General features: G+C 70.4%; 182 protein-coding genes, 1 tRNA gene, 8 pseudogenes and 2 riboswitches (2 of these 193 cut by a window edge). Of the genes and pseudogenes, 93 read left to right on the top strand and 98 right to left on the bottom strand.

Annotated elements, in window-relative coordinates:
• The 8 genes from GHR20_RS03965 to GHR20_RS03930 all read left to right on the top strand — a co-directional run.
• A protein-coding gene (locus GHR20_RS03965) for a crosslink repair DNA glycosylase YcaQ family protein (protein WP_243878286.1) crosses the window boundary here: on the top strand, window positions 1-544 show its 3' portion. 47 nt of this gene lie to the left of the window's left edge; 544 of the gene's 591 nt are visible here — the last part of the coding sequence; the start codon falls outside the window, past its left edge; it ends in the stop codon at window positions 542-544.
• A gap of 488 nt (window positions 545-1,032) precedes the next feature.
• Window positions 1,033-2,169 carry a site-specific integrase gene (locus GHR20_RS03960; protein WP_243877922.1) on the top strand — a complete coding sequence of 379 codons (1,137 nt, stop codon included), beginning with the start codon at window positions 1,033-1,035 and terminating at the stop codon, window positions 2,167-2,169.
• Window positions 2,170-3,006: 837 nt separating this feature from the next.
• Window positions 3,007-3,219 carry a hypothetical protein gene (locus GHR20_RS03955; protein ID WP_153812240.1) on the top strand — a complete coding sequence of 71 codons (213 nt, stop codon included), beginning with the start codon at window positions 3,007-3,009 and terminating at the stop codon, window positions 3,217-3,219.
• The gene (locus GHR20_RS03950) at window positions 3,219-3,893 is read left to right on the top strand and encodes a restriction endonuclease (RefSeq protein WP_153812239.1); all 675 of its coding nucleotides are present in this window, start codon (window positions 3,219-3,221) and stop codon (window positions 3,891-3,893) included. Before GHR20_RS03955 ends, GHR20_RS03950 begins: the two co-directional genes overlap by 1 nt.
• Window positions 3,894-3,936: 43 nt before the next feature.
• Complete coding sequence (locus GHR20_RS03945; protein ID WP_153812238.1) at window positions 3,937-4,650, top strand: restriction endonuclease; 714 nt, start codon at window positions 3,937-3,939, stop codon at window positions 4,648-4,650.
• Window positions 4,651-4,984: 334 nt separating this feature from the next.
• The gene (locus GHR20_RS03940) at window positions 4,985-6,802 is read left to right on the top strand and encodes an ATP-binding protein (protein WP_194858800.1); all 1,818 of its coding nucleotides are present in this window, start codon (window positions 4,985-4,987) and stop codon (window positions 6,800-6,802) included.
• A 61-nt stretch (window positions 6,803-6,863) separates the two neighbouring features.
• Complete coding sequence (locus tag GHR20_RS03935; protein ID WP_153812236.1) at window positions 6,864-9,923, top strand: DUF3883 domain-containing protein; 3,060 nt, start codon at window positions 6,864-6,866, stop codon at window positions 9,921-9,923.
• A 334-nt stretch (window positions 9,924-10,257) separates the two neighbouring features.
• Complete coding sequence (locus GHR20_RS03930) at window positions 10,258-10,605, top strand: hypothetical protein (protein WP_153812235.1); 348 nt, start codon at window positions 10,258-10,260, stop codon at window positions 10,603-10,605.
• 157 nt (window positions 10,606-10,762) lie between these two features.
• Here the strand turns inward: GHR20_RS03930 and GHR20_RS03925 are convergent, their stop codons facing one another.
• Window positions 10,763-13,951 carry a hypothetical protein gene (locus tag GHR20_RS03925; protein ID WP_153812234.1) on the bottom strand — a complete coding sequence of 1,063 codons (3,189 nt, stop codon included), beginning with the start codon at window positions 13,949-13,951 and terminating at the stop codon, window positions 10,763-10,765.
• A 583-nt stretch (window positions 13,952-14,534) separates the two neighbouring features.
• Between GHR20_RS03925 and GHR20_RS03920 the strand changes: the two genes are divergently transcribed.
• Complete coding sequence (locus tag GHR20_RS03920) at window positions 14,535-16,538, top strand: N-6 DNA methylase (protein WP_153812233.1); 2,004 nt, start codon at window positions 14,535-14,537, stop codon at window positions 16,536-16,538.
• A gap of 47 nt (window positions 16,539-16,585) precedes the next feature.
• On the opposite strand, the gene GHR20_RS03915 is transcribed toward GHR20_RS03920, so the two are convergent.
• A complete protein-coding gene (locus GHR20_RS03915; protein WP_194858799.1) occupies window positions 16,586-18,055 on the bottom strand; it encodes a serine/threonine-protein kinase in 1,470 nt (489 codons plus the stop codon).
• 205 nt (window positions 18,056-18,260) lie between these two features.
• On the opposite strand from GHR20_RS03915, the gene GHR20_RS03910 reads away from it, so the two are divergent.
• The 11 genes and pseudogenes from GHR20_RS03910 to GHR20_RS03865 all read left to right on the top strand — a co-directional run bounded on the left by GHR20_RS03910 (window position 18,261) and on the right by GHR20_RS03865 (window position 36,769).
• The gene (locus GHR20_RS03910) at window positions 18,261-19,943 is read left to right on the top strand and encodes a PD-(D/E)XK nuclease family protein (protein ID WP_194858798.1); all 1,683 of its coding nucleotides are present in this window, start codon (window positions 18,261-18,263) and stop codon (window positions 19,941-19,943) included.
• A gap of 23 nt (window positions 19,944-19,966) precedes the next feature.
• Window positions 19,967-21,199 (top strand): hypothetical protein, encoded by a 1,233-nt coding sequence (locus tag GHR20_RS03905; RefSeq protein ID WP_153812230.1) that lies wholly within the window; start codon window positions 19,967-19,969, stop codon window positions 21,197-21,199.
• Window positions 21,192-21,695: pseudogene (locus GHR20_RS37285) on the top strand (hypothetical protein); the annotation flags it as partial. The gene GHR20_RS03905 and the pseudogene GHR20_RS37285, both read left to right, overlap by 8 nt.
• Window positions 21,696-21,826: 131 nt before the next feature.
• On the top strand, window positions 21,827-24,889 hold the full coding sequence (locus GHR20_RS03900) for a hypothetical protein (RefSeq protein WP_243877921.1): 3,063 nt from the start codon (window positions 21,827-21,829) through the stop codon (window positions 24,887-24,889).
• A gap of 31 nt (window positions 24,890-24,920) precedes the next feature.
• Window positions 24,921-28,004 (top strand): DUF3962 domain-containing protein, encoded by a 3,084-nt coding sequence (locus tag GHR20_RS03895; protein WP_153812229.1) that lies wholly within the window; start codon window positions 24,921-24,923, stop codon window positions 28,002-28,004.
• A gap of 228 nt (window positions 28,005-28,232) precedes the next feature.
• Complete coding sequence (locus GHR20_RS03890) at window positions 28,233-29,081, top strand: hypothetical protein (RefSeq protein WP_243877920.1); 849 nt, start codon at window positions 28,233-28,235, stop codon at window positions 29,079-29,081.
• The gene (locus tag GHR20_RS03885; RefSeq protein WP_153812227.1) at window positions 29,066-32,575 is read left to right on the top strand and encodes a DEAD/DEAH box helicase; all 3,510 of its coding nucleotides are present in this window, start codon (window positions 29,066-29,068) and stop codon (window positions 32,573-32,575) included. The genes GHR20_RS03890 and GHR20_RS03885 overlap by 16 nt, the downstream gene beginning before the upstream one ends.
• 295 nt (window positions 32,576-32,870) lie before the next feature.
• Window positions 32,871-33,728, top strand: a complete 858-nt coding sequence (locus tag GHR20_RS03880; RefSeq protein ID WP_153812226.1) for a hypothetical protein — start codon at window positions 32,871-32,873, stop codon at window positions 33,726-33,728.
• Window positions 33,729-34,302: 574 nt separating this feature from the next.
• Window positions 34,303-34,868, top strand: a pseudogene (locus GHR20_RS03875) (IS5 family transposase); the annotation flags it as partial.
• Window positions 34,869-34,911: 43 nt separating this feature from the next.
• A complete protein-coding gene (locus tag GHR20_RS03870; RefSeq protein ID WP_194858797.1) occupies window positions 34,912-35,862 on the top strand; it encodes a transposase family protein in 951 nt (316 codons plus the stop codon).
• Window positions 35,863-35,960: 98 nt separating this feature from the next.
• Window positions 35,961-36,769, top strand: a protein-coding gene (locus GHR20_RS03865; protein ID WP_208446836.1) for an IS5 family transposase whose coding sequence is annotated in 2 segments (ribosomal slippage) — window positions 35,961-36,308 and window positions 36,311-36,769 — 807 coding nt in all. Because the reading frame shifts where the segments join, the coding sequence is not laid out codon by codon here.
• 126 nt (window positions 36,770-36,895) lie between these two features.
• Here GHR20_RS03865 and GHR20_RS03860 read toward each other — a convergent pair.
• From GHR20_RS03860 to GHR20_RS03850, 4 genes are all read right to left on the bottom strand, one after another.
• Window positions 36,896-37,429 carry a hypothetical protein gene (locus tag GHR20_RS03860; protein ID WP_243877919.1) on the bottom strand — a complete coding sequence of 178 codons (534 nt, stop codon included), beginning with the start codon at window positions 37,427-37,429 and terminating at the stop codon, window positions 36,896-36,898.
• 63 nt (window positions 37,430-37,492) lie between these two features.
• Entirely contained in the window at window positions 37,493-37,858 is a 366-nt protein-coding gene (locus GHR20_RS37280; RefSeq protein ID WP_243877918.1) for a hypothetical protein, read from the bottom strand.
• The gene (locus GHR20_RS03855; protein WP_243877917.1) at window positions 37,804-38,766 is read right to left on the bottom strand and encodes an IS701 family transposase; all 963 of its coding nucleotides are present in this window, start codon (window positions 38,764-38,766) and stop codon (window positions 37,804-37,806) included. The genes GHR20_RS37280 and GHR20_RS03855 overlap by 55 nt, the downstream gene beginning before the upstream one ends.
• Window positions 38,767-38,911: 145 nt before the next feature.
• Entirely contained in the window at window positions 38,912-41,074 is a 2,163-nt protein-coding gene (locus tag GHR20_RS03850) for a HEAT repeat domain-containing protein (RefSeq protein ID WP_153812223.1), read from the bottom strand.
• A gap of 688 nt (window positions 41,075-41,762) precedes the next feature.
• Here GHR20_RS03850 and GHR20_RS03845 point away from each other — a divergent pair.
• Window positions 41,763-42,574 (top strand): IS5 family transposase gene (locus tag GHR20_RS03845; protein WP_153812222.1). Its coding sequence is split into 2 segments (ribosomal slippage): window positions 41,763-42,105 and window positions 42,105-42,574, totalling 813 coding nucleotides; the frame shifts between segments, so codons are not numbered across the junction.
• Window positions 42,575-42,651: 77 nt separating this feature from the next.
• Here GHR20_RS03845 and GHR20_RS03840 read toward each other — a convergent pair.
• From GHR20_RS03840 to galE, 3 genes are all read right to left on the bottom strand, one after another.
• Complete coding sequence (locus tag GHR20_RS03840; RefSeq protein WP_153812221.1) at window positions 42,652-43,377, bottom strand: hypothetical protein; 726 nt, start codon at window positions 43,375-43,377, stop codon at window positions 42,652-42,654.
• A gap of 116 nt (window positions 43,378-43,493) precedes the next feature.
• Window positions 43,494-44,296 (bottom strand): IS5 family transposase gene (locus GHR20_RS03835; RefSeq protein ID WP_194858796.1). Its coding sequence is split into 2 segments (ribosomal slippage): window positions 43,494-43,957 and window positions 43,957-44,296, totalling 804 coding nucleotides; the frame shifts between segments, so codons are not numbered across the junction.
• 193 nt (window positions 44,297-44,489) lie between these two features.
• Window positions 44,490-45,494 carry a UDP-glucose 4-epimerase GalE gene (gene galE / locus GHR20_RS03830; RefSeq protein WP_153812219.1) on the bottom strand — a complete coding sequence of 335 codons (1,005 nt, stop codon included), beginning with the start codon at window positions 45,492-45,494 and terminating at the stop codon, window positions 44,490-44,492.
• A 741-nt stretch (window positions 45,495-46,235) separates the two neighbouring features.
• Here galE and GHR20_RS03825 point away from each other — a divergent pair.
• From GHR20_RS03825 to GHR20_RS03765, 13 genes are all read left to right on the top strand, one after another.
• Window positions 46,236-47,348: an aminotransferase class I/II-fold pyridoxal phosphate-dependent enzyme gene (locus tag GHR20_RS03825; RefSeq protein ID WP_243878285.1), complete on the top strand. Its 1,113-nt coding sequence runs from the start codon at window positions 46,236-46,238 to the stop codon at window positions 47,346-47,348.
• On the top strand, window positions 47,345-48,196 hold the full coding sequence (locus GHR20_RS03820; RefSeq protein ID WP_343335988.1) for an NAD-binding protein: 852 nt from the start codon (window positions 47,345-47,347) through the stop codon (window positions 48,194-48,196). The genes GHR20_RS03825 and GHR20_RS03820 overlap by 4 nt, the downstream gene beginning before the upstream one ends.
• Window positions 48,193-49,005, top strand: a complete 813-nt coding sequence (locus GHR20_RS03815; protein WP_153812216.1) for a hypothetical protein — start codon at window positions 48,193-48,195, stop codon at window positions 49,003-49,005. Before GHR20_RS03820 ends, GHR20_RS03815 begins: the two co-directional genes overlap by 4 nt.
• A 13-nt stretch (window positions 49,006-49,018) precedes the next feature.
• Window positions 49,019-49,696, top strand: coding sequence for a hypothetical protein (locus tag GHR20_RS03810; RefSeq protein WP_153812215.1), 678 nt, complete (start codon window positions 49,019-49,021; stop codon window positions 49,694-49,696).
• Window positions 49,696-50,361: a hypothetical protein gene (locus tag GHR20_RS03805; protein ID WP_194858794.1), complete on the top strand. Its 666-nt coding sequence runs from the start codon at window positions 49,696-49,698 to the stop codon at window positions 50,359-50,361. Before GHR20_RS03810 ends, GHR20_RS03805 begins: the two co-directional genes overlap by 1 nt.
• Window positions 50,351-51,595, top strand: coding sequence for an MFS transporter (locus GHR20_RS03800; RefSeq protein WP_153812214.1), 1,245 nt, complete (start codon window positions 50,351-50,353; stop codon window positions 51,593-51,595). Before GHR20_RS03805 ends, GHR20_RS03800 begins: the two co-directional genes overlap by 11 nt.
• Before the next feature lie 22 nt (window positions 51,596-51,617).
• The gene (locus GHR20_RS03795; RefSeq protein WP_153812213.1) at window positions 51,618-53,348 is read left to right on the top strand and encodes a condensation domain-containing protein; all 1,731 of its coding nucleotides are present in this window, start codon (window positions 51,618-51,620) and stop codon (window positions 53,346-53,348) included.
• A 366-nt stretch (window positions 53,349-53,714) separates the two neighbouring features.
• Complete coding sequence (locus GHR20_RS03790; protein WP_153812212.1) at window positions 53,715-57,152, top strand: non-ribosomal peptide synthetase; 3,438 nt, start codon at window positions 53,715-53,717, stop codon at window positions 57,150-57,152.
• Window positions 57,149-60,148, top strand: a complete 3,000-nt coding sequence (locus GHR20_RS03785) for a type I polyketide synthase (RefSeq protein WP_153812211.1) — start codon at window positions 57,149-57,151, stop codon at window positions 60,146-60,148. The genes GHR20_RS03790 and GHR20_RS03785 overlap by 4 nt, the downstream gene beginning before the upstream one ends.
• Window positions 60,145-62,556 carry an amino acid adenylation domain-containing protein gene (locus GHR20_RS03780; protein ID WP_153812210.1) on the top strand — a complete coding sequence of 804 codons (2,412 nt, stop codon included), beginning with the start codon at window positions 60,145-60,147 and terminating at the stop codon, window positions 62,554-62,556. Before GHR20_RS03785 ends, GHR20_RS03780 begins: the two co-directional genes overlap by 4 nt.
• A gap of 175 nt (window positions 62,557-62,731) precedes the next feature.
• On the top strand, window positions 62,732-63,001 hold the full coding sequence (locus tag GHR20_RS03775) for a hypothetical protein (RefSeq protein ID WP_153812209.1): 270 nt from the start codon (window positions 62,732-62,734) through the stop codon (window positions 62,999-63,001).
• Entirely contained in the window at window positions 62,983-63,192 is a 210-nt protein-coding gene (locus GHR20_RS03770; protein ID WP_243877916.1) for a hypothetical protein, read from the top strand. The genes GHR20_RS03775 and GHR20_RS03770 overlap by 19 nt, the downstream gene beginning before the upstream one ends.
• Window positions 63,193-63,265: 73 nt before the next feature.
• On the top strand, window positions 63,266-63,763 hold the full coding sequence (locus GHR20_RS03765) for a hypothetical protein (protein WP_243877915.1): 498 nt from the start codon (window positions 63,266-63,268) through the stop codon (window positions 63,761-63,763).
• Between the two features lie 496 nt (window positions 63,764-64,259).
• Here GHR20_RS03765 and GHR20_RS03760 read toward each other — a convergent pair whose 3' ends face one another.
• Window positions 64,260-65,015, bottom strand: coding sequence for an SAM-dependent methyltransferase (locus tag GHR20_RS03760; RefSeq protein ID WP_275549591.1), 756 nt, complete (start codon window positions 65,013-65,015; stop codon window positions 64,260-64,262).
• Window positions 65,016-65,072: 57 nt separating this feature from the next.
• On the opposite strand from GHR20_RS03760, the gene GHR20_RS03755 reads away from it, so the two are divergent.
• The 3 genes from GHR20_RS03755 to GHR20_RS03745 all read left to right on the top strand — a co-directional run bounded on the left by GHR20_RS03755 (window position 65,073) and on the right by GHR20_RS03745 (window position 68,723).
• Window positions 65,073-65,771, top strand: a complete 699-nt coding sequence (locus GHR20_RS03755; RefSeq protein ID WP_243877914.1) for a hypothetical protein — start codon at window positions 65,073-65,075, stop codon at window positions 65,769-65,771.
• A 548-nt stretch (window positions 65,772-66,319) separates the two neighbouring features.
• Window positions 66,320-66,934 (top strand): hypothetical protein, encoded by a 615-nt coding sequence (locus GHR20_RS03750; protein ID WP_153812206.1) that lies wholly within the window; start codon window positions 66,320-66,322, stop codon window positions 66,932-66,934.
• A gap of 466 nt (window positions 66,935-67,400) precedes the next feature.
• Window positions 67,401-68,723 carry a UDP-glucose/GDP-mannose dehydrogenase family protein gene (locus GHR20_RS03745; protein ID WP_243877913.1) on the top strand — a complete coding sequence of 441 codons (1,323 nt, stop codon included), beginning with the start codon at window positions 67,401-67,403 and terminating at the stop codon, window positions 68,721-68,723.
• A gap of 225 nt (window positions 68,724-68,948) precedes the next feature.
• Here GHR20_RS03745 and GHR20_RS03740 read toward each other — a convergent pair whose 3' ends face one another.
• The 4 genes from GHR20_RS03740 to GHR20_RS03725 form a co-directional block, all read right to left on the bottom strand.
• On the bottom strand, window positions 68,949-70,007 hold the full coding sequence (locus GHR20_RS03740) for a glycosyltransferase family 4 protein (RefSeq protein WP_153812205.1): 1,059 nt from the start codon (window positions 70,005-70,007) through the stop codon (window positions 68,949-68,951).
• Window positions 70,004-70,459, bottom strand: a complete 456-nt coding sequence (locus GHR20_RS03735; protein ID WP_153812204.1) for a hypothetical protein — start codon at window positions 70,457-70,459, stop codon at window positions 70,004-70,006. The genes GHR20_RS03740 and GHR20_RS03735 overlap by 4 nt, the downstream gene beginning before the upstream one ends.
• Window positions 70,460-70,491: 32 nt before the next feature.
• The gene (locus tag GHR20_RS03730; protein WP_194858793.1) at window positions 70,492-71,922 is read right to left on the bottom strand and encodes a Gfo/Idh/MocA family oxidoreductase; all 1,431 of its coding nucleotides are present in this window, start codon (window positions 71,920-71,922) and stop codon (window positions 70,492-70,494) included.
• Window positions 71,923-71,993: 71 nt separating this feature from the next.
• The gene (locus tag GHR20_RS03725; protein WP_153812202.1) at window positions 71,994-73,466 is read right to left on the bottom strand and encodes a putative PEP-binding protein; all 1,473 of its coding nucleotides are present in this window, start codon (window positions 73,464-73,466) and stop codon (window positions 71,994-71,996) included.
• A 252-nt stretch (window positions 73,467-73,718) separates the two neighbouring features.
• Here GHR20_RS03725 and GHR20_RS03720 point away from each other — a divergent pair, with 252 nt between their 5' ends.
• Window positions 73,719-75,086, top strand: a complete 1,368-nt coding sequence (locus GHR20_RS03720; RefSeq protein WP_243877912.1) for a transcriptional regulator — start codon at window positions 73,719-73,721, stop codon at window positions 75,084-75,086.
• Between the two features lie 136 nt (window positions 75,087-75,222).
• Here the strand turns inward: GHR20_RS03720 and GHR20_RS03715 are convergent, their stop codons facing one another.
• Window positions 75,223-75,996 carry a TauD/TfdA family dioxygenase gene (locus GHR20_RS03715; protein ID WP_194858792.1) on the bottom strand — a complete coding sequence of 258 codons (774 nt, stop codon included), beginning with the start codon at window positions 75,994-75,996 and terminating at the stop codon, window positions 75,223-75,225.
• Window positions 75,997-76,715: 719 nt separating this feature from the next.
• Between GHR20_RS03715 and GHR20_RS03710 the strand changes: the two genes are divergently transcribed.
• On the top strand, window positions 76,716-76,925 hold the full coding sequence (locus GHR20_RS03710) for a hypothetical protein (protein ID WP_153812200.1): 210 nt from the start codon (window positions 76,716-76,718) through the stop codon (window positions 76,923-76,925).
• 155 nt (window positions 76,926-77,080) lie between these two features.
• Window positions 77,081-77,680, top strand: a complete 600-nt coding sequence (locus tag GHR20_RS03705) for a restriction endonuclease (protein ID WP_243878284.1) — start codon at window positions 77,081-77,083, stop codon at window positions 77,678-77,680.
• A 369-nt stretch (window positions 77,681-78,049) separates the two neighbouring features.
• On the opposite strand, the gene GHR20_RS03700 is transcribed toward GHR20_RS03705, so the two are convergent.
• The 9 genes from GHR20_RS03700 to GHR20_RS03655 form a co-directional block, all read right to left on the bottom strand.
• Complete coding sequence (locus GHR20_RS03700; RefSeq protein WP_153812198.1) at window positions 78,050-80,125, bottom strand: NACHT domain-containing protein; 2,076 nt, start codon at window positions 80,123-80,125, stop codon at window positions 78,050-78,052.
• 180 nt (window positions 80,126-80,305) lie between these two features.
• Window positions 80,306-80,710, bottom strand: coding sequence for a hypothetical protein (locus GHR20_RS03695; protein ID WP_153812197.1), 405 nt, complete (start codon window positions 80,708-80,710; stop codon window positions 80,306-80,308).
• Window positions 80,711-81,493: 783 nt separating this feature from the next.
• Window positions 81,494-82,840 (bottom strand): hypothetical protein, encoded by a 1,347-nt coding sequence (locus GHR20_RS03685; RefSeq protein ID WP_153812195.1) that lies wholly within the window; start codon window positions 82,838-82,840, stop codon window positions 81,494-81,496.
• 13 nt (window positions 82,841-82,853) lie between these two features.
• Window positions 82,854-83,687, bottom strand: a complete 834-nt coding sequence (locus GHR20_RS03680; protein WP_194858791.1) for an inositol monophosphatase family protein — start codon at window positions 83,685-83,687, stop codon at window positions 82,854-82,856.
• The gene (locus GHR20_RS03675; protein ID WP_153812193.1) at window positions 83,684-84,421 is read right to left on the bottom strand and encodes a BadF/BadG/BcrA/BcrD ATPase family protein; all 738 of its coding nucleotides are present in this window, start codon (window positions 84,419-84,421) and stop codon (window positions 83,684-83,686) included. The genes GHR20_RS03680 and GHR20_RS03675 overlap by 4 nt, the downstream gene beginning before the upstream one ends.
• A gap of 374 nt (window positions 84,422-84,795) precedes the next feature.
• Entirely contained in the window at window positions 84,796-85,119 is a 324-nt protein-coding gene (locus GHR20_RS03670; RefSeq protein WP_243877911.1) for a hypothetical protein, read from the bottom strand.
• A 233-nt stretch (window positions 85,120-85,352) separates the two neighbouring features.
• On the bottom strand, window positions 85,353-85,604 hold the full coding sequence (locus GHR20_RS03665; RefSeq protein ID WP_112438271.1) for a helix-turn-helix domain-containing protein: 252 nt from the start codon (window positions 85,602-85,604) through the stop codon (window positions 85,353-85,355).
• Window positions 85,605-86,070: 466 nt separating this feature from the next.
• Complete coding sequence (locus GHR20_RS03660; RefSeq protein WP_243877910.1) at window positions 86,071-87,144, bottom strand: restriction endonuclease; 1,074 nt, start codon at window positions 87,142-87,144, stop codon at window positions 86,071-86,073.
• Between the two features lie 633 nt (window positions 87,145-87,777).
• On the bottom strand, window positions 87,778-88,890 hold the full coding sequence (locus GHR20_RS03655; protein ID WP_153815812.1) for a site-specific integrase: 1,113 nt from the start codon (window positions 88,888-88,890) through the stop codon (window positions 87,778-87,780).
• Between the two features lie 389 nt (window positions 88,891-89,279).
• Here GHR20_RS03655 and GHR20_RS37275 point away from each other — a divergent pair, with 389 nt between their 5' ends.
• From GHR20_RS37275 to GHR20_RS03645, 3 genes and pseudogenes are all read left to right on the top strand, one after another.
• On the top strand, window positions 89,280-89,519 hold the full coding sequence (locus GHR20_RS37275) for a hypothetical protein (protein ID WP_243877908.1): 240 nt from the start codon (window positions 89,280-89,282) through the stop codon (window positions 89,517-89,519).
• Window positions 89,516-89,797 (top strand): annotated as a pseudogene (locus tag GHR20_RS38260) (transposase); the annotation flags it as partial. The gene GHR20_RS37275 and the pseudogene GHR20_RS38260, both read left to right, overlap by 4 nt.
• Before the next feature lie 109 nt (window positions 89,798-89,906).
• Window positions 89,907-90,402: pseudogene (locus GHR20_RS03645) on the top strand (serine hydrolase domain-containing protein); the annotation flags it as partial.
• Window positions 90,403-90,567: 165 nt separating this feature from the next.
• Here the strand turns inward: GHR20_RS03645 and GHR20_RS03640 are convergent.
• The 4 genes from GHR20_RS03640 to tsaD form a co-directional block, all read right to left on the bottom strand.
• Window positions 90,568-90,900 (bottom strand): antibiotic biosynthesis monooxygenase family protein, encoded by a 333-nt coding sequence (locus GHR20_RS03640; RefSeq protein WP_153812192.1) that lies wholly within the window; start codon window positions 90,898-90,900, stop codon window positions 90,568-90,570.
• 81 nt (window positions 90,901-90,981) lie between these two features.
• A complete protein-coding gene (gene alaS, locus GHR20_RS03635) occupies window positions 90,982-93,636 on the bottom strand; it encodes an alanine--tRNA ligase (RefSeq protein WP_153812191.1) in 2,655 nt (884 codons plus the stop codon).
• Between the two features lie 15 nt (window positions 93,637-93,651).
• Window positions 93,652-94,221, bottom strand: coding sequence for a GNAT family N-acetyltransferase (locus GHR20_RS03630; RefSeq protein WP_153812190.1), 570 nt, complete (start codon window positions 94,219-94,221; stop codon window positions 93,652-93,654).
• The gene (tsaD, locus tag GHR20_RS03625) at window positions 94,218-95,267 is read right to left on the bottom strand and encodes a tRNA (adenosine(37)-N6)-threonylcarbamoyltransferase complex transferase subunit TsaD (RefSeq protein ID WP_153812189.1); all 1,050 of its coding nucleotides are present in this window, start codon (window positions 95,265-95,267) and stop codon (window positions 94,218-94,220) included. Before tsaD ends, GHR20_RS03630 begins: the two co-directional genes overlap by 4 nt.
• Window positions 95,268-95,409: 142 nt before the next feature.
• On the opposite strand from tsaD, the gene cbiE reads away from it, so the two are divergent.
• From cbiE to GHR20_RS03600, 5 genes are all read left to right on the top strand, one after another.
• Window positions 95,410-96,672, top strand: a complete 1,263-nt coding sequence (cbiE, locus tag GHR20_RS03620) for a precorrin-6y C5,15-methyltransferase (decarboxylating) subunit CbiE (RefSeq protein WP_153812188.1) — start codon at window positions 95,410-95,412, stop codon at window positions 96,670-96,672.
• Entirely contained in the window at window positions 96,669-97,418 is a 750-nt protein-coding gene (gene cobM / locus GHR20_RS03615; RefSeq protein WP_153812187.1) for a precorrin-4 C(11)-methyltransferase, read from the top strand. The genes cbiE and cobM overlap by 4 nt, the downstream gene beginning before the upstream one ends.
• Window positions 97,419-97,434: 16 nt before the next feature.
• Window positions 97,435-97,567: riboswitch (cobalamin riboswitch) on the top strand.
• 120 nt (window positions 97,568-97,687) lie between these two features.
• Window positions 97,688-98,734, top strand: coding sequence for an iron ABC transporter permease (locus tag GHR20_RS03610; protein ID WP_153815811.1), 1,047 nt, complete (start codon window positions 97,688-97,690; stop codon window positions 98,732-98,734).
• A gap of 1 nt (window position 98,735) precedes the next feature.
• Window positions 98,736-99,503 carry an ABC transporter ATP-binding protein gene (locus tag GHR20_RS03605; protein ID WP_153812186.1) on the top strand — a complete coding sequence of 256 codons (768 nt, stop codon included), beginning with the start codon at window positions 98,736-98,738 and terminating at the stop codon, window positions 99,501-99,503.
• Between the two features lie 9 nt (window positions 99,504-99,512).
• Window positions 99,513-100,517 carry an ABC transporter substrate-binding protein gene (locus GHR20_RS03600; RefSeq protein WP_153812185.1) on the top strand — a complete coding sequence of 335 codons (1,005 nt, stop codon included), beginning with the start codon at window positions 99,513-99,515 and terminating at the stop codon, window positions 100,515-100,517.
• Between the two features lie 9 nt (window positions 100,518-100,526).
• On the opposite strand, the gene GHR20_RS03595 is transcribed toward GHR20_RS03600, so the two are convergent.
• On the bottom strand, window positions 100,527-101,669 hold the full coding sequence (locus GHR20_RS03595) for a cobalt-precorrin-5B (C(1))-methyltransferase (RefSeq protein ID WP_153812184.1): 1,143 nt from the start codon (window positions 101,667-101,669) through the stop codon (window positions 100,527-100,529).
• A 42-nt stretch (window positions 101,670-101,711) separates the two neighbouring features.
• Here GHR20_RS03595 and GHR20_RS03590 point away from each other — a divergent pair, with 42 nt between their 5' ends.
• Both GHR20_RS03590 and GHR20_RS03585 read left to right on the top strand, forming a co-directional pair.
• Window positions 101,712-102,476, top strand: coding sequence for a cobalt-precorrin-6A reductase (locus GHR20_RS03590; RefSeq protein WP_153812183.1), 765 nt, complete (start codon window positions 101,712-101,714; stop codon window positions 102,474-102,476).
• Window positions 102,477-102,585: 109 nt separating this feature from the next.
• Window positions 102,586-103,755 (top strand): HoxN/HupN/NixA family nickel/cobalt transporter, encoded by a 1,170-nt coding sequence (locus GHR20_RS03585; RefSeq protein ID WP_194858790.1) that lies wholly within the window; start codon window positions 102,586-102,588, stop codon window positions 103,753-103,755.
• A 44-nt stretch (window positions 103,756-103,799) separates the two neighbouring features.
• Here GHR20_RS03585 and GHR20_RS03580 read toward each other — a convergent pair whose 3' ends face one another.
• The 3 genes from GHR20_RS03580 to cobG are packed head-to-tail and all read right to left on the bottom strand — an operon-like array spanning window position 103,800 to window position 107,220.
• The gene (locus tag GHR20_RS03580; RefSeq protein WP_153812182.1) at window positions 103,800-105,287 is read right to left on the bottom strand and encodes a precorrin-2 C(20)-methyltransferase; all 1,488 of its coding nucleotides are present in this window, start codon (window positions 105,285-105,287) and stop codon (window positions 103,800-103,802) included.
• A complete protein-coding gene (locus GHR20_RS03575; protein WP_194858789.1) occupies window positions 105,284-105,955 on the bottom strand; it encodes a precorrin-8X methylmutase in 672 nt (223 codons plus the stop codon). The genes GHR20_RS03580 and GHR20_RS03575 overlap by 4 nt, the downstream gene beginning before the upstream one ends.
• Window positions 105,952-107,220: a precorrin-3B synthase gene (gene cobG, locus GHR20_RS03570; protein ID WP_243877906.1), complete on the bottom strand. Its 1,269-nt coding sequence runs from the start codon at window positions 107,218-107,220 to the stop codon at window positions 105,952-105,954. Before cobG ends, GHR20_RS03575 begins: the two co-directional genes overlap by 4 nt.
• A 113-nt stretch (window positions 107,221-107,333) precedes the next feature.
• A riboswitch (cobalamin riboswitch) is annotated at window positions 107,334-107,410 on the top strand.
• 85 nt (window positions 107,411-107,495) lie between these two features.
• Here cobG and cobN point away from each other — a divergent pair.
• Window positions 107,496-111,125: a cobaltochelatase subunit CobN gene (gene cobN / locus GHR20_RS03565; protein ID WP_153812180.1), complete on the top strand. Its 3,630-nt coding sequence runs from the start codon at window positions 107,496-107,498 to the stop codon at window positions 111,123-111,125.
• Between the two features lie 166 nt (window positions 111,126-111,291).
• Here cobN and GHR20_RS03560 read toward each other — a convergent pair whose 3' ends face one another.
• The gene (locus GHR20_RS03560) at window positions 111,292-112,248 is read right to left on the bottom strand and encodes a transcriptional repressor (RefSeq protein WP_243877904.1); all 957 of its coding nucleotides are present in this window, start codon (window positions 112,246-112,248) and stop codon (window positions 111,292-111,294) included.
• Window positions 112,249-113,424: 1,176 nt separating this feature from the next.
• Between GHR20_RS03560 and GHR20_RS03555 the strand changes: the two genes are divergently transcribed.
• From GHR20_RS03555 to GHR20_RS37065, 4 genes are all read left to right on the top strand, one after another.
• A complete protein-coding gene (locus GHR20_RS03555; RefSeq protein WP_153812179.1) occupies window positions 113,425-113,718 on the top strand; it encodes a hypothetical protein in 294 nt (97 codons plus the stop codon).
• 548 nt (window positions 113,719-114,266) lie between these two features.
• A complete protein-coding gene (locus GHR20_RS03550; protein WP_153812178.1) occupies window positions 114,267-115,190 on the top strand; it encodes a class I SAM-dependent methyltransferase in 924 nt (307 codons plus the stop codon).
• A gap of 34 nt (window positions 115,191-115,224) precedes the next feature.
• The gene (locus GHR20_RS03545) at window positions 115,225-116,409 is read left to right on the top strand and encodes a cytochrome P450 (protein WP_208446835.1); all 1,185 of its coding nucleotides are present in this window, start codon (window positions 115,225-115,227) and stop codon (window positions 116,407-116,409) included.
• 13 nt (window positions 116,410-116,422) lie between these two features.
• Entirely contained in the window at window positions 116,423-118,408 is a 1,986-nt protein-coding gene (locus GHR20_RS37065; RefSeq protein ID WP_208446834.1) for a methyltransferase domain-containing protein, read from the top strand.
• A 57-nt stretch (window positions 118,409-118,465) separates the two neighbouring features.
• Here the strand turns inward: GHR20_RS37065 and GHR20_RS36685 are convergent, their stop codons facing one another.
• Together GHR20_RS36685 and GHR20_RS03530 are read right to left on the bottom strand one after the other, a co-directional pair.
• Window positions 118,466-118,735: a hypothetical protein gene (locus tag GHR20_RS36685; protein ID WP_194858788.1), complete on the bottom strand. Its 270-nt coding sequence runs from the start codon at window positions 118,733-118,735 to the stop codon at window positions 118,466-118,468.
• Between the two features lie 160 nt (window positions 118,736-118,895).
• A complete protein-coding gene (locus GHR20_RS03530) occupies window positions 118,896-119,111 on the bottom strand; it encodes a hypothetical protein (RefSeq protein ID WP_194858787.1) in 216 nt (71 codons plus the stop codon).
• A 1,986-nt stretch (window positions 119,112-121,097) separates the two neighbouring features.
• Here GHR20_RS03530 and GHR20_RS03525 point away from each other — a divergent pair.
• The gene (locus tag GHR20_RS03525; protein WP_153812176.1) at window positions 121,098-121,652 is read left to right on the top strand and encodes a hypothetical protein; all 555 of its coding nucleotides are present in this window, start codon (window positions 121,098-121,100) and stop codon (window positions 121,650-121,652) included.
• A 222-nt stretch (window positions 121,653-121,874) separates the two neighbouring features.
• Here the strand turns inward: GHR20_RS03525 and GHR20_RS03520 are convergent, their stop codons facing one another.
• Both GHR20_RS03520 and GHR20_RS03515 read right to left on the bottom strand, forming a co-directional pair.
• Entirely contained in the window at window positions 121,875-122,798 is a 924-nt protein-coding gene (locus GHR20_RS03520; protein ID WP_153812175.1) for an NADP-dependent oxidoreductase, read from the bottom strand.
• Between the two features lie 257 nt (window positions 122,799-123,055).
• Entirely contained in the window at window positions 123,056-123,445 is a 390-nt protein-coding gene (locus tag GHR20_RS03515) for a saposin domain-containing protein (protein ID WP_153812174.1), read from the bottom strand.
• 1,684 nt (window positions 123,446-125,129) lie between these two features.
• Between GHR20_RS03515 and GHR20_RS03510 the strand changes: the two genes are divergently transcribed.
• Together GHR20_RS03510 and GHR20_RS37265 are read left to right on the top strand one after the other, a co-directional pair.
• Window positions 125,130-125,411, top strand: coding sequence for a hypothetical protein (locus GHR20_RS03510; protein ID WP_194858786.1), 282 nt, complete (start codon window positions 125,130-125,132; stop codon window positions 125,409-125,411).
• A gap of 326 nt (window positions 125,412-125,737) precedes the next feature.
• A complete protein-coding gene (locus tag GHR20_RS37265; RefSeq protein ID WP_243878282.1) occupies window positions 125,738-125,944 on the top strand; it encodes a cold-shock protein in 207 nt (68 codons plus the stop codon).
• A 371-nt stretch (window positions 125,945-126,315) separates the two neighbouring features.
• Here GHR20_RS37265 and GHR20_RS37260 read toward each other — a convergent pair.
• Window positions 126,316-126,485, bottom strand: a pseudogene (locus GHR20_RS37260) (ATP-binding protein); the annotation flags it as partial.
• A 169-nt stretch (window positions 126,486-126,654) separates the two neighbouring features.
• Between GHR20_RS37260 and GHR20_RS03495 the strand changes: the two are divergent.
• Window positions 126,655-127,263 carry a hypothetical protein gene (locus GHR20_RS03495; RefSeq protein WP_153812171.1) on the top strand — a complete coding sequence of 203 codons (609 nt, stop codon included), beginning with the start codon at window positions 126,655-126,657 and terminating at the stop codon, window positions 127,261-127,263.
• Window positions 127,264-127,674: 411 nt separating this feature from the next.
• Window positions 127,675-128,100, top strand: a complete 426-nt coding sequence (locus GHR20_RS03490; RefSeq protein ID WP_153812170.1) for a rubrerythrin family protein — start codon at window positions 127,675-127,677, stop codon at window positions 128,098-128,100.
• 182 nt (window positions 128,101-128,282) lie between these two features.
• On the opposite strand, the gene GHR20_RS37255 is transcribed toward GHR20_RS03490, so the two are convergent.
• The 4 genes and pseudogenes from GHR20_RS37255 to GHR20_RS03475 form a co-directional block, all read right to left on the bottom strand.
• Window positions 128,283-128,720, bottom strand: coding sequence for an NUDIX domain-containing protein (locus tag GHR20_RS37255; RefSeq protein ID WP_243877901.1), 438 nt, complete (start codon window positions 128,718-128,720; stop codon window positions 128,283-128,285).
• Between the two features lie 226 nt (window positions 128,721-128,946).
• A pseudogene (locus GHR20_RS37250) lies at window positions 128,947-129,396 on the bottom strand (methyltransferase domain-containing protein); the annotation flags it as partial.
• A gap of 49 nt (window positions 129,397-129,445) precedes the next feature.
• The gene (locus GHR20_RS03480) at window positions 129,446-130,618 is read right to left on the bottom strand and encodes a methyltransferase domain-containing protein (protein WP_153812169.1); all 1,173 of its coding nucleotides are present in this window, start codon (window positions 130,616-130,618) and stop codon (window positions 129,446-129,448) included.
• Window positions 130,619-130,633: 15 nt separating this feature from the next.
• Window positions 130,634-131,530 carry a radical SAM protein gene (locus GHR20_RS03475; RefSeq protein WP_153812168.1) on the bottom strand — a complete coding sequence of 299 codons (897 nt, stop codon included), beginning with the start codon at window positions 131,528-131,530 and terminating at the stop codon, window positions 130,634-130,636.
• Window positions 131,531-131,751: 221 nt separating this feature from the next.
• Here GHR20_RS03475 and GHR20_RS03470 point away from each other — a divergent pair, with 221 nt between their 5' ends.
• Window positions 131,752-132,129, top strand: a complete 378-nt coding sequence (locus GHR20_RS03470; protein ID WP_153812167.1) for an HIT domain-containing protein — start codon at window positions 131,752-131,754, stop codon at window positions 132,127-132,129.
• Window positions 132,130-132,134: 5 nt separating this feature from the next.
• Here GHR20_RS03470 and GHR20_RS03465 read toward each other — a convergent pair whose 3' ends face one another.
• The 11 genes from GHR20_RS03465 to GHR20_RS37060 all read right to left on the bottom strand — a co-directional run bounded on the left by GHR20_RS03465 (window position 132,135) and on the right by GHR20_RS37060 (window position 141,456).
• On the bottom strand, window positions 132,135-133,214 hold the full coding sequence (locus GHR20_RS03465; RefSeq protein WP_153812166.1) for a UDP-N-acetylglucosamine--N-acetylmuramyl-(pentapeptide) pyrophosphoryl-undecaprenol N-acetylglucosamine transferase: 1,080 nt from the start codon (window positions 133,212-133,214) through the stop codon (window positions 132,135-132,137).
• A 74-nt stretch (window positions 133,215-133,288) separates the two neighbouring features.
• Window positions 133,289-133,363 (bottom strand) — tRNA-Ala (locus GHR20_RS03460).
• Window positions 133,364-133,559: 196 nt separating this feature from the next.
• Window positions 133,560-135,230: an aminoacyl--tRNA ligase-related protein gene (locus GHR20_RS03455; protein WP_153812165.1), complete on the bottom strand. Its 1,671-nt coding sequence runs from the start codon at window positions 135,228-135,230 to the stop codon at window positions 133,560-133,562.
• The gene (locus GHR20_RS03450) at window positions 135,227-136,333 is read right to left on the bottom strand and encodes a glycosyltransferase family 4 protein (RefSeq protein WP_153812164.1); all 1,107 of its coding nucleotides are present in this window, start codon (window positions 136,331-136,333) and stop codon (window positions 135,227-135,229) included. The genes GHR20_RS03455 and GHR20_RS03450 overlap by 4 nt, the downstream gene beginning before the upstream one ends.
• Window positions 136,330-137,064, bottom strand: coding sequence for a WbqC family protein (locus tag GHR20_RS03445; RefSeq protein ID WP_153812163.1), 735 nt, complete (start codon window positions 137,062-137,064; stop codon window positions 136,330-136,332). Before GHR20_RS03445 ends, GHR20_RS03450 begins: the two co-directional genes overlap by 4 nt.
• The gene (locus tag GHR20_RS03440; protein ID WP_243877899.1) at window positions 137,061-137,735 is read right to left on the bottom strand and encodes a PIG-L family deacetylase; all 675 of its coding nucleotides are present in this window, start codon (window positions 137,733-137,735) and stop codon (window positions 137,061-137,063) included. The genes GHR20_RS03445 and GHR20_RS03440 overlap by 4 nt, the downstream gene beginning before the upstream one ends.
• Before the next feature lie 59 nt (window positions 137,736-137,794).
• Window positions 137,795-138,319, bottom strand: coding sequence for a dCTP deaminase (gene dcd, locus GHR20_RS03435; protein ID WP_153812161.1), 525 nt, complete (start codon window positions 138,317-138,319; stop codon window positions 137,795-137,797).
• Complete coding sequence (locus tag GHR20_RS03430) at window positions 138,316-138,876, bottom strand: deoxycytidine deaminase (protein WP_153812160.1); 561 nt, start codon at window positions 138,874-138,876, stop codon at window positions 138,316-138,318. The genes dcd and GHR20_RS03430 overlap by 4 nt, the downstream gene beginning before the upstream one ends.
• Window positions 138,873-139,688, bottom strand: a complete 816-nt coding sequence (locus tag GHR20_RS03425; RefSeq protein ID WP_153812159.1) for a TauD/TfdA family dioxygenase — start codon at window positions 139,686-139,688, stop codon at window positions 138,873-138,875. The genes GHR20_RS03430 and GHR20_RS03425 overlap by 4 nt, the downstream gene beginning before the upstream one ends.
• The gene (locus GHR20_RS03420; RefSeq protein ID WP_153812158.1) at window positions 139,685-140,860 is read right to left on the bottom strand and encodes a metallophosphoesterase; all 1,176 of its coding nucleotides are present in this window, start codon (window positions 140,858-140,860) and stop codon (window positions 139,685-139,687) included. Before GHR20_RS03420 ends, GHR20_RS03425 begins: the two co-directional genes overlap by 4 nt.
• Window positions 140,848-141,456, bottom strand: coding sequence for an rRNA adenine N-6-methyltransferase family protein (locus GHR20_RS37060; RefSeq protein ID WP_208446833.1), 609 nt, complete (start codon window positions 141,454-141,456; stop codon window positions 140,848-140,850). Before GHR20_RS37060 ends, GHR20_RS03420 begins: the two co-directional genes overlap by 13 nt.
• Before the next feature lie 233 nt (window positions 141,457-141,689).
• On the opposite strand from GHR20_RS37060, the gene GHR20_RS03410 reads away from it, so the two are divergent.
• Window positions 141,690-143,012, top strand: coding sequence for a helix-turn-helix transcriptional regulator (locus tag GHR20_RS03410; RefSeq protein WP_153812157.1), 1,323 nt, complete (start codon window positions 141,690-141,692; stop codon window positions 143,010-143,012).
• Between the two features lie 649 nt (window positions 143,013-143,661).
• Here the strand turns inward: GHR20_RS03410 and GHR20_RS03405 are convergent.
• From GHR20_RS03405 to GHR20_RS03290, 24 genes are all read right to left on the bottom strand, one after another.
• Window positions 143,662-144,999 carry an MFS transporter gene (locus tag GHR20_RS03405; protein ID WP_153812156.1) on the bottom strand — a complete coding sequence of 446 codons (1,338 nt, stop codon included), beginning with the start codon at window positions 144,997-144,999 and terminating at the stop codon, window positions 143,662-143,664.
• Window positions 144,996-145,490: a LuxR C-terminal-related transcriptional regulator gene (locus GHR20_RS03400; RefSeq protein WP_153812155.1), complete on the bottom strand. Its 495-nt coding sequence runs from the start codon at window positions 145,488-145,490 to the stop codon at window positions 144,996-144,998. Before GHR20_RS03400 ends, GHR20_RS03405 begins: the two co-directional genes overlap by 4 nt.
• Entirely contained in the window at window positions 145,487-146,350 is an 864-nt protein-coding gene (locus GHR20_RS03395; protein ID WP_153812154.1) for an inositol monophosphatase family protein, read from the bottom strand. Before GHR20_RS03395 ends, GHR20_RS03400 begins: the two co-directional genes overlap by 4 nt.
• Window positions 146,347-147,468 (bottom strand): hypothetical protein, encoded by a 1,122-nt coding sequence (locus tag GHR20_RS03390; protein WP_153812153.1) that lies wholly within the window; start codon window positions 147,466-147,468, stop codon window positions 146,347-146,349. Before GHR20_RS03390 ends, GHR20_RS03395 begins: the two co-directional genes overlap by 4 nt.
• A gap of 312 nt (window positions 147,469-147,780) precedes the next feature.
• Window positions 147,781-147,942 (bottom strand): hypothetical protein, encoded by a 162-nt coding sequence (locus GHR20_RS03385; RefSeq protein WP_153812152.1) that lies wholly within the window; start codon window positions 147,940-147,942, stop codon window positions 147,781-147,783.
• Entirely contained in the window at window positions 147,939-150,017 is a 2,079-nt protein-coding gene (locus GHR20_RS03380) for a tetratricopeptide repeat protein (RefSeq protein ID WP_243877897.1), read from the bottom strand. The genes GHR20_RS03385 and GHR20_RS03380 overlap by 4 nt, the downstream gene beginning before the upstream one ends.
• 53 nt (window positions 150,018-150,070) lie before the next feature.
• A complete protein-coding gene (locus GHR20_RS03375; protein WP_153812150.1) occupies window positions 150,071-150,655 on the bottom strand; it encodes a DUF6624 domain-containing protein in 585 nt (194 codons plus the stop codon).
• Window positions 150,652-151,239, bottom strand: coding sequence for a hypothetical protein (locus GHR20_RS03370; protein WP_153812149.1), 588 nt, complete (start codon window positions 151,237-151,239; stop codon window positions 150,652-150,654). Before GHR20_RS03370 ends, GHR20_RS03375 begins: the two co-directional genes overlap by 4 nt.
• Window positions 151,236-151,739 (bottom strand): hypothetical protein, encoded by a 504-nt coding sequence (locus GHR20_RS03365; RefSeq protein ID WP_153812148.1) that lies wholly within the window; start codon window positions 151,737-151,739, stop codon window positions 151,236-151,238. The genes GHR20_RS03370 and GHR20_RS03365 overlap by 4 nt, the downstream gene beginning before the upstream one ends.
• A 130-nt stretch (window positions 151,740-151,869) precedes the next feature.
• Complete coding sequence (locus GHR20_RS03360; RefSeq protein ID WP_153812147.1) at window positions 151,870-152,487, bottom strand: hypothetical protein; 618 nt, start codon at window positions 152,485-152,487, stop codon at window positions 151,870-151,872.
• 35 nt (window positions 152,488-152,522) lie between these two features.
• Window positions 152,523-155,651, bottom strand: coding sequence for a lantibiotic dehydratase (locus GHR20_RS03355; RefSeq protein WP_153812146.1), 3,129 nt, complete (start codon window positions 155,649-155,651; stop codon window positions 152,523-152,525).
• A 47-nt stretch (window positions 155,652-155,698) separates the two neighbouring features.
• Window positions 155,699-155,878 carry a hypothetical protein gene (locus GHR20_RS03350; RefSeq protein WP_153812145.1) on the bottom strand — a complete coding sequence of 60 codons (180 nt, stop codon included), beginning with the start codon at window positions 155,876-155,878 and terminating at the stop codon, window positions 155,699-155,701.
• Window positions 155,879-155,880: 2 nt separating this feature from the next.
• A complete protein-coding gene (locus tag GHR20_RS03345; RefSeq protein ID WP_153812144.1) occupies window positions 155,881-156,324 on the bottom strand; it encodes a hypothetical protein in 444 nt (147 codons plus the stop codon).
• Window positions 156,321-156,839 (bottom strand): hypothetical protein, encoded by a 519-nt coding sequence (locus GHR20_RS03340; protein WP_243877895.1) that lies wholly within the window; start codon window positions 156,837-156,839, stop codon window positions 156,321-156,323. Before GHR20_RS03340 ends, GHR20_RS03345 begins: the two co-directional genes overlap by 4 nt.
• A gap of 173 nt (window positions 156,840-157,012) precedes the next feature.
• Entirely contained in the window at window positions 157,013-157,513 is a 501-nt protein-coding gene (locus GHR20_RS03335) for a LuxR C-terminal-related transcriptional regulator (protein ID WP_243877893.1), read from the bottom strand.
• 9 nt (window positions 157,514-157,522) lie between these two features.
• Entirely contained in the window at window positions 157,523-157,690 is a 168-nt protein-coding gene (locus tag GHR20_RS03330) for a cytochrome P450 (protein ID WP_153812143.1), read from the bottom strand.
• Window positions 157,687-158,343 (bottom strand): hypothetical protein, encoded by a 657-nt coding sequence (locus tag GHR20_RS03325; RefSeq protein ID WP_153812142.1) that lies wholly within the window; start codon window positions 158,341-158,343, stop codon window positions 157,687-157,689. Before GHR20_RS03325 ends, GHR20_RS03330 begins: the two co-directional genes overlap by 4 nt.
• 176 nt (window positions 158,344-158,519) lie before the next feature.
• Window positions 158,520-159,767, bottom strand: coding sequence for an acyl-CoA dehydrogenase family protein (locus GHR20_RS03320; protein WP_153812141.1), 1,248 nt, complete (start codon window positions 159,765-159,767; stop codon window positions 158,520-158,522).
• Between the two features lie 77 nt (window positions 159,768-159,844).
• Window positions 159,845-160,339 (bottom strand): GAF domain-containing protein, encoded by a 495-nt coding sequence (locus GHR20_RS03315; RefSeq protein WP_243878281.1) that lies wholly within the window; start codon window positions 160,337-160,339, stop codon window positions 159,845-159,847.
• A gap of 124 nt (window positions 160,340-160,463) precedes the next feature.
• Window positions 160,464-161,033 (bottom strand): ATP/GTP-binding protein, encoded by a 570-nt coding sequence (locus tag GHR20_RS03310; RefSeq protein ID WP_243877891.1) that lies wholly within the window; start codon window positions 161,031-161,033, stop codon window positions 160,464-160,466.
• Between the two features lie 43 nt (window positions 161,034-161,076).
• The gene (locus tag GHR20_RS03305; protein ID WP_153812138.1) at window positions 161,077-161,499 is read right to left on the bottom strand and encodes a DUF742 domain-containing protein; all 423 of its coding nucleotides are present in this window, start codon (window positions 161,497-161,499) and stop codon (window positions 161,077-161,079) included.
• Window positions 161,496-163,529 carry a roadblock/LC7 domain-containing protein gene (locus GHR20_RS36680; RefSeq protein WP_194858785.1) on the bottom strand — a complete coding sequence of 678 codons (2,034 nt, stop codon included), beginning with the start codon at window positions 163,527-163,529 and terminating at the stop codon, window positions 161,496-161,498. The genes GHR20_RS03305 and GHR20_RS36680 overlap by 4 nt, the downstream gene beginning before the upstream one ends.
• 31 nt (window positions 163,530-163,560) lie before the next feature.
• Window positions 163,561-165,444: a glycoside hydrolase family 15 protein gene (locus GHR20_RS03295; protein WP_153812137.1), complete on the bottom strand. Its 1,884-nt coding sequence runs from the start codon at window positions 165,442-165,444 to the stop codon at window positions 163,561-163,563.
• A 229-nt stretch (window positions 165,445-165,673) separates the two neighbouring features.
• Complete coding sequence (locus GHR20_RS03290) at window positions 165,674-166,168, bottom strand: DUF6415 family natural product biosynthesis protein (protein ID WP_243877890.1); 495 nt, start codon at window positions 166,166-166,168, stop codon at window positions 165,674-165,676.
• Window positions 166,169-166,444: 276 nt separating this feature from the next.
• On the opposite strand from GHR20_RS03290, the gene GHR20_RS03285 reads away from it, so the two are divergent.
• Window positions 166,445-167,227 carry an aminotransferase class IV family protein gene (locus tag GHR20_RS03285; protein WP_194858784.1) on the top strand — a complete coding sequence of 261 codons (783 nt, stop codon included), beginning with the start codon at window positions 166,445-166,447 and terminating at the stop codon, window positions 167,225-167,227.
• A gap of 9 nt (window positions 167,228-167,236) precedes the next feature.
• Window positions 167,237-168,154 (top strand): SUMF1/EgtB/PvdO family nonheme iron enzyme, encoded by a 918-nt coding sequence (locus GHR20_RS03280; RefSeq protein WP_153812135.1) that lies wholly within the window; start codon window positions 167,237-167,239, stop codon window positions 168,152-168,154.
• Window positions 168,155-168,969: 815 nt separating this feature from the next.
• Here GHR20_RS03280 and GHR20_RS03275 read toward each other — a convergent pair.
• The 4 genes from GHR20_RS03275 to GHR20_RS03260 all read right to left on the bottom strand — a co-directional run bounded on the left by GHR20_RS03275 (window position 168,970) and on the right by GHR20_RS03260 (window position 171,643).
• Window positions 168,970-169,164, bottom strand: coding sequence for a hypothetical protein (locus tag GHR20_RS03275; RefSeq protein WP_153812134.1), 195 nt, complete (start codon window positions 169,162-169,164; stop codon window positions 168,970-168,972).
• 15 nt (window positions 169,165-169,179) lie between these two features.
• Window positions 169,180-169,683: a hypothetical protein gene (locus GHR20_RS03270; RefSeq protein WP_153812133.1), complete on the bottom strand. Its 504-nt coding sequence runs from the start codon at window positions 169,681-169,683 to the stop codon at window positions 169,180-169,182.
• Window positions 169,680-170,306, bottom strand: a complete 627-nt coding sequence (locus GHR20_RS37245) for an ATP-binding protein (protein ID WP_243878280.1) — start codon at window positions 170,304-170,306, stop codon at window positions 169,680-169,682. The genes GHR20_RS03270 and GHR20_RS37245 overlap by 4 nt, the downstream gene beginning before the upstream one ends.
• A 107-nt stretch (window positions 170,307-170,413) precedes the next feature.
• Window positions 170,414-171,643 carry a helix-turn-helix transcriptional regulator gene (locus tag GHR20_RS03260; RefSeq protein ID WP_153812131.1) on the bottom strand — a complete coding sequence of 410 codons (1,230 nt, stop codon included), beginning with the start codon at window positions 171,641-171,643 and terminating at the stop codon, window positions 170,414-170,416.
• A gap of 378 nt (window positions 171,644-172,021) precedes the next feature.
• Between GHR20_RS03260 and GHR20_RS03255 the strand changes: the two genes are divergently transcribed.
• The 4 genes from GHR20_RS03255 to GHR20_RS03240 all read left to right on the top strand — a co-directional run bounded on the left by GHR20_RS03255 (window position 172,022) and on the right by GHR20_RS03240 (window position 174,928).
• On the top strand, window positions 172,022-173,179 hold the full coding sequence (locus tag GHR20_RS03255; RefSeq protein ID WP_153812130.1) for a methyltransferase domain-containing protein: 1,158 nt from the start codon (window positions 172,022-172,024) through the stop codon (window positions 173,177-173,179).
• On the top strand, window positions 173,176-174,078 hold the full coding sequence (locus GHR20_RS03250; RefSeq protein WP_153812129.1) for a phosphotransferase: 903 nt from the start codon (window positions 173,176-173,178) through the stop codon (window positions 174,076-174,078). Before GHR20_RS03255 ends, GHR20_RS03250 begins: the two co-directional genes overlap by 4 nt.
• A 130-nt stretch (window positions 174,079-174,208) precedes the next feature.
• Window positions 174,209-174,538 carry a hypothetical protein gene (locus tag GHR20_RS03245; protein ID WP_153812128.1) on the top strand — a complete coding sequence of 110 codons (330 nt, stop codon included), beginning with the start codon at window positions 174,209-174,211 and terminating at the stop codon, window positions 174,536-174,538.
• A 69-nt stretch (window positions 174,539-174,607) separates the two neighbouring features.
• On the top strand, window positions 174,608-174,928 hold the full coding sequence (locus GHR20_RS03240) for a hypothetical protein (RefSeq protein WP_153812127.1): 321 nt from the start codon (window positions 174,608-174,610) through the stop codon (window positions 174,926-174,928).
• Window positions 174,929-175,167: 239 nt separating this feature from the next.
• On the opposite strand, the gene GHR20_RS03235 is transcribed toward GHR20_RS03240, so the two are convergent.
• Complete coding sequence (locus GHR20_RS03235) at window positions 175,168-176,379, bottom strand: methyltransferase domain-containing protein (protein WP_243877888.1); 1,212 nt, start codon at window positions 176,377-176,379, stop codon at window positions 175,168-175,170.
• A gap of 1,664 nt (window positions 176,380-178,043) precedes the next feature.
• The gene (locus GHR20_RS03230) at window positions 178,044-178,295 is read right to left on the bottom strand and encodes a helix-turn-helix domain-containing protein (protein ID WP_153812126.1); all 252 of its coding nucleotides are present in this window, start codon (window positions 178,293-178,295) and stop codon (window positions 178,044-178,046) included.
• Window positions 178,296-178,863: 568 nt separating this feature from the next.
• Between GHR20_RS03230 and panD the strand changes: the two genes are divergently transcribed.
• A complete protein-coding gene (panD, locus tag GHR20_RS03225; protein ID WP_148025499.1) occupies window positions 178,864-179,283 on the top strand; it encodes an aspartate 1-decarboxylase in 420 nt (139 codons plus the stop codon).
• 591 nt (window positions 179,284-179,874) lie between these two features.
• Here panD and gndA read toward each other — a convergent pair.
• Entirely contained in the window at window positions 179,875-181,314 is a 1,440-nt protein-coding gene (gene gndA, locus GHR20_RS03220; RefSeq protein WP_153812125.1) for an NADP-dependent phosphogluconate dehydrogenase, read from the bottom strand.
• Window positions 181,315-181,584: 270 nt separating this feature from the next.
• On the opposite strand from gndA, the gene GHR20_RS03215 reads away from it, so the two are divergent.
• On the top strand, window positions 181,585-182,601 hold the full coding sequence (locus tag GHR20_RS03215) for a peptidoglycan DD-metalloendopeptidase family protein (protein ID WP_153812124.1): 1,017 nt from the start codon (window positions 181,585-181,587) through the stop codon (window positions 182,599-182,601).
• On the opposite strand, the gene GHR20_RS36670 is transcribed toward GHR20_RS03215, so the two are convergent.
• Entirely contained in the window at window positions 182,591-183,703 is a 1,113-nt protein-coding gene (locus GHR20_RS36670; protein WP_243877886.1) for a DMT family transporter, read from the bottom strand. The two genes, GHR20_RS03215 and GHR20_RS36670, sit on opposite strands and share 11 nt — an antisense overlap.
• 244 nt (window positions 183,704-183,947) lie before the next feature.
• On the opposite strand from GHR20_RS36670, the gene GHR20_RS03205 reads away from it, so the two are divergent.
• From GHR20_RS03205 to GHR20_RS03190, 4 genes are all read left to right on the top strand, one after another.
• Window positions 183,948-184,706, top strand: coding sequence for a (2Fe-2S)-binding protein (locus GHR20_RS03205; RefSeq protein WP_153812123.1), 759 nt, complete (start codon window positions 183,948-183,950; stop codon window positions 184,704-184,706).
• 167 nt (window positions 184,707-184,873) lie between these two features.
• On the top strand, window positions 184,874-187,195 hold the full coding sequence (locus tag GHR20_RS03200; RefSeq protein WP_153812122.1) for a GH92 family glycosyl hydrolase: 2,322 nt from the start codon (window positions 184,874-184,876) through the stop codon (window positions 187,193-187,195).
• A 144-nt stretch (window positions 187,196-187,339) separates the two neighbouring features.
• Complete coding sequence (locus GHR20_RS03195) at window positions 187,340-188,671, top strand: wax ester/triacylglycerol synthase family O-acyltransferase (RefSeq protein ID WP_111584955.1); 1,332 nt, start codon at window positions 187,340-187,342, stop codon at window positions 188,669-188,671.
• 205 nt (window positions 188,672-188,876) lie between these two features.
• Window positions 188,877-190,388: an SDR family NAD(P)-dependent oxidoreductase gene (locus GHR20_RS03190; RefSeq protein ID WP_153812121.1), complete on the top strand. Its 1,512-nt coding sequence runs from the start codon at window positions 188,877-188,879 to the stop codon at window positions 190,386-190,388.
• Between the two features lie 40 nt (window positions 190,389-190,428).
• Here the strand turns inward: GHR20_RS03190 and GHR20_RS03185 are convergent, their stop codons facing one another.
• Window positions 190,429-190,821: a hypothetical protein gene (locus tag GHR20_RS03185; protein WP_148025492.1), complete on the bottom strand. Its 393-nt coding sequence runs from the start codon at window positions 190,819-190,821 to the stop codon at window positions 190,429-190,431.
• Window positions 190,822-191,277: 456 nt separating this feature from the next.
• Here GHR20_RS03185 and GHR20_RS03180 point away from each other — a divergent pair, with 456 nt between their 5' ends.
• Window positions 191,278-191,457, top strand: a complete 180-nt coding sequence (locus GHR20_RS03180) for a hypothetical protein (protein WP_153812120.1) — start codon at window positions 191,278-191,280, stop codon at window positions 191,455-191,457.
• 90 nt (window positions 191,458-191,547) lie between these two features.
• Here the strand turns inward: GHR20_RS03180 and GHR20_RS03175 are convergent, their stop codons facing one another.
• Complete coding sequence (locus GHR20_RS03175) at window positions 191,548-192,894, bottom strand: amidase (protein WP_153812119.1); 1,347 nt, start codon at window positions 192,892-192,894, stop codon at window positions 191,548-191,550.
• A gap of 228 nt (window positions 192,895-193,122) precedes the next feature.
• On the opposite strand from GHR20_RS03175, the gene GHR20_RS03170 reads away from it, so the two are divergent.
• Window positions 193,123-196,137 (top strand): glycoside hydrolase family 38 C-terminal domain-containing protein, encoded by a 3,015-nt coding sequence (locus tag GHR20_RS03170; protein ID WP_153812118.1) that lies wholly within the window; start codon window positions 193,123-193,125, stop codon window positions 196,135-196,137.
• An 80-nt stretch (window positions 196,138-196,217) separates the two neighbouring features.
• Here the strand turns inward: GHR20_RS03170 and GHR20_RS03165 are convergent, their stop codons facing one another.
• Window positions 196,218-197,639 (bottom strand): lipase maturation factor family protein, encoded by a 1,422-nt coding sequence (locus GHR20_RS03165; RefSeq protein ID WP_153812117.1) that lies wholly within the window; start codon window positions 197,637-197,639, stop codon window positions 196,218-196,220.
• A gap of 100 nt (window positions 197,640-197,739) precedes the next feature.
• Here GHR20_RS03165 and GHR20_RS03160 point away from each other — a divergent pair, with 100 nt between their 5' ends.
• Genes GHR20_RS03160 through GHR20_RS03150 form a run of 3 tightly spaced genes read left to right on the top strand, consistent with a single transcriptional unit; the run spans window position 197,740 to window position 203,240 of the window.
• The gene (locus tag GHR20_RS03160) at window positions 197,740-200,166 is read left to right on the top strand and encodes a DUF6777 domain-containing protein (protein WP_153812116.1); all 2,427 of its coding nucleotides are present in this window, start codon (window positions 197,740-197,742) and stop codon (window positions 200,164-200,166) included.
• 47 nt (window positions 200,167-200,213) lie between these two features.
• Complete coding sequence (locus GHR20_RS03155; RefSeq protein WP_153812115.1) at window positions 200,214-202,328, top strand: SpoIIE family protein phosphatase; 2,115 nt, start codon at window positions 200,214-200,216, stop codon at window positions 202,326-202,328.
• Window positions 202,329-202,376: 48 nt separating this feature from the next.
• The gene (locus GHR20_RS03150; RefSeq protein ID WP_153812114.1) at window positions 202,377-203,240 is read left to right on the top strand and encodes a DNA-formamidopyrimidine glycosylase family protein; all 864 of its coding nucleotides are present in this window, start codon (window positions 202,377-202,379) and stop codon (window positions 203,238-203,240) included.
• Between the two features lie 19 nt (window positions 203,241-203,259).
• On the opposite strand, the gene GHR20_RS03145 is transcribed toward GHR20_RS03150, so the two are convergent.
• Entirely contained in the window at window positions 203,260-203,778 is a 519-nt protein-coding gene (locus GHR20_RS03145; RefSeq protein WP_111584964.1) for a hypothetical protein, read from the bottom strand.
• 144 nt (window positions 203,779-203,922) lie between these two features.
• A pseudogene (locus GHR20_RS03140) lies at window positions 203,923-204,114 on the bottom strand (sigma factor-like helix-turn-helix DNA-binding protein); the annotation flags it as partial.
• A 159-nt stretch (window positions 204,115-204,273) separates the two neighbouring features.
• Between GHR20_RS03140 and GHR20_RS03135 the strand changes: the two are divergent.
• Window positions 204,274-205,404: a CapA family protein gene (locus GHR20_RS03135; RefSeq protein WP_153812112.1), complete on the top strand. Its 1,131-nt coding sequence runs from the start codon at window positions 204,274-204,276 to the stop codon at window positions 205,402-205,404.
• Here the strand turns inward: GHR20_RS03135 and GHR20_RS03130 are convergent, their stop codons facing one another.
• Window positions 205,405-206,826, bottom strand: a complete 1,422-nt coding sequence (locus GHR20_RS03130) for an amino acid permease (protein ID WP_153812111.1) — start codon at window positions 206,824-206,826, stop codon at window positions 205,405-205,407.
• Between the two features lie 51 nt (window positions 206,827-206,877).
• Window positions 206,878-207,825, bottom strand: a complete 948-nt coding sequence (locus tag GHR20_RS03125) for a LysR family transcriptional regulator (RefSeq protein WP_148025482.1) — start codon at window positions 207,823-207,825, stop codon at window positions 206,878-206,880.
• A gap of 121 nt (window positions 207,826-207,946) precedes the next feature.
• Here GHR20_RS03125 and GHR20_RS03120 point away from each other — a divergent pair, with 121 nt between their 5' ends.
• Window positions 207,947-209,197, top strand: coding sequence for an MFS transporter (locus GHR20_RS03120; protein WP_243877884.1), 1,251 nt, complete (start codon window positions 207,947-207,949; stop codon window positions 209,195-209,197).
• On the opposite strand, the gene GHR20_RS03115 is transcribed toward GHR20_RS03120, so the two are convergent.
• Complete coding sequence (locus GHR20_RS03115; RefSeq protein WP_111584970.1) at window positions 209,133-209,603, bottom strand: universal stress protein; 471 nt, start codon at window positions 209,601-209,603, stop codon at window positions 209,133-209,135. The genes GHR20_RS03120 and GHR20_RS03115 overlap by 65 nt on opposite strands.
• A 103-nt stretch (window positions 209,604-209,706) precedes the next feature.
• Here GHR20_RS03115 and lysX point away from each other — a divergent pair, with 103 nt between their 5' ends.
• Together lysX and GHR20_RS03105 are read left to right on the top strand one after the other, a co-directional pair.
• Window positions 209,707-212,976, top strand: a complete 3,270-nt coding sequence (lysX, locus tag GHR20_RS03110; RefSeq protein ID WP_153812109.1) for a bifunctional lysylphosphatidylglycerol synthetase/lysine--tRNA ligase LysX — start codon at window positions 209,707-209,709, stop codon at window positions 212,974-212,976.
• Window positions 212,977-213,210: 234 nt separating this feature from the next.
• Window positions 213,211-214,059: a polysaccharide deacetylase family protein gene (locus tag GHR20_RS03105; RefSeq protein WP_153812108.1), complete on the top strand. Its 849-nt coding sequence runs from the start codon at window positions 213,211-213,213 to the stop codon at window positions 214,057-214,059.
• Between the two features lie 33 nt (window positions 214,060-214,092).
• On the opposite strand, the gene GHR20_RS03100 is transcribed toward GHR20_RS03105, so the two are convergent.
• The gene (locus GHR20_RS03100; protein ID WP_153815804.1) at window positions 214,093-214,770 is read right to left on the bottom strand and encodes a class F sortase; all 678 of its coding nucleotides are present in this window, start codon (window positions 214,768-214,770) and stop codon (window positions 214,093-214,095) included.
• A 348-nt stretch (window positions 214,771-215,118) separates the two neighbouring features.
• Between GHR20_RS03100 and GHR20_RS03095 the strand changes: the two genes are divergently transcribed.
• Entirely contained in the window at window positions 215,119-216,138 is a 1,020-nt protein-coding gene (locus tag GHR20_RS03095; protein WP_153815803.1) for a hypothetical protein, read from the top strand.
• Window positions 216,139-216,235: 97 nt separating this feature from the next.
• On the opposite strand, the gene GHR20_RS03090 is transcribed toward GHR20_RS03095, so the two are convergent.
• Both GHR20_RS03090 and GHR20_RS03085 read right to left on the bottom strand, forming a co-directional pair.
• Window positions 216,236-217,000, bottom strand: a complete 765-nt coding sequence (locus GHR20_RS03090) for a DUF4239 domain-containing protein (protein ID WP_181516478.1) — start codon at window positions 216,998-217,000, stop codon at window positions 216,236-216,238.
• Window positions 217,001-217,032: 32 nt separating this feature from the next.
• On the bottom strand, window positions 217,033-217,809 hold the full coding sequence (locus GHR20_RS03085) for a hypothetical protein (protein WP_153812107.1): 777 nt from the start codon (window positions 217,807-217,809) through the stop codon (window positions 217,033-217,035).
• Window positions 217,810-218,208: 399 nt separating this feature from the next.
• On the opposite strand from GHR20_RS03085, the gene GHR20_RS03080 reads away from it, so the two are divergent.
• Window positions 218,209-219,021 carry an SAM-dependent methyltransferase gene (locus GHR20_RS03080; RefSeq protein WP_111584976.1) on the top strand — a complete coding sequence of 271 codons (813 nt, stop codon included), beginning with the start codon at window positions 218,209-218,211 and terminating at the stop codon, window positions 219,019-219,021.
• The gene (locus GHR20_RS03075; protein ID WP_153812106.1) at window positions 219,018-221,159 is read left to right on the top strand and encodes an EAL domain-containing protein; all 2,142 of its coding nucleotides are present in this window, start codon (window positions 219,018-219,020) and stop codon (window positions 221,157-221,159) included. Before GHR20_RS03080 ends, GHR20_RS03075 begins: the two co-directional genes overlap by 4 nt.
• A 122-nt stretch (window positions 221,160-221,281) precedes the next feature.
• Here GHR20_RS03075 and GHR20_RS03070 read toward each other — a convergent pair.
• A pseudogene (locus tag GHR20_RS03070) lies at window positions 221,282-222,162 on the bottom strand (LysR family transcriptional regulator).
• A 120-nt stretch (window positions 222,163-222,282) separates the two neighbouring features.
• Here GHR20_RS03070 and GHR20_RS03065 point away from each other — a divergent pair.
• The 7 genes from GHR20_RS03065 (at window position 222,283) to GHR20_RS03040 (ending at window position 228,467) form a co-directional block, all read left to right on the top strand.
• Window positions 222,283-222,954, top strand: coding sequence for a succinate dehydrogenase (locus GHR20_RS03065; RefSeq protein ID WP_111584979.1), 672 nt, complete (start codon window positions 222,283-222,285; stop codon window positions 222,952-222,954).
• Window position 222,955: 1 nt separating this feature from the next.
• Window positions 222,956-224,905 carry a fumarate reductase/succinate dehydrogenase flavoprotein subunit gene (locus GHR20_RS03060; protein WP_153812105.1) on the top strand — a complete coding sequence of 650 codons (1,950 nt, stop codon included), beginning with the start codon at window positions 222,956-222,958 and terminating at the stop codon, window positions 224,903-224,905.
• Complete coding sequence (locus GHR20_RS03055; protein ID WP_153812104.1) at window positions 224,902-225,651, top strand: succinate dehydrogenase/fumarate reductase iron-sulfur subunit; 750 nt, start codon at window positions 224,902-224,904, stop codon at window positions 225,649-225,651. The genes GHR20_RS03060 and GHR20_RS03055 overlap by 4 nt, the downstream gene beginning before the upstream one ends.
• Before the next feature lie 109 nt (window positions 225,652-225,760).
• Window positions 225,761-226,234 (top strand): hypothetical protein, encoded by a 474-nt coding sequence (locus GHR20_RS38255; protein WP_343335987.1) that lies wholly within the window; start codon window positions 225,761-225,763, stop codon window positions 226,232-226,234.
• Window positions 226,162-226,662, top strand: a complete 501-nt coding sequence (locus tag GHR20_RS38250) for a hypothetical protein (RefSeq protein WP_343335986.1) — start codon at window positions 226,162-226,164, stop codon at window positions 226,660-226,662. The genes GHR20_RS38255 and GHR20_RS38250 overlap by 73 nt, the downstream gene beginning before the upstream one ends.
• A 156-nt stretch (window positions 226,663-226,818) precedes the next feature.
• Window positions 226,819-227,589: a GNAT family N-acyltransferase gene (locus GHR20_RS03045; RefSeq protein ID WP_153812103.1), complete on the top strand. Its 771-nt coding sequence runs from the start codon at window positions 226,819-226,821 to the stop codon at window positions 227,587-227,589.
• Window positions 227,589-228,467 (top strand): lysophospholipid acyltransferase family protein, encoded by an 879-nt coding sequence (locus GHR20_RS03040; RefSeq protein ID WP_148025474.1) that lies wholly within the window; start codon window positions 227,589-227,591, stop codon window positions 228,465-228,467. The genes GHR20_RS03045 and GHR20_RS03040 overlap by 1 nt, the downstream gene beginning before the upstream one ends.
• 100 nt (window positions 228,468-228,567) lie before the next feature.
• Here the strand turns inward: GHR20_RS03040 and GHR20_RS03035 are convergent, their stop codons facing one another.
• A protein-coding gene (locus GHR20_RS03035) for an excinuclease ABC subunit UvrA (protein WP_153812102.1) crosses the window boundary here: on the bottom strand, window positions 228,568-230,686 show its 3' portion. 215 nt of this gene lie beyond the right edge of the window; only the last 2,119 of its 2,334 coding nucleotides appear in the window; the start codon falls outside the window, past its right edge; its stop codon occupies window positions 228,568-228,570.

Raw genomic sequence — 230,686 nt, 5'->3', positions numbered from 1 at the left:
GCAGCGCTACGAGGGCACGCAGAAGGTCGCGAGCAGACTGCTGCTTCTGCTCGCCGCCGAGGGCCGCGTGGTGCGGGGCCGGCCGCGCGGCTCCTGGACCTCGCACCAGTGCCGCTGGGCCCCGCTGCCCGACTGGTCACCCGGCGGCCTCGCCGAACTGGACACCCACGAAGCGGAGGAAGAGCTGGCCCGGCGCCGGCTGCGCGCCTACGGTCCGGCCACGGCGGACGACCTGCGGTGGTGGGCAGGGTGGACCACGACACAGGTCAAGCGCGTGCTGACGGCACTCAAGCCCGTCGAGGTCGATCTCGGCGGCGGCACGACGGGCCTGCTCCTGCCCGACGACCTGGAGGAGACCGAGCCGCCGGAGCCGTGGGCCGCGCTCCTGCCGGCGCTCGACTCCACCCCCATGGGCCGGCACGAACGCGACTGGTTCCTCGGCGACCACGGCCCGCGCCTCTTCGACCGGGCCGGGAACATCGGCCCCTCGCTGTGGTGGGACGGCCGCATCGTCGGCGGCTGGGCCCAGGACAGCGGCGGGTGAGATCGTGTGCCGCTTCCTGGAGGACGTCGGCGCGGACGCCGAGGCGGCGGTGCGCGCGGAGGCGGAACGCCTCGCCGCCCCCCTGGGCGACGTCAGACCGAGCGCCCGCACGCGGGGCGTACGTGGCTGGAGGACGAGCTGGCGGGGTGACACCAGGGAGCCGAGAGCGCGGTGGGGCCTCGCGCCGCCGGCCCCGGCTGGAATTGCCCGGGAAACCCTTCGGGGCGAGGACATGCCGATGTATCGTGATCGGCGCCCCTGACCTGCAGAAAGCAGGCGGGGAGCCGTCTTCCAGGAGTCCAAAGTGCTGCGAACCATGTTCAAGTCCAAGATCTAGCGTTTGGGTGTTTCCGCAGGTCAGAGCCCTGATCGCGGCCTCCAGGTCAGCAAAAGGTCAGCATCGGGCCGGGTGGTGTCCGGCTTGCTGACCTGCACTCGTGGCAAGGGCCTGCTGTGCCGCCCGGCGCCCTGCTCGGAAGGCTTGATACGTGGCTCGACAGCTCGCTCGTGGGATGGGGTCGTTCTTCAAGGAGTGCGGTTGTTCCAGGCCGACCCGTTGCTCGCACCCATACACGATTCGGTTCAGGGACGCTCTCGGTAGGCAGCGTGAAGAGGCGGGTTTCGGCACGCAGGACGACGCGATCGAGCGCCTTACGCAGATCTATGCGGAGAAAAAGAAAACGGCGCCGTCCGTTGCCGAGGCCCGCCGGGAACTCGGTCACCAGACGGTCGCGGAATACGCGAAGCAGTGGCGGCCCCGGCAGCGGAGGATGACCGAGTACTCCACGGGCTGGCACGTCGACAGCTCCATCAACGTGCACATCATCCCCCGTCTCGGATCAAGGAAGCTGAACTCGGTCACGCCGATCGTGGTCGAGCGTTTCCTGGATGAGTTGGAGACCGACGGGGTCGGGCGCGGAAACCAGGTGAACATATTCCGTGTCCTCAAGGCCATCCTGCGGGATGCCTATGGCAAGGGTGCCATGGCAGACGACCCTCTGAAGGGGGTCCAGGAGCCGGAGTACGTTCGGGAGAAGGTGGTCATTCCCTCCCTCGACTATGTGAAGAGAGCGCTGACTGTCGCGGATCACATCCTCGCCCTCGAGATCGTCATGATGGTGGGTTGCGGCCTGCGAAACGGGGAAGCCCGCGCGGTGAACATCAACAATGTCGTGGCGGACGACGTCTACCGGGTTCACGAGCAGATCCACTCGAACACGCACAAGCCGGCGAAGCTGAAGCACCGCAAGGCGGGGGAGTTCCGAGAGGTTCCTCTGCCGCGCTCGGTGCGAGAAGCGATGGAGCGCTACGAGGAGAAGCATGGCACCACGAAGGACGGCTACCTCCTGCGTGGTCCCAGCGGCTACTACACCGAGCCGATGGAACGCCGACGTGTGCAGAAGCTCTTCAAGGCACTCCCCGCGCAGGACGGTGCGGGCATGTACAGCTTCCGGCACTATTTCGCCTCGAACGCGCTCGGGAACGGGATACCGATCACCGACGTGGCGGAATGGATGGGCCACAAGTCCATCGAGGAGACGTATCGGACCTACCGGCATTTGATGCCCGGGAGCATCACGAAGGCGGCGCGTATCCTGGACGCCGGCCTCTGGGAAGCAGCCTGATTCCGCCGGCTCCTCGGGACAGCAGGTTCTTCGTCTGCTGGTGGCACACAGCTCCGATGCAGTTTGACCAGCGAAAACAGCGCCGATCGTCACAAGCTGCGGACGGCTGTCCGGGTATGGTCCGGATCTTGGTTCGAAGGTGCGTGGTGATGAGCGCTCTCGCATGTCGCGCTTGTACGACGATGACGGCCTCGGCACTGGTTCGAGAGGCGACGACGGGCCGCAGAAGACTGTCCTGATCGGGCTGCACCAAGGCTGGATCTGGCGCTGGCGGAGGACAGCGGCGATTTCTTCGGCCCGGCCCTACAACCCTGGCGCTGTCCTCGCAGGGACGCGACGACACTGCGTTGAGAATTCGTCCCGTGGGGGCTCGTTGGCCGAGGTGGCGCGGCGGTGGGTTGATCAGTGCCTACCAGTGCCTCCCGATCCTGTGACGCTCCCGGGTCATGGTCGCAGAATCACGGTTCGATGGGGCGGCTCCGGCGCATTATGGCTGTGAGTGCGCTTCCACTGCTTTTCGCCATTCGTCGGCAGAGCTTTGCTTGGCGCGACCGGGGAGTTTGCGCAGGTGAGAGACGCCAGGTCACGCGCCGCGTTAGGGCTGGCAGAAAAGAGCCATGATGAACCGCTTGGGAACTGAGAAGGGCGTTCGCCCAGCTGAGCTGCCTCAGGCTCGCTGCTCCGTGATTGGCCTGACGGTGTGGCCCCTCCTGGCCTGATGGCGACTCGACCGTGGCGTAGCGCCGTGATGACCCATCAGTTGCTGTCAGTGCCCACTGCTACACCCTTTTGTTGGGATGAGCCGCGCTCCGCGGCCCACCGACGGGAGGGGGAAACATGTCCAAGGTGCCGAACGGGTTCCACCGGGTACGCGGACACATCCGCCGTAATCCGAAGCCCAGGAGCGCCAAGCGCATGAGCGGTTGGATGATCGCCGGCTTACTGGCTGGCGTGTGGCTGTGGGGGCAGGTGTTCGGGTTCAGTGAGTCGATCGCCACCACATCGCCGGCGGATCCGAAGCCGGCGGCCAGCGCGACGGCCGACCGCTGATGGGACGGATTCGTCTGCGACGTCCTCGCGGTGCCGCGGAACTGGTCGCAGCGGCTGTCGTCGCCCTGGCTGTGCTCGTCCTGGTGGCGCGGACGGCGGCCACAGCGGTCGGCGCGCTGAAGGCGGCTTGGCCTGCCCTGCTGGCTCTCGCCCTGCTCACGGGGGCAGGCGCGGCGTGGCGGATCAGGCAGGCGAACACGATGCGGCGTCGGGAGAGGGAGCGGCTGGCCACTCTGCGGATCACGCTCGCGGAGTTCGACGCCATGGGCGACCGTCGCTTCGAGTACGCCCTGCGGGATCTGCTGGTCCGCGACGGCTGGCCGGCCCGCAGAGTGGGTGGCGGCGGCGACCAGGCCGCGGACGTCATCGGTGACCATCCGCAGCGCGGCCGGATCGTGGTGCAGGCCAAGCACACCCGCGTCGGCGGGAAGGTGGGCTCAGCTGTGATGTACGCGGTGAAGGGGACGGCCGGGCCGGTCCACAGAGGCGATCACGCTGTCGTCGTCACCAACGGAGCCTTCACCCGCGATGCCATGGCGTGGGGCGACCGGCACGGCGTCCACTGGATCGACCGGGAGAAGCTACGGCGCTGGGCCGAGGACGGTGCCGCTCTGCACGAGCTCCTCGGATTGTCTGCGCGCTCCCGCCCGAGCCGATTCAGGCGTGCGGCATGACTGGCAAAGATCGTGATCGCTGCCCAAGACGTCTGGAGGTGTGGTGTTCGATGAGGACGGGTCGCTCGACCCGCTGCTGAAGTTCCTGCTGTATGCGGTCATCGCCCTGGCCGTCGGCAAGATACTCTGGGAGTGGCTCACTGAGGACGTCGGCCAGTGGATCACCGTAGATTTGTGGGGGCTGATAGTCGATCACCCGTGGTGGACCGGGCTCTTCGTGGTCGGCGGACTGCCCATGCTGCTCCTGCTCGGCAGAATCCTGTCGTTCCTGTTCGGCGCCAACACCTACGCCAACGCGGACGACACGTTCGCGGCTCCCTCTGGCGATGCGATCGAAGCGGACGCGCTGACCTTCAAGATGAAGCAGCTTTCGTCGATGAGCGCGACGGGTTTCGAGCAGGCGTGCACTGATCTCCTGGCCCGTGACGGATTCCGGCGTCCGAAGCGGGTCGGGGGCGCCGGTGACCTCGGCGTGGACATCACTGCCCGCGATGACGAAGACCGCCTCCTGATCGTGCAGTGCAAGCAGTATCAGAGCCCAGTCGGGTCAGGCCACGTGCAGAAGTTCAACGGGACAGCCCGCCCGCACCACGGAGCCGACCTCCCGATCATGATCGCGCTCAACGGCTTCACGCAGCCGGCGATCGACTTCGCCCAGCATCACCAGCTCATCCTCATGGGCCGCCCGGAATTGAAACGATGGGCCCACGGCGAGCATCTCTACGACGTCCTCGGCATCCAAAGCACGACACACTGACGCCAGCGCACACGCAGCAGGGTCAGTCCCGGGAGACTCCCGCCTATCCGTCGGCGGTCCCTTCTCGGGATCAGTCCGGAAGGCCCTACCCAATGGGCCCGCGTCGGGATCGGCTTGCCCGCTACCCGGCTTGCAGCGTACGAGCGCTTTGATCAAACGGGCATGCTACGGAGCCACAGGGCCGCCGGTGTCAAACGCCCTTCAGGGCTCCTTCGCGCTCAGTAGGATCACCGGCAGAGTGGGGCGGGAGGCGCACGGGGTGGGGAGCAACGGTATGGCAGCGGGGGGCTGGCGACCGTCGGCGGAGCGTGCGCGGCAGCGCCGGTCGGCCGTTGTGCGCAGGCGTGTGCACGAGAAGGCGCTGGTCGAGGTGCGCGGCTGTCTGCGGGACTGGGACGACGGCCGTGACGCGGCCCGTGAGGCCAAGGCCGTGACCGAGACGATCATCGCGCCCGAGTACGAGGGTCGGGTGCTCATCGAGTTGTTGCAGAACGCGCACGACGCGCACCCGGCCAGAGCCACCGACGGACGCATTGAGATCCGGTTGGACGAGGACGAGGGTGAGCACGGCACCCTTTATGTGGCCAATTGCGGTAAGCCGTTCGGCGGCAAGAACTTCAAGGACCTGTGCAGCATCGCCCTTTCCAGCAAGCGTGCCGACGCCGGGATCGGCCACAAGGGCGTCGGTTTCAAGAGCGTGCTGCACCTGTGCGACGCGCCCGAGGTCTACAGCGTGGCCAGGGAGGGGTCCCGGCTCCTCGACGGGTTCACCTTCCGGTTCGCCCGGCTCGACGACTACGACGCGCTCGCCCGGGAGGTGGCGCCCGAACGCGAGGGTTTCGCCGACTACTTGAAGGAGAACCTGCTCACGCTGAAGGTGCCGGTCTTCCTGGAGGAGCCGCCGAAGACCGTCCAAGGCTTCGCGCGCCGGGGCTTTGTCACCGTCATCCGTCTGCCGCTGAAGTCGGCCGACGCGCGCTCGGCCGCCAGGGCGCAGGTGCGGGAACTCATGGACGACAAGGCCCCGTTCGAGCTGTTCCTCGACCGGCTGGAACGTGTCCGGCTGGAGTGGCGGGCCGCGGGGGAGACCCGGCGCAGGACGTACGACCGTCAGGTGGAGGTGCTGCACCACGCCCGTGGCCTGAAGGTGCAGCAGATCACCTTGCGTCGGCGGATGCGTCTGATCGTCGTCTGCGGGAAGGCCGACCCGGACCGCGCCCGGGAGGCGCTCGCCGCGTCGATCGAGAAGAGCGGGATGCGACGCGACTGGATGGCCTGGGAGAAGAAGGCCGAGGTACGCGTCGCCGTACCGGTCGCCGATCCCCTACGGGACGGGCGGCTCTACGCCTTCCTGCCGATGGGCGAGCAGATCCCGGCACCCGTCCGCGGCTATGTCCACGCTCCGTTCTTCGCGGAGATGAACCGTCGTTCGTTCAACGAGGCGGTGCCGTGGAACGGCCTGCTGCTCGACACAGTGGCTGAGGTGTGCGCCCGCGCGGTGCTCGCAGCGGCGGACAGGCGGGCACCGATTCCGCCCGGCACGCTCGTCGACCTGATGTGCTGGCAGCCCAAGGCACTGGCACGGCTGACGTCTGCCTTCCAACGGCTAGACAATGGCATCGCCCACGTGCCGTTCATCCCGGTGATCGGAACGACACCAGGGGCTCGCACCTCCCTGCACCGTGCCCTTCTGTGGGAAGGGAAGGACGGCTCCTCGATCTTCACCCCGCACGCCGTCGCCGCCACGGGGGTTATGGATCTCCTCGATCCGCGTCTGCACCCCATTCGGTTGCGGCGGCTGGCGTCCCTGGCCAGGAGCACGGGCACGCGCCTCGAACCCCCCACAGAGCGCCTCGCGACCTGGGCGGAAGGGCTCGCCGGGGCCGCCGTACGTGACACCTTTGATCCCGGATGGTGGGCGGACTTCTACTACGACCTCTCCCAGGCGTTCCCCGACGGCTCGGCCCTGACCGGCAAGCGGATCGTCATTACTTCCAGGGCGACGACGGCACCGGCCGGCGCGGATGGCGTCTTCTTCGACCGCGACACTCCGCAGGGCGGCTCCCTGCCGACCCTGCCCGACGGCCTGTCCGACCGCCTGCACTTCGTGCACGAGGGCATCGCCTGGTCCGGCAAGGGCCGCAAGCGTTAGAGCCCAGGGCCGCAAGTGGCTCAGGACCGCGAACCTCGTCCACGACTACGGCGCCGACCGGGTGCTCGCGTTCGTCGCAGCCGCACTGAGCGCGGACAGCGAGGACAACGGCGTACGCCTGGCCTGCCTCCGCACCAGTGTCAGGGGAGACGCCCTCAACCGGCCCTCCCGTTTCTGGGCCCCGGACCGGCCGGATCTGCTGCCGCAGTGGCGGACGAGCGCCGAGCGCTGGCGGAACCGGCGTAGGGTCGGCTACATCAGCGTGGAGTACCACTCACGCTCCCGTGCCGCGGCCATGCTGCCCGGTCAGGACGACTACGCCGCCTTCTCCGCGGAGGACCGCAGACTCTACGCGGAGCTCATCATGCACGGCCTCGCCTTCGCCTGGGCCGACTCCGCGCTGGAGATGCAATTCGTACGCCACAGCGATCCCACCGGGACCCCCTGGCCCACTCCGCTGTCCGCCTTCCTCACCCACGCACCGTGGATCCCGCAGACGGCCGCCCTAAGGGCCACCTCGGAGGGGACCGTGTTCGCTACCGCCGGCAGGGCCTGGTGGTGGCACGGCACGCAGCCCCCGCCCCAGTTCCTCGGCGTGGTGCCGGCTTCCTTGCGCAGCAGGCGGTCCGCCAAGCTCGTGGCACGGCTCGGCCTGCTCGGCATCCGCTCCTGGGACGATCCCGGCACCGCGCTCGACCGGCTCCGCCACCTGCCGGACCTGGTGCAGGCCAACGTCCACCTCAGGGAAGGAAGACTCGCGCACGAGATCGGACGGGAGTACGAAAAGGCGTGGGCGCAGCTGCTGCCGGCGGAGGGCGGGACGCGCACCGCCGACGGCGGGCAGCCTGCGGCGCCCCGCCGGCTGCTGGTGACCCGCGCTGGCGCCCTCGCCTCGCTGGACCCGGCAGAATCGGACGAGACGGTCTTCGTCCCGGATCCTGACGGGGCCCAGAACCGAGCCCTTCTGGACCGGGTCCCCGTGCCCGTGATCCCGGTACGGGACAGGGCACTGGGAGGCCGAGTCCACGTCTTCCTCCAACGGAGGACAACGTTCGACGTCCAGCGGTGCGGCGAGGCCGCGCACGACATCCAGGCCGACGGATTGCCCGTCCGTGACGCACCGCACGTGCCGTTGACGGAGTACGCAGGATCCTGGCTGCTCACCCTGATCGCGGCCCTGGTGGAGTTCGACGAGGAACGAGCGTCCCGTCCGGAGTCCGTAGCCGCGGCAGACGTGGCCGGCCTACTGCATCGCTGCGACGTGACCGTGGCCGACGAGGCCGTCCTCTGGATCGCCGGCCACCGCCTCACCGAGCACGGAGCGGACCGAGCCCTGCTGCACCCGCACCCAGACCGGCCCCGTGTGGTCGTCGTGCACAGCGAGCCGCGTACCGGCTGGCGAGTGCTCCGCACCGCCGCCCCCGCCGTGGCTGCCCTCATCGGCGCACCCTACCTCGCAGATTCGCTATGGAAGGCGCTAACCAAACTGGAGGAACGCGGCCTGAAGACCGACCATGTCCCGGAGGAGGATCTCACGGACGTCCTGGACCTGCGGCCGCACCAACTGCACGCCGTCCTCGCCGAGCGGGCGTCACAGCGTTCCGGCAGCGCCCGGCTAGTCCCCCTCCTCGCCTGCCTCGATCTCGACCTCGCGGAACAACTGCGGCAACGCGCCGACGACTTCTCCGACCGCGCCGCCCTCCTCACCTGGCTCACCGACCGGATCGGCGCACCGAGCGCGGAACAGCTCATGCGTTTGCTGGAGGACGACGACCGGGAACGGCAACTGAGCGCCATATCCGTGCCCCTGGCCGACGCCAACCGCGCATGGCGCTCCCTGGGCCTCCCGGAGATCGACAACAGGGACCGGCATGAACGGCATTTCGCGGCATGGCTTCAGCGGAACCGTCCCGCGCTCGCCGAGCGGATCAGGGACGCTTATAGAGACGTCCACCGGTCTGGACGGTCCCTGGCCGGGTATGTGAAGCTGCGCGACGTCTCCCTACTCGCGCCGGACCCGGCCTGGCACACGACGCAATGGCATCTCTCCGACGAACTCCTCCAAGGCCACGCGGACGCCTGGCTGTTGAAACAGCTTCCAGCACCCTCGTCGACGTCACGCCCGCTGAGGCCGCGGGCCGAGGTACGCGAGGCATCTAGCACAGCGGTGCACAAGCAGGTACCACGGCTGCGGCAACTAATCGAGGAATGGGAGCGCCTCTATCCCGCAAGTCGCCCCACGGTGCTGCCCCCCGCCCAGGACGTCCTGCGGGAACTGGACGACGACGGCCTGCTGGACTTCGAAGTCCTGTCCGTGAAGGCATTGATCGCCTGGCTTAGGGCCCGCGGCCACTGGCCCCAAGACATGCCTCTATCGGACCGGCGCGCAGACCTCGGACTGGCCGCGACACGTCCCCTGGAGCCCGCGGGGAGCACCGGCGGAGCCACGGGCGGGTGCGGACCCGGTGGGTCCGCACCCGGCCCCCATGTAATGCTGAACGGCAGGCTCGTGTCGGCCCGGCCCGACGACCTGGCGGCGCTCGCCCGCGAGGTGGCCGCAGACCTCACGCCTAAGCAGCGGGCCACCTCGGCCACGTCCGCCACGGCGCTCGCGCCCCGCATTCCGCGGCCACGCACCTCCTCGTCGTCCGGTGCAAGGTCGCACAGCGGTTCGTACCAGGTCCCCGCGAGTGACCAAGACCGGACATTGGCTGTGGGCCTTGCGGGAGAGGCGGCGGTGGCCGCGTGGCTGCAAGAGCAGTTCGGGGTCGAACCACAGGACTCATGGAAGTCCGGCCTGCGAGTCCACGGGCTCGCCGGCGCGCAGCCGGGGGACGACCGACTCGGCTACGACTTCCTCATCCACGACGGCGACGCGACCTACCTCTACGAGGTCAAGGCATCCACCGGCGACAGCGGCGAGATCATCCTCGGCGAATCCGAGGTTCGACGCGCTTCTCGCCTGAAGCCGGACGAGACGTACTTTATCGTGTACGTCTCTCACGTCCTCGACCGCGACCGCCGCAACATCACCGTCCTGCCTAACCCATTCGGCGCCCCCGACCTCGCAGGCTACGAACTGGTCAGCACCCAGCTGAGGCTCCGATTCAACCTTGGCTGAATCAACAATTTCGCGCCCGGCTGGCCGTGGGACGACGGACGTGGCCCGCTCCATCCAGGCATGCCCGCCTTCGGTCTACTTTGCCGCCGAGTTCCTCGAACACCTCGCAGTGCAGGGCCTTCCTTCCTGGCCGGCTCGAGCCGCGGATCCTTGGGGTGCGCGTGTGGCCCGGTGACCTTCCCGCACAAGAACAGTGCCTTCAGCCGGCCGGGCGTGCTCTCCCAATCCGGGCCGTCGCTCGCTCTACACACGTTCCGCCAAGGCCGGGACGGCGAGGGTCGGCCACAACCTCTTCGACGGCGACTACCGATGCCTGCGGACCTACGGCGACGTGGTGGACGTCGGCGTGCTGGCCGCGAAGACGGTGGACACGCTGTATGCCGTCCGTCATGTGGTCGGCGGCGGCGCATCTCGTGCGGCGCGTCTGGACCTCACCACGTTGGCGGGCGCCCAGGGACTGCGGAAACGGGCGAAGACAGCGTCCCGGACCGAGGCCCACCGCGGCATCCGCGCCATCCATGACGCGGAGGAGCGCTGGTTCTTCCAGCCCAACCCAAGCACCGAAGCGGACGTGACAGCGTGGCAGGACCATTTCGACTGCTGCGAGGGCCGCTCCGGCATCTTCCTGGACATCTCACTCCTGGAGCGCCCCTGGGGCGAGATGCACGACGACGCATCGTGACCGTGTACGCCGGGGTGTCCCACTACGAGCTCGGTGTTTACCCGTAGCCGCGTGCAGTCGTGGCGTACCAGTGCGGCGAGCCGGGGCCGGCGGATGTCCGCGACCGAGCTGAACGGCGGGCCGGCTGGGCCCGGACGCCGTTCACTGATGCGGCAGGTCAGCGGTGGCGCCAGGTTTGGCGCAGGCGCAGGACTTCGGTGGCCCAGTGGGCGGGAAGGTCAGGTTCGGGTATGCGTTCGAGGTCGAGGCTGAAGCGGACGTGGCGGTAGAGCCAGTGCAACGAGGCGTCCGAGCTCGCGACGAGTGTGGACAGCAGCGGTTCACCGACCGGTGTCTCCCGGTCGACGGCGACCAGGAGTTCACCTTGGTCGTCCGGGTGCAGGTGCGGCAGCCCGCCCGCCATCCGCAGCCGCAGGTCACCCCACGTCAGAAGTGAGCCGCCGCTGCGCGCCGCGTCCTTGAGGACGTCCCGGGCGATGGCGGCCAGCTTGTCGATGGTCTCGATCGGCAGACGGTCCGGGGGAGACGGTGCGGTGGCCTTGGGACCGGGGATGGCCTTGACCGGGTCCGCCGCGCGCGGTGCGGCACGACGCGGCGCGCTCGAGGTGCGGGCCTTGAGCTGGCGCTTCCACCGCTTGACCTGAACCTCTTCGAGCACCGGTAGGCGCCGGTCCAACTGACGGCGCAGCGAGCTGATCTCGTCGAGGAATGCGGCGAGTTGCTCGGTGGCTAGGCAGTTGCCGGCACGGCCGAGTTCGGCGAGGACTTGACGGATACGGCGCAGGATCGGGTCCGTGTTCGGATCCTGTTCCTGGCACCACGCCTTCACCTCACGCATCAACGGCGTGTAGGTGGCCCGGTCTTCGGGCGACAGACGCCGGCCGTAGATGGGTCCGGCCAAGTGGCGCGCGGTCTGGACCGCAGCCAGGTCGCCGACTTCCTGCGCGGCACGGATTTCCTTCACGAGCCAGGCGAACTCCGCTCGGGCTTCTGCGAAAGCGGCAGACTCGGAAGGTGGCGCGCCGCTGGGTGACGGGTGGGTCGCCGACAGGGGGGCTCCGTCGTCTGGAGTCACCGATTCGCCGTTGACCTGGGCTTCCAGGCGGGCGAGCGCCGTGTTGAGGTCGTGCGGCAGGGGGCCGGGGCAGCGTCGTTTGAGAATCTTCGAGTGGGCCAGGGCGCTGCGCAGGGCGAGAGGCGTGGGGGCCGGGTCGGCCGTCGCAAGGTCGGCGAACAAGGTACGCAGCGCAGCGTGGGCGGCTGCTGGTTCACGGCTGTTGATCCAGGTCTGCAGGTCGGTGCGGAGCAGTAGGAGGTTCTGCCGTGGCTCACCGGACAGGCGATCCGTGGCGATCCGTGAGACCTCCTTGCGGATCCGTCTGGCCTCGTTCAGGTCGTCGGCATCACGGGCCTGCTTGAACAGCTGCCTCAGACGGGCGATGTCTGCTGTCGCCTGCGCCTGGAACGAGCGCTGGTCCTTCCCCGGCGAGACGGGGCTCTTCGCGGCGGCGGGCGGGACGGTGGGCGTGCTCCTCTTCGGGTGAGCAGACGCCGGCAGAGGGCGGCCGATGAGGCGGTCGAGGTCATCCAGGAGCCGCTCGCCCTCGCGTTGCCACGCTCGCAGCTCCTGCCTGCGTTGCAGGACAGTCTCGTAGAGCCGTTGGTGCTGTTCGCCGTCCTTGACCGTGGTGGCCAGGCGGGCGGCACGACGGCCGGTGGCGTGGGGCAACGTGGTACGGCCCACGGCCAACTGGGCATTGAGGAGGGTCAGTTGTTCCTGGGCGGCCCGCGCTTCCGCGGGGCGGGGCGCCTCCGCAATGGCAGCCGATGCCGGTAGGGGAGGCGTACGGTGGCCGTACGCCGTATGCGCAGCGCGGATCTGCTCGTCGCTCCACCGGTACAGCGCGGACTCCGAGGCTGGGGCGGGGACTTGGAGCAGGCGCAGCACGGTGGCGAGATAGGACAGAGGACGGCCGGAGGGCGCGCGGACCAGGACGCACAACAGCGACCGGTTCCGATCTCGCGGCTTGTCGACCTCCACGAGAAGGTCCCGGCGCTTGGGATCGGGCAGGTGCGCGAGATCCAGGCCGACCCGCTCGGCCAGCTGTTTCCACGTGGTGGTGGCCCCCTCCCGCGCCACGTCTTCGAGAGCCCGCCGCAACAGTGTGGCGGTGCGGCTGCTCTGGGACTGCACCGGAATGGTGGGGGCCGGGGCGGGCCGCGTGGCGGGCATCGGTGCGGGCAGGGGCTCGTCCAGGGCGACGGGGGGACGCCACAGGCCGGTACGTTCCGCGTCCAGGCCCTTGAGCTGGATGAGGCTGTCCGCGCGCACGGCCCAGCGGGTGTTCTCACCCGGCCGGTCGGCTTCGGTGACCAGCAGGCGCACCGCGCCCGCCAGCCGGTACACGTACTGCTCGGTGGGGTGGGGTGTGTCGTGGGGCAAGGAGAGCTGGGCCTTGAGGATCCGGTGCCCGGCCGGTTTGATGAAGCCGGATATCAGATACCGGCCGCCCTCCACGAGGGGCGAGTCGGTGTCCGGCCGGGCCTCGCCGTCGATCGCGAAGACGATCTCGGCGCCGCGCAGCGGCAGGCTGCCGGCCACGGCGTCGTGGCGCGCGGCTCCCTCGCGGATCAGCCCGCGGTTACGCAGTTCGTCGAGGTCGGGGGTGATGAGGCCGTCGCCGTTCATCCGGCACTGCTCGAGCGGAGACCAGGCGACGGGGCGGTTCTCGGTGACGGTGCCGATCAGAACCCGGCGGCTGTTGCCGTCGGTTTCGCACCGCACCCGCAGGGCATAGCCGTAGCGGGCCGTCATATCCCGGGTGATGGCGCTCTCCAGCCCGAAGACCCACTCGATATGCCCTTCCTTGGCGGCCAGGCTGTCCGCCGTTCCACGCCAGCTGCGGTAGTCGCTGGGCCGCAGCTCGAAGCGCAGGCGTTGATTCGTGGCACGCAGCACGAAGTCCACGGCATCCCCGGGGCCGTGCCCGAGGCTGCACAACTCGGCCTGCGCCGCGTGCCCCTGGCCCGCCAGCCACTGCGTCACGTGCGCCTTGACGAACAGGTGATCGGCGCTGTCGACGCCGTTGGCCGTGCGATGACAAGCCGCCCGGCTTCCGTCGCGGTCCGGGAAATGGGAGAAGTGACAGACCTTCGTTTCGTAGCGCTTGGTCATCAGCCGCTCGCCGCAGCCACCGAGCAGCGTCCCGCACCAGAAGTCGTCCTTGCCGAACTGGCGGCGGAACTCATCCAGATTGTGCGGCTCCTCGGGCAGGATGACCGGCTGGTCCGAATCCCGGCCTCCCATGACCGCCGTCTGGACGAGACGGAAGTCGATCTGCGCCACCAGCAGTTCCTCCGAAATCAGTCAGCACCCATCCACCCAAGGAGGCACACACCCGGCGCGGATACCGCGCCCCGGAGCACCCCTGGTGCCTGCGCAGCCACACACGTTTCGCGGGTACAGCGGCATCTTGGGCCACCCGATGAGATTATCTGTCGCGTCGGACGATGCGTCAGGTGTGGTGTGCAGTTCATCGAGCCGAAGCCGGGGACCTGGTCATGCCTTCGGCGCGGTCAGCGTGCGCACGGCCGGAACGAACCGCACGAGGATTCCGTGAGCCCCCGGAGCGCCAGGCCACGAGCAGCTTGGTGGCGGAGTAGCCGGGGATCCATACACTTAGCTCTCCAGGCGGAAAGTCCACCGAATCCAGACATCTGCCCTTCCGCTGTGGCAGATGCTTTGGAGCGGGCATGGCGTCGGGGATGACAGCGGTGCGTGCGGCTCGCTGCTGGGCACGGCTCTCGTGCACCCTGAGCCTGAGTACATTGACAGAGTCAACGCGTAGGCTTCGCTCGCCGGCTGCACCGTGCCTCGGGTGCATCGTTGCCTGCCATATCCAGCTAGACCATCCCTGAAACGAGAGACCATGGAGCAGCACGATGAACCGGTCACGCTCAGCCTTGCAGGGATGGCGCGGCTTGCCGGAGTCGGTCGTGCCGCCGTGAGTAACTGGAGGCGGCGGCACAGCGACTTCCCCAAGCCGGTCGGCGGCACTGACGCCAGCCCCATGTTCTCCCTGGCGGATGCGGAATCCTGGCTTCTACGACACGGCAAGATCGACGAGTCCTCCAGTGGCTGGGACCGTCTCTGGCCGCGGATCGAGGACCTCGGTGACCGGGGCGGGATGGCTCATCTACTGGCCTCGGCGGGGGAGCGCCTGGCGATCCCGGCGATGAACCCGCCGCGCGGAGCCCCGGAACCCAGCGCTGCCGACCGGAAGCTGGCGGACGAGGTCGTGCGGCTGGCCCTTCGTCAGTCGTCGAAGGAAGCCTTCGCCGTGCTGCTGGATCGATGGCACGCCGTCCACGTACGTCAGTTGATCGTCACTCCCCGCCAACTGGCCGACACCATGGTGGCTCTGGCGGCCGAACTCCGCGACGACAGTGCGCCGGTGCGTCGGGTGCTGGACCCTGCGTGCGGAATGGGTTCGCTCCTGGCTGCGTCCGGTCGGCGATGGTCGGGGCAGGTACCTCCGCCTGCGCTGGCAGGTGTCGACAACGATGCTGCTGTGGCTCGCCTGACCCGAGCCAGACTGGCTCTGGAGTTCCCGGGCTGCGAGCGACACGTGCAGTCTGGGGACACACTGCTTGATGCCCCCCTGCGGCACGCTTCTCGCGCAGACGTGGTTCTGAGCTATCCACCGTCCAACGAGCGTTCCTGGGGGCACGACGAACTGGCGACCGATCCTCGCTGGACGTATGGCACGCCACCACGGACCGAGCCTGAGCTGGCGTGGGTGCAGCACTGTCTGTCCGTGCTGGAACCTGGGGGAGTAGCAGTGCTGGTCCTACCACCGGGTGTCGCTTCGCGCCGGGCCGGACGGCGAATTCGGGCGGGGTTGGTACGCACCGGAGCCGTGCGAGCCGTAGTCGCGCTGCCGCCCGGGAGCGCGCCGCCGCATGGGGTGGGATTGCATCTGTGGCTGCTGGCGATGCCCCGTGAACACTCCGCGGATGAGGTGACCTTCGTCGACGCTGCGGACTGCCGGACGACAGCGATCACCGGTCGCGGCATGGCCGTCGACTGGGACGGTCTCCGTGAGCGCACCGTGGCGGCCCTGCGTGGCAGTGACCTACGTGGCGTCACACGGGTGCCGACCGCGGAACTGCTTGGCGACGGGACCGACCTGACGCCCTCTCGCCGTACCGTGACCGAGCGGTCCGTGGGGCCGGTGGAACTGCGCCGCGCCTGGACTGGCTGGGACAGGGCCCTGATGGATATGGACGATGCGGCCAAGGCAGTACGCGAACACGAGGCGAGTGCCGCAGCGCCGGACGACTTCGGCTACATCTTCGTGGGTGATCTGGAGCGTTCCGGTGCTCTCGAGGTGATGCCCGGCAAGGTTCTCGCTGACGATCTGATCCAGCAGGGAGAGCAGGCCGAGGATGCTCTGCCCGTCATCACCCCATGGGCCGTACGGGGTGAGGAGCCATGGGTTGCCGCGGCGCAGGCCGCCGAGTTGGAGGCTGAGGGACAGGGGGTTCTGACGTCCTTCGGCGATGTCGTGGTCGTGACCGCGGTCGGCGGATTCGACGTCTGGGTCGAGACGGCCGGACCGCGACTGCTCGGTGCCCACACCGTCCGGCTGCGTACCGACCCTGCGCTGCTCGACCCGTTCTTCCTTGCCGCGTGTCTGAACGCGCCAGGCAACGACCAGCGGGCAGGGACGCGTGCCTCCTCTTCCTCTCGCGTCGACGTGCGCCGACTCCGCGTCCTGCGCGCGCCGGCGACGCAGCAGCGGCGGATCGGGGAGGTCCACCGCCGACTCGTCCGGTTCCGGGAGGCGGTGGCCGACCTGGGCAGGCACGGTGATGCGCTCTCAGCGATGTTGTCGGGGCTGCTGGCCCAGGGCAGGCTGACGGAGGAGTGAGGGGCCAGGCCCAGGCAGAGTCAGGGCCCCGGTTTCCGCGGGGTTCCTCAAGCTGGCCCTGGCAGGCGATCCAGCAGCTTGCGGATTGCCTCGGGCAGCGCCGGGGACACTTCACCTTGCCTCGCGTCCAGAACAAGTTCCTTCACTTCGACTCCTACTTCTCGGCAGAATTCCACGGTATGGCGGGATGGTCCTGGCCCGGGCCAGGACGCGAGTTCATCGGCCAGCTCCAGCCAAGTGTCGGCCACCGCCTGGACCGGGCTCCTTTCCGCGGTCATCACCTGGACCGCGACGAGCCGTGCCCGTGCTCGCAGTTCAGCGGTATCCGTGCCGGCCGACGCGTCCGCGAGCCGCCTGGCGACATCCCGGCAGATGCGGCCCGCGGAGGCAGTCTCTCCGCGCAGCATCTGAGCACGGGCCACGACGAGGCGCGCGCTTTGCACTTCGCGGACCGCCCCAGGGAGGCACTGCTCGGCGCGCAGCAGCATGGCGGTCAACTCGTCGACGGCCTTGTCCGGTTCGCCGCGTTCGATTTCGATCTCGGCCTCGGCGCACAGATTTCGGAGCGCGGACCGGGTGGGACCGCCGACGGGTCGGCGATGCACCCGAGGGCGACGCGGACCCGTCGGCGGTGCTTCCGAGAGCGGGGCCGCAGCGGTCTCCGGGGTGCGATGGGGCAGGGTCGGGTCCGGGTCGAGGGCGGGGCGTGGAGAGGAGTCGCCCGGCGAGGGCAGCAGGGGCCGCCAGATCTCGAGTGCCAGTTCCAGAGGCGGCCGATCGGCGGGCGACTTGGCGAGCATACGGTCCGTGATGTCCACGATCTCGGACGGCAGGCCGGGGACGTCGTCGCTGAGCAGCGGCGGCCGCTCCTCGCAGTGCAGGCGGGCCAAGTCGTAGTCGGAGTGGCCAGCCTCGAAGACCAGCCGTCCAGTTACCATCTGGAACGCGATGCAGGCGACACTGTAGAGGTCGGCCTCCGGGCCCGGGTTCCGTTCGCCGTGGTGAATCTCCGGGGCCATGTAGCCGATCGTGCCGGGCGTCCGTCCGTTGGTGTACCGGGTGGCCGCCGGATCTTTCGGCAGGGCGATGCCGAAGTCGGTGAGGTATACGACGCCGTCGCGTCGGGCCAGCAGGATGTTGGCTGGCTTGACGTCCCGGTGTACCACGCCCGCGCCGTGCACCCGACCGAGCACTTCCAGCAGCGGGACGATCACACACGCCGCAGCCGACAGGGTGGGTCGGTTCCGGGTGAGAAAAGCATGCAGGTCATCGCCGTCGACGTACTCTGTGACGAGGTACGGGCGCGGCGGGGAGAGATCGGCGTGGACGAAGGCTGGCACGCCCCGGCCACCGAAGCGTTGGTGCATTTCGCACTCGCGGTCGAAACGCCGTAGCTCTTGTGGGGTGGGAGTCCGGTACCCGCGCAGGGTGGCCTCCGGATCTCGAGGCCACAGGAACTTCACCGCGACCGCCCGCTCGGCATGCCTCTCGTCGGTCGCCCGATAGACGACCCCCATGCCACCCCATGCGCCTTCGCCGGCGCGGCTGAATCTGCCCGCGAGCTTCTTCCCCGCCGGCCATGGCTCCACCACACACACTCCCTGCCTCTCCTGGCGAACCGTCAGACAGCAAGCTACAGGAGATTCTTGCGTGCCTTGACTTTGTTCACAGAGCTCTGTCACGGTGATGCCCTCACCGTCGAGACTGCAAGGAGTCGGCACCGTGCAGCCCTGGGACAACCCTCCCGGTACGGTCGGCGTCGGGCGCCTGGCCCGCATCCCGGTCCGTCATCTGCGCGACGAGGAGCCCGGTTGTCCGATGAACCGTGCTCTCAGTGTCCGCCGCGACGTGTTCTCTGCGGAACGGGTTTCGTCCAAGACTCCACGCGAGGAGTTCCCGTTCGCGCTCGTGCAGGAACTGCTCGATCAACTGGAGTCCGGCGCGGCGCAGAGCATCGAGGAGGCCATGGAGCGGTGTCGCCGGACGCGCTCCCGGTGCCTGCCGCAGCACGTGACCTGGTCGGCGGCGGCCGCGGAACGTTACCTCGACGCCCGCCGCAGGGACCAGGAAAGCCGCGACGGCGCCGACCTTCCGCGCACGTTCCGCGCCCCGGACGCATGGATCGCGTTCCGCACGCTTGAGGAGCCTGACGAGCGCGGCATCACCGACTACGAGCGCACTGTCTGGGGGAGGCAGTACGTCTCGGACGACGCGAGGCTGCGTGAACTCGTGATTCCCGCCAAAGGAGATGCCAAGGAGCGCCTCCCGCTGCCCGAACTCGCCGCTATCGCCTCTGTCCTGTATTACGGGACTCCGGCCCGCATCCCTTCCTTCGAGCATCACTCCCCAGCCCTCAGGCACCCGGCGCCGCCGCCGCGGCCAGAACGCGTCCGGGTCTACTCCGCCGGCCTCACCGAAGGCCGGGTCCGTCTTCTGCGCACAACGGAGACTGACGTCTTCGCGGACTGGACCGCTGAAGAGATCATGGACTTGCACGAGCAGCATGTCGTGCCCCGGCTCGGCCGTGTCCTCGACGGCCGCGATCGCCTCGCCGGTGCCCACTGCGCGGGTTGCAAGGTGTTACCCGAGTGCTCAACCGTGCCGCGGGCGCCCGCTCTCCTTGTGCTCCCACCTCCCACGCGGCCTCGCAAGCGGCGCACGGTATCGGTGAGCGACCTGAGAGCACACCGCGACTGTCCCGCCCGCTACCACCTGACCCGCGTACTCAAGCTGCCGGCCTCCGTTCAGGAAAACGAGGCCGTCCGCAGAGGCCGGGCCGTCGACGGCTGGCTCAACGCCCGGCACGCCTCGGCGGACGCCTCGCCGTGCCGCGAGGTGCCTCTGCCCGCACACCTGCCCGGCCTCACGGACGACGAGCTGGCCCCCGCCCTCGGCATGCTCCGGGCTCACCGGGCCAGGTGCCCGCTCGACAATCCGGCGGCGACGCGGTTCCGCCCGCAGCATCGAGTGATGGCCCACGACCCGCAGTCCGACGTCATAGTCATCGCCTCGTGCGATCTGGTCTACGAGGAACGCGGCGGCGTGGTCGTTCGCGAGACCAAGACCAGCGCATTTCCACCGGGCGGTCGGTCCGTCCTGCTGGAGAAGCATCCGCAGCTCGCCCTCTCGGTACTGCTTATGGCGGCCGGCGTGCTCGGCGGCGATTCGCGACGGTCCCGCGTGGAACTGGAGATCCTGCGCCCGGACGGGGTGTCCCTTGAGGAGTTCGATCCGGGCGATGAGGCCACGGTCGAGCACGCCCGTACCGTCCTTGCCTCGTACACCGTCCCTTGGTCCGCCGAGACCCGCTACGACGCGGTGCCCCGGCCCGGTTACGACTGCGCGGGCTGCGAGGCACTGTCCTGGTGTGCCACTGGTAAAGAGCGCGTGGCTGCCGCAGGTTGAGGGAAGTTCCCGTTGTCTCCGTCATGTTGCTCGTCGCACCACCTGGAGTGGAAGCCATGCCTGCGAGTCCCCTTGCCACCTTCGATTCGTCCGCCGAAACGCTCGATGCCTGGGCTGCCCATGACGGTGTGCCGCTGCTGGCTACGGTGGCCCGGGCCCTGTGCGTCCTGGACCACACCACTGGGTTGGATGCCTTCTGTCTTCCGTACCCTCCCGTCGTCCAACTCGCCCTGGACCGGGCGGTTGTTGCCTGGCTGCGCGGCGGACTCCGGCCACCCGCCTCACTTGCCGAACTCGTCCAGCGGTGTGCCGACATCCCGTTGGAGGACTGGCCGCTGTCGCTGCCGTCGGATGCTGTCGGCCCGGACGACGTTCTACTCGACCCGTACTCGCATCGCCCCACTCAGTTGTGCCATGAGTGGAGCGAATGGGAACGTTCGGCGTCCGACCCGGCTGTGCGGCATCGCGATCAGCAGGTGATGCGGACCGCTCTGGACCGCTGCCGCAGCCACGGAGAGGAGGACACATACACCGAGTTCCGTAGCCTTTTGGTGCGGCGGCCGGTGCTTACCGCCCAGGAACTCTTCGCCTTGCACGGCGACTTCACGCTGGAGCCGGTCTGGGAGCTCATCGACCTGATCTACCCGGAGGTCCCTCTTTCCTGGAGCCGGGATGGTTGTTACGCGGTGTGCGGTCGCTGCGGAACATTGCTGACGCCGCTTGCGGGCGGAGAGTGGTGGTGTGAGCGGGATCGCTGCCGACGGCAGGGAGACCCGCCGGTCGGCCGTCTGATCGAGGCGGCTCACGCCGGCACTTTGTACCAGCTGGAGCGCCCGCTGCGCCGACACGTCACCGGGCCGGGACTGGCTGAGGTGGAATTGGAGGACCGGCTCACCGGTCTGGGCCTCGACGTCACCATGTGGCCGGGTTTCGACTCCTACGACCTGCTGGTGGTCTTCCCCGACGGCCACCGCTGGGCCGTCGACGTCAAAGACTGGGCGCACCCGGCCTTCCTCGGCCGAGCCGCCCGCCCCGTGCGGCCCGAGCCTCCGTACGACGAGGAGTTCTGGGTGGTGCCTGTCTACCGGGTACGCGAGCGCCCCGGCTATCAGCAGGCGTTTCAGCGAGCTCGGCCCGCAGCGGCTGCTGCCGTACGCCTGCTCACCGACGACGAATTGATCCGGGCTGCCCGGCAGCGGCTGGCCGAGTCGCGCCGTGGCACCCGCGCCGAGAGCCAGGAGGGCACAGATGCGTGATGAGAAAGCCTGGTGCGAGGCTGTAGCGGGGGAGTTGAGGGACGAATGGCCCGAGGCCGGAGCCCCGGACGGGTTTGGCCCCGTCGAGTTGTGCCGCGTCGAGCTGGGGCTGCGGCTGCTCGAACGGCTTGCCCCTACGGCGGATGCCGTGGATGCCTATGCGCTGTTCGGCGGTTACCCGTTCGCGCAACACGCCGGGCTGGCGCAACATCCGTGGCAGTGCACGGCCCTCGCCGCCGCCCGGCACCTCCTGTGGCCGCTGCGGCGGCGCGCCTGGCGGCAGGCGCTGGACGCCTACCGGTCGGTCGCCAACAGGCTGCGAGCTTACGAGCTGCCGCCAGTCGGAACCACCGGCGGTCCCCGACCCGTGGTGCCGATGGTGGCCGGGCGACGGATGGACATCTACGACCAGGCCCTCAGCCGGCTGCCGGACCTGGTCACCCGTGCCCTCAAACCGGCCCCGGCAGGGACGAGTTCCTTCCAGGAACGCCGCCGCAACGCCTCGGTTACCATTCCCGAGGAACTCGTCCGCGCCAACCCACCCGGCCACGACCTTGCCGCAGGACGGCCCGGGGCGGCGAGCCCCTCAGCGTGTGCCGCGCCGAACTGCGCGCAACGGCCCGGTGGATGGACGAGGCCGAGCGCGAGGCGGAGGTCCCGCATCCCGGTCACTGGGAACAGCGGCTGGAGGGGGTCAGGTTCGCGCCCCGGAATGCCGCGGGAACGGACTACACCGAGGCCGACGAGGTCGAACTGGCCGGCATGGTGCACCTAGTCGGCATGGTCGGTGCCGGCAAGAGCACGTTCATGATTCTGGTGGCCGTGTGGGCCGCCCGGCGCGAGATCCCGCTGCGCACCACGCTCGTCGTCGGAGACGTCGCCGAACAGCTACGGCTGTGCAGTCTCTTCGAGGCACTCGACATCGCCGTCGCGCCGGTGCTCGGCACCACGACACGCGAGCAACACGTCCAGCGGCTGCACCGGCGGCTCTCCGCCCGAGGATTCGATAACCTCCTCGACCACGACGACCCCGGCTTCGACCTGCTGAGCACCGCCTGCGCAGTGAGCGGTCTGCGCGGCGTCGACGGCGATCCGCTGCAATACCGCGACGCACCATGCACCCGGCTGCATCCCGAGCCACAGCGCGGCCCAGCGGAACCGGAATCGGTCGTCCTGGAGCAGTGGACTCCCGACCGGAGGAACACCGCACCCCGCCAGGCCCACGCCCCTGACCGCCTGCCCGGTCGCCCGCACGGTTGCCCTCTGTGGGCCGAATGCCCGCGCCACGCGGCTGCCCGCGCGCAGGTCGACGCTCTGATCTGGGTGGCCAACCCGGCCAGCCTGGTACAAAGCCAGGTGCCCGCGCAACTCAACGACGAGCGGCTGCGCCAGCTGGAACTGGCCTGTCTGCGCAGCGACCTGATTTTCGTGGACGAGGCAGACAGCGTCCAGATGGCACTGGACCGCCTCTTCACCCCCTCCGGCACGCTGGTTCGCCCCGACACCGACTCCTGGCTCGACCAGCTGAACCGTTACAAGATCGAGGAGCTGAGCAGGCGCGCCCGCCTGCCGCTGACCGACGGCCAGGTCGCCCAGTGGAACCGGGCACTGGGAACCGTCACCCTTGCCGTCGATCCGCTCTGCGCTCTGCTGATCAAGGACGAGAACCTCCGGGAGTGGGCTGATCCCGCCTACTTCAGCCCGTGGACCCTCCAGCAGAGTCTGCTCGACGACCTGTTCCGCGATGTGACCCGGCGCCACCGCGAAGGCGAGCAGTACCAGGTGGAACGGGAGGCGTCCGCCGCGGCCGACATGGCTGAGGACAGCGCTGACCTCTACGAGGGCTATGACGATGTGGCGCACGAGCCGGGCCCCTCCCCGCACCTCGCGCTCTCCCCGGCCCGCCGCCTGCTCGAGGCAGCCTGGGATGCCTTCCGCGACGATCCGTTCGGAGAAGGCGACGCCGCCGACCCGCTCACCGGCGTCTTCACCGACACGGCCGACGCCCTCCTGCACCACATGGCAGCAGGCCGCACGAGGGAACGGGTGCGTGAGCTGGCCGGTCAGCTCGTCGACCGGGTGACGGAGGAAGTACGAGCCGAACAGCCTGCATTCACCACGCCCCCGCCCGAGCCGACGAAGGACTGGTGGGACGTCCTATGCCTGCGGCTCTCCTTCCTCCTGCTGCTCAGCACCCTCCACCACAGGCTGGAGCGACTCACCTTCCTATGGCCGCACGTGGAGGCCGCCCTGCGACTGGACTCTCAGGGCAGGGAGCTGGCCCGGCGCGTCCCGCTGGACTACGCCCCGCTGGTTCCCGAGGCGCCCATGGGCAACATCCTCGGCTACCAGTACCTCCCGGACGGCGAGGAACGCGACGACGCCGGCCGCCGCGGCGGCACCCTGCGCTTCTTCCGGTGTGCCGGAGTCGGGCGCGAGCTGCTGCTGAACCTGAACAGCCTCGGCGCCGATCCGGCCACCGGTCGTGGCGGCCCGCACGTCGTGTTGATGTCCGGTACCAGCTGGGCCGGCGAGTCCAGCCGCTCCCACGTCCGCGTCCCGGTGAGCCTCGTCCTCAAGCCCACCGACGTGTCCCTGGCTGCCGTGGCCCGAACCTCGTTCGCCACCCGTTTCCTCTACGACCGGGACGAACGCCCAATGAGCCTCTCCGGCACACCGCCGCGCGACCGGCTCGCCCAGGCGGTCGCGATGGCCCGGCGGCTCGGCGAACCGGGCCCGGGCGGCTCTTCGGTGCTGGGTCAGGAGATCAGCCGTATCCCTGAGACGACGCGGCGGAGAGCGCTGATCCTCGTGGGCAGTTACCGGGAAGCCGCTGCGGTGGCCGAGGCACTCCACCGGTTCGACGCCTGGCGCGGCAAGGTGAGCGCGCTGATCCCGGACGACGAGGCCCACGGCAGCGGCGTACCAGCCGGCACCGCCCCCGGGCAGCAGGACGAGACTCCGACGACACTACGGCGTGGCGACGTCGCCCGCTTCGCCGACGATGACACCGCAGAAGTCCTGGTCGCTCCGCTGCTGGCCGTCGAGCGTGGCCACAACATCCTCAACGAGGAAGGCAAAGCGGCCTTCGGCACGGCTTTGTTCCTGGTCCGCCCTCACCCCCGCCCCGACGACCTCGACCTGTCCGTCTTCGCGGTCAACGACTGGCTGAGCGGCATGCTCCGCGACCAGCCGCGCCGCGACACCCTCGATGGCCCGCACACGCTCACCGAACTCATGGAGAAAGCGGGATCGCTGGACGAAGCGGCCGGAGCCCTGCGCCAACAGGGCCGCCGCGAATGGCGTCGGCTGCTCAACCGCAGGTACGCCTACAGTTCACTGCCCGCCTGGGAGAAGCGCGCCTTCGCCTGGGACCAACTCGTCACGCTCTGGCAGGTCATCGGCCGCCTGGTGCGCGGCGGAGTGCCCGCCCGGGTGGTGTTCGTCGATGCCGCCTTCTCGCCTCGCCTGGCGAGACAGCTCGCACCCGGCAGCACTGGCCAACCGTCCTCCGGGACTGATGTGCCCAGCACCGACGGCCTGCTCCACGCCCTCGCCGGCATCCTCGACCCATACCTGACGGACCGGCCCGACACCGCCCCGCCCCGCCCCGATCCGGCAGCTCGCTCTCTGGTCCGTCTCCTGTACCAGCCGTTCTACAACGCCCTCCGCACAATGACCCATCGCTGACTTCCCGACTCTGCTCGCGAGGAGCCGTCCCATGCCACCCGTCTATCGCTCCGCCCGCACCACGGCCTGGCGCCCGGCCGACGCCTTGGCCTCTCACACCGTGCCCTATCGCGTCCTGCCCTTCCCCGAGCAGTGGCGGGACGCCGTCCTGACTCTGTGCAACGCGTCCCGGGTGGCAGCGGGCAAGGAGCCGTGGAAGACAGCACCCACCTGGCGCCTGGAACAGGTCCTGCAGGCTTTCGCACCCGACGTCCTCGCGCTGCCACGCCCCTTCCACGACCGTGACCCGGGCGCGCCAGCCCACTGGCTGTGTGCGCCCGCCGACCTCCCCGACCCGCTCCCCGGCCCCGTCCTGGACACCGTGCTCAAGCACTGGCTGCGTGACTTGCGGCCCGAGCCCGAGTACCGCGGCCTGCTGAAGGAGACGATCGCAGAACTGGCCGCCCATCCGCCGCGCTGGGAGACCGTCCACCATGAACTTTTGCCGCGTGACGTCCCGACCAATGGCGGCACCGCACGTCCGTCACCGCACCAGTACAGCCTCAGCCCCGACTGGCTGGCCCGGCGGATCCTCGCGCTAGGCCCGTACCCGTACGACGGTGGGCAGCTCATCTTCCGGGCCATGCCACGTGGACCACGTGACCAGGGTGCCCAACTCGTCTCCGAACCGATCCGGTTCCCCGGGCCGGACGAGAAGCAGGACTCCTGGTGGTCGGTGACGCTGTCGATCACGCTCCAGACCGTGCCGTTCGACCCGCTGCCGCGCTTCAACCTCCGCTGGTCGGTTCGTCGCTGGGCCACTCGTACCAACGCCAAGACGGGTCGGTTGCGCCTCCCGTGGGGTGCGAGCACCACCGTCCTGCTGCGTCCGCGCAGGCCGTTCCTGCCGGGCACGCCCCGCAGCGAGCGGTTCGCCGTCGCCGCTCTGGAGCGCTACTGGGACAAGGAGCTGGGCGAGAAGGGCGACTTCGCCGACCGGTGGCGCGCGGGCGGCCCCGCAGCGATGCTCGCCGGACTGCCCCTGGGCGAGCCCTTCCCTGACGCCGACGCGATCCTGACCGACCCCGCGTCCTGGCTGCGCGACGATGCCCGAGCCGGCATTCTGTACCGCACCGCTATGGGTCGGCACGACGTAGGCCCCGGCTTCATGGCACACCAGCTCTCACAGCTCACAGCCTGGGCGGAAGGCGCCCTCACGTCCGAACTGCGCCGCGCCCCGGACCTCTCGCTGATCGATCGGGGCACGCCCGCGAACATCCCCAAGGGCGACAAGGAGACGGTCGAAGCGGAACGGTGTGCTCAGCGCCGGATGGCGACGGCCTACGCGCTGGACGCTCTCGACGGCGTAGCGCGCCAGGGCGGCGCTCCCGTGCTTGATGCACGGCTGCTGTGGCAGTCACCGCGGCTGCGCGACGCCGCTTTGGCCTCCCTCGGCGAGCTTCTGGGCCTCAAGGGCGACGGCGGGTCCTTCACCGCACAGCAGTACGACGACGCCACGGCCGGCGCACCGGTCGTGCACGAGTGGTCCGCTCCGGAGCTGACCGTGCGGGTCCGCTGCATGCGCCCACTCGTCGCGCTCAGTGACCGTACCGCCGACAGCCTCCTTGCCCCGCTCGACCTGCCCACCGGCACCCATATCAAGGACGTTCAGGTGACCGCCGCGACAGTGGCCCGCCGCGACAGCGCCGCACAGTGGCTGGCCGCGGAACGCACCACCGCCGCGCCAGCCCTCGCTCTTGTAGAGATCGGCCGCGTCGCATCATATCCAAGCAGACTGCACGACCCGAAGTTCGCCATGCGACTCGGCTGTGCCAAGGCAGGCTTCGTCACACAGTTCACCACGGTGCCCGAAGCAGGCGACGAGAACGGCAAGGGCGCGGAAACAGCGTCCAGCCTGCGGCACCGCACGCTAAGTGCCTGGAACGACGGCCTGCGGCAGCTCGGCGCGCGCACCCTCCCCCGGCTCGCCGAGGACGACGGACTGCCCTACGGACTGCGGCATGCCGCACTGTGGATGGTCCGTAAGAATCGTACGACCCGGAATCGCTGGGCCGCGTACCTCCCGGTCGGCGTCATGATCACCCCCGATCCGGCCGGCACCGACGCGGCCCGTGTCGAAGGCTGGGACCCCGAGGCACGCTCCGGCGCAGGCGCCTGGGTCCCTTACCCCGAACTCCTGCTGAGGCTGACCACAAAAGCTGAGGTCAAGCCTGTTCTGCCCAGCCAGCGCGGCTCACAGGACGACGAGGCCGACGCCTCTGAGGTGCAGACGGAAAGTGGAACTGAGCGCCCGAAACGCTACCAAGAACGCGAACGGCAGCGCCGTGAGGCCGCCGAGTGGCTTCAGGGTCTGCGTGCCTCCCTGCGCACCGCACCAACCGTCCTGTTCGCCGAGGCCCACAACGCCCGCTCGCACTGGACCTGGCTCCAGGACGGCCGGATCGAACGGGATCGCCTGCAGGACGGCCTCGCCCCGGCTCGTCGCCTCGACCCCGATCTGCGGATGGTCCGGGTCCGCGCAGGCGCCCGGAACGAGACTCCGCAGTGGTGGGGGAGAGCCCCGGAGGGCAAGGCGAACGGCATCCAGCAGGGCTTGTGGGTGCCAGAGGATGCCGCTGAAGACGCCCGCGTGTTCTTCAGCACGACGGCCAAGCCCGTGCAGTTCAAGCACGCGGCGGTGACCGCCGACAAGCTCTCGCCCCGGCCGATCGCTCAGGGCAAGCGCAAGGGTGAACCCACCATCGACACCGGCCAGGCGGGCTGGATGCCGGGGCTACTGGAGATCGCCGTCGTCGGTTGCCATCGGGACGACGGCGACGACCCGAGCTCCCTCGCACTTCTCACCCATATTCTGCGCCAGCCCCCGGACTACGATCAGGCCCTTGCCCTGCCCCTGCCACTTCACCTGGCCGGCCTGGCACAGGAGTACGTACTGCCGACACCGAAGGACGACGAGGCGGAAACGGGAGACACAGGGGCCGCGGTCCAATCCGGCGCTTCAGACGATGTGGATGATGCGCAGGACGCATCGCCGGTGGAACAGCCTGTGCCGAACTTGGAGTTGGGGGCACTCGACGTCGACACTGAAGGGCAGCTGCAACTGTTCGAAATGTAGCTCTGGCCGTATTCGGTGGTGACGGTGGGTAGCCATCGCTGATCATGACCGTTCAGTCGCTGTGCCATACGGCCGGTGGCCGCCGCGCCCAGGGCCGCGGCCACGCTCATGCAGTATCCGCCCTCACAGACCAGATTTTGCTGGGTAGGGTGATCCGTGTTGCCGCGGGGCTCGGCACCGAGTCAGGAGCGGGGGCGGGGACGGGTGTCGATACCCGCACTGCAGGCCATGGAGCGCGCCCGGGCCGCCGGAGGCCGCCTTGTGGACTTCACTCAGCGGGAGAGCCGCGGCATCGGACAGGTGTGCCCGTGGGACTTGGTGGTAACCATCGGGCAGGAGCCCGAGGACCTTGATGCGGCAGCCTGGATCATCGCCGACGAGATCATGCGGGCCCGCACCGACCTGGACGATCTCGCATACCGGCTCTGGCGCGACAGCGCCCTGGCCGGCACCCCGCTGACCGGCCCCGATCGCGCCCACGTCCTGCTCTACGCCGGCCCGGTATTCGAGGCCAACGACACCACCGGCATTACCGGCTACGTAGGCGAGTGGCTCTGGTATCTCTCCATCCGCGACCTTCCCCCCGAGCCGGGGCGCAGCGTGGAGATCCTGGACCCGCCCTCATCGACGGTGACGGACAGCGGGCCGGACGGGCTGGTGATCCACCGAGTACCCGGCAGCGAGCTGGGGTTCGTCTTCCGGTTGTGGGAGATGAAGAAATTCACCGCGGAAAAGACGAAACCGAGCGACACGATCCGCAAGGCATGGCAGCAGTTGAACACTTGGGGGGCGCGGTACCTGGGTCAGATCTCGTGGGGAGGCCGGGAGCTGGCCCCCGATACCCGGGAGTTCGTTGCCTCAATAGCTCGGCAATGGGTGGACGCGAAGGCGTCGGGGAACGGCGGGGTCAGCATCGCTCTCGACGCCGAATACATCCCGGACACGGCTTTCGAGCGCTCGCACCAGCACTTCACCACCCACACCCACCCGGGCGCGCTGCAGGGCGTAGTGGTGGCGATCGAGGATCTTGAAGACTTCGCGAAGGACGTGAGGAGGTACGTGTGGAGCGCACTCTAGACCTGGAGGTACTCGCGTCCGCGCTCGGCGAGCACCGGGCAGGCGGGGTGCTGCCCAGCGCACGGGACCTGCTGGCGGCGATGACCGAGCTAGAGGTCGCGGCCTTCCGCGGTGAGCGGGAGATCGAGGACGAGACCCTCGCCACGGCGTGGTACCTGCACGGGCTCGCGGCGCTCGCCCCGGAGACTCCTGGCTACGAAGCGGTGCAGGTGCGGCGAGCCTTCGCCACAAGCGCGCACCTGATGGACCTCGCCCTGGGCGACGAACGCAGACCCGAGGCTGAGCGGCTCCAGATCGCCTTCGCCGCCCAAGCCGGATACCGGCGCAGCGAGCAGGACCCGAACGCCACCGCCGTCTACCGGCAGGTCCACGCTCTCGTTGACATCACCGGTGAACTGCGCGGGCACATCGGCACCCTGGCAGTAGAGGCCGGCGTCATCTTTCTCGGCTTCGACCGACCGGAGCTGGGCCGGGCGCTGCGTGCGTGGGGGCGGCAGCTGCGTGGGGTGAGGGCAATGATGCGCCGCGAGTCCCTGGCGGGGACCATGTACGGGCCCGCAGAGGCCGTTGTGGAGGCCGTCTTCCACCTGTACCAGTTCCTGGCAGTGGGCGAGGAACGGGATCTGTTGGCGGCGCAGCGGCTGCTGCGGGACGTGATGACGCAGGCGGCCGGCCGGGGCGACCGGCTCGCGCGGTGGGTTGCCGCGCATCTGTACCAGCTGAGCGGGGAGATGGCGGCCAGCAGCCTGTACCAACTGCTCCCCCCGGGCACTCCCCGGGCAGTGTCGCGGAGCTTCGCACTGTCGGAGCCGCCAGTGATGACGCTCTGGCCGCCGCAGCGCCAGCTCCTGATGCTCAAGCGCGGCAATCCGCTCGACCCCGCGACGTCTCGAAGCCTGATCAGTGTACCGACCAGCGCGGGCAAGACGCTGATGGCGCAGCTGGTGATCTGCTCGCACCTGGCGCAGCGCCCCGGGCGCGTGGTGTACGTGTCGCCGATGCGCAGCCTGGGGCGGGAGATGCGCGGGACACTGCGGGGCCGGCTGCGGGTGCTCGGGCGGCGCCTGGCTGCAGAGCAACCGGATTTTCCGCTGGGTACCTGGACCTCCTCGGCCCAGCCGGACGGTGGGGACGTGGAGATCGTCACCCCGGAGCGGCTCATGCACATGATCCGCAACCACCCTGGCGAAGCACTGGCGGAGGTCGGGCTGGTCGTCGTCGACGAGGCCCACCACCTGGGCCAGGGGCGGCGCGGCTTCGTGCTGGAGAGCCTGCTCACGCTGCTGCAGGCTCGCAGGGACATCCGACTCGTGCTGCTGTCCGCGGCGGTCGGCAATAAGGGCGACATCGCCTCGTGGCTCGACCCGGAGCGCCCCGAACGGGAGGTCTACTTCACGGACACCTGGCGGGGCCCGCGCCGGATGCACGGGCTCATGTATCCGAACCTCATGGCGGAGCAGGCCGAGTTGACGGAGCGGCGACCGACGGCAAAGCATGCCTCGCCGGTGCTCGCCACCGTGCCTGTCGAGACCCTCCTCGATGTCCGGCCGACCGCCTCGTCCGCCATCGCCCGACTGACTACCGGAGAGGTGGGCACGCGGCGCTTCGCCGGCTCCGCAGGCCGGTGGAACGCGCGGACCCGTCTGCCAGGCGGGATCGCCGACTACCAAGTCTTCGCCGCTGGCGCCGCGGAACTCACTGCGGTCGGCAGCGTGCTGATGGTCGTCGGCACCCGGCGGGCAGCCCGTGACGCGGCACTCGCCATCGCCGAGTGCCTGCCCGAGCGGCCCGAAGCCGAGGCTCTGACCGACTACCTCGCCGACACGCTTGGCACGGAACACCCGCTAGTGCGCTGCACCCGGCACGGCGTCGCCTACCACCACGGCGCCCTACCCGAGGATGTCCTGCACGCCGTCGAGGGCGCGCTGCGTCGCAACGAGCTCCTGGCGATCGCCAGCACCAGCACCCTCACCGACGGCGTCAACCTGCCCGTGCGCACCGTCATCATCCACCACAAGGTCGACGGCGACCCGCTCACCTACGACGGCCAGCGCACCCTGTCCCCCGCCGAGCTCCTCAACGCCATCGGCCGCGCCGGGCGGGCCGGTCGGGAGAGCGAGGGGTGGATCTTCCTGACCCGCCCCTACCCGCCCCGCCCCGACGAGTTCGACTCCCTCAACCCCGACCCGGAGCAGTTGCGCGTCGTTTCCGCACTGCTGACCGACGAGGCCCTGACCGCACTCGCTGACGCCGAGGACACCCTGCGACAGGACGCTGACGGAGTCTTCGCGCTGGCGGATGGTATCGCCGCAGACTTCGCCTCTTTCGTCTGGCTCGTCCTGCAGCTCCACGCTTCCTCACCGACGCCGCAGGGCAATCCCATCGACGCCCTGGACGCACTGTTTGCCCTGTCCCAGAGAGGCAACGGGCGGCAAACCAGCCGGTGGCTCACCCTCGCGGACAAGGTTGCCACCGTGTTCGAGACCACCGACCCGGCCCAGGCCGGCCGGTGGGCCGCCACCGGCACCAGCCTGGGGTCGGCCCGCTATCTCGACTGGCTCGCGAACCAGTTGGCCGTGCTGCTCGACCGGCACACGGTGGACGACGCCATCGGAGGCAACCAGCTCGCCGAACCGGAGGAATGGTCGCTGCAACGCACCCTCGACTTCCTCACCGAGCACCACATCTTCGACCGTCTACTCGCCCACGTCCCGGAGGTCACCAAGACCTGGAGCTTCAAGGACAAGGAGACACGGGGCACACAGATGAACGTCCCGATCGCCCCCGCGCTCCGCGAGTGGATCTCCGGCACCATGATCCCCGACCTCGCCCGTTCCTGGCAGCCCGGCGTCGCTGCCGGGTGGGCGCTCGAACAGGCGGTACGCAACATCAGCACCGCCTTCGGGCACTCCCTGAGCTGGACCGTCGGCGCCCTCATCATCCTGGTCAACACCAGCCCCGTGCTCTCTCCCGGCACACCCAGGCTCAACATGCACACCGCCTGGCACATCCGCCACGGCGTCGACACTGAGCAGGCCCTGACCCTGCTCACCTCCGGCATCACCTCCCGACACATCGCCCACCTCCTCGGCCGCGACGCCGCCCGCCTGGGGCACCGGTCGGCCGGCCTGCGGCAGTGGACCGCCCAGCACCACATCGACGGCTGGACACGGCAGTACGAGGCGAACGACTACGAGGTCCAGGACCTCCTCGACTACGTCCGAACCCCCTCCGACCCGATCAACCAGCTCCTCGACAACCGCGCCGCCACCACCCCGCTAACTCGGCTGGCAGCAGGGACACCCGACGGCCCGGTCAGCGTCGCACGGCCTAGCGAGCGCCACCCGACCATCCGCGTCGGCCGCGACCGTCGCCGGGTGGCGACCGTGCCCGCCGACCGCCACCTTGATGTCCTCGCGATGCTCGACAGCGGCCTCGACCTCAACCACCGCCTCCACAACGGTCAGCTCATCACCACCCGGCGCGCCCGGTAGCGCTTGGCTCTGTCGCAGGGAACCAAACGCGGGGACTGCGGTTCAAGAGGGGGGCGATGACCCGCAGAGTCACCGAGTTGCCGCCGCCCGTGGAGGCGTTGACACGGAAGTAACATGTGTCGACGGTTCGGCGCTGCGTGCGGCACGCTGCTCGGCGGCTGCGGGAAACCGCTGCGTCCCAAACGGTATGTGACGAGGGTCTGTCACTTCGCCCACGAAGCCGACCCCGGTCGCGGGGAGTGCCACCGGACCAGCCACAGCGCGGACGGCGCCGACCACCTGTTCGTCAAGGCCCATGTCACTCGCTGAAGAAGAGCATCTCCGCCAGTACGAAGAAGTCCGCTCCCAGAGGAGGGCCCTCCGTGACTGGCTAGGAGAGGGCGACCGCGTCCTGGACCTCCTCATCGGTCTGATCGGCCGCCCCATTACCGTCACCCCGGCCAGGGCGGAGCGTCGGGCCGTCGCTCCCGACCCGAAACCGGCCAAGGCTCTTGAACCGAAGTCGGTCGAGAAGAAGGATCCGAACCTCAGGAAGATCCGACGCCTGCTCGGTGAACTGGACCGGACTCATGGGCACCGGCCCACCCAGGACCTGCTGCGGCTGCTCGACGAGATCGGGAAACATCGCGATCAGCTCGCCCGACCACTGCCCGCCGCGGAAACCAAGCTTGTCGAGCGGTGGCAGAGCAGGCTGGAGGACCGAAGGTCCGCCGAGCGCTCCGCCCAGGCGGCCGCCGCCTCGCGGAACACATCGGCGCGGACGGGACGCGCCGCCGAGCCACCGAAAGACGACCGCCTGCTGGCCGAGAAGATCGAGAAGCTGGCCCCCACGGTCCGCCATATCCTCGAAGAACTGGCCCACACCGACGGCACTCCTCTGAGCTGGGGCGACCTCCGGTTTCGGGCGGGTGGGCAGCTCCCGTTCCTGCACCCTGACGACCAGGTCGCGTTGCTTGTCGTGGTGGATCGGGGCACACCGGCTGACGAGCCGCTCCTGTTCACACTGGTCGACAATTCTGTAGCCGCCCCGCACCAGCTCTATCGCCAGGTGCGCCTCGGCCTCGGCCGGGACCCCGTCCCTGATGCGGAGCTCGAGACTCATCGGGCCGTGGAGGCTCTGCGGTTGCGGCAGATCTGGCGTTACCGGCGGTGAGTGGGTAGCCCTTCCAGAGCCCGCGACGGGGCGAGGGTGAAGCCGTGTGCGTAATGCTTCGACCGGCGTCGTCAGCACCGCCCGGACGGTCTTGCCGGAGGGTGGGCCGTGCACGCGGCCGTGCAGGACGGCGGTGGCGACCAGCTCCCGACTGTCCCTGCGCCTTGGCATGGCGAAGAGGGGAAATGATGCGGAAGCGGTCGATCGTGTGGTGGGGGAGCGTGCTGGTCGACTCTCCCTTCCCGCTCTCGCACTCGCCTGCGAGCCGGGATCGAATTAACCCCCGAGCAGGCCCAATGTCGCGGACTCTCGAAATGTCTGATGAGACGTCAGGTAAGTCAGCATCCACTCAGCATCAGTCCCGTACGGCTCCTCGCGCGTGCGCCCAGTCGGTGGCCTCGCGGCAGCCTGCTGGCGCAGAAATACGCAGGCAGCAAGCCTGGTCACAGCAACGCACGATTTTCCTGAAGGTCTTCGAGCTGAAGGCATGCCAATGTACAGTGAGGAGCGCCCCTGACCTGCAGAAAGTTGGCAGGGAGCCGTCTTCTAGGAGTCCAAAGTGCTGCGAACTTTGATCTGGGCCAACCTCCACCGTCTGGTCCTGGACGAACTCGGCGCCCGGGGCGGGCTGGACTGGTCGCGATGCGCGATCGACTCCGTCAGCGTCCGGGCCCTCAAAGGGGGCAGCTGACGGGACCGAATCCGACCGACCGTGGCAAAGCCGGATCGAAAATCCACCTCATCGTGGACCGCCAGGGCCTGCCCCTGTCGGTCGGTATCTCCGCCGCCAACCTCCACGACAGCCAGGCTCTCATCCCGCTGGTCCGCGGCATTCCGCCCATCCGCTCCCGTCGCGGCCCGCGACGTCGACGACCCGGCAAGCTGCATGGCGACAAGGGCTACGACTACCGCTACCTGCGGCGATCGCTCGCTTCCCGCGGCATCCGGCACCGTCTCGCCCGCAAAGGTGTCGAGTCGTCCCAACGCCTGGGCCCACACCGCTGGGTCGTGGAGCGGACCGTGTCCTGGCTGTCCGGCTGCCGACGCCTCCACCGCCGTTACGAGCGCAAGCCAGAACACTTCCTCGCCTTCACCGCCATTGCTGCGACCCTCATATGTCATCGCCGACTTACCAAGTGAAATGGCGTCTAACGAGTTGGTGCGTGATAGCGGGTGAGGTGTCATGCCAGGTGGATGGCATGATCCCGCTGTGGCGATCACGGTCATTCGGACAGTGCTGGCGCATCGGCTGTTCACGGGGCTCTCTCGGCATCATCTTGCCTGCTTGGTCGATGAGTTGGCCGAGCCGTGGCAGGCCGGGGTCGAGGGTCGTCGCCATGCTGCGCGAGGCGGGGTCCGTAAGCGGGCCGCGGGTGCCGGCGCCCGTCATCGGCTGGTGTTCGTTGATCGGCTGGTGGCCACGCTGATTCATCTGCGGCACGACCTGCCGCACTCGGTGCTGGGGCTGCTGTTCGGCGTCGACCGGTCCACCGTCACCCGGGCGATCGGAGAGGTGCGCACGCTCCTGGCGAGGCGGGGGTGCGCGGTTCCCGACCGACCCGGCCTGCGGCTTCGGACGCTGACGGATGTCTTTGCCTATGCCCAGGCCGAAGGCGTCGAGCTGCGCCTGGACGCCACCGAGATCCAGGTCCGCCGGCCACCGGCCGGCCGCGGCGGACGACGCGCGTTCGTCTCGGGCAAGAAGAAGCAGAACACCATGAAGGCCACCGTCGTCGCCGACGATCAAGGTCGCACGTTATGGGCAGATGCCCTGCGACCTGGGCGTATGCACGACGTCACGGCCGCCCGCAACGAAGGCATCGCTGTCTGCTTCCGGCACTTCCCCGACGTCGAGGTCCTCCTGGACGACGGCTACCTCGGCCTGAGCCGCGACCACCGAGGGCAAGCGATCACACCGCCGAGAAAACCCCGGCCGGGAGCACTTCCAGGCAGAGTCGAACAGTGGGAACGCGACCGCCACGGCCACTCATCCGACCGCATCACCGTCGAACACGCCCTCGCCGATCACAAACGCTGGAAGCAACTGACCCGCTGGACCCATCGCCGCGACCGCCTACCCGACACCTACCGCGCCATCGCCGGCCTCGTCTCCGACCGCACGGCCAACATCTGAAGACGGCCGTGAGCAAGGCAAACACACCTCACCCGCTATCACGCACCAACTCGTTAGACGTCATTTCAGTTGGCGTGATCTTGCGGCAGTCTGGGGTGATGACTGCTGCGCTTGTCGAGCGGATGGCGCCGGAAGAGTTGTGGACGTTGTTCCAGCGGGTGGTGCCGCCGGCACCGGTTCGCCCGCAAGGGGGAGGGCATCGCCGGCGAGGGGACCGCGAGGTGCTGGCCGCGATCGTTTTTGTGGCCACGTCGGGCTGCACCTGGAATCAACTCCCGCCGGGCTTCGGTCTGTCCGGGGCGACTGCCTTCCGGCGGTTCACCGAGTGGACCGAGGCCAGGGTCTGGGCCAACCTCCACCGTCTGGTCCTGGACGAACTCGGCGCCCGGGGCGGGCTTGACTGGTCGCGATGCGCGATCGACTCCGTCAGCGTCCGGGCCCTCAAAGGGGGCAGCTGACGGGACCGAATCCGACCGACCGTGGCAAAGCCGGATCGAAAATCCACCTCATCGTGGACCGCCAGGGCCTGCCCCTGTCGGTCGGTATCTCCGCCGCCAACCTCCACGACAGCCAGGCTCTCATCCCGCTGGTCCGCGGCATTCCGCCCATCCGCTCCCGTCGCGGCCCGCGACGTCGACGACCCGGCAAGCTGCATGGCGACAAGGGCTACGACTACCGCTACCTGCGGCGATGGCTCGCTTCCCGCGGCATCCGGCACCGTCTCGCCCGCAAAGGTGTCGAGTCGTCCCAACGCCTGGGCCGACACCGCTGGGTCGTGGAGCGGACCGTGTCCTGGCTGTCCGGCTGCCGACGCCTCCACCGCCGTTACGAGCGCAAGCCAGAACACTTCCTCGCCTTCACCGCCATTGCTGCGACCCTCATATGTCATCGCCGACTTACCAAGTGAAATGGCGTCTAAACCCTCCGGACGTTGAGCGCTGACACAACCGTAATTCGGGCAATCAGGCTCCTTCGCTGGTTCGTTGTTGCATTAGTACTCCAGCCGTAGTTCGCGATCACGGCGAGTCGCTGCTCACGGCCCGTAGATGAGATCCGCACCCCCACTGGCCTCAATCAGCCAGGACAGCGAACCGCTTCCGAAGGGCCAGCCAGTGGTGGCCACCTGTACCCAGCCGCCCGACTCGTCGGTTCCTGCGTGCCACCACCACCAGCTGCGATCGTCTCCCATCCCTTCCTCGGTCGGGTCGAAGTAGTACAGCCATCCCGAGAGCGTCCACGGCCCCTGATCGACGGCCGCTCTCTCCTCTGGCGTCATCGCCCGCCATTGACGCAGCCACGCCTCGACGTCGAAGGGCTCGCCATGCTCCGGTTCCGGGGTCTCGGGCGCGCACCGCTGGATGAACCAGGTCGGCAACAGTTGCGGCCAAAGCTCATCTGTCGGCCAGTCACCCATCTGGGAGACCACACATGTCAGTACCGCACGCGCGTTGTCGATGACCTGGGCTGGGTCCTCGGCAGTGAACCGGAGGCGCACGAGAAACGGCCGGGGCTCGTCGTCATCCTCGGCCCCAGGTCCAGATCGAAGGCGCCGCAGCTCGCCTGTCATGATTTCCACGGTGAGGAAGTATGCACCGGCACCGACCTCGCGACATCTCGATATCGCCACCGGTCAGGGCACGCGAACCTCTATGGCTGGGCAGTTGGCTTGCCGTTGGTAGTGGCAGGCTCGGGCGCGGGCTTGGTGTCGGCGTCGCCAGTGTGACCAGCGCAGGCGGTGTGCGAGGTCGTGGGCCGGGCTGATCAAGGCCGCGAACAGGTGCTGGATCTCGTTGCCCGTCAAGGGGATCAGGCTGTCGAGGGCGGGCTGGTCGCGGCGTTCGGTAGCTGCGGTGACGGCCAGGAAGGCGTGGGTGAGCATCGCGAGGGTGACCCAGCGGTGCCAGGTGGTCCAGCGGCGGACCTGGTGCTCGTCCAGGCCGGTCAGGCCCTTGCCAGCCTGGAATGTCTCCTCGATCGTCCAGCGCCGTCCGGCCACCCGGACCAGTTCCGACAGCGGCACCGGCCGGGGTGAGAAGCAGCGGTAGAAGGCGAGTTCGCCGGTGCGACGGTTGCGGCGGACCAGCAGGCACCAGTGGCCGGGCCGACCGGCGGGGTCGTGGATGTCGATCTGTGCCCAGTCGTAGTACCGCTCGCCCTTCGCGCCCGTTCCGGCCGACAGCCGTTGCCAGGCCCGCTTCGGGATCCGTGCGGCCAGGGTCTTGGCCTGGAACTTCCCGGCGTGCGTGATGACAGGGTGGGTGCTGGAGCGGCCAGGACGTAGCCGGTCCGGCGGCGTTCAAGGGTGATCCGCAGGTGCGGGTTGTCGCCGTAGACCTCGTCGCCTGCGACCCAGCGTGCGGGGGTTCCCGCGTCGAGCGCCCGCTCGACCATGCGCGCGGCGAGTTGGGGCTTGGTGGCGAAGGCCAGATCGTCCGGGATGCCCGCGTTCCGGCAGCGGTCCGGATCCTCGGTCCAAGAGCGTGGCACGTACAGGGCTCGGTCGATGGCAGCGTGTCCGTGGTCCGCGGAGTACACGAGATAGACGGCGACCTGGGCGTTCTCGATGCGGCCGGCCGTGCCGGTGTACTGGCGCTGGACGCCGACGGTCGCCGTGCCCTTCTTCAGATCGCCCGTCTCGTCGACCACGAGCACCGCCTGGTCGTCGGCGAGGTGCTCGACGACGTAGGCCCGCACGTCATCGCGGATCGCGTCGGCGTCCCACTTCGCACGGTGCAGCAGGTGCTGCATGCCGTCTGGGGTCGCGTCGCCCGCATGCTCGGCCAGCGTCCAGCAGTTCTTCCTCGGCAGGTCCGACAGCAGTCCGAGCACCAACGCGGTTGCGCGACGTCGGGGTTCGACCCGAGCGAACCGGCCCGCCACGCGGCCCATCAGCTGGTCGAACATCGCCCGCCACCGGGCAGGCACTACGCTGTGACCCGCGGCCACCGCCTGATCTTCGTTTGTCCACACAACTCACGATGATCAACGGTGGCCGCAGCCATCTCCGCACCAGCCCCGACCAGCAAGATCACGATCTACGGCTGGAGTATTAGTGACGGAACTTGCTGCGTTTATCGATTCGGATAACCCGTGCGGCGGGCATCTCAACCCACATGTTATGGACAGATGCAACGATTACCTGACAGCCTTGGATGACGAGCTCGTTCAGCTGCTCAAACATAAGTTGGCTCGCCTCGCGATGGAGGCTCCCTGTAGGTTCGTCAAGAAGGAACAGGCGGTTCGGCCCTTTCTTCTCATTTATCACCGAGAACCATTGCTCCACCCAATTCTCTGCACCAGAGGCTCGGCTATTAATCCTCTGCTGTTCGAAGTGAAAGCTACTGAGGTGATACACGCCTTCTGGAGTCCGTCGTTCACTCCAGACCGCCTCAAGGTCTTCCGTCAACTGTCGACTTAGATTATTAGGACCGCGTAGCGGGGCGTCTGAAATTACCTGGGGTGCCAAAAGTGCCAGGGCGTTCAGCAGGACCGTCTTCCCCGTGCCATTGTTACCCAGTAGAACAGTGACGCCCGTGTCGAATGAAATACCTCGGCGCAGTCTGTCAAATAGGGGAATAGACTCAGGCTCGCTATAGTCGGGAGGAAGTCGCACCGCGAGGAGGAGGTTGCCGTCCTGGCCCGTCTTCTGCGGGATGCCACCGCTAGGAACATGATTTGCCACGATTCCCTGCTGCGCTGCCCAGCGGACACTTGGTGAAGCGTCATGGCTCAGTGAACCGAGGGCGGTGCGAACAACTCCATCGTTCAGCCAACCATCAACCAGGCTTTCCGCAACGGTCATCCGAACATACACGTCGTCGTCCCGGACCAGCACGAGTAGAGCATCACGCGCTACGGCGTCGCCTGCCCACCCCTCAGCCAACCCTAGTACCGCAATCTCCCGGATATTCGCACCGCTGTCACGAGTTTGCGCGACGAGAGCATCGCGGGCTACAGCATCACCGGCCCAACCTTCCGCCAGTCCCTGCACCGCAGTCTCTCGGACATTCGCACTGCTGTCGCGGGCCAGTGCCACGAGAGCGTCGCGCGCTGCGTCATGGCCAGCCCAGCTAACTGCCAAACTCCATACTGCGGTGAGGCGGATATTCGGCTGCTCGTCACGGGCCAGTCGGACGAGTGTGTCGCAGGTTTCGGGATGTTTGGGCCAATGTTTGAGGAGTGTGCGGAGCGCCGTTCCACGGGTTCCGTCATCTGTGAGCCGTGTGGCTGCCACTAGAATAGCCAGCTCATCATCCAGCTTTAGAGGTTCATGCACCGTAATCGCTCGCTGCAGATCAAGTATGGCCTGCTCTTCCGCGTCGCTATGTTCCTGAACTTTACCTAGAGCAGTGGCAATATCCGCGAGCGCAGGCGAAGCATGGAATTCTTCCGGCAGTGTCAGATGAGACGGAAGGGCTAGGTCGTCAGGAAGCTCGGGGATATCTGTTACCTCAGCATGTAAAGCCAAGCGCTGCAGATTTTCGTGTGCTTGATCCCACAGGGTCTCCAACAGGCGTCGCCGATGATTCACTCGGTCAAATTGCGCTTCCGCAGTCACCTTGTACGACTGCGCTTGCCTGCGTTGCCGCTTCGCTAGATCCTGGCCAGCTTTCTCTTCGGGGCTACGCAGCCCTCGAAGGATTTGCGCGTCCACATCGGTGATGATGTCTCGCAGCGCATTAACAATCTGCAGCAGGGTTCCCATCAGCACTTGCGTATCGCTGAGTGCCCAGCGGAGTCTGTCTTCGGTCCGCTGAGCTCGTTCCAGTTCAAGCTGCAACTGCAAGGTGGCAACAACTGAATCGGCAGGCGCCTGCGACGTCGTTATCGAACCTGTCTCACGGCGACTATGGCGGTTCCGATGCGTTGAAATCAGCAGGTCTTCCGCTCGTTCACATAGTTCACGGTGATGCTCGGGGCGGATGCCAGCGGCATGACTTGTTATGCCAAGGAAAATCCTCAAGAAACGCTTGGAGGGCAGGGACGCGGAACCCTTATAGAGTCGATCAAGGTGTGACTTAGAAAAACTCATTCTGCTCATCGGATCGGCTGGCATATCCACCCCAGCTTCGATACGCGACTTCTCCTGGTTGGCCAACTCTTGAAATCGCTCCGCGATGTCACGTGCACTCAGACCAGCGATACTGGCCTGCGATTGCAGGAACTTTCCAAGTGTGTCATCAGGTTCAAGTCCCCCCCTTGCCTCTCTCACGCCATCTTCCTCCCATGCTGCGTTCCTACATGTCCCAGGAGTGCCCCAGGAGTGTCCCAGGGACGCGTCCGGGACGCGGTTCTCCGTCCCCGTTCAGACGCCTGAAGTGCCGTGGCCTACATCAGCTTGCCCCTGATCGCCCCTGAGCTGGTTGGGGACACGGAGCCCCCGGCCTCATTGTCTCGTCCAGCGGCCGATCGGAACCGAGGTTTGCCGCAACTAGGCTGAGGAGGAACACGATCCACATGTACGTAGACGCCGTTACACAATCGCTCAGCGACACATGTTCCGGCCAGATCACCAGCATTCACGAGCTACTGCTTGCGTCTGCGCCGGAGTTCGTCGGTGGGCTCTTGGTGGCTCTTGTCACCGCTGTGGTGGCTTGGAGCGTCCGGTTGCGACGTAAGCACCACGTGTCGATTGCCACCAAGGACGACCAGGACTGTTGACCGGCGGGCAGAGGACGTCCCAGCCTCGTACACGAGCCCGAGGCCGGCGCGCTCCGCCAGCACCAAGCGGCGCGAGCCCCTGGCTTCGGGGGGTATACCAACGGCCTCTGCCTACTGGCGCTCGCCGATCGAGCATCGCGCGACACACCTCCGACACGCTGCACGACCTAATTGATCGTTTCAGAATGAGTCGGCCCACAGACCTTGCGCTTCATGATCTTGCTGGGCAGGGTGTCCGCGTGCGTTCTGATCTTGTTCCTGACGACCTCTGGGAGCGCGTGTCGCCGTTGCTGCCGCCTGCTCCCTCGCGGCGTCACCGCTACCCGGGCCGACTGCGTGTTCCCGACCGGGCGGCCCTCGCGGGGGTGATGTACGTGCTGCGGACCGGTGTCGCCTGGCGTGATGTTCCGGCGGAGGCTGTGGGCTGCTCCGGGGTGGCTGCTTGGCGTCGACTGCGGGACTGGACGGAGGCCGGCGTGTGGCCGCGTCTGCACGCGGCTCTGCTGACCGAGTTGCGCCGGACTGAGCTGCTGGACCTGGACGACGACTGTGCCGTGGACGGCTCGCACGTCCGGGCCTTGAAAGGGGGGACCTTGTCGGGCCGTCACCGGTCGACCGTGCCCGTCCCGGCTCCAAGCATCATCTGATTGTCGACCGACATGGAACCCCGCTGGCAGTTACGCTCACCGGCGGGAACCGACACGACGTCACCCAGCTCGCCCCGCTGCTCGACGCTGTTCCTCCGATCCGTGGCCTGCGAGGACAGCCTCGCCGCAAGCCCCGGCGCTTGTATGCCGACAGAGGCTACGACTTCGACAAGTACCGACGGGTGTTGTGGGCGCGCGGCATCAAGCCGGTGATCGCCCGACGGGGCGTCGCCCACGGCTCCGGGCTGGGCAAGACCCGCTGGGTGGTCGAGCGCACATTCGCATGGCTGCACCAGTTCAAACGGCTCCGCGTCCGCTACGAACGTCGTGCCGACCTCCACCAGGACCTACTGGAACTGGCCTGCAGCATCATCTGCCTCCGGCGACTCCGAACGACGTGCTGAAGTAACAGCGACCTCCAGGCGAGGGGTTCGTGAGGTTCCGGATGGGCCTGTAGCTGGTGCCATCCGGACCACGCTGGTCAGAAGTCGGGGTGAACGCGTAGAGCCGCCAGGGCGGCTGGCGCTTGGTCTGGCTTGAACGACCAGCCGGGCATGCCGCCCCAGGCGATCGACACCCGCAGGTACTCGACCAGGGTGATGCCGGATCGGCCAGCCACGCCGTGGATCACTGGGTCGGCCACGTACTGGGCCATTTCGATCTCGTGGGTGGCACCGCTGATGTTGGCCTTGTGCAACTCGTCCGGCGCGAAGTCGAAGAAGAACCCGTCCTCGCCAACCTCGGGGTCATCCTCAACGGCGTCCTGGTAGTCGCCCCAGCTCTCCTGCAGGTGCTGCACCGTAGGAAGAACCAGCGGGTCAGGAAGGATAGGGGCGGCGCTGTACTGGCTTCCTGCGGAATAGCACTCGCTCAGCGCCGGACAGTCCCCAGCGAACCACGCGCCGCCGACCTGACGGAAGCAGGCATCGAGAGCCAGGGGCACTGAGCCGATCTCCGCCCGAAGAAGATCGAGGTCTCGCAGATCCTCGGCCGTGACCGGTTCTCGGACGGGCATGACAGGCACGAGTCCGAGGTCGGTCAGTTGCTCCGCGAGACGGTCCACATGGCGTGCCACCCGCTGCATCGTCGCGAACGCCACAGCTCGGCAGTCCTCGTCGAGCGCGTCTGGAACGGAGCCAAGACGGCGCAGGTCCGCCCAGACTCCGTCATGGTCACCACTGATGTATCGCTGCACAAAGGAGGTCACCGAGGCACCCTCCCCAACATCAGCATCCGCAGGCAAACCCCGACCGCCTGCGGCATCCCCCCCACGTCCGTGCCTCACGGCTCAACTCATTCTGAAACGATCAGTTACTGATCATTTCAGAATGAGGTTCGGAGTCGTCTCAAGCAGATGATGCTGCAGGCGAGTTGGAGCAGTCCGAGGTGGAGGTCCGCTCGTATCTCGTAGCGAGTCCGCAGGCGTTTGAACTGGTGGAGCCAGGCGAAGGTTCGCTCGACGACCCACCTGGTCTTGCCCAGGCCGGATCCGTGGGCGGTGCCCTTGCGTGCGATCTTCGGCGTGATGCCGCGAGCGCGGAGCAGGCGACGGTACTTGTCGTAGCCGCGGTCGGCGAACAGCCGCCGTGGTCGGTGACGGGGCCGACCCACCAGGCCGTGGATGCGGGGTATCGCGTCCAGAAGGGGCATGAGCTGGGTGACGTCGTGACGGTTTCCGCTGGTCACCGACACTGCGAGGGGTGTCCCGTGCCGGTCGGTGATCAGGTGGTGCTTGCTGCCCCGGCGGCCGCGGTCGACCGGCGAAGGTCCGGTGTGAGCCCCCCTTTGAGGGCCCGGACGTGCGAGCCGTCGATCGCGGCGTCGTCCATGTCCAGCAGGCCCGTCGCGCGGAGTTCCGCGAGGAGGATCTTGTGCAGGCGGGGCCAGACGCCGACCTCGGTCCAGTCCCGCAGGCGCCGCCAGCACGTCACGCCGCTGCAGCCGATCGTCTCGGTCGGCACATCCGCCCAGGTCACACCCGTTCGCAGCACGTAGACGATCCCGCGCAGAGCCACACGGTCATCCGCGGGCAGCCGACCGGGATACCGCCGGCGCCGCGGCGGGCGAGGAGGGAGCAGCGGGGCGACACGAGCCCACAGATCATCAGGCACGAGATCATCCGACACCTGCAGAACTCTGCCGCCCACCAGGCCAACTGCCAAGCTCCTGAACCAAAATCATTCTGAAATGATCAGTAAGGCGATGGCCAGCAGCGGGGTGCGGTCGACTCACCGTCAGATGGCGGGCCCAGCGCACCAGGCTCCCCTTCTACTCTGCGGACTCGGGCGGCGGACCCGTCCAGGTCCGCCGCCCGAATGTTCAGGATTCGGCGGTCGTACAGAGCCGCTCGTCGCGGATATCAGCCCAGCTCAGGGAGTCGCGAATGCCCTGGGCGATGGAGTATTGGGGCTTCCAGCCGAGAAACAGCTGGGCACGGTCGCTGCGCGTGTACGCACCGGCCACGTCGCCCGGGCGCGGGTCGGTCTCGACGATTTGCACGGGCGGCTCGACCACGCTGTTGAAGGCGGCGGCCAGCTCGAAGACGGTGGTGCCGGTGCCGGTGCCGAGGTTGATGACCGACGAGCGGGCGCCTGCCAGTCCCTCGTCGAACTTGCGCAGCGCGGCGATGTGGGCGGTGGCGAGGTCCCACACGTGGATGTAGTCCCGGATGCCGGAGCCATCACGGGTGGGCCAGTCGGTCCCCGTGACGGAGAAGGCGACTCCCTCGGCGTGTGCTTCGATCAGCTTGCCCAGGGCGTGGCTGGGACGACGCAGCTGAAGGCCGGTCCGCAGCTCGGGGTCGGAGCCGATCGGGTTGAAGTAGCGCAGCGACAGGATGCGGATCGGCTGAGTGGCGGCGATGTCGGCGAACATGCCTTCACATACGGCCTTGGTGCGGGCGTACGGGCTCTGCGGGGCGAGGCTGGACTCCTCGTCCACGCTGAAGTCCTCGCCAGGCAGGTAGATCGATCCGGATGACGAGAAGATCATCTTCTCGCAGCCGTTGCGGATCAGGCTGCGGACGAAGATCAGGCTCTTGGCCACGTTGGCCTCGTAGTAGCCGATCGGGTCACCCACAGAGTCCGGCACCACGATCAGGGCGGCGCAGTGCACGACCGCCTCGATTTCCGGGTGCTCGACGAAGATCCGGTCCACCAGTTCACTGTCGGCGATGTCGCCTTCGTAGAAGGTACGCCCCGCAGTGAACTCGCGGCGACCGGTGACCAGACTGTCAAGGATCACCGGGGTGATACCGGCGTCGAGACAGGCCGAGGCGACGGTGCTTCCGATATACCCGGCACCGCCGGAGATCAGGACCTTCATAGCCTAGTAGTGACCTTTCTGTGCACCCAGGAACTGGACGGACGGCGTGCAGGCAATCCTAGCGATCTTAAGCCTGGCAGGTTCGAAGGGGGCCGCAGGCCGCCGAGGGAGCGGGAACGCGGGCGGCCGCCTCTGAGGGAGAGGCCGGCCGCAGCGCGACATTCCTCCTGCAAGGCAAAGTGATTGTTGGGTTCACCCTGACGTCCGAATGTGGCCGGCTGACGATTCCCTTGCCGCATAAGAGGACTCGCGGAGTTTACGGCAGGCGATCGCGCGACGCGTTTACGCTTCCGCTGAAAGTAGCACGAGTAAGGCCGTGACAGCCCGTCAAGCCGACGTCAGGTGCGCGGCGTTCGCCCGCTTCGCGTGGAATATCACAGGCATGACATCTAGAAGGAATGGTCGGCGTAAAGGTTGGGATAAGGGTGGCCGTGACTCCCGAAGTAAACGCGAGGGCCGTAGATGACAAGCAGGAAAATATCGGACAAACGGCAATAGAACATGTCAATAAATATGCGTTTTACAAAGCCCCCTACGAGTCAGTATGATCTTCGTTCGTTGCGGGAACGTAACACGGGGGCTGTACGTAGACACGGGTGAACTGTCACTTGTTGGCCCCCTCTCAGGTAAGAAATCTCTTCGCCCTTGGTGGCGGGAGCCTGGAACTGGAGGGGCATGACCCGCACGAGGTCTCTCTTAAGCGCAAAATATCCCGGCAAAATCGGGGCATGGGTGGCTGAAATGGCCTATGATATAGCCGCCCCCATTCATGAGGCTATTCTCTGCGAAGCTAATGAGAGTACGCTCGGCTACAACGACCCCATCAGTATTGCTCAAGGCCGCAATTCGGTCTCCGCATGGCTGCTGCGCTCGTATGGCTGGGACGTCGAGCCGACGTCCGTCGGCTTAGTCAGCGATGTCGTCAGCGGTTTCGCGGCAGTGCTGCGACACTTCGTTCCTGCGGGCAGTCCCGTGGTGGTCCCAACTCCGGCCTACGGCCCGTTCCTGACGGTCCCGGAGCTGTTCGGTCACCCGGTGATCCGGGTGCCCATGTGCGAGGGACCGTTCGGCCCGGCCATGGACATCGGTGGCATCGAACGAGCCCTGCACGCCGGTGCACGCCTGGTCGTGCTCTGCAATCCGCACAATCCAACCGGCCGGTCCTACCGCCGGGCGGAGCTGGCCGCCCTGGCAGATGTGGTCCAAGCCCACCAGGCGCGGGTCTTCAGCGATGAGGTGCACGCGCCGCTGAACCTCTCCGGCCGGCCCCATCTGCCGTATGCCGCTCTGGACGCGCGGACCGCAGGGCACACGATCACCGCCACGTCCGCCTCCAAGACCTGGAACATCTCAGGGCTCAAGTGCGCCCAACTCCTCTTCTCTGCCGCGCACGACGCCGAGACGTGGCAAGGCGTGGCCAGCCACTACGTCCGGTCGGTGTCCCGGCTGGGCGTCGCGGCTCTGCGGGCCGCCTACGAGGAGCCGGAGTCGCAGGAATGGCTGTCGGCGACTCTGGAGCGTCTTCGGCGCAACAGCGAGTCGGTCGTGCGGCGAGTGAACAGCGAGATGCCGGGCATTTCCTGCCGTCCAGCGGAGTCCACATATCTCGCCTGGCTGGACTGCACCCGCCTCGGGGTCGCCGATCCGGCCCGGCTCTTCCACGAGCACGCCGGGGTGGCGCTCTGCGATGGTGAGGAGTTCGGCTCACCGGGATACGTCCGGCTGAACTTCGCCCTTCCGGAGGCACGGCTGGAGCGGGCGCTTGACGCCATGGCAGAGGCAGTGGCGACGGAGCAGCGGCAGCTGTCGTCCGCCACAGGGCCAACGATCAGGAGTACAAGGGGGAACGCGTGATACGTGTGGTTGTGTCAGGTTATGGGGTAATGACACGCGGGGTTATCCCGCATTTGGCTCGCCAGGATGACATATCAGTCGCCCTGCTGAGCCGGCACCTGTCGGAGCCACCGTGTGAAGGAGTGGAACTCACCACGCTGGACGCCATGGTGTCAACGCCCCCCGACGTCATCATTGGATGCTTTGAGACCGACGAGCGCAGCCGTGAGTTCTGGCTGGACCGGCGGGTTGGGCAGGCCGTGGCCGAGCGGGGCGCCGGCTGCATCGAGATGTCCACGCTCAGCCTGGGTTGGGCCCGTGACTGGCACGGGGCCGTCTCTGCAGCGGGGGGCATCAGTGTTGAGTCCCCGGTCACCGGCAGCCGCCCCGGGGCGACGAGCGGCACGCTCTCGGCGTTCGTCTACGAGAGCGCCCCTGATCCCCGGGTCCGACGTGTCCTGGACTGCTTCGTCAGTAAGCGTTACGACTTTCACCTGCCGGGCAACCCGACGTGCTTCAAGCTTGTTTACAACGCTTGGGGTGCCTCGCTGCTGCACTCAGTTGCGGCATATGTGCCGACCCTGCAAGACCGCCTGGGCAAGGACTTCGATGTCGCCCAGGAGATTCTCAGCAGCGACGGCTGGATGGCTCTGGTCTGCGCCAGCAAGCTGAGCCGCGTGGTCGCTGCGGACTTCGACGATCCCGACTTCGCGGTCCGGCACATGGTCAAGGACCTCGGCTACGCCCGCGACATGGTGGGCACGCCGCATGCTCTGCTCGACCTCGTTCACCAGTCCTTCCGTACGGCGGTAGCTACCTTCGGCGGAGATGCCGACTACACCGCGGTTGCGGGCGGGGCGAGCGCATGAGGATCACCGAGATGCAGCGGCTCAGGAGCCGGCTCGATGCCGAACTCGCTGGGGTGACCGACGTTTCGGTCGCACTGTCGGGGTCCATGGCGCGCGGTGACTACCGAGCCCAAGGCGGCCGCGTGCTCTCTGACCTGGATCTGATCCCCGTCATCCGGAGCGTCTCCGACGTCGGGATCGCCCGGGACCGGATCGGCCCGGTACTCAGAACCCTCGCGGACGAGTTCGAACTCACCTGCACTGCGGCAATCACGCTCGCCGACAACTTCCTCCGGGTCCGCAACGCGGCCTACGTGACCAGCATGTCCCCTCGGCCGTTCCTGTGCGACCCCCTTCGTCTGCAGGACGAACTGGACCGGTTGACGGCTCCGATCGCGCAGGACGCGCTCCCCTGGCTGGTGCAGCCCGTAACGTACTACCTGGCTAAGGCTGGTTGGACCAAGCCGGAGGAGAATCTCGGCAAGGCCCTCGCGTCACTGCGCGTGCTGATCAGCGAGTTGCTGGGCGACGACGCCGTCTCGCGTGACGTGTCCGGCGAACTGCCGGCCGTACCGTCGGATCCGCGAGTTCCTCTCGACCCAGCCGAAGCCGCGACCCTCCGCGGCGACTGCGTCAGCATCCTCACCGCCCTGGCGGGCCGGCACGACATCGACCTGCTCCCCTCATCAAGGGAGTTCCTGCAGCGGCACGCCGCCGGTGACGCAGGTGAAACGGTTTTCCTCGCCGTCCGCGAACGGGCCTTCCTGGAGAACCAGGGGCTGCCGTTCGAAGAGTCGTCCATGGCGGCTCGCCCGACCTCGCGCTGCTAACGGAGTAAGCACTGTGCCCATCAACCTTCCCAACGACTTCCTCTGTACGGCGACGACTGCCGTCTTCGACGAGCCGAGCCCAGTCGACTTCCGACATCTGGCCCAGCCCGGTCTGCCGGAGCTCCTGCTCGAGCAACTGTCCGTACGCCGCTTCCTGGTGACAACCTCGATCGTCACCTCCACGGTGTCGGCCGAACACTCCATCAGTTTCGTTGAGACACTGTTCAAGGTCCCGGTGAGCCTTGGCGGACGGGATTTCCTGTTCCCCGTCGTGACCTACGTCGACCACGAATACTCGCTCGTGCGGGGCTACCTCATGGGCTTCAACAAGCTCCTCACTCCCAAGCGGCTGGACGCCGATCCACTCACCCTGGCGTTCGCCGACCATGACCTGGACTTCCGGGCCGAGGCCGAGGATCCCTCGACCACCCCGCAGCTGCCGGCGGAGCAGGACTACCCGATGCTGCTGTGGACCGACTACTCCGTCGGGCCAGCTCGTTCGCACGGCTTCATGACGCTCGACATCGACGCGTACTGCCGTCGGCAGGTCCGATCTCTGGCCGCCGAGCGTGCCGTACAGGCAGTCTCCGGTCGCAAGGTGGCGGCCCGTCAGCTCTATATGATCGAGGACACCTTCACGATCCGGGACGTCCTCCCGGCTTTGGCCCAAGAGACGGGGGACCTGTCGTGATGCGTCTTCTGTCCGAGACCACCACCGACCGCCTCGAGCTCGCGAGAGCGCGGGTCGCGACCCTCGGGCCGGTCGGCACGGACGCACACGCCGAGGCCAGCCGTCTGTTTGACGACATCGTGCTGACTGACTCGTTCGCCGAAGCCGTCGCCTACGGGGAACAGCACCAGACCTACGCGCTCGTCGCCGCGGGCTTCATCGAACGCAGCGCGAGCGACATCACCGACAGCTGGGTTGACCTGCATTTCCGGGCCTACGGCCGCATGACTCTCGCGGCGGTCTGGGAGCAGAACACGAAGGCCATGTGCATCGCCACCAACCCGCAGCGCGCAGAGACACTGGATGCCGTCCGCAGGATAGCGATCCACCCCGCCACGGCCGTTTTCGCGCGCAAATACACGCCTCAGGCCGAAGTCGTGTACGTCAACGCCAAACCCATTGCAGTGGAGTGTGCGAGCCGGGGGACGGTCGACGCGTGCGTCGGCTCGTTGGACGTCGTCACCCGGGCCTCGAACCTGATGGTCCACGACGTCTTCCGGCCGACGATGGTCTGGTGCCTATACGAGCCGCCGCCCCGCGCAGCCCCAGAGCGGATCGCCCCAATCGCTCACCCGCACATGACCGCGCTGGCCTCCCACATCGAGGAAATCTCCCATGGTCACTGACCTCACCGCAGAGTCGGCCCCCCAGGAGACCCCCGAACTGCCCCTGCGCCGCAACCTGAGGTTCCAGACCTACTGGATCGGGGCGACGGCCGGCGGAACCGGAATCGGAATCACCAACCTGGCCTTCCCCTTGCTGATCCTCTCCACGTCCGGCTCAGCAAGCCGGGCAGCGCTGTTCGGCGCGATCCAGGCCGGTACCCAGATTGTCCTTGGCATTCCGGCAGGGGCGTTGGCCGACCGCATGAACCGGCGCGGGCTACTGATCGCCGCCGAACTCGTTCGGCTTGTCGCGCTTGCGGGCGTCGCCGCGGCCCTGTGGCTGAATGTTCTTACCTGGGTGCAACTGCTCGCCACCGCAGTCGCCATCGGTTGTGCCCAGGCGCTGGGCGGTCCGGCCCGCGCCCTGATCCTGCGCACGATCGTGCCGCGTTCCCAACTGACCCAAGCCCTCAGTCAGGATGAGGTACGAGTCAACGCCGCCGGGATGCTCGGCCCCATGGTGGCCGGGTCCCTGTTCGCCGTCGCGCGCATCGCCCCGTTCCTGGCCTCCATGGGCGGCTTCCTGGTTTCGCTCTGTACCGCCTGCCTGGTGCCATTCGACGGACGTCCCAACGGCGACGCGAAGGGCAGGACCAAGGGCGGCGCGTTGGAAGGACTGCGCATCCTGTGGCGCAACCGTGCGCTGCGATGGATCACCGCCGCCGCGGCGATGGTCAATCTCGCTGGCGCCGCCGTGGTGCTGATCGTGGTGGTCATGCTGAAGCAGCAGCACTTCTCCAGCGCAGCCACGGGCTTCGCGCTCGCCGGTGAGGCCCTTGGCGGGATCGCCGGTGCCACGGTCACCGGCCGACTGCACCGTTGGATGCAGCCCGGCAAGCTTCTGCTCGCCGTGTGCTGGCTCTGTCTGCCCTTGATGGCCGCGCTCACCGTACCGCTCGGCCCGATCTGGATCTTCGCCCTGATGTTCACGTTCGCCGCCGGCGGGCCTGCGCTGCTGGTGATGGTTGACATCCTGGTGTTTCGTCAGGCGCCCGACGAGGTCCGCGGGCGCGTGATCGCCGGGACATTCATGGCGTTCACCGTCGGCGCACCGCTCGGCAGCCTGATCGCGGGCAAGCTGCTGGACCACTTCTCCCCACAGACCTCGATCCTGGTCGTCTGCGCCCTCCTGGCGATACCGCTGTCGCTGGTCACGGCCCAGCGCAGTCTGCGTGACGCCGTGTGGCCTGACTGACCAGGACTGAAGAGAGACGACGATGACGAATACCACCAGCACTGACACCACCATGGCGAGCGCTTTGGGTGCCGCAGAGGTCGAAGCGACCGTGCTGCTCGGGGCTGAGGAACTCCTGGGCACCGCAACCACGCCCACCGACAACTTCTTCGCGCTCGGCGGCAACTCGCTTCTGGCTGCCCGCTTCACCGCACTGGTCCTCAAGCGCCTGGACGGCATCGAGGTGTCCTTGAACGACGTCTTCGAGGCACCCGTGCTCAAGGACCTCATCGCGCGACTGCGCAGCCGAGCCGCCACGCCATCCGGCCAGGCGCAGGCCCCGTCCGCGCAGGAGCCGGCCATGGAGCAGCTGGCCGCGACCGATGAGCACCGCACGAAGGTCCCGGCTGTGCAGGCCACCGTGCTGGGCCTGCCCGGGCAGGCCATTCCCCTGACGTACAGCCAGAAGCGACGTCGCGTGCGGGACGTCTCCTCCGGCGACCGCATCCCGCACAACATCTCCGCGGTGTTTGACCTGTCGGGGCCGGTCGACACCACGGCCCTTCGACTGGCCTGTCTCGATCTGGTGCACCGGCACGCGTCCCTGCGCACGCTGTTCCTGTCAGACGAGGAGCGACATCACGCGAGCTTCGTCGACCCAGCCGAGCTGTACCTGGACGACCTGTTTAGCATCGTCCCCGCCTACAGCCACAGCCCGCAGGAACTCGACGGGCTCACCGAGGCGGAGGCGACCCGGCTCTTTGACCTGGCCCGGGACGTCAAACTGCGGGTGACCCTGTTCCAGCGTGGCGAGACCACCGCGCGACTGGTCGTCACCACCGAGCATCTGGTCGCCGACGGCGAATCCTTCAAGCTCCTGCTCAGCGACCTGTCGACCGCGTACACCGCTCGGCAGACCGGCGCGGAACCCGACCTGGGGTGGCCTGATGCGCGCGGCCGGGCCTGGGGCGAGATCGAGCACCGTCTGAACCATGAGCGGTTGGCTGCCAATCTCGACTACTGGCGCAGCAATCTCGACCCGTTGGAGGCGCTTCCGGAGGTTCGGCTGGCGGGCATGCACGAGCCCACGAGCCGCCCGACCGGCGCCGCGCAGGCTGTCACGACGATCAGCGCCGAACTCGTCCAGCGGCTGCGACAGTGGTGTGCGGAGAACGGTTGCGGCCTGTACAGCGGCTTCCTCAGTGCCCTCGCGCTGAGCGTGCTGGCGAACAACGGCAGCAGCGTCGTGGGAGTCGTCGGCCCCACTTCCGTCCGGCCCGAGGGCTGGGAGCGCGAGGTGGCCTGGTTCTCCACCCTGTCGATCTTCCGGTTCCGGATCAACTCGGAACTCGCGATGTCCGAGGTGCTGCGCGCTGCACGGGCGACGGTGCTGGGCGGTATCTCTCACGCCCTTCCGCTGCCCCTCCTGGTCGACCACCTACAGCCAGGCCGCGACACCGTCCAGCTCTGGCGCCCGTGGCTTTACCTGGACGTCCAGGAGGTCTCCGGCCAACCGGCTCTCCAACTGACCGATGTGCAGGTTGCTGAGGCCGACGCCGAACTCATGCCGGCGCTGCGCCCCGGAGTGTCCATCGGCATCGTCGTCGGGCCGCAGTCGACGTCGGTGCTGCTGCAGTACGAAGTTGAGGCCTGGTCGGCCCCGTTGGCCGAGGCCTTCTCGGCGTCACTCGCGACGTCCGTCGAACTCCTGGTGGAGGGCGGCGTGACCTTGGAAGGTCTGCGGACCCTGCGCGAGCGTCACGGTTTCGCCTGAGCTGCGCCTCAGTATTCACATGATCCCGGCGGCAGTCCGTGGTGCCACAGGCGGCACCGGGCCGCGGCCCCTGGCAAGTTGGCAGCGACGCCGCTTCACAGCCAGGTGAGCTTGCAGGTTTCCCCGACCTATCCAGTTCGGGGATTCGACGCGCTGGATTGCCCGTCCCGGCATGGAGAGTGAGAGCCGGGCCCAGACATCCGATGGGTGGCGGCCGCGAGCGTCGGCCGCCTCGCGCGCGGGCGTCCCAGGGCGTCCCCGTCGTGCAGCGGCGGGTCCGTCGCGCCTCAGGACCTATGTCCGCCGGATTTCCCGAAAGTCTTCACGCCTACTACTGGGTGAGTCTATGCAGGATCGGAAGAATCGATGAGCACTTACGCGCAAGCCCCTGCGCTGACACCATTGTTGACTGCCGCGGCGCGGATCTTGGGGCGGGATCCGGATGACACACGATCCGCTGCACAGAACTGCTCATTCGTCGCCTTGGGCGGCACCTCGCTCAGTGCAGTCGATCTCGTTGCGCGGGCCGAACGGCTGGGCCTGGAGATTGAGTTGCCGGCCCTGCTGAGCGATGACTCACTGGCCCAGGTCTTGTCAGCGGCACGTCCGGTCCCAGACCAGGTCCGGAACCGGACGCCGACACCACGTGCCGACCGAGCCGTCACCGTGGGCGAGAGTGCGATGCTGATGAGCGAGGACCTGGGCGCTGGCCATCCCTGGCGCCTGCTCTTCAGCGTTGATCTGTACGGCAAACTGGACGAAGACGCACTGCTCAATGCCGTGCAGGCGCTCACGGACCGGCACGAGGCGTTGCGCACCGTGTATTTCCGCGGGCCTGAGGGGCTACGTGCCCGCGTCATCCGGCAGTGGCGGGCACGACTGCATGTCAACGAATTGGAGCTTGCCGAGGGAGAAGCCGGTGTGGACACCGTCCACGCCGTGCTCGGCGCGGCTTCACCCTCCCTGTTGGCGCCGTTCGAGTGTCCGCCTGTTGTCTTCAGCCTGACCAAGAGCGGCAGCGGCCGCCGTGTGCTGAGTCTGCTGATTCACCATGTGGTGGCCGACGGCTGGAGCATTGGGCTGCTGTGGCGAGAACTGTTCTCGTACTACCAGGGGACCGGGCCCGAGGCGGCGGCGTCCGCATTCTCGGATTGGCCGGAGCCTGACCTGGGCACCGAACACATCGCGGTCCGCCGGGCCGGCGAGCTGTCCGACATGCCGACCGTGCTCGAGCTGCCCGGTGACTTGGGCCGGCCTGATGTCTTCGACGGACGAGGGGCGCGTATCCCCGTTCACCTCGCCGCTGACATCCGTGACCGATGCAACGAGGTGGCGCAGGTATGTGGCGTCACTCGCAACGTTGTGTTGCTCGCGGCGTGGTCGCTGGCCATTGCGCGTCGGGCTGGTCATGCCCGACTGCTGGTCGGTCTGTCCTGGGTCGGTCGATCGACGTCGGCGCAGCAGTCAACGGTCGGACTGGGTACATCAATGATCCCGGTGAAATGCGAGATTGACGACACAGCGACCGTTCGCGCATACATCGAGAACGTCAGCCGCGACGTCCGGGCCGCGATCGGCGCCCGGGACGTGCCGTTGAAGCGGCTCGCCACCGGGGTCGGCGTTCAAACGGATGTCCGGCGCAACCCGTTGGTCCAGATGGGCTTCGCCGCGCATGACGAGATGGTGCCCGAGCGGCTCGATGTCCCGGGTCTGGAAGTCCGGCTGTACGAGGGGCACTGCGGTGGCGCGACACTCGATGCCCTGCTCTACGTACAGCGATGGGGCGAAAAGCCGCGCCTGTGCGTGGAGTATGCGTCCTCCGTCATTTCTCCTGGCGAAGCGGCACTACTGATCGCAGACTTCCTCACGGTGTTGCGACAGGCGACTGAGAACCCGGAGCGTCAGATCAGGACCGTTACAGCGCAGCAAAGTGGCCTCCTGCCGTCTTCCGCGGTGACGTCCATACCGGTCGCGGTGAGTGGAGCCAATGAGACCCCGCATACGACTACGGGCCTGTGGCAGCTTATCGAGCAGGTGGCGGAGCGGAACCCGGATGCGCCGGCGGTGACGCTACCCGGCCGTACGCCGCTGTCTTACACTGCCCTTCTGCGTGCCGTAGAAGCCCAGTCCGCTGCGTTGTACGAAGCCGGTGTCCGAACGGGCGACTGCGTCGTCATCGCTGTTCCACGGTCGGCCGAGGAAATCGTCGCGGTGCTGGCTGCAATCCGGCTTGGAGCCGCATACATCGGCATGGAGCCGACGGCACCGGCCACGGTCGTACAGCGCGTCGCTGAACTGGCCCAGCCCGCAGCTGTGTTGGCTCACCCTGAGCGTGCGGCCGAACTCGCCTCCGCAGGGCTCGTGGCTGCCTCCGTCGACCCCCTTGACCCGTGGGCGGCCTCGGGCCCGACCGCTGCCATACCTTCATGCGCCGCACCCGACCCGGAACGGGTCGCCTACATCGCCTTCACCTCCGGTTCGACCGGCCTGCCGAAGGCAGTACGTATCCCCCACCGCGCCGTGCTCCGACTGATCCTTGACCCGGATGTAGTGCGACCCAAGGCACTCGGGCGTTTTCTCAGACTCGCCCCGCTGTCCTTCGACGCCTCGACGCTGGAACTCTTCTCGCCGCTGGCCGCGGGTGGATCCATCGTGGTCCACCCGAACCAGCAGCCGACGACCGCGGCATTGGCTCGCTTCCTGCACGATCACGCGGTGACGGGGCTCTGGTTGACCGCCGGGCTGTTTCGGCTGGTGGCGGATCACGAACCGGAGGCCTTCAGCGCAGTCGATCATTTGCTGACCGGCGGAGACGTTGTGCCCGCAGCCCAGGTACGCCGCGTGTTGCAACGCTGCCCCGGGCTGCGAATCACCAATGGTTACGGACCAACGGAGAACACGACCTTCACCACAGTGCATCACCTGGACGATGCCGCCGCAGTCGGCGACGCGGTACCCATCGGCCGGCCGATCGCCGGAACGGACGTGCTCGTGGCAAACGAAGCCGGTCTACCGGTTCCACAAGGCGTGGTCGGCGAGCTGTATGCGTCAGGCGACGGCCTGGCCCTCGACTATCTGAACGATCCCGCAGAAACCGAGCGCCGCTTCGTAGTGGGACAGGACCAACGTCGTTACTACCGCACTGGCGATCTCGTGCGCTGGGACGGGGAGACCAACCTGCGGATTCTGGGCCGCCGGGATCGCCAGGTCAAAGTCCGGGGATTCCGCGTGGAACTGGAAGAAGTAGCCGCGGTTCTGCGGAAACTACCCGATGTTTCGGACGCAGTTGCGGTGACCACAACCACTGACGGAGGTGAGACACGGATCGTGGCGGGGGTCGTCGCCGACCGAAGTGCTGTCGACCCGCTGCGGTTGCGAGCACTGGCGTCCGAGCAGCTGCCAGACTACGCAGTGCCCTCCCTCTGGGCCGTCACCGAACGCCTTCCAGTCACATCGAACGGCAAGGTGGACGCGGCGACGTTGACTGTTTGGGCGCTCTCCGCATCCCAGCACGCCGCGTCTGCTCCCGACCCTGCCGAAGCCGATACGTCCGACGAGATCGAGGAAATCGAAGCGATCGAAGACCGAGTCGCGGAGATCTGGGAAGAAGTCCTGGGAACAACCGATTTCGGCTACGACGATCGGTTCTTCGATGTAGGCGGGGACTCCTTGCAGATTCCCCAGGTCCGCAAACACCTGATTGCCGCCTACCCCGGCTATGAGGTCAAGCTCGCCGACATGTTCAGGTACGCAACCGTCAGGCAGCTGGCCGCCTTCATGCACGCAAAGGTGGGTGTCGCATGAATAGCGCGACCATCATGGGTTCGGACGTCGATGCGGCTGTCGCCGTCATAGGCCTCGCCGGACGGTTCCCTGGTTCCGACTGCATCGACCAGATGTGGTCCAATCTTCTGGCTGGCGAGGAGTCCCTCACCCGATTCAGCACCGAACAGCTCATTGCCGCAGGGGTGCCAGCGGAGGACTACGAAAGCCCTGACTACGTACCGGTGCGCGGAGTTCTCAGCGATGTCGACCTCTTCGACGCCGCGTTGTTCGGATACTCGGCGCGAGAGGCGCAGCTGACGGATCCGCAACAGCGACTGCTCCTCGAATGCGCGTGGCAGGCATTGGACGCTGCCGGATACGGCGGATTCCAGGGCCGGGGCGGCGTGTTCGCCGGCACGGGCATGAACAGCTATCTCCTGCATCATCTGCTGGCCGATCCGCATGGACCGAAGGACACGGACCTCCTTCAACTCATGCTGGGTAACGAGAAGGACCATGCAGCTACCCGGATCGCATACAAGCTCGGCCTGCGCGGTCCTGCGGTGGCTGTCCAAACTGCGTGTTCCACCTCACTGGTCGCGGTGCATCTCGCGAGGCAGAGCCTGCTGATGGGTGAGTGTGACATCGCCCTTGCGGGCGGCGCCTCAGTCCAGTTCCCTCAGCATTCCGGATACGTATACTCCCGCAACGGGATCCTTTCACCCGACGGTCACTGCCGCCCCTTCGATCGTGATGCACGCGGCACGGTGGTGGGTCACGGAGCCGCATTGGTGGTTCTCAAGCGGGCCAGGGACGCGTACGCCGACGGTGACACCGTGCATGCTCTGATCCGCGGATCAGCCATCAACAACGACGGCGGACGCAAGGCCGGATACACGGCTCCGAGCGCCGAAGGTCAAGCTGAGGTGATCGGCGCGGCCCTGCGCTCCGCGGGAGTTGCCGCCGATACGATCGGCTATGTCGAAGCGCATGGCACGGGCACCGAGATCGGTGACGGCATCGAGATTTCCGGCCTGACGGAAGCCTATCGGGACTACACGGACAAGACCGGCTTCTGCGCGATTGGCAGCCTCAAGGCGAACCTGGGGCACCTCGACGCGGCAGCCGGTGTGACCGGGCTGATCAAGGCAGTTCTCGCCGTTCGCGAAGGAACGATTCCGCCAGCGGTTAACTGCCCGGAACCGAATCCGGAAATCGACTGGGCATCCACACCGTTCTTCGTGAACACCGGGACCCGCACCTGGCTGGCTGAGGGCGGGCCGCGGCGGGCCGGCGTCAGCGCCTTCGGCATCGGCGGTACGAACGCTCATGTGATCGTGGAGCAGGCACCGGCACAGCCGGTGCCTCAGGCACAGCGCTCCAGGCAGTCCCTGATGGTGCTATCCGCCCGCGATCCGCAAGCTGCCAGGGCATCTGCGGACTTGCTCGCGCAGAGCCTGGACACAGCAGTCGCGGCAGATGTTCCGGACATCGCGTACACACTCCAAGTCGGCAGAGCCACCAACAACTGGCGCACCGCAGTGGTCGGCGGCGATCCCCACGCCCTGCGTGATCAGCTGCGATCGGCCTTGCCGCGCCGCGCATACCGCGCAGGCACACTCGGGTTCATGTTCCCCGGCCAAGGGGCACAACGACTCGGCATGGCATCAGGGCTCTACGATGAGTTGCCACGGTTCCGGGCGGTTGTCGACGAGTGCAGCGAGCACCTCGCCGGACAGCTCGGCATCGATCTGCGCACCCTGCTGCTGGACACGACCGACGACGCCAGCCTCGAAACGATCCTGCGCAGAACCCGGTTGGCCCAGCCAGCACTATTTGTCACCGAGTACGCGCTCGCCAGCCAGCTCCTCGACTGGGGCATGAGGCCCACAGTGCTCATCGGCCATAGCCTCGGTGAGTACACCGCCGCCTGCGTGGCGCAAGCGCTCTCATTGCCGGATGCTCTGGATCTCGTCGCGGTGCGTGGCCGCCTCATGGACGGTGCCCCGCCCGGGGCCATGCTCGCTGTTCACGCTGCGGGGGACAAGGTCGAACCACTGCTTCCCGAAGGCGTTTCCATCGCGGCCTGCAACGCTCCCGAGGCGGTCGTGGTCTCGGGACCATGCGAGGCCGTGGAGCAATTCGCCGAGACAGCCGCTAAGCGCGGCATCTTCGTTCGGCCGTTGCGTGTCTCCCACGGGTTTCACAGCGTGCTGATGGACTCGGTACTCGACGAGTTCCGGGATCACGCGTCTGCCGTGCGCTACCGGCGTCCACGGCTGAGGGTGATGTCGAACCTCACCGGAGAACCGGTGAGAGCGTATTCGGCGGAGTACTGGACCAGGCATCTGCGCGAACCAGTGGGGTTTTCCGCCGGGCTGGCCCGAGTGCTTGACATGGCCGATCCCATGCTCGTGGAAGTCGGCCCCGGGCGGACCCTAACCAGCTTCGCCAGGTCACATGAGCGGGACGCAGCACTGCCGTGTCAGCCGATGATGCCAGGCACTGAGGGCACGGACCCTTATACAGCGCTCCTGGCAGCAGTCGGCGCGCTGTGGACCGCCGGCACTGAGGTCGACTGGACGGCCTTCAGCGGTGGGCAGGGACGCCGAATAGTCCTGCCGCCGTACCCGTTCCAACGTCGTCGGCATTGGGTGGAGCGGTCCGCACCTGCCCGAGCCGAGCCCTTGCCTGCGTCGAAATCGGCGACCGAGCCTGTCGCTCAACAGCAGGAGCCCATGAGAGAGGGACAGGAACCGGCCACGGTTGAGTCGAGGCTCCAGGCCATCTGGAAGCAGTTGCTCGGCGATCAGCCGATCTCGGATGACGCCGACTTCTTCGGCCTGGGCGGTGACTCCCTGCTCGCAGTACGTCTCCTGTCACTGATCCGGCGCGAGTTCGGTGTGACCCTGAATCTCGACACAGTACTCGAACACCCGGTCCTTGCTGCGCAGGTGGCACTTGTCCGGGAGCGTTCGACGGAATCCTTCACACCCGCCAACGGCCATGCCGGAGAGGACACAATCGCCCCATGAGTTCCGAAGGAAAGCCGCTGGCACGGATTGCGGCTTTGCGTGACAGCGCGGTGCAGCCCGTGGTGGTCGTGGACTTCAACGAGTTCACCTCCAAGACCACGCTGGCCGACGTAGCGGCCGCGATCACCGCCGAACGAGGCCTCTACAGAATCGACGCGGTAACCGCTCCCGTCACGGACACAGTCGGAATCGTAGAACTCGCGCAGGCATGCGCCCAGGAGCTGAGGCGCCAGGGGGTGTATCCGGAGACCCTGATCGGATACTGCAGTGCTGCGACGTTGAGCATGCACCTCGCTGCGGAACTCACCGTCCCGGGTTCTCCCGGGCCGCGAGTAATCCTGGTGGAGCCGAGCTGGTTGACACCGGATCTAGTCCGAGCCGATGCGGCAGGGATCCGGGCGAGCCTGGAGACGACTGCGCGAGAGGATTACTGCGGCGAGCTGTCCATCGAAGCGGTCATGGACTGGTTGTGCCTGGCTCTGGTCAGCAGATTGCGCGCTGATGGGCTTCCCGACGACGACCTCGATCTGTGCCTTGGCATGCTCAGCGATCGCTATCGCGCCTGGTTCACCTTTCTCCTACAGACTCTTGATACCCCGATCCCGGCCGACTTGCGGCCTGACGCGGTGATCGTCGGCAACGACGGACTCCGATTCCCCCACCCGGACTGGGCGGGTGAACGGGTCCAGACGGAACAGTTGCCGCTGCCGACGGGCTCCCTGCTCGGCGATCCGCAGACCGCCCGGCTTCTGAGCCGGCTCATCGACTCGACATCGGTCGCATCCGGGCCGTCGGAGTACGGCGAGCCGGCGCGGGATGACGGAGCCCGCATGGTGGATCTCCTGAGGCAAGGGTTCGACCTGGCGGACAGCGCACCGGCTATCTCGGACGAATCCGAATCGATCACCTACCGCGAACTCCGGCGGCGCGCAGACGACTTGGCGCAGCGGTTGCGCGACCGAGGGATCGGATCTGATGTGACCGTCGCTGTCTGCGCGGAGCGATCAGTGAGCCTTGCCGTCGCCATCGTTGCGATTCTGCTCGCTGACGGAGCATTCCTGCCCCTGGATCCGGCCTGGCCAGCCAGCAGGATCGAGCACGTGGTCAACGAGGCCGCGCCGCTGGTGATCCTGGGCGACGACCGTTGCCGTCCGTTCCTGCCGACGGGCCTCGGCCCAGCGGTACTTGATTTGGACGGCGCTCCCCATACTTTGACTGAACCCGTGGTCGAACGGACTCCACCCCAGAGCCGTGAGGTCGGCGATCTGGACCTCGCCTATGTGATCTACACGTCGGGCTCCACTGGCCGGCCCAAGGGAGTCGGCGTCCCTCACCGCGGCCTGGTCAACAGGCTGCGCTGGATGCAGGAGCAGTTCCCGATCGGCCCCGGCGACGCGATCCTGCAGAAGACTCCCTACACCTTCGACGTCTCCGTCTGGGAATTTCTGTGGCCGCTGACCGTGGGAGCCCGATTGGTCATGGCCAGGCCAGACGGGCACCGGGACCCGGAATACCTGGCCGAGACAATCCGTCGCGAAGGCATCACGATTGTCCACTTCGTCCCTACGATGCTCGAGGCTTTCCTGGCCGAGACCGCAACAGCTCCATGCTCCTCACTGCGACACGTCATTGCCAGCGGCGAGGCATTGAGCCATGGGCTCGCCAACCGGTTCACCGCTTCGCACGACGCCCAATTGCACAATCTCTACGGACCGACCGAAGCGTCGATCGACGTGACCTGGTGGGACTGCCGAGCGTCCGAGCCCGGGCCCGGTGTTCCGATCGGTCGGCCGATCCGGGGAGTACATCTGTCCGTTCGTGACGACGCCGGTCAACCGGTTGCAGCTGGTGAACTGGGCGAGTTGTACCTTGGCGGGGTGTGCCTCGCCCGTGGATACATCGGTCAGCCGGAACTAACTGCGGCGAGTTTCGTCGACGATCCCGACGCCTCGGGTGAGCGCCTCTACCGCACGGGCGACCTGGTCAGGTGGTCGAATGACGGATTCCTGGAGTTCCACGGCCGCCGTGACCATCAGATCAAGCTTCGCGGGCTGAGAATCGAGCCAGGCGAGATCGAGGCTGTGGCCTGCGAGCGCCCTTCGGTGGGCTCGGCTGTCGCGATGGTACGCGAGGACGTGGCCGGTAGTCCGAAACTCGTGCTCTACCTGACGCCCGTCCTGAACCCGGAGGAGACCGCCGCAGTACGCAGCCACCTTGCCGCAATGCTGCCGGAGTTGCTGATCCCTGCTGCAATCGTCTCTCTCACGACTTTCCCCATCACCGCCAACGGAAAGTGCGACAGGGCGGCTCTACCCGCTCCGGCGGACACCGGCCTCGGCCGCGGTGGTACTCGTCGGCGTCGTACAGGAGTAGTCCGCTCCGCGGGCTCGCGCCAAACTCAAGCCTGAGTTGACTCTATTGAGATCATTTCATCTTGAACTCGCAGGTCACGGGCCTGGTGTGAGCGGCGGCTGATGTACTCGGGCTGGTCAGGGGAGAGATCGTTAACACGTGGTCGCCGGTCACGGGCAGGGTCTGGCGTTCTGGGGTGGGGTCGGCCGTTGGCCGCGTAGCTTCCGCTGTATGACGGATGTGCTGACGTGGACGGTGCAGCAGCGGCTTGAGCTGGAGGAACGTGCCCGGCTGTTGCGCAAGGAGCTGGCCGGTGTAGAGGCGCGGCTGGTTCGGTTGGAGGCTGCCGAGGTGGTCTTCGGGGAGTGGGCGGAGGCGACGGACGGTGGGCGGAATTCGGCGAGCATCGTGGAGCCGGAGCCGGAGCCGGAGCCGGTAGCGGTGCGGCCGGGATGCGGCTGGTCCCGGGCCGTGTTGACGGGATGGGTCTGGAGGTCCTGACCTCGGGCTATCGGCGGATTATGGAGATCGTCGCCGACGCGGACGGTCCGGTGATGGCGAAGGACGTGGCCCGGTCGCTGGGCCGGGATCTCACTCCCGGCAAGGTCGAGCCCGTCCGCGGCCAGCTGCGCAAACTCGCCGACCGGGGATGGCTGTCGCGGACCGGAGCGGGCCGCTACCTGCCACGCTGACCTGGCTGGATCGTGGGCAACAGGGCCGGTGCGGGCCGTAACGCGGGCGCCCCCGGCGGGAGTTGGCCAGTCTGTGACAACGAACCAGCCCGCCGAGGGCGCTCACGATGCTGTCTACCGGGTCCGGCTCCCGCTGTCGAAGCGGACTCTCGATCTCGTCGGTGATCTGATATGCCGCGAACGCGACCGGCTGGGCACCCGCTGGCGCAAGCTCCCCGCCGGCACCCAGGCGGTGATCGTGCTCGCCGTTCTCCGCCATGACCAGCGACTTCGCGACATGGCTGGCGGCAAGGCCGTCTCCGCCTCCACCGTGCGCCGCTGGGTGATGGAGGTCCTGCGTCTGCTGTCCGCCCGCGCCCCGCGCCTGGACCGCGCACTGAAGAAGATCGCCAGGAAGGGCGGTGTCGTCGTCCTGCTTGACGGAACCTTGGTCCGCACCCGCCGCCGCACCAGAGCGGACAGCCGTAAGAACTACAGCGGGAAACACAAGGCCCACGGCCTGCTGTTCCTCGCGCTGACCGACGAGAAGGGCAAGCTGATCTGGATCTCCTACACGGCTTCGCCAACCTGAAATCATGGCGCATCCTCGCCAAGGTCCGCATGAACGCCCGACACGCGACCACACTCCTGCGTGCCCTCCTCGTCCTGGCGAATACCGAGGTTCAGAGGTGACGGATGATCTCCCCGAAGTGATCACGATGTCCACCGGCAGGAATCCGTCACTCCCGGATCACACCAGGCCCGGTGCCCTGCAGGAATCAGGATGAAACGATCTCACCGACGGCGTGGCTCCGTCTGAACCCGGCTCCCGGCAGCGCCGCCGCCCCGAAGGGCTGATCGGAAGGAGCGTGTCGGTGGCGGCGGGGAAGCCGTCACGACAGCCAACTGCCCGGCTTCGACCGCGGCGCCAGCGAAGAACGGCACGCTTTGAGCTGTGCAGCAACCCGCTCAAGCAGCGGCAAGGCCTGGCCATGCGAACCGATGTGGTGACTGCGGTGTGTTCCGCCGGATTTGTGGGACTGGCGGTGAACAACCGGCGCGCCGCGCTGCCAGAATGGGCATGCGGGTCAGGGGCGGATGGCTACGGCTCCGTAGCAGGATGCTTCGGGATCGGTGGTGGGCTCATCGGCACTGTCATGGTCGGGACGCCATCGAGGTGTAGGGACGATGCCGGGGTCGACGAGCTCCCAGCCGTCGAAGAACGCCGCGAACTCGGTACGGCTGCGGGCCCGCGTCGGGGTGCCGGCCGCGGTGTAGACCTGGGCCACACGGGAGGCTTCTTCGGGCGCGAACTCCGCCGTGAGATGGCTGACGGCGAGCGCGCTGCCGCTCGGAAGAGCTGCTTTGAGCAACTCGGTGATCTTGTGGGCACCATCCGGTACGAAGTGCAGCACGGCGTTCAGGCTGAGTGCAATCGGCTCCGAGAAGTCCAGCGTGGAGCGCGCTTCTTGCAGGATGGTCTCAGGTTGGTTCACGTCGCCCTGCACATAGGCCGTGACGCCTTTGGGTGACCCTTGCAGCAGAGCCTCGGCGTGGATGAGGACGATCGGGTCGTTGTCGGCGTACACCACTCGCGCCTCAGGATTCACCTGCTGGGCGACCTCGTGGAGATTGGGGGATGTGGGAATTCCGGTACCGATGTCGATGAACTGCCGGATGCCCGACTCGGCCAGGTAGCGGATGGAGCGCCGCATGAACCCTCGGTTGGCACGAGCAGCCGTCCGTGCGTACGGGAACACAGCCAGCGCGCGCCCCGCGGCCTCCCGGTCGGCTGGGAAGTTGGTCGTCCCGCCGAGGTAGTAGTCGTACATCGTCCGTTCCACGGCGTCCCAGGCCCTCACACGCCTCGCCCGCGCGCTGCGCAACGAGCGGGGAGAGCGGTGAACACGAATCAGCAGCGGCTCCTGCCCAGCACACGCCGCGCCGCCGGCCCCGCCGCGCGGCGCGACCGCGCGGCGGACCTCCCTGCGCGCCCTCGCCCCTCCCAGGCCCAGGCCCAGGACAGCAGCTGGACCCGGCTGCTGGCAGCGCCGAACTCGCTGCCCTCGGACCAGGAACAAGCAGCCCACGAACTGGACCTGGCAGCGGCCCTGGTTCTGGCCATGCCCACCGCCGCAGCCTCCCTGGCGCTGCTCACCAACAGCCAGTCCGTCCACCCCGAAGGCGCCCTCGTCCTCGGAGCGCTCCTGTATGTCTCCGGCCACCGTGACGGCAGCCAGTTCTGGCTGCAATTCGCGGCCGGTGGCGGCAACCACACCGCCGCCTCCCTCCTGAGCCTGCTGCATCGCAGCCTGGGAGAGGTCCTGGACGCAGAGACGTGGCGCAGACAGGCGGACACACTGGCCGATGCCCGCGAACAGCGCACTGTCCAAGAGGTCTTGGACCCCTCCGACGAACTCCTGCCCCGCGCGGTGCGCGCCGACATAATCGCCCGCTGTCACGAGGGCCTCGACGTCCGCTTGCCGCCACGCGTCGCCGCGGTACTCCACCAACTCCCCATCGACAGCGACGACCCGGAGTACGGCGAGGTGCCACAGGTCAGTGCCAGCCTCGTCCGCGCACTGGCGGCCGCTGTATAGGATCCGATGCTCCCCAGTCGTCGCGGGCGCGACCAGCCCGGCATTGGTCAGGGGCGGAGCGATCCCCGTTTGCCGGCGCGGGGCACATCGGCCCCGAACCCGCTTGGTTCGGGGCCGATGTGCGCGCGGCCGACCGGCTGCATGCCGAGGCTGGTGCTGACCGCACACCCTGAATCGGTGCAGTACCAGAGTGGGACCGAAGCCGAGCCGCAGCAGGTTCGTCGGCGAGGGCTGCCGCGACCGGTGTCGTCGGCGGCCACCGCCAGGACACGGCACAAGCCCTCGGCGTGCTCCGGGCCCGGGGCTTCCAGCAAGCCGCCCGCCTGGCGGTGTGCTCGGTCAGGGGGACGCGGTGCCAGCTGCCGTCCAAGCGCAGGCTTTCCGTCGATGCGTCCTCCAGCCCGCCCGTCACCCGAACGATCACGTGGAGCAGGGCCCGACGCGCGGCCAAAGTCGTCCACGGGCTCGTCGCAGTAGCGGGGTCGAAGGCATCCATGAGTCCTGCCGCTCCAGTCACATCGGCCGGACCAGGCCCGTAGCCTGCCGTCATGGAGCTGATCGCGCGGGCGCGTTGCCAGAACTGCTTGGATACCGCCGAGTTACCTGCTGGCTCGCTGGAGGGCGGACGGATCGCGCTACGCTCGGAGGGCTGGCGGATCGGCCGGGATGACGCGACGGACCAGTGCCCGCGGTGCGTGACCGCCGCAACGCCCACGCCCGCCCCCACGCCCAGGCAGTATCCGTGCGATCCGTCCAGCCACGCATACGGGGCGGTCGTCATCGCGCCGATTTTGAAGGCCGGCGGATTTGCGCACGAGCCGGGCGCCGACATCTGGCGTGACGGACCGGACTTCTGCTGGGAGGAGGCCGTCCCCCAGGAGGAGTTTCCCCAGGGCGCCGAGCTGTGCGTGCGCGTGCACTACGCGCTCGGGACCGCCTCACGCAACGGCCGTACCACGCTCGACCCGTACACCGCCGAAGACGACAAAAAGCTGACCGAGGCCCTGGATCGCCTGGCCCGCTATCTCACCGAGCAGGGGTTCCGCTCGGCGATCGACGCGCGCGACGGCGAAAGGCGGCACCTGGTCGTGCACCGGCTGCCCGGCGAACAGCACCCGTCCCGTCCCGGCGTTCGCTGGGTACACCGGCCGGCCGCCCCGTAGGCTCGCGGTATGCCGCACCCTGCCATCACCGTTCTCGACGGACTGCCACCGGGGCGTCCGGGCCACGGCCCGGAACGACACCGGATACAGCTCATGATCGAGTGATCGTCGGCTCGGACCACCACCAGGCAGCGCCGCTTGGACCGGCGCAGCGTCGCCCGGTACCTGGCGGTCAGTCCTCAAACTGCTGGCCGGGGCGTCCCTCTCGGTGACGGCGCCGCTGGGCGAGGAGCATGCGGACCCTGGCCAGGTTCCTGTCTGGCCGGGCAAGGCCGCGTTCTCCGGGGCTGTCAGGTTCAGCGCGGTTGCCGTTCCGGTTCCGAGCGTCCCGTCCGCGCCTGGAGATGTGGTTCCGGGGGTTTTTGGTAGCTGCTCTATCGCCAGGTCTGTGATCTCACACAGGAGCCCTGCGGCATGCTCTATGGTCAGAAGTGGCTGATGAGCAGGGCGCTTTGGAGCCGGAAGGGTGAGCGGACCGATGCTGGGGAAACGTCGAATCGCGGTGTTCGGTGCGGGCTACATCGGCCTCGTGACGGGCGCTTGTTTCGCGCAACTGGGCCATGACGTTGTCGTACGCGACATCCAGCAGGAGCGCGTCGAGATCCTCCGGAGCGGCGGTGTCCCGATCCACGAGGACGGACTGGCCTCGCTGATCGCGGAGAATGCCGAGCACCTGACTTTCACCTTGGACGCCGAGGAGGCCGTGCGCGACGCCGAGGTCGTGTACGTGTGTGTGGACACCCCATCGACGCCGTCTGGGGATGCTGATCTGTCCAGGATCTGGCAGGTGATCGATACTCTGCGGGATGCTCGGCATCTGATGGCTGTGGCGGTCAAGAGCACGGTGCCTGTGGGCACCGGCGCCCGGGTCAGGGCTGAGATGGACCGTGCCGGCCTTGAGCATGTGGGATACGCGTCCAATCCTGAGTTCACCGCCGAGGGCAAGGCGGTGCGGGACTTCATGCGCCCTGACCGGGTGGTGATCGGTGCCGACGATCCTGAGACGGCGAAGTTGATTGCCCAGTTGCATGAGGGTGTGGACGGGCCGATCGCGCAGATGGACGTCCGTTCGGCGGAGATGGTGAAGCTGGCTGCCAACGCGTTGCTGGCCACGAAGATCAGTTTCGCCAATGAGATCGCGACTATCTGCGAAGCGACCGGCGCCGACGTGGAGCAGGTGGTCCACGCGGTGGGGCTTGACCATCGGCTCGGGCCGCATTTCATGCGGCCCGGCGTCGGATGGGGTGGTTCCTGTTTCCCTAAGGACTCCCGCGCGTTGCGGGCCTTGGCCGGCAACGCCGGTTACTCCTTCCAACTCCTCACTTCTGTCATTGAGGTGAACGACCTTCAGCCGCGGCGCGCGATCCAGCGGCTGAAGGATGAGCTGGGCGGGGTCTTTCACAACCGGACGGTCGCTCTGCTCGGTGTCGCCTTCAAGCCTGGAACGGACGACGTGCGCGAGGCCCCGAGCGTGATCATCGCTTCGAGGCTCCTGTCTGAGGGTGCGGACGTCCGCTGCTGGGATCCGCTGGTCCGCCAGCTCGGCAGCGCTCCCTGGTCGTCCACCACACGCTGTGCCACGCCGCTGGAAGCGATGACCGGCGCGGACGCGGCGATCATCGTGACGGAGTGGCCGGAGCTCCAGGATGTCGCCTGGGGCGAGGCAGCGGAGATTATGGCACGGCCCTTGGTGTTCGACGGCCGCAATCTCCTCGACCCGCAGCGGATGGCCTCGCTCGGTTTCACTTACATGAGTGTGGGCCGCGAGACGGTGCGCGGCGAGGTCTGATCCCCTAACGAGATGGCCGGGGCAGCGAGTGTCGCTGCTCCGGCCATCTTGTCTGCCCCGCGGTGCGGTTGCTGGGTGATCATGCTCCTTGCTGGGCGGAATCGCGGCGGGGGCGGCCTGCCGCGAGGGTGTCAGTCACGTGGTGCGCACGTCTTCCGACAGGTCGAGTCCGCCGCTGCCTGTGAACGGGGCGCGCCCGGTTGGGGTCGGGTGGGCGGGTGGTCGTCAGGCGGGGACGCTTGCGAGTACCCGGTCGTACATCTGGGCGTACCGAGTGGCGATGGTGGGCCAGCTGTAGTGCTGGACGACGAAGTCGCGGGCGTTGCGTCCGCGCCGGTCGATCTCCCCGGGACGGGTGAGGGTGTCCAGCAGGGTGGCGTGAAGGTCCTCTGCGTCGGCCGGTGCGGTGAGCCACCCGGTGGGCCGGGGCCCGTCGGGCCGGATGGTGGCGAGGGGGCCGCCGCTGGCGGTTGCGACGACTGGCGTGGCTGAGGCCATCGCCTCCAGGCAGACAAGCCCGAACGGCTCTCCGACGGACGGGGTCACGAACAGGTCGCTGGCGTGGAGGCCGTCGATCAGATCGCCGTGCGGTCGCCAGCCCGCGAAGTACACGTCGTCGAGGATGCCCAGGCGCTCTGCCAGGGTGTGAGGATGCTCGCCCTCCCATTCGCCTGGGAAGCCGCCCAGCACGAGCAGAGCCGGGCGCACCGGGGCGCTCTCTCGGAGTGCGGCGAAGACCTGGAGCAGCAGGTCCAGACGCTTGAAGTTGAGGAAGCGGCCCATCCACAGCAGGAGGGGGCGCCGGTTGCCGGCGTCGTCGCGCAGCATGCGCTCCACGTCGGTTCGGTTGTAGGTGATGGTGCCGGGGCCGTGGCCGGGCTGCCACCCCTGTGGGTCTTCGACCAGCCAATGCTGCAGGAGGCTGCGCTTGCCGGTTTCGTCGAGGGAGGGGCGGGGCTTGAACAGCTCGGTGTCGACTCCGTTGGGGATGACCTCGAGCCGCGCTTCGGGAATGTGGAGGAGCTCGTGGGCGAGGGTGCGGTCCTGCTCGGAGACGGTGACGATGTGCTCGCTGATACGGGCGTGTTCCCGCAGGGTCTGGATCCAGAACTCGGCATGGGTCCAGCTGGCCCACCGCTCGCCGGGCAAGTTCGCGGCGTCGGTTCCGGCCGTCTCTTCGCGGCGGGCGAGTTCGGCGACGGTCGAGCGGGTGCCGGCGGCCCGGCGCACGCGGTCCAGTGCGCTCTGGAGGAACTTCAGGTCGGTGCCGTGGAGGGTCGTCACGACGGTGCGTTCCAGGCGCCGGGCTGCGGAGTGCTGGGGGTGAGGTGGTGCAGATGGAGAAGGCCGTCGGTGCCGGCACCGTGCTGGGCGAACTGGCGCGTCCAGTAGTTCTCCAGGTGCGCGTTGGTGCGGGGTGAGACGGCGGAGAACACCCGGTCCGGCACGCTGGGGCGGTCTTCGTAGGAGGGGTGCAGGGGGACGGCCGCCTCAAGAGGGTCCAGACCGGCGCCATGGGCGGTCGCGGCGAGGTTGTAGTCGGAGGAGACCAGGTGGGCTGGGTCGTAGAAGGTGGGCGCGTGGGAGCAGTCCCCGGGGCCGCCGAGGCTTCCAGCGAAGACCCGGGAGGGGCGGCCCTGGGCGCGGAGCTGTTCGGTGAGGTTTTTCGCGACCAGGGCGGACCCACCGCGCGGGTAGAAGATGAGGCCGTGATCGACGGGGACGGGGCGGCTCATGTGCTGCTCCTTCTGTGGTGCGGCGCTGCGGGTCAGGGAAGGTCGATGAGGACGGACGGGCAGGGAATCGCCTCGTGGTGGCTGGTGGCGATCAGCTCGTACATGGCGGCGTAGATGCGGTGGGTGAGGGCCTGGCCGTTGAGGAAGGCGATCTTGTCGGTGACGTTCGGGCACGCGGTGCCGTCGGCGGCCATGGTGAGGAAGGCGGCGGTGATGTCGCGGGGGGTGACGGCACTGCTCGTATGGGCGTCCTCGTAGACGGTCTCCGTGCGGCCGGTGCCGCCGATGAGCGGGTTGCGCCGGTGCTCGACACGGATGGTGTACGGCTCACCGACCGCGTCGTTCTTGGTCAGCCGCACGTGCTGGAGGCTGCCCTGGTGCAGGTCGATGACGTACTGCGACATGCGGCCCTTCTCGCGGAACGCGACATCGTCCTGGGCGTCATGGGCCAGCGCGCCGACCGTGCGGTTGGAGAGGGAGTTGGAGGTGAAGGTGTAGGAGAGCAGACCGTGTGACCGCTGCTGGGAGTCGAGGAGTTCCACGGTGAAGCCGAAGTCCATCTCGGCCAGCAGGACGCGTTCATCGAGGGCTGTGGCATGCAGGCCGGCTTCGGAGCGGGGCCGCAGCAGGGCGGTGAGGACGTCGCCCTGACCGGTCGCCAGGTGGTCACCGACACGACGGACATACTGCAGGGTCACGCGCAGCACGCTGATCTTGCCGGGAGCGAGCAGGAGGTAGCGGGTCAGCTCGTCGAGGTAGTGGTAGCTGCTGAAGCTGAGCGCCCCGACGCCGTGGGTGTAGCCGTGGGCGTTTCCGAGCGCATACTCCTCGGGCAGGCGGAAGTGACCTCCGGCGACGTCGATTCGGCCCATGGTCAAGGACTGGTTGTGGGCGTCGTGGACTTCGCGGATCAGCTCCCCGACATGCAGGAAGGCGTCGTTGGCGCGGCGCCGCAGGGGTACCGCGAACAGGTGGCCGGGCCGATCGCGGTGAGCGCGTAGCAGCGTGTCGAAGCGGCGGTGGATCTCCGCGGCGCGCACAGGGTCCCAGGCGGCGTCCTCGACACAGACGATCGGCTTGTCGCACAGGACGGGGATGCCCCGGTCGGTGGCCCACTTGAGGTAGGGGTAGTGGGCGACGGGGTCGCAGGCGACGATGACCGTGTCGAAGCGGTGCTCCTTGTGGGCCTGGTGCAGGCGGTGCTCGAGCTGGTCGGGTCTCTCGTCCGGGCTGGGGCTGATCCACGCGGGCTTGTCCCGCTGCACGAGGGTGGCGAGGTCGGGCATGTGGGCCAGGAGGGCCGGGCTGTAGGGGTCGCGAGGGTCGCAGATGGCGGCCACGCGAACGGGAGCGCCGTCCTCCTGGAGGTTGAGGATGGCCGGGATGTGGTTCTCGGTCGCGGCCCAGTGGCCGCAGCCGCCGACCAGCAGGACACTGATCGGCCGCGGTTCGGGTGAGGGCATGGTGATGCCTTCCCGGGCCGCCGCGGTGTGGCGGCCCATAGGAGTGAGACAGAGCTGGCGGGGTGCTCGACTCAGGAGTCGAGGAGATCTGTGACCAGGGCCCGCATGTGGCGGCTGCCGCCGGTGCTGAGGGCGTGCTCGCGGATCGTCGCCAAGGTGGCGGAGTCCGCGCGGGTCAGCGCGTCGCGCACGTCGGGCAGGTACGGCAGGGCGACGGTGAGAGCGGTGACGCCGAGGGAGGCCAGGACGATGGCTCCCACCGGATCGCCGGCCAGGCCTCCGCATGCGGACACGGGGATGCCGTGGCTGGCGCCCGTCTCGGCAACGGCCCGCACGGTGCGGGTGACGGCGACATGCAAGGGGTCGAGGTCGCAGGCGAGTTCCGCGCTGGTCCGCGAGATCGCCGTCAGGTACTGAGCAAGATCATTCGTGCCGATACTCAGGAAATCGACGTGTCCGGCGAACTGGTCGACGGCCAGGGCGCAGGCCGGAACCTCCACCATCACACCGAGGGGCAGAGCGGGTGCGCCCAGGGCGGCCTGCACCTTGCGAGCCGTCTCGGCGGCCTGGAGGAACTCCTCGACCCGGGTGACCATCGGGAACATCAGGCGCAGCTGCGCGCCGTCGTCGCGTGCCACCCGGTAGGCGGCCCGCAACTGCGGCAGGAACAGGTCCTGTCGGCGCAGGCTCAGTCGCAGGCCACGCACGCCGAGGAACGAATTGTCCTCACGGGGCAGCCCGAGCGCCGGCACTTCCTTGTCGCCGCCGATGTCCAGCGTCCGCAGGGTCACGGGAGCACCGCCGACAGCGCGGGCGATCTCACGGTAGGCGGCGTAGTGCTGCTCCTCGTCGGCGAGGTCTCTTTCGCGGCCGAGGAACAGCAGCTCGGTGGCGAGCAGGCCCAGACCGTCGGCACCGGCCTCGCGGAGCTCGGCAGCCTGTGACGCCAGTGTGATCGTTCCCGTGAGAGTGACCGGCGGGCTCCCGCCGTTCGTCCGCGGCCGCGGACGCCTTGCGCGCCGGTCGCGGTGGGCGGTCGCGGAAGCCAGGTCATCTCCCGTGAGCCCGCTGTAGAAGGTGCCGGTGTCCCCGTCCAGGGCGCACACCGTTCCGTCCGGGATGGACAGGACCCCGTCACCGGCCGCGACGATCGTCGGAATCCCGAGGCTGTAGGCGGCCTGTACCGCGTGAGAGGTCGGGCCTCCGGCTGCGGTGCAGAACCCGGAGACCCTGGTGAGGTCCATAGCCTGGGTTTCAGCCGGCGTCAGGTCATGGGCAATCAGGATGTAGGGTCCGTCGGTGTCGGCCCGGGAGTGCAGTTGGCGCGCCGGTGCCACCGCGAAGCCGCGGGAGCCGGCGACTCCATCGTGACGGGTGACAGATGTGGAGAACCGGCTCGTCTTGATGGCGTCTGCGCGTAAGCCCCCTGGGACGTCGCCCTCAATGGCCTTGGCCGGGGCAGTGCTGCTGGCCGTTGAGTTCATGTCGTGCCTCCGTCGTCGGGAACCGGGATAGGCCGGAGTGCGCCGGGTGCGACCGGCCACGGGTCAAGGACGCTGCTGCTGCGGACTGCTGTGGCCCAGCCATGGCGCCGATTGCCGGCTGGACGGGCCCGAACGCGGCGTGCTCAACAGGAGCGGCAGCCAGCGGGGTTGCTACTGTCCGCCCGCCCATGGCGGCTGCGGAAGCCTTCGCGCGTTGCCTCGCGTTGCCTCCTGTTGCTTCCCGGGGCGCGGGCCTTGATCGGGTGCAATGCGCTGTACAAGCTGGGCCGACACCACTGCGGGGAGGACATCGTGGCCAAGGCGGCCGAGGACGGACAGCCCATCCATCCGCTCACCGCGTTACGGGCCCGCGAGGGGCTCAGCGCCGCGCGCTACCTCGCACGGATCGGCCAGGCCCACCAGGAACTGGGCTTCGGACGAGTGGCCTTCCGCAGAGAGCAGGTCACGCGGTGGACACGAAATGGCGTAACCCCCCAACCGACGACCCTGCTGGCGATGGCCCACTACCACGGCATCGACCTCGCGAGCGTTGACCGCTACGGCTGGCCGGACTTCCTGCACCTCGCGCTCCACGACGATGGCGTCGTCCTTGAGTTGCCCTGGACGGCAGCGGGTACGGTCCTCTCACTGACTGACCTAGGAGGTCACGTGGACCGGCGCACCTTCCTCATCACCCCCACCGGTGCGCTCGGGGCGATCCTCGCCCAGTGGGCCACCGCCGAGCCCTCGCTCGCACTTCCCATCAACGGACGCAGGCTCGGCACCAGCGACGCCCGGCTCTTTGAACTCCGCCTGGACGCACTTCGGCACCTCGACGACACCGTGGGAGCCGAGCAGGTCTACCAAGGCGCAGTCTTCGAACTGCAGATGATCCGGGACCGGATCGAAAACGCCACCTACACCGAGGAGACCGGCCGACGGTTGTTCGCCGCCGCAGCCGAGGCATCCCGACTCGCCGGATGGTGTGCCTACGACGAGGGCCGGCACGCCGCCGCCGAGCGGCACTTCGTCACCGCCCTGCGCGCCGCCGCCACCGCCCAGGACCCGACCCTGAGCGCCCTTGTGCTCGGATTCTGGGCCAACCTGCGTTACAACGCGATGAAAAGCGACCCCAGGGGAGCGCTCCACCTGATCGAGGCGGCGATGTCCGACCGGAAGAAGATCTCCTCCCCACGCGTGCGGGCCATGCTTCACGCCCGCGCCGCCCGCGCCCACTCCAAGGCCGGCGAGAACGCCGCCGCCTACGCCCGCATCGATGACGCCCTCGCCGCATACGAGAGCGCCGAGGCGATCGAAGCAGATGTGCCCGCTCTGTACTGGCTGTCACGAGGAGAGATCCACCAAGTCGCCGCGAGCTCGGCGCTCAGCCTGGGCGAACCCCGCAAGGCCCTGGACCACTTCAGCGCCGCCACCCAGGAAGACCCGTACGACACCGAACGTGAGATCCGCGGCACCGTCATCTACGACGCCCGACGCGCCGAAGCCCACCTGGCGCTCGGCGAACTCGATGCCGCCGTCGCCATCGGACACGATGTCATCGACGTGATGGGCGGCGTCGACTCAGCCCGCTCGACCAGCACACTCGCGGACTTGCGGACACAGCTGCGCCAGCACCGGCACGTCCCGCTCGTCGCCGAATTCCTCAGTATCTCGGCGTGACCCCCAAACTGGCCGACCCGCCGGCGAAGCCGGCTGATCGGGGCGTGAACGTGGACGGGCGGCGCGATTCCCTCGGACGCCTGTTCTCGGAATCGCGCCGCCCGGACGAAGCGCACCCAAGGCGCCGGGCGTTGCTCTACCTGACCAGCGACCGGTGGGCCGGCACACCGCTGTACATGGAGCGGGTGAGCCGGCGCGGCCGGGGGCCGTTCCGGTAGGCACATCCGCGGTGCGATACCAGGTCGTTCCGGAAGATCAGCATCTCGCCTGGTTCCAGACGGATACGAGCGGAATGCGCCTCGGTTGCCGGACCGCGCATGTAGTCCAGCGCTCGTTCCAGGGCAGGGTTGCCCGAGGTGTTCCACAGCTCGGTCGCCCCGTCCGAGAAGCGGGTGACCAGTTCTCCGTCGACCCGGCCGAAGGCCGGCCCGGCGACGCGAAGACGTCCGGGATCCGACACAGGGATGGTCGCGAACCGTGTCAACGCCTCAGGGTGCAGAAGGCTCGTCGCGGCATTCTCATCCGTGGCAAGTAGCTTCAGGAACGCCGCGCAGGAGAAGAACAGCTCCGTCGCGCCGCCGGAGTGCGCCTGTTCCAGGCAGTGCAGAATGGTTGTCTTGATCCCGCCGAGCGGTTCCAGCAGACCATCCACATGGAACTGCTGACCCGTCACCTCGGACCATGGCGGCATCGAAGAACTGTCCCGGGGGATCTCGTTGTACGGGCCCACTTGACCGACCACTTCACACACCTCTGGATCCCGGTAGAGGACCGGCGTGCAGGCGTCGGACAGGCCTAGCGATCGGGCGACGTCCCTGTGTGCGTCGAACGGGTCGTCCGCCGTGGTGAGCGCCGGGATGACGGCGTATCCGCGATTATTCACCTCGGAAATCAGTTCGGTATTCAACATTGCGAGGCCTCCTTCTGCATAAGCCGCGGTGTTCCTGGGCGTTGCGGATCCACAGACCACGCACTCTTGGCGATTCATCCAGGGCATAACGAACCCCGGTAGGTGCCCTAAGACGGGGGAGAGGCGTGGTGATCAGCCTGACCATCAATGGCCGGCGCCGTGACTGTCGTCCGCCCTCAGCCTTGCCGCTGGCGATCTTTTGGACAACGGCTTCGGCGCAAAAGGCAACACGAGACAACACGCGGGCTCCCTCAGGAGCCGACTGCTCACCAACTGGAAGTGGCCTCGGGCGCCGAAACGACCTCGCCGAGCAACTGACCGCTGTGAAGGGGAGTGCCGACGGCAGGACAATCCGTCGGGCTCACGACGGACGTGGAGCAACCGCCACCGGCAGGCGCGTCGATCACCAGCCAAAGGAAGCGCGAGGCAGGTGTGACGCCGCCGGCACCGGTACGAACAAGGTAGCGCCGGTCGGTCCGGCGGGTGGAGCCATGGAGGGCCTCGCGCCGTCTGCCGGTGCCCGGCTTCATGAACAGCCCACATCGCCGTGTCCGTCCATGGCTGAACCGCCGTGCGGTATTCGGCCACGTCCGATGGCTTTGTGCCATTCGACGGCAACCCGATCCCAACATCACTGAGGCCCGGCTACATAAGGAGGCTGAAGTGGCTCGCTGCCATCCTCGCGTGGAGATGGCCGATCGTTTGGGAGGTTGGGACGGTTGCTGACCATCAACGTGGCCGTGTTGCTCGCCGTCATCGTCGTCTGGCGGCTGCGGCGGCGCACGGAAGCCCGTAGCCGCTTCGACGAGAAGATGACCGTCGTCATCGTCCTGGCGCTGGGCGTCCTGATCGCACCCACCCCAGCGGGCCAGGGAATCCTGAACCTCTTGGGACAGCTTGCGAGCGGCGTCACCGAGGCCAGCCGATGAGCCCCCGCACAGGCACTGGCCGGCCAGTGCCAGCCGGCGCCAACTGCGGGGCACAGGTCCGGAGAGCGAGGGAGCGATGGCGGCGTCGGCGCTTGAAGAAGCGGACGCGCCGGCAGTTGCAGGGCTGGGGCGCGGTGGCGGCGCTGGCCGCCGCGGTGTGGGTGGCCCGGCACTGGGCTGTGGTGTGGCCCGTCCTGGTAACCGTTCTCGCCGCGGCCGTGGTGGGCGGTGCCGGATGGACGCTGCTGCGCGCTCACCGCCGCGCGATCGGCCAGGACCGCGCGTGGCGGGCGCAGGAGGAGGCCCGGGCACGCGAGTTGTCGATGGCCCAGGTCGACGCCTTGTCGTGGCAGGAGTTCGAGACGTACATCGCGGAGCTGTGCCGACGGGACGGCTGCACGAAGGTCGTCGTCAGCGGCAAGAGCGGCGATCTGGGCGCGGATGTGGTCGGCTACCTGGCCGACGGCAGGAAACTCGTCGTCCAGTGCAAAAAATACGCGCCGCACCGAAGCGTGCCCTCGCAGGACATGCAGAAATTCGTCGGCACCGCCCGTCTCGAACACGGCGCCGACGTCGCGTTGTTCGTCACCACCTGCCGCGCGTTCACGAGGGACGCGCTGGGCCTGGCCCTGCGCCAGGACATCGTGGCCATGCACCGCGACCTACTGGGATCCTGGGCCAAGGGCGCTCATCTGGAAACCTTGATCCCGCTGAACGGAAGCGGCGGCGGCACCAGGCGGCGCCCCTCTGCCTGACCGCCATACCCGGGTGACGGCAGCCCCCAGCCGCGAGCGGCTCCAGGCCGGAGATGAGCCGGTGACGTGATCGGTAGGGTCACGGTCATGGTCATGGTCATGGGGGCGGGGGAATGTGGGTGCGGTCATGGCTCGCCGAGATTGCGCTGACGACGGTGGCGGGCGGCGTACTGGTCACCCGGTACGTGACGCACGTGGCGAGCCCCACCGGAGTGATCGCCTTCGCCATCGGGTCCGGAGCCGTCTGGGCTCTGGTTCGGGTATCCGCCCGGAGGTACGCCCTCTGGGAGGCGGCCGCGGCCTGACCCTCGGTCGGCGCCCTCGCTCGATGCCTTCGCTGCGAGCTGGGCATGCGCCACTTTCTGTCTCCTACCTCGTGGGTCTGGCCGAGGCAAGACGTTCACGCAGTTTCGCGTGCCGAAACTGATAAACAGTGCCGTATTGGTGGAGAATTCCGAGCCGGTGCGCATCCTCAAGAAACGCCGTGAGCCTCCATGGCAGTCGGCCAGTCACAGTTAGCCAGATTCGGCATCTCGCATAGCACCCCCATGCGCTGCGCAAAATTGCTAGAAATCCGATAAGCAGAGACCATGCAGTCATGCCGAGTGAAAACAGCGCCAAGACCGGCAAGCAAAATATCAGCAACAGTGACATCGCTTTACGGCGAGCAATCCGAAGGCCGATTCGCATGGTCGCCGCGTCCTCTGAATTAAAGGGGCGTGCTAGCCAGCCGAGGCCCCATAACATTGCACCGAGAGCGGCAGGGAATACCACAAAGAATCTTGCAGATTCAATCAGTTCCCCCGTGCTCATTTCCCGGCCGCCCGACGAGAATGATATGCCCTCACCGTGGAGTTGCTTCCAGGCTATCATGACGGCTCCGACGGTCATGATAACTACCCACAGGCCTACCCAAATGAGTACCATGAGGCCCCCGGTACGGAAAAGATCTTTTCCCGGAGTTTGCAGGCGGAAGCGAATGCGTAGATTCCATAATCTCTCGGATTCGGTTAACTTCCTTCCGGGCTCGTAAGGGCCGGAAGCGCCGGTAATAACCCAGCCCCCAAAAACACCAGCAATAACACTGAGGACGGCAGATGCTGCTAGGCCTGCACTGTCAACACGACCAAACAGTCCGGTTATCGCCAGGATCACGAGGAAAATGAAGCATGCCATGCCTGAGATGATTCCTGTGTTCAGCGCCCTCAGCCAGGCCGGTGACCGCTGATGGAGCTGCCACCATGTCAGGTCTTCCGAGCCACGCCGAGTGAGGTCGACGGCAAGCCGCCGCAGCCAGCGCTGAGCATTCTGGCTATCCCATCGGCGATGCCGCCAGGGAACCTCGGACGGGGGTGGACCACTAGTGAATGCCGTCAGCACTAACCTGTCGAGCAAGTGGTTCTCGATCGTCGTTGAATCTGGGAAAAAGACTGGGTCGAGCAACCGACCCGGCTGCGCCTCTGGGGCATTGTAGACAGCCAGAAGCAGACTGATCATGAGTGGTGATTCCAGCGCAATCGCCAAAGGGGATCTGTGATCTGCCTCCAGCGCCTCGAACACAGGTTGCCATTGCGGCTGACGCTGTGGCGTCACCGCCCTCGATAGGTGGTTGAAAGCCTCTCTGGGCTCAACGGGGTTAGCGTGAATAGCGGTGGCGTGTCGCAAAACTCCCGCGTCGCGGACAGTTGCTTCGTATTCACCAGTGCGGCAAGTGAGGACGACAGGAGAGCCCCCAGCTAAAGCGCTATTGAGATGGTGGAGTGCCAGTGCCCGGCAGTGTGTCGGCATCTCATCAAGGCCGTCGAGGATAGGGAGCACGCGCCTGGCCTCGATCAAACGTTTGGCGGCACCTCTGCCAAATTCATGACTACGCAGGCGCGGATAGTCCTCATTGAGTCTGGCAGCTAGCCAGGTATTCAGGTGCTGAAGCGCCGGATCCCAGGAGGCCAAGGGAAGAAGCACTGGTACTGGATCGTTCGGCGAGGACTGCTCAAGTAATGAGAGCAGAAGCAGCGCTGCTAATGTGGATTTTCCTGATCCGATACCGCCAAGCATGACCAGCCTGCGGTTCGGTAGGCTCAAGAACGAGTCAGCCAACGACCTCAGGTCGCTCCGCTCTCCATCGACGTGACCGCCAATGAGCTGTTCGTGATCTGATAGCCTTCCACGGTCCGTTGTCCAGCGGATTGCCAGCGGATTCGCGGTAAATAGTCCCCGCAAGCCGAGCTCTGACCTCCATTGAGAGCCCACCATCCGAGTCAGTTCTCGGCTGGCCAGATCGAGTGGGTCCGTTGCGGCCGTGACGAAAGTCGGCGAATAGCTAATCCTGCCAGTGATGTCACGCGCCATGACCACAAAATCAGCTGCGCCGTGAAATTCATTGTGAACTCCATGTGATGGTGCAGTTGCTCCGGGAGCCTCGCCGGGTTCACTGTCGGGCGTCATAGCAGTGGTACCTGTCCGGCATGACGGCTGGCAGCCGAAGCGACACCAGACAATCGAAACGGAGGCGTGGCATCAACGTGGATCTCTGGTAGCACGGCACCCTCATTCAAAAGATGGGTCGGGTCAGAGAAGGCGAGGTCGTTCTCTCCTGCATTCCCGGGGCGCGGGTCGCCAACCTTGTCACTGGGCCCCGAAGGTGATCCCGCCGCTGAAGTCCCGGCCCTGGACGAGGTTAGTCACCGTGCCGTTGTTGGTATTGTGCACGGACGAGGTGGCTTCTGTTCCCGCGCCCGTTCGAATGTTGTACAGGTCACGGACGAGATCGCCCAGAGCGGGATGTTGAGCCACTGCCGCGGTGAGGTAGCCAGCCCAGTAGGCGCGCAGGAACGCCCGGTCCTGTTCCGTATCACCAGTGGTGACTTCGGCGGCTTGAGCGTGGGCGGCATCCAAACGCTCCTCGATCGCGTCCTGCGGTTCCTGGGTCTGCCGGCTCCAGCGACTGGCCAGGAAGGTGCGTACACTTGCCCAGCCGTCTGTCAGCATCGCGGTCACTAGGGACTGGGCGCTGGGCAGGATCACTGTCATCGGGTCCATGTCTCCATCTCACACCGCCGTGGACAAGTTACGGAAGTCTGGTGTTAGCGGCAGTTGGGCTTCGACTCGGCCCCGGATCACCTGACGGCTCCAGCGTAGGCCCGCGACTCATCCCTGTCGGCGTCCTTCAGGCGAGATCTTGTTACGAGCTCTTAGCATGGCGGCCAACTCACTGCGGGAGTACAGCCGGGTGCGGCTCGATCGCGACCAGCCGGGGCGGCTGTAGCGTACGTAGGCCAGCCCCGCCTCCCAGCCGTAGCGCGCTCCGTCATGACCCCTTCCCATGTCACCGTCTTGGTGGTCACGGACTCGTCGCCTCGACGGCTGAGATTCTCTGCGCGCTCCCGCGTCGTCAGGTCCAGCACCAGGGCGCCACTGGGGGCCAACACCCGGCGCCATGCGCTGAGCGCGGCAAGGTCCTCCGCGTCCGACGCCAGGATCCCGAAGCTGGTCCACAGGTCCAGGACCACATCGAACGGCCCCATCGGAGGCTGGCGCATGTCCACAACCGCGAACTGCCCCTGCGGCTGCAGCTCTTGAGCCCGCTTGTTCTGATGCGTCGACGCGTCGATCCCGACGACGTCATGACCGCGTTCAGCCAGCGGACCGGCATGCCGTCCGAACCCGCAGGCCACGTCGAGTATCCGGACGCCGGAGTCCCAAAGTCGTCCACGGGCTCGTCGCAGTAGCGGGGTCGAAGGCATCCATGTGTCCTGGGCGGTCAGCTGACCGACGCGGACATGGGCCTGGCCGGGCTGGTGGCCGCCGGCCTGCTCAAGCAGACAGTTTGAACGCCGGCCCGCCGAGCGCCCGGGTGAGCAGCTCGGCCGTTCCGGCCGGGGCTTCGATGTAGAGGCGGGTGCCCGGTTCGGTGCTGGACGCGCGCACGGCGATGTGGCCGTGCGCGCCGTCGTCGTAGTGGGCGACGGGCCCGGCGATGTCGGCGCGCCAGGTGGGCAGCAGTCCGGGCAGAGCGCGCAGGACGTCGGTGAGCGGGGCGGGCGTGGTGTGGACGAGCTGGGTGTGCGGGTGGGCCTGACGGACGTCCTGGACGGCGTCGTCCAGGTCCTCCAGGGACGTGAAGGTGCGCAGGAGGGTGGTCAGGGCGGTGAGGGCGTCCCGCTCGAAGTAGTCGTCCGGGCCGGTGACGTGGACGAGAGCGCCGTTGGGCTCCAGCGCCAAGGCCGGGACGGGCTGTTCACGCCATGCCGCCACGAGGTGCTTGAAGCCGACGTCGGTCTCGGTGACCTTCAGGCCGCCCTGCGCGCGCCTCGCGGCGCGCAGGGCCATGCAGGGGGCGACGTGGGTGGTGATCAGCCGCTGCACCGGCAGTCCCGCGTACAGCAGCGCGGCGGCCGGTTCGGCGCTGGGGATGTAGCCGGAGCGGTGGGTGAACAGTACGAGCCGGTCCCCGTCGCCGTCGGTCATCGCCAGCAGGGCCCGCTCGCGGTGGGCGAGCTGGGACAGGAGGACACGGCCGGTGTGTTCGGCGTGGACCCGGGGGACGGGGTCAGGGCTCTGCCCGGCGAAGAACGGCAGCGGACGCCCGCGCAGGACCCGTATGCCGGGCAGACGCTCGGTCAGGACGCCGACCGCGCCGTGGGCGGCATCGAGGAGGACGTCACCGTCGAAGGCTGCGGCGGCTGTGCTGAGCGGGTCGCCGACGGCACCGACGTAGGGCCTGAGGACGTCGGTGCGCTGGTGGTGGCGCACCTCCAGCAGGCCCGGGTCGAGGGCGGCATCTGCCGGCGGCTGGGGCCAGTGGATGCCGTGCCCGGAGCGGTCGCGGACCTTGATGCCGATGTATCCGGGCGGGTTGTGGCTGGCGGTGACGACGACTGCCGCGGTCAGGTCGGGCCTGCGGTGCACGAGGCTCCCGAACGCGGGCGTGGGCCCGGGTGTCGAAGCGAGGTGGGTCGTCAGCCCGTGGTGGGCGAGCAGGTCGGCGGCGAGGTGCGCGACTTCGCGGGCACCGGCTCGGGCGTCGTGCCCGATCAGGACGTGCCCGCCCAGGGCACCCTGGGCGGTGCAGTGGTCGAGGGCGGCGAGAAGCTGCGGTTCGGCCCAGTCCGGGCCGGGACGGCCGCGCCAGCCGTCGGTTGTGGTGGCGAGGGAACGCATCGAAGAGGTCCTTCTACAGGTGGGTAGCGGCCGGTGAGCGCAGCAGCGCCGACAGGTCCGCTTCAGGCGGTCGGTGCAGGGCGAGCCAGCCGTCGAGCCGGGCGGGCCGGGTGCGGGCCAGGTCGCTCCCGGCGGTGTCGTGGACGCTTCCGCCGGCCGCGGCGACGGCCAGGGCGGCGGCCGGGTAGTCCCATGGCGCGGCACCGCGGCCGGGCCGGGGCAGGTAGACGGCGGCCGGTGCGCGGCCGAGAGCGACGAAGGCGATCTTCACGCTGGCGGTGGTGACCGGGCGTACGGACCAGCCGGTCCCGGACAAGCGGTCCTGGACGGCGGCCGTGCGGCTGGGGCTGGTCAGGACGGTGTGGGAGCCGTGGTGCGGCAGCTGGGTCACGTCGCCGGTGACATGGAGGAGACCGGGCGCCGCGCTGATGCGGAGGTCGTGGGCGGGCAGGTCGATGACGCCTTCGGCCGGGATGCCGTCGCGGACCAGGCAGACGGCGATCGCGTAGTCGCTGCTGCCGACGAGGAACGGCGCGGTGCCGTCCAGCGGATCCACGAGCAGGCACTCGTCGGGCAGTTGGGGGATCGCGGCCAGGCCCTCCTCGGCGATCACCGGGACTCCGGGGAACGTGCGGGAGAGCTCGGCCGTGAGGCGCTCTTGCAGGGTGAGGTCGAGCTCGGTGACCACTTCGCGGCCGCCGTGGACACTCGCCTTCTCCCGTGCTGGGGCCGGGGCCGCGTGGAAGCGGGTGATGTCCCGGCGGCAGGTGTCGAGGGCCGAGCGCAGCGCGCGCCCGAGCTCCGGGTCCGCGCTTGCTCCTGGCTCGGGCGCGTGCGGCGCGGTCACGGCCCGCTCCCCGGGATGGGGTCGGCGTGCACGGGCACGGGCCGGCCCAGGGCCGCGATCGCCGCCGGGTCCTGCCACAGGCCGAGCAGGCGCACCAGGCCCGGCCCCGGGGCCGAAGCCACCCGGGCAACAACGCCGTCACCGAACTGCGCGCGGGCCCGGCTGAGGAACCGCTCGCGCAGGATGTCGGAGTGGAGCAGGGAACCGGACAGAACGAGCACGGGTGGCGCCGCAGCGCCGAGTCCGACAGCCCGGCAGACCGCCCCGGCTCCCTCGACCAGCTCCTGGGCGGTGTTGTCGAGCAGCCCGGCCGCCACCAGATCGCCGGCGCGGGCCGTCTCGAGCACGAACGGCGCGAACGAGGCGACGTACGGCTTGCGGGCGGCGTCGCCGTGTACGGCGTGGAAGAGGCTCTCGCCCAAAGAGACGTCTGCGCCGGGGGTGGGCTGGCACCATCGGCGGGCAGCGTCGACGAGGGCGGTGGCGGGGCCGCGCCCGTCGTGGGCCCGGACGACGGCCCGCAGGGCGCAGGCGGCCAGGTCGTGACCGCCGCCCTCGTCGGACAGCAGCCACTCCAGCCCGGAGGCGCGTGCCCAGCGTTCGCCGTTGCGGGCGGCGAACCCGGTGCCCGTGCCGCAGATCACCACGCACAGCGGGCCGTCGCCGTCGAGCAGCATCGGCACGATGTCGTTGGTGACCAGTACCGGGACGGGCGGGTGGCCGGCGGTGGCCATCGCCCGCCGGATCAGGGCGGCGAACTCGTCGGCGCAGACGTGGGTAGAAGCGGCGCCGTGAGCGGCGACGACTCCCCGCAGCGGTCCGCGGCGGGGGAGTGCGCGAATCAGCCCGGCCGCCGCCGAACCCAGCCAGAACCCGCCCCGGAAGAAGAACCGTCCGGTTCACCCTGGCCGACCGGACACCGGTTTGCCGACCGCACCCGAGCCCGGCACGCTTCCGTCCACGCGCTCCTGGAAGCAGGACACAGCCTGCGTTCGGTCCAGCGGCAGCTCGGGATGGCCTGGCACACCGTCAAACGGTTCGCCGACGCCGCGAAGCCGGAGGACCTGTTCATCGGCCAGTGGCAGAACCGGCCCTCGGTCCTCGACGACTACAAGCCCCACCTGGACGACCGCTGGGACGAGGGCAGCAGCGTGCGACCGGCTACGTACTCCATGGCCAGCCAAGGCCGGTCTGCGTAAGGATCCGCGTCCGGGAAGCGGGCCACCCGGTTCGTGCCGATCACCGTGCGGGCGATCAACGCCTCCTTCTCGAAGCGCGCACGTGTCAGCGGATCGAGCTTGTCGTTGCGAATCACCTTCACCGCGACCGGATCACCTGCGGGCGTGTAGGCGAGATAGACCTCACCCATCCCGCCCGAGCCGAGCTCCCGCGCCACCGTGTACCGGCCGATCCGCGTGGGCACCCCGCTCATCCGCACCGACTCACCTTTCCACCGCGCCTCACCCGATCGGCGCTCTTGCCCGCCACACTCTAATCGGCCAAGAGGTCAGCCTGAGGTGCTTTCATCCTGATCAGGACACCGAGCAACGCGATGCAAGCCGAAACCGGCCGTGAGGAAGTCGGGGCACCGTGATCTCCAGCAGCCGGTGCGTCGACGACTCCTGGGTGTCTGTGAGTCCGGGGCCGACAAGAAACTGCCTGCTTCTAATGGATCTTCTGCTGTTCCAGCCACTTGAAGACCTCGGCCTTCTTGTACAGGACCTTGGCATTCCTGCCTCGGCCGAGCTTGTAGCCCTTCAAGCCCAGTTTCGATGCCTCCCTGTAGACCCAGCTCGTGGACATATTGAGCATCGCAGCGACCTCATAGGTGTCCATAAGGACGGGCTCGACGCTTCGGCGCCTGCGCGACGATTCGATATCGGTGCGGGTCTCGTCGGGGTGCGACTGCGGTCCCACGGGCAAGATGACTCCTTGAGGCTGGCCTGAGCTGATCGCGGCAGCGGTTCGCGCTCTGCTCTGGTCGAATTCCAAACGTCCTTGACGACCGCCCTGTGCCACCGCCAGGAGTCACCGGACGAGCCACAGCCATGGTCGTGAGAATCGCCGGTTTGGCTAACCGGCGATCCGCCGCTATGTTGCCGCGCTGCTTCGGCCACTCAGACTCATGGAGCTGGTGGGCGCCTCCTCCTCTGAGACGGGATACGAGGGGCCTGTGCCAGCTGACCCATGGCGGCGCGTGGTCCGGCTTCCGGTCGAGCGCCTTCGCTCCTGACTGCCATCCAGACCGGCCGCGTGACGGTGATCACGGACGTCCTTCGGGGGGTGCTGCATAGGCTTGGGCCGTCGCCACGGTGGGGTCCGCGAGAGTGGGCGAAGCCCTCCTCCAGTCAACTGACGGGGCGTCAGGAAAGTCAGCAAGTGGTCAGCATGAGTCCTGAAAAACGCAGGGAAAGCTGCCCGAACATGCGACTCGTTGTAGGGTGTCGAAACAGCCCTTGACCTGCAAAAACGCAGGCGGGGAGCCTACTTGTGGGAGTGCCTCGATGTTGCGTACAATGTTCTGGTTCAAGATGTCGTCGCGATCCATGAACATGATCTGGCTCCGCTTCGCTGCGTCCAACGCGTTGCCCAGCCAGTTGCGTGCAGCCTTGGTGATCTCCCCGCCGGCCACGATGAACGCATGGTCGACGAGGACGCGCCGGTTGGTCTCGGGGTCGAAGATCTCGTGCGCCAGCATCATCAGAGCCTGATTGTGGATCTCAGCGATGTTGGCATTGCCCGCCCTGGACCTTCCGGTGGCGTCCAGTTTCCCGCGCTTCACCTGGATGCCGAAGTACAGGAAGTGCTGGGTCGGCAGGGTGTACCTCATCCAGATGTCCTTGCCGTACTCCAGCGCCTTGTCCCGGTGCCCGGCTGCAGTGATCCGGTGAAAGCCCAGCTGACGGAAGAGCGGCAGCAGTACTTCCTCAATGAGCACATCCTCGCTGCACGTGTCCAGAAACGCGGCAAGTGCTGTACGTCGTTGCATCTCGGCGGCGCTCAGAGGGCGATGCGGGTTCTTGGCCAACATCGAAACAGTGTTCGTTCCGATGTGCCGCAGGTAGCAGTGCTTATCCTCCCCGTAGAAGGCTTCGAACCCTTCCCGGGCGAGCGCATTGTTCAGCAAGCGCAAGGCATTGGACCGGTCGAGACCCTCATTGAGGGCATCCGCCGGACTCATCAGATGGTCAATCACCCTACAGAAGGACTCCGGTGGGTGTGAAGGCCCCTCGTGCGGCTCCGCCAACAATTGTTCCAGCACTCCAGCGACCCAGCGGTGCCGCGTCGAACCATCGTGCTCCCAATCCATGTCGAGTTCCGCGAAGAACTCGGTGATGTAGCTGCTCGACCGATACGGGAAATATGCAGGCTCGCCCTCAGCTTGAGGATCTGCCGCACCGAGGTTTCCGCAAATGAGGTCGCCAAGCATTTCCAGCGTTCGCTTTCTGAACTTCACGACGCCCTCCCCAGAGCCGCTCCCCCAGCCACCGCGTGCGGACTATTGTGCCCTGTCACCGCAGAACGTCCGGCACGTACGACCAAGTCCGGTTTCGTCACGGCAGCATCAACGGTGGCCACGACGTCACGCATCCACCGACAGCCGGCATACCGCTGAGCCCGCCCGAGCAGGGCACACTGCATCAACCCACCACACGGCAGGACCCACCCGGCTTCCCCGGGGCCCGCGTCGCCTCACGGATGATCCCTGTCTTGCTGGCTGCGATCGCAAATCCAGCGTCCCCGAGCGCATCGCAGGAACACGAACTGCATGAGGAGCCGAGCGCGTCATGCGCGCAAGCACAGTCGAGCTCGAGACGAAGCCCCACCGGAGTGCTCCGGTGGAGCTTCGTCTCGTGGCTCCGGCAGAGGCCCCGCCAGCACGCTCCCCGGCGCGGCCTTGCTCTGTCACAGGCGCTGTCACACGTCTGTCACCAACTACACCGACTCCCCCGGACTCGATGCCCTGACCTGCTCTTACGCGCCCGCCCTGGACCGACATGGACGCCAGAAGACGGTCTCTACAACCTGTGCCATGTGGTGCCGTTGCAGCCCGACCCGGAGAGCAGCCCCCACAGGCTTCGCTGCAGCCTCAAGCCGCCTCCCACAGGCCGGCGTCGAGAATGCGGGCCGCCTTCGTGATGCTTCCCGGCATCAGGTGCCGGTAGGTCCGATACGTCTCCTCAATGGACTTGTGCCCCATCCATTCCGCCACATCGGTGATCGGTATCCCGTGGCCGAGCGCGTTCGAGGCGAAGTAGTGCCGGAAGCTGTACATGCCGACACCCTCCTCCGCGGGGAGGTCCTTGAAGAGCTTCTGCACACGGCGGCGTTCCATCGGCTCGGTGTAGTAGCCGCTCGGGCCGCGCAGGAGATAGCCATCCCGTGTGGTGCCGTACTTCTCCTCAAACCGCTCCATCGCTTCCCGCACCGAGCGCGGCAGAGGAACCTCCCGGAACTCCCCCGCCTTGCGGTGCTTCAGCTTCGCTGGCCTGTGCGTGTTGGAGTGGATCTGCTCATGCACCCGGTAGACGTCATCCGCCACAATGTTGTTGACGTTCACTGCCCGGGCCTCCCCGTTTCGCAAACCGCAGCCCACCATCATGACGATCTCCAGCGCGAGATACTCATCAGCGGCAGTCAGCGCCTTCTTCACATAGTCGAGGGACGGGATGACCACCTTCTGGCGGACGTACTCCGGCTCCTGGACCCCCTTCACAGGATCGTCCGCCATGGCCCCCTTGCCATAGGCGTCCCGCAATATCGCCTTCAGAGTGCGGAAGATGTTCACCTGGTTCCCGCGGCCCACCCCATCGGCCTCCAACTCGTCCAGGAAACGCTCGACCACGATCGGCGTGACAGAGTTCAGCGTCCTTGATCCGAGACGAGGGATGATGTGCACGTTGATGGAGCTGTCGACGTGCCAGCCCGTGGAGTACTCCGTCATCCTCCGCTGCCGCGGCCGCCACTGCTTCGCGTATTCCGCGACCGTCTGGTGACCGAGTTCCCGGCGGGCCTCGGCAACGGACGGCGCCGTTTTCTTTTTCTCCGCATAGATCTGCGTAAGGCGCTCGATCGCGTCGTCCTGCGTGCCGAAACCCGCCTCTTCACGCTGCCTACCGAGAGCGTCCCTGAACCGAATCGTGTATGGGTGCGAGCAACGGGTCGGCCTGGAACAACCGCACTCCTTGAAGAACGACCCCATCCCACGAGCGAGCTGTCGAGCCACGTATCAAGCCTTCCGAGCAGGGCGCCGGGCGGCACAGCAGGCCCTTGCCACGAGTGCAGGTCAGCAAGCCGGACACCACCCGGCCCGATGCTGACCTTTTGCTGACCTGGAGGCGACGATCAGGGCTCTGACCTGCGGAAACACCCAAACGCTAGATCTTGAACCAGTACGTGGTGACCAACCTGCCGCTTCCCGTAGGTGTACTGCCAGGTCCGATGCCATCCGGTGGTACCGCGGATGCGCCATTCTGATGCTCGTTCGCGGCCGGCGGCTCAGGTGGCCCGGCGGGCGTGGCCAGGGATACGGCCGTCAGCAAAGCTGCCAGGGCGCTTGGCCGCGCAAGCGGGGACGGTGCGCCGGGTGGTGTGCAGGGCATCGGTGCTTTCGGAGCGGGCCTGTCCCGCTACCTGCTGGCTCAGCAGGTCCAGGTGTACGAGGAGAACCGGCCGGACCACTCGGCCCGTCGGCTGTCGGGGCAGTCCGACCCGCTCGCCGCACAGGCTGCTGCACGGGCCGTGCTCAGTGGCTGCGCCCGGGCCCGGGCCAAGTCCGGCGACGGTCCGGTGCACAGCGCTCGGGCGCGGTGGCCCAGACCACCCACATGACCCTGAGAATGCTCGCCGGGCGCATCGAACAGCTCTCCGGGCAGATCGATGAGCTGAACCAACGCCTGACCCAGCGCGTCGAACACCAGGCCCCGGAGCTACTCGTACCGGTGGGCATCGGTCCGGACAGCGCCGTCATGTTGCTGATCATCATGGGAGACAACACTGAGCGGCTGGCCACCGAGGCTTCCTTTGCTGCCCGCGGGGTCAGCCCCATCGAGTATTCCTCTGGCCGTAGGAGCAGGCGTCGGCTCAACTACGGTGGCGACCGCCAGGCGAACGCGGCCCTGCAGCGCATCGTGTTCACCCGACTGTGCCACGCCCCCCGCATCCGGCGTACTACGAACGCCGGAGTCAGGAGGGCAAGGTTGGACGTGAGATCATCCGCGCACGCCGGCGAGCCCGGTGGACGATGTGGTGCCGGCTGCCCGGCCCATCACCGTGTTCGACGCGCTGGCCTCCTAGGCCGGGTACGGATTCTCCTCCGACTTCACACTGCCGGCGGGCGTTGTTCACGGTGCAAAAGGACGGCCGGGTGCCGAGCAACTTCCCATCGGCCGACGAGTGGATGGCGGCGCTCGGCCGCATCCCGCTGCTGTACCAACCGGGCGGCGCCTCGCTGGACGCCACCTGCTCCGTACTGCAGGGTGTACTGGGTTCGCGGGTCACCGGACAGCCGCTGCCGGAGTTCCTGACGGAACGGATATTCGAGCCGCTGGGCATGGTGGACACCGGTTTCGAGGTGCCGGCCGCCAAGCGGGACCGGTTCACAAGCTTCTACAGGCCGGCCGGCGACGGCAGCCTGGAGCTCGCCGACGGCCCGGACGGGAAGTGGAGCAGCCTGCCCGCGCTGCGGCTGGGCAACGGAGGGCTGGCCTCGACCCGCCGACGACTGGCTCGCCTTCTGCCACCAACGCTGGCGGAGGCCGCGACCGCTGGTACCGATGGTGATGGTGACCTGCCGTCCTGATCAGTAGCGACCCGAACCTGCGGGAAGAACTGCCCGGGTTGCACGGGGCAGCACCAGAAGCACCGTGGGAACCGGCCGCTAGCGTGGATGGACCGACTTGACCGAGAAGAGCCGGGGCTGCACGTCTGTCGCGATCTTGGCTGCTTGGTCCATGTGGACGCGGGCCTCGGGGTTGTCGAGCATCGCCCTGTAGTGCTCCTCGGTCTCCCACTGGGCGTAGTTGATCACGCGTTCGCCGTCGAGGGAGGCGTGGAAGTTGGCGCAGACGAAGCCCGGCTGGTGCTTCATGGTCTCCTCGGTCGCACGGGCGAGCAGCTTGATCAGCTCGTCCTGGCGGTCGGGGAAGACGGTGAAGACGTTGATGAGGGTGGTCACGGGGCGGGTCGTATCGACCTGAACGGTAACGGTCATGCGGGTATTCGTGCCCTTACGCGCGAGTGAGTTGTCGCGTTCGGCCGCGCATTCGCTCGAACGGAGGTGGGGGGCAACACCTTACATTTTGCCGAGAGTTGTCGGCACGGACGCCAGGACGTGCCCCAGGCGATCTGCCGACAGGCCCCCGCCCTGCGCCAGTTGTGCCGAGCCGCCACCCTTGCCGTTCAGGAGCCGCTTGACCATTCGCCCGGCGTGCAGTCCCGACGAGTCGGCGGCCGAGTTGACGGCGGCCACCAGGGTCGCCTTGCCGTCCGAGGCGGTACCGATCACTACAACCCCAGGGCGCTGCGCGGGAAGCAGATCGCGGACGGCGGCGGCCAGCGTCCTCGCGTCGTCCGTGTCACCGTCCGTGGTCGCGGTCACCACCAGGACTCCGTCCGAATCCCGTGCACCGTGTACCAGTTCGGCGGCGCGTGCGCGTGTGGCGGCCTGCCGCAGCCGCTGGTTCTCACGGTCGGCCCACTTCAGCCGCTCCAGCAGCCCGGCGATGCGGTCGGGGAGTTCGGTGCGCGGCGCCTGTATCTGCTCGGCGATGCGGGCAACGAGGTCGCGTTCGCGGGCCAGGTAGCCGAAGCCTTCGACGCCGACGGCGGCCTCCAGGCGGCGCATGCCCGCACCGACCGAGGACTCCGAGGTCAGCGCTACGACACCGATCTGCGAGGCGTGCTCGACATGCGTGCCGCCGCACAGCTCCCGTGACCACGCGCCGCCGATTTCGACGACGCGGACCTTCTCGCCGTAGGTCTCGTCGAAGAGGGCGAGAGCGCCCAGTTCCTTCGCCTCCGGCAGGGTCGTCCAGCGGACGCCGACCGGCAGATCGCGGCGCAGGGCCTGGTTGGCGGCCTCTTCGATCTCGCTCCGGACGGACGAGGACACTGCGCCCCGCCAGGGGAAGTCAAGGCGAAGATAGCCGGGGCGGTTGTAGGAGCCGGACTGCAGGGCGGTGGGGCCGAGTATCTGGCGCAGGGCCGCGTGCAGGACGTGGGTGCCGGAATGGGCCTGGCGGGCGCCGAGCCGCCACTCGGGATCCACGGCCGCCGTCACCTCGTCACCGACCGCTAGTTCACCTGCCGTGACGCGCACCTGGTGAACCACGAGACCGGGCAGCGGGCGCTGTACGTCCAGGACTTCAGCCGCCACGGACGGGCCGGAGAGATGGCCGGCGTCGCTGTCCTGACCGCCGGACTCGGCGTAGAACGGGGTGCGGTCCAGGATCGCGGTCACGATCTCTCCCTCACCCGCCACCGGGACCGGGCCGGAATCGGTCAGCAGGGCGAGAACACGGGACCGAGTGGTCAGGGTGTCCCACGCCCGCCAGTCGGTCGGACCGTGTTCGTCCAGGACACCACGCAGGACCGCCGTGTCCGTCGTGCCGCCCGACTTGCGGGCGCGGGCGTCGGCTCGCGCGCGTTCGCGTTGCTCGCGCATCAGCGCGGTGAAGCCCTCGCGGTCGACCTCCACGCCCTGTTCGGCCGCCATCTCCAACGTGAGGTCGATCGGGAAGCCGTACGTGTCGTGCAGCAGGAACGCCTTCGCGCCGGGCAGTCGGCGACCGCCGCCCGACTTGACCTCGGCCACGGCCGTGTCCAGGACGGTCGTTCCCTGGCGCAGGGTCGCGCGGAAGGCGTCCTCCTCGCCGGCCGCCCGGTCGACGATCCGGCCGTAGGTGTCGGCGACCTCCGGGTAGCTGGGCGCCATGCAGCCCCGGGCCACGGCCAGCAGTTCCGGCAGCACCGGGTCCTGGTAGCCGAGTTGGCGCATCGAGCGCACAGCCCGGCGCAGGATGCGGCGCAGAACGTAGCCGCGGCCCTCGTTGCCGGGGGAGACGTCGTCGGCGAGCAGCATCAAGGCGGTGCGGATGTGGTCGGCGACCACCCGCAGGCGTATGTCGGCCTCGGTGCCGGCTCCGTAGCGCACACCGGCCAGTGCGGCGGCCCGGTCGAGGACCGGCCGGGTCTCGTCGATCTCGTAGAGGTTGTCGACGCCCTGGAGCAGGGTGGCCATGCGTTCCAGGCCCATGCCGGTGTCGATGTTGCGGCGGGGGAGTTCGCCGAGGATCGGATAGCCCGACTTGCCGGGGCCTTCGCCACGTTCGTACTGCATGAAAACGAGGTTCCAGAACTCCATGTACCGGTCTTCGTCGACCGCCGGGCCGCCCGCGCGGCCGAGCGTGGGACCGCGGTCGTAGTAGAGCTCCGAGCAGGGACCGCACGGACCAGGCACGCCCATGGACCAGAAGTTGTCCTCGTCGCCGCGTGCCACGATCCGCTCGTCGGGCAGGCCGGCGATCCGCCGCCACATGCCGCGGGATTCGTCGTCGGTGTGGTGCACGGTCACCCAGATCCGGTCCGGATCCAGACCGTAGCCGCCCTCGGCCACCGGCGAGGTGGACAGCTCCCAGGCGAAGGAGATGGCCTCCTCCTTGAAGTAGTCGCCGAGGGAGAAGTTGCCGTTCATCTGGAAGAAGGAGCCGTGCCGGGTGGTGCGGCCGACTTCCTCGATGTCCAGGGTGCGCACGCACTTCTGCACGCTCGTCGCCCGCGGCCACGGCGCCGGCGCTTCGCCCGTGAGGTACGGCTTGAAGGGCACCATGCCCGCGTTGACGAAGAGCAACGTCGGGTCAGGCGTGGGCAACGGGGCGCTGGGGACGACGGTGTGACCGCGCTCGGCGAAGAAGTCGAGGAAACGGCGGCGGATCTCGGCGGTGCGCACGGGGACTCCGGGTGGCTACAGGGGCTGGACGGCCAGGGTTCGGGCGGGGTGGCGGGGGCCGAGGAAGACCGCGATGCCATGCCCGTCGGGTGAGGGATGGGTGGCCTGGGACCAGCCCTGGCGACGGTAGAAGGCCATGGCCCGGGTCGACCGGAGCGAGGTGAGCAGCCAGACGCGGCCGTCCGGGGCGTCCTCGGTCACCGCTTGAAGGAGACCGGCCGCGATCCCGGTGCCGCGGGCGGTGGAACGGACGGCGAGTTCGTCGATCTCGCGGGCGCCGCAGAGCCACTCCTCGGTGCGGCGCGGGCCCAGGCCGGCGGCCGCTTGCGGATAGCAACGGTCGATCGGGAAGGGGGTGGGTGTGGCCCAGGCGGTGGCGAAACCCACGACGTCCGGTCCGTCGAAGGCGAGTGCGGCCGTGAATCCCGGACGCCGTATGTCCGAGCCGAGCCGTGCGACGAACGCATCCGCCCTCTCCTGGTCCTCGTTCCAGGGCGGAGCGCAGAACGCGTCGGCGTAGACGGAGCGCAGGGCCGCGCTGTATGGCAGGAGAGCGTCGTACGGGACGACACGGATCTCCGTCACGCCGCCACCGCTCCGGCCGCGACCGGATGCAGGGCCGCGTACTCCAGCGGTGCCGACGGGTCGATCGACACGTCCAGCGGTGCCGGCTCTGCCCCGGCCCGTACGAGGAGATCGCCGACGGCCGCGATCATCGCGCCGTTGTCCGTGCACAGCCGCAGCGGCGGCACCCGCAGTGCGATCCCGGCAGCCCGGCACCGTTCCTCGGCCAGCGACCGCACACGCGAGTTCGCGGCGACCCCGCCGACGACGACCAGCGTGCCGACGCCGTGCTCCGTGCAGGCGGCAACCGCCTTGCGGGTCAGGACGTCGGCGACCGCCTCCTGTAGCGATGCGGCCCCGTCGTGGACGGGTAGTTCGCGCCCGGCGTGGGACTCGGCCCAGCGGGCCGCCGCCGTCTTCAACCCGGAGAAGGAGAAGTCGTAGGAGCCCGGGAGAGGGCGAGGGAAGGCGACGGCGCGTGGATCGCCCTCGCGGGCGGCACGGTCGATGGCCGGACCGCCGGGGTACGGCAGGCCGAAGACCCGGGCGACCTTGTCGAAGCACTCCCCGGCGGCGTCGTCGAGGGTGTCGCCGAGGTGGGTGATCGGGTCGCGGGCCAGGTCGCGCACGAGGAGCAGCGAGGTGTGGCCGCCGGAGACGATCAGCACCATGCAGGGGTCGGGCAGCGGGCCGTGCTCCAGGGTGTCGGCGGCGACATGACCGGCCAGGTGGTGCACGCCGTAGAGCGGGACGCCGAGCGCGTAGGCGATGCCCTTCGCTCCTGCGAGGCCCACCTGCAGGGCGCCGGACAGCCCCGGGCCCGTGGTCACGGCGACCGCTCCGACGTCGGAGAGCCGCAGCCCCGCCTGGTCCAGTGCCTCACGCACCACCGGGCGCAGGGCGTGCAGGTGGGCGCGGGAGGCGATCTCGGGCACCACTCCGCCGAAACGGGCATGCTCGTCCATGCTCGACGCCACGGCGTGCCCGAGCAGGCGTCCGTCCCTGACGAGCCCCGCACCGGTTTCGTCACACGACGACTCGATCCCGAGCACGATCGGAGAGCCCATGCCCTCCCCTTCCTGCGGCGTCTACGTTATTGCGAACAGTGTGCAATAAGATCCGTGCGGATGTGAACCCGGACTCCGTCGCACGGGTGATCGCTTAGTAGAGTGCGCCCCTGTCGCCCCCTGAACTCCGAGGTAGCCAGCAGTGACCCCCGCCCGAGAAGGCCCGTCCTCCGCCGTCACCGTCGTAGGGATCGGAGCGGACGGCTGGAAGGGCCTGGCCGAACCCGCCCGTGCGGAACTGCGTCACGCCGAGGTGCTCATCGGCGGCCCGCGCCAGCTGGATCTGCTGCCTGCCGAGTGCGCCGGCGAGCGCGTCGCCTGGCCGTCGCCCCTGCGCCCCGCCGTCCCCCGCCTGCTCGCCGCCCACGTCGGCCGCCGCATCGCCGTTCTGGCCAGCGGCGACCCGATGTTCTACGGCATCGGACGCGCGCTCGCCGAGGAAGCCGACACACTGCGCGTCCTGCCCCACCCGTCATCCGTGTCCTATGCCGCCGCCCGGCTGGGTTGGCCGCTGGAGGACATCGAGGTCGTCACGCTGGTGGGCCGCCCCACCGCCCGCCTCGCCGCCGCCCTGCACGACGGCCGGCGCCTCCTCGTCCTCGGCGCCGACGCCACCACCCCCGGAGAAGTCGCCGCGCTGCTCAGCGACCGCGGCTTCGGACCGAGCCGGATGCGCGTCCTGGAACAGCTCGGCGGCGACCGCGAACGTACGACCGCCGAGACAACTGCCGACGACTGGGCACGGACGCAGCAGTCCGCCGATGCGCTCAACATCGTGGCCGTCGAATGCCGCCAGGCACCGGACACCCTGCGACTCGGTGCGGTGCCGGGGCTGCCCGACGAGGCGTACGAGCACGACGGGCAGCTCACCAAGAAGCACGTCCGGGCCGCCACGCTCGGCGCGCTCGTCCCCGCTCCCGGCGAACTCCTGTGGGACGTCGGTGGCGGGTCGGGCTCCATCGCGATCGAGTGGATGCGCACCCACCCGTCGTGCCGGGCCGTCACCGTCGAACGCGACCCTGCGCGTGCCGTACGTATCCTCCGCAACGCGGAGCGACTCGGCGTGCCGGGGCTTCGGGTCGTCACCGGTGCCGCTCCCGGCGCGTTGGCCGAACTCCCCGCGCCTCACGCCGTGTTCGTCGGCGGCGGACTCACCGCCCCCGGCCTGCTGGACGCCTGCTGGGCGGCACTGTCCCCTGGCGGGAGGCTCGTCGCCAACACGGTCACGCTGGAGTCGGAGGCACTGCTCGCCGACGCCTACCGCCGCCACGGTGGCGAGCTGGTACGGCTCGCGGTGGCACACGCCGTGCCCGTGGGCGGGTTCACCGGCTGGCGACAGGCCATGCCGGTCACCCAGTGGTCCGTACAGAAAACCCTCAATCCCGTTCCAGGAGCAGACAGATGACCGTGTACTTCATCGGCGCCGGCCCCGGTGCCGCCGACCTGATCACGGTGCGCGGCGCCCGGACGCTCGCCGCCTGCCAGGTCTGCCTGTACGCGGGCAGCCTCGTCCCGCGCGAACTGCTGGCGGAATGCCCGCCGGACGCACGCCTGGTCGACACCGCCCAGCTCGACCTGGACGAGATCACCGCCGAGTTGCTCCGCGCCCACGACGAGGGCCACGACGTGGCCCGGCTGCACTCGGGCGACCCGTCCGTGTTCAGCGCGGTCGCCGAGCAGATGCGGCGGCTGGACGCGGCCGGGGTGCCCTACGAGGTCGTCCCCGGCGTGCCCGCGTTCGCCGCCGCGGCGGCCTCCCTCAAGCGGGAGCTGACCGTGCCGACCGTCGGCCAGACCGTCATCCTCACCCGCGTAGCCAACCGCGCCACCGCCATGCCGGACGGCGAGGACCTGGCCACCCTCGGCCGCAGCGGCGCGCTGATCGTGCTGCACCTGGCCGCCAAGTACGTGGACCGCGTGGTGGAGGAACTCCTCCCGCACTACGGCGCCGACTGTCCTGCCGCGGTCGTGGCCTACGCCTCCCGCCCCGACGAGCTGATCATCCGGGGCGCCCTCGACGAGATCGCCCACAAGGTGAAGGAGGCCGGCGTCCTGCGCACAGCGGTGATCATGGTGGGGCGGACACTGGGGGCGGAGCAGTTCCGTGACAGCCACCTGTACTCGCCCGAGCGGGAGCGTCATCTCTGCTGAAACCCTCCGCGGAGCCTGCTTGTCAGGCTCCCCACGCCTCCCGTGGGGGAAGTCCGGTGAGAGTCCGGCGCTGACCCGCAACGGTGTGCACGACCCGGATCGACGGTGTCGTGCCAGCCCGATCGCCTGCGGGGGCGTATCGACCCGTTGACTGCTCGCCGTGGACTGCGAGACGGGACCGCCCGGCCGGCCTACGGCCGTACGGACTGCTCCTGCTCGACGTCCAGCAGGCGGCCCGTGTGAAGGACGGCCCTCCCGTGCGCCGAAGTATGGCTCCCAGTCGCATACCCCTGCTGCCGCTCAGCCTGGCTCTGGCGCTGCTGCTCCTGCTGTCCGTCGTGGGCGGGGTCGGGCTCGGTGCCGCCGGCGTCGGCTGGGGCGATGTGCTCGGTTTCCTGTGGGCCGGACTCACCGGCGGGACCGTGCACGCGAGTGACGCGGCCGCGTACACGATCGTCTGGGAGATCCGGCTGCCGCGGGTGTTCCTCGGTGCCGTGGTGGGAGCGGGTCTCGCGGCCGTCGGAGTGGCCGTGCAGGCGATGGTGCGCAACGCGCTGGCCGACCCCTTCGTGCTCGGTATCTCTTCGGGCGCGGCGGTGGGCGCCAACGCCGTCATCCTCCTCGGAGCCTTTGCCGGGTTCGGGGTGTGGGCGCTGTCCGCGTCGGCGTTCGCCTCGGCGCTCGCGGCCATGACGCTGGTCTACGCAGTGGCCCGCTCACCGCAGGGCCTGACGCCGCTGCGTCTGATTCTGACCGGTACCGCACTCGCATACGGCTTCGAGGCCGTCACCACCGTCATGGTGTTCGGCGCGGCCCGGGGTGAGGCGGCTCGGTCGGCCATGATGTGGCTGCTGGGCAGCCTGGGCGGAGCCACCTGGGCCCAGGTGCCGCTCGCGGCGGTCACCGTGGCGGCCGGATGGGTCTGGCTGCGCCTACGGGCCGAGGCACTCAACGCGCTCGCCATGGGCGACGAGACCGCGGCCGCCCTCGGTGCCGGACCGGCCCGGCTCCGTCGGGAGCTGTTCCTCGTCACCGCCGCCGTGACCGGGACGGTGGTGGCGGTCAGCGGGGCCATCGGATTCGTCGGGCTGATGGTGCCGCACGTCGTACGGATGCTCGTCGGCGCCGACCACCGCAGGGTGCTGGCGGTCGCCCCACTCGCCGGGGCCGTACTGCTGGTGTGGGCGGACGTACTGTCCCGGCTGCTGTTCGCCCCCGCCGAGTTGCCCGTCGGAGTGATCACCGCGGTCGTCGGGGTGCCCGCATTCCTGCTGCTGATGCGGCGAGGCGGCGGCTACGCGTTCGGAGGGCGTTGACATGCGACTCGACATCGACGACGTGACGATCGAGGCGGCCGGAACCCGCTTGGTCGAGCACATCCACCTCACCGTGGGCAGCGGGGCGTTCGTCGGACTGATCGGCCCCAACGGCAGCGGCAAGTCCACCCTGCTGCGCTCCCTGTACCGGGCACTGCGGCCGGCCGGGGGAGCGGTACGGCTGGGCGGCGACGACCTGCACACCATGGACGCCAGGGCCGCCGCCCGGCTGCTGGCCGCGCTGCCGCAGGAGTTTTCCGCCGAGTTCGACTTCACCGTCGCCGAGGTGGTCGCGGTGGGCCGGCTGCCGCACCGGGGCCGCTCGGCCGCAGCGGACCGGGAGATCTGCACCAGAGCGATGGACCGCACCGGCGTCGCCCACCTGACCGACCGCGGGTTCCTCAGCCTGTCCGGCGGCGAGAAGCAGCGGGTCCTCCTCGCCCGGGCCCTCGCCCAGCAACCACAGGTCCTGGTCCTCGACGAACCCACCAACCACCTCGACATCGCGCACCAGTTGGACGTGCTGTCCCTGGTCCGCGAGAGTGGCCTGACCGTGCTGGCCGCGCTCCACGACCTCAACCTGGCCGCAGCCCACTGCGACGTCCTGTACGTCCTCGACGGCGGCCGGATCGTCGCATCCGGCCCGCCCCAGGACGTCCTCGAACCTCGGTTGCTGGCCGAGGTGTTCGGCGTCCGGGCGCATGCCGTCCGGCACCCGGAGACGGACGCAGTCCAGCTCCTGTTCGACCTGCTCCCGCCCACCTCCTGAAGGACACCCATGCGCAAGCAGCTTCTCGCCGCCGCCCTCTGTCTCGCCGCGACCGCCACCGGATGCGGCGCCACGGTGGAGTCGGCGCAGGACGCGAAAGCCCCGTCCGCGGTCACCCTCACCAACTGCGGCCGTCAGGTGACGTACGACAAGGTGCCCGAGCGGGTCGTCACCAACGACGTCGGTATCACGGAACTGATGTTCGCCCTGGGCCTGGAGGACCGCATGGCCGGCTTCGCCATGCCCGACGACAAGGGAGACCTGCGCGGTGTGCCCTGGAAGGACGCCTACGACAAGGTCAAGTGGCTCTCCAAGGATCAGCTCACCAAGGAGAACGTCGTCGACGCCCACGCCGACCTCGTCTTCGCCGGCTGGAACTACGGCTTCCGTGAAGACGCGGGCTTCACCCCCGACGCCCTGAAGAAGCTCGGCATCTCCTCGTACATCCTCACCGAGTCCTGCCACAACGGCCGTACGAAGTCCTCCCGCGGCATCATGCCGCCCCTGGACGCCCTGTACGCCGATCTCACCAATCTCGGAAAGCTCTTCGGCGTCGAGAAGCGTGCGGCGGAGCTGATCGCCGGTTTCAGGAAGCAGATCGCCGACGTGCGGGCGAAGGCGCCCAAGGGCTCGGCCCGTCCCTCGGTCTTCCTCTACGACAGCGGCCAGGACACGCCCTTCACCTCCGGCCGCTACGCCGCGCCGGAACAGATCATCACCGAGGCCGGCGGCGCCAACGTCATGCACGACGTGGCGGACTCCTGGACCACGGTCGGCTGGGAGAGCGTCGTGCAAAGGAACCCGGACGTCATCGTCATCTGCGACTACGGAGATGTCAGCGCGGAGCAGAAGAGGAAGTTCCTGCTGTCCTACGCCCCCCTGCGCAACGTCTCAGCCGTCAAGCACCGGCGCATCATCTCCCTGGACTACGCCGACCTGGTCGAAAGCCCCCGCAACCCGTCCGCGATCGCCCGGCTCGGCGCCTACCTGCGGGCCGTGCCGGCCGGCCGGTGACGTGGCGCCTCAGCGGACCGTGCTGCGCCCCACCACCGTGCCGGCCCGGTCGATGCAGATGACGTCCACGGCGACCGGTGCTCCGCGCAGCACGGCAAGGGCCTCGTCCCGCGCCGCCCGCGCCACCAGGTCGCCCAGCGGCACGTCGGCGGCCTGGCACAGCTGGAGTGCGGCGAGGCCGGTGTTGGCGGCGGCCACTTCTGCGGCGAGCACCTCGTCCGCGCCGCCGCTGCGGGCGAGGCCGGCCAGGAAGCCCTTGTCGACCTGCGAGCGGCCGGAGTGCAGGTCCAGGTGGCCCGTCGCGAGCTTGGACAGCTTGGCGAAGCCACCGCAGATCGTGAGGCGGTCCACCGGGTGGCGGCGGATGTACTTCAGCACGGCGCCCGCGAAGTCGCCCATGTCGAGCAGTGCGTCCTCGGGCAGGCCGTACTCGGCGACGACCGTCTTCTCGGACGTCGACCCGGTGCACCCGGCGACATGGGTGCGTCCGGCCGCGCGGGCAACGTCCACGCCCCGCCGGATGGAGTCGATCCAGGCCGAGCAGGAGTACGGCACGACGATGCCCGTGGTGCCGAGGATGGACAGGCCGCCCAGGATGCCGAGCCGTGGGTTCCAGGTGGAGCGCGCGATCTCCTCGCCGTGGTCGACGGAGACGGTGATCTCCACATCTCCGCTGCCGCCGTGCCGGGCGGCCACCTTGGCGACGTGCTCGCTCATCATCCGCCGGGGCACGGGGTTGACGGCCGCCTCACCGACGGGCAGCGGAAGGCCGGGCCGGGTGACCGTCCCCACGCCCGGGCCCGCCTTGAAGACGACGCCACTGCCTACGGGCAGCCGCCGGACCGTCGCCCGGACCAGAGCGCCGTGCGTGACGTCGGGGTCGTCCCCCGCGTCCTTCACGATCCCCGCCATCGCGGCGCCTTCGGTCAGCTCCTCCGCGGCCAGCGCGAAGGACGGTGTCTGCCCCTTGGGCAGCGTGATCGTCACCGGGTCGGGAAAATCACCGGTCAGTAGGGCGGTGTACGCGGCCGTCGTGGCCGCCGTGGCACAGGCCCCCGTGGTCCAGCCGTGCCGTAGCCCCGTGTGCTCCAGCTGTCCACGGCGCCCGCCCTTCACCTGACCGGAACCCTGCGCCCCGCCCACCTGCACCATGGCTCGACCCTCACTGCCACTCACGAACGGACCCACACCCTCATGCACGTACTGATCCTCGGCGGCACCACGGAGGCCCGCCGCCTTGCGGAACTGCTTCACGACGCCCCCGGGCTGAAACTGACCAGCTCCCTCGCGGGGCGTGTCGCCAGCCCCCGCCTTCCCCCGGGCGAAACGCGCGTCGGCGGCTTCGGAGGGGCTGAGGGACTGGCTGCGTGGCTGCGCGAACATGCGGTCGACGTGGTCGTCGACGCCACCCACCCCTTCGCCGGGACGATCAGCTTCAACGCGGCCCAGGCCGCTGCCGCAACCCATGTTCCCCTGCTCGCCCTGCGCCGGCCCGGCTGGGTCCCCGTCGTGGGCGACCGGTGGCACGAAGTGGATTCGCTGGAAGAAGCGGCACGGGCGCTGCCCGCACTCGGCCGACGCATCTTCCTCACCACCGGGCGTATGGGTCTGGCCGCCTTCGCGGACCTGGACGACCTGTGCTTCCTCGTACGATCCGTTGACGCGCCCGAGCCACCGCATCCGTCCCGCATGGAGGTGCTGCTAGGCCGGGGCCCCTTCACCCTCGACGGGGAGCGAGAGCTGCTGCGGCGCCACCGCATCGACGTCGTGGTCACGAAGGACAGCGGCGGGGCGGCCACGGCGCCGAAACTGGTGGCTGCCCGCGAGGCGGGGCTGCCCGTTGTCGTGGTCCGCAGGCCGCTCGTTCCGGGGGGCGTGCCCGTCCTCCCGAATCCGGGGAAAGCGGCCCAGTGGGTTCGCGAGCATCTTGAACAGGGATCTTTTCCGGTCATTGACTGAAACCTGGTGCGGGCTTTGCTGCGGTCATCTTGTAGCTGCAACCTATTCGCAGAAACCTGGAAGGCGCGGCTGAAAACAGCCGCTCGCCGAGAAGTAAGGGTCACGCCCCATGGCCACCGCTCCTGATTCCGCTTCCGCCAGGCCGACCGCTCCGGCCACCGGCCGCGGCATCTCGTGGCACCGCGTCCGCACCTCGATGACCCGGAAGGAATGGGCCAGCGCCGGCGGCATGGCCGCCTTCATCCTGGCCCTGCACGTTATCGGCTGGTTCACGCTGGTCGCGATCGTCGCTCCCCAGCACTACAGCCTCGGCACGAAGACCTTCGGCATAGGCATCGGAGTCACCGCGTACACCCTCGGCATGCGTCACGCCTTCGACGCCGACCACATCGCCGCCATCGACAACACCACCCGGAAGCTGATGAACGAGGGGCGCCGCCCCCTGTCCGTCGGCTTCTGGTTCTCCCTCGGCCACTCCACGATCGTCTTCGCCCTCGCCTTCCTGCTCTCCCTGGGCGTGAAGGCGCTGGCCGGACCCGTCGAGAACGACGACTCCGAGCTGCACAGCATCACCGGCTGGATCGGTACGACCGTGTCCGGGACATTCCTCTACGTCATCGCGATCATCAACCTGATGATCATGGTGGGCATCTGGAAGGTCTTCCGGCAGATGCGCACGGGTCACTTCGACGAGGCGGCCCTGGAGGAGCAGCTCAACAACCGCGGCTTCATGAACCGGCTCTTGGGCCGTCTCATGAAGTCGATCACCAAGCCGTGGCAGATGTACCCCCTGGGGGTCCTGTTCGGTCTCGGTTTCGACACCGCCACCGAGATCGCGCTCCTCGTCCTCGCCGGCTCGGGCGCCGCTTCCGGCCTGCCCTGGTACGCGATCCTGTGCCTGCCGATCCTGTTCGCGGCGGGCATGTCGCTGCTGGACACCATCGACGGCTCGTTCATGAACTTCGCCTACGGCTGGGCTTTCTCCAAGCCGGTCCGCAAGGTCTACTACAACCTCACCATCACCGGCCTGTCCGTCGCCGTCGCCCTGATCATCGGCACCGTCGAACTCCTCGGCCTGATCGCGGAGAAGGCGGACCTGCACGGAGCGTTCTGGGACTGGATCTCCGGACTCGACCTCAACATCATCGGCTACGTCATCGTCGGCCTGTTCTTCGCCACCTGGGCCGTTGCCCTGGTGGTGTGGAAGGTCGGCCGCATCGAGGAGAAGTGGACGGCGGGGCTGGCCCAGCCGGCCACGGCTCAGGAGCACGGCGAGTAGAGCAGGAGGCGGTGCCGCCCGCACGGTGCGGCACCGCTCACCTCTCACGCCTCCGGATACCGGCGCGGCGTCCAGACGATCTCTTCACCGTCTCCCCGCCGTACCACCTGGGTCTGCGAGGAACCGATCAGCAGGATGGTGCGCATGTCGACCTCGGCGGGATCCAGCTCGTCCAGCCGCACGATCCGCACCCGCTCGCCCGGGCCACCGACATCCCGGGCGACCACCACCGGCGTCTCGGGCGCCCGGTACTCCAGCAGCAGCTCCTGCGCCTTGCCCACCTGCCAGGTACGGCTACGCGAGCCCGGGTTGTACAGGGCCAGCACCAGGTCCGCCGAGGCCGCTGCCCGCAGTCGCTCCGCGATCACCTCCCACGGCTTGAGCCGGTCGGAGAGGGAGAGAGCGGCGTAGTCGTGTCCGAGCGGGGCCCCGGCCCGTGCCGCGGCAGCGTTGGCGGCGGTCACACCCGGCAGCACCCGCACCGGCACATCCAGGTACTGGGGCTGCGAGGCCACTTCCAGGACCGCAGTGGCCATCGCGAACACTCCCGGGTCGCCACCGGAGACCACGGCCACTCGACGCCCCTTCCGGGCCAGTTGCAGCGCGAACTCGGCGCGCTCGGCCTCCACGCGGTTGTCCGAGCCGTGCCGGGCCTGGCCCGGCTGCTCGGGCACCCGGTCCAGGTAGGTGGTGTAGCCGACCAGGTCATCGGCGGCGGCCAGCGCGCCCCGCGTCTCGGGTGTCAGCCACAGCGGACCGGCCGGACCCGTCCCGACCACGACCACCTCGCCCCGCTCCCGTACGGGCCGCTCGGCGTCCACCTGACTGGGCAACACGGCCACGGAGAAATACGGCACCGACTGAGCGTCCACGTCCGCCAGTTCGGCGACGCGCTCCTGGCTCATGGTGGCCCGCTCTACATACCGGGCCTCGGCCAGGCGTCCCGAACTCTCCAGCGCGCGGCGCACCTTGGGGAAGGTGCGGCCGAGCTTCATCACCACCGCGGCGTCCGTCGTGGCGAGCCGGGCCGTCAGCTCCTCCTCGGGCAGGGTGCCCGGCAGGATCGTCAGCACCTCCTCGCCCTCGGCGAGCGGCGCGCCCAGTCGGGCCGCGGCGGCCGACACGGAGGTGACACCAGGGATGACCTCGGTGTCGTAGCGGTCGACCAGCCGCTTGTGCATGTGCATGTAGGAGCCGTAGAAGAGGGGATCGCCCTCGGCCAGCACGGCCACCGTGCGCCCGGCGTCCAGGTGGGACGCGAGCCTGGCCGACGCCTCGGCGTAGAACTCCTCCATGGCGCCCTTGTAGCCGCCGGGGTGGTCGGTGGTCTCCGTGGTGACCGGGTAGACCAGCGCTTCCTCGATGTGGTCGGCGCGAATGTGCTTCGCCGCGATCGACCGGGCGATGGAACGCCCGTGCCGGGCGCTGTGGTACGCGACCACGTCCGCCTCGGCGATGACCTCGACGGCCCGTACGGTCATCAGGGTGGGGTCACCGGGGCCCAGGCCGACCCCGTACAGCTTGCCGCTCACTCTTCCTCGCTCGCGATCGCGTTGAGTGCGGCGGCCGCGATGGCGCTGCCGCCGCGGCGGCCGCGGACCACCAGGTACTCCAGGCCGGAGGGGTGCGCGGCCAGGGCGTCCTTGGACTCGGCCGCGCCGACGAAGCCGACCGGGACGCCGATGACGGCGGTGGGCCGGGGCGCGCCCTCCTCGATCATCTCCAGGAGGCGGAAGAGGGCGGTAGGTGCGTTGCCGACGGCGACGACCGCGCCCTCCAACCGGTCCCGCCACAGCTCCAGCGCCGCGGCGCTGCGCGTGGTGCCCATCTTCTGCGCCAGCTCCGGGACGGCTGGGTCGGACAGAGTGCACAGGACGTCGTTCCCGGCGGGCAGCCGCTTGCGGGTCACGCCGCTGGCCACCATCTGCACGTCGCACAGGATCGGGGCGCCGGCACGCAGGGCTTCGCGGGCCCGGGCCACCACCGCGGGCGTGTAGGCCAGATCCTCGACCAGGTCGACCATTCCGCAGGCGTGGATCATGCGTACCGCGACCTGGCTGACATCGGCGGGCAGACCCGCGAGATCCGCCTCAGCGCGGATGGTGGCGAAGGACTGGCGGTAGATGGCCGCACCGTCCTTCTCGTAGACGTGGGTGGTCACGGTGGTCTTCTCACTGCTTTCGGTCGTCGTGCGGGTCATGAGGTGATCGCCGCCAGGGCGGCGGGTATCCGGGAAGGATCTGCTGCGGACACGGTGCGCCCGCTCCCGGCTGGCGCGGCGGCCGACAGGCGGTACCCGCCGTCCGGTGTCGCGAGCACATCGATGTGGGCACCACTCGGGTGCCCGCAGCGCCGTTCACACCCGGACCAGTACAGGGGGAGGGCTGGGCGGCCCGTCGCTTCGAGCGTCCGCGCCGCGTCCGCCCGGACGTCGGCGTGCGCCTTCCCGCATCCGGGGCGGCCGATGCAAGCGCCCACACGCAGCCAGGGGGACGCGGGATCGGTCACCAGGCCGGCCGCACCGAGACGTGCGAGCGCCTCGGCGGACCGCGCGGTGGTGCCTTCGTGCGGGACGACGACCCCACGCCATGGAGTCAGCCGCAGCTCGACGCCGGCGACCAGCGTCAACTCCTCCCACTGGCGGGCCGTAAGCCGCCCCAGCGGGACGTGCACGGACAGGGCTGCGCCGACGGCTCCCGGGGGCGGCCCGTCGGCCGAACCGACCGGCTCGGGACCGCCTTCGTGTGCGATGCCCGCGGCTGTCAGCCGATCGCGGATCAGACTGTCCAACTCGCCTGCCGGCATCGGGAGGTCGGACACCCTCCAGGTGCGCACGCCGTGCGACTGTGCGGCCTCCAGGAAGGTCTCGGCGGCCGCCACTGCCGCGAGCGGCGCATCAGCGGCGGCCACCCGGACCGACCCGGGGGTGAGCCACGCCGCGTCGTCCCCGACCGCGCGCACCGTGACGTCGGCGCCGAGGCCCGCCACGTCACCGCGCCCGTCGTCCAGAGCGAACAAGAACCGCCCCGACAGCCCCCTGGCGGCATCGCTGGCGCACAACGCGGCGTCCAGGGCTGCCAGCCAGGGCCGTACGTCCTGCAAGCCTGCGCCGTCCAGGCCGGAAAGGGGCGAGGCGACGACGTTGCGCACCCGCTCGTGCTCCCGCGAGGGAAGCAGGCCGGCCGCGTCCAGCGCCTCCGCCAACTCCCCGCCGCACCCGGCGGCCAAGCCGCGCAGCTGCACGTTGCCACGCGACGTCAGGTGCAGGTCGCCGTCACCTAGTCGCCGGGCGGCGCGGCCGAGCGCTTCGGCCTGTCCGAGCGTCAGAACTCCGCCGGGGAGCCGGATACGGGCAAGGGCCCCGTCGTCCGCCGTGTGCAGGCGCAGCGCTCCGGGGCAGGCGTCACCGCGCTCCCGTGTGGCCGGTGTGGCCTGGGGTGTTGAAGGAAGGGCTGCCGTGGGCATGGCGGTGAGCATACCTACGATCATGTGGGATGTATGCCCCGCGCTGTTCCAGTGACCCTTACTATGCTCCCCAGTGGATCACCCGGTCCACGAACCGCCATCACGGCGACAGGAGAGGAAGCCGGTGTGAATCCGGCGCGGTCCCGCCACTGTGATCTCGGCCTCCCCAGGCCGGGTGAGCCAGGAACTCCCTTCCCTTGCCCTCGGCTTGGTCCGAGGGGGAGCCCATTCCGACACCGCCCGGGGCGCGGACCCCGAGGAAGGCCAGGCGACGCATGCCCACTCCGTCCGGGGAGCGAGCCCCGCACACCCACGAGATCCTGCTCCTGTCGACGTCCGACACGGACCTGCTCAGCGCCCGCGCGGCCGACGGCCCGGTCGGCTACCGTTTCGCCAACCCTGCCCGTCTCACCCTGGACGACCTCCCGGCCCTCCTCGACGGCGTGGACCTGGTCGTCGTACGCCTCCTGGGCGGCATCCGCGCCTGGCAGGACGGCATCGACCTGCTGCTCGCCGACGGACGCCCGGTGATCGTCCTGACCGGCGAACAGGCCCCCGACGCCCAGCTGATGGCCGCGTCCACCGTCCCGGTCGGTATCGCCGCGGAAGCCCACGCCTACCTCGCCCACGGCGGCCCCGCCAACCTCGAACAGCTCGCGCGTTTCCTATCGGACACCGTCCTTCTCACCGGACACGGCTTCGACGCCCCGGCACCCGCTCCGACCTGGGGCCCACTGGAGCGCCCGGACCGGTCGGCCGACGGTCCGACCATCGCCGTGCTCTACTACCGCGCCCACCACATGAGCGGCAACACGGCCTTCGTGCATGCCCTCTGTGACGCCATCGAGGACGCCGGTGGCCGGCCGCTTCCCTTGTATGTCGCCTCCCTGCGCGCGCCCGAGCCGGAGTTGATCGCCGAACTCCGGGCCGCCGACGCCATCGTCACCACGGTCCTGGCGGCCGGAGGCACCAAGCCGGCCCAGGCATCGGCCGGCGGCGACGACGAGTCCTGGGACGCGGGCGCGCTCACCTCGCTCGACGTCCCCATCCTCCAGGCCCTGTGCCTGACCGGGTCCCGCACCACCTGGGAGGAGAACGACGAGGGCGTCTCCCCGCTGGACGCGGCCAGCCAGATCGCGGTCCCCGAGTTCGACGGCCGCCTGATCACCGTGCCGTTCTCCTTCAAGGAGATCGACGCCGACGGACTCCCGGCCTACGTCGCCGATCCCGAGCGTGCGGCCCGGGTCGCCGGAACCGCCGTACGCCACGCCCGCCTCCGCCACATCCCGCCCGCCCAAAAGCGCCTGGCCCTCGTCCTGTCGGCGTACCCCACCAAGCACTCCCGGATCGGCAACGCGGTCGGCCTGGACACCCCCGCCAGCGCCGTAGCCCTGCTCAGGCGCCTGCGCGACGAGGGTTACGACTTCGGCTCCGACGCGGACATCCCCGGCCTGGCCTCCGGTGACGGTGACGAACTGATCCGCGCGCTCATCGAGGCGGGCGGTCACGACCAGGACTGGCTCACCGAGGGGCAGCTGGCTCGCAACCCGATCCGGATCCCGGCCGCCGACTACCGGCGCTGGTTCGCGACGCTTCCCAAGGAACTGCGGACGGCGGTGGAGGAGCACTGGGGCCCGGCGCCGGGCGAGATGTTCGTCGACCGCAGCCGCAACCGGGAGGGAGACATCGTCCTCGCGGCCCTGCGCTTCGGCAACCTGCTCATCCTCATCCAGCCCCCGCGCGGCTTCGGCGAGAACCCCATCGCCATCTACCACGACCCGGACCTCCCGCCGTCCCACCACTACCTGGCGGCCTACCGCTGGATCGCCGCCCCGCAGAAGGAGGGCGGCTTCGGCGCCGACGCGATGATCCACCTCGGCAAGCACGGCAACCTGGAGTGGCTGCCCGGAAAGAACGCCGGCCTGTCCGCCGCCTGCGCCCCAGACGCGGCCCTCGGCGACCTGCCACTGATCTACCCCTTCCTGGTCAACGACCCCGGCGAGGGCACCCAGGCCAAGCGACGCGTCCACGCCACCCTCGTCGACCACCTCGTCCCGCCGATGGCCCGGGCCGACTCCTACGGCGACATCGCGCGCCTGGAGCAACTCCTCGACGAGTACGCGCAGATCTCCTCGATGGACCCGGCCAAGCTGCCCGCCATCCGCGCCCAGATCTGGACCCTCATCCAGGCGGCGAAGCTGGACCACGACCTCGGCCTGGAGGACCGGCCCGACGACGACGGCTTCGACGACTTCCTCCTCCACGTCGACGGCTGGCTGTGCGAGGTCAAGGACGCCCAGATCCGCGACGGCCTCCACGTCCTCGGCAACCCGCCCGGCGGCGCCGACCGCGTCAACCTGGTCCTCGCCATCCTCCGCGCCCGCCAGATCTGGGGCGGCACCAAGGCCCTCCCCGGCCTGCGCGAAGCCCTCGGCCTGGACGAGTCCGCCGCGACCCGCACGACAGCGGACGCCGCCGAGGAACAGGCCCGTGCCCTGGTCCAGGCGATGGAGGATGCGGACTGGGACCCGGCCGCCGTACCCACTGAACACGGCGAACAGGTCCGCGCCGTCCTGGACTTCGCCGCTCGCGAAGTCGTCCCGCGTCTGGCGGCGACCAACGCCGAACTCCACCACACGGTGCACGCACTGGCAGGCGGCTTCGTCCCGGCGGGTCCGTCCGGCTCCCCGTTGCGCGGCCTGGTCAACGTCCTGCCGACGGGCCGCAACTTCTACTCCGTCGACCCCAAGGCCGTCCCTTCCCGCCTCGCCTGGGAGACCGGCCAGGCCCTCGCCGACTCACTGCTGGAGCGCTACCGCACCGACAACGGTGGCTGGCCCACCTCCGTCGGCCTGTCCCTGTGGGGCACCAGTGCCATGCGCACCGCCGGCGACGACGTGGCCGAGGCCCTCGCCCTGCTCGGCATCCGCCCCGTCTGGGACGACGCCTCGCGCCGTGTGACCGGCCTCGAGCCCATCCCGTACGAGGAGCTGGGCCGTCCCCGTATCGACGTCACCCTGCGCATCTCCGGCTTCTTCCGCGATGCCTTCCCGCACACCATCGGACTCCTGGACGACGCCGTGCGCCTCGCCGCCTCCCTGGACGAACCGGCCGAGATCAACCACGTCCGGACCCACGTACAGGCCGACCTGGCGGCCCATGGCGACGAACGCCGGGCCACAACCCGCATCTTCGGATCCCGCCCCGGAACGTACGGCGCCGGCCTGCTCCAGCTCATCGATTCGCGCGACTGGCGCACCGACGCCGACCTCGCCGAGGTCTACACCGTCTGGGGCGGCTACGCCTACGGTCGTGAACTCGACGGCCGCCCGGCCCGAGAGGAGATGGAGACGGCGTACAAGCGGATCGCGGTCGCGGCCAAGAACACCGACACCCGCGAGCACGACATCGCCGACTCCGACGACTACTTCCAGTACCACGGCGGCATGGTGGCCACCGTCCGGGCCCTGCGCGGCACGGCCCCCGAGGCGTACATCGGCGACTCCACCCGCCCCGAGACGGTCCGCACCCGCACCCTCGTGGAGGAGACCTCCCGCGTCTTCCGCGCCCGGGTCGTCAACCCCAAGTGGATCGAGGCCATGCGCCGCCACGGCTACAAGGGCGCCTTCGAACTCGCAGCCACGGTCGACTACTTGTTCGGCTACGACGCCACGACCGGCGTGGTCGCCGACTGGATGTACGACAAGCTCACCGAGACGTACGTCCTGGACCCGGCCAACCGGGAATTCCTTCAGCAGGCGAACCCCTGGGCCCTGCACGGCATCGCGGAGCGACTGCTGGAGGCGGAGTCGCGGGGGATGTGGGCGAAGCCCGATCCGGCGGTCCTGGACGAACTCCGGCAGGTGTACCTGGAGACCGAGGGCAACCTCGAGGGCGACGAGTGAGCGCTCGGCTTATTGCGAACGGCTCGCAATAACGACTAGATTCAACGAAGGCCGACCGGCTGGGGTGCTGAAGCGGTACCCCGCCATCGGCCGGGTGCGGGACGTCGTCATGCCTTGACAGCGTCCGTTCCGACGGCGGCGTCCCGCACCCGTGACAGGGGCTCACTTACTCGCTGCACTGCGCACACCGGCCGTAAAGCAGCAGCGAGCCCCCCGCACCGGCGCGCAGACCGGTCAGTTCGGTGATCCGTTCCACGGTGTCACCCATGTGGGCGATCGCGACATCCTGTACGCGACCACATTCCTCACACACGGCGTGATGGTGCGGTTCGGGACTGACGCCGTAGCGCTTGGGCCCCGGGCCGTGCACGGCGTGCGCCAAGCCCACCTCCGTGAAGGTCTCCAGGGTCCGGTAGACGGTCGCCTGATCGAACGGCAGCCCTATCTCCTGGAGTTCGGCGCAGACTTCGGTGCAGGACAAGGTGCGCGCCGGTTGGTCCGCGCAGCGCCGGAACGGCGGATGCCGGGTCTCCCACACCGCTTCGGCCGGGCCCCCGGGACCGCGTACGAGGTACTCGCCGGCATCGGAGCCGACCACGGTCCGCCCGTACAGCACGCACACCGCGCCGTCCCGCGCCCGGCGCGGCGGGCAGGTCAGCCAGTGCTCCACCCCCTCGCCATGAGCGTCGGCCTGGTGGCCGGCGTGCTCCCGCACCGGCTCCGCGCACCAGCGGCACCGCCCGGCCGCCGGGCGCCGCACCTCCACGCCCGGCCCGCCGCCCTCGCCCGCACCCCCGGCGGCGGGCGGCGGGTGCTCGCCGAGCAGCCGCTCCAGGGCCGCCAGGGTGGTCGGACCGCAGGCGCTCACGGCCTGCCGGTAGTGCCGCCGCACCTCCCGCAGTCCGCCCGACTCCCCACCCGCTTCGCCGAGTTCGACCAGCCACACCGTCACCTCGGCATCCTCCGGCGCGCGGGGCCGTGCTCCGCGCCGGCGCGGCAGCGCCGGCCCGGTCGTGCGGCGGTCCACCGCGATCACCAGCGTGCCCACCGCCAGGAGCACGGCGACCCCGGCCGGCAGGTGCTCGCCGCGTACCGCGTACCCGCCGCGCTGTCCCCGGTTCACCGCCGCGACCGTACGACGCCAGCACGCCCCCGGCCGCGCACCCTCGGGCACCGCCGGCACCATGACCTCCACCGCCGCGGTCACCGCTTCGCCGCCGGCCTGCTCGTTCGCGAACCGGCCCCCTCGTTGTCTCCGGGCGCGGTCAGACGGCGGTGCGCGCGGTGGACCACCGCCACGTCGTGGCCCAGCTCGACCGCGATCACGGTCGTCGACCCGCCGCCACTTGAGCCTCCGTCGCCGCAGCCCGGCACCCCCGGCGCGGGCGACCGGCTGACAGTCCCGGTGGTCGCGGAGCCGTGGCCGCGCGGTAAATGGTGGTGCGCTGTGCGCCTACGTCGCGGCGCGGTTCAGCAACAAGCCGTGCGGTCGGCCGCTGCCTCGGCCGGGCGGGAGGAACGCAAGGGGAGGCCATCGGAAATCCCTTTTGGAGAGCGGGCGCGGACACGAAACGCGCATGCTGAGAAGGCCACGCGGGGTGATGCGATCCCTCCAGGGATGATGAGCCGTACGCTACCCGGTGCCCCGGGTGGGCCGCAGCTCTTCGCCGAAGGGAGCCACGGCGGACGGCGCATGGGCGCGGACGCGGCGAGTACTGGCTGTCTCTTTCGCGGATGCGCGGCCGGGGGAGGACCGGATGCTCTGTGCCGGGGCCATCTTGATTCCGGTGTCTTCGCTGGCGTCCTACCCGTCAGCACGGACGAGCTGACGCCGTGCACCATCGGGTGATGCCGACGCGGCCCCCGCACACCGGCCGCCGCACACGCAATCACAGGTGACACATGCCCGGTTGCCGCAACGACACCGCGGCAACCGGGCACCAAGGGCCGACGCAACCTCGACGCCCGGCCTGGACCGCAGAGGCGACCGGCTAGCAGGGCACCAGCATCTCGCGCCGCCCAGAGACAGGTGCCCCCGGCCGAGGTCAGGGCGTCGGCAGGCCGGGTCCCGAGTGCCCTGTCCGCCAGAGGGACTGATGGAGCGCCCAGGCGTTCCAGCCCGCGTTCCAGGCTGCTTGCGGCTGCCCTGGTCAACGGGTGTTTCCGCGTTCCAGCGTCCCGAAGTACCTGGATATTGTGGCGGCGCGGACGGGGTGCCCGGCAGGCTCGGATCGTCCAGGTGCCGTCCCGCCGCTCTGGCACGGGGCGGCACTGAGGGTTCGATTCAAGGGAGATGTGCATGCGGCGTATTGCCACCGCACTCGGAGTACTCGGCGCGAGTGTTGCGCTCACGCTCGGGGCGACTCAGTCGGCCTCGGCCGCGAACGGAGTTCTGATCTTCAACGGTGGCCGCTGGGAGAACCCCACCGGCTGCCACGCGAGCAACTGGCCAGGCGACCCCGCCACGATCGTCAACGCCACCGACAGCATCGCCTACGTGTACTCGGACCTGGCCTGCAAGGACCTCGTCGACATTCTGCTGCCGACCTACGTCCGTACGGTGCCGCACGCCTGGTCGGTCGCCTTCTACTAGGAGCCGACACTCACGGCAGTACTGCTCGGCCCGCTGCCGTACGCGAGCCTGGCGTACGGCAGCGGGCCCGCCTCGCCGCCATCGAGGTGTACAAGGCCCTGCTGGAAGGACGACAGCTCCCCCGGCCCCGGCCTCGCTGCCCGGAGTGCGGAGCCACCTGGTACGCCGGACCAACGCTCCGACGTCCGTGAATTTCCCGCTGGTTCCCCTTGCCTTTCCGGGTGGCCGGAGTGCTGGCATCCGGCAACGTGCGGGATTACACTCCGAGTTGTCGCATGACGACCCCGACTCATCGTGCATCCGGAGGCCGGGACGTCCCGAGATCACCGGTAACTCCGGGCCCTCAGGCCCGCATCGGCCCGGACCTGACCCATGGTCGGGCTCAAGATTTCATCACCACGGCCTCGCCAGAAAATGATGAAGGCGGCCAGATCGATCAGCGCGCATTCAAGCCGACGGAGAGAACACCGATACCGGCCGCGGCAAGCAACGAGAACATACGAGAAGTACGGTAACCGCCTGTCCTTCTTTTCCGCGGCGGAGTGCCCATGGACGGAAAGAGTAAGACGACTCCGGAATACAGCGTCGTCCGAGGCGGTGTGCTTGATCCCTACGAGGAGAAGGTCGTCCGCACCTACGAGGACGACCCGGCGGACTGGCACAAGGTGCTCGGCGAACACCTGCTCTTCGAGTGGGGCGTCTACAACCACCCGGATTCCCCTCGCCCCGTGTCGCTCGACGAAGCCGGCATACGGTTCTTCGAACGACAGCTCGAACTGGCCGGGCTCACGGCAACCAGCCGTCCCCCGCTGCGCCGGATTCTCGACCTCGGGTGCGGCTGGGGTTACATCATGCGGGACCTCGCCGACCGGTTCCCCCAGTGCCCGCTGATCGACGGCATCAACATCAGCCCCCAGCAACTCGACTACTGCGCCCGGTACCTGGCCGGCCACCGACTCACCGACCGTACCCGGCTCTACCTGTGCAATGGCCGGGACGTAGACCTGATCCCCGACCGGGGTCACCCTTACGACCTGGTCGTCGCCCGTGGGGTCTTCACCCACTTCCCGCGCGACACCTACGAGACATGCCTGGCCGCGCTGGCCCGCCGGACCGCTCCCGGCGCACTCCTGGTCATCTCGGACACACTGTTCAAGTCCCCGGAGGGCTACGAGTCCGCGATCCCCGACGAGGTAGACCGGCTGGCCTGCGGCAATCGCAAGAGCCCGGCGTACTTCGCCGGCGCCATCGAGGGCGCGGGCTTCACGATCGAGGACATGCGGGTGCTGCCCTCCAACACCGACGTGGCGCACTGGTTTCTCGAAACCCGCAGCAACATCGAGACCTGGTTTCCCGACGGCGTCACCGGGGCGCTGGAGGATCTACGGGTCACCGCCCTGAACATGTCCGTGGCCCTGCTGACCGATCAGGTCTCCGCCTACAGCGTGGTCGCACGCCGGGACGAACACTGAACCGATGCTCCCACGGAAGGTGGTGGCTTCTCACGTGGGGGACCGGAACTCTCCGCCGATCTTCGGCGACGACTTCGCCCGTGATCCGTACCGGCCCCTGGCGGCCTTACGCGCACGGGACCCCGCGCACAAGGTGCTCACGCCCGACGGCACCGGCCTGTGGATCACCACGGGGTACCAGGACACGCGGGCGGTGCTCGACGATCCGACGATGGGCAAGGACGCCGACGGCCTCCGGGCAGCCCTCAAGCGGCCGGGAACGGTGCACGAGATCGACCGGATGATCGCGTTCACCGATCCGCCGGAGCACACCCGGCTGCGTCGGCTGATCGTCAGTGCGTTCACCACGGCGAGGGTCGCGGCGCTGCGCCCGCGCATCGAAAGCGTCGCCGAGCGCCTCGTTCACCGCATGCGCCGGGCCGACGGCCCGGCAGACCTCATCGCGGACTTCGCGGTTCCGCTGCCGTTCACCGTCATCTGCGAGCTGCTCGGCGTGCCGAACGAGGACCGGCCGGGTTTCCGGGCGGCGTGGTCCCGGTTGCGGTCGGCCGCTTCCGGAACCACGGCCCACACCGCCGCGGCCAACAAAATGGCCGAGGTTCTCTCCCGGATCGTCCGTGCCAAGCGCGGCGAGGGCACCGACGATCTGCTGGCCGCGCTCGTCAACGCTCCCGGCGACGGGGAACGGCTCACCAGAACCGAACTGGTCGCCATGGCCTACGCGTTACTGGTCGCCGGCCACGAAACCACGGCGAATCTGATCGGCAACGGCACGTTCTGTCTGCTGACCCACCCCCAGCAGTACGACCTGATCCGGACCGACGCCGGGCTCGTCCCCGGCACGGTGCACGAACTCCTCCGCTACGAGAGCCCGGTGTACCTGGCGACACACCGGTTCACCACCGTGCCGGTCCAGCTCGGCCACGTCACCGTCCCGGCGGGCGAAGTCGTCCTCGCGGGGCTCGGGCCGGCCAACCGGGATCCGCGGCGGTTCCCCGACCCGGACCGGCTCGACATCACCAGGACCGGCGGCGGGCACCTCTCCTTCGGGCACGGCATCCACCGCTGCCTCGGCGCCCCGCTCGCCCTGCTCGAAGCCGAGGTGGCCCTCACCGTGCTGCCCGCACTGCGCCTGGCGGTCCCTCCCGACCGGCTGGACTGGCACACCACCACCGTCTTCCGCGGGCTGAACCACCTCCCGGTCACCCTCGCGACCTGAAGGGAGCACCACCGTGCAGGACACGCCCGCCGCGATCCCAATCGTCCCGATCAGCGGGCCGACCCCGGATCCCTACCAGGCCGCCGTCGAACGCGTCTACCAAGACCCGCCGGACCGGTGGCGGCCGGTCATCGGGGAGGCGATGTGGTTCCAGTTCGGCGTCTACGACCAAGGGACGAGCCTCGACGAGGCCGGTGCGCGACACTTCGAGATCCAGCTCGACCTCGCCGGGATCGAGCCTCCCCGTCGCGTTCTCGAACTCGGCCCCGGCTGGGGCACGGCGACCTCGCACCTCGCCACCCGGTTCCCAAACTGCCCGCGGCTCGACATCGTCAACGTCAGCCGGCCGCAGCTGGACCACGCGGCCCGGCGGCTCGCTCGGGCCGGCTTGGCCGGCCGGGTCAACCTGTACCTGTGCGCTGCGCGGGACGTCGACCGGCTGCCCGACCCCGACGAGCACTACGACCTGGTCCTGCTGCGCGGCGCCATCGTCCACCTCAGCCCGGAGATCCTGGAGGAGACCCTCGCCGGCCTCGCGCGCCGGATGAGCCCGGGCGGCACAGTGGTGATTTCCGAGCACACCTACGCCGATCTCGATCGGTACCGCTCCGCGATACCCGATCCGGACGACCGGCTCGCCAGCGGACACCGCAAGACCGTCACCGACCTCACCCGAGCGCTCGACCGTCACGGCTTCGTGCTCCGCGACCTGCGGCAGCTTCCCTCGGCCGGCGACTCGATCCGCTGGCTGACCGACATAGGCGCGAACGTGGCGCGGCACTATCCCGGCGCGGATCGCCCCAAGGTCTTCGCCGAACTCGCCGACCACGCCCGGAACTGGAGCTCCGCACTGCGCACCGGCCAGGTCGCCGTCTCCAGCCTGATCGCCACGTTCGGACCCGCGACCAGGTCCGATCAGTCGCGCCGGACCAGGGCGGTCATGCCGTCCTTCGGCACCACGGTGCACCTGCCCCCGGTCGAGTTGACGCTTCCGGTCCTGCGGCACCCCGGCGGCGACGAGGCCGAGCGCCGCACCCGGATCGCGGACCAGCCGTACCTCGAAGCGCACTACGGGAATGCCGAGGCGGTCGCCGCCTTCGCCGCGCACCGGGTTCCCGTTCTCGCCAGCCTCTGCTGGCCGCATGCCGAGGGCGACCGGATCTTCCACCTCCAACGCGCCCTGGAACACATCGCCATGCTCGACGACGAATTCGCACGGCCGGACGTCCTGGACAACGACGACCAGTGTGCCGTGCTGCGCGAGGACCACCTGAACGTGCTCGACGGCGCCGCGCCGCGCGCCGGAGCCCCTCTGGCGAAGCTGTTCTCCGAGGTGCTCGCTTCCGTGCTGGCCGATGTCCGCCCGGCGGCCGGGGCGCGGCTCGTCACGGCCATCCGGAAACAGATCGAGAACCTGGCCGCCCGGCCGGCACTCCAGGTGGACGCGCTCAGTCTCGATCAGTACCTGGTATTGCGCCGAGTCGACTTCTTTCTCGACTGGATGGCCGCCTTGACCGAATACGCCCTCGGCATCGACATGAGCGGCGGACCGGCCGGGCATCCGGACCTCACGGCGCTGCGGGACACGGCTTTCGACCTCACGGTCCTGTTCGGTGATCTCTACTCCCTGCGCAAGGAGGCGGCCGAACGGGATCCCCTCAACGCGGTCTGGCTCGTCATGCGCGACGAACACCTGGATCTGCAGGAGGCCGTCGACGCGCTCGCGGGCAGGTGCGAGGTGCTGCAGCGCCACCTTGTCGGGATCCGCGATCGAATTCTCGGGTCGGCGCTGGGCGAGCACGCCGCCGTGCGGCGTTACGTACCGGAGATCGTGCACCTGCACACCGGAATCTGCGAGTTCCATCGAGTGAGCAAGCGCTACCAGGGGCTGGGCTTTTCCGGATCCCGCTTCGACTCCGGCGACCTGACGATCGAGCCGTACCGCACTCCGGCCTCCATCGCCGACCAGGAGCGACGACACCGACCCTTCGATTCCTGAAGGCACCGACGAGTGCTTGTGCGGGGCCCGGGGCGGCCGCTGCGGCGGGGCCAGCCTTCACGGCGCGGACGCCAGGACGTGCAGGGCGCGGACGTTCGCCTCCGGCACCGCCTGGTTTGCTGTCGCCATCAGCTTCAGGGCGCTCCAGCGTAACTTCGCGCCGGCGGCCTGGACGTCGGGAACGACGCCCAGGCCGCCGGTGTCCTCGTCGAAGCCTGCTGCCTGGATCCGGCCGATGAGTTCGGGGACGGCCGCAGCGAGGATGGCGTCGAACCGGGCGAGGACGTTGCCCCTGGCGGCCGGGGCGGTCAGGCCGCGCTCGGTCATCATCCCGATCGCCGCGCCGAGCCCGAGCGGCTCGCGTCCGTCACGGCGGACGACGGTGGTTGTGCGCCGCTTCGGCTTCCTGGTGGTGGCGTCGTTCTTCCTCGCCGCCTCCCAGGCTGCGACCAGGGCCTGGCGGGCGGGTCGACACCGCTCAGCTCGGTCATGCGAGCAGCACCCCGGTGGCGTCGTCGTCCAGCAGGCGCGCGGCGAGCTCGGGCGGCCGGTCCGTCCACGGCGCGGCCGCGGCCTGTCTGGTGCGGGCGACGGCCTGCTCGCGCGGCTGCTTCAGCCGCGCCGCGAGCAGGAACTCGGCCACAGCGTCCCGGGCCGAGTCGGCGGCCTTCGTCGCCGCCGCGACGGCGTCCGCACCAGTCATGCCTCAACCTCTGACGCAGACGAACTGCACCACAGCACCGTATCGGGGCTCCCCAGCTCGCGTGGGGCCGCCGGCAGGCGGCAACGTCCAGAAGATCGGCAGTAGTTGACGCCATCACCGCCTTTATCCTGCCCGCCGCGGGCCGCGCCCCGCCGCTGCTCTGGCCCGGAGTACCCGCAGCTGCCCGAGTTTTTGACCCAGCAGGTACTCGGCGGTGCGGTGGCGGGCCTCCTCGGCGGCCCTCTCCGCCACCTGGTGCCCACGGGGGCGCTGGCGCGCACGCTGTCGTAGACCGCGCCGGCCTCCGTCTCGGCTTCCTCGCTGGCGAGGAGGCGCTGGTAGGCGCTGGCCCGGCGCTCGTCACGGATCCGCTCGGCGGCCTGCCGCGCCGTGAAGGCGGCGTCGGTGACCACCGGCTGGCCGGTGCTGGCCGTCGGCGGGGTGGGTCGGCCGGACGGGGGCGCTGTGCGCTTGCGGGTCCGGCCGTTTGGGCAGGATGGGCGGGGAGTTGTCTGTGGTGGTTTATCTGTATTGGAAGGGTGATGTCATGGGTGATCCGTATGTGGTGGGCGACGTGGGAGAACGGCCGGTGCGGGTACGGGGCCGGCGGACCGGGGTGCGCGGTGTGAGTGCGGTGGGGGCGCTGGCGTTGGGCTGGACGGTCGCGGGCGTGGCTTTGCCGGCGCGTGCGGTCGGTCCGCTGGCGGCGGGCGGTGTCGTCGCAGAGTCCGTGTCAGTGGCGCTGTACACCACGCCTGGTGGATACAACTTCCGTGTGCCGATGGGGGTGAGCGCGCTGACTGTCTCGGTCTGGGGGCCGGGCGGTCCCGGTGGCGGGGGTGGCGGTGGCGGTGGCGGCGGCGGTGGGGGCGGCGGGGAGCGGGCCGGTGGTTCGGAGGACGGTGCGGGTGGCGGTGGCGGTGGCAGCGGTGGGGGAGGCGGTGGCGGGCAGGGCGGGCAGGCGGGTGACTTCGTCACCTGCACCCTTGCTGTCCGTGGTGGGGCGCTCGTCAACGTGAGGGTCGCGGGTCCGGCGGGCGGAACCGTCGGCGGCGCGGGCGGAGCGGGTGGTCTGGGCGGGGTCGGCAACGACGACAATGGCTCGGGTGGAGGCAACGGCCTTGGCGGTGGCGAGACCCTGAGGCCGACGCCGGTCTTCGACAGCAGCGTCATCCTGGCCGGCGCGGGCCTCACAACGGTCAGGGCGAAGAGCGGCGCAGGCGGTCACGCGGGTGGGGGTGGCGGCGGTGGTACGGGAGGTGACGGCGCCGGCGCCGTCTTCGAGGGGCCCGGCAGCGGTGAGCCCGGCGGCGGCGCAGGCGGCGGAGGCAGGGGGGCGCCCACCGAGGCGACGCCGGGGTCCGTCTGTCCCGGAACCAATTCCTTGATCGTTCGCGGAGAGGCCGGTATCGCCGGTCTGGCGGGAGTTGGCGGCCTACGGGGAGGCAACGGGAACGGGCCGATCATCAACATCGGCCCAGGGGCGGGCGGCGGAGGTCGGGTCGGGGGCGCTCCTGGTGCCGGTGGGGCGGGCGGCACGGCCACCGCATCGGCCCCGTACTCCTTCGGGGCGGGAGGCTCCGGGGGCGGTGGGGGCTACGGTGGCGACAGCGGAGCCGGCGGCCAGGGCGGTAGGCGCCCGGGCGGCAGTCCGGCGAGCGGTCTGCCCGGCCGGGCGGGGGACAGCGGCACCCCGGGTGCTCCAGGAGGGCCTGGCGCGGTGCTTCTCGAATGGACGGCGGCCGCACCGGCTGGCTGACATTTTCGGTCCGCCGGCCGAGCGGGCCCGCGCCGCTGCCGCCCGTACCGCCGCGGCGCGTGTGGGTCGGGTGTGGCGCACCCGCGTTCGCGGTGTGTACGCCGGGGTGCGCGCGGGTCCGCGGGGCTGTCCGCGCCGTTGTGCCACCAGCGCTACTTCCGGGCGGTTACGTTCCGTGTCATGGTGAGCGCGAAATGTGGTTTCGGGTCTTATCGCCTGGAGGTCCGATGGACGCCGTTCTGTCTCGATCCGTGGTTTCCCGCCTCACCGGTCTGGCCGGGGCCGTGGCACTGGCCTGCGGGCTGGTCCTGGTCCCGGCGAGTTCACCGGCCAACGCTCAGGCACCGCTGGACGTGCGATGCACGGGCACATTCACCGCCGGGCTCACCCCCGCGGTGACGGCGCCCCTCCAGCCGCAGGCCGTCAACTACGCCGCCCAGTACACCTACGCGACGTGCAACGGGGCCGTTCCTTCCGGATCGAGTGCGTTCACGATCAGCTCCACGGCAACCTGCTACGCCGAGCGCTATGTCCCGTTCGACGAGATCATCACCTGGAGTGACCGCAGCACGAGCACCGTGCGGTGGGGCATCGCGGTCGGGCCTCTCGCCGGCGGCACCTTCACCGGCATGGTCACCGCCGGCCGCTACGAAGGCGCCGCCGCTACGAAGATCGCACTGCCTCTCGATTACACGGGGGCCACTTCGGTGCAGTGCGCATTCGGGGAGGGCGCCATCTCAGGGGCCGGCGGCTCCGCCGTTCTTGCCCTGACCTCACCGTGACAAGGCCCAGACCCAGGTCCTGGACCTGAGCCCGTTTCCGATCCTGCCCGTCGCGTTCCTCGACGTGATGCGTTGAGCGGGTCAGGGCGGCCCCGAGCGATCGTCGCAACCACCGTCACCGCTGCCGGCGTCCGACGCGCATGCCCGTTGGCATCTGTCGGCGTCCGGGGCCGGTGCAGGGGCTCTTTGTGCCCCCACTGTGTCTGCTGCGGCGCGTAGTTCTCAGGTGGTCAGGACGATCTTTCCGTTCAGGCCGCCCGCCTCGATGGCGCGGTGTGCCCGGGCGGCTTCGGCCAGCGGCATCTGCCCGTGGATCCGCTGGGTGAGGTTGCCGTCGGCGTACAGGGCGGCGGCGGCGTTCAGGGCAGCGGCGGTGCGGGTCTCACCCGGGCCTCCCGCCGAGAAGCGGACCCCATGGGTCTGGGCGGCCACCGGGTCGACGAGGCTGAGGACGCGGGAGGGATCGCCCGTGAGGTCGACCGAGTCACCCAGGACATCGGCGCCCGAGGTGTCCAGGACCCTGTCGACGCCGTCGGGGGCGAGGGCGCGTACACGCTCGGCCATGCCCGCGCCATAGGTGACGGCGTGTGCGCCGAGGCCGGTGACGAAGGACTGGGCGGCCGCGGAAGCGGTCCCGATGACGCGCACCCCGCGAGCGAGGGCGAATTGGACGGCGAGGCTGCCGACGCTTCCGGCGGCGCCGTGGACGAGCAGGGTCTGGCCGTCGGCCACACCGAGTTCCTCCAGCGCGCGCCAGGCCGCTTCTGCGGGCACGGGAAGCGCTGCGGCCTGCGGATAGTCCATGCCTTCAGGGATGGGCGTGAGCTGGGTGGCGTCGGCCAGGGCGAGGCCGGCGTAGGTGAGGGGGGCGGTGCCGAAGACGGCGGTACCGGGCGGGAGATCGGGTACGTCGAGGCCGGCGGTCTCGATGGTTCCGGCGAATTCCAGACCCGGGATGTGGGGAAGGCGCAGGGGCATGACCGAGGCCATCGAGCCGCTGCGGAGTTTGGCGTCCAGCGGATTGACGCCCACGGCACGCAGGGTGATGCGGACCTGGCCCGGCCCGGGATCGGACACGTCGGTGCTGGCCGGCTTGAGGACGTCGGGCGAGCCGTATTCGGCGAAGGCGATGGCGTCGGCATGCATGAACGTGATGCCCTTCTACGCTGCGGATCCTGGGTCTGGCCGTGGCGGCCCGCCGGGAGCCGGGCGCCGTGGGTGACCGGCCCCGGCGGGCGATGATGCTGGTGTCCGGTGCTGCTTGCCCCCGCGTTAGTCAGAGGGGGAAGGCACTGCCGTCGTTGCCGCTGATGGTGGGGCTGCCGGTCATTGGCGAGCTGCCGGTGAGGGCCTGGTTAGCCGGCCGGACCGACTCCAGGCCCTCGCCCCCGGGGCGGGAAGGGTCAGGTCGCTGGGCAGGACCGGCCGGAAGACGGAGCGCACAGGCCGAGATGAAGGCAGATGTCCTGGGGGCTGAAGCCGGCTTTCAGGAGGTCCAGGATCCTGTCGCGGTAGGTGTCGACCAGGGCCTGCCCGGCGGGCCGGAGCGATGCTGGCAGGGCTGCGACGGCCTGGTCCAGCGCCTGCTCGGGGCTGGCACCGTTGTCGATCCGCTCCTCGGCCCCGCTTATGAGGTAGAGGCACAGCGCACACGTGGCGGGGGCGTCCTCTTCCGCGGCGGCGGCCGACACGGTACCGGTGGGAAGGGCCAGGGCGGTGGCGGGGACGCCGATGGTGAGGAGCGCGGCGGCCGCGAGAGCCGCCAGCCCGGTGCGCAGGGAGGTGCTGGTCATGGACACTCCTGTGAGGCGGTGTGGTGCGAATATTGGAGACCAACGGGACGGCCGGAGAATGCTGTTGCGGGTTGGTGCGCACCGTGCCCGCCCGGACGCTGCGGGACTGCTCGTCCGCAGGCCGCCGCGCACTGCGTTGGCCTTCACGAACGACGTCCCGGAGGCCCGACGTGGTGCCGCGCGTCGTCGGGTACGGCGCATACCGGCGAGCGCTGCCCCTTGTTCGGGACGTGCCGCCGACCGCCCGTCCATCGTGTGCCGTCCGATGACGCGCCGCCATGCAGGTCGGCCGAACGGTTCACCCGGGCCGACACCCGGGCCGGCTCGCCAGAGGGTGGGCCATGAGGTCCTACTGGCTGGTGGCCGTCGGCGGGCCGGCCCGGAGAACCTGCCCGTGCGCCCTCCGGCCAGGCTCGGCCGCGAGGACGGTACCCCGATCTCGTCAACTCGCTGCGCGAGGTCAGCGTTTCACCGGCCTGGCCAGATGCGGACGCAACAGGTCCGGCTCGTCGGCATCACGCAACTGCGGCAGGAGGAAAGGGACGTCGCGAGTCGACGCCTCGGCGTACCGGATCGAGGCGGCAGGGGTGTCAGGTCTACTGCGGCTACGGCCGCGGTGCTCGTCGCGGACACCGGCTGCGGTGCGGACGCCGAGTCGGACTGACCGCAGGTTCCTCAACACCACGTGCCCCAAAGCCTGTTGTGGAATTTCGCTTTCGCTGTCCTGGTACCACGTTCGAGTGCTTCAGCCCTGGCGGCGGTGTCGGTGCGGCGAAGTACGGGGAACTGTGGACTATGACAGCTATGCGCACCTGTCGTCGTGGCAGGGCTTCCCTGCGTCGCAGAATCGTCGGTCTGACCGCTGCCATGGCCGTGCTGCCGTGCAGCCTGGCCAAGGCAGCACCCGGTGCACGGGCTGCGGCCCTCCATGGCGAGCAGGGCTTTGGTCCGGGGTTCGAGACGTTCACGGTCCCGGCCGGGGTGACCGAGGTGACCGTCCGTGCATGGGGACGGGGCGGTGCCGGGGCGGGCGGAGGCGCGGGCGGCGGAGGGGGTGGAGGAGGTGGCGGGGGAAGCTACCCGCCGCTGATCGCCGGCCCCATCTCCGGTGGCGGAGGCGGCGGGGGTGCGGGGGGAAGCGGCGGCGGAGCAGGCGGGTCCGGCGGAAGCGGCGCGTACACCCAGTGCACGTTCCCCGTCACGGCGGGCACGACGTTCGGCATCGTCGTGGCCGGCGCCGGAAGCCAGAGTCCCCTCGGCGGTGGCGGGGGCGGCGCGGGCGGAGACGGCGGAGCGGCCGGCAGCACCTTCACCAGCGGTCGGCCCAGCGCCGTCGGCGCGCGTGGCGGAGGAGGAGGCGCCGACACCTACACGCCCGTCACCCAGGTCTCGGGGCCCGATGCTTTTGTCACCGCGGCCGCCGGCGGCAACGGCGCCGCGGGCGGCTCGGGTCCCGGTGGGCACGGCGGCCAAGGCGGGGAGAACGGCAAGATCGGCGGCTCAGGCGGCGCGGGCGGTGCCGGCGGCACATCCGGCGGTCCCGGCACCGGGGGTTCGGGCGGTGCGGCGGCCCCCGCGGACGAAGTACTGCCCCGGAACGCTCACGGCACTGCCCGGCGCCCCCGGGACGGCAGGCGGTGCGGGAGAGACGGGCCGTGCCGGTGTCACCGGCGGCCGGGGAGCGGTGGGACGGCCCGGCGCGGGCGAACGCGGCGGAACCGGTGGACCCGGCGGAACCCGCGTCGCCGGCGCCATCCCGCCGGCGGTCTCCCCCGCCCCGCCCGCGGGCACGGGTGTCGGCGGAGACAGCGCGGGGGGCGGTACCGGCGGCACCGGGGGCCGGGGAGGAAACGGTGGCGGCCCGGCCCCCGCCCCGGATCCGCAGCCCGGCACCGCGGCCACCGCGGGCGGCAACGGCCACCAGGGCAACCCCGGCGGACCCGGCTACGTCCTGATCACCTGGTAGCGGTCGCCGGGTCGGTGACGCCGCACATGCCATTCATCCGATCGCCCTGGTTCGCAAGGCGCGAACGGCGATCACCGTGAGTGACGATCAGTCAACCGTGCTGGAGCGTCCCGGACGGCGGTGTTCTTCACCTCCGTCCCGGCAACTCCAGCCGACCCCTCGTCAGGAGATAAGTGATGTCCCCTCGTGGTCCTGTCCGCCGCCGCGCGGCAGCCCTGGTGTGCGCACCGGTTCTCGTTCTCTCCGTTCTGGTGACCCTCGGCGCTCCGGCCTGGGCGGACACCGGCCGGACGGCGGTCGGACCAACGGTGCAGAGCCCGCGATCTCTGGTCAACTTCGGCACCGTGAAGTGGTTCAGCAGCGAAAAGGGCTACGGATTCATCACCCCCGACACCCCGGGCCCCGACATCTTCGTCCACTACACCGACATCATCGGCGTCGGCTACCGGACCCTGGAAGAAGGCCAGCGAGTCGAATTCCAGATCGAACAGGGCCCCAAGGGGCCGCGGGCCGTCGACGTCATTCCCCTCTGAACGCGCCGCCCGCCGCAGCCGAAGAGGCGGTCGGCCAAGGCTGCTCGCGGACTATCATCTACCAGATAAGGGCCGTACGCGGACGCGTGACTGCCTCGGATCACCAGAGACAATTAGCATGGCCAACGGAGTCCAGACGGGGTTTGGGTAACTGCGCGGTTTTCCCTGCGGTCCCGAAAATCCGATCATGGTCGGCAGGTGCAGTCCTTGCCAGGTCGACAGCACGATACCGCGGCCCAGTAGCTGCGGCACGGTATGGCGGGGGCATGGCTGCCCACTGCGGGCAGCCGACCGCCCCCGTGCAGGACCGGCCATCGGGCGTTAGGCGGCCGCCTTGTCGTCACCTGCGAGGTGCGGCGCCGAAAGGACTGACTCTTGACGGCCTCTGCGACCTGCTGGAGGGTCTGGCCAGGGGTGAGGTGCGCGGTGTCGACGACCTCGGCCTCGGCGTGCAGCCACGTGCGAGCCTCCTCGGCGTAGGGCGCGAGGTGCTGAAGACGGAACGGGAATTGGGGCCGAGAACGGTGTCGCCCGCGATGCGCGCGCTCATTCAGTGCGTATGCGCATGACACTGACGGGTCAACCGCTGGCGCGCGATCCGCACCAGCGCTACAGCCTGCGATCAGATCTCAGGAGTTGGGTCGCGTCCACCTTGTCGGCCAGTTGACGCCGCCGCTCCTGCCACATTTCACCGACGAAGGGACTCACCCGTGTCCACGATCCGCAGAACGCTCGCCACCGCAGCTCTCCTTGCCGCGGTCACGGGCAGCCTGGCCAGTCAGGCCCACGCCGCCACCCGGACCGCCACCGCGGCGATCAGCCAGTCCGCCGTGGCGCGCACCCCACGCGCCACGGAAGCCGACCTGCTCGCCGCGGCCAAGATCCGCGCCCAGAGCTCGGCAGCTCGCGCCCAGGCCGCGGCCGCCTGGGCGGTGAAGAATGCCCCTGACGACCTTGCCACCCCGGGCATCGTCAGGGGCGCCGCAGCCGCGAAGGAATTCGCCGATGCCGCCCAGGCCGCTAGCGATCTCAGCGAAGCGCTCAGCGACGACTACCAGGCTGTCAACACCTCGTTCCTGACCGTTGCCCATGTCTGCAACCTTGCTCAGGCGCACCAGAGCGGTGCTCGGGTGAGGATCTGTGCCGCCGCCAAGGCCGCCGAGTCGGCCGCCAGGACTACAGCGGACGCTGAGTTGGACGAAGAGAACTTCGCTCTCGCCGACACCGCGGACATCGCCGAGGTCGCGGCCGTCGCCGCCAGCAACCTCGCCTTCCCCGACAACCAGGTACCCGTTCCCGTGTTCCCTGTACTCGTCTGACCGGCCGACCGGCCGGCCCGCGTCGGCTGGTCAGCGGGACATGCATCCAGGACAGGGCTCGCGACCAGTCCGGCCGGTGGCCAGCAGGAACTCATCGGAAATCCCTTGGAGAGCTGGCGCGGACACGGAACGCGCATGCCGAGGAGGCCCGCGCGGGAGTGGTGCGATCCCTCCAGAGATGACGAGTCAACTACGCTCCCCGGAGCCCCACTTCCCGCACGCCAGCCGCCGTATTTCGGACGCTCAGGCAGCATTGAGCGCGAGCGGTGACCTCTGCCTCTTACCTCGTTTAGGGGTAATCGCCTCATCAGCCAGCGAACGAGCAGATCCGTGGTTACGTTGTTGGACCGAGACGGGAAGACGGAATTCGGTGCTCCCCCGGGTAGGGCCCATCCAGTGGAGGACGGCTATATGTCGGCAGAGCTCAAGAACACCACGACGTACGCGAACCTGAAGACCGCGTTTGCCGCCGAGGCTCAGGCGTACATGCGGTATGTCTACTTCGCCGAGCTGGCGGACGAGGAAGGACGACCCTACATCGCGGAATTGTTCCGTGACACAGCAAACAGCGAGACCGGGCGGGCCAAGGGCCACCTCGACTACCTCAAGCAGGTGGGCGACCCGGTCACCGGCCAGCCGATCGGTGACACCGGGAAGAACCTCGTAGCCGCCATCGCGGACAAGACCCAGCGCGCCGGGGAACTGTACGCCGGTTTCGCGGAGACTGCGCGCGAGGAGGGTCTCGACGACATCGCCGGATGTTTCGAAACCCTGGTACAGGCCCACAAGAAGCAGGCTGGCCGCTTCAAGAAGGGCCTCGAATCCCTGGACTTCTGACCGTCGGCCAAGGAGCCGCGCCCTGCCCTGGTAGGAAGACTGAAGAGGGCAGGGCGCTTCGGTAACGGCGGCTTTGTCTGCCGGTGGCCCCGTGCGGGGTGCCGGATCGTTCACATCGTCCCGGAACTGAGGTTCATCGAGCCGAAGTTGTCGGTAGTGCCCGCCGAGCGGGAAGGCCCGCTTCAGGCCGGGGCCTGGGGGCCAGGAGGCGAGGCTGCCGTCGGCGGCGACGCGGCCGAGCGGCAGCCCGCTGAACCCCGGGGTCCGACATTGGCCGTGGGATAGGAGTGGACCGGCGGCAGGCCGGCGATCACTCCGGGCCAGACGGTGTTCAGGGCCTGCGCGCCTGGGGTGAACACCGGCCCGAGACATCCCAGAGCGTGGGGGTCGTGCCATTCCCAGCGGGTGAACTTGTGCGGCTCCGCGGTGGTGAGTGTGCCGGTGAAGCCGGCGATCCGGATCACGGCGGTCAGGCGCGGGACACCTTGAGCGGCGTCGGTCAGGATGGTCACCACGGTGGCCCCGCTGGCGTGCAGGCCGGTCTCCTCGGCGAGCTCGCGCACCCCGGCTCCCTCCAGCGGCTCGGCGCCCTCGATCTTCCCTCCGGGGAGTTCCCACATGCCGCGTGTGGACCAGCCGCAGAACGCGCCCGTGCTCGTCGGTGACGACGGCCAGCGCCCCGGCAACGGCGTAGCCGGTAGCCGGCACGGACCGTTCCATGGCGACCGTGTCCGCGCACGGCCCGCGCAGGACCAGCGCCGCCAGGTCGCCGACGGCGAAGCGCTGCACGCTCGTCCATCCGCAGGTGAAGGCGCTGATCTCGTCCTCGTCCAGCGCGATGTGCCGCTTCTCGGCGGATGTGTGCGCCACCAGCGGGGTGATGACCAGCACGGTGCCGCCTTCGCGCAGCCGGCGCCCGAGAGCGTGCAGAATGCGGGTGCGGTCGTGCAAGAAGGCCACCGACAAGCGGAAGACCACCAGGTCATAGCGCTCGCTGCCCAGCGGGGCGAGGTCGTCGCGTTCGATGTCCAGGCGCAGCCACCGCACCTTCGCGTCGGGGTGGTCCGTTCGAGCTCGCGCGAGCGCGGCGTCGGCCAGGTCCACGGCGTCCACCTCGTAGCCCAGCGAGGCGAGGTAGACGGACATCTCGCCCGTTCCGCAGCCGACGTCGAGGGCACGGCCGTCCTCGTGTGCCGGCGCGTGCTCGACGATCAACTTCTTCTCGTCGTCGCCGAGCCGCCGGAAACCTCGCCCCCGGATGTAGTGCTCGGACCAGTTGGGCCGGGTGGTGTTCACAGATCGCTCCTCGTTCGTGAAAGGCCGGGGCGCTGGGTTGGGCACGGTCTCATCCGACCGTGGCGGTCCAGCCCTTCCGCGAGATGGCGACTGCCCCGTTGGGGCTGATGGTCACTGCGGCGCCTCGGACGGGGAGGTCGCCGTCAACGACGAGCCAGGTGCGAATGCGGTCCAGCTCGTCCCACAGGCGGGATGGGCCGCCCTGGTGGACGGTCGGCAGCTCGTGGCGTGTCGGTGCCGTCGCCCGGGCCCAGGAGCCGTCCGGGTGCAGCATGTACACGGTGCGGCTGCCGTCGTCCGCGATGTGCTGACGGTACTCGATGCCGGGCAGCGTGAGCTCGAGAGTGGACCGCAGCTCCCAGGTGTCCGGCACGTACGTCAGCGGGTAGCGGCCCGTGCTGGTCTCCCCTTCGGCGTGCCGGGCGTGCTGCCAGCCGGGCGCGTCGTCCGTGAGGGGGCTGTCGTAGTCCTCGCCGTGGCGTGTGCTCATGAAACCGGCCGGTTCGGGCGCGACGTATCCGCTCGCCCCGCCGCCGCTGTTCTTGTCCGCAACGATGATCAGCCCGGTCCGGGCGAGGGTGGTCACCAGCCGTCCGCCGGGGGCGAGCGCCTCCAGCCACGAGACGGGCACGGCGGGCACCGACACGGTGGAGATGATCCGGTCGTAGCTGCCGTGGGGAAGTTCCTTGGTCAGGTCGCAGACCTCGAGCCGCGGGTGGTGACCGGTGCCGGCGAGGCGCTGTCGGGCCGCCGAGACGAGGTAGGGGTCGACGTCGACGCTTGTGACCTGGTCGTCGCCGAGGCGGGCGCAGGCCAGGGCGGTGCCGTAGCCGCTTCCGGTGGTCACCAGCACGCGGGAGCGGTCGGTGATGCACCCGGAGCGGTACATCAGCAGCACCAGGGAGGGCAGCGTGGAGGACGACGTGGAGTACCGGTCGGAGCCGCGGACGAGGGACCGGCCCGGGTCGGCGTGGTCGGCGTGCTGGGAGCCGACCCGGGTGACGAGCGTGCTGTCGCTGTAGGCAGTCCGCAGCCACTGCTCGGGGTCAGCGGCGCCGTCCCGGAGCACCCAGACGGGCTTGCCGCCGGCCTCGGTGTCCCGGGCCCACCAGCGCGGCACGAACTGGTGGCGCGGAGTGGTGGCGAGCGGCGCATACCAGCGGGATTCCGGCCGGATGGCGATGCTGGCGGCGAGCCGGTGTGCCGCTGATTCCCAGTCCATCGAGGTTCTCCCCGTTCAGTGCGCGGTGGTCGCAGTGAGCCCGGAGGCGGGGTCGCAGGTGCCGCCGCCCTTGCAGCTGTCGTCGTTGGGCCCGCAGTCGGGGCCGCAGGGGTCATGCCGGCTGGCGGGGATGCTCGCGGCAACCTGCCGCCAGGACGGGGAGGCGAACACCCCCTGCAGCGTATTGCCCTGGACGTGACCGGCGGGCAGGAATCGGCCCAGGACGCACGGGGTGACCGCCCCGTCCGACAGGACCGCGGCGACACCGTTGGCGCACCGGCCGCACAGCGCGGAGGTGGACGGCAGGGCCGTGCCCTTGGCGGCGTTGCCGACGGCACGGACCCGGTCGGTGTGGATGTCCGTGATGCCGAGGCTCTTCAGGTCCGCGCGGGCCTCGGTGACGCGCTGCCCCTCCAGGACGTCGACGATCCCGACCCGGACGTGGACGCCGCGGCGGTGCGCCTCGATCAGGTTCGCCCGGGTGGCGGCGCGGGATCCGATGCGGCCGGTGACCTGGTCGTGGCCGTCGTCGGTGTCCGCGTAGTAGGAAGCGGCGAGGCTGACGCCGGGCCGGGCGAAGAGCTCCCAGTGCTCGGCGCGCACGCGGTAGAGGTTCGAGTAGACGATCACCTTCACCCCGCTCGACAGGGCGTGCTCGACGAGTTCGCCGAAGCCGGGGTGCAGTGTGGGTTCGCCGCCGATCAGCTGGATACGCTCCGTGCCGAGGGTGGCGGCCTCGCTGATGATCCGCTTCCACTCGTCGGTGGTCATGGTGCCGTGCCCCTGCGTCGGGCCGGCTTCGGCGTAGCAGTGCGTGGGGCAGGTCAGCTGGCAGCGCCGGGTGATCTCCAGTTCGAGGAGCCGAGGTACGGTCGGCGGCTTCGCTACCGGGGGTTCGAGCGTGACGGTCATGGACATGGTCCCTTCGCGATGGTCCAGGATCGGTTCGCGCGTCCTTTGCGGAAGAGTTCCGCGGAGCGCGACAGGTGTTTGAAGAACGCCCGTTCGTGCAGCCGGTGTTGAGCTGATTCGGCTGTTGGTTGGCTGATCGCTACGCTGGCGTCGGCGCCTGCCTGGCACAGACGTACAGCGGGCGTTCCTCCGACATCCCTGCCCAGCGAAGGTGTGCGCCTGTGACCGGTACCGCGACCGTCTCCGACTTCTACTGCCATCAGGCGCTCACTGGCGCGGTCCCCATCGAGAGGGTGGCGGAGACTGATCGGGTGCTGGCTTTCCACCACACCAACCCGTCGTATCCGGTGCACATCGTGGTGATCCCCAAGGAGCACGTCCCTTCGCTCACCGACCTCGGGAACTCCGACGAGGGCCTCCTGCACGAGGTTGTCGCGGTGGTGCGGGAGGTGGCCGCTGGAGTGGAGAAGGAGTACGGGGCGTGCTCGGTGACGACGAACCTGGGGTTGTACCAGGAGTCGAAGCACATGCACTGGCATGTCGTCTACCGGGGTGAGAGCGAGGCGGAGATCCGCGGCATGTACGGCAACCACGACTGACCGTGTTACCTGTGCCGGTTCGCCGCCTGCAGGACGAGCTCGGCGATGCGTTGGGCCGCGGCTTCCGGGCGCGGTCCGGCGCCCTGCCCGCCGCGGGGGACGGCGGACAGGGCGGCGCAGGCATGGACGAGTACGCCGGCGTCGGTCAGTTCCTCGTCGGCGACGACGCGGCAGCGCTCCGGATTCTGGGTGGCGTAGGCGCGCGCGTTGTCGAGCTGGTCCCCGCGGCTGACGGAGGCGGGCAGCGGTACCAGGACGGCGGGCAGTTGCAGGGCGGCGAGTTCGGCCAGGGTGGTGGCCCCGGCCCGGCCGATGACGAGGTCCGCAAGTGCCAGGGCGTGCGGCATGTCGTCGTGCAGGTACTCCAGCTGCCAGTATCCGGGCCGGCCGGCGAGCTGGGGGTCGAGGTTGCCCTTGCCGGCGACGTGCAGCACGCTGTACCGCTCGCACAGGGCGTCGAGTTGAGTGCGGACGGCGGTGTTGACGCGCTGCGAGCCGCTGCTTCCGCAGAAGATCAGCAGCACCCGTTTGCCGCCGGGGATGCCGAGGCGCTCGCGCAGCGCATCGGGTTGGGCGTCGGCAAGGTCCGCTCGCAGCGGCAGTCCGGTCACCTGGGTCTTGTTGCGCATCCAGCGCGGCGCCGGGCCGGAAGCCGCAACGCTCAGGCAGATGGTGGTGGCCACGCGTCCCAGGATCTTGTTCGCCAGGCCCAGGGAGTGGTCGCTCTCGTGGATGACGACGGGGACGCGGGCGAGGGCGGCGCCGATGCCGACCGGCACGGAGACGTACGAGCCCTTGGAGAACAGCGCGTCGGGCCGTTCGCGCCGCAGCGCCGTGAAGGCGGCGAGGATGCCCCGGGCGACGGTGAACGGCATCAGCAGGTTGCCGGTGGAGCGGTGGCGGCGCAGCCCGGCCGAGGGGACGTGGCGGAAGGGAATGCCGGCACGCTGGGCGTAGTCGTGCTCGATGGTGTTCTCGCGTCCGAGGAAGACGAGCTCGGCGCCACGGTCGCGGAGCTGGCCGGCGACTGCGAGGGCCGGAACGACATGGCCGGCGCTGGCGCCGCCCGTGATGGCGATTTTCATCAATCCCTTTTCTGAATTGGCCGCGCCGTGGTCCACCACGGGAGCGCTCTTCCTGTCGCCTTGAATGTGGAGAGTGGTCGGGCCGTCTGGATTCGAACCAGATCCTCGGCAACGCTTTTGCCGTGCTCCACCAATTAAGCTACGACCCGTTTGGAGGTGCGATGAGAAGGACGCTAGACCTTCTGCAGTCTGCGGTCAACGGGCCCGTGCGGTTGGGTGAATAATTTTCGCCGCCGCGCGGACCCGCTGAATCGCAGACGTGTTTTCTGATTTCGGGTACGCCAATTCGAGGCGTCGCCCTGGGGTGGTGTCGCCTTGCTTTTCCGGGTGTTTATTGGAGTTAATCTATGGGTGGGTGAAAGGAGTGCGGTCGGCGCTGTGGCTGAGATCTGTACGGGTGGTGCGTCCGGTGGAGCGGGCGATGACCTCGATCTGGGTGTCGGGGCGGTCGGGGGAGAGGACGGCCGCGTGGGGCAGGCCGAGGAGGCGGGCGTAGCGGAGCTTGTCGCCGGCGGGCAGGGGCCGGTCGTCGACGAGGACGCTGATGCGGCGGGCGGTGAGGTCGCGGGCGAGACGGTCGGCGCGGTCGCGCATGTCGCTCTGATCGGCGCGCAGCACCACGAGGTGCATGTCGGCGGGTCCGGTGCCCGGGGTCCAGCGCAGGCCGTGCCGGTCGCGGTTGAGCTCGGCGGCGGTCTGCAGGCAGCGGGTGATGCCGATGCCCGAGCAGGCCATCCAGGGGGTTGTGGGCCGGCCGTCGGGGTCGTTGTAGCGGAGGTTCATGGGGGTGGTGTACTGCGTGCCCAGTTCGAAGACGTGGGCGACCTCGACGGCGCGCAGGACGTTGTAGCGGCCCTGGCGGCAGGCGCCGCACGCGCTGCCCTCGATCGCGTGGTGCAGATCGGCGCCGCCCGGATGCAGCGCGGGCAGACTGCGGGTGCCGCTCCAGCTGATGCCGGTGCGCAGCCCGGTGTCTCCGTCGGAGATGCCGAACGTCTCCAGTTCTGCGGCGGACAGGTCGTACAGGGGCAGGACGCCGGTGGCGCCGGCGGCGTCCCAGGGGGTGAGGGTGCCGGCCTTCTTGCCGAGCAGGTGGGGAAGGTGGTCGGGGTCGAGGAGGTCGACGCGGGCGGCGCCGGTGGCGGCGGCGATCTTGCGGGGGCTGACGTGGAGGCCGGAGCGGATGGCGACGGTCGCTGTCTGGGTGGTGCCGTCGGGCAGGGTGAGGGTGAAGGCGATGACGTTGACGACCGGGTCCGGGCCGGGCGGCGGGGGCCCGGCGGCGACGACCGCGCCGTCGCCGCGGTTGCCGCAGTGGGTGCAGGCGACGATGGTGCCCTGCCCGCTGTCGGCGAGGACGAGGTGTTCGGTGCTGGGGCCGGCGGAGATGCTGCCGCCGTCGGCGGGGGCGGTGAAGGTGCCGGTCAGGCCCATGCCGGTGAGGGCGGCGGCGACGGCGTCGTTGAGGAAGGCGACGGATTCGCGCATGGTGTCGGGGCCGGTGTCGAAGGTGTAGGCGTCGGCCATGGTGAATTCGCGGCCGCGCATCAGCCCGCCGCGCGGGGAGAGTTCGTCGCGGAATTTGGTGGTGCTCAGCGACAGGCGCACGGGCAGGTCCCGGTGGGAGCGCAGGTGCTTGCGGACGGTGGCGGCCGCGATCTCCTCGGAGGTGGGGGCCAGGCACATCTCCTCGCCACTGGAGGAGGCCACGGTCAGCAGCGCCCCTTCGCGGCGGTAGACGTCCCAGCGCCCGGTCTGCTCCCACAGGGTGCGGCTCTGCAGCGTGGGCGGGGCGAAGGTCAGGGCGCCGCGTTCCTCGAAGGCGTGGCGGGCGATGGCGGTGAGCCGGTCGTGCACCCGTACGCCGAGCGGCAGGAGGGTGTGGACTCCGGTCGCATCCGTGCGGGCGATCAGGCCGAGGGTGTGCAGCAGGTCGAGAGTGGAGGCGCAGGCGTCGCCGGTGCGGGGCCGGACCGGCGGCCACAGGCGGCTGGCGTACAGGGGGACAGTGCTCATCGGGAGCCTTCCCTCGCGGTGCGGGACAGCGCGGCGAGATGGGCCGCGGTGTGGGCGATGTCGTAGCCGCGGGCGTTGGCGACGGCCGCCTGGTGGAGGAGCTGCCGGGTGGCGGGGCTGGCGGCCAGGTGGTCGATGAGCGAGGCGAGGGCGGCGGCGTCGCCCGGGGGGAAGCCCAGGCCGCCCGGGCCCAGGGTGGTCTCCAGCCCGGGGACGCTGCTGTAGAGGACGGGCAGGCCGTGCGCCTGGGCTTCGACGGCGACGAGGCCGTATGCCTCCAGCGTGCGGGTGGTGAACAGCATCGCGTCGAAGTCACCGAACCGCTTGAGCAGGTCCTGGCGGGGCAGGAACGGCTCGAACGTCACCCGCTTTGCGAGGCCGAGTTCGGCGGAGCGCCGGGTGAGGGTGTCGAGTTCGCTGCCGCTGCCGATCACGGTGAGCTGGTGTCCCGTGGTCCGCGCAAGGGCCTCGATGGCGGTGATCGTGGACTTGTTGGCGTCGAGGCGGCCCGCGTGGACCAGGCGCAGCCGGTCCCCGGGGCGCGGGTGAGCTGTCGGGGCTGCGGGAAGCGGCACCCCCCAGGGCACGACCGCCAGCCGGTCTGGGTGGCGGTGGTCGGTGAGCCGGTTGACCTCGTCGGCCATGGCCGCGTTGGGGACGATGACGCTCCTGCTCGCGTCGGCGATCTCGTTCAGGACGGCGCGCGCCTGGGCGTGCTGGGTGGCGGCCATGATGTCGGTGCCGTGCGCGACGGACACCATCGGCACCTCGCCGCGTGCCCGCGCGAAGGCGAGCGCGAGGCCGAATCCCAGGTGCTGGGCGTGGATCACCTCGGGCCGGTGTGCGCGCACGAGGCCGCGGACTTCGTCGGTGAGCGCGTCGGCATACGCGTCGAAGCCGGGCCCGTACGGTGCTTTCCGTGCGGCCAGTTGGGCGGTTGAGGTGAAGCCGTGCTGCCAGGTTCCGCTGCCGGGCAGGTGCGCGAACAGCGTGTCGTAGCCGTGCCCGGTCAGGCGGGTGTAGACGTCGCTGCACCAGATGGTCGAGCCGCACGAGGGCTCCAGGGGCAGGTCGATGCCGGTGAGGATCAGTGGGCGGCTCACGCGGTCGCCTCCTTGGGGGCGGGCTGCTGGAGGTGGGTGGCAAGGCCGGTGCGCAGGAGCGCCGCGGTGCCCGCCCAGCCCAGTGCGCAGACGGTGTCGATGACGGAGAGGTTGGGCGCGAAGCCCTGCCGAGGCCAAGCCTGCTGGTAGACGGGGTGGCGGTCGGCGTACTCGTTCCACCGCACGCTGACGTGGTGCTGGGCCAGGGCCGTGGTGTCGAGGTAGCTGCGGGTGCCGGAGCCCGCCCACAGGACCTTGCAGCCGGCGGCCGCGCAGATGGCAGCCAGGCGCCGGGTGCGGTCGGTGTCGGCGATGCGCATCTCGGAGGTGAGCTGCAGGCGTGCGGGCGCGCCGAGGGCGGCGCGGATGTGGGTGAGGAGCTCGATGTTCAGGTCGGCCAGCCAGGTGTGCCTCTGGCCGAGCACGGGTTGCAGGACGTGCAGCGCCTCGTCGGCGTGCGGGGTACGGGCGTAGGCCAGGCGGATTGTGCGCAGCATGCGGTCGGCGTCGAAGCCGGGGGCGATGGGGGTGTCACGGATCAGCTGCCCGGGGGCGCGGGTGACCGGGACGGTCAGCCAGCGCACCCCGTCGGCCGTCTTGATCCGGTTGCGGTTCTGGTAGCCGCCGTCGGTGTAGGGCACGTCGTCGTAGAGGGCGACGGTGTCACAGGCGAAGAGGGCCTCGCAGAAACCCAGCCAGGGCGCGAAGGGCGGCTGTTCGATGTAGATCACGACCAGTCCTCCTGGGGGAAGAGGGTGAGCACGGAGGTCTCGAAGGATTCGTACGCGCGCCCGGCCTCGGCCGCCGCCGGGCGCAGGTGCCATCCGGCCTGGGCGGCACGGTGGTGGGTGTAGTCCTTGCCGAGGTACCAGCGGCCGGCCTGGGTGCGGTGTGCGGCCAGGGCGGTGACCTTGTCGTCGAGGTGCTCGGTGATGTCGACGAGGACGGCGGGGGCGAAGGCGGCACGGGCGGCGTGGGGCTCGCCGTGCAGGATGGTGTGGCAGGTGGCCACGCGGGTGGCGGCGTTCGCGGCGGCGCCGGCCAGCGCGCGGTGGTCCTGGTGGTCGGTGTCGGCGTGCAGGCTGTGGGTGATCAGCAACGTGCAGCCCAGGCGGGTCAGTTCGGCCTCCACGGCGGAGATGAGATGCCGGTCGGCCACCAGGGCCCCGTCAGGCATACCGAGGAAGGTGAGCTGGATGCCGGTTAAGCGCCAGGCCGCGCGGACCTCTTCGGCCCGCTCGTCGGTGCCCAGGCGGCGGCCGTCGGCGGCGTCGGCCAGGGAGACGCCGTTCGCGCCGTGGGTGACCACGACCACGGTCACGGTGGCCCCGGCCTGGGCGGCGCGGCGCAGCGTTCCGTAGCACAGCAACTCGGCGTCGTCGGGGTGGGCAACGAGGGCCACCACTTTCTCCCCCCGCCCGTCGGGACCGTGCGGTGCGCGGCCGACGGCCGCGGGAGTGTTCACCGGTCCTCGAAGTCGAGATGGGCCTTGGAGGGCTGCGGGCCGCTGCTGTGCTGGTACTTGCCCTCGTACAGGACGCGTTCCCCGGTCGTCTCCCAGAAGGTGACCTGCCCGATCAGCATGCCGGGGTAGATGCGTACCGGCTGCACGGCGTGCAGTTGCAGGGTGAGCTGACCGAAGGAGCCGAGGTCGATCAGGTCGGCGGTGACGTGGACGAACAGGCCCAGGCGGGCGATGGAGGAGCGGGCCCGGATGATCGGCACAAAGTGGTCGCTGCCGATCCGCTCCCGGGTGGCGGCCAGGTAGATGCGGTGGGGCTGCAGTTCGAACCCGTCGGTGGGGATGGGCTGCTGTTCGAAGGCGTTGTCGCGGGCGCAGTCCAGGATGTGGCTGGTGTAGGAGCCGATGGTCTCGCCGAGGTGGAAGTCGTAGGAGTTGGGCTGGGCGTGGCTCGTGTCGAAGGGTTCGATGCGGATGCGGCCGTCCTTGACGCGGGACGTGATCTCGGGGCCGGTGAGGATCATGCGGTCACCTCCTGGAGGCGAGGGGTGGGGGCCGCGCCGTGGCCGGCGGCGGCGCGGGGCGACCAGGCGGCGGGGACGCTGAGGGTGCCGTAGTGCCCGCGGTAGGGGGAGCGGTGGCCGGCCGGACGCCAGAAGGAGACCTGGCCCACGCGCATACCCGGGTAGATCCGCAGCGGCTGGACCACGGTGATCTCCAGCGTCCAGCGGTGCACGGCGCCGAGTTGGCCGAGGTCGGCGGAGATCTGCAGGAAGCAGCCGAGCCGGCCGAGGGAGGAGCGGCCGATCAGGCTGGTGACGAAGTCCTCGCTGCCGATCGTCTCGACGGTCGTGCCCAGGTAGACGGTGCCCGGCTGGAGCACGAAGCCGCCGTCGCTCAGGTCGATGGCGCGCGTGCGGGCGGGCACGGTGGGATCGGCCGGCCTGCTCGTGAGTTCTTGCAGCTGGTCGCCGAGCCGGTAGTTGTAGCTGTTGGGGTTCAGCAGCTCGGGCTCGAAGGGGTCGATGGTGATCGTCCCGTTGGCGACGGCTTCGCGGATCGCGGGTCCGGTGAGGATCATCGGGCTTCTCCGGTCGCCTCAAAGCGGTGGCCGTATGCCTGCTTCAGCAGCCTGCGCTGGCCGGGCGGCAGGTCGCGCTGGCCCGGGCCCAGCGGCATCCGGCCGTGGGCGTAGCGCCACTGGTCGAAGACGAGGAGCTGGCCGGGCTGCAACCGCACGGTGGTACGCCGCGCCTCGGCGGCAGCCACGAGACGACCGAACGCGGCTGCGACTTGCTCGGGGGCGCCGCCGTCCACCAGTTCGCCGCGCTGGAGGTGGGGGAGCATCTTGGAGGTGAAGCGGATCGGTTCCCGGTCGTCGAGGTGCCTGGGCAGGACGGGGAAGCGGGCCAGGCCCTCACCGACGCCGTGCACCCCGTGGTCGGTGAAGTAGGAGAAGACCGGCCGCCGCAGCAGATCGCGGTCCGCCTCGTCGAGGTCCTCGGCAGCGGTGCGGAGGTCGGACAGGGCGGAGGCGCCGCCGCCGGCCGGGTCCGCGCGCACGCAGTACAGGGCGATCAGGCGCGGGGTGCGGTCGCGGTCGACGAGGTCGACATGCAGCCGGTTCTCGCCCACGCCGTGGGTACGGCCGGGGTCGACGTCGTCGCGGACCGTCAGCTCGTCCCAGCAGCCCCGATCCGGGTAGAGGGCCAGGACCGTGCCCAGGGCGGACAGCAGACTCAGCGCGAGGTCCAGATTTCCGTCGTGGTTCTCGGACCCGAAGGTGACGAGCGCCCTCGCGGCCCCGGGGCCGTCGAAGGCGTGCGCGAAGGCGTCCGGTGCGCTCGGGCCGCAGGTCAGTTCGCGGGCATCCAGATGAAGTAAATCGGTCATAACGTCTCCAGGTGGGCGGTGAGGACGCCGTGCAGCGTGCACGGCGTCAGGGGAGGCCGGGCGGGCAGTCGCAGACGCCCGGCGAGGTAGGACGTGGTGGCGACGCGCCTCGGGTCCGCGGCCGCCGGGGCCGGCGCGACGGTGAGGGCCTCGCCCAGCTCGCGAGCCCGCGCGGCCAGAGCACGCGGCGAGTGGGCGCCGTCCAGCACGACGAGGTCGCTGTCGAAGGGCGCGCAGGCCCACAGCGCCGCCCGGGTCACCTCGGACGGCAGTCCTGCTCGCAGCGTGTAGGTGTTGAGGACGAAGGCGTCGGCGCCCGTCGCGTGCAGCGCGCCGGCGGCCAAGAGGCGGGCGGCGTCCTCTCGCCGGGGCAGGGCGGTCGCGAGACGGCCCACAGGCTGATCCCCCCATGCCGTGAACGCCTTCAACTCCGCTTCCATGAACGGCTGTTCCGCGCCGCCGCTCGCGGCGGGAGCGTCGTGGCGCACGCTGAGCAGACCGTCGACGCCGAGGTCGAGGCGGAGCAGCCCGGCGCCCAGCGCGGCCGGCTTGGCCACGTGCCGGGTCCCCTGCGTCCAGTGCGTCCACGGGGAGTGGCAGTGCGAGGAGATCACCGTGGTCAGCGGCCACTCGGCCTCCTGGTCGGCGACATCGACCAGGAAGCCGCTGTGGCTCACCCCGACCACCACATCGGCACCGGCCGACCGCAGCGCTTCGGCCTCGGCGGCGATCAGCATGGCCGTCGGGGCCCGGTAGGTGAAACCCGCACGCTCGGCCTGAGGGATTGCCTCGTACGCCTGTTCGCCCAGGTAGCCGACGATCCCGACCCGTAGGCCCGCACCGTGCAGCAGCAGCCCGGACGTCCACCGGCCGGCGAAGGCGGCCGGTGGAGAGACGTTGGCGCAGACGACCGGCGGAAACGCCTCGGGGCGGCGCAGCCGCATCAAGTCGGAGAGGTCGTGGTTGCCGGGGACCACCGCGTCGTACAGCTCGGCCAAAAGCCCTTCCTCCACGCGGCCGCCGGAGAAGGCGTGGAAGGCGCTCCCGGAGAAGAAGTCACCTGCGTCGACGACGAGTGCCCCGGTCTTCCGCGCGGAGCGCAGCGCCGACAGGGCACGGCGGCCGTCGGGCAGCGAGGAGTGGAAGCAACCCGTGGCGATCAACTGCTGCACGTCGACCTCCGGCCGACCGCGAGGACCCGCAGCACGGTGGGAGCCGGCGGCCAGAAGGAGGCCCGGGCAATGCCGTCGACCTCCTCCACCACCAGGTCCGCGTGACGGCTGAGCAGCACGGAGCTGGCGCTGGGGACGACCACGAGTCCGTACTCCACGCGGGGGCAGGCGAACACGTGCCGGATCAGGTCGGCGGACAGATCGGGGTCGAACGGCATGATGGAGACCAGCGCGCTGCCGAGGTCCAGGCCGCCGTCCAGGTCGACGCGGCGTACGTCGTCGAAGGTGACGCGGGCTCGGGCCCCGAACGGGGCGAGCCGCTCCGTCAGGTGGTCCCGCAGCCGCTCGTCCTTCTCCACCGCCCAGATGCGGTGTCCGGCGGACGCGATCGCCGAGGAGAGCGTGCCCAGCCCCGCACCGACCTCGAGCACCTGTGCTCCCGCCGGTATACCGGCCCGCTCCAGCAGGGCGTGCGCGCAGTCCATCGTCCGAAGGAAGTGCTGCCCGAGGTCTCCACGGGTCTGGAAACCGAGAGCGGCATAGCGGTCGGCCACGCCACCGACGACTTCATCCACCGTCAAGGATTGCTTGATCACTGAGGAAGTCCTTTCACAAGGCACCCGCTCGTCGTCGAAGAACGCAGCCGGGTGCGCACAGATACACCGTGCAAACGGAGCCGGGGCGAATCGCCACAGCGCCCGAAAGGTCGCTGGGATGATCGAGTGTCGGCCAACTGTGCGTGCAGCCACAGGTGCTGACGGGAGTCCCGCGGGAGTCCCGCTGTCTGCGGCAGTACGCTCAGGCCGTGCCTGCCTGATTGGATTTCGTCGTGGACGAGGATGAGCGCACACCCCACCCGCTGGCCGCCGTCAGAATCGCGCGCGGTCTCAACCGTGTTGAGTTCGCCGAGGCCGTGCACGTCGCCGCCCGTCGTCACGGGCTTCGCTCCGGCGTGGACAAGACCCGGGTGCGCAAGTGGGAGGTCAACAAAGTACGGCCCGACGCCGTCTCCCAGACCTACATCGCGGAGGCCCTGGGCATCCCGGCAGATGACGTGGATCCTGCCACCTGGCCTGCCTGGCTTCCTCGCGTCGACCGGGGTGTCGTGCCGCTCGGCCACGCCAACACCGTGACCGCTCTGCGAGAGGCCCTGCACACCATGGACCGTCGAACCCTGCTCAGCACCATCCCCGGATCCGCGCTCGTCGTCCTTGCCGGAAGCTGGGCCGGAACCGAACCCACGGCTCTCGCCGCCAGCCCCCCTCGCCCCGGCGCCGCGGTCGGCGAGGACGTCGTGACCCTGCTGGAGGAGACCAGCGCACGCCTCAACACGCTGGCCACCGAACAACGCCAGCACCTCGCACCCCTCTACGACGCCCACCTCGCCCGCGTCACCGACCTGATCGAGGAGCAGCGCTACACCCGCCCCCTGGGAGCGCGCCTGCACAAGCTCGCCGCCGGCCTCTCCCAGACCGTCGCCTGGATCCGCTTCGACCACGGCCAGCACGGCGCCGCCAGCCGGTACTGGATCGCCGGGCTGCACAACGCCCACGCCGGGAACGACCGGGACATGGGCGCCGCCCTCCTCAGCGACCTCGCCTACCAGGCATCCTGGCGGAACGACCCCACCACCGCCGCCGGCATCCTCACCAAGGCCCTCAGCCGCACCACCCACCCCGCTGCCAGCTCGCTGCTGCACCTGCGCCTGGCACGCGCCCAGGCCGCGCTCGGCGAACGCCGCGCAACCCAACACTCCCTGCACGCGGCCGAACGCCTCCTCAGTGCCGGAAACAACGGCGACTTGCCCGCCTGGTGCTCCTGGTACTCGGACGCCGACCTCGCCGTCGACGCGGGCCGCTGCCTGCTCGATCTCGGCGACACGACCCAGGCACACCGCCTCATCGCCGAAGGCCAAGCGCTCCTGCCGGCCAGCCGTGACAAGACCCGCGGAGTCTTCCTCGCCTACCGGGCGCAAGGCCACCTCAGCCGTCGGGAACCCGAAGCTGCAGCTGCCGACGCCCTCGAAGCACTCCGCCTGGCTGAACGAATCGGAGCTCCACGATGCGTTCAGCTCGTCCGTGATCTGACCCCCGCCTTCACGCCCTACCGGACGGCGGAAGGCGTGTCCGAACTCCTTCACGCCGTCGCGTAACCCGGAGAGGAACGGCACGTGGATGCCGCCACCGTCCTGTCGTTCGGCTGCCAGTCCGCCGGCGACTGAGCCCGGGTGCCGCTGCGTGCCCATGATCTTCCTTCGTGAGTTGCTAACGAGGTCGCCGAGAGGTACCTCACCCTCGAACGCTTCGGCCGAGCGGCCGGCGTCGTCCGCGAGTCGCTCGCCGCCGTGCCCGCCGAGACGCTGGGGTGGGTGGCCGCCACCCTCGTCCTCGCGCTCGCGGGAGCCCGCGATGCTCCGGACCGGGCGGTCGGCCCTGCGCTGGACGTACTCGACCGGATCCCCCGCCGCGGCTCCGGGCTACCGCCCGCGAGCGTTTGACGCGACTGGAGCGACTGCTCGACGCCTGGGCGGCCGGCTCGGCTACAGCGCTGAGCGACCATCTGCGCGCTCTCCCCGCCCCGATTCGTGTCGACAGAACAGCGGCGTAGCTGCCTGACGTCGCCGATCCGCGACCGGGCGTCGCGGGCCGCCGACACCAGAACGGTGATCAGAACTCCCATCAAGATCACGGCGAGGCAGCCGCCGATGTCGCGGAGCGTCGACAGCAGCGGGTCCTGCTGCCAGGCTCGCTCGTCTGGTCCGCTCGGTTCTTCGTGGGCGTGGCGTCCATCGGACGGCTTCTTCATGCAGGCGACCTCGTCTGACCGTTGAGGGTGTCGGGGGCCGTGAGGGGATCGCCAGGGGTGCAGGGCATCGCGGCGAGCCTCCCGGCCCGGGATGCCTGCACGAGGGCTGCCGGGATGAGGTAGAGGACGGTCCCGGCGAGCAGAGCGGCCCGTACTCCGCAGATGGCGGCGATGCCGCCGGCGGTCAGGGCCGCCAGCGGTCTGACCCCGGACGCCAGCCAGACCGCGGTCTGCTGGGCGCGGGACTGCAGGTGCGGCGGACACAACTGCTGGCGCAACGCGCGGTGGGTGCTGCCGGCGGCCACGCCGACGGCCGTCTTCAGCGCCCCGGCGACGGCGATCACGCTCAGCCAGCCCGCACCGGGCCGGGCCACCAGGAGCGGCACCCCGCACACCGCGTAGGCGGCGAATCCGGCCACGATGGTCCGGCCCGGCCCGAACCGCGCCGTGATTCGACAGGAGAGGAGTGCTCCCGCCAGCCCTCCGGCTCCGGTGACGCCCATCACCACTCCCAGGCCGGTGCTGCCGGCGTGCAGCCGGGTCAGCAGGGTGTAGGCGGTGTAGGTGGTCACGATGCCGTCGGCGTAGGCGTACGCGGTCAGGGCCAGGACCAGGGGCCGCTGGATCGCGTCCCGCATCACGTAGCCGACACCCTCGCGTATGTCGCCGATCACCCCCGCGGGCCGACCGCCTTGTGGATCAGCGGCCGGTCCGGGTGTGATCCGCAGGGCGCAGCAGGCGCTGACGAAGTAGGACAGGGCGTCCAGCCACAAGGTGCGGGCGGCGCCTGCCAGGGCGACGACGAGCGTGCCGCCGTAGGTGCCCGCGGTGTCCGCGACCGCGCACGCGGCCCCTATCCGGGAATGGGCGGAGGGCAGGCCCTGCGGGCGGACGAGGTCCGGAACGATCGCGATCGACGCGGCCTGGTGAAACACCGTCAGGACGCCCAGCAGTAGCGCGACGACGTAGAGAACAGGCATCGACAGCGATCCGGTGGCCCAGCAGAGGGGAACCGTTGTGACCACCGCGGCCGCCGTCAGGTCCGTGGCCACCATCAGCGGCCGCTTCGCGCACCGGTCACCCACCACGCCCGCGGGCAGCGCGAGCACGACCGCCGCAGCGGTCGCGGCGGCGGCCAGCAGCGACACCTGACGCGGTGTCGCGTGCAACTCCACCACGGCGACCACCGGCAGAGCCACCGCGTGGACAAAGGAGCCGGCCAGGCTCGTGGATTCACCGACCCAGTACGCCCGTAACGACCGGGCCTCGGCATCGGTTTGCCGGACCAGCTTGCCGGAGCGCCGGCTCAGCGTCGGCGTGTTCGCGCGCTTCACAGCGTGCCCGTGACGGATGAGGTGGAGGCGCCGCGGGGATCGCCCGCGCGGACGTCGAGGATGTCCCAGACGTGGGCCAGGCCGACCAGCTGGTGCGCGCTGTCGACGTCGGCCTTGGCGATGACGGCGTCGACCTCGGTGCACACGTCACGGGCGCGCACACCGATCGCGGCGCCGATGTTCCTGTTGCCGGTGTGCTCGGCGATCGCCCGGATGGTCTTGCACTCGTCCGGTGTGAAGTCCGGGGCAATCCGGGAGGCGGCCGGCGGTGGGACTGCTCCTGCTGTGAGCAGGGTGTGCACGAGGACGGCGAGGGAGCAGCCCGGGACGCCCAACTTCTTTCGCACCGACTTCAGGTGGGTGGTGACCCCGGCCATGGACAGGAAGATCTGCCGGCCGATCGCTTTTTTGGTCATGCCGTGGACGAGCAGGGTGGCCACGCGGAGCTCGGCCGCAGTGAGGCTCGCCGGCCCAGTGAGAGAGGTGGTCATGCGCAGTCCTGGGTCGACGACGGCGGGAGGGATGAGGCCGCACCCGCGCTCGACGGGGACGAGGCGGCGTGCATGAGCGGTGCGAGGTCGGCTGCCGCGTGGAGGGTGTGGGCGGCGAGCCAGCCGGCGTGGGCTCGGGGTCTGCTGTGGGCGAGGTCGCTGCCGTCCGACGCGACGGCTTTCCCGCCCATGCTGTGCACGGCCAGCGCGGCACCGGCGTAGTCCCACGGCGCAGTGCCGCATCCGGACGTGGGAAGGCAGACAGCGGCTTGCGCCCGGCGGAGCGCGACCAGGACCAACTTGATGCCGACGGTGGGCACTTCCGCGACCGGCCGGCCGGGAAGTAGCCGGCGGGCCAGGTCGAGGTGGTGGGGGCAGGTCAGCACGGTGTCCCGGGGAAACGCGGGCAGCCGGTCGGTATCTCCCGTGACGCTCAGCATGCCTCGGTCGACCTCGACGCGTACTCCGTAGAAGGGCAGGTCCACGATGCCCTCGACGGGGAATCCCGCTCGGATGCGGCAGGCGGTGACAGCGCAGTCGGCCCTGCGGTCCCCGGACGGGCTGATGCCGCTGGGAGGGGCGAGCAGGACGCAGTCGTCGGGCAGCACCTCAAGGGCGTGGTGCTGCCCTTGGGTGATGACCGGCACTTCGGGCCATGCGCGGGTGAGGGCGCCGGTGAGCATGTCCTGCAACCGCAGGTTGAGCTCGGCGACGGGTTCGGTGCCCGCATGGGCGCTGCGTATGCGGCTGCTGTGGCCTGGGTCGCGCGCAGGGAACGGGCCGAGCTCAGCAGCTGTTTCGTCGAGTACCGGCCCGAGTACCGCAGCCAGGCCCGGCGGCTTGTCGCGTGCGGTCGTCATGAGATTTCAGAGCCCGTCATGGAACGGTCGGCGGCAGGGATATCGGCTGGCGGCCGGACGGTTCGGAACGGCAACGTGAAGTGGGGGAGCCTGGGCCGCATGAAGAACTTGGCGCGCCGGCCTGTCTTTACGGCGAGCCAACACTCGCCCGCGCTCACAACGATGGAAAGTGCTGCACCCAAGCAAATCTTTTCGGGCAGGGAACAGCTGCTGACGAGCAGACCGACGGTGTCGAAAATGGCGTGTCCGGCCAGGAGCGGGAGGATCTGGAACCGGGAATCCCTGATGTAGAACTTGGTGCACAGGACTGCGTATACGCCCATGAAAAGAGCGGGTACGCCGAAATAAGAGTGGAAAATGATCTCGACTGCGGCGACGATGCCGTAGATCTGCCAGGAGGGCCTGCGCGCGGCGCACAGCAGTATCGCCGTCGCGCCGATCACGCTGCCCTCCAGCACGACAGTCCAGGCAAGGGCGAAGAACATCATGTCCGTGGCGCTGAAGCCGCCGAGTGCGGTGAGCTGGCTGGTGCGCATGACCGGCAGCCACTGCGGCCCGAACGACCGCAGCGCGAGAACCGCCATGAACGTGCTCAAGCCGCCGATGCCGCAGTAGGAGAAGACCGTCTGTGTCATCTGCCACGTGGCCTCCCAGCGGACCGCGCGACTGCCGGCGGCCGGAGCGGACAGCGGAATGCCGTGCCAGCGGTACAGCTCGTAACACAGCCACGCCAGAAGGACGGCACGGACCGGGTACTCGTGAAGGAAGGGCCCGTCCGGATGCCGCAGGAGGCCGCCTACGGCCAGGATCCCGACAGTGCTGAAGGCCAGGATCAGGAAGACGCGATGCGGGAGGCGGACCGCCCGCCTCCTGGCGCTCAAGAGCCGGGCCAGCCACAGCAGTTGCAGGACCGTGGTGGTGATGTTCACGGCCTCGACCAGAGTGAGGACCGAGCGGGGCCAGAGGACGCCGCCGAAAACAAAAGCGCTGGACAGCACGCTGGCCAAGAGGGTGGGGAGGCTGCCCAGCAGGAGCAGACCGCCCGCGCTGACGAATAACTCGCGCGGGGAGTTCTTCCGGGACGCGATATGCGTCGACGGCCACTGAGAGAAGTGCATGGACCCTTCAAGCGATCGATAGAAGTGCCTGGAATTCAGATTCACGAAGTCGGAGCCGCAGCCCACTGTTGACGCGGCTGTGCCGTTTGCTGGGATATCACGACAAGGAACATGAGGCTGCCGCAGATCAGGGCGTACACGATGTGCTTCTTCTTGCTGCTCACTACTTACGATCCGTGTCTCTCTTGCCGAGTAGGTGGTCTGATGCTTTCCGATACGAGCCCGGCGCGACCCAGCGCAGGAGTTGCGAGGTGTTCCGATTCTCGGGCCTTACTCGTCGGATATTTTCTTCAGAAGTGTTTCGGGGTTTTGTTATGCCTGGTCCCAGCGTCGGACCGCGCGTTGCAGCGCGGCGCCGACGACGATGTCGTCCACCGAGGCGTCGTGGCATGCCTCGTCCCCGCACGAATGGCCGTCCTTCGTGGGAGCGACGAGCTGCCTGACCACGGCCCGGGCGCCGCAGGGCGCGGTCACAGTGCGCTCTCCAGCTCGCGCACTCGCTCGGCAGCGGCCGGGCTGATGCGCTCGTACAGGGCCGCGGCCCGCCGGTAGCAGTCGCCCGCGATCTGGGGCTCGCCCTGTTGCCGGTAGCCGTGGCCGAGCAGTTCCAGGGTGCGGGCCTGCCAGGGGGTGGAGCCTGCCTCCGCCAGCATCCGCAGGGCGCTCTCCATCTCCTCGATACCGGCGGCGGTTTCGCCGGTCAGGACGCGGGCGTGGCCCTTGAGGGCGAGTGCGCGGGCGGCCTCGTAGGGGTCGCAGGAATCCAGCAGCAGGACGTGGGCCCTCGTGAACAGCTCCGGTGCGTGGCCGACGTCGTCGGTGAGCGCGATCTCGCCGAGCACGATCGTCGTGAGCGCGACGCCGCGCGGGTAGCCGCATGCCTCCCACCGGGTGATGGCCTGCGTCAGCAGAGTGCGGGCGTGGCTGGGCCGTCCGGCCTTCCAGTGGCACGTGCCGAGGCCGTGCAGCGCCTGTCCCTCGTCGCGGGTGTCGCCCACGGCGCGGGCGGCCTCAAGGGCGTGGGTGTACCAGGTGATCGCTTCGTCCAAGCGGCCTGCCGAGGTCAGGCCGATGGCGCCGGAGGCGAGCATCTGGCGGACGGCCTCGTCGTTGCCTGCATGCCGGGCGGCGGCGAGCCCGATCTCGTGCGCGGTCACCCACAGCTCGTACGGGTGGCAGCGCAGGAAGTACGGCCAGAAGGCGTCGACGGTGCGCCAGACGAGCTCGTGCCACCCGGCTTCTTCCGCCACGTGCAGGATGTCCAGGAGGGCGCTCTCGTACGTCTCCAGCCAGGCCAGGGCACCGGCGTCGTCGGTGAACGGGGCCGGGCAGGCCGGGGTTGCGTTCCCCAGCGACGTCTGGAGGGTCGCCTGGGCGGGGGTCAGCCGCTGCTGGGCCTGGATGGCGGTCGAGAGAAGCCATTCGCACAGCCGTCGCTGCACGAGGAGGCGCTCGCCTGCGGGGTCGTGTCGCCGGGCCAGTTCGCTGGCATGGCCGCGGGCGGCGGAGACCAGGCGGTAGTGGACACCGTCGTGGTGGGTCGCGGTCGGCTCCAGCAGATGCTCGTCGGCGAGGGCGTCCAGGCCGGCCTCGGCTCGGCGCCATGGCAGGCCGGTGATCGCGGCGGCCATGTCCGGGCTGACGTCGTGGACCGGGAGCAGGCCGAGATGGCGGTAGAGGTGCTGGATCTCGCGCGCCAGTGCGCTGTACGTCTCGTCGAGTGCCGAAATGGTGACCATCTGGATGGGATCCTCACGGTGGGTGTGGGAGAGCGTGGTCCGGCGGACCAGGGAGTCGGCGAGGGCCGCGGCGGAGTGCCGCGGTCGGGAAGCGAGGCGGGCGCCGGCGAGGACCAGGGGCTGGGGGAGCCGGTGGCACACCTCGGCCAGGCGGGCACCGCCGTCCGCCAAGGCGGCGATCCGCTCCTGGCCCGCCAGGCGGGCGAGGAGTTGCAGCGCGGCGGACGGGCTGAAGGCGTCCAGCGAGTGGAGTGCGGCGCCGGCCGCGACCAGTTCAAAAAGAGCGGACCGGCTGGTCACCACGGTCACGCAGTCCGGACCGGCGGGGAGCAGGGGCCGGACCTGGTCCGGCGATGTCACTCCGTCGACCTGGAGCGCCACCGTGCGGGTGGCCGTGACCGTGCGCCACAGCGCGGTCAGCTCCGCGAGATCCGCCGGCGGCTGCTCGATGCCGAAGGCCCGCAGCCACCGTCGCAGGATCACCTCCGGAGGGTCGGGCGTGCGCCCGGCGGACAGGTCCGCATACACCTGGCCGTCCGGGAAGGCGCGCTGGGACAGCCAGAATGCGGCCATCGCCGTTTTGCCGACACCGCCGATCCCGCTGACGACGAACAGCCTGAACCCCGATTCAAAGGCCAAGTCCAGGGCCCGTCGGGCATCGTCCCGATCGGTGAAATGGGCGAACATCGGTGGGAGTTGTCGGGGGATAGGCTGCTTTGTGGCCGTGGCGTGGTAGTGGATGCCGCCCTCGATGGAACGGGCCTGGACGACCGGCCCGGTGAAGTGGGGCTCCCCGTGGATGCGGTTCACGCTCGCTGCACCACGCGCGGCGGCCGCAACAATCGTGGGCTCGGTGGGCGACGTCATGCCGCCTCCGCCAGTGGGAGCAGTGCGTCGACCTCGCCGGTCGGATCGGCGGCCTGGCGGGATACGGCGAGGCGGTCGAGCAGCGCCGCCATTGCGGTGGCGGCGGGCGGCAGGCCGACCGATGCACGGCGGGCGTCGAGTCCGGCAGGCTCCCGAACAGAGCACCGCTGCACTCCGGTGGGAGTGATCCGGTACTGGGTGCCCCACTCCTGCGCCTGGGCGCCCATGATCAGTGCGCGGTCCTGGAGGTGGACCTCCTGCCAGCCCGGGGCATCGCCCTCGGCGACAGCGCGATGAAGGAGGCGGACTGCCGCGCGCTGGAGGTCGAACCGGTCGGCATGAAGGGCGAGGCACCAGGCGGCACGGCAGCCGTCCACGCCCACGAGGCGGTGTCCCGGCCAGCCGTGCTCGGCCAGGACGAGCTGGAGAAAGCTGGCGTTGGCGTGATCGACGTGCCGGAACTGGCCGATCTCCACGACGTCTACGCCGTGCCGGATACGGCACGACCAGTGCTCGGCGGCCTCCTGCACGCGGGTGATGAGGTCGCGGGCGAGGAGGGGAAGTTGGGGCTGTGGGCTCATGCTGCGCTCTCGTCGTCTCGTGCACGCAGGGCGGGGCGGACGATGCCGGTAAGGCCGGGAATCTCCTCGGTCTGCCGCTCGAGGCGGACGACGCGGTCGTCCGCGATGCCGGGCCCGACCCCCCGGCTCTGCCACCCCATCCCTTTCAGGCGGTCGAGGAAGCCGGTGAGGGGATTGGTGTCCCTGCGGTGGTGGGCGGGCACCTCAGCGCGCAGGAGCGGTATGCCCTGGCGGGCGGCGTAGTCGGCGGCCCACAGGGTGATGCGCAAGACGCTGTCGGCCGAGTGGTCCGGGTGCGTGTACAGGTGGCGCAGGAGGAGGCCGGTGCGATCGGCCTCTCGGCCCCAGTGCTTGAGGTCGGGGGCGTGGTCGAGGGTCAGGCAGGCGAGCAGGACGTCGTCCTCGTACAGGCCGACCGGTTCACCCTGAGAGCTCTGCGGGTCCAGGAAGGGGGCGGCAGCGTCCGCTGCCGCGGCAACGGGTCGGCCGCTGCGGGCGAGGCTGCCCAGGCGGTCCTCCACCAGGGCCCCGGCCTCGGCCCGGTCACTGCCGGTCCTGAGGCTGCGCACCACGCGCTCGCTCATCGGCTTGCTCCTGCCGCGTCCCGGGCGTGCCTCGGATCGAGCAGATTCCAGAGGTGCCCGTAGCGGATGAGCCCGGTCGCGCTGCCGACGCCTGCGCTGTCCACGGGGGTGTGCATGGGGCGCGGCACGCCGCAGGCAGCGATGCCGGCTGCGTCTGTCATGTCCGTGGGCCGAAGGTGCTGGGCGAACGCCCGCAGGAGCCGTATCTCCTGCGACCTCCATTCGGAGTGGGTCGGCCGGGGCGCCCTGGGGCGCGGCAGTTGGCCCGAGGAGAGGATCGCGCGCACCAGGACGTGGCGCGGCGGGCAGCTGTCCTTCTCGCCTGTGGCCTCGGGCCGGCGTTCGACCGTCGAGGGAGAAAGGGACGCCCGCGCGGTGATCTCCTTCGTGGAGGGGTCGCGTACCAGGAGGGCGGGAATCTCGGGTTTTGCCGTGGTGAGTTTCTGGCGTTGGTGCCGCAGCGGGGCCACGAGGGGCGTGTGCAAAGCGGGGGACGTCATGACGGTCTCTTCCTGAAGTTGATCTGGTGCATCGCTCGGCGTTCTCGCCGTTCGGCTGTCGGCGCCTTCGCATCCGGGCGCGGGCCGGGGCCGGCGCCCGTGAGCCGGGGCCTCTTTCTGCGGGGCGCGGTCAGATGCTGGTCTCGCTGCGGGCCAGGGCCAGGAAGCCGCGGCGGGCGCGGAGGACGGCGAGGGTGCGGGCGTAGCTCTCGTCGAAGGGGCTGATGTCGACCCGGGAGAGCGCGACGATGCCGTGGATCTCGCCGGCGTCCAGTGCCGCGACGAGCCGGCCCAGCTGCGGGCGGAGCGCCGGGTTACCGTCCCCGGTGCGGTCGAAGGTGACGATGGCGGTCGTCCAGTGGCGGCGGCAGACCACGACCTGGGTCTGGGCGAGGCGGACCGTGGGGTCCTGCCCCGGCTCGACCAGGCTGTAGCGGGCGACCCGTACGGCCGTGCCGGTTCCGGCGTGCCGGGCGAGCGCACGGTCGAGGTCGGCCTCCCGCATCGCGCGCAACTCGGCCGCGCTGGTCGGGGCCCCGCGCTGTGCGGGCGCCTTGTCCACGAGCGCGTGCGGCGGCATACCGGCGGCCGAGGGGTCTCGGATCGGCGGCCGCCGCGAGCTGATCGGTTCCTGTGCCTGGCGGCGCGGCCGCAACGGGCGCCCCCTTTCGACGCCCGGGTCGGCGGCGCGATCCAGGTCCAAGGTGAGCAGGCGAAGGACCGGATCGTCGTGGGGTGTTGTGGTCATGTGGGCTCCGTGGGACATATGGGTGCTCGGGTCGTTCAGGAAGCCGGCCTGCGGCGCGGCCGGGTCCCGGCGAGCGCCGCGGCGCGGGCCAGCCGCCAGGCCGTGCCGTCGACGCTCTCGCCGGCGAGGCGGAGGTGCGCGGCGATCAGCGCCCGCAGCACGGCGTCCCCGTCGGCGCGCGAGTCGGCGGCGTCCAGTACGGCGCGATGCCTGCTCAAGGTGGCCTCGCGGTCCGCCCATAGCCCGTCAACCAGCTCTCGAGCGTGCGGAGTTGACCTGGGCGCTGACGGGCCGTTGTCCGGGGCGGCGAGTGCGTGGGCCTGCTCCAGCAGCTGCGCTGGGATTTGTTCGGCGGCGGGCGGCTTGGGCTGGGCCGCCAGCCAGCGCAGCCCGGCTGCGGTGCCGAGGTGGAAGCCGGACGCGATGGCCACGACGTTCGCGGCCGCGAGCACCGGTGTGGTAGGCAAATGACGCTGGTGGGCGTGCTGGTAGGCAAGGACTGCCGAGTCGGCTGCCAGGACCTCTTCCGCCGCCGTCAGCGATGCGCGGGCTCCCCACAGGCCGGTGTGCGGCCGGTACGGGGCGAAGACCACATCGCTGACCACGCCGGTACCAAGCAGGTGCTCGGCCCACGCGCCGAGCGTCCCCATCGCGTCGGCGGCCCGGGTGGCCTCGGCCAGCCGCACGGTCAGCACCGTGTGCGCCGGCTCGTCCTGGTCCCGGGGAGTCAGCCACCAGATCGAGCGGGGAAGGTCCGTGACGAGCCCGGGCAGGTGATCGACGAGGAGGGCATGCCGGGTCGGCGCCTGGCAGTACAGGCGGACAGACAAGTAACGGGAGGCGCAGGGCAGTTGGGCGTGGCCGCGTTCGGCGACCGGCATGCCGCGCAGGGGCGGGGACGGCAGGCGCGGCGCCGTGGAGGCGAGGTAGGTGACGATCTCGTGGGGCCGGCCGTCGCACCATCCGTAGGCGTCGTCCGGCTCGGCCTCGACGAGGGCGAGCGGGTCCTGTGAGGTGTGCCGCTCCAGGCGCGTGCGCAGCAGCGCGCGGTGGGACGGGTGGTCCAGGTCCAGCGGCGTGCGCGAGTCCAGTTGCTGGAGGTGGACGTGCCGGGGCAGGCGCCACCGCTCCCGCAGTACGCCGAACGTCTTCTCCCACTTGTCGGCGGGCGCGCCCGCGCCGGGCAGTTTGGTGTTGAGCAGGCGCCAGGTGGCCGGGCTGAGGATGCTGCGGCCGAAGCGGACCCGGGGCTGAACCGCGAGATGCTGGGCGGCGCCCCAGTCCCAGGCGGCCACGTGGCCGAACCCTCCGATGAGCCAGCCGCTCTGGCCGCGTTGCATCTCGTCCATGAACCGGGCGACGCCGGGGGTCTGGCATTCGATCTGGAGGGGGTGCGGGATTCCTGCTTCCAGTACCTGGCGGCGTGAGAGGGAGACCAGGTGGAGGCGGTCCTCGTGGCAGACCACCGCGAGATCCTCGGGCGCGAAAAGGCCCGGGTCGGGTTCGCGGTACTCGGACAGGGAGATCAGGGGGGAGACCAGGCGGGGCGTGTACGTGATGTGCAGGGCCCTGGGCCGCAGCGAGGGGAACGCGACGTGGGCGGGCAGGGCGCCGTGCACGGTGGTCGGGCGGCACGCCAGGGTGCCCAGCAGATCGCTGGGACGGTCTTGGTCGGCGAGCAGGGCGGCGAACCGTCCGCCGTTCAGGTGCCCCCACCCGCGGCCGACGCGGCGAACCGCGAGCTCGAACTCCCCGCCGTCCAGCGCCTGGGCGCTGGCCGCGTGCACGGAGACGGCCAGCTCCACGTGGGCGGGCGTGTCCGCGGCGGTGGCCGGCCGGGGCCCGGCGAGCTGCTCGACGAGGTCCTCGTCCAGTACCAGGTCACGGCCCTCGGCGACCGCTTGCTGCGCGAGGGCAACCAGCAGGCGGTCGCGCGCCGTGGTGTCGGGCAGTGGGGCCCGCGCGGTGCCGTGGTAGTCCTCGGGCATCCCCAGGCCGGAGTGCGGGTCGAGGAGGTCCATCAGCGGAACGAGGACGTTCTCGCCGTACCGGTCCTTGAACCGGGCCCGGTAGCGGGTCCACGCCATGGTCCCGTGCGGCTCCGGCGCGACGCGCGCCAGCACGGCGGCCGCCCTCTGCGCTTCCCAGCCCACGGCGCGGGACACCGCGAAGTGCGCGTCCATCCGCACGTCCACGGCGAGCGGCGTGGCCCGGGCGGCGATCTCCCGCATCCGCCCGGCGATCACCCGCCGGCGCTGCTCCGCGTTCCCCGGGGCCCGGCCCATGCGGCGGTCGAGCGAGCCGATCTGCGCCTGGATCTCCCGTACCGCCGCGACCAAGCCGGCCGCCGGAGAGGACGGATGTATGCGGGCGCGATCCAGCTCTCGCACCACGTGTCCCAGGGCGTCGGTCTCGGTGCTCGAGGGCCGAAGGCCAGTCAGGAGCATCCGCTTGGAGATCAGAAGGTCCAGCAGCTCCCCGCAGCCGGAGACACCCAGCACGGGATGGGCGGCGGCGAGCTGGCCGGCCAGCTCGCGGTAGGACACCGGTGCGCTCGCCATCCGCACGGCGTCCGCGACGGCCCCGACGCGGCGGAAGCTCACCTCGCGCAGGGCAGTGCCGGTGTCCTGCGGGGCGCGCTGCTGCCAGGGCAGGACCAGCCTCCCACCGCGGACCCGGAGGGCGTTGTTGGCCATGACCTTCAGGCTGCGCCGGATTTCCGGCACGGCTTCGAGCTGCTGCACGACGGCCTCCACCCACCCGCCGTCGGCACGGGTGAGCAGATGGTGTTCCTCGCCCCAGCGGACAGCGGTCTTGGAGCCGAACTCGCCCTCCGCGACGCCGGCGAAGTACCCGAAGGGCGTGGGGCGTGACAGGCGCAGGACGTAGCCGAGCAGCGACAGCGCCAGGCGGCGGACCGCGTCGGCGTCGCCGGTCGGCTCGGTGAGGCCGTCGAGGTCACGGGCGAGGGCGGGGCTCGCGTGACGGACGGCGGTCGCGATCTGCGGGATGTCCCAGACCTGGCGGACCCACCGCCGCCAGGACGCCGAGGCGACGTCGGCGTGCCGGGACAGGTCCGGCAGCGCCGGGAGGGGCAGGTCGTGCAGGAGTACGGAGCGCACCAGAATGCCGCGCTGGGAGTGGAAGGCGGGGCGGGAGCTCATCGTGGCCTTCTTGCTGAGGGGTAGTCAGGGGATCGGTGGCAGGCGGGTCAGATGTCGCCGAAGAAGTGGTGGATCGCGTCCGCGGTGCGCGGCACTTCGGCCTCCTGGAGATCGAGGACCTCGGCCAGGGCCGGAGGCTCGTCCCGGTCACTGCGGTGCCCTTGACCGAGCGCGGGGGCGGACGCGGTGACGTGGGCCGGTGCGGTGGAGAAGCCGGCGGTGGGCATGGTCAGGTCTCCGGTGCGGGCGGGGGCGAGCAGGCGCTGTCGGTGGCGAGGAGGGTGACGACGGGGTGGAGCAGCAGAGGCCGGCTGAGCGGATCACCGCTGCGGCGGGCCCATCCCGGAGTGCCGTCGAAACCAGCGACTCCCCAGGTGAAGGGCGGCAGCGTGAGGAGGGCGCCGGTCTTGAGGTACGTGGTGCCCGGCGGCCAGGCGGGGTCGTCGGACTGTTCGGGCAGGAAGACACCCGCGTGGCCGGCGTACGCGAAGATCCAGCCGAGCGCGGACTGCGCTGCGGACCCGCTGATCGCGTCGGTGACGAGCCGGGCGAGCGGTTCGGGCATGAGCAGGACCTCCCAGCCCGGCCCGACCTTCCCCGTCCACACGCCGTGGTCGGCGAGCCCGGGCGAGGGACCAAGCCGGCTTTGTCGAGGCAGGGTTGCGAGAGTCACGATGTGCGTCCTTGCGAGCGCGGCTGCGGGGCGCCGGAGGCGGTTCGGGGCGCCGGCCCGCCCGGGCCCGCCTCCGGCTCGTGGACGCGGCAGGCGATGAAGGCACTGAGTCCGGGCCGGGGTTCCGCGGCCAGTTCGAGGCGGGCGACTCGGTCGCCCTCTCGACCTGTTCCGGAGCCCCGGGTGACCCATCCCATATCCGTGAGCCGACGCAGCAGGGTGGCGGTGGGTTCGGCATCGAGGGCGTGACGGGCCACGGTCTCGGCCCGCACGAGGGGCAGACCGAGCTGGGCGGCATAGCCGGATACCCAGAGCGTGATCAGCCGCGTGATGTTGTCGGTCTGGCCGGGCAGGGTGTGGAGGCAGTCCAGGAAGAGGCACCGGCCCGTGCCCCAGCCGAGGTCGGGGTCGAGCTGGAGGAACATGCAGGCCAGCAGGTTGCCGTCCTCGTACATTCCGACCGGCCTCGCCTGCGGGTCGCGGAACCGGGCCGGGACGTCGGCTCGCGCGGGCACCGGCAGACGGCGCCTGGTGAGCCAGCGCTGACGGTTCCGCACAAGGGCTGCGGCCTCTTCGCACTCGGCCTGCGTGCACAGCGTGCGCATCTCGTAGCCGGCGGCCGTCGGGGCCGGAGCGAACGGGACCTGAGGGGGGTACCCCTGGCTGGTGGGCGAGGCTGCAGGCCGGGTCACTGGCTCGCCCCGCTTCGCTTCGTGCGGGCCGGCTCGCCCGGCAGCAGCTTCCAGCCGTGAGCCAGGACCACCAGCTGGGTGATGTCCTGTGCTCCCGTGTCGGCGAGGAGCTGATCGAGCGCAGCGGGCAGGTCGGCCGTGGCGAGATTGGCGGCGCTGGCGATGTACAGGGTCTGGCTATATCTGGCGACGGCCTTGAGCAGGCTGATCTGCGCAGGGCTGATGACCGGAGCGGCTCGCTGCGGTGTCGCGGCGGTGACCACTTCGGCGGCGAGGAGGTGGTGTGCGACGACGGCGAGGGAACAGCGTTCGGGGCAGTGCAGCTTCCAGCGCATGCTGTGCAACTTGGAGTTGACGGTGGGCAATTTGAGCTGGGCTGCGGATGCGATCTCGCGGGCGTTCAGGCCCTTCACCACGTGCGTGGCGAGCCGCCGCTCGGACGGGGTGAGACGCCGCGTCGGGGAGGGGTCGGGGCTGGGCATGGCGGGCTTCCTCATTGGTATCGATCAGATGGTCGTCGTAGGGCGCAGGCGCAGGACGGTGGCGGCTTCGAGGTGTGCGAGCGGGGCACCGGGGCAGAAGCGGGCGCCGCGCCCGAATGCGAGGTGGGCCTCGCCGGCTCGGGTGGCGTCGAACTGATCGGCGGTCCGGTGCAGGGCGGAGAGCTTGCTCACTGGCTCGCTCCGCTCCACGGGACGGCGGCCTTCGCGAGGCGGAGGCGCTCGGTGAGACGGCGCGCCTGTTCCAGGCTCATCCCGATCGTGAGGCGGTCGGCCTCGTGCGGGCAGGCCGGCTCGGCCTCCGCGGACACGGGAGATCCGACCACCCCGGTGATCAGCCACCGGATCCGCTCGGTCAACCGGCGAATTCCCCGCCGGCGGGAGAGCTGAAGACCGTCTGCCAGGCCCGGGGCACCGAGGAGGCGCGCGAGGGCGATGGCCGGGCCCAGCTCGTCCTCGGCCAGGTGGAGGTTGAGGTATTGCGTCCCTGCGTCGACCGTGCTGTCGACACCAAGGTCCGAAAGGACGTCCTCGAGCTGTTGGGCGGTGGTGCGGGCGGTGATCAGGGGCTGCAGCAGTGTCGCGATGAGCGTGCGCACGGAGTCGGCGGAGGCAAGGGTCAGGACGACCCGGAGGGTCTGCTCATCCCGCGCGGCGGTGGCGTCGATGCCGCTTTGGCGCAGCCATTCGGTGGCAGCCTCCACGGTGGCACCGAAGGGGGACCTGCTGCTGTACTCCATCAGGTGCAGGGCCGTCCGGTCATCGGCGACTTCGAGCGTTGCCAGGAAGTCGGCCGCCTTCAGGGCGTCGTCGAGCTCTGCCTTCACAGAGGCGGCACTTCCCTCGGTGGCGGGCTCCGGCACCGTCGGGGGATTCGCGGGCATGGTCACTTCCGTAGTCGGTGGTGGGCTGAGGGACCGCCGGCCCCCGCACCGGGGGGGGATCGGGCAGAGGGCCGGCGGCCGGCCCGTGCGCGGCGGGCAGGGGTGCCGCGCACGGGGGCTTATGCGGGGCTGGGGAGGTAGTCGGCCGACGGGCGCGCGGCGTGTGCGGTGGGGTGGACGGACCACGGGGCGTGTTCTTCGCCCAGGGCGTGGTCCGCGAGGCGCAGGCGCTGGACTTCACCGGTTCCGGCGGGCGGGTAGGTGTGCTGGATGTCGCGCCACAGCCGCTGGAGCGGGTAGGCGGCGTCGAGCGCTCGTGCACCGTGCAGTTCCATGGCGGCCCGGGCGGACTGCGCGGCCCAGCGGTGCCCGAGGTACTTGGAGTTGATCAGTTCCGGGTCGCAGGCCAGGCCGCGGTCGAGGAGATGGACGGCGTGGTAGGCCAGGGCGCGGGCGGCGCGCAGGCGGGCGTCCAGGTCACCGATACGGTCACGTACCACCGGCTGGTCGGACAGCACGCTCGTGTAGCGGGGGCGGTTTTTGAGATATGTGGTGGTGATCTGGACGATCGCTTCGTGCAGGCCCAGGCTGATCGCGGCGATGTTGGGCCTGCCGTAGAGGATGCTGCTGCTCTGGGCGACGGCCATGCCCTGGCCCTGTTCCCCGATCCGGTGGGTGTCGGGGACGCGGACGTGGTCGAGATCGAGACGGCCGGCGGAGAATCCGCGGAGCCCGAGCGCCGGTGTGTCGGTGACAGTCAGACCCTCGGAGCCGGACTCGACCAGGAACGCCGTCAGCGCCCGCGTCGTGGACGGTGTTCCGGGGGTGCGGGCGATGACGAGGTGGGCGCCCGCGAGGCCGGCGTTGCCGATGTGGGATTTGCTGCCGGTGATCACCCAGTCCCGGCCGCGGCGCGTGGCGGTGGTCTCGATGCCGCCGATGTGACCGCCGGCGTCCGGCTCGGTGGAGGCGATGGACAGCAGCAGCGAGCCCTCCGCGACCTGCGGCAGCCAGTACTTCTTCTGCTCGTCGGTGGCGAAGCCGAGCAGGGCGCCGACGGGAATGAGGGTGGCCTGCAAGATGGCGGCGGCAGCGGCCGAGACGCGGGCGAGCCGGTGGATCAGGATGACCTTGGAGACGTGGCCGGCCGCCAGGCCGCCGTACTCCCGCGGCACCGTCACCGCGAACCAGCGGCGCTCGGCCATGCGGTGGGCGAGCCGGTGGTCCGCGCGCGCGGGCGACTTCTCGACGCGGGCAGCCCACGGGGCGGCCTGGTCGGCGGCGAATCCGTCGGCTTCCTTCCACAGCAGTTCGTGGTGGGCCGTCAGGAAGGGGCGCAGCGCGTCGTCGGGTGGTGTGGTGGTCATGGTCGTCGTCTCCCTCTGCCTGGGTGAAACACGGGCGGCTTCCGGGGCGGCCTGGGTGGGGGTGGCGAAAAGGAGGATCAGCGGCCGGAGTCGTCGGTGATGTGGCGCATCACCCGCCGGGCGTACTCGCTCACGATGTCCAGCAGTGAGCGCGCGTCCGCCAGCGGCCGTTTGTGCAGGTCGGTGACACAGACCGTGCCCAGGACGATGCCACTGTCATGGATGAGGGGCGCGCCGAAGTACGACTGGATCCCTATGGCATCGACGACCGCGTTGCCGGCGAAGCGGGGGCTGGCGTAGACGTCGTGCAGCGGGAGTGCCCTTTGGCGGACCACGACCTCGGGGCACCAGCCGTCCGAGAGGCTCATCGTGCGGCCGATGATGGGATATCCGCTGCCTGCGGGCGGCTGATGCAGGCCGATGAACTGCTGCCAGTCGGCGAAGAAGGGGTTGACGAACCCGTACAAAAAGCCGGTCTCAGCGGCCATGTCACGGGCGAACGCGTCGTAATCCGGGTGAGCCTCGGTGGGCAGCCCCAGGCGAAGGATCAGGGCGTGGCGTTCGGCGGCCATGCCGTCGGGCTGCGGAGCGAGTCGGGGGAGGGGCTCGTCCGCGGGAGTGTGGCGGGGGCTGCGCCGGGGCAGCGGGTGCGTGGGCGTTCCCAGCCGGTCGGCCGGCGGCGGTGAAGTGGTCATCTCAGGAGTCCTGTAAGGCAGTGGCGGGAGGGTGGGGTTGGGCGGAGGCGACCGTGATGGCGTGGTCGACGAGGGTGCGCAGGACGGAGGCCACGTGGTGGGGGCGGCGCGCATCGCAGGTCATCAGCGGCACGTGCGGCCCGAGTTCCAGAGCGGTGCGGACCTCGTCGAGGTGATGGCGGCGGGCGCCGTCGAACTCGTTGACCGCGACGACGAAGGGCAGGTCGTTGTCCTCGAAGAAGCTGACGGCCGTGAAGCTGGTGGCGAGCCGGCGGGTGTCGGCCAGGACGACGGCGCCGACCGCTCCGCGGGCCAGGTCGTGCCACAGGCCGAGGAACCGGTCCTGCCCGGGAGCGCCGAAGAGCAGCAGCTCCAGCGGCGCGACGGGGTCGGGGAAGGTGATGCGCCCGAAGTCGAAGGCGACCGTTGTGGTCCGCTTGGCGGCCACGCCTTCCAGGCTGTCCACGGTGGTGCCGGACTCGGTCAGCAGCTCCTCGGTCCGCAGAGGCGTGATCTCGCTGACGGCACCGACCGCGGTGGTCTTGCCGACCCCGAATCCGCCGGCGATCACGACTTTGAGAGTGGCCGGTTGTGCCGGGGCCGGCGGCACGGGTTCAGCCCGCTCGGAGCAGGGATTGAGCATCGGGAAACTTCTTTCGCAGGCCCGTTGAGAGGGCTGCCAGCAACTGCGGGTTGGGGCGCGGCTTCCCGTCGGGGCCGCAGGTGTAGGGAGTGGACAGCGGCAGGGTGAGGGCGTCGGCGTCCAGGAGATCCGAGACGAGGATCTTGACCGCGGTGACGGGGCGCCTGAGCAGCCCGGCCAGCTCCGCCACCGAGCGGCGGTGTTCCCGGCACAGGGCGAGGATCTGCCCGCACTCCTGCGGCTGACCGGGCCCGGCCGGCCGGAGGCCCGCTTCGAGCACGGTGTCCATGCCCAGCAGATGCCGCGGCTGTGTCCGGCCGCCGGTCAGCGTGTAGGTCCGCACGAACTCACCGTCGGGCGCCGCCTCCCCACGAGCGTCCTCAGCGGCGCTCACCGGGCCTCATCGCCCGCCGCCACCGACCCCCGGACGGGGATCTCCATGAAGGAGGCGAACGACCGCACCAGGCGGTCCATCTCGTAGGCGACATCGTCGATACCGGCGTCGGGCGGGGTGATGACGGCCAGGATGGTGTCCGTCACCCCTCGGACGTTGCCATGCTGGTGGGGGAAGGCCGTGGTGCCGCCCGCGTTCCGCAGCAGGACCACGCAGTCGGTTCGTTCGACCAGGAGCTGGCTGACGGATGCCGGCTCGTTGGTCGGACCGGGCAGGTTCGCCGCGAGCGAGGCGAGCCCGCTGCCCACGGCGGCAAGTTTGTCCGCCCAGTCCTTGTCGATGTCGCTGTCCAGCAGCCGCATACCGTCGCGCGACAGCAGCACGGCGTGCGTGACGCCGGGAGTGTCCGCGGCGAACTGCCGCAGCAGCCAGTCCATCTCCTGCGCGGGCCCGGCTCCGTCGTGGCCGGTCGTGTTCGCCGTGTCGGACGTGGTGTTCATGAGAATCGCTCCAATGTGGGGGCGGGCCTGCGGCCCGGCGGGTTGGGCGCGTCGGTTGTGCTCAGGGCTGTTCGGGCGGTGCCGTCCGGGGGACCGGCCGGGCTTGAGGAACGCGGCCGCCATCCCGGGCGTCGCCGCCGCCGGCGCGGACGGGGGGATCGGCTGCTGCTCGGCGGAGCGCAGGGCTCCACGGGTGGGCGTGCGCCGCGGGAGCGGCGGCTCGCCGGCCGTCCGGTGCTGCCCGCTCTCTCGACTCGGGAGGGGGCCGTCCGCCGACGCCGCGGGCTGCGCGGCCGAGGAAGGTACCGGGCCGGTCTGCTCGGGCAGGGCGCTTTCCGGTGGATCGATCCGCACCAGGAGCCGGGTGGGCACGACCACCAGGGCGGTGGTGCCGCCGGTCACGTTCTCCTGCAACCGCACGCGCACACCGTGCCGCTGGGCGATCTTCGCCGCGGTCAGCAGGCCGATCTGCCCGGCCCGCACCTGGGCGCTCACATCCACCTCGTCGGGCGCCTCCAGCAGCCGGTTCATCCGGGAGCGGGCCTGCGGAGTCATCGCGACGGCCCGGTCCTCCACCTCGATCGCCAGACCGGCCGGAACGCGCTGCGCCCGCACGATCACGCGCGTGGCCGGGTCCGAGTACTCGGTGCCGTTCTCGATCAGCTCGGCCAGCACGTGCATCACGTTGGGGCCTACATGCCCGGGAAGTCCCAGCTCGGTGCCGACGGTGCCCGCCGCGACGACGACGACCCGCGGGTACTGCACCACTTCTGAGACCGCGCCCCGCAGCACCGCCGTGATGTTCACGGGCTCGCGGTTCTTGCGCAGCGACTGGCCGCCCAGCACCGCCGTGCTCTCCACCTGCCGGCGCACCCGGGTCACGAGGTGATCGATCTCCCAGATCTTCGCCAGCAGGTCGGGGTCGGCCGTCAGCCGCCCCAGCTGATCAAGGGCCACCAACGTCCGCGCGAGCAGGGCGTGCTGGCGCATGGCCAGCTTGCGCAGGACTTCCAGCAGCACGGCCGACCCGGACTCGTCGTGCACGCGGAGCAGCGCGGTCACGGTCGAGGCCCGCAAGTCCTCCAGCGCGGCCTCGATCTGGGCCCCCTGGCTCCCCGGCCGCGGTTGCTGCGTGGCGGGGACCGGCGGCCGGGCCCCTCGGCACAGTTCGTCGGCCGTCCACAGCACCGTCTTCTGCGCCGCCGCCACCGCGTTGAGGGCCGTGGTCAGATCGGCCTCCGCGGCCCGGGCCGTCGAATCCTGCACGGATCGGGCCGCGCCGCGCGCCTGACGGACGGCGATGAACGCGGCCTCGGCGAGCCCGCACGCCACACCGGCCGGCATGCTGCTGTCCGGCCAGCCGGTGATGCGCCACACCACCACGGTGGCGGCGAGCGATCCCGTCAAATGGAACAGCGGCGTCATCACGGCGCGCCGGATCCGGCCGAGGACGAACTCGTCCGCATGCGCGGGGCGCCGCCGACGGCCGCGGACGGCTGCCGGACGGGTGGGGGAGACGGCGTCAGACATGAAAAATCCTCGAACAACTCGGCAAGGCGGGTCAGATACGCGACGACAAGGCCAGCGCCGCTGGGCGCTGCTGGACCGGCACCGCGTCGGGCGGCAGGGCACAGGCTTCGGATCCACGCTCCGCCAGGAGCTGGTCGAGGAGGAGGGCACTTTCGACGAGCCCCATGTGACTGAACGCCTGGGGGTAGTTGCCGAGCTGCCGTCCGGACTTGGGGTGGTACTCCTCGGCCAGGAGCCCGAGGTCGCTGCGCAGGGACAGGACGTGCTCGAACAGCTCTTGGGCCTCCTCCAGCCGCCCGGCCAGGGCCAGCGCGTCGACCATCCAGAAGGTGCAGAGCACGAACGCGCCCTCGTCGCCGACGAGTCCGTCCACCCCCGCGCGGTCGCCGGCGGTCGCGTAGCGCCAGACCAGCCCGTCCGGCGAGGTCAGTTCGCGCTGGATCGCGTCGATGGTGCCGGTGACGCGTGGATCGTCGGGCGGCAGGAACCCGACCCGGGGGATCAGCAGCAGGGCCGCGTCGAGCTCGGTGGAGCCGTAGGACTGGGTGAAGGTGCCACGGACCGGGTCGAAGCCCTTCTCGCATACCTCGCGGTGGATCGCCTCGCGCAGCTCCATCAGCTCGAACAGGTCGACGTCGAGGACGCCTTCCTCGGCCAGGCGGATCGTGCGGTCGACCGCGACCCACGCCATCACCTTGGAGTGCACGAAGTGCCGGCGCGGCCCGCGGACCTCCCAGATCCCCTCGTCCGGCTCCTGCCAGCATGCGGCCAGCTGGCGCACGAGCCGCTGGTGCAGGACCGCGGTGTCGGCGCATTGAGCCACACCGGCCTGATGCGCGAGGTACATCGTCTCGATGACCTCGCCGAACACGTCGAGCTGCAGCTGGGTCGCGGCGCCGTTGCCGACACGGACCGGCGCCGATCCCTCATACCCCGGCAGCCACCCGAGCACCCGCTCCGGCAGATCGCGCTGCCCGCCGATGCCGTACAGGATCTGGAGGTTCTCCGGATCGCCGGCCACCGCGCGCAGCAGCCAGCGCCGCCACGCAACGGCCTCCTCCCGGTATCCGGCGCCCAGCAGCGCGGCCAGGGTGGTGGCCGCGTCGCGCAGCCACGTCGCGCGGTAGTCCCAGTTGCGGGCGCCCCCGATCTCCTCGGGCAGCGACGTCGTCGGCGCCGCGACGATCCCGCCGCTCGGCTCGTAGATCATCGCCTTGAGCGTGACGAGCGACCGTACGACCGCTTCGCGGTAGGGCCCGGCGTAGGCGCACTGGTCGGCCCAGCCCTCCCAGAACGAGTACGTCGCCGCGAGCGCGGCCTCGGGGCTGGGGATCCGGGGCGGCGCACCGTGGGACGGCGCCCAGCTGAGCACGAAGGCCAGGCTCTGCCCGGCCGCGACCATGAAGGTGCTCATGACCGTGCCGTCCTCCACCTCCTGCTCGACCGTGGTGTCGAGCCAGAGCGCGTCGGACCCTGCTTCGGCGGCGATCCGCCCGTCCACCGTATGGATCCAGGGGCTGATGCGGCCGTAGCCCATGCGCGGCCGCCAGAGCGAGCGCATCGGCACCTCGCCGGACACACCCTCGAGGATCCGGATCACCCGCGGTGCTCCGTCCCGCGGCGGCATGAAGTCCGTGACCCGGGCGGTGCCGGTCGGTGTGGTCCACGTCGACCTCAGGATTGCGGAGTCCCCGACGTAGTGCCGGGCGGCGGTTGCCTGTCCGCCTTCGAACGCGGCGGCGGGCGCCAGGCGCCAGCTGCCGTGCTCACGCTCGCCGACCAGGGCCGCGAAGACGGCCTCGGAGTCGAAGCGGGGCAGGCACAGCCAGTCGATCGAGCCGTCGTCGCAGACGTGCGCGCTGGTCTGCATGTCGCCGATCAGGCCGTACTGCTCGATGCGGGGTGTGTGCTTCATCGTGTGCTCTCCATTGAGCCTCGCGGATACGGGGTGGTTTTCGGGGGCGCCGCAGCGGCCGGGAACGCTGGGCGGAAGGCAGGTCGGTGGTCACCGGGGTGAGGGGGAGCACTGTCGGGCGGCGACACGTCCTCGACGACTCGGGGCGGCCCGGTCGGCCGCTCGCCGCGAAGCACCAGCCAGGCCGTCGGCCCGAGGACCAGAGCGAGGACGACGGCACCGGCCACCGTCATGTCCGCGGCACCGAAGCGGCGACGATCAGACAGGCCAGGGCGACGGCGAGGACCGCCCCGCGCAGGGCGTTGATCTGCGGCGGCCACCAACGCCGTCGGTGCAACCGCTTCACCGACACGTCATCGATAGCCCGTACGGTCGCGACAAGCGCCTGGGTTGCCCTAGCCAGCTTGACGAGATGGACCCGGCTGGGCATGTATCCGACGGGAACACCTTCCGAGGCGAGTTGCTGCGCGTTGCGGAGCACAGGCGCTCCGGCCGGTACGGCAAGCCCGAGTTGGCTGATGTGGCCGCGAAGACGCCGCGCGAGTTTTTTCACGTCGCCGGCGCCCTCCGGCAGCGGCGACGACTTATCCAGCACGAGCGCGACCATCTCCGCTGCGGCGACCGCCTGATCGCGCTGCGGGCCAGGCACGGCTCCGACCCCGCCCTTCCGGCTCCTCGCGAGGCGCTGGCCGACATCCCGACGGGGCAGCAGCGGCAGACGCATGGCACAACTCCCTTTCACATCAGGCCAACCGGTACTGGCCGCGGCTGGTGCAGGGCTCATCGGGGGCATTCCAGGTGGGCGGTGCAGCCGAGCCCGGCATGCGGCGCCGTTGCGGTGTGCGGCCTGGGACACGCAACTGATCACCCGAAGTGACTGCGCGGTGACTAGCCAACACCCCACCGTGAAGGCGTGGGAATGACTTTCAGATGACGTTGACCCGTCAGTAACCTGGTTCGGGGTGCCGCCCGAGCAAGTGGTCCTGACATGCTGGCCGCCATGGCGACTCTTGACGGCAAGCCCGTATCCGTAGACGACCTGCTCCCCCTGGCCCTCACAAACATCGGGCACTTCACGTCCATGCGCGTGGACACCGACGGCAGCATCCGTGGCCTGTCCCTGCACTTGGAACGCCTCGTGCGGGACTGCGAGATCGTGTGGCACGCGGCCCTGGACACCGACCGCGTGCGCGGATACGTCCGCCAGGCCCTGGAGGGACAGACCCTGCCGTGCGTCGTACGCGTCTCCATCTACGACCCCAAGGTCGAGATGGGGCATCCGGCCGACGCCAGCGAGCCCCACGTTCTCGTGTCCGTCCGCAGCGCTGGCGCGCTGCCTCCCGCGCCGCTGCGCGCCCAGAGTCTGATGTACGAGCGCGATCTCCCCCAGGTGAAGCACGTCGGCCTGTTCGGAGCCCTGCACGCCCGAGGCGCGGCTCAGCGCGCGAGTTTCGACGACGCCCTCTTCGTCGGCCGGGACGGCCTTGTCTCCGAGGGCGGAACCTGGAACGTGGCCTTCGTCGACCAGGACGGCACCATCGTCTGGCCGGACGCCCCTGTGCTCCCCGGCGTCACGATGGCCCTGCTCCAGCAGCAGGCCGAACACCGCACCGCCACCGTCACCTTGGACCAGGCGAAGGGCATGGCAGCCGCCTTCGCCACCAACACCTCGATCGGGGTCCGGCCGCTGGCTGCGATCGACGACACCGAGTTCCCCGTGGACCATCCGGTCCTGAGGCAACTCCAGGAGGCGTACCTGTCCATCCCCGGCGAGACCCTGTAAGGCGAGACCATGGCGGGGGTGACCAGGTGGACCGGTAGAGAAGCCGAGTTGTTGCGCATGGCGATGCGCAAGAAGCAGAAGGACTTCGCCGATCTGGTCGGTGTGAACCCTCGCCAGGTCCCACGGTGGAAAGGACGCGGGGAGACCATCGAGCTCGGACTCGACAACCAGGCCGCCCTGGACACGCTCCTCGCCCAGGCCCCGACCGACGTCCAGCAGCGATTCGCCGCGCTGCTGACCGAACGAGCCGCTGCCGAGCACGACGAACGAGCCGAGGCGCTGCTGCGCAGGGACCCGAGCACCCGCCGGCACCCGGTCGACGGAAAGGTCATGGCCCTCGTCGAAGAGGGCATCTACCTCTCCGGACCCGACAACCGCTCGGTGTGGCTGGAGCCGTTCCTCATCGACGTCTACCCCACGACCAACCAGGACTATGCGAAGTTCGTGGTGGCCACCAACCACCGGCCGCCTCGGCACTGGCCCGACGGCCATTGCCCTGTCACTTTGGCCACGCACCCGGTGGTCTGGGTCACCTGGCACGACGCAGCCGCGTACGCCCGCTGGGCCGGTAAGTCCCTGCCCACCGCCCGGCAGTGGGAGAAGGCGGCTCGCGGTCGGCGAGGGCGCATCTACCCCTGGGGCAACGAACCGACCGCCGCGAAGGCGAACACGTCCGAGGCCGGCATCGATGCGACGACCCCCGTCTCCCGCTACCAGTCCGGCGCCAGCCCGTTCGGAATCTTCGACCTGTGCGGCAACGTCTGGGAGTGGTGCTCCACCGAGGAAGAGCCCGGCAAAGGTCGTTACCACTTGAAGGGCTCCGCCTTCACGTCCCCGTTCGAACGCGCAGCTCCGTCCCTGCAGAACACGGCTGCCGCGTCGATGTCGGACAACGACACCGGCTTCCGCTGCACTGCTCCCGTGTAGCTCACGAAGCACGGCTCCAGGGACACCTGGCCACGGCGCCGACGCGGCGGGGAGCCGACCGCATGCCGTCGGCATCGGATCCACCCGCACCGTTCGTCGTCCAAGCCCAAGGGCCTGGACGACGCCAGCAGCCGCTGACGCGGGGGACAGGTGCGGATCCACGAGCAGGTCCTTTCTCAGTGTCTCGTCCCCGGCGCTGCGGGTGACATGGTCGGATGGCCGGAGGAGCTGGCGAAACGGTGAGGTCATGTGCCGGGCTCCGGCGCCGTGCGCACTCGCGAGCGGGTCGCTCCCCAGAGACCTGCCGGGTGCTATCGCCGGCGCCGAAGCCGGCTCTTCCCCTGCGGAGCACGCCGCCCCACACGGCGCAAGGGAAGCTCAGGGCCTGCCACCTCGGCCACGGCACATGCGGGGCCGAAGCGACAGGGAGGGCCGGACCAGTGAGCCAGTCAGTCAGGTCCGGGGCGTGTCGCGGGCACGCCGCTTCCTCGCGACCGGATCCATCGCACCGTACGGTGCAAGGACCGAGGAAGCCCCAGCTCGATACGCCGCCAGGGCGCGCAGCCTGTAGGGGTGTGGACCGGCTGCCGCGGCTGTGACCCGGGATCCGCAGCAGCCGGGACGAGGCACCCCGAGGGGGCGGTGCGTAGGTCGCTCGCAGCTTCCGGGACCGCGTGGTCCCCCGGAGATCGGAAGCCGAAGCCCACGGACGAGCACTGCGGCAACGCCGAACGAGCGCCCGCCGTCGTGCCCGGCTCTATGCGGTCGGTAAGAGGTACGAGGGTTCCGTCGCGGCGCCCGCCTCCCGGCCCCGGTCACAGCCGCAGCGACTGAACGTCGGAGAGGAGGTCGCTGACCAGGTGATGAATCGCTGGTGCGGCGCCGGTGTCCGCCAGCAGGAAGCCGAACACCGCCGCCACCAGGCCCGCGCCGGCCGACAGCTTCCCGGACCGCACGAGCAACAGGATCGCGATACCGAGGAGCAGCAGCACCGGCACGGTAATGGTCATGGAGGAGCGTCCTGTTCATGCTGAGCCTCCTCGGACGAGGCGGGCTCGAATCCGGGCGAGGTGGTCGTACAGCAGGTCGGGGTCGGTCAGCGGGCGCGCCGTGCAGGTCCAGCCGGGTGGGAAGAGCCAGAACCGCATCGCGCAGGGGCGGCCCATCGGTTCGCGCGCGAGGTCGTAGCAGGCCCATCCGTCCGCCGATCGCCCGGTCCGGCACAGCGAGTGGGGTGCCATCCACCTGTGCGCGGTCCCCGCGGGGACCGGGATGAGCAGCCAGGGGTGTTCAGCGCAGACCAGGACGGGACCGACGCGGTGGCCGTCCTGCCGCAGGGCTTCGAGGGCCGCTTTGCCGCCGGACCGAGGGACGCGGACAACATCCCATGCGGCCAGCAGTTCGCGGGGGAGTTCGGGGGTGGTGAACTTCACCTGCCACAAGCTCTCCAGGTTGCTGACGGCGGTTGCCTCGCGCAGTTCGCCTTCCGTGCGGAGGGCCGACCAAGTGCCGGCGATCGTCGCCGTCATGCTGCGGCCCTTGCGTCCATTGTTGACCAGACGTACTTGCCCCCGTCGGGAGCGTTCGTCCAGCCCCACTTGGAGCTCATGGCGTCGACCAGGGCGAGTCCACGGCCGTGCTCCGACTCCGGCCCGGCCGTGATGAGGGAAGGGCTGGCCGGGGAGGGGTCGTGGACTTCGATGAGCAGCTGTCGTTCAGGCAGCGCGGTCAAGAGCAGAGTGGCGGTGTCGGTGGGGTACTGGCAGCCATGCTGGACTGCGTTGCCGAGCAGTTCGCTGACCACCAGAGTTGCCGCGTAGGCAGCATCCTCCAGCCGCCAACGGTGCAGACATACGGTCACCGCACGGCGCGCATCGCCCAGGAAGGAAGAGCCGGTCGCGTAGGCGGCGTGGAGTTGGTGTGCGCCGACGGGGATCCCGCACCTCGGGGAGCTCGTAGGGGAGGCTGCTGCCGCAGATGCCGGGGCATGCGGGAGGGGCTGTGTGGACGGGAGCAAGCGGGTGCCGCCTGCCTGCGGCCCTGCCTGGTGAGGTGCCGCCGAGGTTGGAGCCGGGGATGCCCCCGGGGCGCGACGGAGACAGGGAGGTTCGGCTGCCTGGGGCAGTAAGGCGCTGGTTTGTGCCTGGAGCATCACGGTCATGGCAAACCCCCTGGTCGAGCTCATGTCGGCGAGTTCAAGACCGACCGTAGCGACCAGGGGGTGATGTGAGGGCTACAGAATGTATCCCTCGCGCTCGCTCACACGACGCCGAGCCGGATGCCCAGTTCGAGTAGATCCCCGCGCTTTTGCGTGCGAATCATCGTGCCCACCGTCTCCCGCACGCCGGCGTGCATGCGCGTCACCTGCGGGGCCGCACGTTCGGCCTTCAGGAACGCACCGAGCGCCTTGTCCTTCTGCCCGCTATAGAAGTAGGCCCGGCCCACGTCGATGTAGTGGTGGGAGTGTCGCTCTGGAGCGAAGTGCTGCGGCAGGCGGACCTGTTCGGCCCGGTCGACGGCGACGCGGCCGTTGCCCAGCTCCACCGGCAGCGAGACACCCCAGATCGCGACGTTCGTCGGCCCGAACTGCAGCTGGAAGTCATTGCGGTCCTGACCGAGCTGCTCCGCGGCCTCCTTCGCCTTCACCCAGTGCTGCTCCGCGGTCTGTGCGTCTGCGGCCCGGGCCGAGTTCAGGGCTGCCTTGAGGTGGAAGGCTCCACGCAGCGAGACAGCCTCGGGGCGCGTCTCCCGGCCGGATCCGAGGCCGGTGAGGGCGTCGTCGATGATGTCGCCGGCCTCGTCGTGCTCGCCGATCGCGAGGAACTCACCCGCGTCGTACCACTGCGCGGCCAGTACCCGCAGCCGGTCACCCGTCTCCCGCGCCGACCACATCACGCGCTCAGTCGCCAACGTCGCATCCGACGTGTGCCCGAGCATGTAGAGGTACTGCATCGCACACTCATAGCCGGAGGTCAGCAGAGCGAACACCTGCCGACGCCCATCGCCTTGGCTCACCTCGCACGCCACCTGAAGATCGCGCAGCAGTGCCGGCAGTACCGCCCCGGACCGCGCCAGCGAAGCCGCCTGCCGGTAGCCGTTCGCCGCGGCAACCCGTCGGCCGAGCTCGGCCAGGTCGATGGCCGCGACCTCGTGCTCCGCCGGCCGTGCTGGCCGACCGTGCCGCAGCAGCGCCCGGCGCACCGCGGCGACCGACGCGACCGCAGCCTGGCCTTCCGTGTCAGAAGAGACCGGCACGAACGGAGCGCCCGTGATCTCGGTCGGATGGCAGTCCAGGACCTTCGCGAAGGCCAGGACTATCTGGGACCGTTCCAAACTGCGCCGGCCTTGTTCGTACGCCTTGATCGCGGCGAGGGAGTACCCGGCCTCCGTAGCCAGGCGTTGCTGTGTCCACCGGCGGCGAGCACGAAGCCGGGCAAGGCGCTGCCCGTTGCTCTCCACGCTCCCCCCGGTATCGCTGTATTGGGGCATGCTGGGCTCCATTCCTTGCGCTCAGCAGGAAGGTACCCCCGCGCGGTAGACCCGAGACGGCGAGTGCCCCACCCATCGCCACGTCCTCCGGGCAAAGTCCCTGATCTGCTCGAGCAGGAAGCGTCCGCAATGCCCCCTTGAACAGCTACCTCACCGTGCGGCACATCCACCGGCTGTGGCGGAAAATGCCCTCTATCCGACACGCTTGGCCGCGTGTCAGCATGGCCCCCGGTCAGCCGGTAAGCCGCAAGGAGCACCATGGGCAAGCACGAGAAGCCGCAGCCGGATCTGAGCCAGGGCAAGCCACCGCCGGACAACGCCGACGGCCAGACCCCCAAGCCGACTCAGCCTGACGGGAAACACAAGAAGGACTAGGTTGTGACCCTCGCCCAGCAGCGTCGGCGGCTGGCGGCCGCGATGGAGCAGCGGGGCCTTTGGCCGGCCCGCGCCCCGTGGATCCGGCAGGCCGCCGAAGAACTGCCCCGGCATCTGTTCGCCCCGGAGCGACTCTGGTACTGGGACGGCCACGCCTACGTACCGGCCGACCGCGGCAGTGAGCCGGACCGGTGGGCCGCCCTGGTCTATCCCGGGCCGGATGACGCCACGATCACCCAGATCAGCAGCGGTGTCCCGGGTTCCAGCCTGAGCTGCGAGGCGGTCGTCGCGGACATGCTCGACTCCCTGCTGCTGGAGCCGGGCCACCGCGTCCTGGAGCTCGGCACCGGCAGCGGACGCAACGCCGCCCTCGCCGCCCGCCGCGCGGGACCCGGCAACGTGACCACCATCGAAGCCGACGAGGAACTGGCCGCCACCGCCCGGCAAACCCTGGAAGCGGCCGGCATCGACGTAACCGCCGTCTGCGGCGACGGCGCCGCAGGCCGGCCTGACGGCGCGCCGTACGACCGCGTGATCGCGACGTACGCCGTCGACCAGGTCCCATGGGCCTGGATCGCCCAGACCCGACCCGGAGGCAGGATCGTCCTCCCATGGGGACGCCTTGGACATGTAGCGCTCACCGTCGCCGAGGACAGCCGGTCGGCCTCAGGCTGGATGCAGGGGCTCGCCCAGTTCATGCCCGCTCGCGGAATCGCGGCCGGACGCAGATGGCAGCAGGTACGCGGCAACGGCCTCTCGACGCGCGAGCGGCCGTTCACCCGGGACCTCTCCCCCCTGGCCACCAATGTCCACCTCCAGTTCGCGCTGCGGGTGGCGCTGCCCGAGGTTCAGATCACCACGGGGGCCGACCAGGACGGTATGAACGCCTGGCTCCACGACGGTGACTCCTCATGGGCCGCGATCTCAGCGCTGGGTGGCGGCAAGAGCGTCGCCGACGAGGGCGGCCCGCGCCGCTTGGCCGACGAACTCGAAGACGCCTGGGACCGCTGGCAGGCAGCGGGCGAGCCCGACCTGTACGACTTCGCCATGACGGTCGAGCCCCATCAGCAGTACGTATGGTGCCAAACCCCCGAGAACCCCTGGTGGAACACGGATACCCCAAACCGCCTCCAGGTGGGAACCAACCCTACGAGCTCATGACCACGCCCGCCTCCGCCCCCGGCGGCTTCGCCCCCGCCCAACTCGACCGCCTCCTGCACCAAGCCTGCGCGATGGCCGGCCTCGACCCCCGCGACGCGCGCCTGCTCCGTGGCCACACCAACGCCGTCTTCCGACTCGCACACGATCCTGTCGTCCTCAAGATCGCGCGCAACGGCTCATCCCCTGCCCAAGTCCAGCACACCGTCGACCTCGTCGCCTGGCTCATGGACAACGGCTTCCCCACAACACCTCTCCACCCCGTGCACCAACCCCTTCTCCTCGACGGACACGCAGCCACCCTGTGGCGCTACTTCCCCCAACCTCCGCACCCGGTCACCGCCGCGCAGCTCGCCAAGCCCCTGCACGCCCTGCACACACTCCCACGCCCGCCCATAGTCCTTCCCGACCACGACAACCTCAGAGCCATCCGCCGGTCCATCAACTCCATCACCTGCCTCCCGCCTCACACCCTCGCCTACCTGAGCGAGCGCGCCGACGAACTGGAGGCCGAGCTGGCGCAGGTCGCCTACGCTCTGCCTCCCGGGGTGATCCAGGGTGATCCCCAGCACCGCAACGCGCTGTACACCGAAGACGGCGAGGTCGTCCTGTGCGACTGGGACACCGTCGCCTTCGGACAGCCCGAGTGGGACCTGGTCACCATCGAAGTCCACTGCCGCCGCTTCGGACACGGCCAAGCCCACTACGCCGCCTTCGCCGACACCTACGGCTGGGACATCACCCGCTGGCCCGGCTACTCCACCCTCGCCGCCATCCGCGAACTACGCATGATCACCACCAACGCCCGCAAGGTACCCAGCGCGCCCCGAACCTACGACGAGGTCAAGCGCCGTATCGACGGGCTCCAGCAAGACCCCCACCTACGGTGGAACATCCTGTGACCCTATGGGATACCCGTCGAACCAGCGGTCTTGCTACTACATCAGCGCACGGCCGCTCGCGCCCTGCTCACTCCACGGGCACACGACACCGAGCCGCAGCTACCGGTCAGCCCAGGGACTGGGGCCGAACGTGACCGGTACGCCAGCCAGCCCGACCGGGACCCCGACCACGGGAGCTGGACCCTACCGGCCGCCGCGGTTCGTCGCCGCCCACACCCCGGGCGGCACCCTGTCGGTCGCCTGGTCCGGGGACGCCCGGGCCTACCTCCTGCTGGACGGCAACCTGCGCGTGCTCACCGACGACCACAACGAGCGCTGGGCGTACGACGGGCACGGCGACCGGCACACCCTTACCGCCTGCCGCGGAGCGGGCCGCAACGACGAGGAGACGCAGAAGCGGTCCGGGCACCCGGTCGTCGAACGCGTCCCGAGCTACGGGGCCGCCCCGGCCACCGTGTAGCCGCGCATCAGCGACGGGGGCCCATACCCTGACCTGACTCACTGCCTCCACAGCGAAAGCTCGCGTCTCGTGACGAACGACAACCTCGACCATGCCCTGGCCAAGCTCGCCGAGAGGCGCAGGCACGCGGCCGACCTGGAACAAATCGTCTCCCACTACCAGTTGGAGGCGCGCTTCGGTATCCGTGTCGAGATCGGCGGACGGGTCCGCAGACATGGGAAGAAGGGCACCATCGTGGATACCTCCCGCACCGGGCGGCTGACACGGTTGAAGGTGCTGTTCGACGGCACGCAGTACGCCGTGCTGTGCCATGTGACCGCGAGCATGGAGTACGAGACACCGACAGGCTGGGTTCTTGCTGCTCCTGTTCCCGTGCACTGCACGTTCTAGGCGCTGGCCGGACGTTCACCCCCCTCGCCAGGGCCAGGCACACCGCCGGTCGAGGCAGCGCCAACGGAGGTCGCCGTTGTCGACGCCGACACCGGCAAGAAGCTGATGAACACTCTCGTACAGCCCGAAGCCCCGATCAGTTCGGGGGCGTTCTGAAACCGACGGGTTCGCTGGGCGGCCCCGGACGACGGGGGGAGCTCCCCAGTAGGAGGTAGGGCGCTTGCGCCGGGACAGCCGCCCTACCTCTTCGCAGGCGGCCACGCCCTAGACGCGGGGACCGGGTTGCCAGGACGGTCCAGCCATACAGTCCGCCTTCCGCCCGCGGCCAGGCTCATTCCGTACCGGTCCGGGCCCGGACTCCTGTTGGACACCCACCACCGGTACGCCGACTCGACCTCGTCCCACACCCGCCGGCCGCCGGCGCCGTGCTGCCACACCGTGAACATCTCGTCGGACGTGCCGTCCCAGTCGACGGCGGCCCACGAGGCGGCGTCGGTCGAGGCGACCCACAGCCGAACTTTCACCCCGTCCACGTCCGGGTCGTGATGCCACGTGGACCACAAGTCCGGCAGGAGCAGCCCGAGCGTGAACCGGATGTCCCACTGTCCGTCCCCGGCGACGGACCACGGAGACAGATCGGTCCGCGACTCGGCCGGGACATGCTCGTCGCGGACCACGTCACGGTAGATCCGCAGATCCGTACGCTCCTCGCGGCGCCCCATGAAGGCCGAGTACGGCAGGAACCGCCCGCAGGCATCCCCGTCCTCGCCCACCACCAACCGCAGCAGCCCGTACGTGAACCACGCCGAGTCCCAGGGCGTCACGATGACACCGCCGGGCCGCGTCTGCTCCAGCCACGCGGAAGGCACCCTGCGCACCGAGCAGGTTGACTCCCACCGGTCGTACGGCGCCCCGGCCGCATCCCCCTCGGCACCGTCCCCGCACACGACCCGCGGCGCAACCCCGGCCCGAGCCAGTCGCACCCTCGCCTCCTCGGACAGCCCTGGGTCGACCTCGATCGTCGTCACCCGGTCCGCTCCGACCCGGCGGGCGAGGAGGGCGGCGTTCCATCCCGTCCCCGTCCCGACCTCGCAGATCCGCTGCCCGTCCTGCACGTCCAGAAGGCCGAGCATCCGGAACACGACCGACGGTGCGGAGGCACTGCACGACGGCCACAGCTCCTCGCCCGCCTCCACCGCCCGGCCGTCGTTGACCTGCGTGACCACGGGCCCATCCGCGTAGGCCGCCTCCAACCACGCCTTCGGGTCGGCCCTGCGGGATATCTCCTCCAGGCCGTCACCGACCCACACGCGATCGGGCAGGAACGCGGTCCGGGGCGTCTCACGGAAAGCGGCCACCCACGGAGGCGCCACAGGCGCGCCGAGAGCTTCCTCGACCTGGCCGAGCAGACGGTCCGCAGCCTCCCGCTCGGCGTCGCTCGTCTGCATCATGTCCGCGTACCTACTTCGATTCGTCCTTCTTGTGCTTCGGCTCCGGACTCGGCCGGGCGGAGTCCGAGGACGGCTTCGACGCCCCCGGGTCCTTCTTGCCCGCGTGCTTCCCGTCGCCGCCAGATCCGCCCGCACCAGTGCCCCAGCCCACCGCAAGTCTCCCCTCGCTCGGAACCCCCATGATGCGCTGAACAACCGCCGAAGCGCGGAAAGTTCACGAAATCGGACACCAAGCGCACGGTATTGGCCACGCGCCAGTCGCGTAAAGACCGCCCAGGCAGACCTCGATGGACCGGTCCTTGTGCGGCATGGAGCAGACCTGGACGAGCGGGCCGACCCGTCCGATCTCGGAGGCGTCGTAGGCGTGCCCGCCCAGGCGGATGCCGTCCTTCTGGATCGCGCGCTCGTCGCCGGCCCAGCAGCAGGTGGCACAACTTGTCCGTGCCGATCCGGTTCAGGGCGCTTCGTCCTTCTGCCAGGCGGCCAGCGGGGTACGGCCGTCCAGCAGCCGGTGCGGGCTTCGGTGTTGTATTCGACCCGCACGACTTCCCTGCCGATCTGATCGCAGCCCAGTGCCGGGCGGCGGAACTGTACGCCGCCCTCCACGCCCACCAGGCGACGCTTCCCTGGTCCCGTGAGCCTCACCCCGGCTGGCCAGACGAGGCCGAGCGAGGAAGAGAGTGGCGCGGCCGGCCCGCGTCACCCGGTTGGACGCTCAGCGCGGCAGGCCAATTCGACCAGCTGCTGGCGAAGCTGCGCGCCGCCACCGTGCTGGTGCAGTGCCACACGTGGTGGGAGCAGTGCAGGGGCGAGGGCATCAAGGGCGCGGCCATGGTCGCTGCCCGGCAGGCTCTTAGGCACGCGAAGGGCGCAGTCCCGGAAAGCGTGCCCGTCGGCCAGGACGACGTGCATCCAGCTGTCTGATCGGTCGCCTGACCCGTCCGAATCCGAGAGCGGTCAGAGGGTGCGGGGCTCCGCGCGGGCAGGGGCCGCGTCATGCTTTCCTCGCCGTGCGGCACATCCACCGGCTGTGGCGGAAAAGGCTCTCTGTCCGACACGCTTGGCCGCGTGTCAGCATGGCCCCCGGTCAGCCGGTAAGCCGCAAGGAGCACCATGGGCAAGCACGAGAAGCCGCAGCCGGATCTGAGCCAGGGCAAGCCACCGCCGGACAACGCCGACGGCCAGACCCCCCAAGCCGACTCAGCCTGACGGGAAACACAAGAAGGACTAGGTTGTGACCCTCGCCCAGCAGCGTCGGCGGCTGGCGGCCGCGATGGAGCAGCGGGGCCTTTGGCCGGCCCGCGCCCCGTGGATCCGGCGGGGCCGCCGAAGAACTGCCCCGGCATCTGTTCGCCCCGGAGCGGCTCTGGTACTGGGACGGCCACGCCTACGTACCGGCCGACCGCGGCAGTGAACCGGACCGGTGGGCCGCCCTGGTCTATCCCGGGCCCGTGGACCCGGGAGCGCCCCCTCGGCTACGTGGATCATCAATTCGCAACGGGCCCTGCTGGTGCCCGGAGGGCTCCATCGAGGCCACGAGGTGACCTGTCTCGGTCCGACGGTAATGAGGACTACTGCCGATGCGGCTGTGGTAACGCAGACACCAGCCCACAAGTCAGTGCGATGGAGTGCAGCCTAGCCGCGTATGCATGCCTGCGGCTCTCCTAATGGATCTTCTGCTGCTCCAGCCATTTGAAGATCTCGGCCCTCTTGTAGAGGACCTTCGCATTCCTGCCTCGGCCGAGCTTGTAGCCTTTCAAGCCCAGTTTTGACGCCTCCCTATAGACCCAGCTTGTCGACATGTTGAGCATGGCAGCGACCTCGGCAGTGTCCATGAGGACCGGTTCGACGTCACGGCGTCGGCGCGACGAGTCGATATGGCTGCGCGGCTCGTCGGGGTGCGACTGCGGTTCCACGGGCAAGATGGCTCCCTAGCTGGCCTGAGCGTGATCGCGGCATCGGCTCGCGCTCCGCTCTGGCCGAATCGAACGTCCTTACTCCCGACCTGTGCCACCGGACGAGCTATTCCATGGTCATGAGAATCGTCGGTTTGGCTAACCGGCGATTCGCTGCTACGTTGCCGTGCCATTCGGCACTCGGGATGTCTGATGGATCTTGGCTGCCTGCACCCCTGGTGGGCGGTATCGAGGCGCTTCGGTCAGCTGACTCACGGCGGTGCGTGGTCCGGCTCCTGGTCGAGCGCCGCCATCTCTGACTGCCCTCCAGGCCGCCCGAGTGATGGTCATCACGGCTGCCCTTGAGGGGGTGCGGCGTGGGCTTGACCCGTCGTCGCCGGGGGGCGGGAGAGCGGGTGAAGCGCTCCTCCAGGCACCTGATGGGGCGTCAGGAAAGTCAGCAAGTGGTCAGCATGAGTCCTGAAAAATCTGGGGAAAGCTGCCCGAACGTGCGACTCGTTGTAGGGTGTGGAAACAGCCCTTGACCTGCAAAAACGCAGGCAGGGAGCCTACTTGTGGGAGTGCCCCGATGTTGCGTACTATGTTCAAGTCCAAGGTCCACCGGGCCACCGTCACCCAGGCCGACCTGCACTACGTGGGATCGGTGACGATCGACGCCGATCTGCTCGACGCGGCCGATCTGCTGCCCGGCGAGCTCGTGCACATCGTGGACATCACGAACGGCGCCCGGCTGGAGACGTACGTCATCGAGGGGGAGCGGGGGTCGGGGGTCGTCGGGATCAACGGCGCGGCCGCGCATCTCGTGCACCCCGGTGACCTGGTGATCATCATCAGTTACGCGCAGGTCGACGACGCCGAGGCGCGGGAGCTGAAGCCGCGGGTGGTGCATGTCGACGCCGGGAACCGGATCGTGGCCCTGGGCGCCGACGCGTCCGAGCCGGTGCCGGGTTCCGACCAGCGACGCAGCCCGCAGGCCGTGGCGGGCTGACCCCGGCCGGCCCACTCGCGCGTCGATCTCGGGTGAGTGGCCCGGCGGTGGTCGGGTAGGCGGGAGGCGACGTCCAGTGACATCGACGATCGCGCGGAGGACCTGATGACGAACCCTCATCCCGACCCTGTCCCGCCGGGCACTCCTCCCACTCCGGAGCCGACCCCGCCCCCGGACCCCTACCCCAGCCCGGTGCCGACCCCGGGACCCGGCCCCGGCCCCGAGCCGACCCCGCCCCACCCGGTCCGGGTCCGGTGCCGACCCCGCCACCGCCGGGCCCCGGTCCGCAGCCGACCCCGCCCGCGCCCGGCCCCCGGAGCCGTCCCCCTCCCCGATCCCCCGGGACCGGAACCCGTACCCAACCCCGAGCCGGGCCCGCCCCTGACCACCTGAGACAAGGCCGAAAAGGCCCGGCGAAGACGCGCCTCAAGGGGCGCGGGGAACTGCGCGACCGGCCACCACCAACCCGCGGCCGGCCACCCGACAGCACCCCGCGCCCCTTTGGCGCACCCCGTGCCCCTTAAACGCACCCGCCCGCGCGGCCGCGCGGGCAGGTGCGCTACGCCGAGACCTCGCTCCGAACCAGCCGCGCTAGGCCGAGACCTCGCTCCGGTCCCCGCCCCACAGCGTGTGGAACGCCCCGTCCCGGTCCACCCTCCGATACGTGTGCGCCCCGAAGAAGTCCCGCTGCCCCTGCGTGAGCGCCGCGGGCAACCGCGGGGCGCGCAGCCCGTCGTAGTAGGACAGGGCCGCGGCGAAGCCCGGCGTCGGCACGCCCTGCCGTACCGCCGTGGCCAGCACCTCCCGCCAGTCGTCCTGGGCCGCCGCGATCTCGCGGGCGAACGTCTCGTCGGACAGCAGGCTCGGCAGGTCGGGGCGGGCGTCGTACGCGGAGCGGATCCGGTCGAGGAAGGCCGCCCGGATGATGCAGCCGGCGCGCCAGATCGCGGAGACCGCGCCCTGGTCGATGTCCCAGCCGTACTCCTCGCCGCCCGCCGCGATCTCGTGGAAGCCCTGCGTGTACGACACGATCTTGGACGCGTACAGCGCCTGCTCCACCCGGTCCGCGAAGGCCGCCGCCTCCGCCCCGCTCAGCGGCGCCGGCCGGGGGCCGGTGAGATGGCGGGAGGCCGCCCGCAGCGCGGCGTGGCCGGACAGGGAGCGGGCGAAGACCGCCTCCGCGATACCGGAGACCGGGACACCGAGGTCGAGCGCGATCTGAACGGTCCAGCGGCCCGTGCCCTTCTGCTCGGCCTGGTCCACCACCACGTCCACGAACGGCTTCCCGGTCGCCGCGTCCACATGGGACAGCACCTCGGCGGTGATCTCGATCAGGTAGGAGTCGAGGCGCCCGGTGTTCCAGGTGCGGAAGATGTCCGCGATCTGCGCCGGCGCGTAGCCCGCCACGTCCCGCAGCAACTGGTACGCCTCGCCGATGAGCTGCATGTCGGCGTACTCGATGCCGTTGTGCACCATCTTCACGAAATGCCCGGCGCCGTCCGCGCCCACGTGGGTCACGCAGGGCGCGCCGTCCTTCGCCTTCGCGGAGATCTTCTCCAGCATCGGGCCCAGCGAGGCGTACGACTCCTTCGACCCGCCCGGCATGATGCTCGGCCCGTGCAGCGCGCCCTCCTCGCCGCCGGAGATGCCGGTGCCGACGAAGTGGATGCCCTGCTCGCGCAGTTCCCGTTCCCGGCGCCGGGTGTCCGCGAAGTGCGCGTTGCCGCCATCGATGATCATGTCGCCGGGCTCCAGGAGCGGTGCGAACTCCTTGATCACCGCGTCCGTCGGGTCACCGGCCTTGACCATGATCATCAGTCGGCGCGGGCGCTCCAGGGCGGCCACGAACTCCTCGGCGGTCTCGGTCGCGATGAAGTCGCCCTCCTGCCCGAACTCCTTCACCAGATCGTGCGTCCGCGACGCCGTGCGGTTGTGCAGGGCGACCGTGTAGCCGTTGCGCGCGAAGTTCCGGGCGAGATTGCGGCCCATGACCGCGAGTCCGGTGACGCCGATCTGTGCTGAAGTGCTCATACCGCCTGCTCCCTGATCGCCTCGTACGTACGGCCCCCGTGTGGTACGGGTCCCCGCCCATCCTGACGTGACGCCCGGGCGAGCGCACATCAGACCCGCCGTCCCCGGGCCCGGGGCCCGGGTCCCTTTCGTGCCGACCCGGGGTGAGTATCGTCAACAACCCTACGATCATGGCCAGTTGGTGCCCATGGAAGGCCGAAACGCCGTCTTGTCGTGGCATGTTCGCGGCGCATAACTTTGCCCCTCCTGACGCATGAGGGGACCTCGCGCATGGCCCTAAGCGGCCGGCACCGCCGGTATCAGCCGAACAGGATCAACCGCGCCTCGCTCACGGTCACGGCGGGCGGCGCGGGCCTCGCGCTCCCGCTGATCGCCGCGGGCCCGGCCGCGGGCACGGCCACCGGGGCGGACACCCGCGCCGGCGCCGAGGCCGGCCCTCACGCGAGCCCCGGGGGCGGCATCAGGGACGCCGTACCCGGCAGGGTTCTGGACGCCGTACCCGGCAGGGCTCTCGACGCCTCCGCCCACGATGTGCGCCCCCAGACCACGCCCCAGTCCCGGGCCGGACGCACCACGATGTACACGGTGGTCCACGGCGACACCCTCTCCGGCATCGCCGGCGACCACCACGTCCCGGGCGGCTGGCAGCGGCTCTACGCGGCCAACCGCGCCACCGTCGGCGCCGACCCCGACCTGATCCTGCCGGGCGAGCGGCTCGGCCTGCACCCCGGCAAAGCGTCCGCCGGAGACGCCAAGTCCGCGCACACGCGGCCGACTTCGCACCCGGCGAAGCCGAAGGCCCACCACCGGACCAAGAGCACCAGGACCATCGAGAGTTCCAAGACCGGCAAGGGCACCAGGGCCGGGACGAGTACGCATGACGTCGGCGTCGTCGCCCCGGTCCACGCGGCCATCGGCACCGGATACCGCGTGCCCGGCCCCTACTGGTCGAAGGGGTACCACACCGGCGTCGACTTCCTCGTGCCGACCGGCACCGCCGTGCACGCGGCCGAGGCGGGGGAGGTGGTGGCCGCGGGCTGGGGCGGCTCCTACGGGTACCAGGTGGTGCTCCGGCACGCCGACGGGCACTACACCCAGTACGGCCATCTGTCGGCGATCTCCGTGCGGGTCGGACAGCGTGTCGCCGCCGGCGGCCGCATCGCCCGCTCCGGGTCGACCGGCAACGTCACCGGCCCCCATCTGCACTTCGAGGTGCGCACCGGGCCCGGCTTCGGCTCGGACATCGATCCGCTCGCCTACCTGAGGGCCCACGGCGTCAGGATCTGACCCGCGGCCGCCGGTGGGGGAGCGCCTGGTGGGCGTACGGCGCCGTGGGCGCGCGCTCCCCGGCAGGCGCGGGCTCGCCCGGGTCGCCCGGGGCGGTGCCGGCCGCCGGGAGCAGCGGCTCCCGGGGGTCCTGCTCCCTGAGCGGTCCGTCGGCGGCCGCGGGGACGCGTACGTCCGCCCCGTCGACCCGCTGCCTCGGCACCGAGGAGAGCATCGCGCCGCCGGCCTGCGTCCCGGCGGCGGCCGAGGGCTCCGGGACCGCCGGCCCCGTCTCCTCCATCCGCTCCGTCGTCAGCATGATCAGCCCGCCGGCCGCCAGCACCCCGCACCCCAGCGCGAGCAGGGTGCCCGTCGGGCCGTAGCGGAAGGTCTCACCGAACATGAGGATGCCGACGACGGCGGCCAGCACCGGGTTGACGACGGTCAGCGTGGCGAGCGGCGCGGCCAGGCCGCCGCCCCGGTAGGAAGCCTGGGACAGCAGGACGCCGGCCACCGAGAACACGGCGATCAGTGCCAGTGAGAACAGGGTGCCGGGGGAGTGCAGGCCGCCGTCCCAGTCGACGGTGACGGACTTGGTGAACACCGAGGAGATGCCGAACGCCGTGCCCGCCGCCGTGGCGAGCAGCACGCTGCGCACCGCGGGGTGCCGGTGGGCGGCCCGGCCCGCGCACATGAGGGCCACCACCGCGCCGCCGGTGACGATCGCGGTCGCCAGCCGCTGGGCGGCGTCGAGCGCGTGGTCCTGGGAGGAGCCGACCAGGGAAAGCAGTCCGGCGAGCCCGACGGTGGCCATCACGGCGCCGCGCCAGGCGGCCGCCCCGGCCCGGCGGCCCACGCACAGCGTGGCCAGCGGCAGGGCGAAGACGATGGTCAGCGCGCCGAGCGGCTGGACGATGCTCAGCGGGCCGTAGGCCAGTGCCACCACGTGCAGCAGTCCGCCGAGGCTGTTGAGCGCGAGCGCGCCCCACCAACCGGGCCTGCGCAGCGGCAGATACGCGCTGTCCGGAGAGGTCACGGCCACGCGCTCCTGCACGATCGCGCCGCCCGCGTAGCCGACGGCGGACACGAGCGACAGCAGCACCGACAGCGCGAGGGCGCTCATCGGCCTCTCCCGCTCATCGGCGTCTCCTGTGCGTGCGGCGGGGGGCCTGAGCCCGGCGCGGCCTACGGTCGGCTTCCATGGTCAACACTCTGCCCGCCCGCGCTCTTCCCGTCGTCGTCCCTGAGCACGCAATGCGTCCTACTCCCGATGGAGTACACCGGTTCGGTGATCATCCCTCAGGTGGGTTACCCGGGGGGAGCCCCCCGACGACCGGTGCGCGAACGGGCCTGGTACGAGTGTCCTCGTGGACCTCGACCCCGAACTCGCCGCCCTGCGCCCGCCGGGCCCCTTCTTCACCCTGCGCCCGGCCCCGCACGGGAACCCGGCCGGGCTGCCGACCCTCGCGGCGGCCTACGCGCCGGACGGCCCCGGCGATCCCCTGAGCGCACGCGTGCGCCTCGTCGGCCGCCGCCTGGGCACCCCCGAACCCCGGGTCGCCGCCTCCCTCGCCCAGCAGGGCCTGGCCGCCCGGCTCTGGTCGGCCGCGCTCGGCTGCGCCGTCCTGTACGGCCGGCTGCCCGATCTGCGTCCGGGCCTGCTGCGCTGGGACATCGAGGCGTCCGCGCCCGACGACCTGTGGCTCACCGAGGTACGCCCGGGACCCGGGGACGCGACCGCCCTCGCCGACGCCGTGCTGCACGGTCATCTGGAGCCCCTGGGGGAGACCCTGAGAGCCCATTACGGGATCGCGGCCGGGCTGCTGTGGGGCAACGCGGGCTCCGCGCTCGCCGGAGCCGCCCGGGAACTGGAGCGCTGGGCCCGCGCCGAGGGGCGCCCCGGCACGGTGGCCCGCACCCGCGCGCTCGCCGGTGAACTCTTCGGCCACCCCCTGCTGCGGTCCACGGGCACCCGTACCGGCACCGCGTTCCGCCGGCGCAGCTGCTGCCTGTACTACCGGGTCCCCGGCGGCGGTGTGTGCGGCGACTGCTGCTTCCCCCGGCCCCCGGCGGCACCGCGCGCCTCAACCGCCGTATCGGACACGGGAGATCGGCCGGCCGGCTGAAGTGCCGTACGGCGGGGGCGCGGCCGGGGCGCGCGCTCTTCTCACAGTCCGTCAAATCACCCTCGTCCGCGACGCGTTTACCCTCTCCCGCCGTGCAATGCCCGGTTTCACGGCATTCGCCCGCCACGATGCAGGCAACGATGTCGAACCTCCGGAGGTCATCCGAGATGAGAGGGACCCGGCGCACACGGCTGTGCCTGGCCTGGGTGATGGCAGCGTCCGCGCTGATCGCCACCCCCGCCGCAGGAGCCGCCGAGCGGACCGACGGCCACCTCACCGACCTGGTGAACCCCTTCATCGGGAGCCAGGACGAGGGCAACACCTTCCCCGGCGCCGCCGTGCCCTTCGGCATGGTGCAGCTCTCGCCCGACACCGGGCACAACACCGGTTACGACTACACCCAGAGCCGGATCCGCGGCTTCTCGCTGGTCCATCTGTCGGGTGTGGGCTGCCGGATCGGCGGCGACCTGCCCGTGCTGCCCACCACCGGCGACGTCACACAGACCGACGACGCCAAGTACGCCGCCGCCTTCGCGCACGGCGACGAGACGGCGAGCCCCGGCTACTACCGCGTCGGCCTCGCCTCCGGCATCCGCGCCGAGCTGACCGCCTCCGCCCGCACCGGGGTGCAGCGCTACACCTTCCCCGCCACCGCCAAGGCCGACGTCCTGCTGAACGCGGCCCAGTCGCTGCACAAGGCGAGCGGCAGCAAGGTGGAGATCCTGGACGACCACACCGTGCGCACCGAGATCACCGGGCACGGCTTCTGCCGGGACACCGGTCCGTACACGGTCCACACGATCACCCGGTTCAGCCGGCCCTTCACCGCGTACGGCACCTGGGACGGCGCCACCGTCACCGCGGGCTCGCGCAGTGGGCGTGGCGGCGCCTATGTCCGCTTCGACACCACCCGGGACCGTACGGTCGAGGCGACCACCGCGCTGTCGTACGTCGACGCGGCGGGAGCTGCGGGCAATCTGCGGGCCGAGGGCGGGCGCTCGTTCGACACCGTGCGCCGGGCGGCCCGCGGGCAGTGGGAGGCGCGGCTGGCGCGGGTGCGGGTCCGGGGCGGTACCGGCACCCTGCGCCGTACGTTCTACTCCTCGCTGTACCGGTCCTACCTCGCGCCCAACGTCGGCGGCGACGCCGACGGCCGCTACTTCGGCTGGGACCGGCGGGTCCACCACGCCTACGGCTTCACGTACTACCAGAACTGGTCGCTGTGGGACACCTACCGCACCCAGGCCCAGCTGCTCGCCCTGCTCGCGCCGCGCGAGGCACGGGACATGGCCCGCTCGGTGGTGGCGGTCGACGAGGACGGCGGCTGGCTGCCCAAGTGGGGGTACGGCCCGGTCGAGACGAACGTGATGAGCGGCGACCCGGTCACCCCCTTCCTGACCACCGCCTATCAGATGGGCCTGCTGAAGGGGTTCGAGGAGCGGGCCTACCGCGCGCTGCGCAAGAACGCGGACGGGGTGCCGCCCGCCGCGAACCCGGGGATCGGGCGGGAGGCGAACGCCGAGTACATCAAGGACGGCTTCGCCCCGTTCGACAAGGACCGGCCGCTGGCCAAGATGGGCGACTCCGACTACCACCACGGCGCCTCCGTCACCCTGGAGTACGCCCTCGCCGACGCCATGCTCGCCCAGATGGCCCGGGATCTCGGGCATGACGCCGACGCCGCCCGGTACGCGGCCCGCTCGCGCAACTACCGCACCATCTTCGACCCCTCGACCGGCTTCTTCCGGGCCCGGGACGCCTCCGGAGCCTTCACCGGCTCCCCCGACCCGGCGCTCGGCACCGGCTTCCACGAGGGCACGGCCTGGCAGTACCAGTGGCTGGTCCCGCAGGACCTGACCGGCATGATCGGCCTGATCGGCGGCAAGCGCGCCGCCAACGACCGCCTGGACTCCTTCTTCGCCTACGACCGGCTGCTCGCCGACCCGGCGCGGACGGCCCGCGAGGTGTGGGTGCACGGCGACGCGTACGCGTACTACAACGCGGCCGTCTACAACCCGATGAACGAGCCCGATCTGATCGCGCCCTACACCTACCTCGCCACCGGCCAGCCGTGGAAGACCACCGACGTGGTGCACGCGGCCCTGACCCTGTTCACCGACGGCCCCACCGGTATGACCGGCAACGACGACCTCGGCACCATGTCCGCCTGGAACGTGCTCTCGTCCATCGGGCTGTTCCCGATCCAGCCCGGCTACGACACCTGGGGCCTGTCCACCCCGGTCTTCGACCGCGTCGACCTCGCCCTGGACCGCCGCTACTGGCCGAGCGGCGGACTGACCGTCACCGCGCCCGGCACCTCGGCCGCCGACCGCTACGTCCAGGGCGTGCGGGCCGACGGTTCGGCCCACGGGCGGACGTATCTGACGACGCGTGCGCTGCGCTCCCTGCGCTCGCTGGCGTTCACGGTCGGCCCGCGCCCGTCAGGGTGGGGTACGGCGGCCCAGGCGGTTCCCCCGGTACTGAAGTGACCTCAGGCTTCTCCCGAGTCCCGCCCCGTTCGGAGGGGCGGGACTTTATCCGTTGTTAACTGAGCGCATATCGATCGAACTTGACCGTAATCGACTGCCGGGGCTTGACTGAAGTTCCCTTCCGTCGACGCGCGAGGCAAGCCCGTGACCTCCGATTTGCTCGCTCCCCTCGACCTGGCCTTCTGGAACATGGAGTCCGACCGGCACCCGATGCACCTGGGCGCGCTCGGCGTCTTCGGCGCGCACTCGCCCACCGCGGGCGCCCACGCCGCCGACCTGCTCGCCGCCCGCGCCGCCGCCGTCCCCGGGCTGCGCCTGCGCATCCGCGACGTCTGGGGCCCGCTCGCCTTCGGCGGCGCCACCCGCGAGGCGGACCCGGACTTCGACCCGCTGAACCATGTACGGCTGCACGCGCCGACCGGCGACTTCCACGCGGTGGCCGGTCGGCTGATGGAGCGTCCGCTGGAGCGCGGCCGGCCGCCCTGGGAGGCGCATGTCCTGCCCGGCGAGGACGGGGTCTCCTTCGCCGTGCTCTTCAAGTTCCACCACGCCCTCGCCGACGGGCTGCGCGCGCTCAAACTCGCCGCGGGCGTCCTCGATCCGATGGACATGCCCGAGCGGCCGCCGCGCCCCGCGGCCCCGCCGCGCCGGGCCCTGCCGGACGTGCGCGAGCTGCCCGGCATGCTCCCCGGCCTGCTCAGGGGCGTCCTCTCCGATGCGGGCCGGGCCCTGGACATCGGCGCCTCCCTCGCCCTGTCCACCCTGCGCATGCGGCCCAGCACCGCGCTCGCCTCCCCGCCCAGCGGCACCCGCCGCACGGCCGGCGTCGTCCTGGACATCGACGAGGTGCACCGGGTGCGCAAGACGGCCGGGGGCACGGTCAACGACGTCCTCATCGCGGTCGTCGCCGGGGCGTTGCGCCGCTGGCTCGACGAACGCGGCGACGGCAGCGCCGGGGTGGCGCCGCGCGCCCTGATCCCCGTCTCCCGGCGCCGCCCGCGCACCGCCCAGCCACCCGGCAACCGGCTCTCCGGCTATCTGATACGGCTCCCCGTGGACGAGCCCGACCCGCTCGGCCGGCTCGCGGCCGTGCGCACCGCGATGGTCCGCAACAAGGACGTGGGCCCCGACCGGGGCGCCGGCGCGGTCGCGCTGCTCGCCGATCATGTGCCGGCGCTCGGCCACCGGCTCGGCGGCCCGCTCGTCGGCCAGGCCGCCCGGCTGTGGTTCGACATCCTGGTCACCAGCGTGCCGCTGCCCGGCGTGGGACTGCGCCTCGGCGGCCACCAGCTGACCGAGGTCTACCCCCTGGCCCCGCTCGCGCCCGGCCAGTCGCTCGCGGTCGCGATCTCGACGTACCGCGGCCGGGTCCACTACGGCCTGGTCGCGGACGCGGCGGCGGTCCCGGATCTCGACCGGTTCGCGCACGCGGTATCGACGGAGGTGAAGACACTGCTGGCGGCGTGCGACTGCTGAGGCACGGGGCCCTACGGGGTGCGCACGGGCCCCCGGCCCCGCCCCGGCCGTCCGCTTTCCACCGGCCCCGCCTCCCTGTCTCCACCGGCCTCGCCCCCCTGCTCCGATCGGGTTTCGCTTCCTGGTCCCGGGCTCCGTTAAAATTTCGCGTTCGATAGCGGGCGCGAATCGGAGCGCTGCGCGGGATCAGGGAAACGGCAGCGCGATGACGGTGACAGAAGACGGCTCCATGGCCGCCACGGACCCCATGGCCGCGGAAGAGGTCGTCCACGGCCCGGGGATCGACCCCGAGCGCCTGGCCCTCTGCCTCAGCGTGCTGGAGGAGCTCGACACGATCGATGTCGACCACCCCGACGCGATCCTGGTGCGCCGGGCCACCTCGTCCCTCTACCGGACGGTCAAGCAGCGCCGCCGCCAGGAGCGCCGGGCCGCCAAGACCGCGCACGACCGCGCGATCACCGAGGCCACGGCCACCGGCTCCGCCGAGCGCATCGACGACGAGACCGAGGGCATCCTGCCCTCCTCCAAGGTCGAGGAGGGCCGCATCGCGGGCATACTCCAGCGCCCGCGCTCCTGCTACACCTGCAAGACCCGCTACGTCGAGGTCGACTACTTCTACCACCAGCTCTGTCCCCGGTGCGCCGCCCTGAACCGCGCCAAGCGGGACGCCCGCGCCGACCTCACCGGCAAGCGCGCCCTGCTCACCGGCGGCCGCGCCAAGATCGGCATGTACATCGCGCTGCGGCTGCTGCGCGACGGCGCGCACACGACGATCACCACCCGGTTCCCCAAGGACGCCATCCGCCGCTTCAAGGCGATGGAGGACTCGGCGGACTGGCTGCACCGCCTGGAGATCGTCGGCATCGACCTGCGCGACCCGGCGCAGGCCGTGTCGCTGGCCGAGCGGGTCACCGAGGCGGGCCCGCTCGACATCCTGATCAACAACGCGACGCAGACCGTACGCCGGCTGCCCGCGGCGTACGCCGCGCTGGTCGAGGGCGAGAGCGCCCCGCTGCCCGCCGGTGAGCTCCCCGCCCACCAGGTGATCGGCGCCTTCAACTCCGGCGCCGTGGACGGCATCGCCGCGCTGCCCATCGGCGCCAGCGGCCTGGACGCGCAGAAGGTCGCCGACCTCGCGCTCGTCGCGGGCAACGCGAGCGTCGCCCGGCACCTGGACGGCACCGCGATCGACGCGGGCGGCCTGGTCCCGGACGTCGTGGACTCCAACACCTGGGTGCAGTCCATCGAGCAGATCTCCCCGGTGGAGCTGCTGGAGACCCAGCTGTGCAACTACACGGCGCCGTTCATCCTGATCAGCATGCTCCGCCCGGCGATGGCCGACGCGGCCCGCAAGGCGGCGCGCGGACGGTCGTACGTCGTCAACGTCTCGGCGATGGAAGGGGTGTTCAGCCGCGGCTACAAGGGCGCCGGTCACCCGAACACCAACGCGGCGAAGGCGGCCATGAACATGGTGACGCGGACCAGCGCCCAGGAGATGTTCGACACCGACGGCATCCTCATGACCTCCGTCGACACCGGCTGGATCACCGACGAGCGCCCGCACTACGACAAGCTGCGCCTCGCCGAGGCCGGTTTCCACGCGCCCCTCGACCTGGTCGACGGCGCGGCCCGCGTCTACGACCCGATCGTGCGCGGCGAGGACGGCGACGACGTGTACGGCGTCTTCCTCAAGGACTACGCGCCCGGCAAGTGGTAGCGGGCGCCGCGCACTGACGTCCCGGGGTCCGCCCCGGGGGTCAGTCGACCGCGTCCAGCCGGCGGTGGCGCGCGGCAACCAGTTCCAGGACCGTGCGCCAGTCCTCCAGCACACCGGCGTCGAAGCCCGCCGTACGGGCCTCCTCGCGGGCCAGGCTCAGCCGCAGGACGTCCTCGTCGGCGCCCGCGTCCCCGCGCAGCAGCCGGAACACCCGTTCCCCGAGCAGCGGCCGTACCGCCGCGGCGGCCCGGCGTGCCGAGTCCGCCTCGCCGCCCGTACCCGGCAGCGGCCCGATGCCCTGCACCAGCCCCGCCACCTGGAGCTCCTTGTCGGCGGGGCGGCCGCGGCGCAGCAGTGCGGCGGTCCGCAGCGCGTGCCGGGGCCGCCCGGCGTGCAGCAGCTCCATCAGCTCCTCGACGCTGCGCAGCTCCATGCGTCCGTCCTTCCGCGAGAGGACCGTGTCGGGCGCCAGCAGACCATGGTGAGCTTGCGGTCCGGCCAACGGCACCTGAACTGACGCGCGGGACTGCCCGGCGTACGCCGAACGGGTGATACGGAGCGTCGATTCCGCGATGCGCTTTGTTATGGATAGCTGCATATTGGACGGTATTGGGTTGCCGTTCGAAGCGTGATAGTTACCCCTTGTTTGCATTCCCTATCGAGCGGCAGTCCGCTCATTTGGTTAATCTGGAGTGGACGGGCAGCGAAAAGGGGTCCCACCCCCACCCATTTCGTCCGCCGAGGAGTGTGCCGTGGATCATCGGCCCGCTCCACCTGAAGTACCGGCGCCACCGCGCCCGAACTGGCCTTCCATCCAGACCTGAGCGGGCGGCGAGCGCCGGAGCGCAGATTGTCCGGTACGCCCCGAGGGTGACCCGACACATAAGGAGTGCGCGGTGACACCGGAGAAGACGAAACGCGAGCAAAGCCCGAAGAGTACCCGGAGCGCCCGGGCCGCCGGCCCGGAGAACTCGGCAGCCTCGACGTGTGGGCCCGGTCCGCCCCCATCCGCCTCGCCGGCTACGAGGAGGACCTCGCCGAACCCCACATCCTGCCGAGCGTGGACTGATCCCCGTTCGGCGTCGCCGCGCATGGGTGCGATGCGAGCATCGCGCCCATGCCGATCAGAGAAGCCGATCGGCTTCCGGGCCCCGGTGTGTCAGTCGCCCAGAGGTGCCGTGCGGTGCCATGGCAGTGAGTGCTCCAATTCCTCGGCCAGGTCCAGCAGGACGGCCTCCGTGCCGGGGCGGCCCACCAGTTGGACGGCGGCGGGGGCGCCCGAGGGCAGGGTGCCGACGGGGACGGACATCGCGGGCCAGCCGGTCAGGTTCCAGGGCGGGGTGAAGGGCGAGTAGGCCGAGTTGGCGAGGACGTTGCGCAGCCAGCCGCGTTCGTGCCACGGTCCGGCGGCGGGGGAGCGGCGGGCCAGCGCCGGGGTGAGCAGCACGTCGTGCTCGGTGAGGAACGGGGTCAGCCGGGCGCGCAGGCGCTCGCGTTCGCTGCCGGTGCGGACCTGGCCGACGAAGCGCCGGCCGATCGCCGCGTGCACCCGGGTGCGCCGGGCCAGCCGCGCCGCGTCCAGCCCCTCGGCGTCCACCGCCGTCCCCGCCGTCCAGTGCTTGAGCGCGCTCACCCCCATCGTCAGGGGGTACGGCGGTTCCGCCCGGCGCACCCGGTGGCCCGCCCGCGCCAGCGCCCCCGCCGCCTGCCGGACCGCGCCCGCGTACGCGCCGCCGACGCCCGCCACGGGGAGCGGATTGCGCAGGGCCACGGCGATCGTGCGCCGCGCGGGCTCCCCGGCGGCGGGGAAGTCCCGGCCGGCCAGGACGCCCAGCATCAGCCGCAGATCCTCGACCGTGGTGGCCAGCGGGCCGTTCTCCGACATGCCGAACCAGTCGCCGTTGCCGATCCCCGCCGCCACCACCCCGTGCCCCGGCTTCACCGTGACGAGCCCGCAGTTCGCCGCCGGGATGCGCAGGGAGCCCATGCCGTCGTTGCCGAGCGCGAGCGGCACGAACCCCGCGGCCACGGCGGCGGCGCTGCCCCCGGAGGACCCGCCCGCCGTGCGCGTGGTGTCCCAGGGGTTGCGCGAGGCGCCGTACGGCCCCTCGGTCGTACCGAAGACGCACAGCTCGGGCACGTTCGTCAGACCCACGACCACCGCGCCCGCCGCCCGCAGCCGGGCCACCGTGACATGGTCCTCGGCCGCCGGGGCGTCCGGGGTCGCGGCGGAGCCGTCACGGTGGGCCTCGCCGCGCACCGCCAGGTTGTCCTTCACCGCCACCGGCACGCCCGCGAGCGGCAGTCCGGCCAGCCCGGCGCGCGAGCCCACCTCCTCCGCCTCGGCGAGCGCCGCGCGCGCCCGTACGGTGCGGAACGCCTCGATCCGCCCGTCGTACCGCTCGATCCGCGCCAGGTGCTCCGCCACCACCTCCCGTGGCGTGACCCGCTTCTCCCGCACGGCGGTGGCTATGTCGGCGGCGCTCCGCCCGGCCCAGTTCCCCACGGCACTCCTCGGTCGATCGTCGGCTACTCGCCGGTACGCACAGGGGCGCAGGGAGAACTGTGCCTCGTCGGGCACGGTACGTCGAGGGTCCGGCGGCCGTCGGAGGGGAATGCGTTCCTCAGCGGGTCCGAAGCGGGCCCGAAGCGCGGACGAAACCGAGCCCGAAGCAGTCCGACGTACCTCCCCCGTGAGCCGTGAACGCCCGGAACCCAGCAGGGAGCATCCCGTATGCATGACGACCGCACGCTGGTGGAGGACCGCCTGCGCCGCGTCCTGACCGAGCGCATCCGCCCCGCCGTGTACCCCGCGTCCGTGCCGCTCCAGGTCGCGGTGTGGCACGCGCCCGGCGAGCCGGTGCCGGTGGCCGAGGGGCTCGCCGCCGAACTCCGGCCGGTCGAGGTGGGCACCCCATGGGGCGCCCCCTGGGGCACCAGCTGGTTCCGGGTGACCGGGACCGTGCCCGAGGCGTGGGCGGGCCGGACCGTCGAGGCCCTGCTCGACCTGGGCTTCGCGCAGGACCTGCCCGGATTCCAGTGCGAGGGCCTGGTGTACCGGCCCGACGGCACCCCGGTGAAGGGCCTGAACCCGCGCAACCAGTGGGTGCGGATCGGGGCCCCCGTCGCGGGCGGCGAGCCGGTGTGCCTGCACATCGAGGCCGCCGCCAACCCGCTGGTCTTCGGGCCGGGGCCCACCCCCTTCGGCGAGAAGGGCACCGCCGGGAGCGCGCCGCAGTACACGCTCGCCCGCATGGATCTCGCCGTCTTCGACGACACCGTGTGGCAGCTGGTCCTCGACCTGGAGGTGCTCGGCGAGCTGATGGCCGAGCTGCCGGTGGACTCCGCGCGCCGGTACGACATCCTGCGTGCCGTCGAACGGTCCCTGGACGCCGTCGACCTCCAGGACGTGAACGGCACGGCGGCCCGCGCCCGCGAGCGGCTGACCGGCGTCCTGTCCGCGCCCGCCGTCCCCTCCGCCCACCGGATCAGCGCGGTCGGACACGCCCACATCGACTCGGCGTGGCTGTGGCCGCTGCGCGAGACGGTGCGCAAGGTGGCCCGCACGGCGGCCAACATGACCGCCCTGATCGAGGACGAGCCGGAGTTCGTCTTCGCCATGTCGCAGGCCCAGCAGTGGGCCTGGGTGAAGGAGCACCGGCCCGAGGTGTGGACGCGGATGCGCGAGGCGGTGGCGACGGGGCGGTTCGTGCCGGCCGGCGGGATGTGGGTGGAGTCGGACACCAACATGCCCGGCTCGGAGGCGATGGCCCGGCAGTTCGTGCACGGAAAGCGGTTCTTCCTGGAGGAGTTCGGCCTGGAGAACGAGGAGGTGTGGCTGCCCGACACCTTCGGGTTCGCGGCCGGGCTGCCGCAGATCATCCGGGCGGCGGGCGCCAAGTGGCTGCTGACCCAGAAGATCTCCTGGTCGAGGACGAACAGTTTCCCGCACCACACCTTCCAGTGGGAGGGCATCGACGGCACCCGGATTCTCACCCACTTCCCGCCCGTCGACACCTACAACTGCACCCTGCACGGCTCCGAACTCGCCCACGCCGCACGCAACTTCCGGGAGAAGGGCCGCGCCCGGCACTCGCTCGCGCCCACCGGCTACGGCGACGGGGGCGGCGGCACCACCCGCGAGATGGCCGGCCGGGCGGCCCGGCTGCGCGATCTGGAGGGCTCGCCCGCCGTCGTCTGGGAGACCCCGGGCGCCTTCTTCGGCAAGGCGGCGGCCGAATACCCCGACGCCCCCGTCTGGGTGGGGGAGTTGTACCTGGAACTGCACCGCGCCACCCTCACCAGCCAGGCCGGGACCAAGCGGGGCAACCGGCGCAGCGAACATCTGCTCCGGGAGGCCGAGCTGTGGGCCGCGACCGCCGCCGTACGCACCGGACACCCTTACCCGTACGAGGAGTTGGACCGCATCTGGAAGACGGTCCTGCTGCACCAGTTCCATGACATCCTGCCCGGCTCCTCCATCGCCTGGGTGCACCGGGAGGCGCGGGCGACCTACGCGCGGGTCGCGGGGGAGCTGGAGGCGGTCATCGCGGGGGCGCAGCGGGCGCTGGCGGGGGAGGGAACGCGGGAGCTGGTGTTCAACGCGGCGCCGTACGAGCACGCCGGGGTGCCGGCGGCGGGCGCCCGGCCCGCTCCGGGCGCGGGCGCCGGGGCGGTGCCCGAGCCCCGCGCGGCGGGCGGGTACGTGCTCGACAACGGGCTGCTGCACGTGGAGATCGACGCCCGGGGCCTCATCGTCTCCGCCCGCGATCTCACCGCCGACCGCGAGGGCGTCGCCCCCGGCGCGGCGGCCGGCCTCCTCCAACTCCACCAGGATCTCCCGAACATGTGGGACGCCTGGGACGTCGACTCCTTCTACCGCAACACCGTCACCGACCTCACGGACGCCGACGGGATCGGCGTCGGCGAGGACGGGGCATCGGTACGGATCGTCCGCTCCTTCGGCGACTCCCGTGCCACCCAGGTGTTCTCGCTGCCCCGGGGGGAGCGGCGGCTGGTCGTCGACACGGAAGTGGACTGGCACGAGACGGAGAAGATCCTGAAACTGGCCTTCCCGCTCGACCTGCACGCCGAACGGTACGCGTCGGAGACCCAGTTCGGGCACGTCTTCCGTCCCACCCACACCAACACCTCATGGGAGGCGGCCAAGTTCGAGGCGTGCAACCACCGCTTCGTCCACCTGGAGGAACCCGGCTGGGGCGTGGCCCTCGTCAACGACGCGACGTACGGACACGACGTCACCCGCACCGTACGGACCGACGGCGACCGGGGTACGACCACCACCGTCCGCGCCTCCCTGCTGCGCGCCCCGCGCTTCCCCGACCCCGACACCGACCAGGGCAGGCACCGCTTCCGGCACGCCCTGGTGCCCGGCGCCTCGATCGCCGACGCGGTCCGCGAGGGCTGGCGGGTCAACCTGCCCGAGCGCCGTACGACCGGCGCCCGGGACGTCGCCCCGCTCATCACCGTGGACGACGACGCGGTCGTCGTCACGGCGGTCAAGCTGGCCGACGACGGCAGCGGCGACGTGGTGATCCGCTTCCACGAGGCCCACGGCGGCCGCGCCCGGCCCACCCTCACGGCCGGCTTCGCCTTCAGTGGCCTCACGGTCACCGACCTGCTGGAACGCCCGCTCGCGGACGCGCCGCAGCCGGTCCGCGAGGGCGAGCGGATCACCGTACGGCTGCGCCCGTTCGAACTGATGACGCTGCGGTTGCGCAGGGTCTGAAGCACCCCTGACCGTGCCCGGGGTCGCGCTGGCCGGGCGCGGGCGCGGGTGGGAGCACGGCGGGGGCGTGGGCGTACGGGTTACGGCCTCTCGGTCGCTGCGGCCAGCCGGGTCGGCGGCAGGTACTCGCGCACGTACGTCCGGTCCCAGCACGCCCCCGTCTCCCGCAACTCCCGCCAGGAGGTGTAGCGGTAGCGGAAGAGGCGGGCGCGGACATAACGCGGCGGGGTGTCCGGCGGGAAGGGGGAGCGGCGCAGCAGCCGCAGCGTGGCGCGGTCGTTCTCCAGGAGGCGTTCCACCAGGCCGCCGAACCACTCCCCGGCGTACGCGGGCGACAGCGCGGCGAACCACATCAGCCAGTCCAGGCGCAGATGGTACGGCGCGAACTGGCGCGGCCAGTGGCGCAGTCGGCCCGGCTTGCCCTTGAACTCGTACTCGCGCCAGTCCGCGTCCGGCCGGGCCACCTCGTCCAAGGTGCCCTCCACGACCACCTCGTAGCGCACCCGGCTGACGCTGCCGAACGCGCCGTAGGTGTTGACCAGGTGCAGCGGATCGAAGGAGCGGTTCATCACCTGGCGTCGGGAGACCATGTTCACCACCGGGCGATAGCTGAGGAACAACAGCAGCGCGGCGAGGGCCAGGACCACGATCTCGTACCCCAGGGGCGCGGACGGCAGGGACGGAGCCGTCGCCGGGAGCCGCAGCGCGGAGACCGCCAGCACGACGGTGATCCAGTTCAGCCAGGAGAAGTTGCCGGAGAGCACCAGCCACAGCTGGGTCACGATCATCAGCGCGGTGGCGGCCGAGGCGATCGGCTGGGGCGTGAACAGCAGGAACGGCACCACGAGTTGGGTGAAGTGGTTGGCGGCGACCTCCACCCGGTGCAGCGGCCTGGGCAGATGGTGGAAGAACCAGCTCAGCGGGCCCGGCATCGGCTGGGTCTCGTGGTGGTAGTAGAGGCAGGTCAGCTCGCGCCAGCACGCGTCGCCGCGCAGCTTGATCAGCCCCGCGCCGAACTCCACCCGGAACAGGATCCAGCGCAGCAGGAACAGCACCAGCACCGGCGGCGCCACCCGGTCGTTGCCGAGGAACGCGGCCAGGAAACCGGTCTCCAGCAGCAGCGACTCCCAGCCGAACGCGTACCAGGTCTGGCCCACGTTCACGATCGACAGATACAGCGCCCACGGCACCAGCCACAGCACGATCGCGGCCCACAGCGGCAGCAGCGCGTCCGCCCCGGCGAGCAGCGCCGCCGACACCGCGCACCCCGTCCAGGCCGTGGCCGCGAAGAACCGGTCCGAGTAGTGCAGTTGGAACAGGCTCGGCGCCCGGCGGAAGCGGATCCGCGCCACGTAGTGCGGGATCGGCAGCATCCCGCGCTCGCCCAGCAGCGCCCGGAACTGGAGGGCGGCCGCCGAAAACGCGACGAGGTACACGGCGGCCAGCGCCCGCTGGAGGACCAGCCGGCTCAGCCAGTAGTCGGGTGCGGTGAACCAGTCCACGGCCGCCTCGCCTCCCTCGTACCGGTCCCCCGAGTTGCCAGCGAAACGGGAGCAAAGCAAATAATAGTGATAATTCACCCACAGTGATGCGGAGTGCACGGTGCGCATACCCACCGGATCCATGGTCATGGCCTGCGTGCTGCTCTCGGTGGCGCTGCTCCTCACCGGGTGTGCGGGCGCCGCCGTCAAGGAGGCCCAGCTGGGCGAGGAGGTCTTCCTCCAGCCCGCCGCCGAGCGGGGGCCCAACCCCTTCACCGCCTCCACGGCGACCGGCCCCGCCCGCACCGGCACGCCCCGGCCGACGGGCACCGGCCGTACCGCCGACGCCAGCGCGCCGCCCGCCGGCCTCGCCGTCGCCCCCCTGGCGGCGGCGCGCGCCCTGTCCGGCGGCACCCCGGGGCTCTACAGCGGCAGCGTCCGCGTCGCCGGCTGCGATGTCGAGCGGCAGATCGGGGGGCTGACGGCGGACCCCGCCCGGGGGGACGCGTTCGCCCATGTGGCGGGTGTCTCCCGGACGGATCTGCCCGGATACCTGCGCGCCCTGACCCCGGTCCTGCTGCGCGCGGACACCCGGGTCACCAATCACGGCTACCGGGACGGGCGCATCACCGGGTACCAGGCCGTGCTCCAGGCCGGCACCGCCGTGCTGGTCGACGACCGGGGCGTGCCCCGGGTGCGCTGCGCCTGCGGCAACCCGCTGCGGCCGCCCCAGGAGGCCCGGGGCGGCGTCGGCGCGCGCGGCACCGCGTGGTCGGGCTACCGGCCGAACCAGGTCATCGTGGTGACCCCGGCGCCCCAGGCCGTCGGCAGCCTCACGCTGCTGGACGCCGGGACGAACACGTGGATAGAGCGCCGGCTCGGCCCCGACGTCCGCAACGACCACCTCGTGGCTCCGCCGGCCGTCGCCGACACCGCGCCCCCGGACCCGGGCCTCACCGGCTTCCCCCACCCGTCCCGGCCGGACACCGGCCGGCCCAGTCCCGAGGGGAGCAGGTCGAACACGGCGACGGGCGAGATCGGGGGCGCGGTGATCGACACGGGACGGGTCACACCGGGGCGGGGCGAGGGCCGTGGTGAGCGCGCGGATGATCGCCGTACACGAGCGAACGGGACCGACACGGGGGAGCGGGGCACGGGGGTGCTGGAGCGCCGGGCGGCGGATCGGGGGGAAAGCCGCTCGGACATGGGGACGCGGAGCGCCGGAGAGCGGGCGGAGACGGGGACGCGGAACGCCGAGGGGAGGGCGGACACGGGTTCGCGGAGCACTGGAAGGGGGACGGAGACGGGTTCGCGGAGCGCCGGAGGGAGGGCGGAGAGCGGTTCGCGCAGCGCCGCCTCCGCCGACGGGCGCGGCACGCACGTGACGGACGAGCGGGTGACTACGGCGCCCGACGCGCGCGGCACTTCGGATGCGACCAGGGACGTGACGCGGACGGGTGACGCGTCCAGCGCACCGGCGTCGACGAGCGACGGAACCCGGGCTGCTGATGGTTCCGGGGTTCCGGCTGTGAACGGTCGCGTCACGCCGACGTCCGATGCGGCTCGTTCTCGGGCTGTGACGGGCGACGCGGCTCGCAAGGCCGGTGCCTCCGTCGCTCCCGCCAAGACCGGCCAGGGCACCCGTGCGGTCGACGCGTCCAGTGCTCCGGCGGCGACCGCGACCGGGCAGGGCACCCGGGCGGCTGATGCGTCCGGTGCTCCGGTGGCGACCGGGCAGGGCACCGGCACGTCCGATGCGTCCGGGGTTCCGGCTGCGTCCGGTCGCGTCACGCCGACATCCGATGCGGCTCGTTCTCGGGCTGTGACGGGCGACGCGGCTCGGAAGGCCGGTGCCTCTGCCGCTTCCGCCGCGACCGGGCAGGGCACCCGGGCGGCTGATGCGTCCGGTGCTCCGGTGGCGACCGGGCAGGGCACCCGCACGTCCGATGCGTCCGGGGTTCCGGCTGCGTCCGGTCGCGTCACGCCGACGTCCGATGCGGCTCGTTCTCGGGCTGTGACGGGCGACGCGGCTCGCAAGGCCGGTGCCTCCGTCGCTCCCGCCAAGACCGGCCAGAGCCCCCGGGCGGCTGATGCGTCCAGGGCTCCGGCGTCGACCGGGACCGGCCAGGGCACCCGTGCGGTCGACGCGTCCAGCGCTCCCGCTGTGACCGGCCACGGCACTCCGGCTGCCGATGTCCGCCGTGCTTCCGCCTCCCCCGGCCGGAGTACGGCCAGCCCCGCCGCCTCCCCCGAGGCACGTGCCGTACCCCCCGTCTCGGCCGTTTCCTCGGCCTCGGCGGCCCCGCCGGACGCTTCCGAGCCCGCCCCCGCCACCGTTCCCTCCGCCGCCCCCTCCCTCCTCGACCCCCTCGCCTATCCCCCCGACACCTCCCTCTACAACTCGGCTCCCTTCGGCGATTCCCTCATGCCGCAGGGCCCGGACGAGATCGGGCCGCCCAACGTCACGGACACGCCCGCCCTGCCCGACCCCAGCGGCGGTGGCGCCGGGGGAGCCGTCCCCACCCCCGCCGACGTGCTCGGCGGCTGACCGCCGGACCGGTCGAAGAATCCGGCGAATCCTGGCAAGGTGGGCCCATGGCTGATCGGGGAGCGAGTGCCCTGTCACTCCCGGAGGACTGGCCCGCCCACCCGGACCCGATTCTGGCGCTCAACCACATGGGCACCTTCGACTGGGACCTGGACAAGGGCCTGTTCCACATGGACGCCGAGGCGCACGAGGTCTTCGACCTGCTGCCCGAGGAGTTCGACGGGCGCCCCGAATCCCTGGTCCTGCGGGTACCGCGGCCCGAGGCGGCCCGGCTCGACGCCCTCATCGCCCAGGTCATCAAGGAGGGCGGCGAGAACTACGGCGCCTACTTCCGCATCCGCTGCCGCGACGGCACCCCGCGCTGGACCCACACCCAGGGCTACATCCGCCGCGACGACGCCGGGCGCCCCCGCAGGGTCGTCGGCATCGTCCGGGACGCCACCGAGGAACTGGCCGACAGCACGTCCCGGAGCGTGCGCGCGGCGCAGGAGCTGGCCTTCCGGCAGCAGACCAACATCGTCCAGGTCGTCTCCGCGGCCCTCGCGCACGCCCGCACCGTGCAGGACGTCATCGACGTGCTCAAGGACACCCACGGCATCCGCCGCCTGGGCGCCGCCAGTTTCGTGATGGCCCTGGTGGAGGCCGGGCGGATCCGGCTCGTCGCGGAGGCGCCGCCCGGCAGCTTCGTGCCGGCCAGCCAGGTGAACCGGATCGACGAGCCGTATCCGATGAGCGAGGTCGTGCGCACGCTGAGCCCCCGGTTCGTCGAGACGCCGGAGGAGTTCGCCGGGGAGTACCCGCTGCTGTGGCCGCAGATCACCCATCTGGGCATCGCCTCGGCCGCCTATCTGCCGCTGATCGCCCAGGGCCGCCCGATCGGCGCGATGGGCCTGCTCTACAGCGACCGGCGCGGCTTCTCCGACGAGGAACGCGGCGTCCTCGTCGCGCTCGGCGCCAGCATCGCGCAGAGCCTTCAGCGGGCCATGTTCTACGAGCAGCAGAAGGACCTGGCCCAGGGCCTCCAGCAGGCCATGCTGCCGCGCACCATTCCGGACGTGCCGGGCGCCGACATCGCCGTACGCTACCGTTCGGGCGCGCTCGGCCGGGACATCGGCGGCGACTGGTACGACGTGATCCCGCTGCCCGGCGGCCGGGTCGGCGCGGTCATCGGCGACGTCCAGGGCCACGACACCCACGCGGCGGCCGTGATGGGCCAGCTGCGGATCGTGCTGCGCGCCTACGCCGCCGAGGGGCACACCCCGGCCGCCGTGATGGCCCGCGCCTCCGTCTTCCTGCACGAACTCGACACCGACCGCTTCGCCACCTGCCTGTACGCCGAGGCCGACCTGTCCACGGGGGTGGTGCAGATGGTGCGCGCCGGCCACCTCGACCCGCTGATGCGCGGGCCCGGCGGCTGCCGGCGCCTCCCGGTGGAGGGCGGACTGCCGCTCGGGCTCTCGGCGGAGTTCGGCGGCCTGGACTACCCCGTCTCCACCCTCGAACTCGACCCGGGCGAGACCCTGTTGCTGTGCACCGACGGACTGGTCGAACAGCCCGGCGCCGACCTGGACGACGGCATGCGGGGCCTCGCGGAGCAGGTCTGCGGCGGGCCCGAGGACGTGGACGACCTCGCCGACCGGCTGATCCAGGCGGCCGAGGAGCGCGGCGGCGAGGACGACGTGGCCCTGCTTCTGCTGCGCCGCCGGGAGCCGGAGACCGTGCGGGCCTGCGGCCGGGTCCAGCAGCATGTGGCGCCCGGCGACCCGGAGGCCCTCACCCAGGCCCGGCACATGATCAGATCGGCGGTGCGGGCGTGGGGCGCGGGTGAGCGCGCGGACGAGATCGAGCTGGCCGCGGACGAGCTGATGACCAATGTCCTGGTGCACACCGAGGGCGCGGCGATCGTCACCCTGCGGTCCCTCGCCGGCGCCGGGCACCGGCTGCGGATCGAGGTGGAGGACTCCTCCAGCGCGCTGCCGAGGCGCCGGGACGCGGGCCAGGAGGGCGTGTCCGGGCGGGGGCTGCTGCTGGTGGAGATGCTGGCCGACGACTGGGGCGTGGAGGCGCGGGGCAGCGGCAAGGCGGTGTGGTGCGAGTTCCGGCTGAGCGAGGATCGAGAGAGGGAGGGCCGAACGGGCGAGGGCCGAACGGGGGAGGGCTGAACGGGTGAGCCCGGGGGCGTTGTCGGTGGCGGGTGGCACTCTGGACGTATGCCGGAACTGCCCGAGGTGGAAGCGCTGACGGATTTCCTCGCCGAGCACCTGGTCGGCCTCCGGGTGGCGCGGGTGCTGCCGGTCGCCGTCAGCGTGCTGAAGACGTACGACCCTCCCGTCACCGCCCTCGAGGGCGCGCGGGTGACCGAGGTGCGCCGGTACGGCAAGTTCCTGGACCTCGAGGCGGACAGCGGGCTGCACCTGGTGACGCATCTGGCCCGCGCCGGCTGGCTCCAGTGGCGGGACCGGCTGCCGGACGGACCGCCCAAGCCGGGCAAGGGCCCGCTCGCGCTGCGGGTGGCGCTGGAGACCGGCGAGGGCTTCGACCTCACCGAGGCGGGCACCCAGAAGCGCCTCGCGGTGTACGTGGTGCGCGATCCGGCGCAGGTGCCGGGGATCGCCCGCCTCGGCCCCGATCCGCTGGCCGCCGACTTCGACGAGACGCGCTTCGCGGCCCTCCTCGCGGGCGAGAGACGGCAGCTCAAGGGCGCCCTGCGGGACCAGTCCCTGATCGCGGGGGTGGGCAACGCGTACAGCGACGAGATCCTGCACGCCGCGAAGATGTCCCCCTTCAAACTCGCCGCCTCCCTCACCCCGGAGGAGACCCGCCACCTCTACGAGGCGCTGCGCACCACGCTGACCGAGGCGGTCGAGCGCTCCCGGGGCGTGGCCGCGGGCCGCCTGAAGTCCGAGAAGAAGAGCGGCCTGCGCGTCCACGGCCGCACCGGCGAACCGTGCCCGGTCTGCGGCGACACCATCCGCGAGGTCTCCTTCAGCGACTCCTCCCTCCAGTACTGCCCCACCTGCCAGACGGGTGGCAAACCCCTGGCGGACCGACGCCTGTCCCGTCTGCTGAAGTGAGGGGGCCGGCGCCCCCGCCTCAGAACAGGTGGATCGCCAAGTGCCCGAGCGGCAGCCCCAGTTGCCATGCCGGCGTCCACACCTTCGGGCCGTCGTCCTCGTCGGCCGGGGTGATCCCGCCCGGCACCGCGTCCAGGTCGGTGGCGAGGAGTTCCGTCTCCTCCAGCCAGCGCCAGGCGTCCTGCGCGAGGGCCAGGTCGGGGGAGGGGGAGCCGGCGGCGTCGGCGGTCAGGTCGGCCATGCGGGCGCGGACCCAGTCCTGCCACGGATGGTCGCAGGCGGTCAGCGACAGCCAGTTCTCCAGCTGGGAGACGACCCGGATGCCGGACAGCTCCCCCTCGGTGTCGGACAGGAAGACGGTCAGCGCCAGCGCGTCCCGGCCCGCCCGGAACTCGAAGGACGTCGGCGGCATCAGATCGCCGGTGCGCAGCAGCTCGTCGGCGATGTACTCGGCGTACAACCACGCCATGGGAACGACCAGTTCGGCACCGCCGACGCCGTCCGCGCCGTCGGTGCCCTCGTGACCTCTGTGCGGCATTTCCTTCCTGCCCTTCCTCCGGTGCGTACGGGCCGCCCGATCCCCGGGGACCCGCCCTCGCCCGGAACGCGGATGAGGACAGCCCATTGCCCCAACGGGGCCCACAGCAAGGCGCTTTGCCGAGGTTTGACCTGAGACCCGGTTTCAGCGCAGGTCGGCCGCGCCATCCGGAAGCTCCCCGCGCAGGGCGTGGAGCGCGCGGAACGCCCGGGACCTCACGGTACCGGGCGAGGTGCCGGGGGCGCGCGCCGCGTGCGCCACACCGGTCCCGGGGGCGTACACGAGGACAAGCACGTCACGGCCGAGCGGCGTGAGAGTCTTCACAGCCGCCCGGACGCGTCCGCCCGCCTCTCGCCAAGGCCCCGGATGGGTCAATGAGGGGACGCGGACCGTTTGGACGGAGAGTCGGCTTCATACCCATATGCCCGTCACGGCAAGGTCGGTAAATACGACAGCCGTACTGACGTGCTGACGCAGATCCGAAGGGGTGAGCCGATGATCGGACGCAGACACCAGGTGGCCCTGGCCCTGACCGCCGTCCTCACGGCGGCGGCCGCCTGCTCCCAGCAGGTCCGCCAGGACTCCGGCCGGGGCGGCGCCGCCGGGCCGCCCGCGGCGCGGCACGGCTTCACCCTCGTCGCCACCGGCGACATCCTCACCCACCCCGCCGTCCTCGAACGCGCCTCCGCCGACGCCTCGGGCGGCGGCTACGACTTCCGGCCCATGCTCTCGGGCGTCGAACCCCTCGTCCACGGCGCCGATCTGGCGCTGTGCCACCTGGAGGACGGCATCGGCGGCGCGGCCCCGCTGTCCCCGCCGCAGCTCGCCCAGGACCTCGCCATGACCGGCTACGACGGCTGTGCCACCGCCTCCGAACACGCCCTGGACAACGGCGCCGACGGCATCCGGGGCACCCTCGACACGCTGGACGCGGCGGGCCTGCGGCACGTCGGCACCGCCCGCGGCGCGGACGAGTCCCGGCGCCCGGCCCGCTACCGGGCCGGTTCCGCCACGGTCGCGCAGCTGTCGTACACCTTCGACACCGAGCGGCCGCTGCCGGACGGGCAGCCCTGGGCGCTCGGTCCGATCGACGCGGACCGGATCACCGCCGACGCCCGCGCCGCCCGCAAGGCCGGCGCCGACGTGGTCGTCCTCTCCCTGCACTGGGGCGCGAACGGCGACGACGCCCCCACCGAGGACCAGGCCGCCCTCGCCCGCAGGCTGACCGCGGCCGCCGACGGCCGCCGCCCGGACATCGACCTCATCCTCGGCAGCCACACCCATGTCCCGCAGCCGTACGAGAAGGTCAACGGGACCTGGGTGGTCTACGGCCTCGGCGACCAGATCTCCGACGAACTGGACGCCGGCGACGGCTCCCGGGACCCGCGCGGCAACGAGTCCACCCTCGCCCGCTTCACCTTCGCCCCGCCCGCCCGGGCCGGCGAGCGCTGGCAGGTGACGCGGGCCGAGTTCGTGCCGCAGATGTACGACCTCGACGCCGGGCGCGTGCTCGACGTGAACCGGGCCGTCGCCGGCGGGGCCGACCTCGCCGGGGTCCGCGACCGGATCCGGGACGTGGTGCTCAGCCGGGGCGCCGCCGACGACGGCCTCGTGATGGGGGAGTGATCAGCCGGGGCGCCGCTCGGCCAGCGCCGAACGCTTGTAGGAGTAGGTGAAGTAGACCAGGCAGCCGATCACGAACCACACCGCGAACCGCACCCAGGTCTGCCACTGGAGGAACGTGATCAGCCAGATCGAGAAGACGACACCCAGCCCGGGCACGAACGGCACCCCCGGCGTACGGAAGGCGCGCGGCAGGTCCGGGCGCCGCCGGCGCAGCACGATCACCGCCACGCAGACCACCACGAACGCCAGCAGGATGCCGATGTTGGTCAGCTCGGCCGCCTCCCCGATCGGCAGGAACCCGGCGATCAGCGCGGACGCCGCCCCGACGATCCAGGTCACCCGGGTCGGCACATGCCGCGTCGGGTGCGTCTTGGCGAACCAGCGGGGCAGCAGACCGTCCCGGGACATGGAGAACCAGACACGGGTGACTCCGAGCATGAACGTGAACATCACGGTGAGGATGCCGATGATGGCGCCCACCGCGATCACGTCCGCGAGCGCGTTCAGCCCGACCGACTTGAAGGCCGTACTGAACCCGCTCTCCTTGTCGATGTCCCGGTAGTTCTGCATGCCGGTCAGCACCAGGCAGGCCGCCACGTACAGCACCATGGCGATCACCAGCGAGTAGATGATCGCCCTCGGCATGTGCCGCTGCGCGTCCTTGGACTCCTCGGCGGCGGTCGACATCGCGTCGTAGCCGAAGACCGCGAAGAACACCGTCGCCGCGCCGGTGAAGGCGCCGCTGATCCCGTAGGGGAAGAACGGGTGATAGTTGGCGCTGTCGATGTGGAACATGCCGACCCCGATGACCAGCAGCACCACCAGCACCTTCACCGCGACCACGATCGTCTCGAAGCGGGCCGCGCTGCGGATGCCGAGGGTGAGCAGCCAGGCGATCAGCAGGCAGAGGAGCATCGCGAACAGGTCCACCCGGTGCCCGGCCCCGGTGCCGGGCGCGCCCATCATCCAGTGCGGCAGCTTCGCGCCCATCTGCTCGACCAGGAAGCCGAAGTAGCCGGAGATGCCGATCGCGACCACCGCCACGATCGCCGTGTACTCCAGCAGCAGGTCCCAGCCGATGAACCAGCCCGCGAACTCGCCGAGCACCGCGTAGCCGTAGGTGTACGCCGAGCCGGCCTTCGGGATGAGCCCCGCGAACTCGGCGTACGACAGCGCCGCGCACGCGCTCGCCGCGCCGGCGATCAGGAAGGACAGCAGCACCGCGGGCCCGGCCGTGCCGTTGGCGACCGTACCGGCGAGGGTGAAGATGCCGGCGCCGATGATGCCGCCCACACCGATCGCGGTGAGCTGCCACAGCCCGAGGGACCGCTCCAGGCGGGGCCCCTCGCCGACCTCCGTGTCCTCGATGTGCTCGATGGGTTTGCGGCGGAGAATGCCCTCACCCGCGCGGAGTCTTGCCATACGCCTCACCTCTTCACCGACGGCAAACGGCTGACGGCGGATCATGATGGCTCAGGGGTGCCGCGCAGGGAAGGCGCCACGCACGGCCCAGGCCGGGGTCCACGCACGCGAGGACGGGCGGGCGGGGGGCCGCTCGGCGAGATGGGCGCGCAGCGCGGCGAGCCCCGGATGCGCGTTCGCCGCGGCCCACACCAGGGAGTGCGGATAGACCGGCGTCGGATCGGTGAGCGGAATCCGCCGCAGATCGTGCCCCTGGGGCCAGACCAGCCGGATGCCCTCGGCGACCAGGGTGGCCAGCGAGGCGGAGTCCGCGATCGTGTCGAGCAGCGCCTCCGAGCCGAAGTCGGGGCCCACCGAGTCGATGGTCAGCCCGAACTCGGCGGCCAGCGCCGCGTAGTACGCCGCCCACTCGGTGCCCGCCACCAGGCCCGGCATCCAGATCCGGTGCCCGGCCAGCCGCGCCGGGGTCACCGAGCGGGCCCCGGCGAGCGGATGCCGCGGGCCGGTCAGCAGCTGCACCGGCTCGTCCAGGACCCGGGCCGCCCGCAGCCCCGCGGGCAGCCGGGTGCCGACCGCGCGGAAGGTCGCGTCGATGGTGCCCGCGCGGACCGCGGCGACGGCCGTGTCTGCGTCGAACAGGGTCACCACGTCCAGGGCCGTCTCCGGGTGCGCCCGGTGGAAGTCGCGCAGCAGCCCCGCCGGGCCGAGCCGGGCCCCGACCACATCGACGCGCAGCGCCCGCCGGCCGGGCCGCACCGAGGCGGCGGCGCGCTCCTCGGCCAGCAGCAGCTCGCGGGCGTGCGGCAGGAACGCCTGCCCGTCGATGGTCGGCCGTGCCCCGCGCGCGGTCCGGGTGAACAGCCGTACCCCCAGCTCCTTCTCCAGCGCCGCGATCCGCTTGGAGACGGCCTGCTGGGTGATGCCGAGAACGGCCGACGCCTCCTGGAACTGCCCGGTGTCCGCCACGGCGACGAAGGTGCGCACGGCCTTGAGATCCACGCCGCCATCGTAGCCACCGCCTCCCGCGGTACAACCCATGGTTGTGGCTGACGGTGTCCCGGTTGTTTGCTCCGCACCCCACCTGGTGGTTTTCATGTCCCGGGTCAACGGGAGGTTGTGGATGAAGCTGGGTCGGCGGTTCGGGTGGCTGTGGGCCGCGTACACGGTCAGTACGTTCGGTACCTGGCTCGCGTTCGACGCGCTGGCGCTGATCGCGGTCATCGTGCTGCACGCGGGCGCCGCCCAGGTCTCGCTGCTCGCCTCGGTCGGGGTGGCCGTCGGCGCGGTGGCCGCCGTACCGCTCGGGCCCTGGATCGAGTTCCGGCGCAAGCGGCCGGTGATGATCACCGCGGACCTCGTGCGCGGCGCCGCGCTGCTCACCCTGCCCGCCGCCCATGCGCTCGGCGTGCTCGGCTTCGGGCAGCTCATGGTGGTCTCCGTGGTCGTCGCCGCCGCCGACATCACCTTCACCGCCGCCTCCGGCGCCCACCTCAAGGCGCTCGTGCCGCCCGACGGCCTGCTCACCGCCGCCGGCCGGTTCGAGTCCACGACCTGGACCGCCAGCGTCCTCGGCCCCCCGGCCGGCGGCGCCCTCGTCGGCCTGCTCGGGCCGGTGACCACGGTGGCCGCGGACGCCGTCAGCTATCTGCTCTCCGCGCTCGGCATCCGCGCCGTCGGCCGCGCGGAGACCGTCCCCGAGCGCGCCGGCGCACCCCGCGCCGGAGAACTGCTCGAAGGCTGGCGGCACCTGCTCACCAGCCGCGCCCTGCGCCCGCTGTTCCTCAACGTCCTGCTGAACAACGCGCTGATCATGGCCGGCTCGCCGGTCCTCGCGGTCCTCATGCTCGGCCGGCTCGGCTTCACGCCCTGGCAGTACGGCCTCGCCTTCGCCGTGCCCTGCCTCGGCGGACTGCTCGGCTCCCGGCTGGCCCGCCCGCTCGCCACCCGGTACGGCAGGCGCCGGGTGCTGCGCGTCTCGGGCGCCCTGCGCGCCTGCTGGCCGGTCGGCCTCGCCTTCGTCGGACCCGGCACGGGCGGACTGCTGGTGGTGATGGTCGTCGAGGCCGGACTGATCACCTGCTGCGGCGTCTTCAACCCGCTCGTCGTCACCGAGCGCCTGGAGCTGACCCCGAACGACCGGGTGGCCCGCGTGCTGGCCGCCTGGTCGGTCACCGGCAAGGCGGTCACGGCCGCCCTCACCGCGCTGTGGGGGCTGATCGCCGCCCTCGCCGGCCCGCGCACCGCGCTCGGCCTCGCCGGGGCGCTGCTGCTCGCCACCCCGCTGCTGCTGTGGCCCCGCCCGGCCGCTACGGAACGACCGTCACCGGCCACCGTCCCGCCTTCACCAGCCGCACCGCCACCGACCCGATGATCCGGTGCCCGGCCTGCTCCGAGGCGCCCACCACCACCGCGTCCGCCGTCAGCTCCTCGGCCGCCGTCACCAGTCCGGCGTAGGGGTCGCCCCGGAAGGTGTGGAACTCCCAGCGCACCTCGAATATCCCGCGGACCCGCTCGGCCGCCTCCCGGATCTGCGTCACCAGATCCTCGGCGATCTCGTCGGTCGTCTCCATCACCGGCGCCCCGAGCGCCGCCCCGGCGGCCAGCACCGGCCGCACGTACACCACCGCGAGCAGCGCGTGCTGCCGCCGGGCCAGACCGCTCGCGTAGGCGGCGGCGCGCATCGAGGACTCGGAGCCGTCCACGCCGACCAGGATCACCTTCGGCCCGTCCGTGCCCCGTTCGAACCGCTGCGCATGTTCTTCGTGCTGCTCCGTCACGTCCCGAGGCTATCGGAACCGCCGCTTCCCGTGGACCGCCAGGGCGCACCGGGAGCACGCCTCGACGCGCGCGTCCCCTGTCCCCCTCCCTAGAGTCGGAACCATGACCGCCACCGCGGAGCCCGCCGCGCGCAGGGACGGCGCGGGGGAGGACCCCCCGGCCGGCGGCGGGCGGCTTGGCTGGGTGCCCGAGGCGTTCGGCGGGCTGTTCGCCGCGCTGGGGCTGCTGTGCGCGGCGATCGCGCTGGTGGAGCCCCTGCGCCGGGTGCTGCGCCCGCTCGTGCGGACCGTCGATCTGCTGCTGGTCCCCATCAGCGCCAACCTCGCCTACGCGGTCTTCCTGTTCCTGCTGGCCGGGGCCACCGCCGCCCGCAAGAAGGTCGCCTGGTGGCTGGTCGTCGTCTACCTGGGCCTGCTCGTCCTCAGCGACGCGCTCGGCCTCGCCCTCGGCGTGTACGCCCAGTCGCTGCCCTCCCTGATCCTGTGCGGCCTGCTGCTGGTCCTGCTGCTCGTGGCCCGCCGGGAGTTCTACGCCGCCTCCCGCCGCGGCGCGGTGTGGCGCGCCCTCGCCGTGCTGCTCGGCGGCCTCGCCGCGGCGATCCTGCTCGGCTGGGGCCTGGTCCTGCTGTTCCCGGGCACCCTCCCCGCGGACGAGCACCTGGCGTGGGCCGCCGACCGGGTCTGCGGCGGCCTCGTCTCCGCCAGCTCCTTCACCGGGCACCCGTCCCGCGAGGTCACCTTCGTGCTCGGGCTGCTCGGCGCCCTCGCCCTGCTCAACGCCGCCGCCGCGCTGTTCCGTTCACAGCGCCTGGAGGCCGCCCTGCACGGCGACGAGGAGGCCCGCATCCGCGCCCTGCTGCGGGCGTACGGCGAGCGCGACTCCCTCGGCTACTTCGCCACCCGCCGCGACAAGGCCGTCGTCTTCTCACCGAGCGGCAAGGCCGCCGTCACCTACCGCGTCGAGGTCGGGGTGTGCCTGGCCAGCGGCGACCCCGTCGGCGATCCGGAGGCATGGCCGCACGCCATCGCCGCCTGGCTGGACCTGGCCCGCCGCTACGCCTGGGTGCCCGCCGTGATGGGCGCCTCCGAGGACGGCGCCCGCGCCTACGCCCGGGCCGGTCTCGGCGCCCTCCAGCTCGGCGACGAGGCGATCCTGCACGTCGCCGGGTTCGATCTGGACGGCCGGGACATGCGCGTCACCCGGCAGGCCGTGCACCGCGTCCGCCGCAGTGGCGCCACCTGCCGCATCCGCCGCCACGCCTCGCTCGGCGAACGGGAGATGGAGGAGATCGTCGACCGGGCCGACGCCTGGCGCGACACCGAGACCGAGCGCGGCTTCTCCATGGCCCTGGACCGGCTCGGCGACCCCGCCGACGGCGACTGCCTGCTCGTGGAGGCATGCGGCGAGGACCGCCGGCTGCTCGCGCTGCTCTCCTTCGTGCCCTGGGGCACCGACGGCGTCTCCCTCGACCTGATGCGCCGCGACCGCGCCGCGCCCAACGGCGTGATGGAGTTCATGGTCACCGAACTGTGCGCCGCCGCGCCGAAGCTGGGCATCCGAAGGATCTCCCTGAACTTCGCCGTGTTCCGCTCGGTCTTCGAGGAGGGCGCCCGCATCGGCGCGGGCCCGGTCCTGCGCCTGTGGCGCCGGCTGCTGCTGTTCTTCTCCCGCTGGTGGCAGCTGGAGGCCCTGTACCGCTCCAACGCCAAGTACCACCCCGAGTGGTACCCGCGCTTCATCTGCTACGGCGAGACCGCCTCCCTCGCCCGGATCGGCCTGGCCTCCGGCATCGCCGAGGGCTTCGTCCCCGTACCGTCCCTGCGCACCCTGTGGGGCAAGGGGCACCGGGCGGCCGGGCGGCCGTCCGCGCCCTGGGCCCCGCCGCTCACGCCCGCGCCCGCCCCCGACACCGGCGCCGCGCCCGCCGCCCCGGACGCGGGACTGCCCGACCAGGTCCGGGTCCGCCACCGCACGCTCGACCGGCTGCGCGCCGCGGGCACCGACCCCTACCCCGTCGGCGTCCGCCCCCCGACCCACGCCCTCGCCGACGTCCCGCCCGGCGAGCAGGTCACCGTCGCCGGGCGGATCATGCTGGTCCGCGACCTCGGCGGCATCGTCTTCGCGGTGCTCCGCGACTGGTCCGGCGACCACCAGATCGCCCTCACCCGCGACCGCTGCGGCGCCGCCCTCGCCCGCTTCACCGCCGACGCCGACATCGGCGACCACATCACCGTCACCGGGACGAGCGGCCTCAGCGACCGGGGCGAGCCCACCGTCTTCGCCACCGGCTGGCAGCTCACCGGCAAGTGCCTGCGCCCGCTGCCCGACAAGCGCCGGGGCCTGACCGACCCCGAGGCCAGGGTCCGGCTGCGCCACCTCGACCTGGTCACCCGGCCCGCCGCCCGCGCCGTGCTCCGCGCCCGCTCCGCCGCCGTGGGAGCCCTGCGCCAGGGCCTGTCCGCGCGCGGCTATGTCGAGGTCGAGACCCCGGTGCTCCAGCAGATCCACGGCGGCGCCAACGCCCGCCCCTTCACCACCCACAGCAACGCCTACGACCTCGACCTGTATCTGCGCATCGCCCCCGAGCTGTACCTCAAGCGGCTCTGCGTCGGCGGCCTGGAGAAGGTCTTCGAACTCGGCCGCACCTTCCGCAACGAGGGCGTGTCCCCCAAGCACAACCCCGAGTTCACCATGCTGGAGGCGTACCAGGCGTACGCCGACTACGACGTGATGCTCGACCTCGCCCGCGAACTGATCCAGGGCGCGGCCACCGCAGCCCACGGCGCCCCGGTGGCCCGCAGAGGCACCGAGGAGTACGACATCTCCGGGCACTGGCCGGTGAAGACGGTGTACGGCGCCCTGTCCGAGGCCCTCGGCGAGGAGATCGGGCCGGGCACCGAGCTGCTGCGCCTGCACCGGCTGTGCGACCGCGCCTCGGTGCCGTACACGCCGGACGACCAGCCCGCGGACGTCGTCCTGGAGATGTACGAGCGGCTGGTCGAGGGGCACACCCGACTGCCCACCTTCTACAAGGACTTCCCGACCGCGGTCTCCCCGCTGACCCGGCAGCACCGCACCGACCCCCGGCTCGCCGAACGCTGGGACCTCGTCGCCTTCGGCATGGAACTCGGCACCGCCTACTCCGAGTTGACCGATCCCGTCGAACAGCGCCGCAGGCTCACCGAGCAGTCGCTGCGCGCGGCCGGCGGAGACCCGGAGGCCATGGAGCTCGACGAGGACTTCCTCCAGGCTCTGGACTACGCGATGCCCCCGACCGGCGGCCTCGGCCTCGGCGTCGACCGGCTCGTCATGTTCCTCACCGGGCTCACCATCCGGGAGACCCTGCCGTTCCCGCTGGTGCGCCACCGCTGAGCCCCGGCTCCGGCTCATGGCCGGGGCGAGTCCCGTCGCCGGCGCCCGCCGACCGCGCCAACTCGACTCGCCGCTCCACCCGTTGCCGTGACGACGTCCGCGGCGGCCGACGGGTCGCCGGAGCCCCCTCGGGGGCACCGCGGGTGGTGCCCGCGCTGGTCCGACCGGGTGGAATACCGCCCGCACGCCGTGCCGTTGCGGTGCGGCGACCCTTCGCGGGGCGACTGATGGGTCATGCAGAAGGATCAGTTGTTCACACGCCGTCGTATGCTCCTCGCCGGTGCCGCCGCCCTCGGCGCGGCCGGCACCGCGGGTCTCATCGTGGCGGGCGCCGACGAGGAGGGCGCCCCGACCGCCGCCTCCGCGCCCGCGCCGGCCCCCGGCCCGCAGGCCCGCCAGGCGCCCCTGAAGTCCTCCGCCTTCCGGCTCCAGCCGCTCACCGGAGGCGCCCCGCCGCACTCCGTGCCGCGCAGGCTGAAGGTGCGCACGGAACCCATTTTCCGGATCTCCGAACACGGCCGGCAGATGATGCTGACCTTCGACGACGGCCCCAACCCCGATTACACCCCGCACATCCTGGACACCCTCGCCCGGCACGACGTACGCGCGATGTTCTTCCTGTGCGGCGAGTGCGTCGAGGCCAACCCGCACCTGGTGGCCCGGATGGCACAGGACGGCCATGTCGTCGGCAACCACACCTGGACACACCCCCTGCTGACCACCCTCGACCGCTCGGAGATCGAGTCCGAGATGGAACGCACCAGTCACATCATCGAGAAGACCTACGGCGAGCTCCCGCAATGGTTCCGCGCCCCCTACGGCGCCTGGAACAAGGCCACCTTCCAGCTCGGCGCCGAGATGGGCATGGAGCCGATGGCCTGGACGATCGACACCACCGACTGGGACACGCCCGGCACTGGCGTCATCATCGACCGGGTGGAGCGCGGCGCCGCGCCGGGCGTGGTGATCCTCTCGCACGACGCCGGGGGCGACCGTTCGCAGACCGTGGCGGCCATCCAGAAATGGCTGCCCCATCTGCTCGACAGCGGATACCGCCTCACGGTGCCGAACCGGCGCGTCTGACGCCGCGCCCAACCCCCGCCGGGCCGCGGTGGTTCAGGTGACCGCGGCCAGGCGGGCGAAGACGACGACATTGCCGTCGTAGCCGTTCTGCTTGGAGAAACCGCCGCCGCAGGTGATGACGCGCAGCTCCGGGGCGCCCTTCGAGCCGTACACCCGGTCGCCCGGGAAGCCGGCCTTGGAGAAGACCTCGACGCCGTAGATCTCGAACACCGCCGTCCTGCCGTCCTTGCGCGTGACCTCGACGCGGTCGCCCTTCTTCAGCGCTCCGAGCCCGTAGAACACGGCGGGGCCCTGCTGGTTGTCGACATGGCCGACGATGACCGAGGTGCCCTTCTCGCCGGGGGAGACCGCACCGGTGAACCAGCCCGCCAGATCCGGGTCTTCGGGCGGCGGCGCGCTCACCGCCCCGGTCTGGTCCAGACCCACGGGCGTGATGGGCGCGTCCACGTGGATCGCCGGGATGCGCACCCGGTCCGCCGCGGAGAACGCCAGCGGTACGGGCCCGGTGGGCAGCGGGCTCCGCGGGGGGTGGGTGTCCGGGGCCGCCGCCGAGGCGGGCTGCGGCGGGCCGACGTCGAACTCGCCCGAGCCGTTGCGAAGGAGTGCCAGACCGGAGAGCAGCAGCAGCGCCATCACACCCCACGGGGCGCGCCGCCGGCGCCGTGCGGCGTCGCCCTCGTCCTCCTCGGGGAGCCGGGCCGGCTGGTACAGCCGGGGCGCGGACACGCGCCGTCCCGTCTCGAAGCGTCGGTCGTCCCCTGCGTTGCGCATGGGAAAAAGCTAAGTCCCGCGCGGGCGAGCGGCGACGGGCCGAGTGGCGAACGGGTGGCCCGTCACCCTCGTGGTGCGCCATCCGAGTTGCCGTTCCCAGGAATTTTCTGACGGTCCGTGACCTGCGGCTATATCCGATTGTCAGGTTGTCGTGCGGTGTGTCGGATCACCAGGACGGACCATTCTCGACATGCGGGCGTGTTCCGCGCGCCCGAGGGTTTTGCTGGGAGGTGCTTTCTCGCCGATCGACCGGGGACGGGCCCCGGGGTGCCTTCCGCGGAGGATCACATGCGAAACCAACGCGCCCTGGCGGCCGCGTGCACCGCGGTGGCCGTGCTCGGACTCGCCGCCCCCGTGGCCGTCGCGGACGGCATGGGCAACGGGGGCGGCACCACGGGAGGCACGGGTACGGGCTCGGGGACCATCGTCGGCCCCGGTACCGGTGTCGGCAACTTCGGGAACGGGGCCATCGGAATCGGTGGCGGGGGCGGGAATCTCGGTAACGGTGGCGGAGGTGGCGGAGGCGGGATCGTCGGCGGCGGGGGCGGCGGAGGAGGAGGCAACTTCGGTGGTGGTGGCGGCGGTGGCGGGGGCGGAGGCGGCAACGGTGGCGGTGGCGGTGGGGGCCGTGGCGGCGGGGGCGGTAATTTCGAGAACGGGAACGGAGGCGGCAACTTCGGTAACGGGAACGGGAATTTCAACGGGAACGGCGGCTTCAGCGGGAACGGCCGTTTCGAGGGCCACTTCAACGGCACCATCAGCGGCAACGGCCGGATCAGCGGCAACGGCCGGGGCGACGACTTCGGCCGGGGCGACAATGGCGGCCGGGGCGACAATGGCGGCCGAGGCGACAATTTCGGGCCCGGCGACGGCGGCCCGGGCGGTGACTTCGGCAACGGGCCCGGCGACGGCGGACTGCGCAACATCGTCGTCTCACCGGGCGTGGTCGCGGCCGGGGGCCGGCTGATGGTCACCGTGCAGGGCTGCCGGCGCGGCGGCGAGATGGCCTCCCGGGCCTTCCGCACCGCGCCCCTGACGCCGTTCCGGGACGACACCGCGCGCGGTGTCGTCTACGTCAACCGCAACGCCCGCGCCGGCCGGTACGACATCTCCGTGCGCTGCGACGGCCGCACCATCACCCGGCCCCGGGCCTTCACGGTGATCGGCGGGGTCAACGGCGGCCTCGGCGGCAGCAGGACCAGCGGCGCGACGACCGCGGACATGGCCATCGGCGGCGGCCTGGTCGGCGTGGCCCTGATCGGCGGCGGGGCGTACTGGCTGCGCCGCAGGGGCGAGCGGCGGGTCTGAGGGAACCCGTAGGGGGTTCCCCGAGAACGCCCGGACCGGCGGCCCCTGTGCGCGGGCCGCCGGTCCGGGACTTCGGCCGTCGGGCCGTCCGGTCCGCTCAGCTCCCGATGCCCGGGAACAGATTGAGGAACGGTTCCGCGGTCACCGCGATGCCCCGGCTGTAGGGGGCGTCCAGGTCCCAGATCAGGAACAGCATGAAGGCGATGGTCGCGGAGAACAGCCCGGCCAGGATCAGCTCCCTGCGGGTGCGCCGGATCTGCAGCGCGAACACCATGCCGACGGTGATGACCGCCCCGGTGAGCAGCCCCCACCACACCACCGAGGGCATGGTGGCGCCCGTCGAGTCGCCCCGTGCGTTGCGGGCCTGGTCCGCGGCGGCCATCTGGTCCAGCAGCGGCTGGTACGCCTGCGCCTCGAAGTCGTTCCTCGGCTGGTAGTCGGTGACGTCCTGACGGACCTTCTGGAGCAGCGCGGTCCCGTGGTCGGTGATGCGCTCCTGGCGGGCCATCGTGGACCACTCGGTGTGCACGACATAGCTGACATAGGAGTTGACATCGGCCCGGATGAGGTCCCGGGTCGCCGGCGGGTACACCCGCACCCGCTCCGAGATCTCGTGCAGCGCCTGCGCCTCGGACTGCGCGTAACTCTGGGCGGAGTCACGCGCCTCCCACACGCCCGCGATGGCCAGACCCAGGACGATCGCGTACACGACGCCGATCCACATCGTCATGTACTCGATGACGTCCGGGGTCTCGTTGGGGTCCTCGTCCTCGGGTGCCCGCCGGTGCCGTACGAAGGTCACGAGGACCACCACGACACAGGCGCCCAGCATCCCGAGGACGAGAACAAGCCAATCCGACAACGGAAACCTCCAGTGAAGAGCGGCCCGACGGGTCAGCGCGGGCGCAGGGCCACGACGGCGACGATCGCGGGTACGGCGATGAGCAGGACGTAGGTGACGGGCGCGGTGTGGCCCGGGGCGGGCCGGCCGGCCGGATGCGGGTGGTACGCCGGGAAGCTCACCGGCGCCACCGAAGGCCGCGGCGTGGGCCGGGGCTTCGGCTTGGGCTTCGGGGCGGCCGGTACGGGCTTCGGAGCAGGTGGGGGAGTGGGGGTGGGCGTCGGCCGGGGCGCCCGGACGGGCGGCGCGGGCTTCGGCGTGGGCCGCGGCCTGGGCGTCGGCTTCGGCTCGGGCGGCGGGGCCGGGGTGGGAGTGGGAGTCGGGGTGGGCGCGGGGGGCGGCGTCGGGGTCGGGGTCGGGGTGGGCGGGCACGTCGGCGGGGGCGGCGGTGGCGGGCAGTGCCGGTGCGGCGGGCGGTGGTGGTGAGGCGGCCAGTGGTGGTGACGGCCGCCGGAGAGGGTCACCGAGGCGCCTCCCGAGAAGGCCGAGGCACCGCCCGCCGTGGCCGAAGGCCCCTCGGCCGAGGCCGCGTCGGAGCCGGCGAAGGCCCAGGCGCCGCCCGTGAGGGCCGAGGTGCCGCCCCCCGAGGCCGCGACCGGGACATCGCCCGCCGAGGCCACCGCCACCGTGCCGCCCGGCCCGGTGGAGACGTACGCGCAGGCGTCGGCCGACGCATGGCCGACCGGGCAGCCCGTCAGCGCGCAGGCCAGCGCCAGCAGGGCCAACACCCTTGGGGCGGGCGCGCGTCGGGTCAGGTGGAGTCCATGCACCCGGAGATCATGGGACGCGCGGAGCGGCCGTAACCCGGACTGCGGCGGTATTGGTCCGAAGGAGGGATAAAGCCGATCAGTGGTTTGACGATCGGATGAGTCCGACATGGCCTGAAAGGCACCTCAGTTCGACCCTCGGCGCTTCGCGGCGACGGCTCCGGACCGTCAACCGAGTGACGGTCCGAGGTGTCACCCGTACCGATGATCCGCGGTGGACCGCGGTCGACGCACTCGCTCGCCCCGGAAGGTCACCGAGCGGGGTCGGCCGGGCGCTTCCCGCAGGCAGTGACCGGGAACGGATGGTCAATTTCCGGTTCGGGTCGCTCCTTTGGCGGGCGATCAGTAGCCTCAGCTCGAACACCGGATCGCCTATGTCCACGTCCCCGCCTTGGAGAGATAATGGAGCGTCCCGCCTGGGCCCCACGCAGCATCGACATCTCGGTGCCGAGCGTCTCGCGCATGTACGACTACTACCTGGGCGGTTCACACAACTTCGAGGTCGACCGGGAGGCCGCCCGCAAGGCCATGGACTTCATGCCGGGGCTGCCCAAGACGATGCAGGCCAACCGGGCTTTCCTGCGCCGGGCCGTGCGCTTCGCCGGGCAGCAGGGCATCACCCAGTTCCTCGACATCGGCTCCGGCATCCCGACGTACGGCAACGTGCACGAGATAGCCCAGGGCGCCGTCCCCGGCGCCCATGTCGTCTACGTCGACCACGACCCGGTCGCCGTCGCGCACAGCCAGGCCGTGCTCGCGGACAACGACACCGCGGACGTGGCCGCGGCGGACCTGCGCAAGCCCCAGGAGATACTCACCAGCCCCGAACTCCTGCGGCTGATCGACCTGAACCAGCCAGTCGCCCTCCTCCTCGTTGCCATACTGCACTTCGTGGAAGACGCGGACGACCCCTACGGGGCGGTGGCCGAGCTGCGCGACGCGCTCGCGCCCGGCAGCATGCTGATCCTCACCCATGCCTCGTACGAGGGAATCCCCGTGTCCGCGGAGCGGGCCGAGGGCGCGGTGGACGTATACAAGGACATTCGCAACCCGCTGATCATGCGCTCGCGCGACGAGGTCGCGCGGTTTTTCGAGGGGTACGACATGGTGGAACCCGGACTGGTGCCGATGCCGCTCTGGCGCCCGGAATCCGCGCCGGAGGACGAGGATCCGTTCGCCTTCGCCGGATACGCCGGCGTGGGGCGTACGGCGTGAGCGCGGAACCGGACGGGCCGGAGGACAGACTGCGCCGGCTGACGACGATCTGGAGCCGGGCGCTGTACCCGGTGACCTCCACGTCGCTCACCCGCGCCGAGTTCGAGGCACAACTCCTGCCGCTCGGACGCCGGTTGAGCGAACTGCTGCGGGCCCGCAGCTTCGACGCGGACGCCGCGAAAGCGGTCGGCGTGGCCCTGGTCGAGGCGCACTGCACCGACCCTGAGGCGCTCTCGCGCACCCTGGACTGCGTGGACGCCTACCTGGTGCTCTACTGCGGCGGGGACGGCCCGCAGGACGAACTGCGCATGCGTTCCTCGCGGTTGCAGCACGCCATGGCCGCGGGCTACGCGCACGCGCTGCGCCGGCGCACCCTCGCCGAGCAAGAGGCCATCGCCCAGGCCGCGTTGCGGGCCCAGGGCGTGGTGGCGCAGGCCCTGCACGCGAGCGAGGCCCGGTTCCGCGCGGTCTTCGAGGGCGCCGCCATAGGGATCGGCATCGCCGACCTCGACGGCCACATCCTCCAGGTCAACGAGGCGCTGCTGCGCATGTTCGGGCTCACCCAGCAGTCGCTGCGCGGCCGCCGGGTGCAGGACTGGACCCACCCCGACGACGCCCCGCAGACCTGGCGCCTGTACGACGAACTGGTCCGCGGCGACCGCGAGCACTACCACCTGGAGAAGGCGTTCAACCGGCCCGACGGCACGGTGCTCTGGACGAACCTGACGGTCTCCCTGCTGCGCGACGCCGACGGCAGACCGCAGTACCAGCTGGCGCTCATGGAGGACACCACCGAGCGCCGGCTGCTCAACCTGCGGCTGCGCTACGAGGCGACGCACGACGCGCTCACCGGGCTGCCCAACCGCACCCTGTTCTTCGAGCGGCTGGAGAAGTTCCTCGCCGCCGGGAACGGCCAGCGCTTCGGGCTGTGCTACCTCGACCTGGACGGCTTCAAGACCATCAACGACAGCCTCGGGCACGCGGCGGGCGACCGGCTCCTGGTGGAGGTCGCCGACCGCCTCCAGTCCTGCGCGACCGCGCCCGGCGAGATGGTCGCGCGGCTCGGCGGCGACGAGTTCGTGGCGCTGACCACCGGACCCGGCACCGACCGCACCGTGGACGAGCTGGCCGAGCGGATCATGAACGCGCTGGTCACCCCGATCAGCATCGACGGCCGGGACCTGCTGGTGCGCGGCAGCCTCGGCATCGTGGAGGGCCCGGCGGGCGAGCGTACGGCCGCCGAGGTGCTGCGCAGCGCGGACATCACCATGTACCGGGCCAAGTCGGCGGGCGGCAACCGCTGCGAGCTGGCCGACCCGGAGGCGGACGCCCGCGCCATCACCCGGCACGGCCTCACCAACGCCCTGCCCACCGCCCTGGAACGCGGCGAGTTCTTCATCGAGTACCAGCCGCTGGTGCACCTCGGCGACGGCAGCGTGCGCGGCGCGGAGGCGCTGGTGCGCTGGCTGCACCCGCAGCACGGAGTGCTCGGCCCCGACCGCTTCATCCCGCTCGCCGAGCACACCGGGCTGATCGTCCCGCTCGGCCGCTGGGTCCTGGAGGAGTCGATCCGGCAGGCCCGCGCCTGGCGGGAGCGGCACGGCGGCCGGCACGCCGGGCCGCTGCGGATCAACGTCAACCTGTCCCCGTGCCAGCTCAGCCATCCCGGTCTGGTCCAGGACACGGTGGACATCCTGGAACGCGCGGGCGTCACCCCCGACGCCCTGTGCCTGGAGGTCACCGAGTCCGCGCTCATCGGCGCCGACGACGATCTGCTCAAACCGCTGCGCAGGCTCGCCGAGATGGGCGTGGACATCGCCCTGGACGACTTCGGCACCGGCTACTCGAACCTCGCCAACCTGCGCCGCCTCCCGGTGAGCGTCCTCAAACTGGACCGCTCCTTCACCCAGGGCATGCAGCAGTTCCCCGCCGACCCCGTCGACCTGAAGATCGTCGAGGGCATCGTCACCCTGGCCCACAGCCTCGACCTGGCCGTCACCGTCGAGGGCGTGGAAACCGGCGCCCAGGCCGAACAGCTCCGCGTCCTGGGCTGCGACACGGCCCAGGGCTGGTACTACGCCCGTCCGGGGCCGCCGGAGCGGCTCCACGACCTGGCGTTGGCGGACGCGCAGGGGTGATCGCGGCGGTGTGGGGGGCGTGGCCCCCCACCAGGGGCGCGGGGAACCGCGCGCCGGGCCACACCGCAACCGCACCCGGCGACGGCGCTCCAGGGGCAGGTGCCACCCCGCACCGAACGCCCTCACCGCTCCAGCAGCATCCGCTGAAGCTCCCGCGCGGCCCTCGGCGGAGCCACATCGCTGCGATGCGCCAGCGCGATCACCCGGTGCAACCCGGGCCGGGCGAGCGGAGTCACCCGCAACCTCAGCCCCGCCCTGGTCGCGACCATCCGGGGTACGACCGCCACCCCCAGCCCCGCCCGCACGAACCCCAGCACCGCGTCCATCTCGCCCCCTCGACCGCGAACTCCGGCTCGAACCCGGCGGAGCGGCACGCGGCGACGGTCAGCTCCCGCAGGTCGTAGCCGTGCCGGAACATCACCAGGCGCTCACGCTCCAGATCGGCGAGGTGCACGATCCGCCCGTCCCCGGGCGCCGGCGCCTCCGGGGAGGAGACGACGACCAGGTCCTCGCGCAGCACCTCCCGCGTGGTCAGCGCGGGCGACGGCGTCGGCAGCGGCAGCACGATCAGCGCGAGGTCCAGCGCGCCCCGGGCCAGCTCCCGCACCAGGTCGTGCGAGCCGCCCTCCTCGATCATGAGCCGGATGCCCGGATAGCGGTCGTGGAAGGCGCGCAGCACATCCGGCAGCAGGCCCGTGCACAGGCTCGGCGTCGCACCGAGCCGCACCCGGCCGCGCCGTAGCTGCACCAGCTCCTGCACCTCCTGCCGGGCGGTGTCCGCGTCGGCGAGAATCCGCCGGGCCAGCGGCAGCAGCGCCTCCCCCGCGTCGGTGAGCGTGATGTTGCCCCGCGCGCGCAGGAACAGATCCGCGCCCAGCTCCCGCTCCAGCGCCTTGATCTGCTGCGACAGCGACGGCTGGGCCACATGCACCTGCTCGGCGGCATGGGTGAAGTGCCGGGTCTCGGCGACGGCCACGAAATACTGGAGCTGCTGGAGCTGCATACAGCAACGATAGCCCCAGGCTATGGAAACGAGCCGCACCATGTCTTGGACCGATCGGGACGTTCGGCCCTAGCGTGCTGTTCCATGGCTCTGGCAACGCGGACGGACCGACGGCCGTCCATGGCGCGCACGATGTGGGACTCCTCCGTCGGCAAGAAGACGGTGATGGCCGTCAGCGGTCTGATCATGCTGCTCTACCTGGTGGTGCACATGATCGGAAACCTGAAGATCTACTTCGGGGCGGGCGAGTTCAACCACTACGCCCACTGGCTGCGCACCGTCGGCGAACCCTTCATGCACTACGAGTGGACCCTCTGGCTCGTCCGGATCGTGCTCGTCGTCGCCGTGGTCGCCCACGCCACGTCCGCGTACCAGCTCAGCCGCCGCGACATCAGGGCGCGGCCCAGCAAGTACGTCCACACGAGGCCCCGGGCGAGCTACGCCACGCGCACCATGCGCTGGGGCGGGATCATCCTCGGCCTGTTCATCGTCTGGCACATCCTGGACCTGACCACCGGCACCGTGCACTCCGGCGGCTTCCAGCCCGGCCACCCGTACCAGAACGTCGTGGACACCTTCTCCACCTGGTACGGCGACGTGATCTACATCGTCGCGATGCTCGCGCTCGGCCTGCACGTCCGGCACGGCTTCTGGAGCGCCGCGCAGACCCTCGGCGTCGGCAGCCGCGCCCGCGACCGCGCCCTGAAGACCGTGGCCAACGTCCTCGCGCTGCTGCTCACGGCCGGCTTCATCGCCGTACCCGTGGGCGTCATGACCGGAGTGGTGAGCTGACATGACCGACTACCTGAACTACCCGACCGGCGAACCCGTCGCCGACACCAAGGCCCCCGCAGGGCCGGTCCACGAGCGCTGGGACACCCGCCGCTTCGAGGCCAAGCTGGTCAACCCGGCCAACCGGCGGGGGCACACGGTCATCGTGGTCGGCACCGGCCTCGCCGGCGGCTCCGCGGGCGCCACCCTGGCCGAACAGGGCTACCACGTCGTCCAGTTCTGCTACCAGGACTCCCCGCGCCGCGCCCACTCCATCGCCGCGCAGGGCGGCATCAACGCGGCGAAGAACTACCGCAACGACGGCGACTCCGTCCACCGGCTGTTCTACGACACCGTCAAGGGCGGCGACTTCCGCGCCCGCGAGTCCAACGTCGCCCGCCTGGCCCAGATCTCCGTGGAGATCATCGACCAGTGCGTGGCGCAGGGCGTCCCCTTCGCCCGTGAGTACGGCGGCCTGCTCGACACCCGCTCCTTCGGCGGCGTCCAGGTCTCCCGCACCTTCTACGCCCGCGGCCAGACGGGCCAGCAGCTCCTCCTCGGCGCCTACCAGGCGCTGTCGCGGCAGATCGCCGCCGGGAACGTGGAGATGCATCCGCGCACCGAGATGCTGGACCTGATCGTGGTGGACGGGCGGGCGCGCGGCATCGTGGCCCGGGACCTCATCACGGGCCGTGTCGACACGTACTTCGCGGACGCGGTGGTCCTCGCCTCCGGCGGCTACGGCAACGTGTTCTACCTGTCGACCAACGCCATGAACTCCAACGCGACCGCGATCTGGCGGGCGCACCGGCGCGGCGCCTACTTCGCCAACCCCTGCTTCACCCAGATCCACCCGACGTGCATCCCGCGCACCGGCGACCACCAGTCCAAGCTCACCCTGATGAGCGAGTCGCTGCGCAACGACGGCCGGATCTGGGTGCCCAGGGCCAAGGGCGACGACCGCCCGCCGAACCGCATCCCCGAGGAGGAGCGCGACTACTACCTGGAGCGCATCTACCCCTCCTTCGGCAACCTGGTCCCGCGCGACATCGCCTCCCGCGCCGCGAAGAACGTCTGCGACGAGGGCAGGGGGGTCGGCCCCGGCGGCCAAGGCGTCTACCTGGACTTCGCCGACGCGATCCGGCGCATGGGCCGGGGGGCCGTGGAGGCCAAGTACGGCAACCTCTTCGACATGTACCAGCGGATCACCGACGAGGATCCGTACGAGGTGCCGATGCGGATCTACCCGGCCGTGCACTACACGATGGGCGGACTGTGGGTCGACTACGACCTCCAGACCACCGTCCCCGGCCTGTTCGCCATCGGCGAGGCCAACTTCTCCGACCACGGCGCGAACCGGCTCGGCGCCTCCGCCCTGATGCAGGGCCTGGCCGACGGCTACTTCGTGCTCCCGGCCACCATCAACGACTACCTGGCCCGCAACCCCCACCAGGACCCGGTCACCCCCGAACACCCCGCCGTGCAGGAGGTGCTGGCGGAGACCGAGGACCGGCTGAACCTGCTGCTCGCCGTCGACGGCGACCGCGCCCCGGACTCCTTCCACCGCGAACTCGGCGACATCATGTGGGAGTTCTGCGGTATGGCGCGCACCGACGAGGGTCTGCGCAAGGCGCTGGAGCGCATCCCGCAGATCCGCGAGGAGTTCTGGCGGCGGATCAAGGTCCCCGGCACCGGTGAGGAGTTCAACCAGTCGCTGGAGAAGGCCAACCGTATCGTCGACTACCTCGAACTCGCCGAACTCATGTGCCTCGACGCGCTGCACCGCGTCGAGTCCTGCGGCGGCCACTTCCGCGAGGAGTCCCAGACCCCGGACGGCGAAGCCGCCCGCCGGGACGAGGAGTTCGCCTACGCGGCCGCCTGGGAGTTCGCCGGTACGGGCTCCGCTCCCGTCCTGCACAAGGAAGACCTGGTCTTCGAGTACGTCCACCCCACTCAGCGGAGCTACGCATGAAGCTCACCCTGCGCGTCTGGCGGCAGAAGAACGCCGACGCCGACGGCACGATGTCCACCTACGAGGTGGACGGCATCTCGTCCGACATGTCCTTCCTGGAGATGCTGGACCTCCTCAACGAGCGGCTCATCCTGTCCGGCGAGGACCCGGTCGCCTTCGACCACGACTGCCGCGAGGGCATCTGCGGCGCCTGCTCCCTGGTGATCAACGGCGACGCGCACGGACCCGAGCGGACCACCACCTGCCAGCTGCACATGCGGTCCTTCGAGGACGGCGACACGATCGACATCGAGCCCTGGCGGGCCGCCGCGTTCCCGGTGATCAAGGACCTCGTGGTCGACCGGTCCGCGTTCGACCGGATCATCCAGGCCGGCGGCTACGTCACCGCGCCCACCGGCTCCGCGCCCGAGGCGCACGCCACGCCGGTGCCGAAGGCCGACGCCGACTTCGCGTTCGAGCACGCCGAGTGCATCGGCTGCGGAGCCTGCGTGGCGGCCTGCCCCAACGGCGCGGCGATGCTGTTCACCTCGGCCAAGATCAACCATCTGAACGTGCTGCCGCAGGGCGCGCCCGAGCGGGAGACCCGGGTGCTGGACATGGTGGCGCAGATGGACGACGAGGGCTTTGGCGGCTGCACCCTGACGGGGGAGTGCGCCACCGCCTGCCCCAAGGGCATCCCGCTGATGTCCATCACCGGCATGAACCGGGAATGGCTGCGGGCCACCCGGAAGGCGGGCAAGCGGTAACGCCGCTCGCACACACAGACGTTCGCCGACAGGGGCGGGCGGGCGGGGCCGGGAGAGTGGTGCTCACCCGGCCCCGTCTCGTGGTGTCCCGCACCTGTACCCCCCGCTCATGATCTTCGGACACAAGGGGAGGGAGCGGTTCCTCGACGCCGTCACCGGGTTCGAGACCGCTGTGCGGGAGCGGGACACCGGTCGCGCCGAGCACGAGTTCCAGGAGCCGTACCAGCACTTTCAGGAGGCGGGAGCGCAGGAGACCGCGCAGGCCGCCCGGCGCCTCGCCGCGCTGCCGGCCGCGAGCGCTGGGCGGCGACCGGCGGGGGCGCGAGCTGCCGGACCCGGAGGGGAGCAGGACCCGGGGCCGTTCGACCGGGTCGGTCCCGAGGCCGCCCTGGCCCGGCTGACCCTGCCCCAGTGGGAGATGGCCTGCGTGGCCGTGCTCCACCACGCCGCCGTGCGCACCGCGCTCCCGCACCGCACTGCTCACGGCGCTGCGCGCGGTGCGGGAGCGCGGTGCGGGAGGCGTCCGAAGACGCGTTCAAGTGCCTCCACCACGCCCTGCTCGTCCTCGACGACGAACCGCTGATCGCCCTCGACCGCGCCACCGGCACCGGCTTCGCGCTGCGGATGAGCGGCCTCGGCGACAACTTCCCGCTGCACACCCTGCTCGCCGACGTGCTGATCGGCGGCGGCCACCTCCCCGGCCGGGCCCCCGCCGTCGAGGAGGCCGCCGTCTGCCGCGACCAGCCGGGCCAGGTGCACACCACCGGCTCCTTCAACCTGGTCGCCCCCACCGGCGCGTGGCTGTGGAACGAGGGCGCCCCCGCCGACATCCCCGTCGTGGACGGCGCCCGGCTCCTCGTGCCTGAGCCGCCGCCGTACCAGCGGAGCCGGCCCGCGGGCCGCTTCTTCCCGCACATGACCGGCGACCTCGTCCTCGAACGCCTCCTCGCCCCCGAAGAGGCCGGGCGGCTGCTCGCCGGGTGCGTGACCAAGGAGCCGCCGGGCGCGTGACGGCCCGGCGCCCCGGCCGTTCAGCATCCCCACATCCGCTCTCCCGGCACCCGTTACGCGCCGGCCAACCGGCGTCGGAAGAACAGGAGCGGCGGGCCGTGGACCACCGGTCCGCCGCCGCTGCCGCCGAACCGGCCCCGTGACCAGGAGAGAGCCATGACCGGCGTTCCCACCCTCGACCGTCCCCCGGGGCCCTTGGCACCCGCCCGCTACACCGTCACGCTCGCCCGCGACGAGGACGACGTGCGGGCCGCGCAGCGGCTGCGGTACGACGTCTTCGCCAAGGAGATGGGCGCCGTACTCGCCACCCCGCGGCCGGGCCACGACATCGACGCCTTCGACGCCCACTGCGACCATCTGCTGGTCCGCGACACCGCGACCGGGCAGGTCGTCGGCACCTACCGGCTGCTGCCGCCCGAGCGGGCCGCGGCCGCCGGACGGCTGTACTCCGAGGGCGAGTTCACGATCGGCGCGCTCGACCCGATCCGGTCCGGCCTGGTGGAGGTCGGCCGCTCCTGTGTGCACCCCGAGCACCGCGACGGCGCGGTCATCGGTCTGATCTGGGCCGGCATAGCCCGCTACATGACCGGCCGGGGCCACGAGTGGCTGGCCGGCTGCTGCTCGATACCGCTCGCCGACGGCGGCGCCCTCGCCACCGCCACCTGGGACCGGGTGCGCGACAAGCACCTGGCGCCCGAGGAGTTCCGGGTACGACCGCGCACGCCCTGGACCCCGAACGCCGAGGCCCCCGCCGGACGCACCGAACTGCCCGCCCTGCTGCGCGGCTATCTGCGGCTGGGCGCCTGGGTGTGCGGGGAGCCCGCGCACGACCCGGACTTCGGGGTCGCCGACCTGTACGTGCTGCTGTCGATGCGCCGGGTCAACCCGCGCTATCTGCGGCACTTCCTCTCCCTCGTGCCGGCCTGATGAGCGGCTGGCTGCCCACCGCGCCCTGCACCCCGGACGCCTGTGTGGAACCGGCGCCCGCCGCCGTCCCCGTGCCCCGGGCCGTGCTGCGGCTGACCGCCGTCGCCGTCCTGGTGCTGGCCGGCATCGCCCTGTCCCCGCTCGGCCGGCGGATTCCCGCCGAGTGGATCGGGCGCTGGTGCCGGGCCGTCGTACGGGCCATCGGGGTACGGGCGCGCATCACCGGCGCGGTCGCGCCCGGCGGCGGGCTGCTGCTGGTCGCCAACCATGTGTCCTGGCTGGACATCCCGCTGCTGACCGCCGTACGGCCAGCCAGGATGCTCGGCAAGACGGAGATACGGCGCTGGCCGGTGGCGGGTGCGCTGGCGGCGCGGGGCGGGACGCTCTTCATCGAGCGGGACCGGCTGCGCGCGCTGCCCGGCACGGTCGCGGTGATCTCCGACGTCCTGCGCACCGGGTCCGCGGTGGCCGCGTTCCCGGAGGGCAGCACCTGGTGCGGGCGCGCCCACGGCCGCTTCCACCGGGCCGTCTTCCAGGCGGCGCTGGACGCGGGCGTGCCCGTGCAGCCGGTCTGCCTGCGGTACCGGCTCCAGGACGGCGGTACGGGCACCGCCGCGGCCTTCGTCGGCGAGGACACCCTGCTCGCCTCCCTGTGGCGGGTGGCCCGCACCCGGGGCCTGGTCGCCGAGGCCGAGGTGCGCCCGCTGATCCCCGCGGACACCCATCCCGACCGCCGCGCCCTCGCCACCGCGGCCCAGCCGATCACCCCCGCCCCGAGCTGGACCCACGCGGCCCTGGTCCACGACCACCGCGCGTCCCCCCGCCCCCTCGGACAGCCCGCACCGGCCGACCGCGAGGGAATGACCCGGGCGCGCTGATCCGGAGGTGACTTTCCGGAGGGGATGACCCGCAGGGGATCGTCCGGGCGGGATGTCCCGCAGGGCCGGGCCAGGCGGGGTCGTGCCCTGCGGGACATCCCTAGGGCAGCACCCGGGCCAGATACGGTGCCGTCGCGCTGTCCTTGGCCCGGGCCACCCGCTGGGGCGGGCCCGCGGCGACGATACGGCCGCCCCGGTCGCCGCCGCCCGGGCCGAGGTCGACGACCCAGTCGGCGGCGGCGACCACCGTCATGTCGTGCTCGACCACGACGACCGTGTGCCCGTCGTCGACCAGGCCGTGCAGCCGGTCCATCAGGACCTCGACGTCGGCCGGGTGCAGTCCGGTGGTCGGCTCGTCCAGCAGATACAGGGTGTGGCCGCGGCGGCCGCGCTGCAGCTCGCTCGCCAGCTTGATCCGCTGGGCCTCGCCGCCGGACAGCTCGGTCGCGGGCTGGCCGAGGCTCACGTAGCCGAGACCCACGTCCAGCAGGGTGCCGAGGCTGCGGGCGGCGGCCGGGACGTCCGCGAAGAACTCCGCCGCCGCCTCCACCGTCAGGTCCAGCACCTCGGCGATGTTCCGCCCCCGGTACGTCACCCGGAGCGTCTCGGGGTTGTAGCGGGCGCCCCCGCAGTCCGGGCAGGGCGCGTACGTGCTCGGCAGGAACAGCAGCTCGACGCTGACGAACCCCTCGCCCTGGCAGGTCTCGCAGCGGCCCCCGGCGACATTGAAGGAGAACCGCCCGACGCCGTACCCGCGCGCCCGCGCCTCGTCCGTCGCCGCGAACACCTTCCGCACCACGTCGAACAGCCCGGTGTACGTGGCCAGATTGGAACGCGGAGTACGCCCGATCGGCTTCTGGTCGACCCGCACCAGCCGGTCCACGCCCTCCAGCTCCTGCGTCAACTCCCCGATCAGCGTGGACTTGCCGGAGCCGGAGACCCCGGTGACGGCGGTGAACGCGCCCAGCGGGAACTCGGCCGTCACCTCGCGCAGGTTGTGCCGGGTCACCGGACCGACCTTCAGCCAGCCGCGCGGCTCACGGACTTCACGCGGCGGCCCCGGCGCCTCGTCGAAGAGGAACGCGGCCGTCGCCGACTCCTCGACCGACGCCAGCTCGGCCGGCGGCCCGCTGTACAGCACCCGGCCGCCGTGCTCGCCCGCACCGGGCCCCACGTCCACCAGCCAGTCGGCGCCGCGCACCACCTCCAGATGGTGCTCCACCACGAACACCGAGTTCCCCGCCGCCTTCAGCCGGGCCAGCACGGTGAGCAGGGCCTCGGTGTCCGCCGGGTGCAGTCCCGCGGACGGCTCGTCCAGCACGTACACCACACCGAACAGCCCGGACCGCAACTGCGTGGCCAGCCGCAGCCGTTGCAGCTCGCCCGCCGAGAGCGTGGGGGTGGACCGGTCCAGGCTCAGATAGCCGAGGCCGAGTTCGACCACCGGCGCGATCCGCGACTTCAGGTCCTCGGTGAGGACCCGGGCCGTCTCCGAGTCGCCGTCCAGCACCTGGGCGAGCCCGGTCAGCGGCAGCGATGCCAGCTCGGCGATGGTACGGCCGCCGAAGGTCACCGCCATCGACTCGGGCCGCAGCCGGCTGCCCCCGCACCCCGCACAGGGCGCGCTGGTCAAAAAGCGCTCCGCCTTGGTGCGCAGGGTCGGCGACTTGGTGTCGGCGAACGTCTTGAGCACATACCGGCGGGCGCTCATGTACGTGCCCTGGTACGGGCGTTGGATCCGGTCCGCGTCCCGCACCGGATGCACCGTGACGACCGGCTGCTCGTCCGTGAACAGGATCCAGCGCCGCTGCTCGGCGGGCAGTTCACGCCAGGGGACGTCCACGTCGTAGCCGAGCGTGTCCAGGATGTCCCGCAGGTTCTTGCCCTGCCAGGCACCCGGCCACGCGGCGATCGCGCCCTCGCGCACCGAGAGCGCGGGATCCGGCACCAGCAACTCCTCGCTGGTGTCGTGCACCTGACCCAGACCGTGGCACACGGGGCAGGCGCCCGCCGCGGTGTTCGGCGAGAACGCGTCGGAATCCAGGCGCTCCGCGCCCGGCGGGTACTTCCCGGCACGCGAGAACAGCATGCGCAGGGAGTTGGAGAGATTGGTGACCGTGCCCACCGAGGAGCGCGAGGTGGGGGCCGCGCGGCGCTGCTGGAGCGAGACCGCGGGCGGCAGCCCGGTGATCTCGCCGACCTTGGGCGCGCCGACCTGG

This window comes from Streptomyces sp. SUK 48 (assembly GCF_009650765.1).
Lineage (GTDB): Bacteria > Actinomycetota > Actinomycetes > Streptomycetales > Streptomycetaceae > Streptomyces.
Note: the sequence above shows the minus strand (reverse complement) of the source record. Positions and strands in the feature narration are given on the sequence as shown.

What these genes read in the sequence shown, in the direction of transcription:
- GHR20_RS03130 (WP_153812111.1), bottom strand. Translation starts at nt 206,826, where the DNA reads ATGGCAAGACTCCGCGCGGGTGAGGGCATTCTCCGCCGCAAACCCATC.
- GHR20_RS03805 (WP_194858794.1), top strand. Translation starts at nt 49,696, where the DNA reads ATGCGTCTTCTGTCCGAGACCACCACCGACCGCCTCGAGCTCGCGAGA.
- GHR20_RS03400 (WP_153812155.1), bottom strand. Translation starts at nt 145,490, where the DNA reads ATGACCACCTCTCTCACTGGGCCGGCGAGCCTCACTGCGGCCGAGCTC.
- GHR20_RS03815 (WP_153812216.1), top strand. Translation starts at nt 48,193, where the DNA reads ATGAGGATCACCGAGATGCAGCGGCTCAGGAGCCGGCTCGATGCCGAA.
- GHR20_RS03785 (WP_153812211.1), top strand. Translation starts at nt 57,149, where the DNA reads ATGAATAGCGCGACCATCATGGGTTCGGACGTCGATGCGGCTGTCGCC.
- GHR20_RS03730 (WP_194858793.1), bottom strand. Translation starts at nt 71,922, where the DNA reads ATGCCCTCACCCGAACCGCGGCCGATCAGTGTCCTGCTGGTCGGCGGC.
- GHR20_RS03065 (WP_111584979.1), top strand. Translation starts at nt 222,283, where the DNA reads ATGGCGCGCACGATGTGGGACTCCTCCGTCGGCAAGAAGACGGTGATG.
- GHR20_RS03870 (WP_194858797.1), top strand. Translation starts at nt 34,912, where the DNA reads ATGCCAGGTGGATGGCATGATCCCGCTGTGGCGATCACGGTCATTCGG.
- dcd (WP_153812161.1), bottom strand. Translation starts at nt 138,319, where the DNA reads ATGATCCTCACCGGCCCCGAGATCACGTCCCGCGTCAAGGACGGCCGC.
- GHR20_RS03825 (WP_243878285.1), top strand. Translation starts at nt 46,236, where the DNA reads ATGGCCTATGATATAGCCGCCCCCATTCATGAGGCTATTCTCTGCGAA.
- panD (WP_148025499.1), top strand. Translation starts at nt 178,864, where the DNA reads ATGTTGCGTACTATGTTCAAGTCCAAGGTCCACCGGGCCACCGTCACC.
- GHR20_RS03315 (WP_243878281.1), bottom strand. Translation starts at nt 160,339, where the DNA reads ATGGCCGCCGAACGCCACGCCCTGATCCTTCGCCTGGGGCTGCCCACC.
- GHR20_RS03430 (WP_153812160.1), bottom strand. Translation starts at nt 138,876, where the DNA reads ATGATCCTCACCGGACCCGCGATCCGCGAAGCCGTCGCCAACGGGACG.
- GHR20_RS03475 (WP_153812168.1), bottom strand. Translation starts at nt 131,530, where the DNA reads ATGACCGTCACGCTCGAACCCCCGGTAGCGAAGCCGCCGACCGTACCT.
- GHR20_RS38255 (WP_343335987.1), top strand. Translation starts at nt 225,761, where the DNA reads ATGATCTTCGGACACAAGGGGAGGGAGCGGTTCCTCGACGCCGTCACC.
- cobG (WP_243877906.1), bottom strand. Translation starts at nt 107,220, where the DNA reads ATGCCCACGGCAGCCCTTCCTTCAACACCCCAGGCCACACCGGCCACA.
- GHR20_RS03375 (WP_153812150.1), bottom strand. Translation starts at nt 150,655, where the DNA reads ATGAGCCCACAGCCCCAACTTCCCCTCCTCGCCCGCGACCTCATCACC.
- GHR20_RS03860 (WP_243877919.1), bottom strand. Translation starts at nt 37,429, where the DNA reads ATGACAGGCGAGCTGCGGCGCCTTCGATCTGGACCTGGGGCCGAGGAT.
- GHR20_RS03955 (WP_153812240.1), top strand. Translation starts at nt 3,007, where the DNA reads ATGTCCAAGGTGCCGAACGGGTTCCACCGGGTACGCGGACACATCCGC.
- GHR20_RS03950 (WP_153812239.1), top strand. Translation starts at nt 3,219, where the DNA reads ATGGGACGGATTCGTCTGCGACGTCCTCGCGGTGCCGCGGAACTGGTC.
- GHR20_RS03780 (WP_153812210.1), top strand. Translation starts at nt 60,145, where the DNA reads ATGAGTTCCGAAGGAAAGCCGCTGGCACGGATTGCGGCTTTGCGTGAC.
- GHR20_RS03595 (WP_153812184.1), bottom strand. Translation starts at nt 101,669, where the DNA reads ATGGTGCAGGTGGGCGGGGCGCAGGGTTCCGGTCAGGTGAAGGGCGGG.
- GHR20_RS03715 (WP_194858792.1), bottom strand. Translation starts at nt 75,996, where the DNA reads ATGTTGAATACCGAACTGATTTCCGAGGTGAATAATCGCGGATACGCC.
- GHR20_RS03895 (WP_153812229.1), top strand. Translation starts at nt 24,921, where the DNA reads ATGCCACCCGTCTATCGCTCCGCCCGCACCACGGCCTGGCGCCCGGCC.
- GHR20_RS37245 (WP_243878280.1), bottom strand. Translation starts at nt 170,306, where the DNA reads ATGCTCCAGGCACAAACCAGCGCCTTACTGCCCCAGGCAGCCGAACCT.
- GHR20_RS03080 (WP_111584976.1), top strand. Translation starts at nt 218,209, where the DNA reads ATGGAGCGTCCCGCCTGGGCCCCACGCAGCATCGACATCTCGGTGCCG.
- GHR20_RS03675 (WP_153812193.1), bottom strand. Translation starts at nt 84,421, where the DNA reads ATGGCCACCGCCGGCCACCCGCCCGTCCCGGTACTGGTCACCAACGAC.
- GHR20_RS03285 (WP_194858784.1), top strand. Translation starts at nt 166,445, where the DNA reads ATGGCGACTCTTGACGGCAAGCCCGTATCCGTAGACGACCTGCTCCCC.
- GHR20_RS03425 (WP_153812159.1), bottom strand. Translation starts at nt 139,688, where the DNA reads ATGACCGATTTACTTCATCTGGATGCCCGCGAACTGACCTGCGGCCCG.
- GHR20_RS03915 (WP_194858799.1), bottom strand. Translation starts at nt 18,055, where the DNA reads ATGGGGGTCGTCTATCGGGCGACCGACGAGAGGCATGCCGAGCGGGCG.
- gndA (WP_153812125.1), bottom strand. Translation starts at nt 181,314, where the DNA reads ATGAGCACTTCAGCACAGATCGGCGTCACCGGACTCGCGGTCATGGGC.
- GHR20_RS03515 (WP_153812174.1), bottom strand. Translation starts at nt 123,445, where the DNA reads ATGACCAGCACCTCCCTGCGCACCGGGCTGGCGGCTCTCGCGGCCGCC.
- GHR20_RS37255 (WP_243877901.1), bottom strand. Translation starts at nt 128,720, where the DNA reads ATGTGGGAACTCCCCGGAGGGAAGATCGAGGGCGCCGAGCCGCTGGAG.
- GHR20_RS03295 (WP_153812137.1), bottom strand. Translation starts at nt 165,444, where the DNA reads ATGAAGCACACACCCCGCATCGAGCAGTACGGCCTGATCGGCGACATG.
- GHR20_RS03890 (WP_243877920.1), top strand. Translation starts at nt 28,233, where the DNA reads ATGGAGCGCGCCCGGGCCGCCGGAGGCCGCCTTGTGGACTTCACTCAG.
- GHR20_RS36680 (WP_194858785.1), bottom strand. Translation starts at nt 163,529, where the DNA reads ATGTCTGACGCCGTCTCCCCCACCCGTCCGGCAGCCGTCCGCGGCCGT.
- GHR20_RS03880 (WP_153812226.1), top strand. Translation starts at nt 32,871, where the DNA reads ATGTCACTCGCTGAAGAAGAGCATCTCCGCCAGTACGAAGAAGTCCGC.
- GHR20_RS03040 (WP_148025474.1), top strand. Translation starts at nt 227,589, where the DNA reads ATGAGCGGCTGGCTGCCCACCGCGCCCTGCACCCCGGACGCCTGTGTG.
- GHR20_RS03610 (WP_153815811.1), top strand. Translation starts at nt 97,688, where the DNA reads ATGGCTCCCAGTCGCATACCCCTGCTGCCGCTCAGCCTGGCTCTGGCG.
- GHR20_RS03045 (WP_153812103.1), top strand. Translation starts at nt 226,819, where the DNA reads ATGACCGGCGTTCCCACCCTCGACCGTCCCCCGGGGCCCTTGGCACCC.
- GHR20_RS03900 (WP_243877921.1), top strand. Translation starts at nt 21,827, where the DNA reads ATGGACGAGGCCGAGCGCGAGGCGGAGGTCCCGCATCCCGGTCACTGG.
- GHR20_RS03235 (WP_243877888.1), bottom strand. Translation starts at nt 176,379, where the DNA reads ATGATGCAGACGAGCGACGCCGAGCGGGAGGCTGCGGACCGTCTGCTC.
- GHR20_RS03520 (WP_153812175.1), bottom strand. Translation starts at nt 122,798, where the DNA reads ATGCATGCCGACGCCATCGCCTTCGCCGAATACGGCTCGCCCGACGTC.
- GHR20_RS03120 (WP_243877884.1), top strand. Translation starts at nt 207,947, where the DNA reads ATGAAGCTGGGTCGGCGGTTCGGGTGGCTGTGGGCCGCGTACACGGTC.
- GHR20_RS03490 (WP_153812170.1), top strand. Translation starts at nt 127,675, where the DNA reads ATGTCGGCAGAGCTCAAGAACACCACGACGTACGCGAACCTGAAGACC.
- GHR20_RS03060 (WP_153812105.1), top strand. Translation starts at nt 222,956, where the DNA reads ATGACCGACTACCTGAACTACCCGACCGGCGAACCCGTCGCCGACACC.
- GHR20_RS03575 (WP_194858789.1), bottom strand. Translation starts at nt 105,955, where the DNA reads ATGACCCGCACGACGACCGAAAGCAGTGAGAAGACCACCGTGACCACC.
- GHR20_RS03335 (WP_243877893.1), bottom strand. Translation starts at nt 157,513, where the DNA reads ATGAGGAAGCCCGCCATGCCCAGCCCCGACCCCTCCCCGACGCGGCGT.
- GHR20_RS03145 (WP_111584964.1), bottom strand. Translation starts at nt 203,778, where the DNA reads ATGCCGCACAGAGGTCACGAGGGCACCGACGGCGCGGACGGCGTCGGC.
- GHR20_RS03795 (WP_153812213.1), top strand. Translation starts at nt 51,618, where the DNA reads ATGACGAATACCACCAGCACTGACACCACCATGGCGAGCGCTTTGGGT.
- GHR20_RS03250 (WP_153812129.1), top strand. Translation starts at nt 173,176, where the DNA reads ATGACCACGCCCGCCTCCGCCCCCGGCGGCTTCGCCCCCGCCCAACTC.
- GHR20_RS03135 (WP_153812112.1), top strand. Translation starts at nt 204,274, where the DNA reads ATGATCGGACGCAGACACCAGGTGGCCCTGGCCCTGACCGCCGTCCTC.
- GHR20_RS03395 (WP_153812154.1), bottom strand. Translation starts at nt 146,350, where the DNA reads ATGACGACCGCACGCGACAAGCCGCCGGGCCTGGCTGCGGTACTCGGG.
- GHR20_RS03555 (WP_153812179.1), top strand. Translation starts at nt 113,425, where the DNA reads ATGCGGCGTATTGCCACCGCACTCGGAGTACTCGGCGCGAGTGTTGCG.
- GHR20_RS03350 (WP_153812145.1), bottom strand. Translation starts at nt 155,878, where the DNA reads ATGCCCACCGCCGGCTTCTCCACCGCACCGGCCCACGTCACCGCGTCC.
- GHR20_RS36685 (WP_194858788.1), bottom strand. Translation starts at nt 118,735, where the DNA reads ATGACCGAGCGCGGCCTGACCGCCCCGGCCGCCAGGGGCAACGTCCTC.
- GHR20_RS03275 (WP_153812134.1), bottom strand. Translation starts at nt 169,164, where the DNA reads ATGACCATTACCGTGCCGGTGCTGCTGCTCCTCGGTATCGCGATCCTG.
- GHR20_RS03280 (WP_153812135.1), top strand. Translation starts at nt 167,237, where the DNA reads ATGGCGGGGGTGACCAGGTGGACCGGTAGAGAAGCCGAGTTGTTGCGC.
- GHR20_RS03550 (WP_153812178.1), top strand. Translation starts at nt 114,267, where the DNA reads ATGGACGGAAAGAGTAAGACGACTCCGGAATACAGCGTCGTCCGAGGC.
- GHR20_RS03390 (WP_153812153.1), bottom strand. Translation starts at nt 147,468, where the DNA reads ATGCACTTCTCTCAGTGGCCGTCGACGCATATCGCGTCCCGGAAGAAC.
- GHR20_RS03150 (WP_153812114.1), top strand. Translation starts at nt 202,377, where the DNA reads ATGCCGGAACTGCCCGAGGTGGAAGCGCTGACGGATTTCCTCGCCGAG.
- GHR20_RS03200 (WP_153812122.1), top strand. Translation starts at nt 184,874, where the DNA reads ATGAGAGGGACCCGGCGCACACGGCTGTGCCTGGCCTGGGTGATGGCA.
- GHR20_RS03735 (WP_153812204.1), bottom strand. Translation starts at nt 70,459, where the DNA reads ATGAGCCGCCCCGTCCCCGTCGATCACGGCCTCATCTTCTACCCGCGC.
- GHR20_RS03185 (WP_148025492.1), bottom strand. Translation starts at nt 190,821, where the DNA reads ATGGAGCTGCGCAGCGTCGAGGAGCTGATGGAGCTGCTGCACGCCGGG.
- GHR20_RS03775 (WP_153812209.1), top strand. Translation starts at nt 62,732, where the DNA reads ATGACGGATGTGCTGACGTGGACGGTGCAGCAGCGGCTTGAGCTGGAG.
- GHR20_RS03215 (WP_153812124.1), top strand. Translation starts at nt 181,585, where the DNA reads ATGGCCCTAAGCGGCCGGCACCGCCGGTATCAGCCGAACAGGATCAAC.
- GHR20_RS03800 (WP_153812214.1), top strand. Translation starts at nt 50,351, where the DNA reads ATGGTCACTGACCTCACCGCAGAGTCGGCCCCCCAGGAGACCCCCGAA.
- GHR20_RS03670 (WP_243877911.1), bottom strand. Translation starts at nt 85,119, where the DNA reads ATGAGCGGGGTGCCCACGCGGATCGGCCGGTACACGGTGGCGCGGGAG.
- GHR20_RS03260 (WP_153812131.1), bottom strand. Translation starts at nt 171,643, where the DNA reads ATGCCCCAATACAGCGATACCGGGGGGAGCGTGGAGAGCAACGGGCAG.
- GHR20_RS03790 (WP_153812212.1), top strand. Translation starts at nt 53,715, where the DNA reads ATGAGCACTTACGCGCAAGCCCCTGCGCTGACACCATTGTTGACTGCC.
- GHR20_RS03605 (WP_153812186.1), top strand. Translation starts at nt 98,736, where the DNA reads ATGCGACTCGACATCGACGACGTGACGATCGAGGCGGCCGGAACCCGC.
- GHR20_RS03360 (WP_153812147.1), bottom strand. Translation starts at nt 152,487, where the DNA reads ATGACCACAACACCCCACGACGATCCGGTCCTTCGCCTGCTCACCTTG.
- GHR20_RS03695 (WP_153812197.1), bottom strand. Translation starts at nt 80,710, where the DNA reads ATGACAGTGATCCTGCCCAGCGCCCAGTCCCTAGTGACCGCGATGCTG.
- GHR20_RS03365 (WP_153812148.1), bottom strand. Translation starts at nt 151,739, where the DNA reads ATGACGTCCCCCGCTTTGCACACGCCCCTCGTGGCCCCGCTGCGGCAC.
- GHR20_RS03855 (WP_243877917.1), bottom strand. Translation starts at nt 38,766, where the DNA reads ATGTTCGACCAGCTGATGGGCCGCGTGGCGGGCCGGTTCGCTCGGGTC.
- GHR20_RS03355 (WP_153812146.1), bottom strand. Translation starts at nt 155,651, where the DNA reads ATGAGCTCCCGCCCCGCCTTCCACTCCCAGCGCGGCATTCTGGTGCGC.
- GHR20_RS03600 (WP_153812185.1), top strand. Translation starts at nt 99,513, where the DNA reads ATGCGCAAGCAGCTTCTCGCCGCCGCCCTCTGTCTCGCCGCGACCGCC.
- GHR20_RS03095 (WP_153815803.1), top strand. Translation starts at nt 215,119, where the DNA reads ATGCGAAACCAACGCGCCCTGGCGGCCGCGTGCACCGCGGTGGCCGTG.
- GHR20_RS03590 (WP_153812183.1), top strand. Translation starts at nt 101,712, where the DNA reads ATGCACGTACTGATCCTCGGCGGCACCACGGAGGCCCGCCGCCTTGCG.
- GHR20_RS03585 (WP_194858790.1), top strand. Translation starts at nt 102,586, where the DNA reads ATGGCCACCGCTCCTGATTCCGCTTCCGCCAGGCCGACCGCTCCGGCC.
- GHR20_RS03530 (WP_194858787.1), bottom strand. Translation starts at nt 119,111, where the DNA reads ATGACTGGTGCGGACGCCGTCGCGGCGGCGACGAAGGCCGCCGACTCG.
- GHR20_RS03320 (WP_153812141.1), bottom strand. Translation starts at nt 159,767, where the DNA reads ATGACCACCACACCACCCGACGACGCGCTGCGCCCCTTCCTGACGGCC.
- GHR20_RS36670 (WP_243877886.1), bottom strand. Translation starts at nt 183,703, where the DNA reads ATGAGCGCCCTCGCGCTGTCGGTGCTGCTGTCGCTCGTGTCCGCCGTC.
- GHR20_RS03700 (WP_153812198.1), bottom strand. Translation starts at nt 80,125, where the DNA reads ATGACGCCCGACAGTGAACCCGGCGAGGCTCCCGGAGCAACTGCACCA.
- tsaD (WP_153812189.1), bottom strand. Translation starts at nt 95,267, where the DNA reads ATGGGCTCTCCGATCGTGCTCGGGATCGAGTCGTCGTGTGACGAAACC.
- cobM (WP_153812187.1), top strand. Translation starts at nt 96,669, where the DNA reads ATGACCGTGTACTTCATCGGCGCCGGCCCCGGTGCCGCCGACCTGATC.
- GHR20_RS03905 (WP_153812230.1), top strand. Translation starts at nt 19,967, where the DNA reads ATGTTGCTCGTCGCACCACCTGGAGTGGAAGCCATGCCTGCGAGTCCC.
- GHR20_RS03105 (WP_153812108.1), top strand. Translation starts at nt 213,211, where the DNA reads ATGCAGAAGGATCAGTTGTTCACACGCCGTCGTATGCTCCTCGCCGGT.
- lysX (WP_153812109.1), top strand. Translation starts at nt 209,707, where the DNA reads ATGACCGCCACCGCGGAGCCCGCCGCGCGCAGGGACGGCGCGGGGGAG.
- cobN (WP_153812180.1), top strand. Translation starts at nt 107,496, where the DNA reads ATGCCCACTCCGTCCGGGGAGCGAGCCCCGCACACCCACGAGATCCTG.
- GHR20_RS03370 (WP_153812149.1), bottom strand. Translation starts at nt 151,239, where the DNA reads ATGAGCGAGCGCGTGGTGCGCAGCCTCAGGACCGGCAGTGACCGGGCC.
- GHR20_RS03750 (WP_153812206.1), top strand. Translation starts at nt 66,320, where the DNA reads ATGGAGCTGATCGCGCGGGCGCGTTGCCAGAACTGCTTGGATACCGCC.
- GHR20_RS03640 (WP_153812192.1), bottom strand. Translation starts at nt 90,900, where the DNA reads ATGACCGTTACCGTTCAGGTCGATACGACCCGCCCCGTGACCACCCTC.
- GHR20_RS03525 (WP_153812176.1), top strand. Translation starts at nt 121,098, where the DNA reads ATGGACGCCGTTCTGTCTCGATCCGTGGTTTCCCGCCTCACCGGTCTG.
- GHR20_RS03655 (WP_153815812.1), bottom strand. Translation starts at nt 88,890, where the DNA reads ATGGGGTCGTTCTTCAAGGAGTGCGGTTGTTCCAGGCCGACCCGTTGC.
- GHR20_RS03155 (WP_153812115.1), top strand. Translation starts at nt 200,214, where the DNA reads ATGGCTGATCGGGGAGCGAGTGCCCTGTCACTCCCGGAGGACTGGCCC.
- GHR20_RS03270 (WP_153812133.1), bottom strand. Translation starts at nt 169,683, where the DNA reads ATGACGGCGACGATCGCCGGCACTTGGTCGGCCCTCCGCACGGAAGGC.
- GHR20_RS03685 (WP_153812195.1), bottom strand. Translation starts at nt 82,840, where the DNA reads ATGCGTTCCCTCGCCACCACAACCGACGGCTGGCGCGGCCGTCCCGGC.
- galE (WP_153812219.1), bottom strand. Translation starts at nt 45,494, where the DNA reads ATGAAGGTCCTGATCTCCGGCGGTGCCGGGTATATCGGAAGCACCGTC.
- GHR20_RS03055 (WP_153812104.1), top strand. Translation starts at nt 224,902, where the DNA reads ATGAAGCTCACCCTGCGCGTCTGGCGGCAGAAGAACGCCGACGCCGAC.
- GHR20_RS03920 (WP_153812233.1), top strand. Translation starts at nt 14,535, where the DNA reads ATGGAGCAGCACGATGAACCGGTCACGCTCAGCCTTGCAGGGATGGCG.
- GHR20_RS03290 (WP_243877890.1), bottom strand. Translation starts at nt 166,168, where the DNA reads ATGCGTCTGCCGCTGCTGCCCCGTCGGGATGTCGGCCAGCGCCTCGCG.
- GHR20_RS03170 (WP_153812118.1), top strand. Translation starts at nt 193,123, where the DNA reads ATGCATGACGACCGCACGCTGGTGGAGGACCGCCTGCGCCGCGTCCTG.
- GHR20_RS03190 (WP_153812121.1), top strand. Translation starts at nt 188,877, where the DNA reads ATGACGGTGACAGAAGACGGCTCCATGGCCGCCACGGACCCCATGGCC.
- GHR20_RS03465 (WP_153812166.1), bottom strand. Translation starts at nt 133,214, where the DNA reads ATGAAAATCGCCATCACGGGCGGCGCCAGCGCCGGCCATGTCGTTCCG.
- GHR20_RS03480 (WP_153812169.1), bottom strand. Translation starts at nt 130,618, where the DNA reads ATGGACTGGGAATCAGCGGCACACCGGCTCGCCGCCAGCATCGCCATC.
- GHR20_RS03770 (WP_243877916.1), top strand. Translation starts at nt 62,983, where the DNA reads ATGGGTCTGGAGGTCCTGACCTCGGGCTATCGGCGGATTATGGAGATC.
- GHR20_RS03455 (WP_153812165.1), bottom strand. Translation starts at nt 135,230, where the DNA reads ATGAGCACTGTCCCCCTGTACGCCAGCCGCCTGTGGCCGCCGGTCCGG.